Genomic DNA, 227,197 nt, shown 5'->3' with positions numbered 1-227,197 from the left:
AGGCGGTGACGCCGCTCCCAGTCGATCTCAGCGGTGACGGCGGTGCCGGGGGCGGGCGGGGCGGTCCCCTCCTCGAGAACATGAACGACGTCTTCGTGGGTCTCGCCCTTGCGGGTGTCGACGACCCTGAGCGTGGAACCGTCGGCAAGGCTGAGGCGGCCGCAGTCGCCCGGCTGGCCGCCGCCCATGGGATAGAAAACCGTGCGGTCCAGTCGCAGCCCTTCCGGCCCCGCGGAGACAACCGTCGCCTCGCAGGACTTCAGATAGGGATCGTCACGAAAAAGCAGGTCCATCGTCCTCGTCATTCCTTCCCTTGCCGGGGCCCCTTTGCCGGGCCGTTATCGGGCCGGTGCGGAGGCTGGAAGGCCGCGCAGGACCGACGTTTCAGCCCCGCCAGGACAGCCATTCCGGCACCGGCAGACCTTTTTCGCGCAGGAACGCCGGATTGAAAAGCTTGCTTTGATAGCGCATTCCGCCATCGCAGAGAATTGTAACGATTCGATGGCCGGGCCCCAATGCCTTGGCGAGCCGGACCGCGCCGGCCACGTTGATGCCACTGGAAGCGCCGAGGCAGAGCCCCTCGTGCTCCAGCAGATCGAAGACCACGGGGATCGCCTCGCTGTCCGGGATCTGGAAGGGGTGGTCGATCTCGGCTGCTTCCAGATTGGCGGTGATGCGGCCCTGACCGATGCCTTCGCTGATGGAACTGCCCTCGGCCTTCAATTCACCGTGGGCATAGTAGTGGTAAAGCGCCGCGCCCATCGGGTCTGCCAAGCCAATGGCGACGTTCTTGTTGCGCTCTTTCAGCGCGGCGGAGACGCCCGCCAGGGTCCCGCCGGTGCCGACGGCACAGACAAAGCCGTCCACCATGCCGTCGGTCTGATCCCAGATCTCCGGCCCTGTCGTCTCGTAATGGCCGCGCCGGTTGGCCGTATTGTCGAACTGCTGGGCCCAGATCGCTCCGTTCGGATCGTTCTCCGACAGTTCCTTGGCAAGCCGCTCGGAGACATGCACGTAGTTCTCCGGATCGCGGTAGGGCACGGCAGGCACTTCGCGCAGCTCGGCGCCGGAGATGCGCAGGATGTCCTTTTTCTCCTGGCTCTGGGTATCGGGGATCACGATCACCGTGCGGTAGCCGCGGGCGCGGCCCACCAACGCCAGGCCGATGCCGGTGTTGCCGGCAGTGCCCTCGACGATGGTCCCGCCGGGGCGCAGGGCTCCGCTTTCCTCGGCATCTTTGATGATGGCCCAGGCCGCGCGGTCTTTCACCGAACCGCCGGGGTTAAGGAACTCCGCCTTGCCCAGGATCTCGCAGCCGGTCTCCTCGGAGAGCTTGCGCAGCCGAATGAGGGGCGTATTGCCGATGGCACCGACAAATCCATCGCAGACATCCATGTCTCTGTCTTCCTTGTTGGCTTCCCCAGACGTGTGAATCCCAGCCCTGGGAGAGGTTGACCGCCGTGCAGATCCGCCCCGCGGCGCGGCAAAGCGCAGCAAGCCGGCCCTATTAGCACTATAGCGCCGTAGATTATTTCCAAATACGCATAAGTTCAGTGTAATTCAAGGCCAGCCATTGCAGGGCCACCACCGCGGTCATGTTGACGATCGCCCCCTCGGCCAGCTTCTGCTGGGCGGCCGCGCGGCTGATGGGCAGCACGCGGATATCCTCGCCTTCGTGGTCGAGCCCGTGGATCCCGCCGGCCTTGGAGGCATCGACCCGGCCGCAGAAGATCTCCAGGCTCTCCGAGGAGCCGCCCGGCGTGGCCAGAAACCGACCGATGGGATGGAGCGCCGTGATCGCGCAGCCGGCCTCCTCGACCGCTTCGCGGCGCACCACCGCCTCGGCGGTTTCCCCGGGGTCGATGATCCCCGCTACGACCTCGATCAGCCAGGGCTCCAGGCCGGCGGTGTGGGCGCCGAGCCGGAACTGCTCGATCAAAACCACGTGATCCAGCGTCGGATCGTAGAGCAGGACCGCGGCGGCATGGCCGCGTTCGAAAATCTCCCGGGCCATCTCGTCAGTCCAGCCGCCGTCGAACTTGCGGTGGCGCAGTCGGTAACGGTCGACCCGGAAGTAGCCCTTGAAGGGCGTCGTCTTCTCGATGATCTCGATGCGCTCGTCGGGAGGGAGTCCGGGGCTTGAAGGGTCACCGGTGGTGCTCATGCGTGGCTTCCTGAAGAGTTGCTGAACCTGGTTTTCCTGTGTCCGGCGCATCGCTGCGGCTGTGGCCGGCCTCGCCCGTGAAGCGGGACAGCCGGACCATAGTCGAGCGCCGCGGCCGATCCCATCCGGTTTTGCCGCGCCGGGACGATGGCCTTGCCAAAAACACAGGCGCCATGGTCCGATCCGCCCCGCCGCGGGCGCTGGGGTGCGCCGCCGTCCGGGGCATAGGGTACTTTCGCGATCACGCATGACGGGAGACTGGGTATGAAGAGCGAGAAACTGACCTTTCCGGGATCGGGCGGAGAGATGCTGGCCGCGCGCCTGGAACTTCCGGTGGGTCCGCCGCGCGCCTATGCCTTGTTCGCCCACTGCTTTACCTGCACCAAGGACATCTTTGCCGCCGCGCGCATCGCCGGCGCTTTGGCAGACCAGGGCATCGCGGTGCTGCGGTTCGATTTCACGGGGCTTGGCGCCAGCGAAGGCGACTTTGCCAACACCAATTTCTCCTCGAATGTGGGCGATCTGGTGCGGGCAGCGGACTACCTGCGCGAGACGCGGGCGGCCCCGAAGCTGATCATCGGCCACAGCCTGGGCGGGGCGGCGGTGCTGGCCGCTGCCGGCCAGGTGCCCGAGGCCGTCGCCGTGGCCACCATCGGCGCCCCTGCCGAACCGGCCCATGTCGCGCACCACTTCACCGAGGCGCGCGCGGAGATCGAAGCGGCCGGCGAGGCCGAAGTCTTGTTGGTGGGGCGGCCGTTCCGCATCAAGAAGCAGTTTCTGGAGGACATCGAAGCACAGCGTCTGGAAGCCGCGATCGCCGACATGAAGAAGGCGCTCATCGTGTTTCACGCACCCCGGGACCAGACAGTGGGCATCGAGAACGCCGGTAAGATCTTCATGGCGGCCAAGCATCCCAAGAGCTTTGTCTCGCTGGATGACGCCGATCATCTGCTTAGCCGCAAGGAAGATGCGATCTACGTTGCCAACGTGCTGGGCGCCTGGGCGGCGCGTTACCTGGGCGGTGATGGCAGTGCAGACGCGCCACGGGCCGCTGAAGGCACCGTGGTGGTGGAGGAAACCGGGGAAGGCCGCTTCACCCAGGCGATCGCAGCCGGGCCGCACCGCTTGCGTGCCGACGAGCCGGAGAGCTACGGCGGCCTGGAGTCCGGCCCGTCACCTTACGATCTTGTGCTGGCGGGACTGGGGGCCTGCACCTCCATGACGCTGCGGCTCTATGCCGAGCACAAGAAGCTGCCGCTCGAGAAGGTGCGGGTGACCCTCACACACGAAAAGATTCACGCCGTCGACTGCGCGGAGTGCGAAACCAAAGAGGGCAAGATCGACCGTATCGAGAGACGGATCGAAATCACCGGCGACCTGGATGACCGACAGCGCCAGCGGATGGTGGAAATTGCGGACCGCTGTCCTGTCCACCGGACGTTGGAGAGCGAAGTCCAGGTGGTTACAACCGAGAGCCGCTAAGCGCCAACCTGCAGGCGAGGCCGAGGCGGCAGGACGGTCCCGCCCGGCGGTGGGCCCAGGCCGGAGGAGGGTCGCTTATGGCCCAGTGACTGTCGCAAACCTACAACTCGCGGGTTTCGGGCGACGATAAAGTTTGCTAGGCTTTTGGTTGAAAACGAGAAAAACGAGCCAACAGGCCGCCTAGGGAAGCGTAGTGGCGGCACAACAAAGAGAAGCTTTTTTGAGGAACAGGGAAAAACCGGGCTTTGCGGATACCCGCTGACAGAGTCAGTCCAGCGGAGAGGGCAAGGGCGTTAACGGTGGGCGCCGCGGAACGGCGGCAAACGGCAACGAAAGCACCGTCATCCGACGCGACTGATATTCTCCAGCGCGGCGACAGCCATATCGTTTGTTCTGCCCGTCGGGTAGCGGCAGTCCGATTTGGGAGCACTTGAGCACGGATATGAGAGGATTCCACCAATCCGCATTGTAGATTTTGCTTGTGGAGTTCACACGGATGGAACGCGCACAGGTAGATTTAATGAGGGACGGTGGGCGATCATCTGGACCAGACTGGGCCACGGGCTGATTACGCGCGGCCGCCGGCGGGCTCTGAACAAGATCACCAGGGAGACATGCATATGAGTAAAAAGCTAGAGACCATCAACGGCAAGCCGCTGCATCCGGGCGTGAAGACGCTCTGCGAGCAGTTCGAGAGCGGCAAAATGGATCGCCGTGAATTCGTGCGCCTCAGCGCCTTCCTCGGCGTCTCGGCCGCCTCGGCTTATGCCTTTGCCGGCGATCCGACCGGCGGGCTGTTCAAGGAAGCGGCGGCGGAAACGCCGAAGCAGGGCGGCGTGTTGCGGGTTGCCATGCAGGTCCAGCAGATGGTCGACCCGGCCACCTACGACTGGACCGAGATGTCCAACCAAGCGCGCCATATCGTCGAGTACCTGACGATCACCGGCAACGACAACATCACGCGGCCCTATCTGGCCGAGAGCTGGGAAGCCTCGGACGATCTGAAGACCTGGACCTTCAACCTGCGCAGAGGCGTGAAGTGGAGCAACGGCGACGACTTCAATGCCGACGACGTCGTTTTCAACTTCACCCGCTGGCTCGATCCGGCGACGGGATCGTCTAACCTCGGCCTGTTCTCCGCCATGACCGAGGACTACGACACCGGCGAGAAGGACGACAGCGGCAATCCCAAGATGGGCAAGCGCATGACCGAGGGCGCGGTCGAAAAGGTCGACGACCACACTGTGCGCGTCCGCCTGAATTCCCCGGTCCTTTCGATGCCGGAGAACCTCTACAACTACCCGACGGCGATCGTGCACCGGAACTTCACGAAGGACGGCGGCGATCTCTCCAAGAACCCGGTGGGCACCGGCGCTTTCGAACTGGCCGATTTCGCGGTCGGCGAGAAGTGCGTGCTGCGCAAGCGCAGCGAGCCCTACTGGGGCGGTGAGGTCTATCTCGACGAGATCCATTACATCGACACCGGCCAGGATGCTTCGGCGGGCATTGCTGCGCTCGCCTCGGGTCAGGTCGATGCGCTCTACAACCTCGACATCTCCACGATCGAGATCGCAGAGCGGGTCCCGGGCGTCTTCATTTCCCAGGTCGTCACGGCCCAGACCGGCGTGATCCGCATGAAGGTGACGGAAGCCCCCTTCGACAACCCGCTGGTGCGCAAGGCGATGGTTGCCGCCGCCGACAACGATCAGATCCTGAAGCTGGCCTACCGCAGCCTCGGGGCGATGGGCGAAAACCACCATGTTTCCCAGGTGCACCCGGAGTATGCGGAACTGCCGCCGCTGAAGCGGGACGTGGCAAAGGCCAAGGCCCTGCTGGCGGAAGCCGGCTATGCGGACGGCATCAAGGTCACCTGTAACGTCGGCAACACCGAAGGCACCTGGGAACAGGACTCCCTGCAGGTGCTGAAGGAACAGGTCGCCGAAGCCGGGATCGACATCAACATCAACGTGATGCCGGCGGCGCAGTATTGGGAAGTCTGGGACAAGGCACCCTTCAGCATCACCTCCTGGACCCACCGCCCGCTCGGCACCATGGCGCTGGCGCTGGCGTACCGTTCGGGCGTGCCCTGGAACGAGTCGAGCTACAGCAACCCGGAGTTCGACGCGGCGCTCGAGGCTGCCGAGTCGATCCTGGATGTTGAGGAACGGCGCAAGGCCATGGTGAAGGTCGAGCAGATCCTTCAGGACGACGCCGTCATGGTGCAGCCTTTCTTCCGCTCGGTCTTTACCGCCGCGCGGGAGAACGTGAAGGGCTACAGCACCCATCCGACACGCTATCACCAGTTCAATACAGTCTGGCTGGCGTGAGGCTTATGGGGCCGCAACGGAGGGACGTTGCGGCCCCTTTCTTTTTGTGGCGGGGCAGCGCCGCGCCACCGCTTCGTATGACCGGGACGGCCAGAGAGCGCAGACAACAGCCGGGGGGCCGCGTCGGGGGACGGGAAGGCTAGGAAGCGATGCTGATATTCATTGCGCGACGCATCGGGACCATGGTGTTGACCATGCTCGTCGTGTCGCTCCTTTTGTTCCTGCTGCTGGAGATCAACGTCGAAGGCGTGGCCGTCAAGGTGCTGGGCGCCTACAGCTCCGAGCAGCAGCGTGAAATCTGGCTGGAGAACAACGGCTACTTCGATCCTCTGCCGGTGCGCTACGCGCGCTGGCTCGGCAATGCGGTGGTCGGGGACTTCGGGGATTCGGTGCGGTTCAAGGTTCCGGTTTCGGAGATCCTGCCGGAGCGGATCTGGAATACCGCAATACTCGGGTTCTGGGCGCTGTTGATCGCCTCCCTCATCGGGCTGTTTCTGGGCGTCCTGGCGGGTATGCGCGAAGGGTCCGGCACGGACCGGACGATCTCCGTCGGTTCCATCGTGACCACCTCGGTCCCGGAGTTTGCTTCCGCTCCGCTTTTGTCCGCTCTCTTTGTCTTCTACTTGCCGCAGGTCATCGGCTGGGGGCTTCCCGGCACCAGTTCCATGTCCTCGGGATTCGACTGGACCCAGCTGATCCTGCCGATCATGGTCCTCGTGCTCTACGACTTCGGATACATTGCGCGGATGACCCGCGCATCCATGGCCGAGGTCATGATGACCCACTACATCCGCACGGCGGTTCTGAAAGGGCTGCCCTATGGCACGGTGATCCGCAAGCACGCGCTGCGCAACGCGCTGATCGCGCCCTTTACGGTGATCATGCTGCAGATCAACTGGCTGCTTTCCGGCGTGATCGTGGTGGAGGTCTTCTTCGCCTACAAAGGCTTCGGATCGCTGCTCCTGGAGGCCTCGCTGAATCAGGACATCTTCCTGATCGAAGCCTGCGCCATGGTGGCGGTCTTCGTGGCGGTGGGCACCCAGACGCTGGCCGACATCGGCTACACCTATCTCAACCCCCGTATCCGGTTCAGCTAGGAGGGCGCGATGACGGAACAAGCCATATCGCCGATGCGCCGGGAATCCTCGCTGCTGCGGCTGATCAAGGCCGTCGCGCTGATCCGCGAAAGCTGGGTCGGCATGGTCGGGCTCGGTATCATCGTCTTCTGGGCGGTCGTCGCGATCCTCGCCGACGTCATTGCGCCGTTCCCGCCCAATGCGACCGGGGCGCCGATGACCTTGCCGGGCGGTCCCGCGCTCGACGGCAGCGGCATCCACTGGCTGGGAACCGACCAGTTGGGCCGGGACATCCTGTCGCGGATCATTCACGGGTCGCGCCAGGTGCTGCTCTATGCGCCGCTGGCGACCCTCTGCGCCTATGCCGTGGGGATTCCCATGGGCCTCGCGGCCGGCTATCGCCGCGGCCTCACCGACGACGTGCTGTCGTTCATTGCCAACGTGATCCTCTCTTTCCCGGTGCTGGTCCTCTACATCATCATCATCGCGACCATCGGCGCTTCGGGTATCAACATCATCATCGCCGTCACTTTCGCATCTGCCCCCGGCATCATGCGTATCGTGCGCGGACTGGTGCTGGACCTGCGGAACCGGGAGTACGTCTTTGCGGCGGAAACCCGCGGCGAATCGCCCTGGCGCATCATGCTGGTCGAGATCCTGCCGAACGCGCGGGGGCCGCTCATCGTCGACGGCTGCCTGCGTCTGGGTTACGTCATCATCACCATCGGAACGCTGGGCTTCCTCGGTCTCGGCCTGCCGCCGCCCGATCCGGACTGGGGTAAGATGATCACCGAAGCCAGGGCCTTCATCCAGTTCATGCCGCATATGGCGATCTTCCCCTGCATCGCCATTTCCTCGCTGGTCCTGGGGTTCAACCTGCTGGCCGACGGCCTGCGCGAAGTCTCGCTGCGGGACTAGGGAGAGGGCATATGGAAAACGGCAGCCACAGCTACGACGGTCCGGTGCTGGAGTGCAGGGATCTCTGTATTTCCTACTTCACCAGGGCCGGTGAAATCCCGGCGGTGATCGACTTCAACATGACCCTGCATCAGGGCGAGTCGATCGGTTTGGTGGGCGAGTCCGGTTGCGGCAAATCGACCGTCGCCATGGCGATCATGCAGTACCTGGGCAAGAACGGCGCCATCGTCGGCGGCCAGGTGCTCTACAAGGGGCGGGATCTCTCGACCCTGAGCCCTGAGGAACTGCGCCAACTGCGCGGCAACGAGATCTCCATGGTCTATCAGGAGCCCATGGCCTCGCTGAACCCAAGCATGACCCTTGGGCGCCAGTTGATGGAGGTGCCGCTCTGCCACGAGGACATCAGCGAGAGCGAAGCCTACGAGCGGGCCCGGCAGATGCTCGCTGACGTCAAGCTGCCGGATCCGGAACGGGTCATGGCCGCCTATCCGCACCAGATTTCCGGGGGGCAGCAGCAGCGCGTCGTCATTGCCATGGCGCTGCTGTCCAACCCGTCGCTGCTGCTGCTGGACGAGCCGACCACCGCGCTCGACGTGACCGTCGAGGCCGGTATCGTGGAACTCATCGGCGAGATCGCCGGGCGCTTCAACACCTCCATGGTCTACATCTCGCATAACCTGGGATTGATTCTGGCGACCTGCGACCGGGTCAATGTCATGTATTCGGGGGTCGTCGTCGAGCACGGCTCGGTGAACGAGGTCTTCGACCATATGCGCCATCCCTACACCAAGGGGCTGTTCGGCTGCATCCCGCTGCCCGGCGCCGACAAAACCGCGCGCCCGCTGGTACCGATCCGGGGTCAGTTGCCGCTGCCGCATCAGCGGCCGCAGGGCTGCTACTTCGGGCCGCGCTGCGACTTCTTCCAGGCCGGAACCTGCGACCAGGATGGCCTCGGCATGACGGGGGTTCCCAACGAACCGGGCCACAGCGTGCGCTGCCGGCGCTGGCAGCAGATCGACTGGGACAGCTACAACCCCGAAGGCGTCGGGGCGAGCGAGATGGAGGCGGGCGAAGTCGTGCTCTCCATCGACAACATGAAGAAGTACTACGAGGTGACGGACAACTCGATTGCCGCGATGATCAAGGGCAACCGGGTGCGCCACGTAAAGGCCAACGAGAGCATTTCCTTCGATGCCCGAGCCTGCGAGACGGTGGCGATCGTCGGCGAGTCCGGCTGTGGCAAGTCCACCTTCGCCAAGGTTCTGATGGGGCTGGAGACGGCCACCGAAGGGAAGGTGGTGTTCAACGGCAAGGATATCTCTCAGGACGAGGTTCAGAAGCGCTCGCCGGAGCAGATCGGCTCCATGCAGATGGTCTTCCAGAACCCCTTCGATACCCTGAACCCCAGCCACACGGTGGGGTCCCAGCTGGCCCGGGTGATCCGCAAGTTCGGTGTGCACACCGACAAGGACAAGGTCGAGGCGCGGGTGATGGAACTGCTCGACCTCGTCAAGTTGCCGCGCGAGTTCGCGCGGCGCCGCCCGCGCCAGCTTTCCGGCGGCCAGAAACAGCGCGTCGGCATTGCGCGGGCCTTCGCCGGCAACCCATCGACCGTGGTCGCCGACGAGCCGGTTTCGGCGCTCGACGTTTCCGTGCAGGCGGCAGTGACCGGGCTGCTGATGGACATCCAGAAGACCTATCGCACGACCTTGCTGTTCATCAGCCACGACCTCAGCCTGGTCCGCTATCTGGCCGACCGGGTGGTGGTGATGTACCTGGGCAACATCGTGGAACAGGGGACGACGGACGACGTGTTCTCGCCGCCCTATCATCCCTATACGGAAGCTTTGCTCTCGGCCGTGCCGATCGCGGACACCTCCATCGAAAAGAAGCGGATCATCCTGGAGGGGAATCTGCCCTCGGTCACCAATCCGCCGACGGGCTGTCCGTTCAACACCCGCTGTCCGCGCAAGATCGGGGACATCTGCGAGACCGAGGTTCCGCCCGTCTACGAGCCCGAGCCCGGACACCACATCGCCTGTCACCTCTCGGTTGAGGCCTTCCAGGAGATGCAGCCGGTGATCGTTCAGCCGGATGAGCCAGCCAGTCCCGCAGCGGAGTAGGGCGCCGCGTTCTGGGGCCCGGAAAGGTTAACGCCTTTGCTCCGGTCTGGGGCCGCTTCAGGCCCTTGTCGGCACCGTCGCAGGGTCGTACCTTGCCCCCATGGATAAGGGGGTTGTGAGGCGTTTTTGCGCAGGTCCGGTCTGCCGGGCAGGGCGCAGGGTGAAGATGCTCAGCCGAGGTCCGCTGACCGGCGGCCTGGCTCTGGCATTGCTGGCCGGCTGCACCATCGAGATGGGGCCGCCGCCGGACTCCGATCCGCCGCTGGTCTCCGAAGCCCAGCAGGGACCCCCGCCGCCGGCGCAACCCACCGAGCCGCAGGCCTGGTCCAGAGACCTGGATTTCGACGGCGGCGAGAGGCGTTTCGAGCGCGGCGAGCTTGCCGAGGGATTGGTCGCCGAAGATCAGCCCCGCACTTACAGCGCCGAGCGTCTCACGTTCGAGAGTGCCCAATCGACCGAGCGGCCGCCCACGGAGGCCGAACTGATCCGCGAGCGGGCGCGGCAGCGCCTTCTGGAGGCCCGGGGGCAGGTCGGAACGGCCGCGCCGATCGCCCCTCCCAGTGTCGCAGCCGCTCCGGTCGAAACGGTCAGTGCCGAAGCCCTTCCGCCGCAGGGCGCGGGCCCTGCCGGCGACGGTTCGGCCCAAGCGGCTGCCGTGGCCGAGACCGTGACACAGCAGGAGAGCGGCTCGGCAGCCGGATCGGGACGCCAGCGGCCATCCTTGCCGCCGCCGCCGGTGATGCCGGCACAGGCCCCGCCGGCCGAGCAGCCGGTGCCCCAGGAGCCTCCGACGCAGGTCGCGGCGGTGGAGCCGCGCGCGGACTCGCCGCAGGCCCGGCAGCAGCAGGACCAGCAGCAGGAGGTTGGGGCAGAGGGGACGCGTCCGGAGGGCGAAGCGGCCCCGGGCCCGCAGACCAAGCTGTCAGCCACGGAGGCTACCGAAAGCGCTCCGAGAACCCCGGCGCCGGCTGCGCAGGCCGCCATGCGGGACAACCCGGCCGCAGACCAGCCGACGGCGTACTGGGATGCGCCCAAGGGCACCATTCTTGTCCAGATCTCCGCGATCCAGGACCAGAACAAGGTGGCCGGCGAGTGGGACCGGCTGAAGCGCGGCTACCCGGAGGTTCTGGGCCCGCTGCGGCTGGTGGTGGAGGAGGCCAAGCTGGGGGACCGCGGGGTCTTCTTCCGGGTCCAGGCCGGCGGATTCGCCTCGGAAACGCAGGCCGAGAACGCCTGCACGCTGCTGACCGAACGGGGTCAGCCGTGTTTCGTCGTGGAGCGGCCGTAAGCGGCGATTGGCGGAAGGGGACCGGGCGTCCGCCTGGCGCCTCCTGTTCTGATGCCTTCTATGGTGTGACTCTGATCTCGCTGTCGGTCACCATGGCGAAGGGCACGCGCAGGGCGACGAACTTCCATTCCGGCCCGCGCGCCTCCGCCCAATGGCGGAACTGCTGTTTGGCCCGGTGCACGACTTCCTCGTCGCTTTGCTCGTGCGCGCTGACGACCTGCTGGTAGATCTCCAGGTGGATCTGGTGCTCATCGTCGTCAAGCTGAAGCTTTACGTCGTACTTCGGCATGGAAATACGCCCCGTCCTTGATATCATCGACCGTTTCGATCATCGCCCAGGACGCCTTGAGCTTTCGTTAAGCGGGAAAGTGGGCCGGTTCAATATGGTTAACCGTTCCTTTATGGTTCCTGATGCTGAATTGATTATGCGAGAGATCGGCCGCTTGAGCGGGTCCGCGCAGGGCCAGAAAGGGGCGGGCCGCGGCCCTCGCTTCCAGCGCCACTGGTAACGGGCAGGAACTGTCACAGGAAGGCTGCCGAGTTAGGCCATGCAGGTGGGTGGACAATCCCAGGTCCGAGACGAATGGGCACTGCCGGACTTCGCTGAGCGGGTACTGGAGCGGCTTCCGCTGCCCGTTGCCGTCGCAGCCTGCCGTGAGGGCGGCGACGAGCCGATGCTGGTCTACGGCAACCAGGCCTTCGTCGATCTGACAAGCGTGACGCCCAGCGCGGCCGAGCCGGTCCCATTGGCGTCGATCCTCGCGCCGCAGCCCGGTGAAGACGACGCAGTGGACCGCACCGCGGGCTTCTCTCTCGGGTCTTCCTTTGTCCAGACCGCCCGTCTGGGCGGGTCCGGTCGCGGGTCCGCGCTGTTCCGCCTGGAATGGGCGCCCTTGGGGATGCCTCTTGGCGGCGGTGCCGGATGGTCCGTCACGTTCACGCCACAGGACGGCGAAGAAGACATACAGGCTGCGCTGGCACTCAGCCAGGCGCACTTCGCATCGGTGCTCGAGCATTCGCCGATGGAGATGTGCTTCCGCGACCTGCAGGGCCGCTATGTCGCGACCAGCCGGCGTTTCGCCGAGATCTACGGAAAGAAGCGTGAAGAGCTTCCCGGCAAACGGGTGACCGATTTGGGCGTGGCGGAGGAGTGGGTCGAGCGGAACCTCCGGATCGATCGGCAGGTGCTCGAAGACCGCAAGGCCATCGTCTTCGAGGAATCGATCCCGCTGCAGGACGGTGCCATCGAAGCCATTACCATCAAGTTTCCCGTGATCGGGCGGAGCGGCGCGCTGATGGGAATCGGCACCATCTCCTCCGACGTCACGCAGCGGCGCAAGGTGGAGCAGGCCTTGCGCGACAGCGAGGAGTGTTTGCGCATGATCTTCGAGCATGCGCCGCTCTATATGAACATCAAGGACGCTGAAGGGCGCTATATGGCGGTGAGCCGGCAGCTCTGCGAGGTCCACGGCCTGACGCCGCAGGAAATCTATGGCCGGCTTCCGGCTGAAATCTCCGCCAATGCCGAGTGGGCGGAAAAGGTCAGGGCGGCCGACATGGAGGTCTTGCGAAGCGGCCGGCTGCTGATCCAGGAAGAGGTCGTGCAGACCAAAGGCGGGAAGCGGACGGTTCTGACCATCAAGTTTCCGAGGCGCGACGGCAAGGGGAGGGTCATCGGTCTGGCGTCACTCGGCAGCGACATGACCGAGCGCAAGCGCACCGAGCGGGCGCTGTTCCAGAGCGAACTGGAGGCGGCGCGAACGAAAGCTTTGCTGTCCGAGTCGATCGAAAGCATGACAGACGGCTTCGTCTGGTACGACAACGACGGCAAGCTGATCCTCTGCAACAGCAAGTACCGCGAGCTGTTTCCGCGACTCTCCGAGGAGATCCGTCCCGGCGCCGACTACAGCGATCTCATGAAGCTGGCTTTTGACCGGGATCAGTTTTCGGTCATGGCGGCGGATGAAGTACCGCTCGGGCACCAGGAGACTCCGCGCTATGTCATGAGCCATCCCACCTTTCGCACCAAGACCAGCGAGGGCCGCTGGATCGAAGCGCGCAATCACCCGGTCGAAGCGGGCGGCTTCATCGGTATCCGGCTTGACATCACCGAACGGGTGCAGGCCGAAGACGCCCTGAAGGACAGCGAGCAGCGGTTCAGGGACTTTGCCGAGTCCGGGCCGGGTGGGTTCTGGGAGATGGATCAGGATCTGAGAATCAGTTCCTTCCTCGATGTGCAAACGGCGAGCGGCCCATCGCGCCCCTCTGCCGAGGAGGCCGTCGGCCGCAGGTTTTGGGAGCTTTTCGGCGCCGACATCGTCAACGACCCCTATTGGCGAGGGTTCTACGACGATTTCAAAGCGCGTCGGCCAATCCGCGATCTGCGCGCTGCCTTCACCGGTGCCGCGGGTGCGCGCTATCACTGGCGCATCAACGGCAAGCCTCATTATGACCGCAGCGGGCGTTTCAGCGGCTACCGCGGCGTTGCGGAGGACGAAACGGCGGAGATCGAGGCGCGACAACAGGCCGAGTCGGCGGAGGCGCGGCTCATCGACGCCATCGAGAGTCTGTCCGAGGGCTTTGCGCTTTTCGACGCCGAGGACCGCCTTGTTCTCTGCAACCAGACCTACAGGCATCCCTCTGTAAATCGTGGTGCGCATATCGTCCCAGGCGCCAGCTTTGAAGACATCATTCGCACCAACGTCAGGCATGGCTACGTCCCTGGCCTGGACGACCACGAGGCTGCCGAGGCCTGGATCCAGCAGCGCCTTGCCCATCACCGGGCGGCGGAGAGCTTTTTGCAGCAGGACTGGAACGACGGACGGTCGCTCCTGATTACCGAACGCCGGACCCGCGACGGCGGTACGGCCTGCGTCATTTCGGACATTACGGAGCTGCAGAGGGCCCGCGAAGCAGCGGAGACGGCCAATGAGGCCAAAACCCGCTTTCTTGCAGCAGCAAGCCACGACCTGCGTCAGCCGCTCCATGCCATCGAGCTGTTCGTCGCGGCACTGGAGGCAACGGTCGAGGACGAAGACGTACACGACATCGTTGCCGATATCAGAGAGGCCTCCGAGGCGGCCGGCCGACTGTTGAACGCCCTGCTGGACATCTCCGAACTCGAGACCGGTCAGCTTGAGGGCCACTTCCAGGCCTTTGGAGTGCAAAGAATCCTCGACGGCCTCCACAGGGTCTACGCCCATCAGGCCGAAGATCGCGGGCTGAAGCTGCGCATGGTGCCCTGCAGTCAGGTTGTCTACAGCGATCCGGACCTCCTGGAACGGATTCTCGGAAACCTGATGTCGAATGCCTTGCGCTACACCCAGACGGGCAAGGTTCTGATCGGCTGCCGTCGCAGGGCCGGGAAGATCCGTATCGAGGTCTGGGACACAGGGCCCGGCGTTCCCGCGTCCAAGCGCGAAGCCATTTTCGAGGAATTCCATCAGCTTGATAATCCGGCCCGTGACCGGCGCAAAGGCGTTGGCCTGGGCCTTTCAATCGTGCGGCGCCTGGCCAACATTCTCGGGCACGAGATTGTCGTGGAGTCCGTGGTCGGCAAGGGCAGCATGTTTGCCGTTGAACTGGACATGGCCGGTGCCTCGGTGGCGCAGGTGCCGGTGGTGCAGAAGAAGGCCGAGGGCGCCTTCCTGGCGGAAGGGCTTCAGGTCCTGGTCGTCGAGGACGATGTGCAAAGCAAGAAGGGTATGGCCATGGTCCTGAAGTCCTGGGGCTGCGGGGTGCAGGTTGCGACCGACTACGACGAAGCCTGCGCTCAACTGCAGGCGGCCGAGGCGCCGATCGACCTGATCATGGCCGACTACAGGTTGCCCAACCATGTTACCGGGGTCGAGGTTGCGGTCCGCCTGAGGCACCTTTGCGGCCGGGATGTACCGGTTCTGATCGTCACCGCCGATCAGGGTGTGGAGCCGCGCCGGGAGATTGCCGCCCATGGCTTCAAGTCGTTGCGCAAGCCGGTTCGCTCCGAGGACCTCCAGGCCGCTCTGCTGGAACTCCGAAACGGCTACGCCGCGGGCACGGCTGCCTCTTAGGGCTTCGCCGGGCTCCCCGAGACACCGCTTTTTGCTGCAGCGTCGCCCGCGTCGCGGTAAAAGCATGCGTCGATGCAAACAGGTCCGGGGACATCCTTGTCCGTTTTTCAAAGTGAGAATGCCTGGGTGATCCTGGCCCTCGTGGCGGGCCTCATTCACTTCTCCGGCCTGTTCTCGGCCCTGCATGCCGTCGTGCGGACACGCACGGCCCAGGGCGCCGTCGCCTGGACGATTTCGCTGATCACGTTTCCTTACCTGGCGCTGCCGCTCTACTGGATCTTTGGCCGCGGCAAGTTCCATGGCTACGTCGCGGCCCGGCGCAGCGGCGACCTGCAGATCCACCATATCGCTGCAGAGTTGCGCGAGCGGCTGGCGCAGGCGGCCGGGCGTAGCGGGGAGGCCGGAGCGGCGCGGCTGGATGTGCTGGAGCAGCTTGCCGGCATGCCGGTTACCGCAGGCAATCGGATCGACCTGCTGCGCGACGGTTGCGCGGCCTTTGGGGCCATGTTCGATGCTATGGATCAGGCGCAGCACTATGTGCTCCTGCAATCCTATCTCGTGCGCGATGACGATCTGGGGCGCGATCTGAAGGCCCGTTTGGGCCGCCTGTCCAGGCGCGGTGTACGGGTCTTTTTCCTCTTTGACGAGATCGGCTGCCACGGCCTTCCGGCGCACTACACCGCCGATCTTCGAAAGGAGGGCGTAAACGTTCGCGCGTTCTCGACGACCCAGGGCCCGGTCAACCGGTTTCAGCTGAACTTCCGCAATCATCGCAAGATTCTGGTCGTGGATGGGTCCCTGGCCTTTGTGGGCGGCTTCAACTTCGGCGACGAGTATCTCGGCAGGAACAGTCAGTTCAGCCCCTGGCGCGACACCCATGTGCGGCTTTTCGGGCCCTGCGTTCAGGCGCTCCAGCTCTCCTTTGTCGAGGACTGGTATTGGGCTGCGCGTGAAGTGCCGTCGCTGTGCTGGGATCCCGCTGAGGCCGAGGGCGACAGCGCGGCCTTGGTTCTGCCCACCGGTCCGGCGGACTACTGGGAAAGCTGTGCTCTGTTCTTCCTGGAGGCCATATCCACGGCGCGGCGACGGATCTGGATCGCTAGCCCCTATTTCGTCCCGGATGAACAGACCCTGGCCGCCCTGCAGCTTGCGCGCCTGCGCGGCGTCGAGGTGCGCCTGCTGTTGCCCGAGAAAGCCGACCACGTCTGGGTCGACTGGGCCAGCTATGCCTATTACCCCATGGCCGAACGGGCCGGTATCGAGATTTACCGCTACGAGGCCGGCTTTCTGCACCAGAAGGTGCTCCTGATCGACGATGACCTCGCCAGCGTCGGGACTGCGAACCTCGACAACCGCTCCTTCCGGCTGAACTTCGAAGTCTCCCTGGTGGTCTTCGACCGCGCCTTTGCAGAGCAGGTTGAGGCGATGCTGCTGGCCGACTTCGCGGTAAGCCGCCGCGTCATTGCGGGAGAGCTGGATGACAAGTCGGTCTGGTTTCGCTTCGGGGTCAGCCTGTCACGGCTTCTGGCCCCGGTTCTCTAAAGCGCGAGCAGGCGGGACAGCACGCCTCCGCCATCCGCCGGTTACATGTTCGACAGGGCGTCGATCGTACGCAGGATCGCCGGGCCGATCAGGACGATGAAGAGCGGCGGCAGGATGAAGATGATCATCGGCACGGTCAGCAGCGCCGGCAGGCGGGCCGCCTTTTCCTCCGCCTTCATGGCCCGCTCTTCCCGGGACTCGGCCGAGAGGACGCGGAGCGAATGGGCCAGGGGCGTGCCGTATCGCTCGGCCTGAAGCAGTGTTCCGACCATCCCGCGGATCACCGTAAGATCGGTCCGCAGGGCCAGGTTTTGAAGGGCGGTGCGCCGGTCGGGAAGAAAGCCCAGTTCCAGGCCCGTAAGGCTGAATTCGTCGGCAAGCTCCGGCGCTGTCTTGTCCATTTCCTTGGCAACGCGCATCAGCGTGGCATCCAGGCTGAGGCCTGCCTCAGAGCAGATCACCATCAGATCGAGAGCGTCGGGCAGAGCCTTGCGGATCGCCGCCTGGCGCTTCTGTGCCTGATTCTTGACCATCAGGTCCGGCAGATAGGCGCCAAAGACGACCGCCCCCAAGGAGACCGCAGCCCTTCCGGTCGAACTGAGGTTGTAGGCTTCGAGCCCGTAGAGCAGGAAGGTCGCCAGACCGCCGAAGGCAAAGGGCAGCGCCAGCTTGCAGAAGAAGAACTTCACCATGGCGTCGTTGTCACGCCAGCCCGCCTGCATCAGCTTCATGCCGACCTTCTTGGCCTGGGCGCTGCGGAGCAGCTTCAGGCGGTCGACGATCTTGTGCATCAAGGTGACGCTTGGCTGCTTGTTCATGCCGCGCCGCTTGGGCGACATGATGCCGGCGCGCAGGTCGCGGCGCTGGTCTGCGATCATCTTCGCGCGCTTGGTGGAAACGTCGCGGTGCAGCAGGGTGAACCAGACAGCGGCGACGCTGACCAGAACCGAGATGCCCGACATGGTCACCAGCAGGGTCTCAACCGACATGCCCGCGGGCAGAAAATCCTCCAGGTTCATATCTCGAACTTCACCATCTTGTACATGACGCCGATGCCCATGCCGAAGCTGAGGAAGCCAAGGCAGATGAGGATGATGCCGCGATTATCCTCGACCAGATCGGAGATGTAGCCCGGGTTGATGAGATAGATGAGTACTGCCATCACGAAGGGCAGCGACCCGATGATATAGGCGCTGGCCTTGGCTTCGGAGGAGAGGGCCTTGATCTTCAGTTTGAGTTGTCGCCGCCGGCGCAGGACGTCGGAAAGGTTGGAGAGGGTTTCGGCAAGGTTGCCGCCGGTTTCGGACTGGATGGCAAGGGCGACGGTGAAGAAATTGAACTCCTGAATGTTGAGCCGCTTCGAGGTGTCCCAGAGGGCGTCTTCCAGGGACTCGCCCAGGCGCACCGTGTTGGTAATCCGCGAAAGCTCCGTGCCCACGGGATCGGGAATTTCCGAACCGGCGGCCTTGATGGACTCAGTGATGGGCAGGCCGGATTTGAGCCCTCGGACCATGAGGTCAATGGCCTCCGGGAAATTGGCGATGAAGCGGTTCCGCCGCCGGATGATCATCAGGCTGAGGCCGAGGTGGGGGAGCATGATTGCGGCGAAGAGGCCCACCAGCACGGACACCAGCAAAGGCACGATGTCGAAGAACTGGAGGCTGGAGAAGGCAATCAGGCCGATCACCAGGCAGATAGAGAGATAGCGGCCCAGGGAACTGCCGTATCCGGCGCTGGCGAGACGCAGCCGCAGGAGTTCCGGGCGCGGCGTCAGGCGCTTGATCAGGCTGTCGAGAAAGGCGATCTCGCTGTCCGTGTTCGAGCGGCGGATCGAGACGATCTCTTCGGGCGTGATCGTCTTGCTGTTGGCGGTCCGCACCCGCTCGATGCGCCGACGGGTCTGTTTTGTGAGGCCGTCGCCGCCGAAAATCAGGGCGAAGACCACCAAGGTCGCGAGGGCAGGGAGGATGATGAGCAGGAGTTCGGCCGACACGGGGCCGAGACCCAGCGGCAGCTCGATAATCATCCCATGACCTCCATCAGCGGCTTGTCCAGACCGAAGTAGGCAGCGCGGGGCGTAAAGTTCGGGCGCAAACCCGATGACTTGAAACTGCCGAGAAGCAGGCCGTCCTTGCCTTCGCCCTCGAACTCGTAGGTGAAGAGCGTCTGGGTCGTGATGATCTCGCCTTCCATGCCGACGATTTCCTCGACATGGGTCACCCGGCGCATACCGTCGCGCATGCGCGAGACCTGAACGATCATATCCAGGGCGGAGGCGATCTGGGTGCGCACCGCCCGGGCCGGAAGGTTGATACCGGCCATGCCGATCATGTTCTCCAGGCGCGTCAGCGCCTCGCGGGGCCGGTTGGCGTGGATCGTGCCCAACGAACCATCGTGGCCGGTGTTCATGGCCTGCAGCATGTCGACGGCCTCTGAGCCGCGGACCTCACCCAGGATAATGCGGTCCGGCCGCATACGCAGGGCGTTCTTGACGAGATCGCGCATGGTGATCTCGCCGCTGCCCTCCAGGTTTGGCGGCCGCGTCTCCAGCCGCACGACATGGGGCTGCTGCAGTTGCAGCTCGGCGGCGTCCTCGATGGTGACAATGCGCTCGCCGGGGTCGATCATCTGCGACATGGCGTTCAGCAGAGTCGTTTTACCGGAACCCGTACCGCCGGAAATCAGAATATTGAGCTGGCTGCGCGACGCAATCTTCAGGACCGTCGCCATGGCGGCCGAGATGTTGTTCTGACGCTGCATCACGTCCAGTGTGATGCCCTTCTTGGCGAACTTACGGATTGAGATCGAAGGGCCGTCAATGGCCAGGGGCGGAATGATGATGTTGACGCGGCTGCCATCCAGCAGGCGTGCGTCGACCAGCGGTGTCGTTTCGTCAACACGCCGGCCGATCTGCGAAACGATTCGGCGCGCGATGTTGAGAACGTGTTCGTCGTTCTGGAAGCGTATGTTCGAGAGTTCGAGCTTGCCGCGCCGCTCCACGTAGATCTGGTAGGGGCCGTTCACCATGATGTCGGTGACGCTCTCGTCGGCCAGCAGCGGCTCCAGAGGACCGAGGCCGAGCATGTCGTCGAGCATCAGGTCGACGATCGATTGCTGCTCGGGCGCGTTCAGGTTCAGCTTTTCGTCGATGACGATCTCGCGGACGATCTCGCCGATCTGACGTGTGAGGTCGTCGCGCGGCAGCTGAGAGGCGGCCGAGACGTCCAGCCGTTCCATCACCAGCGGGTGGACCTTGTTCCTGGCCGCCTCGATGGTCGGCGTGTGGGACGTTGCCTTGTCTTTAGGGTGGCCCTCGGGCGGGGTGACCGCGCCGGGCTCGGCTTCCGGCATCGCGCCGATGATTTCCTGACGTTCCTCCGGCTGCAGCGCGTCGCATTGCAGCAGCCAGTCGATCAGCCCGGTGACCAGCTTCCGCCTTTGCAGGAGCGTGAGCTTCGTGCCGCTTCGTTCGACTTCGTTGGTCAGCAGGTTACCGATGCGCAGCGCCAGCTCGGGCCGCGGGATCATGGAAATATCGTCGTCGCCGAAGAGGGCAAGGACCGAGGGCTGCAACTGGCGGCGGACGGCATCGAGATTGGAGTCCTCGATTTCCTCCGGTGCCGGTTTGCGCGGTTGTTCGCTGTCTGCCACCCCCGTCACGACCTGCTAGCTCCTGCGGAAGAGGCCGCCGAGCCCCCTCTTTTTCTTCGGGGCCTTCTGCCCCTTCGGCTGCTGCGGTTCCGGCAGCTTGATCTCGCCGGCAAGCTTGCGGATGACCTTGCTGACCTTCGCTTTGGCGTGCGACTGGGCGAGGGGCTTGCCGGTGTTGGCGGCCGCGTTGAAAACCTTGGGCTCGTCCGGCAACAACAGGTCGACCTTGTGGTCCAGGGCGCGTTGAAAGTCCTTCAACTGCATTGCCTGCTTGGGCCCTGCGGAGCGGTTGGCGATGACCCGGACCTTGGTGTCCGGAGCGACCTCCTTGATACCGGAGAGAATTCTCAGCGAGTCCCGCAGGCCGCAGAGGTTCAGCTCGGTCACCAGCATCACTTCGGTGGCTGTTTCGAAAACGCGGCGGCGCACCGCGTAAGCCGAGCGCGGTACGTCGATGACAATGGCGTCGTTGGTGCGGCTCAGGGCTTCGAAGAGCGCATCGACAGCGTTCGGGTTGTATTTGATCTCCGACGTCAGGTTCTCTTCCGTGGCCATGATCGAGAGCTTTTCGGTGAGCTTGGCCGTGGCGCTGGAGATGAACAGGCCGTCGACCCGCGCCGGGTTCTCCAGGGCCTCGCGCAGACCGCGCGTGGGCTCCAGGTCCAGCGAGAGGGCGATCGTTCCGAACTCAAGGTCGAGGTCCACCAGGGCGGTCTTGTGCTTGCGCTCCTCGCTCAGGATCCATGCCAGGTTGACTGCAAGAGTGCTGGAGCCGACCCCGCCGCGCGAACCGATGACGGCAATGCGGGCCTTCTCTTCCGGCGCGACCTCCGGCTCCGGCGTTTCCTGGGACTCTTCGGTCCGGTTGAGGGCCGAGGCCAGCGCCTTTTCCGTGACCGGTTTGACCAGATAGTCGGTGGCGCCGGAATCGACGATTTCCCGGTAAACGGAAATGTCGTTGACGGTGCCGATGCCGATGATTTTCGTCGTCTCGGGGATCGCGGCCCGCAGGGACATCATGGCGGTCTGCGGAGAGGCGGCCTCGGAGACATCGACGATGAGGACGCTGGGCGGAACCGTGGAGCTCAGAAATTCGATAGCCTGATTGGGGCCTCCGTCTTTCAGCAGCGGCTCTGCGAAGTACTCTCTCAAGACGGAGTCGACCACGGAATGGGTCTGGTTGTCCCCCACAAAGGCAATGCATTCAGCAGCGGTCGCATCGGCCGGTTTGTGGTCCAAGATACGTTCGGCCACACTCATTGCGACTTCGTTTCCTCTTCTTCCAACGGCTCGATCTCGCGGAGGCGGTAACGGCGCACCGAGCCGGCGGCGAGCTCGCCGTCCGCGGGTTCAAGCAAGCGGCCCCGCTCCAGGTCAGCCGGGTTGGCGATCATGACGCCGAGGTTGTGTGCGTTGGAACAACCGAATGCGGAATCGAAGGCGGGCCTGGCGGGCTCCAGGGGTTGGGCCTGGTCGCAGTCGGGCAGGATCGGCATGAATTTGGTCAGGCTCATGCGTACCTCGTTGCTCTGGGACCCCGGCGCGGGGACGGCCGGGGCGTCGCCCAGGACAGCCTCGTAGCCACGGTCGGCAAGAGCGACGCGAACCGCTTCCAGGCGCTGCAGTGTCAGGCGGTCGTAGCGCGGTGTATCCCCGTCACCGGCGGAGAGCGATACGACGGTTCCGGGGTCGGGCTCCGCTTCCAGCAGCAGCGCGTCGACCGCTTGCTGGCCATCTTCGCCGAGCACCGCCGAAGTACCGCTGAAGAAGACCGACTGCTGGAACAGGATGGCGTCGGCCTGGTTCTCCGGCGAGGCGGGAATCTGCTGCCACTTGCCGTGATGGAACACCACGTTGACCACATCGGCGACCGCCTGTGCGTCCGGCGACCGCTCGGGATCGGCGGCGCAGCCCGCCGCCAGCAGACTGAGTGTCAGAGCCGTGGTCAGGCGGATCTGCTTTCGTCCCGTCATCGCCATGCTCCTAATCCAGAATGAAGCCGGTATTGGCGCTGCCGCCCAGCCGCTGGGCCTGGTTTCCTTCCAGCGGCACGGTGCGCCCGCCCTGGGCGCCGGCGGTCGCCGGGCCGTTGCCGGCCGGCGGCGGCGGTGCGCGGTAGGGATCCAGAGGAGTCCGCAGATCGTCGCTGTTGACCGGTTGCACGATGTAGGGCGTCACAATGATCACCAACTCCGTCTCGTCGCGCTCGAAACGATCGCTCTGGAACAGCGCTCCGAGGATCGGCAGATCGCCGAGGCCAGGAATCTTGCGGTTTTCCTGCCTGCTGTTGTCCAGGATCAGTCCGGCGATCGCGAAACTCTGACCGGAGGCGAGCTCCACCGTGGTCTCGGCCCGCCGGGTCGTCAGCGAGGGAATGGAGAGGCCGCCGGCGAGAACCTGTACGGCATTGGAAAGCTGGCTGACCTCCGGGCGGACGCGCATGGATATGCGACTCCGTCCCAGGAGTGTCGGCGTGAAGGCGAGACTGACGCCGAACTGCTTGAACTCGACCGTTACCGTATCGTCGTCCTGGGATACGGGAATGGGAAACTCGCCGCCTGCAAGAAAGCTGGCGGTCTCGCCGGAGAGGGCAGTCAGATTGGGTTCGGCAAGGATCGCGACCAGGTTGTCTTCAGCCAGGGCATCAATCAAGGTGTCGATGGACACGTCACCGAAATCGCCGCCGGCGAAGATGGTGTTGATGCCGGCGACCGGCGGCAGCGATTGCAGACCGAACGAAAAGTCGCCCTCGACGAAAATGTCCCAATTGAATCCGAACTGGTTGATGACCTCGCGTGAAACCTCGGCGATGCGGACGCGCAGATTGACCTGGTTCGGCGCCGTGACGGCGAGGCGGTTGATGATCTCTTCGTTTTCGCCGATGAAGCGCGCGGCGACCCGGCGTGCGTCCTCTGACTCCGTGGCGGTTGCAACGCTGCCTGAGAGGATGATGGCGCCGCTGACCGAGTTGACCTCGATCCGGCCGTGCGGCACCAGCTCCTTCAGGGAAGCCCTCAACTGAGAGAGATTATGGTTCACCTTCACCATGACGCTGGCGATGATGTTCTCGTTGGCGTCCAGGGCAAAAAGCGTGGTCGTGCCGACCGCCTTGCCGAAGAGGTAGAGCAGACGGTCGGACTTCGCACTGATATCGGCGATGGCCGGGTTGGCGATGAAAATCGAGGTCATTGCGCGGTCGAGACGCAGGAGCTGTCCTTCGCTGAGCTCGACGACGATGGGATCGCCATTGGTCGGCACGGCGCGGCCCTGCAGGCCGGCGCTTGCCGGCCCGGTCCAGACGGCTGCCGCGATCGCCAGGGCGACCGCCAGCCAAAGCCTTGAAATCACGCGCATAAAGGACCTCACTTAGAAGCGCAGCTCCTGCACCTCATTACCACGTGTTACGTTAACAACCTTCTTATTGCCGTCGCCGCCGCGCAGGCCGACAAGCCGGCTGACCTCGCTGTCCCAGGTGTAGGTTTCGCCCCGCTCGGGGTCGGATTCTTCCTTGGTCTCGTTAAGGACCGCCAGGCGCTCGAGCTCCTCCTCATCCTTGGCAAGGCTGCGCAGGCTGATGGAAAGAGCACCAAGCTCCCGCACCACGGAGAGCATCTCCGTCTGCTTGGGCGTGACCTCGAGGGTGAAGTTCTTGGCGTACTTCGGCTCGGACCCGCTGTCGTCCACAAGCTGGTCGATGGCCAACACGCGGACGTTGCGGAGAACCGTCTCGCTCGCGCGTCGCTCCATAATCTTCTCTCCGGTCGCGACCTTGACCGTATGTGTCAAAATGATGTCAATCCGGTCACCGGGAAACACCAGGCCGCTGACGCCGGAGGTGGCGTTGACGCGGATGGCCATGGCCCGATATCCCGGCCGCAGGACGGCGGCGAGGAAGCCGCGCTCACCCGGGCGAATGACGCGTTTGGGCGTGATCGGTTCACCGGCGGTGAAGCCGCGGCGCACCACGGCGCCGTAGAGCTCCGAAGGGTCGATCTCTTCATCGGTGAAGTAGTTCTCCGGGATATCGTCGTCCGGCCAGATCTGCCAGCGCAACTGCTCTTCCTGAATGAAGACCCCGGTCGGCAGCTCGACTTTCGCAACCAGAACCTTGATGCCCTCCGGCTCGGGCGGAGGGGCGGCGACGGTCGCCGGCTGGACGCGCTGGCTGGCCAGCCAGCTGCGCGCCACGACGGTTGTGCCGAGGGTGATCAGTAAGGCGGCGGCGATCAGCAGTATGTTCCTGAGTGACATGGGTTCGATCTCCTAGGCGCCGGCTCTGTGCAGGGGCGGGCTGTTGGAAACGGCCGCGGGCATGGCCGTTGGGGCGCCGAAAGCGGGACGATATTGCATCGGTCTAGGTACTTATGAGCAGCTGCAGCGCGACGTAGAGGCCGCCTGCGGCGATTGCGACGCCGTAAGGCATCGGTTGCTTGATGAAATCCGGATCGCTCTTCACGAAAAAGGCTGAGGTCGGCGTCGCGGCCCGCAACAGGCGGTGCCGAAACCACAGAGCAACGGCAAGCAGGCCGCCGGCGATGGTGGTGCAGAGCACCATTGGGAACATCAGGCTTGGCCCCGCCCAAAGCGTAACCGCGGCGAAGAGTTTCACGTCCGCGCCACCGCAGAGCCGCAGGGCGAAGAGGATGAAACCGACAAAGAAAGCGGCCGACGCAAAGATCAGCCCGTTCAGCCAATCGACAGTCCCGCCGGAGGCGATCACGAAAGACGGATAGAGCGCTACCAGTGCCACGCTGAAGCGGTTCGGCACCGTCAGATTGCGGCAGTCACTGGCCGCGGCCATGATCAGCAGGCCGCTGAATGCCAGTATCGTGAATCGCGCCGTGGCGAGGGATAGATCCATTTCAAGGTTGTCCAGTGGCTCATGTTTGGGCAGAGGCGGGCATCATGCGCCGGCCCAAACGAAAGATAGGGCCACGAGGGTGTATCCCCGGGCCCTATCTTCCTGACTTGGGAGCGGCGGGCCCGGGGCCCGCCGCAGCAAGCTTTAAGGAGTAGCCTGAGCGCCGGATGCGGCATCCTCGAGCTCGTTGGAAACAATCGTAAAGATGTTTTCCAGCGAGTTACCCATCGCCTGCAGTGCGGCGATGGCGGCAACGGACACGAGGGCGGCGATCAGGCCATACTCGATAGCCGTCGCCCCAGACTCGTCCTGAAGAAAGGACTTGATAGTGTTCAACATGATTGCGACCTCCTATGCACGCATATCCGAGCGAATAATCTGCTCATCGCATTAAGAAATAGTAAAAAACAAGAGCCTCATTCGGTGAGAAAAATATAATAAAACAACCACTTAATGCTGATAATATGATAAATACCTTTTGAACAGATCATGTAATTAAGTAAAGTTTTAAGTAATTCGTCGTTGCGGACGCAGTTGCCGGTTCCTTCCCGGACAAGACTCAGGCCCCGAACCGGCCTGTGTCTTCTGCGCCGGTTGCGCTGTCTGCCGTTTCCCTACTCCATGGGAACGCCGCGGCGGGCGGTGCAGGAAATCTCAGGTAGTGGAGCCGCTTCATTTCCCGCCGGCCGAGGGACACGGAGTCCAGGATCAGGCCGCAGGCGGTGCTGAGAGAGGCCAGCAGCATCAGGGCGCAGACCAGGACCGCCGTCGGCAGGCGCGGAACCAGGCCCGTCTCGAAGAAGGTGAGGAACAGGGGCACTGCCAAGGCGATGGCGAAGGCGGCCAGAAGGACAGCGGCCGTTGAGAAGAATGCCAGGGGACGCTCGTCCTTCGCCAGCCGGACAATGGTGGTGAGAATGCGAAAACCGTCCCTGAACGTGTTGAGCTTGCTTTCCGATCCTTCGGGGCGTTCCTTGTAGGCCGTTGTCACCTCGGCTACCGGCATTCGCAGTTCCAGGGCATGAACGGTCAGTTCGGTCTCGATCTCAAAGCCCTTTGCAAGGGCGGGAAAGGACTTCACGAAGCGCCGCGAAAAGACCCGGTAACCGGACAGGATGTCACCAAAACGCTCGCCAAACAGCCTGCTGACCAGCTTGGTAAAGAGACGGTTACCGAACTGATGTCCCGGGCGATAGGCCTGGTCGCTGGTGTTGCGGCGTGCCGCGTTGACCATGTCCAGCTGCTCGCTGCAGAGCCGCTCGATCAACTTCGGCGCTGCAGCGGCATCGTAGGTATCATCCCCGTCCGCCAGGACATAGATATCCGCCTCGACGTCGGAGAACATGCGGCGGACGACGTTGCCTTTGCCGCGCAAGGCCTCGCTGATGACCGTGGCGCCGGCTTTCCGGGCCACCTCGGCGGTGTTGTCGGTGGAGGCGTTGTCGTAGACGAAGATCCTGGCTGCCGGCAAAGCCTCATGAAAGTCGCGGACAACCTGCCCGATGGCCGCTTCCTCGTTGTAGCAGGGCAGGAGGACGGCCATGGTCGGGCCCTCCGTGGGCCAGGAAGCCGCCAAGGCTGCCTGCTGCTGATGTACGGGGATGCTTTGCATCTGGCCTCTCTGCCGGTTCCGTTCGGATCTGCCTGATCCGGAGCGGCCAGTCTTATCGAAGAGGCTCAAGATTTTGCTAACGGCCGCAGGTGGCGGCGCAATCGGTGTTGCGCTGATCAGCGCTCGACTGTGAAGAGTTTAGCCTGCTGCGTCAGCGGCTCGGGCAGTGCGATTTCCGAGAGCCAGGCCGGAGGGCGGCCCTCTGCGAGTTGCCGGTAAAGACCGACGCCTCCATCTGCATCCGCCCCTGCGGCGGTGAAGAACAGGCGCTCTCCCGGGCTCTGACAGAGCAGCACGAGATCGATGCCGCGCTGTGTCATCATGGCCCGGGCCTCATCGGGGTCGTTTGTTGCCAGCATGCGATGGCTGTCGTAGATCCCATCGCCGTTGCGGTGATACGGGGTGCCGATCACGGCGTGGCGCGTGCGAAACAACAGCTCCGGCCCGATGTCGAGAAAGGTCAGGATTGTCTGTCGGGAGCCGGCCCAGCGTGGGTCGTTCTCCAGAAAGGCCGCGACCTGGCGCACGTTGCACGCGGCAAGCGATTGGCCGGCAACATCCTTGGCCCTGGCGGTCTGCGCCGTCATGGTAGAACTGACGGTGAGGGGCCCCAGCAGAAAGACCGTGATGACAGCGCCGCGCAGCATGCCGCGGTAGAGATCGCTGCCCAGGCCGTAGCTCCACTGGAGAAAGCGGTCGAAGACCACCGCAAAGGCCATGATGAAGGCAATCTGCGCATAGCCCGAGAAGCGCACGTGCATGACCGCCACCGGCCAGAGCAGCAGGCAGGCGAGCGCCACAAAGGCCATCACCCAAAAGCGCCCCTTGTGCCGCTCGCGGAAGAGGACCGCGGCGAAGAGCGGGACCACCATCAAACCGATACCGAAGTAAAAGACGAAGCGCCCGAAGCTGTCCATATCGGTCGGCACGAGGGGACGCATCTCCATGACCCTGTCAAGCCAGATCGGCAGGATTCGCGGGTCGACTTCGGCCATCGGCCCCATGAAAAAGGGGGGATAGGCGGTGTTTACGAGCAGGGCCGCAGAGGCGGCTCCGAAGAGGCCCAGCAGCAGCCGGCCGAGCGGATGACTGCCGGCCGAGGCCCTGTTCTCGTAGCTTTCCGCTATGCGCCAGAACAGCAGAATGCAGACACAGACGAGGAACTGGACCACGGAGACCCGATCATAGCTGGCCTCCAGGAAGCGGTCCAAAGGCCGCTCAACGAAGAGCGCGACCAGCAGAAGGCCGCTGACGGAGAGGGCGAACCACTTGCTCTGTGCGGCCCTTTCCCGTTCCCCGGCCAGCCAGGGCAGGCCGAGGGCCGCCACGCTGACCGTCAGCGCCAGAAGGAACTCGGTCGAGAGCCAGACACCGAAGCCGGCAAAGGCGCCGGCATAGGCAGCGGGACGGGCGTCCAGCGGGTTTTGCAGGGCGCGCAGGGTAAAGCCGGCGGTGACTACAAAGACCAGCATCAGCAGGCTGTGGTGGTCGGCGCGGCCGGCCACCGAGTAAGCGAGGGCGCCGGGCTGCAGGAAGAACGCGACAGCCGGCAGGAACCAGGCCTCCGGGCGGATCAGCGGCCGCATCGCCCAGGCCAGGGCAAAGCCGGTGGCGAGTTGCAGGAGAGGCGAGACGATGATGCCGGACAGAAAGAGCGCAGCCTCAAAATCCAGACCAAGGGAGGCCGGCACCGCCAGGAGCAGGATCAGCAGGTCGAACGGCCGTGTCCAGTGCAGGGTATCGCCGTAGGGGGCATTGGCGCGGTCGATGGTGCCGTCGAACCAATCCCAACCCTGGTAAAGCTCGGTAACGCGGAGCATGCGCATGTAGCTGTCCGGGCCGGTGAGGCCGGACTCGAAAACCGGCAGTTCGCGGAAGATGATCAGGCTGGCATGGACCAGAGCCCAGGTGATGAGAAGCGCGACGTAGGGCAGCAGCTGTCCGCCCCCAAAACGCTTCGCCGTGTATGATTGCATCGCCCTGCCGCTTGTTGTGCTGCCCGCGAGGGCGCAATCCTGGATATAAAGCGCTAAGGAACGATTAAGTCTGTGGGTTAGCGCACAGCGGCAGAAGGCCCGGCGAGCCGGCATGAAGAGGTCTGCGAAGGCCTCGCTCTTCAATTTCGCTTAATGACTTGCCGTTAGCCTTTGCAGCTGTGCCTGCCCGGTGCGGTGAAGTATCGGCCGTCCGATGGTTTGTCGTCGCAAACTCACTGAAATGAGCTCACCTGAGCTCTGCCGATCGCGAAGGTAACACTCTTGGTTCCCTCGGAAAGAAGAAACGGATCGTTCGGTGAGGGCCTGGGGCAACACGGCCCAGACAGCTATCGCAGCGACGCTGTTTTCTGCCTCTTCATTCTCGCGGTCTGCCTGATCTACAACGCACACGCGCTCTTCACCTACTTCGCTTCCATCTCCGAAGGGATCCTCGATCTCGCCGGGCGACCAATAGGACGCGATTTCATAAACTACTGGACAGGCGGGCATGCGGTCTTTGACGGCATGTACCCGGAAATCTTCGACGTCAGCCTCTACCACCCCTATCAGGAACGGCTTCTCGGGACAGATTTTGCAGACCACAACTGGTCGTATCCGCCGCACATCCTGCTGCTGCTTTGGCCCCTTGGCCTGCTGTCCTACGTACCGGCTCTGGTCTTGTGGTCGGTCGTCACTCTGAGCGCTTACCTTTGGGCATGCCTCGCCACTTCCCGGTTGCGCTGGCCGCTCGTTCCGGCCCTGCTTCTCGCGCCGGCGACCTTCATCTGCTTGACCGGCGGGCAGAACGGGTTTCTGACGGGGGCACTCCTTATCGGCGGATTCGGATTGCTGCGCCGACATCCGGTGCTCGCCGGTATTCTGTTCGGGATCCTGACCATAAAACCGCAGCTGGGCATTCTGATCCCCTTTGCCCTTCTGGCGGCGCGGCAGTGGACTGCGATCGCTTCAGCAAGTCTGACAGCCGCGGCGCTCGTTGGCGGCAGTGTCTTCCTGTTCGGCGCTGAGAGCTGGAAGGCATACTTCGATCTCGTGGCGCCCCTGCAGACGATGATCATGAACGAAGGCAGGGGTCCCTTCCTGACAATGATGCCCTCTGCCTACATCGGTTTGCGCTTGCTGGGGATCGAGCAGGATCTTCGCACGGTCGTACAGGCGCTGCTGGCCCTGGGGGCGCTGGCGGCTGTGCTCTGGGTTTTCGCGCGCTCGCAGGACTGGAGCCTGCAGTTGGCGGTACTGGCTGTCGGGACCTTCATCGCGTCGCCCTACGCCTTCAACTACGACATGACGACTGTCAGCCTCGCTGTCGCTTTGGTGGCGCTGCGCGGCCTTGACTCCGGGTTCCTTCCCGGGGAGCGCATTGTCTTGGCGGTGACCTGGCTGCTGCCCATCACAGTACAATGGATGAACGCCGTCGGGGTGCCGCTTGGCACGCCGATTCTGGCAACCTGCTTTGTCTACCTTCTCCTGCGCGTGCGGGCCGGCATCCAGAGCGCGTCAGTGACGCAGGCGGGCAGGAGCGAACTGGCGTTACAGGGGGACTGAGCCCGGCAACGCAGCGGCCGCGCGGGAGTACTGCCCCAAGCGTCGGGGCGGTCTCCGGTGAGCTGTTAATCCTTTCACAAGTTGGATGCCCTATACCTCCTTGTTCCGCAAACCGGCGGTAGAACCGCGCCATGCCCAGCCTACCACTCTCCGAAGATGCAACCGGTCCGCGGCTGGCTCATTGGTTGCCGTCCCTGGCGGTCTTCGGCTGCGGCGCACTGGTCTTTGTGTTGCCGCTGATCTTCCCCCTGGGGATCGCGCGTGACTTTCCCAACCATCTGGCTCGCGTCTTTATCCAGTATCGCCTGGATCAGGACCCGCTGCTGGCGGCAAACTACGTTTTGGAGTGGCGCCTGATCCCGCACTTGGCGATGGACCTCTTCGCTGTTCCGTTTGCCGGCTGGTTGTCGCCCTATTTGATCGGCGGCCTGTTCAATGGCCTGACCCTGCTGCTGCTGTTCTCCGCCGGTGTCGCACTGCAGCGCCGTCATGCCGGTGCGATCAGCCTCTGGGCGCTGCTGCCGCTGGTCTTTGTGTTCAACGAGGCTTTGCGCTGGGGCTTCATGAACTTCCTGTTCAGCGTCGGTCTCGCCCTCTGGGTTGTCCACTTCTGGCTAGGCGGCGGGCCGGTGTTGCGCTGGCAACGCCTGGTGTTTCTTGCGGCGGCGCAACTGGCGTTGTTCTTCGCCCACCTGCTGGGTTTCCTGCTCTGCGGTTACCTGATTCTGGTGTTGGAGCTGCATCGGGCCTGGCGTGAGCGCCGACAAGGGTTGGCACAGTGCTTGTCGGTCTTTTTCCGGCACATGACGCCGTTCATTGCTCCGCTGCTGCTCTTTGCCTACTTACTTCTCCTCCAGGGTGGCGTGGGCGACGGCGAGACCTCTTATGGCAATGTCGGGACCAAAGCGGCAGCATTCTGGTCACCGACCTCAGCCCTTGCTATCCCTGCCGGGCCCTTGATCCTGCTGGCCTCTCTGCTGCTGGTGTACAGTCTGCTGCGGCGTCGCCTTGCCGTGATCGACGGGCAGCTAAAACCGCTGCTCTGGGCGATGCTGGTGCTGGTCGTCGCCATGCCCAACAAGAATCTCGGGATCTGGGGCCTCGACTTCCGCTTTCCCGCCGTGGCGCTCATTCTGTTGGTGGCGGCGGTGAGGCCGTCCAGCAGCCTTGGCGGGACAGCGCTGTTGAACGCTGTACTGGCGGCACTGGTCGGAACCGCCCTCCTGGCCGGTGGACTGGCGATGGCCGGCAAGGACCGCGAACTGCAGGCGATCAGGCAGGCTCTACAGCAGGCTGAACCCGGCGGCGCGTTGCTTGTAGCCGGCGGCTACGACCCGGTGTGTCGCGGCTGCTATCCGGCATGGGCGGACTACCTGCACAGCGGTTCGCTGGCGGTTATCGAGCGGAGCATGTTTGTGCCGATGTTGTTCACCGTCACATCACCGGTGGCCGCGGCACCAGCGCGGGCCAATCTGGATGTGCCCTACGGCTGGCCGCCGTCGGAGGAGGTGTTGAGAGACGACCGTCATCGTTCTCTCGGTGAGCCGCTGCGCCAGCACGATCCGGATCATCGGTACTGGCACGGTTGGCCAAAGCATTTCGACTATCTTCTATGGCTGCGCCAGAACGGGACGGAACTGCACGGCCTTGAGGAACTGGAAAAGGTGACGGAAGGGCGGCTCTTCGTGCTCTACCGGATCACTGCACCGGCAGCGACCGGTGGCTCCGGTCGCTGAACCGTTCGGAAGCCGGGAATAGAAACGCCCCGGGAGGACGAAGAGTCTCCGGCTCAGCCCGCAATTCCGCCGCGAAAGACGGGCACAGCGATTGGCGCCGCTGCCGGCAGCGCGAACGCCAGGCGGCGCAGCGCCTCTTTCATGGGGTGCCGGCCAGGGATTGCAGGGTCTGGAGTTTCGGTGCGATCAGCATCGACGGATCCGGATAGGGAAGGCAGGCGGTGAGCCCGCCGGTGGTCAGCTTCGGCAGGGCGCAGCACTCCAGGGCCGCGCGGTAGCGCCTGCGCCCGGCGTTGTCGAAGAGGATGAGGCCGTCCGGCTTGACCCGCCTGAGGGCCGCCTTCAGGCAGTGGGCCCGGCAGCGGCCGTCGATGACGATCAGGTCGAACTGCCCTTCGAAGCGGTCGATCGCATGGACGTAATCCAGGAAGTCCCGCCCGCGCCAGCCCGGATGCGCCGACCAGTGACTGCAGTCCGCCTCGGCAGGGCCAGGCTCCACCAGAGTGGCGAGCACGTTCGGGTGCTGTGCCACCATCCTGGTCACAACACCGTGCCAGCGCCGATCATGTTCCACCGAGACCACGATCTCGGCTCGCTTGGCGAGGAAAACCGTGCCGGCCCCCGAACCGTATTCGAAGACCTGGGCCCGGGGCCGCTGCTGCAGGAAGGTGTTGACCAGCCGGGTTGCGCGCAAAGTCCACCTTGGAAGGTCCAGGCGGATCATGGCGTCAATGTCGTGGATGGCGAAGAGGCTGTGGAGCCAGCGCTGCCAATCACCTGATGGGGGTGCTTCCTCGCGCCTCAACACGCCGCTGCTGTAGAGGCCGCTGCCCAGGCCTTGCATGGCATGAGCGTAGGTGCGTTTGAACGTCTGCATGACGGGCCGTGACCGAGACTCTGTTCGCCTTCGACAAGAGAGGGCGATTCTCCCCGCTGCCCGTTAAACTGCGGTTAAGCTGGCGTCACGCGCGCCGATGCGAATCTGTGGAAAAGCCCAGGACGGGGCGAGCCTCCAGGTGGGCCTTAGACGTGAAACGACTCGCCGCAGCCGCAGCGGCCCTTTTCGTTCGGATTGGAGAACACGAAGCCGGTCTGGAACTTGTCCTCGACATAGTCCATTTCGCTACCCAGCAGAAACATCACTGCGGTGGGGTCGATGAAGATCTTGACCCCCTTGTCCTCGACCACGTCCTCCAGCTTGCGCTGTTCCTTGGCGTACTCGACGACATAGCTCATGCCCGAGCAGCCCTTGGTGCTGATTCCGACCCGGAGGCCGAGCACCGGCTCCTCGCTCTTGGCGATCAGCAGCTTCACCCGCTCGGCGGCGGCATCGGTCAGGGTGATGAGGTTCGCAATGGCCATGGGTTTCGGTTCCGTGTTCTCTGCCCTTAATATAGGGATTCTGAGTGTCAACCGGAAGGGGTATTAAGTATCTGTTTTACCTAAAACATTCCTAACGCCAGCTTGGCGTCTTCGGACATCTTCTCAGGCGTCCAGGGCGGATCCCAGGTGAGGGTTACCTGGACTTCGCCGACGCCCTCCGCGCCGGCAACGGCCTCAGCCACCTGCTGCGGCATCTCGCCGGCGACAGGGCAGGCGGGGGCCGTCAGGGTCATCTGGATCGCCACAGAGCCGTCCTTGTGGATGTCGAGATCGTAGATCAGCCCGAGGTCATAGATGTTCACCGGGATCTCCGGGTCGTGGACCTCGCGGATCGCATTCTCCACCGTCAGGCGCTCGGCGACAGGCATGCCCGGCTGCAGGGGGGAGCCGGCCCGCGCCGTCAGTCCCTCCGGCGCGGCGCCAAACCCGAAGCTCTCCATACCGAGCGGATGATCGTTCATCGTGCCAACCCCTATTCCGTCGTCGCGTCTTCACCGCCATTGAGGGCGGAAGCCATGGCGTGCCAGGCCAAGGTCGCGCACTTCACCCGGACCGGAAACTCGCGCACGCCGGCCAGGACCTGGAGCCGGTCCAGGGCGTCTTTGTCTGGCGTCGCCGCGGTCTCGAGGGAGAAGTCTTCCTCGGTGCACAGCCGGTGAAAGTCGTCAAAGAGCTGGCGCGCTTCAGCCTCCGTCTTGCCCAGCAGGATCTCGGTCATCATGGAGGCAGAAGCGATGGAAATGGCGCAGCCATGCCCCTCAAAGGCGGCATCGGTGATCCGGCCCTCATCGTCGGTAGACAGATAGACCGTCACCTGATCCCCGCAGAGCGGATTGTAGCCGCGCGCTTCATGGTTCGCATCCGGCGGGTGGCGATGGTTCCGCGGATGCTTGCCGTGATCCAGGATGACTTCCTGATAGAGTTCGCGCAGGTCCTGCTGCATAGGACTATCCAAACAGCTCCTTCACCTTCTCCAGGGCGCGGGCCAGGGCATCCACCTCGGCCCGGGTGTTGTAGAGACCGAAGGAGGCGCGGGCCGTCGCCGGCAGGCCGAAGCGTTCCATCAGCGGCTGGGCGCAGTGGTGGCCGACGCGGATGGCCACGCCTTCGCGGTCGATGATCGTGCCGATATCGTGAGGATGGATGCCGTCGAGGGTAAAGGAAACGATGGCCGCCTTTTCCTTGGCCGTGCCGTAGATCATCAAACCCTCGATCTGCTGCAGCCGTTCGGTCGCGTAGGCGAGCAGGCCGGCCTCGTGGGCGGCGATCGCCTCGTGGCCGATGGCCTGCACGTAGTCGATGGCTGCGGCCAGGCCGATGGCTTCGACGATGGGCGGCGTGCCCGCCTCGAAACGGTGCGGCGGGTCGGCATAGACCGTTTCCTCGAAGCTGACGGAGCGGATCATGTCGCCGCCGCCCATGAAGGGCGGCATCTCCTTCAGCAGCGCCGCCTTCCCGTAGAGCACGCCAATGGCGGTCGGCCCGTAGAGCTTGTGGCCGGTGAATCCGTAGAAGTCGGCGTCCAGGTCACGCACGTCCACCTTGCCGTGCACAGCCGATTGGGCACCATCCACCAGGACCAGCGCGCCGGCCCGGTGGGCGAGGCGGATGATCTCCTTCATCGGCAGGACCGTGCCCAGCACGTTGGAGATATGGGTCATCGCGACCAGCTTCGTGCGCGGCCCGAGCATGGCCTCATAGGCATCCATGCGGAAGCTGCCGTCTTCGGCGACCGGCACCACCTTCAAGGTGATGCCGATGCGCTCGCGCAGCAGCTGCCAGGGCACGATGTTGGCGTGATGCTCCATCTCGGTGATGATCACCTCGTCGCCAGCCGAGAGGCGGTTCCCGATGCTGTGGGCCACCAGGTTGATGGCCTCGGTGACGTTGCGGGTAAAGACGATCTCGCGCTCGGAACCGGCGTTCAGGAAGCGGGCGACGGTCTCGCGCACGCCCTCGTAGCGCTCGGTCAGATGCTGGCTGAAGTAGTAGGCGCCGCGGTGAACGTTGGCGTAGCAGGTTTCCTGGATCTCGCGCATGGTGTCGATGACCACCTGCGGCTTCTGCGCCGAAGCACCGCTGTCCAGGTAAACCAGTGGCTTGCCGTAGACCTCCTGCTTCAGGATCGGAAAGTCTTCGCGCACCCGCTCCACGTCGAAGGCGAGGGTCGAGTTGCTGCCGGCGGCGATCTCCGCCAGGGTGCTTGCGGCCGTCATTTCAGGCGTCCCCCCGCGTGTCCGCCAGCCAGTGACCGATGGAACTCATCAGGGCCGGGCACAGACCCTCGGCGGCAATCTGGTCAATGCTTTCCGCGAGGAAGGCCTCGATCAGCATGGAGCGGGCCGCAGCCTCGGGAATACCCCGGGCACGCAGGTAAAAGAGTGCGTCGTGATCCAGATCGCCTGCCGTCGCGCCGTGGCTGCAGACCACATCGTCGGCGTAGATCTCCAGCTCCGGCTTGGCGTCGATCTCGGCCTTGTCCGACAGCAGCAACGCCTTGCTCAACTGATGGCCGTTTGTCTGCTGGGCGTCGCGGTGGACCTTCAGCTTGCCTTGGAAGACGGCGCGCGCGCGCTCGTCGATCACGCCCTTGAAGACTTCCCGGCAGGTGGTATTGGGCACAAGGTGCTCGACCACGGTGGTGTTGTCGCAGTGCTGTTCGCCGCGCACCAGATAGGCACCGTTCAGATGGCAGTTGGCGCCTTCGCCGGCCAGGCGCACGCTGGCCTCGTTGCGCGACAGTCGCGCCCCGGTGGTCATAACGAAGGAGTCGTAGCTGGCATCGCGCCCGATCTCCGCCTTCACGGTGGCCAGGTGGAAGGCATTCAGCGCATCGGCCTGCAGCTTGTAGTGGCGCAGGGTGGCTCCTTGGCCGACCGCTACCTCGGTGAAGGTGTTGTTGAGGTAAGCCTGTTCGCCGATGTGGCTGAAGTGCTCGATCAGCGTGGCCTGGCTGCCCTCTTCGAGCATCACCAGGTTGCGGGGATGATAGGCGAGGGGCGCCATCCCGGCTCCGCCGAGATGAATGACCTCGACCGGATGCTGCAGCACGGCGCCGCGCGAAAGGCGCAGGACGAAGCCGTTCATCATCATCGCCGTGTTGAGGGCGAGCATCGGTTGTGCTGCAGCATCGTCCAGGTGATCCAGATGGCCTGCCAGCCAGTCGGGGTCGTTTGCCAGCTGCTCGCTGAGCGGCAGCAGGCTGGCGCCCTCCGGCAGGGTGCCGAGACTCGAGAGGTCGCTGCGGAAGTGGCCGTCCACGAAGACCAGGCGATGGCTCTCGGTCGCATCGGGCAGCAGGCTGGGTGCGCGGTCGATGGACACGCAGGCGCGCGGCACACCCTCGGCCGCAAAATCGACCTTCTCGATGGGCCGCAGGCTGGTGTACTTCCAGCTTTCCCAGCGCGGGGTCGGTAGCCCGCTTTCGGCGAAACGCTTGAGGCCGCGGGCGCGCAGGTCCGTCAGCCAGGGCAGGTCCTGACCCGGAAGGTGGTCCTGCAGGGCGCCGAAATGCTCACTGAATGCTTGCGTCATGATGTTCTCTTCGTCCTGCCTGCCGCTTAGGCCGCTGCCCCGGTGAATTCGGCGTAGCCCTTCTCCTCCAACTCATGCGCCAGTTCCTTACCGCCGCTGCGTTGGATGCGCCCCCCTGCCAGCACATGGACATGGTCGGGCACGATGTACTCCAGCAGGCGCTGGTAGTGGGTGATCACCAGCATGGCGTTCTCGGGCCCGCGCAGCAGATTGACGGAATTCGCGACCGTCTTCAGAGCGTCGATGTCGAGGCCGGAATCGGTCTCGTCGAGCACCGCCAGACAGGGCTCCAGCACCGCCATCTGCAGGGCCTCGTTGCGCTTTTTCTCGCCGCCGGAGAAGCCGACATTGACCGCGCGCTTCAGCATCTCGTCGTTGATGTTCAGCAGCTTGGTCTTCTCGCGCACAATCTTCACGAACTGCATGGCGTCCAGTTCGTCCTCGCCACGGTAGCGACGGACGGCGTTCAGCGCCTCCTTCAGGAAGGTGGTGTTGGGGACGCCGGGGATCTCCACCGGATACTGGAAGGCCAGGAAGACGCCTTCGCCGGCCCGCTCCTCGGGGTCCATATCGAGCAGGTTCTTGCCTTTGAAGAGAACCTCGCCCTCGCTCACCTCATAGCCTTCCCGGCCTGTGAGCACGTAGGAGAGAGTCGACTTGCCCGAGCCGTTGGGACCCATGATGGCATGCACCTCGCCGGGCGCGATGGTCAGGTCGATGCCCTTCAGGATTTCCTTGCCGTCGACGGTGGCGTGCAGGTTCTTGATTTCAAGCATTGGGTCTACGCATCCTCTGTCTCTTTGCCTTGCGCCGCTTCGCGGTCCGCAGGCGTGAACTCTCTGATCACTTCGATCTTGCCGACGATGTTGGCGTTGAAGTCTTCCAGCCGCTCGGCCGGGATCCAGTATTCCTCATGCTCGGCGCCACCGACGATCTTGCGCTCGAAGCCGTCGAGGAAGGATTTGCGAACATGGAAGCGGGTCACGAAGCCCTTGCCGTCGCCGGTCTTGGTATTCCAGTCCCGCGCGATCTGGCAGGCGTAAGCCTCATTCGTCACCGGGTAGAAGATCGGTTGCTCCGGCAGGCGCGGCGGGAAGCCCTTGAAGTCGGCCTCGCGGATCAGCGCCAGCTCGTTCGAGCCCGTCGGCCGGTAGAGCGTGATGGTGTCCTCGGTCATCGGAACGCCGCCTAGCCGACACTGCCTTCCAGGGAGATTCCGACCAGCTTCTGCGCTTCCACGGCGAACTCCATGGGCAGCTGCTGCAGCACCTCGCGGCAGAAACCGTTGACCACCAGGGCGACGGCGTCTTCCTCGGAGATGCCCCGCTGGCGGCAGTAGAAGAGCTGGTCCTCGCTGATGCGCGAGGTGGTGGCCTCGTGCTCCAGGATGGCGTTGCGGTTCTTGCTTTCGATGTAGGGCACGGTGTGTGCGCCGCAGCGGTCGCCGATCAAAAGCGAGTCGCACTGGGTGAAGTTGCGTGCGCCCTCGGCCTTGGCGGAAATCCGCACGAGCCCGCGGTAGGTCGAGTCCGACTTGCCGGCCGAAATGCCCTTGGCGATGATCCGCGAGCGGGTGTTCTTGCCCAGGTGGATCATCTTGGTGCCGGTGTCGGCCTGCTGATGGTTGTTGGTGATGGCAATGGAGTAGAACTCACCCACCGAATTGTCGCCCTGCAGGATGCAGCTCGGATACTTCCAGGTGATGGCCGAGCCGGTCTCGACCTGGGTCCAGGAGATCTTGGAGTTGCGGCCACGGCAGGCGCCGCGCTTGGTGACGAAGTTGTAGATCCCGCCTTTGCCGTCCTCGTCGCCGGGATACCAGTTCTGCACGGTCGAGTACTTGATCTCGGCATCGTCGAGGGCGATGAGTTCAACCACCGCGGCATGGAGCTGGTGCTCGTCGCGCATGGGCGCGGTGCAGCCTTCCAGATAGCTCACGTAGGAGCCTTCGTCGGCGATGATCAGGGTGCGCTCGAACTGGCCCGTGTTTTCCGCGTTGATGCGGAAATAGGTGCTGAGTTCCATGGGGCAGCGTACACCCTTGGGGATGTACACGAAGGAGCCGTCGGTGAAGACCGCCGAGTTCAAGCAGGAGTGCTTGTTGTCGCCGTAAGGGACCACCGAGCCCATGTACTTGCGCACCAGTTCCGGATGCTTCTGCACGGCTTCCGAGATCGAGCAGAAGATGACGCCGACCTCTTCCAGGTTCTTCTTGAAGGTGGTGGCCACCGAGACGCTGTCGAAGACCGCGTCCACGGCGACGCCGGCCAGCTTCTCCTGCTCACGCAGGGGAATGCCCAGCTTCTCGTACGTTTCGAGCAGCTTGGGGTCGACCTCGTCGAGGCTTTGGGGACGATCCTCCGGCGCCTTTGGGGCGGAGTAGTAGTAGGCGTCCTGATAGTCGATGGGCGGGAACTGCACCTTGGCCCACTCCGGCTCCGGCATGGTCAGCCAATGGCGATATGCCTTGAGGCGCCACTCAAGCAGCCACTCCGGCTCGTCCTTCTTGGCCGAAATGAAGCGGACGATGTCCTCGCTCAGACCCTTGGGCGCGGTTTCGGTCTCGATCTCGGTGAAGAAGCCGTACTTGTACTTCTCGATCCCGCGGACCTGTTCGACTGTCTCAACCGTTGCAGCCATCCAACTATTCTCCTGACATTCCCGTTCTTTACCGGGGGTTCCTGCGATCAGACTTTGGGCAATCAGACTTTGGTAAGGGATGCAGCCTCTCGTGATTCTTCCTCGGCGCGCTGCGGCAGCCTGAAAGGTTCGGGGAAGGCGGTCATGTCCGCCAGGCTGACGCTGCTGAGCGCTTCCTGGATCGCGCTGTTCACTTTGTTCCAGTTGCCGTGCATCGGGCAGAGCGATTCCACGCCGCAGGAGTCCGAAGCGCCGTCCACGCAGGCGGTCAGGGCGATCGGTCCTTCGAGCGCCTGGATAATCTGGGCGACCGTGATCTGCTCGGCACTGCGGCTCAGCGTGTAGCCGCCGGCCGCGCCCCGCTGCGCGGTTACGAGCCCGGCCCGTCCCAAGAGGTTCAGAAGCTTCGATACGGTCGGCAGGGGAACGGCGGTGTCCTCGGAGATCTGCTGCGCCGAGCGCAGCTCGCCGCGCAGGCTCATCTGCGCCATCACAACCACCGCGTAGTCTGTCAGCCGGTTCAACCGGAACATGGCCAGCCTCAAATCATACTAATCTGGTATGATTTTAAATATAAGATATTGCGGGATAATCAAGTGATAACGGCTCGCAACTCGGACTAATTTGGTAAAGTTTCCAGCCCACTCCCGGCTGCCGGGTTCGTCGGCGGCGCCAGACGGAAAAAGGGGAGCCGCGGGGCCTCCCCCTGGAAGAACTTTATGACGGGCGGTGTCTTGCCTTGGGACCGAAAACCGCCTGCGGTCGGGGTTCTATGCTGTCCGGGGCTGTCCGGGCAATTGCCGGGCGCTGGCGACAATGCCATATCGCTCTTGCATCCGACCGTGGAGGGGTCGGCTTTCTCGCAGGGTCCCTCGCAGGACCGGCCCTGCAGGGAGTCATGACAGCCGCCGCCCTGTGCGTCCGAGCGCTTCGGGATGGCGGCCTGCCGGGCTTTGCCAGGACAGGCCTGCGACACTTCGGACCTTGTCTTAATGGCTGAGCGCTCCATACTCTGCGGCGTCGGCAGCCCTTTGCGGCCGCCTCAGGAGAGTCTTTCCCGCGAGGGAAAACCAACAAGACCAAGACCGGAGTGAATTCATGGGAGTAAAGAGCTCGCTTGTCGCAGTGGTGTTTGCCGCCGCCGCGTTTCATACCATGCCCGCCCTGGCCGAGGGCGATGCCGCCAACGGCGAGAAGGTCTTCCGCAAATGCGCGGCCTGTCATGCGGTTGAAGAAGGCAAGAACAAGGTCGGCCCAAGCCTGTTCAACGTTGTCGACAGCCCGGTCGGCCACGTGGAAGGTTACAGGTATTCCAAGGCCATGGCCGCCTATGGCGAGGGCGGCGCGATCTGGGATATGGCCACTCTGGACGCTTATCTGGAAGCGCCGAGAAAGGCTGTCAAAGGCACGAAAATGGCCTTTGCAGGCCTGAGGAAGCCTGAGGAAAGGGCGGATGTGATCGCCTATCTCATGCAGTTCAAGGCCGCAGAGTAAACCCCGGATCATTCTGGTTTGAGGCGCCGGCCCCGGGCGGGACCGGCGCTTCCCTTTCGCCGCGCTTCAACCTCTTGTGATTGGGAGTTGATGCGCGAAGAGAGCCCAGGAGACGCAGAATAAGCACGGAGCGGGCGCTGCGAAGGCGCCTGCGGCTGGACTTCGATGGGAGGCTGGCTTGATCCGTGTTCTCTTGCCTGTTGCGTGCCTTGGCCTGCAACAAAACCTCCTGCTGCTGTTCCTCGCGACGGCCTTTGCGGCAGGCGCGTTCGTTCCCCCCGCTGCCGCCTCCGGACAGTCCTCCGAGTTTTCCAGGCCCGACCATCATTTCTCGGTGGATCGTCCGGCCGACCTGTCTCCGGCCGATGCGATGATCATCTACGACAATGTCCGTGACCGGATGGCTGCGGGCTACCGCCTGTCCCACGATCCTGCCGCGGAGCGCTTTGTGGAATGGCGCCGCTACAACTCGGCGCCATACCGTTCCGCCACGCACGGCCAGCGCTTCGTGAACAACTACGCCAATGCGGCTGCGCGGGCCTATGGCGACTACGAGAATGCCGCCGAACTGCCGGTCGGATCGATCCTCGCAAAGGATTCCTTTGCCGTTACACAGCGTGGCGATGTTTTCACCGGCCCGCTCTTTCTGATGGAAAAGATGCCAGAGGGCTTCCGGCCCGAAGCGCACGACTGGCGCTATACCATGATCATGCCCGACGGCAGCCTGTTCGGCACAACCAACGGGGAGGGTAACGAAAGGGTGGAGTTCTGCATCACATGCCACGAGGCCGTGGGCGAAGACCGGCAACAGCTGTTCTTCGTGCCCAGGAAATTCCGGGTTGAGTTCCTCAATCTTCGGTAGGGCAGTCCGCGCGCGATTCTTCTGCTAATGCCAAAGCGCGGGCAGCAAGTATGCATCACGGTATCGTGAGTGGCCGTGACTCAACAGAATTGCACGAGAGTCATAGGCTTAGAAGATCAAAGCTGGCCGCCTGTGGTCGGTTTTGCAATCAAACACAAAACAAAAAAACCTCGTCTGGGAGTGATCTGATGAAGTCCAGGAAACGCTTACTCATGTCGACCGCCGTGGTTCCGCTGGCGGTCTTGGCCGGCGTGGCGGCCGGCGAGCTGATAACGACAGGACAGGTGGGCGTTCCCATGGCCCGGGCTGCCTGTAATCCCTGCAACCCCTGTGCGGCGAAGAAGCCGGTCAACCCCTGCAACCCCTGCGCGGCGGCGAACCCTTGCAACCCCTGTGCGGCCAACCCGTGCAATCCTTGTGCAGCCGCCAACCCCTGCAATCCCTGTGCGGCCAATCCATGCAATCCCTGCGCTGCGGCCAATCCATGCAATCCCTGCAACCCGTGCAATCCTTGCGCGGCCGGCGGCGGGGGCACTGTTGCAGCCTGCGCGATCCCGCGTATCCAGGCTGCCGCTCTGGCGAACCCCTGCGCGGCGAAGAATCCCTGTAATCCCTGCAATCCCTGCGCGGCTGCAAACCCCTGCAACCCTTGTGCGGCCAATCCGTGCAATCCCTGTGCGGCGGCGAATCCTTGCAACCCCTGCGCCGCTGCGAACCCTTGCAATCCTTGTGCAGCAGCCAACCCCTGTAATCCCTGCGCGGCCAACCCGTGCAATCCCTGCGCCGCGGCGAACCCCTGCAATCCTTGTAACCCCTGCAGCCCCTGCAATCCTTGCGCAGCGGGTGCGGCGCCCGAGCTGACCGACGCAGAAGCGCTGGCCGCCTATGACTGCATGTTCGAGACCATGAAGGCCGCTTACGCGAAGTCGGACAAGGGCGACGCCGCCGGTTACACCAACTGGCGCCGCTACAGCACCCAGGCCTATGTGTCGGCCACCCACGGCGGGCGCTATGTCCAGAACTGGGGCAACACGGCGGCGAAGGCCTACGGCAATTACGAGCGTGCCGGCACGTTCCCGCAGGGCGCCAAGCTGGCCAAGGACAGCTTCGCGGTGAACGCCAAGGGCGATGTCTCGGTCGGGCCGCTGTTCCTGATGGAAAAGATGCAGGCCGGATTCAACCCGGATAGCGATGACTGGCGCTACACCTTGGTCATGCCCAACGGTTCGGTGTTCGGCACCACAAACGGTGCCGGCTCGGACAACGTGGCTTTCTGCATCGGTTGCCATCAGTCGGTAACCCCGGACCAGGACAATGTCCTGCTGCTGCCCGAGGAGTATCGGGTGCGGTAAGGCAGGGTCCATGCCGGTCCGGCTTTGGCGGCATGGCATCGCCGCCGGCGCTTGGACTGCGCTGGTTATCCTGTTTGTGACGGCCGCCTCGACCCTCGGGTCGGGGCGGCCTGCTTTTGCCGACTTCGCCCAGGGACTGGAGGCTTACGATGCCGGCGACCTGGGCGCGGCCTATGCGGAGTGGTTGCCTCTTGCCGAAGCCGGCAACCTCCAGGCCCAGGTCGCGCTTGCCGGCATCCTCGAAACCGGCGGGCAGGGGCTGACCCGGGACCCGGCGGCGGCGGCGCTTTGGTACCGGCGCGCTGCGGAACGGGGAGAGTCCGTCGCCCAGATGAACCTCGGCGACATCTATGCGCAGGGCCGGGGCCTTGGCCGCGACCCGGTCAAGGCCTTGGCCTGGTTCTCCCTGGCCGCCGAACAGGGGCGGCGATGGGCCGCCGAACGGCGCGATGCCCTTTCCGCCACCATGACGGCGGTCCAACGCCAGGCGGCAGAGCGCCTCGGCCGGCGCCTGCGCGCGGCGTACCGGGCCGATCAGACTCCCTAGACTCTGAAACCTCCGCGGTGCGCCGTGCATCCCAAGACATGCCGGTCGTAGAGCGGGCCGTTTGGGTTTCCCGCAAGCCGGGTATATAGTCAGGTCATTTAGACAGTCTGCTTCGCAGAGTCTGGGACTTCAAAAGGTCTGGGTCGGCCCGTGGACTTTCACTTCATACGCCTTGTCATGGCGCTTCTCATGTTCTGCCTGATGGCCCCCGGCGCGTTCGCGCAGTCGGAGCCGGCGGCGGAAGGGGATGCACCGGAGTCCGCGGTCGAGACCCTGAAAGCGGCGGACCCCGGCCTTTCGGAAGCAACCATCCGCGATCTCGTCGCCCGCCTCGACGATGCCGAGGTGCGCCGCCTGCTGCTCGAACGCCTGGATGCGGTCGCCGAGCGGGAGAACGTGCCGCAGGGCGAGAGCCTGGGCGGCATTCTGATGCAGACACAGGATCGCGCGGAAGCGCTGCGCGACGGTCTTGCCAGACTGATTGCCGCTGTGCCGGTTCTGCCGACCGCGATGCCGGCTGCCCTGGACCGTCTGCGCGACGGTCGCCCGGCGGGGATCCTGCTGTGGATCGCAGCGGGCTTTGCGTTGATGATGGCGGTGGGTTGGCTGGCCGAACGGCTGGCGCGGCGGACACTGCGGGAGCTCTTTCGCCAGATCGCCGAAGCCCATCCGGACGCCGCCGCAGCGCGCTTCGGGCGGCTCGTCCTGCGGCTGTTCCTGGAGTTCGTTCTTCTGGGCGTCTTCGTCGCCGGCGCACTGGCGGTCTTCTTCACGCTCACCCAGGGCAACGAGGTCACGCGCACCGCCGTCATGACATACGTTGCGGCGGTGGTCGTGGTGCGCAGCTACGCCATCTTCTCGCGTTTCCTGCTGGCGCCGCGCCTGCCGGGTCTGCGCCTCGCCCATATGAGCGATCACGATGCCCGCTATATCCACCGTCAGAACGTTGTGATGGCCAGCATCGCCGGTTTCGGATTCCTGACCTGCAGTCTGCTGCACAGCCTGGGAATGCCGGATGATGCCCACCAGGTGCTGACCTTCACTGTCGGCCTGGTCCTGATCGCCACGCTGATCTACAGCCTGGCCAGGGCGCGCCACGCCATTGCCGGCGACCTCAATTGGGAGCCGGAGCGGGCGGCACCCTTTCGGGCCATGCTGGCGCAGTACTGGCCGCTGGTCACGATTCTCTATTCCGCCGTACTCTACGTGATCGTCGTGGTCATCGAACTGACGGGGGGGAGCGTTTCCTACCTGGCCTCCTTCGGCAGCCTGCTGGCCGTCATTTTTCTTCCCCATATGGACGCGATCCTGGAGCGGGCGGCCCAGCGTCTGGATCGGCGCAGCGCCCAGGACGAAACCCTCTTTGCCCAGCTGCGCATTGTCGCGCTCCGGGCTTCGCGCTTCCTGCTCTGCATCGCCGTGGCGCTGTTTCTGGCGCGCATCTGGGGGGTCGACCTGTTTTCCCTGGCGGAGAAAAGCTTCGGCGGGCGCCTCGCCGGCGCCATGGTAGACATCGGCCTGACCGGCCTTGTGGCCTATGTGCTGTGGGAACTGGCGCGCATCACCATCGACCGCCGGCTGGCGGAGGATGCGGCCGAGGCGGCGGCTGAAGGCCAGGGCGAGCCCGAACCGGGCGAGCAGGGCGGGCAGGGCGCCTCGCGGGTGCGCACCCTGTTGCCGCTGCTGCGTGTTGCCATCCAGATCACCATCGTCGTCATGGCGGTGATGCTCGTTCTGAGCGCGCTGGGGGTCAACATCGGCCCGCTGCTGGCCGGCGCCGGGGTCGTCGGTCTGGCCGTCGGGTTTGGCGCGCAGACGCTGGTGCGCGATATCGTCTCCGGTGTTTTCTTCCTCGTTGACGACGCTTTTCGCCTCGGCGAATACATCGATGTCGGGGTGGTCAAGGGCACGGTCGAGAAGATCTCGCTGCGCTCCCTGCGCCTGCGCCACCACCGCGGCGCGCTGCATACGGTTCCCTTCGGCGAGATCCAGCATCTCACCAACTACAGCCGCGACTGGGCGATCATGAAGCTGGAGTTCCGCGTTCCCTTCGACACCGACCTGGAGAAAGTGCGCAAGATCTTCAAGCGCATCGGTCAGGACCTGATGAAGCACGAGGAGATCGGCCCGGACTTCCTGCAGCCCTTCAAGTCCCAGGGGGTGCTGGCCACGGACGACAGCGCCTTTGTCGTGCGTGGCAAGTTCATGGCCAGACCCGGCCGCCAGTTCCTGATCCGCAGAGCCGTGTTTCAGGCGGTTCAGGAGGCATTTGCGCGCGAGGGCATCAAGTTCGCCGACCGGCGGGTGACGGTTCATGTCCCGGGGTCCGAAGAAATGGATGCAGAGGAGCGGGCGGCGGCGGAGAAGGCGGCCGCCTCCGCCGTCACCGGTACCGAGGCCGCAGCCAACAAGGCGTGACCGCAGTGCGGAAGCTGCCGGCAATCACGTCCTTGGCTCTCGACAGAACCGCCCACGTCTTTTAACACTCTGCCCAAGCGCCGGCCCGGCAGGGAAGGGCCGGAATGCCAAGGAAAACGCCCCGGTACATCCAGGGGCCGACAAGCAGGGGAACCATGCAAAACTCGGTGACGACCGTCGACCACCCGCTGGTCCAGCACAAACTGACGCTGATGCGCGACAAGGATACGGCTCTGCCGGAGTTCCGGCGCCTGTTGCGGGAGATCAGCCTTCTGCTGGCCTATGAAGTGACCCGGCATCTGGAATTGAAAACCGTGACGGTGGAGACCCCCGTCTCCGAGGCGGAACTTCCGGTGCTGGCGCAGCCGGAACCTTGCTTCATCACCATTCTCCGGGCCGGCAACGGGCTTCTCGACGGCATGCTGGATCTCATCCCCGCGGCCTCGGTGGGCCATGTCGGGCTCTACCGCGATCCCTCGACCCTCGAGGCGGTGGAGTACTACTACAAGGTTCCACAGGACATGAACCGGCGTCTGGCCATCGTTGTCGACCCGATGCTGGCGACCGGGCACACCGCTGTTGCCGCCCTCGAACTGCTGAAGCGCGACAATGCCGGCGCTCTCAGCTTCGTCTGCCTGGTGGCGGCGCCGGAGGGCATCAAAACCCTGCAGGACGCCCATCCGGACGTGCCCATCTTCACCGCGGCGGTCGATGAACGCCTGAACGAAAAGGGCTACATCGTGCCCGGCCTGGGCGACGCCGGCGACCGGATCTTCGGCACCAAGTAAGCGCCTGCGCCCTGCGCGGTCGCCCGACGTCCTCACTCTTTCTCCGCGCCCCGGCTCCTCCGACACAACCCTTTATTGTGTTCGGCCGCACCCCATATTCTTTTAGTACAGGACCGAAGGGGAGGGGTCGGGTCGCTGTGAAGAGATCATCTGCGAGGAGGTCATCTGCGCATGCCCGGACGCACCGCTGTCCTTGTTTTCGCCGCTGTTTGCGCGCTCGGGCAGACCGCCGGAGCCGCCGATCGCGACAGGGAGCCTGCGGCGGGCAGCCCGCCCCAGCAACTGCAACTCGCCCAGGGTTTCAGCGGCAGCCCCGATCAGCCGCGCCGGCATCTCAGGGTTCCCAATCCCGCAGTTCTCAGTGATCGGGAAGCCGCGGAGATCTATCTCGGTCTCGCCGACGAATTGGCCGCCGTCTATGCCCGCAGCGGCAGCAGCATCGTCGGGGACTATCAGAGCTGGCAGCGCTACAGCAGCGCACCCTACAAATCCATGACGCACGGGCGGCGCTACGTCAGCAACTATGCCAATGCTCAGGCCCGCGACTATGGCCGCTACGAGGAGGCCGGACAGCTGCCTGTGGGGTCCGTGGTGGTTAAGGACAGCTTCGTGGTGACCGACGAGGGAGAGATCACCCTGGGCCCGCTGTTCGTGATGGAGAAGATGGCCCCAGGGTTCAGCTATGTGACCGGCGACTGGCGCTACTCGATGATTTCCGAAGCCGGCGAGTTCCTGGGGGAGACGGGAGGCGAGGGCGCACAGCGGGTGGAGTTCTGCATTGCCTGCCACCTGGCGCAGGAAGATCAGGATCACCTGTTTTTCGTACCTGCCGAGCGCCGGGTGACCGCGGACTAGCGCTCATCTGCGCCGTTGCCCGACGTCCGGGCCCTGGCGCAGAATGGCGGGATGCAGTTGACCCTGCTGAGAAACGCCGGGGATCGTGTCGGCTCTTACTACGCCGCCTTCTACCCGGGAGAACGGGACGCGCCCCTGCGTCCCGACGATACCGTCTACATGGACGGAGATGCCTTCGAAGCCCTCTGCTTCGTCGCCGGCAACTTCCGGGTCACCAGCACGACGACCATCGCCGGTTTTGCGATCGATCGCCTGGTCGAAGAGTTGGAAGAGGCGTCGCGGCGCATCTCCCACAGCGACAGCCCCAGGCAGGTCTGGCCTCTGACCTCCAGCTACGGCTACACCCAGTTCCTGTCCATCGATGACTGGGAGGTCGGGCGGCAGCAGTTCAGCGCGATGCTGCAGGATCTCGGGTCCTGGCTGCAGGCGGCGCGGGACCGCGACGAGCCCGTCACCATTCGCGGCCTGTGACCGGCGTCAGGAAAACGCCTTGAAAGCGATCAGGGTGAAGGTGTCCTTGATGCCGGGCAGGGTCTGAATCTTCTCGTTCACGAAATGGCCGATGTCGTCGCTGTCCTGCAGGTAGCACTTGACCAGCAGATCGTATTCGCCTGAGGTCGAGTGCACTTCCGAGACCTGTTCCACGTTCTCCACCAGGGCATCGGCCACCGGATAGGCCTTCCCGAGGTCGCATTTGATCATGATGAAAATCGTCTGCATGCCATCCCGTCTTTCACTGCCTTCAGCCCTGAGGTGGGCCGGGGCCGGATTCTGCTACTTGCCCTGTACAGGCTGCGGCCATCATAGCTGTTCAGCGCCGGAGGCCAAGGGCGCCAACAGGCGAGGAGCGCCGTGACGGTAAGGCTGCGTCCTGGCCGTCCGGCCGACGCACCCCGCCTCGGCGCTGTCGAACGCGCCGCGGCGGCGCGCTTTCGCGACATCGGTCTGGACGCCATCGCCGAAGGGCGCCCCACCGCGGCGGAGGAGTATCGCGCCCTGGCGGAGGCGGGGCTTCTCTGGGTGGCGGAACCGGATGATGGTGTGCCTGTGGGGCTGGCCATTGCCGGCAGCGTGGATGGGGAAGGCTATCTGGCGGAGGTCTCGGTGCATCCGGGCCACGGGCGTCAGGGCCTCGGTCGCGCACTGATCGGTCGTGTCGAGACCTGGGCGCTGGAGCGGCGGTTCCGAAGCCTCTTCCTGACCACTTTCCGGGACGTGCCCTGGAACCGGCCTTACTACGAGAAACTGGGGTTTGCCGAGATTGACGAGGATCGGGTCGGCCCTGACCTGCAGGCCCTGCGCGCCGGGGAGAGGGCGCGCGGCCTGGATGGCGTCAGCCCACGCCTGTGCATGGTCAAGGCGTTGCGCCGCTGCGGGGCCGCGCCGTAAACCGCACGGCCCCGCGATAAGCGTTCTTCGGCTGCCTCAGGGGATCAGATCGATGGCGCCGGCCAGATCGTCGAAGCTGGTCACACCACCCAAGGCGTCGCCCAGCCCGACCAGGGTGATGGTGCCGCCGGTATGGGTGATGGTCGCATCGCCGCCCGGGGTGGCGGTGAAGTCCCAGTTCGCCGAAGCATCCAGATCGGTCAGTTGCAGGCCGTTGTCCAGCAGTTCCGGTTCCAGCGAGTCGATCACGTCCTGGATCACAAGCTGAATCTGATCGCCTTCACCGGGATTGAAGTCGGCGATGATGTCGTCACCTTCGTTGCCGTTGGAGGGGTCGAAGCGGAAGAGGTCCGCACCGTCACCGCCGACCAGCAGATCGTCGCCGCTCTCCCCGATCAAGAGATCCAGTCCGCCGCCGCCGTTCGAGAGGTCGTCGCCGCGCCCGCCGGTCAAGGTCTCGTCGCCGTCGGTCCCGTTCTGCAGATTGAGCGCGGCGGCATCGAAGGCGCCCGCCAGATCGACGAAACTCTGGCCGGCAAAGGCCAGTCCTTCGAACTCGATGGTGCCGCCCGGGTGGCCGACTGTCAGGTTGTTGCTGCCCGGCGCACCGGTGATGCTCCATTCCGGACTGTTGTCCAGGGCTGTCAGAAGCTCTGCCGCCCCGGCAATGGCCGAGGTATCGCCGCTGGCGAGTGCGGAGAGGATCTCCGGCGTCGCCTTGGCGATGTCGGCGGCGGAGAGCACGAGCAGGTCTTCGCCCAGGGTGAAATCCTGCACGACGTCGGCCCCTTCCTCCGCATTCGAAGGATCGAAGACGAAGCGGTCGACGCCGGCATCGCCGCGCAGATGGTCGTCGCCGCTGCCGCCGATCAGGGTGTCGTCGCCCCGGTTGCCGATAACGCGGTCATCGTCGAGGCCGCCGCTCAGAAGGTCGTTGTCACGCCCGCCGCGCAGCGTGTCGTTGCCCTCACCGCCCAGGATGACATCGTCGCCGGCCCGTCCGGAGAGCCGGTCGTCCCCGGCCAGACCGTTCAGGAAGTCGTCGTCACGGCTGCCGCGCAGGCGGTTATTGCCGTCATCCCCGGCTTGCGCATTGGCGATTTCGATGGCGGGCAGGAGGTCGGCAAAGCGCAGAGCGTCCGAGAACGGTAATCCCTCGATGGTGATCGTGCCGCCGGGATGGCCAACCACGACGAAGCCGTCGGGGGAGGCGGTGATGGTCCAGTCGGGGTCTTCATCCAGGTCCGCACCCTCGACAGCGCCCGGGTCGCCGAAGGGCGAGGCGGAGGTGACCCCCGGGGCGGAGCGCAACACATCCGCAGCGTTGAGAACAAGACGATCGCCGGCCGCGATGTCCAGATCCTTGATCACGTCGTCGCCTTCATCCGGATTCGAGGGATCGAAGACGAAGCGGTCGGCCCCGAAGCCGCCCCTCAGATGATCGTTGCCGCTGCCACCGACCAGGGTGTCGTCGCCACGGCCGGCGCGCAGGTCGTCGTTGCCGTCCTCGCCGAACAACCGGTCATGGCCGGTGCGGGCGCGGATCAGGTCGTCGCCGTCGCCGCCGTAAACCACGTCGTTGAAGAACCCGCCGACGACCGTGTCGTTGCCGTCTCGGGCAACGGTCCGGCCACCGAAAAACCGGGTGATAAAGTCATCGTCGTTGCTGCCAAAGCGGGTAAAACCGCCGAAGAGACTAAGGATGCTGGAGAAAAAGGACATGGGGGGAGCTCCTCAAAAAGCGTTGCAGGACAGCGGTTAAGACCCCATATGATTGAATGTGGGAAAAAATCCCATTTATCTTGTCACCATACACTCCGGCTTCCGCAGCTCCAAGGTTTTTTGTGGTCTTTTTTCCCACCAAGCTCTATATCACGCCCATGACACAGTCTGGTGATCCGGACGCGTCGGAACTGGGACCAGCCCTCAGGCGGCTTCTGCGCCCCTTGGTGAAAGCCCTGATCGCCAAGGGCGTCACCGCACCGTCGCTCTACCGGGTGCTCAAGGAGCTTTATGTGGAGGTGGCCCGCGAGGACTTCCGGCTGGACGGCGAGCCGCCGACCGACAGCCGGGTCAGCGTGATCACCGGCGTCCACCGCAAGGACGTCCGAACCCTGCGCGAACATGAGGGTGCGGAAGACAAAGCGCTTGGCCAGCGGGTCAGTGTGCTGGCGACCGTTATCGGGCGCTGGCTGGCCGACCCGCGGACCACGACGCCGGAGGGCGCGCCCCTGCCGTTGCCGCGGCAGGCCAGGGACGGCGTTTCCTTTGAGACCCTGGTGGAATCCGTCAGCACCGACGTGCGCCCGCGCACCATTCTCGACGAGCTGTTGCGCCGCGGGCTTGTCGTTCTCGACGGCGAGAGCGACAGCGTCACCCTGCGCGGCGATGCCTTGCTGTCGCGAGAAGGCGAGGGCGAGCGCTTTCATTTCTTCTCCCGGAACATCGGGGACCACGTGTCCGCCGCCGTGGAGAACATCCTGACCGAAGAGGGCCCGGCGCCTTTTCTTGAACGGGCCGTGTTTTACAACAACCTGAGCGCCGCCTCCGTGGATGCGGTCGAAGCCCGCGCACGCCTGCTGGCCGGTGAGGTCCTGGCTGAGCTCAACCGTCTGGGCTTTGAGCGGCAGGACGCCGATAAGGAGAGTGCCGAAGCCGGCGAGGCCAACGAACGGTTCCGCTTCGGCGTTTATTTCTATCGCGAAGACGAAGCCGCAGAGGACGAGCGCTAGTCGGGGGAGGACCATGAGACAGAAGATCAATGCCGGGCGACGGGCCGTCCTGATCGGGCTTGGGCTGAGCGCGCTTGCGGCCTGCAGCCCGCCTGGCGCGCCGGCGCGCGGTCAACGCCTTGCGCAGGCATCGGGCGGGTCCTCCGACCGCCCCTCCGAGGGCGGGGTCGGCGGAACCGGCATCATCGGCCTGGTTCACGGTACGGCAAGCCTGCGGGTGAATGGCCTGACCATCGAAACGCCGCCGGGCCTTGCCGTGCGCCACGCCCTTGGCACGCTGCCGTTGAGCGCGGTGGGCCCGGGCCAGGCCGTAACCATTGAGGCCGCGGCCGGACCGGACGGCGGCTTGGTTGCCGCCGGCGTCACCGTGGTGCACCCGCTGGTTGGGCGGATCGAAAGCCTGACCGATGATGGTTTCCGCTGCCTCGGGGTCGACGTGCTGGTCGAGCGCGGGGCGCCGTTAACCGGCCCCCGGGGCCGATTTCAGCCGGCTCCCGGTCAGCGGGTCGCGGTCTCCGGTCTGTGGCGCGGAAACAGCGTCGTCGCGGCGCGGGTCGACCTGCTGAGTGCGATCAGCCTCGATGATGTCGTGGCGGGCGTAGCCCTGGCCGGTGGGACGCGTGACCGCCTGCGCCTCGGCGGTCTTGACCTCGTCTTGCCGCCCGGGACAGCGGTGCCGCAGGCTGGCGGGTTCGTAACGGCGGTAGGCCGCCGCCGCGGAGATCTGCTGATTGCGGATCGTATCGCGACCGGCCGCTTCCGGGGGCTCGCCGGGCCGCTGGAGCGGCTGTCCGTCGAAGGCTACCTGGAACCCCAGCCCGCGCCGCCGGGCTATGCGGTCTCGGGCCTCGGGCACAGCTTCGATGAGGCGGCGCGTCTGGACGCCCTGGCCGGAGAACGGGCCGTCTTTATCGGGCCCTATGACGGGGCGTTCCGGGTGGCCCGCGGTCTGCCGTTGCCGGAGGGCGTGGCGGAGCGCGACGTGGTCCTGGCCGCGGTCGAGGATGGCTTTGCGCCCGAGGCTGCAGTGGTTACCCGGTAAAGCGGTGGTGCTGTAAGAGGGGAAGGACGAAACCGTCAGGCGACCTTTGCCGGACGCAGCAGAAAGGCCGGAATATGGTCGCCGAAGGCGGTTTCGCCCGGCGCCAGGGCATCGCCCTCCTGCTTCTGTTTGGCGCGGCGCGGCTCGCGCTTCTCGCCTTTGGCCTTGCTGCGGTCCGTCTTGGGGGCGTCCTGCTCGGCCGGGGTCTCGAAGGGGACCACGTCCCGATCCGCCTCTGCGGCGTGACCCTTGTCCGACCGGTCCCTGCGGCGCCTTTCGCCCCGATCCTTTTCGCCCCGATCCTTTTCGCCCCGGTCTCTTTCGCCCCGGTCTCCCTCACCGCGGCCCTTGCGGCTCCGGCCCTCGGAACTCTTGCCCGCGGCGGAGCGGGAGCCCCGGCGCGACGATCCGCGGCGGCGCCGGCCGCCGGCCTGTTCCTCGGCTTCGCCGGCATCCCAGCTTTCCGCAGTCTCAAGGGTGACTGCGGGGATGTCCTTGCCGATCATCCGGACGACGGACGCCAGATACTTGCCTTCTTCCGGCAGCGCCAGGGTAAAGGCCTTGCCGCTGCGTCCGGCGCGGCCGGTCCGTCCGATCCGGTGCACATAGTCTTCCGGGTTGGACGGCACATCGAAGTTGAAGACATGGGATACGGCCGGAATGTCCAGTCCGCGCGCCGCCACATCGGAGCAGACCAGGAACTGCACCGCGCCGTCCTTGAAGGTCTGCAAGGTTTCCATGCGCACCGGCTGCGCCATGTCGCCGTGCAGGGCGGCGACCGAGAAGCCATGACGCTGCATGGAGCGGAACACGATGTCGACGTCGCGCTTGCGGTTGCAGAACACGAGGGCGGACTTGACCTCCTCGCTGCGGATCAGATCGCGCAGGGCGGCCCGCTTCTCCTTGGCCGCGCCGCGGACCTTGAGAAGGCCCTGGGTCACGGTCTCGGCCGCCGAGGCCGGCGGGTCGACGGAGATCTCCTTCGGGTTCATCAGGAAGCTGTCGGCCAGCCGCCGGATCTCCGGCGGCATGGTGGCCGAGAAGAACAGGGTCTGACGGATTTTCGGCAGCAGCCCGACGATGCGCTCCACATCGGGCATGAAGCCCATGTCCAGCATGCGGTCGGCCTCGTCGATCACAAGAATCTTGACGTCAGCCAGCAGGATCTTGCCGCGCTCGAAGAGATCGATGAGGCGCCCCGGCGTTGCGATCAGAACATCGACGCCGCGGTCCAGCTTCTGCTCCTGCTCGACAAAGGACGAGCCGCCGATGAGCAGGGCCATGGATAGCTTGCCGTACTTGCCGTAGAGCTCGAAGTTCTCGGACACCTGGGCGGCCAGCTCGCGCGTCGGCGCGATGATCAGCGAGCGGGGCATGCGCGCCCGGGCGCGGCCGCTGGAGAGGATGTCGATCATCGGTAGTGTGAAGCCCGCCGTCTTGCCGGTGCCGGTCTGCGCACAGCCCAAGACGTCGCGTCCCATCAGGACGACCGGGATCGCTTTTTCCTGGATCGGGGTCGGGGTGGAATAACCCACTTCCTCAACCGCCTTCAGGACCTCTGGACTCAGTCCAAGATCTTCAAAAATCATGTAAACCGTGTGTCACTCTGGAGTAGCTACGCCGATTGAATTCGATTCAATCACGGCTGCGCGGATCATAAGAATTGCCGTCAACATGTCAATCATTTGCGGCCCTATTCATGAAACCGCGAACAGTCGTCATTCCAAATAAAATAATGTTCCTATATCTTGGGCCTATTATGGTTAATGTTTCCGATACAACTGGGCTGCATCCTCTGGTTGACTGTAACGATGCCGGGCTGCTTTTGGTCGATCTTCAGGAGCGCCTTGCGCCGGCGATTGCCGAAAGCCCGGCGGTCGTCGCGCGCTGTCTGCGGCTGCTGGAGGCTTTCAAGGCCGCCGGGCGCCCGGTTCTCGCTACGGAGCAGTATTCCAAGGGACTGGGGCCGACGGTCGCGGCTCTGCGTGAGCGCTTGACGCCGGACGAGATCATCGAGAAGACCGCCTTCGGCGCCCCGCGGGAGGCCGCCTTCACGGCGGCGCTCGATCGCCACTCCGGGGTCACCGAATGGGCCGGGGTCACCGAATGGATCGTGGCCGGCATGGAGGCGCATGTCTGCGTCCTCCAGACCGTGCTCTGCCTGCGTGCAAGAGATGCGAAGGTCGCCCTGGTCAGCGATGCGGTAGCGTCGCGCGTGCCGTTGAACAAGGAACTGGCATTGCGGCGCATGGCAGCCGCCGGGGTCGCCCTGACGGACAGCGACAGCGTGCTGATCCGGCTGCACCGGCCCGCGCAGCCCGGAGGGCTTGGGCAGGCCGCCGGAACCGCCTAGACTGACACTCCCGAGCCGCGACCTGATGATTTTCCCCAGCTAAGAAATCTCCCATGACCGAGAAGATCCCGCTTGCGCTTCTGCCGGGGCTGCTCTGCGACGGTGCCCTCTGGGGCCACCAGATCGAAGGCCTGTCCGATATCGCCGACTGCTGGGTGGCCGATTTCACCACTCAGGACAGCAGCGCCGCCATGGTTGAGCATGTGCTGGACGCGATGCCGCCGCGCTTTGCCCTAGCCGGGCTGTCCATGGGCGGCTATGTGGCGCTGGAGCTGATGGCCCGCGCGCCGGAACGGGTCGAGCGCCTGGCCCTCATCGACACCCGGGCCCAGGGCGACTCGGAGGAAGCGACGGCGCGCCGGCGCGGCCTGATCCAACTCGCCCGGAAGGGCCAGTTCAAGGGCGTGACGCCACGGCTGCTGCCGCTCTTCATCCTGGAAAGCCGGATGGACGATGAGGCTCTGACCGCGGCGGTGATGGGCATGGCCGCGCGCGTCGGACGGGAGGCCTTTCTCTCCCAGCAGCATGCCATCATGACCCGGCGCGACCACCGGGAGACGCTTCCCGGGATCACGGTGCCGACCCTCGTTCTTTGCGGCCGCCAGGACGCTCTGACGCCGCTGGCCGACCACGAGGCCATGGCGGCGGCGATTTCGGATGCGGAGCTGGTGGTGGTTGAGGACTGCGGCCATCTGGCCCCGCTGGAACGCCCGGAGCCGGTCACGGCTGCTATGCGGCGCTGGCTTCTGGGCTGACAGTCGACCAAGAGGAGGGAGAGGGAGGCCGGCTCAGGCGAGGCGGCGCTGGAGCAGCAGCACCACGATGAAGCTCGCCCCAATCGACGCGGTCACGATCCCGATGGGGAGCTCTTGAGGGGCCAGCAGAACGCGTGAAACGAGATCGCTGGCCAGCAGGAGCAGCGCCCCAAAAAGCGCACTGAGCACAAGACTGGCGCGGTGCAGCGGCCCGACCAAAGCCCGTGCGATGTGCGGCACCATCAGCCCGACGAAGCCGATGACGCCGGTCACCGAGACAAAGATCGCCGTCGAGAAGGCTGCGGCCAGAAAGACCTGCAGGCGAAAGCGGTCTGCATTCACGCCCAGGCTGTTCGCCGTCAACTCACCGCCCAGAAGGGCGTCCAGATGACGGTGGCGCGCCACAGCGAAGACCAGAAGCGCGGAGAACCCAAAAAGGACCAGCGGCAGGTTTTCCCAGCGCGCCAGGCCAAGGCCCCCCAGGCTCCAGAACAGGACGGAGTGGGCGGCGCGCTGGTCGCCGGCGAAGACCATGTAGTTGGTCACTGCGGTAAAGAGGAAGGAGACAGCCAGCCCCGCGAGCACGAGCTTTTCCGGTCCCTGAAACCCCATGCGCCGGACCAGCGCCAGGACGATCAGCGCCGCCAGCATGCCGCCGCAGAAGGCCGCCAGCGGCAGGGTCCAGATGCCGAGCCGGTCGCCGGTGACCGTAATGACAAAGACCGCGCCAGCCGCCGCGCCGGATGAGAGGCCGAAGAGAAACGGGTCGGCCAGATCGTTGCGCGTCACGGTCTGGAGCAGGCAGCCCACCATCCCGAGACCGCCGCCGACCAGGATTGCAAGCAGGACCCGCGGTGTCCGCAGGTCTATGACGATGCGGTCAACCGGCGTCGCCGCTGTGTTTTCCGCCAGGCCAAGGGCCCGCGCAAACGCGGCCAGAAGGTCTGCGACAGGGATGGGTGTTGCCCCCCAGCCGACCGACAGCAGCGCGAGGGCGGTTAGCCCCGCCACCCCCGCCACGGCCGTGAAGGACAGACGGAACACAAGACGATCAGAAGGCTTTGGGGTTCATCGCCTCTGCAATCTTGGCAATGGCGGCGATGTTTGCCGGGCCGGGCGTCAGCTCCTCGTAGCGCAACGCAACGAAGCGTTCGGCCTTGACCGCATCGGTTTCCTTCATGGCCGGATGGGACTTCAGCCAGTCGAGAAGGCCCTGGGCGCCGGTGCCCTGCTGATAGTCGAGCAGGATCAGGAATTGGGGGTTGGCCGCGGCGACTGCTTCCCACGACGAGCGTCCCCAACTGGTTTCCATATCGCCCATGACGTTAACGCCGCCGGCTGCTTCGATCATCGCGTTGATGATGGCGTACTTGCCTGCGGTGAAGGGCTTGTCCTCGCCGGAGTCGAAGAGGAACACCCGGGTTCCCTTTGCATCGCCGATCTTGGCCGTGATGTCGGCAAGCTGCGCTTTCCAGCCCTCCACTAGCGCTTCGGCCTCCGCGGTCTTGCCGAAGACCGCACCCAGACGCAGAACGTCCTTATACAGCAGGTCCATGGAGGCCGGCGGCTGGGATTTGTTCAGGTGAATGCAGCTTTCGGAGAGGATCAGGGTCTTGATGCCATGGGGGGCAAGGGTGTCGGGGGTAACATCTCCCCCGGGCTTCATGCCGTAGTACCAGCCGGCAAGGAAGGCGTCCGGAGCGGCCGCGACCAGGGTTTCGACCGTCGGGTACTTGGGCGCCAGTTCGGGGATTGCGCCCCTTTTGATCTCGAACTCCGGACTTGTCTTGTACCAGCCGGAGATCCCGGTCACGCCCACCATCCGGTCCTGAAGGCCGAGCGCAAAGGCCATCTCGGACATGTTGATGTCGTGGACGACCAGGCGCTCCGGCGCTTTCTCGAAGGTCAGAGGCTCCCCGCAGTTGTCGACCGTCACCGGGAAGGCCTGGGCGGTGCCTGCAACTGCAAGACTGAGCAGGGTGGGCAGGAGGTATTTCATCGAATGGGCTTCCTTCAGCTTGAGGCGGAATGACTGCTGCCAACCGGGATATCGAGGACGGAAACCAGGCGGTCCTCGGTCGGATGCGCAAGATGGAGGAAATCGACACCGAAGACCTGGTGCACGGCCTGCGCAGTCAGCACGTCTGCCGTGCGCCCGGCAGCGACCACCTGGCCGCGGTTCATAAGGAGCGTGTGGCTGGCCAGCTTGGGGATCAGCGCCAGTTCGTGGAGCACGCAGAGGCTGGTGATCCCGCGGGCGAAGAGAAGGGAAAGGAGCGTCCCCTTGGCCTTGGGGTCCAGGTGATTGGTCGGTTCGTCCAGAAACAAGACATCCGGTTGCTGACAAAGCGCGCGCGCCACCGAGGCCCGTTGCAGCTCGCCACCGGAGATCTGTCCAAGCGGGCTCAGTTCCTTGCCGGTCAGCCGGAGTTCCGCGATCGCTTCTTCGACGATCCGCCGATCTTCCGCGCGCGACGCACTTGCCCTATGCGGGATGCGGCCAAGGGCCACGTAGTCATAGACAGTCAGCCGGCGGTCCGGTTCGTCCAATTGGCCGACATAGGCAATCCTGCGGGCGCGCTCCAGCGGCGCGTAGGCGTTGAAAGGCCGGCCGCAGAGCTGGAGGGAGCCCTCGGTCGGGGCCAGCAGGCCGGCCAGCATCCGCAGCAGAGTCGATTTGCCCGCGCCGTTCGGGCCCGCGATGGCCACCATGTCACCGCTCCGGACGGTGACACTTGCATTGGCGACAAGGGAGCGCCCGGCGCCGGTTCGGTAAGTGAGCCCTTCGGCCTGAAGCACAACCGGACTGCCGGGTGAATCCGTCATGGCCAGTTCAGGTCTGTGGGCGATGTCGATCGCTGGGTGAGCGACCCGGAAGAACCACCGGAGTAGGTGTTGCCAGAATAAATGTGATAGGCCATTCCAACCCTCGGAAACACCCCGTCCCGGTTTCAAACGCGGCGATGGCAGGTCTCCTGGCTCGCGGCTCATCGCTTCGCACCCGCCTTCCCGATCCTGCCGGATCAGTGGCCTTATCGGGTGCTCGCTCGCCGCTTACAGTTGCGGGGGCAGCCACGGCATTGGCACTGCAAGGACAGACCGCACCGTGTTCCCTTTTCATCCGCCGGCCCGTGAAGAACCGGCAGAACCATCGCCGCGCACTGTGCGGTAGATTGCGGCCCGTTGCAATCGAATTGAAACGCGAGCGCGCGCACACTCGCGAGCATTGCCCGGGCCGTAAATGAAATGCCCTATGGCTTCGGGGTGCCCGAGGAGTGCGATCGGCTCAGACGTCCAGGTCGGCGACGAAGCGGGCGTTTTCCTGGATGAAGGCGAAGCGCGCCTCGGGTTTGCGGCCCATCAGGCGCTCGATCATGTCGGCGGCCTTCTTGTCCTCGGCGGCGGGGCTCTTATCCTTCTTGCCGGCGATGGTAACCCGCAGCAGGGTGCGCTTGGCCGGGTCCATGGTGGTTTCCTTCAGCTGCCGTGCCGGCATTTCGCCCAGACCCTTGAAGCGGCTGACGTCAATCTTGCCGCGGCCCTTGAAGTGGGACTTCGTGAGGCGGTCCTTGTCGGCATCGTCCATGGCATAGACGCTCTCGCTGCCCTGGGTCAGGCGGTAGAGCGGCGGTTGCGCCAGGTAAAGGCGTCCGCTCTCGATCAGGCCCGGCATCTCCCGGTAAAAGAAGGTGATCAGCAGCGAGGCGATGTGGGCGCCGTCGACATCGGCGTCGGTCATGATGACAATGCGCTCGTAGCGCAGCTTGTCGACGTCGAAGTTGCCGCGCGTGCCGCAGCCCAGCGCCTGGGTGATGTCGGCGATTTCCTGGTTGGCCTTCAGCTTGTCGGCGGAGGCGCTGGCGACATTCAGAATCTTGCCGCGCAGCGGCAGCACCGCCTGGGTCTCGCGCGAGCGGGCCTGCTTGGCGGAGCCGCCGGCGGAATCGCCCTCGACGAGGAAGATCTCCGTCCCCTCGGCGCGGCTGCGGCTGCAGTCGGAAAGCTTGCCGGGCAGCCGCAGCTTGCGGGTCGCGGTCTTGCGGCTCTGTTCCTTTTCCTGGCGGCGGCGCTGCCGCTCCTCGGCACGCTCGATGAAGCGCTCCAGCAGCATTTTGGCCCGCTCGGGGTGGCCGGAGAGCCAGTGGTCGAAGTGATCCTTGATCGAGGTTTCAACGAGGCGCGTGGCCGCCGTGGTCGCCAGCTTTTCCTTGGTCTGGCCCTGGAACTGCGGGTCGCGGATGAACAGCGACAGCATGGCGCAGCCGCCGCCCAGGATATCGTCGGCGTTCACCTGGCCGGTCTTCTTGGTGCCGGTCAGATCGCCATAGGCCTTGAGGCTCTTCAGCAGGCCGGAGCGCAGCCCCGATTCATGGCTGCCGCCCTCGGGCGTCGGCACGGTGTTGCAGTAGGAGTTGAGAAAGCCGTTCTCGTCGGCGGGCCAGGAGATCGCCCATTCGACCCGGCCCTGTTCGTCCGGAAAGGTCGCTTCGCCGACGAAGGGGTCGGGGGTCAGGGTCTTGCGCTTCTGGAGCGTCGCTTCGAGAAAGTCGGAAAGGCCGTTGGGAAAATGCAGGCTGTCCTTTTCAGGGGTCGCGTCGCCTTTCTCGATCAGGCTCTTGTCGCAGCTCCAGCGGATCTCCACGCCGCGATAGAGATAGGCCTTCGAACGCGCCATACGATAGAGCTGGGCCGGGCGGAACTGCGCCTCCTTGCCGAAGATCTGCGGGTCCGGATGAAACTGAATCGTCGTCCCGCGTCGGTTCTTGACCGGCTTGCCCTTGGAGAGCTTGGTCTTGGGTTTGCCCTTGGCATAGGTCTGGGTGAAGAGCTTCTGGTCGCGGGCCACTTCGATAACAAGATCGTCGGAGAGCGCGTTGACGACGGAGACGCCGACACCGTGCAGACCGCCCGAGGTCGCGTAGGCCTTCTGCGAGAACTTGGCGCCGGAGTGCAGGGTGGTGAGGATGACCTCCAGCGCCGACTTGGGCTTGTACTTCGGATGCGGGTCCACCGGGATGCCGCGGCCGTTGTCGGAAATGACGACGACGTTGTCTTTCTGCAGCTGCAGTTCTATGCGGCTGGCGTGGCCGGCCACGGCCTCGTCCATGGCGTTGTCCAGCACTTCGGCGACCAGGTGGTGCATGGCCTTTTCGTCGCTGCCGCCGATGTACATGCCAGGACGGCGGCGCACCGGCTCCAGGCCCTCCAGGACCTCGATGTCCTTGGCCGAGTAGTTGCGCTGGGCTTTCTTGGGTGCGGATTGGAAAAGGTCTGCCATCTTGGCCTATGGTTCGAGGCGCTGCACCGTGACCCCGCGGACGGCCGCTGTGGACCCCGGGACGGCAGGCGCACTGGTCTGCTGAGGGAATCGGCTTATAAGGTATGGTACCTGAAGTTTACCCCCGATATCTAGGTGTCCAGATAGCCGAGTCGAGAGGAGGGGACAAGCCCATGTCTTCCGGTCATGGCCGCTAGCGGCGGAAAGGAATCGGAGGCGCCGCGCGGCGACCTGGCGACGCGAACCCTCGCCATGCCCGCCGATGCCAACCCTAACGGGGATATCTTCGGGGGCTGGGTGCTCTCGCAGATGGATATCGCTGGCGGCATCACCGCCGGCGCCCGGGCCGCCGGGCGTGTCGCCACCGTGGCGGTCGACGCCATGACCTTTCACCGCCCCGTTTTCGTGGGCGACGTGCTCTGCGTCTATGCCGACATCATCCGGATCGGCCGCACCTCCATCGCCATTCATATCGAAGCCTGGGCGCTGAGAGGGCGGCAGGGCGAGCGCGTGAAGGTCACCGAGGGCACCTTCACCTTCGTTGCCATCGACGACCAGGGCCAGCCGCGGCCGGTGCCGCCGGTCCGCGGCGGCGCCGAGGCGTTGGAAACACAGCCACCAGTGAGCAACAAGGAGCCGGCAGCATGATGCGCCTGTTTTTCGCCATCGCAGTCTTCGTCGGGGTTTTGCCTTCGGCTTTCGCAGGCGAGGCCGATGTCGTCGCGGTGGAGGCAGCCCAGGAGGGCGACGGCAGTTGGCGCTTCCGGGTCACAGTCGCCCATGCCGACGAGGGCTGGGACCACTATGCTGACCGCTGGGAGGTGGTGGCACCGGACGGTCGGGTGCTGGGCACGCGGGTCTTGCTGCACCCGCATGAGAACGAGCAGCCCTTCACCCGTTCCCTCGGCGGCGTGGTCATCCCCGATGACATCGATACGGTGACCGTTCGCGCGCATGATTCCGTCCACGGCAACGGCGGCGCGGAACTGACCGTAACCCTGCCGCGCTGACTGCTTCGTCCGAGACCGCGCTCCGGTCAGGCTGTGAGCTTGCGCCAGAGGCCGAAGGGAGCGCCCGGTTCCTCACGGGCAATCCACTTGTAGGGCAGGCGGTTCCATGGCTCGACACGGCGCCGCCGGTTGTCGAGTGCATAAACGCCTTGTGTCGTGTGCACGAGCAGCACGGCATGGCCCTGTCCGCTCTCGATATGGCAGGCGGCGAGGGTGAGGGCCGCGCGGGGCCAGCCGTGGTCGCTGCACAGCATGTGAAGCTTGCGGATGGCGTAGTCCTCGCAATCACCTTCCGATCGCACCAGCTGCCAGCGGTCCGGCCCGTCGGGACGGAAGCGGATGAGACGGTTCACTTTCTGATGGACCTGCCACAGCTGTGCCTCGCGGTCCGGCGTCAACGTCATCGGTGCGAAGCGGTGGGCTGCCGGGTCCAGGTCCGGGTGTTGCTCGATCAGCTTCAGCCAGGCGACGGGCGCGGCGCGGTAGCCGCTCTGGCGCATGGCCGTCGATTTCGGCAGCGGCGGCGGCAGTGTCGTAAGATTGGCCCTGCTTTCTGACGGCAGAACGCAGCTTGCGGCCAGGCCGCCGAGGACGCCGAGAAACTGCCGGCGGCGCAGGCGCGGGGGCTGACGGGAGGGCGAAGTCTGGGGTGTCACGGTGAACTCCGGATCGGAAATACGATTGCCGGAGTTTTAGAAGAATTACTGTGCTACGGGCGTGCGATATTGAAGGTGTTTTTATGATATCAAAAAAAGAAAGAAATGACTTCTGAAATAAATTAATCTCTTCTTAATTTTTTACAATTAATTGACAATTTATATTCATCTTACATTAACAAACGACTTGGCCGGGTCGGTGCAGGCGATGCTGTTGCCGCCGGTCCCCCGGCAGTCTCGACAACTCCACATCCTTCCGAAGGCGCTGCCCAGGGCTTGGTGCGCTTTCGTCGTTCTTACGGTCCGACGACTTCCTGTTCGCTGCTTTGCACGGGCGCGCGGCCTTCGCTGGCGGCAAGGCTCAGCCGCTCCGGGGCGATGGCAATACGCGGCGGAATCGGCCGCGCCTCCGCAGTGGTAATCCACGGCACCTGGGCCGAACGCGGAAAGGCAAACAGACCGATGGCCAGAAACAAGACAACGACGCAACCGCGCCAAACTGGAGTAGGGAACATCTTTGGACTTACCACACTGTATAACACTGCGGATTTCTTACAGTCTTTCTTGTGCCTGCGGCGTGTTCTCTTGGCGGCAGAAATATGGTGAAAATAAAGCTGTTCTGTGATTTCGCGATGCGGTTTACGGTTCTTTAACGTCTGGCCCTTTCCGGTCAAAGAAAGACCCCGCCGGAGGGACCGGCGGGGTCGTTCGGTTTCGCCCTGCGGCCGCCCGGGCAGGCGCCGCGCAGGGCTGTGGTCGGGCCTCGGTCAGACCGAGTAGTACATCTTGAACTCGACCGGGTGGGGGGCGTGTTCGAACTGGTACACCTCTTCCCACTTGAGCTCGGCATAGCCGGCGATCTGGTCTTTGCTGAAGACATCGCCGGCCAGCAGGAACTCATGGTCGGCTTCCAAGGCTTCCACCGCTTCACGCAGCGAACCGCAGACGGTCGGGACGTCGGCCAGCTCTTCCGGCGGCAGGTCATAGAGATCCTTATCCATGGGGTCGCCCGGATGGATCTTGTTCTTGATGCCGTCCAGGCCGGCCATCAGCATTGCCGCGAAGGCGAGATAGGGATTGGCCGTCGGATCCGGGAAGCGCACCTCCACCCGCTTCGCCTTCGGGCTGTCGCCGTAGGGAATGCGGCAGGATGCCGAGCGGTTGCGCGCCGAATAGGCGAGCAGGACCGGCGCCTCGAAGCCCGGGATCAGCCGCTTGTAGCTGTTGGTCGAGGGGTTGGTGAAGGCGTTGATCGTCTTGGCATGCTTGATGATGCCGCCGATGTAATGCAGGCAGGTCTCGGAAAGCCCCGCGTAGCCGTCACCGGCGAACAGCGGGTTGCCGTCCTTCCAGATCGACTGGTGGGTGTGCATGCCGGAGCCGTTGTCCTCCGCAACCGGCTTGGGCATGAAGGTGGCCGACTTGCCGTACTGGTGGGCGACCTGGTGCACGACGTACTTGTAGATCTGCAGGGCGTCGGCGGCCTGGACGATCGGCGCGAACTTGATGCCGAGCTCATGCTGTGACGGAGCGACCTCGTGGTGGTGCTTTTCGACGGTCAGTCCCATCTCGCCCATGATCTTCAGCATTTCGGCGCGCAGGTCCATGCCCGAGTCCACCGGCGGCACCGGGAAATAGCCGCCCTTGATGCCGGGACGGTGGCCCAGGTTGCCGTTCTCGAAGATCGAACCGGTGTTGTAGGGGCCTTCCTCCGAATCGAGGAAGTAGTAGGTCTGGTTCTGCGTGACGTCGAAGCGCACGTCGTCGAACACGAAGAACTCGGCTTCCGGTCCCCAGAAGCACTGATCGCCGATGCCCGAGGACTTCAGATAGTTCTCCGCCCGCACCGCGGTGGAACGCGGATCGCGGTTGTAGAGCTGGCCGGTCGAGGGTTCGACGATGTTACAGAACAGAATCAGCTGCGGCAGGTTGGAGAAGGGGTCCATGACCGCGGTGCTGAGGTCCGGCCGCAGGATCATGTCCGACTCGTTGATCGCTTTCCAGCCGGCGATCGAAGAGCCGTCGAACATCACGCCTTCGGCGAGCGCGTCCTCGTCGACGGCATCGACATGCATGGCCAGATGCTGCCACTTCCCGCGCGGATCCGTGAAGCGGTAGTCGACATAGGCGACATTGTTTTCCTTGATCATCTCGAGGATGGATTTGACGTCTGACATGGATATTCTTCCGTTCCTGAAGTCTTGTGATGGACTGGAATTCGGTCGCCCGGGCCCCTCTGGTATCCCCGGCCGACCGCAATGCTGCGGTTAGACGGCGGCCGCCCCGCGCTCGCCGGTGCGAATGCGGATCGACTCCTCTATGCCACTGACAAAGATTTTCCCGTCACCGATGCGGCCGGTGTGTGCGGCCTGCTGGATGGCCTCGACAGCGCGTTCGACCAGGTCGTCCTCCAGGACGACCTCGACCTTCACCTTGGGCAGGAAGTCGACGACATACTCTGCCCCTCTGTAGAGTTCCGTGTGGCCTTTCTGGCGACCAAACCCCTTCGCCTCCGTGACCGTAATGCCCTTGATGCCGACCTCGTGAAGAGCCTCCTTCACCTCGTCCAGCTTGAAGGGCTTGATGATCGCTTCGATCTTTTTCATTGCGTGATTGGGCCTCACTCTCTGTGCTGACAAGTACCGGCAAACCTCTGCCCTGCCGCGGCTTAAGCAGGAGGCGTGCCAACTGCGGCGGGCCGCGCGGCACCCGGGGAATTGTTGGCCTACCCGCCAATTCGTGACCGAAATCGGGCCCTTTTCTGCCCATTTTCTAGGCAGCCTGAGGTTTTTCTAGTCAGCCGTGGCGGGTCGCGGGCCCGGCCCATGGAGACCGGTCAGGCAGCTCCGGTCAGGCAGCTCCGGACTGGCGGGATTCGAGGTGATGGCGAATGCGCTCGAGCGCGAGGCGGATGTTCTCCAGCGAGTTGGCGTAGGACAGGCGGAGGTAGCCTTCGCCGAAGCGCCCGAAGGAGGTTCCGGCGATGGTGGCAACGCCGGCTTCCTCCAGGAGTTCCACTTCCAGGGTCTTCGCCGGCACCCCGGTTCCCGAGATGTTGGGAAAGGCATAGAACGCGCCGGCCGGCTCGACACAGGACATGCCGGGAATGCCGTTGAGGGCGCCGTGGATCGCGCGACGGCGCACGTCGAAGGCGGCCATCATCTCGGCGACGGCGTCCTGCGGGCCGCGCAGGGCCGCCAGCCCTGCGTACTGGGCCGCGGCATTGACGCAGGAGTGGCAGTTGATGGCGAGGCGCGTGGCGAGGTCGGCGAGCCCGGCAGGCCAGACCGCGAAGCCGAGCCGCCAGCCGGTCATCGCGTAGGTCTTGCTCCAGCCGTCCAGCATGATGACGCGGTCGCGGATCTCCGGGTACTGCAGCAGGCTGACATGCTCGCGGCCGTCGTAGAGCATCTGGCTGTAGATCTCGTCGGAAAGGATCGCGACCTGGGGATGGGCGCTCAGTCCCTCGACCAGACGCTCCACCTCGTCGCGCGGAGTGACTCCGCCGGTCGGGTTTGCCGGGCTGTTGATGATGATCAGGCGCGTTCTCGGCGTGATCGAGTCCAGCACCGCCTCGGCGGAAAAGGCGAAGCCCTTGTCCTCCGAAAGGGAAATCGGCACGGCCGTGGCGCCGGAGAAGTTGATCACCGACTCGTAGATCGGAAACCCGGGATTGGGGTAGAGAATCTCCGCCCCCGCTTCGCCGAACATCAGCACGGCGAAGAACATCGTCACCTTGCCGCCGGGCACCACCACGACCTGACCCGGGTCGACGCTGACCCGGTGCCGCAGTTCCAGGTCTTCCGCGACCGCCTCACGCAGTTCCAGGATGCCGTTGGCCGGCGTGTAGCCGTGGTGGCCGTCGCGCAGCGCCTTGACGGCCGCCTCGACGACATGCTCCGGCGTCTGGAAATCGGGCTGGCCGATGCCCAGGTTGATGATTGGCTTTCCCTGCTGTTCCAGTTGCTTGGCCCGTGCGAGGACCTCGAATGCACTTTCGGTTCCCAGCCTCGCAACGGCTGCGGCCAAGTTGGGCATCTCAGCTTCTCCTGTCTGGCGTGTGGGCTGCAGACTAGAGCGGATCATGTTCTGCCGGAACCATCTGGTGGTTTCGCCGAAGCAGGCGATGCCGCTCTGATTGTCAGAGTTAGAGCAGATTCACCGGCGTGATGAAACGTCTTCGGCGATTCCATCCGGTCCGGGTCTGCGTCGGGGCAGGGTGGTGGCCGGCCGCGAACGGTGGTGGGGTGCCGCTGCGCTCCCCTTGACGCCCACCAGTCAAAGGCTTAAACACGCCCATCCGAAGCGAGGGATCGCCGCGGTGTGCGCAGGTAAATCACTGTCTGCGTGCCTGCCGCGACTGCGATCCTTCCTCTCAGGTATGGTGGCTGTAGCTCAGTTGGTTAGAGCGCCTGGTTGTGGTCCAGGAGGTCGTGGGTTCAAGTCCCATCAGCCACCCCAAGCCGCCCCGCCTGACCCCCCGCCAGAAGAAGTCCGCTAAAGAGCCCGCGCCCGAAGGCCGCTCAGTTTTCGGTTCCGCCGAGGGAGAGCAGGCCGAAGCTGTCAGAAACGACCTCACGGCGCGTGTGCGCGCGCAGGCCCGCCAGCAGGGTCGATAGCCGCCATTCCGGTGCGGCTTGCAGCGGCGCGAGGTTGACGGAGAAACTGAACCCAACGGCGTAGGCCCCGTCGCTCTTGGTGCTGAGCTCGGTAGACAAGACGAAGGGTCCCTGGCGGTGATCCAGGGCGATGCGGGCTTCCGAAAGCTGGTCCAGCGGATCGTGGATCAGGTCGACCGCGGCTTCGAGTCCCGCCGCCATGGGCAGGCTGGAGGACAGCGCCAGTTCCGTGATCTCGCCGCTGGGCACGAGCCCGTAGTCCACCCGGCCGGAATGGCGCGCGCCCAGCCAGTCGAAGCCAAACGAGAGCGACCCTTCCAGATCCTGCGTCGGCGCGGTCCCGGCGCCGAAGCTGTTGCCAAGGGCGATCTCGCTCCCGAACCGCAGGTGCGGAAGCTCCACGCCGCCCGAAAGCTCAAAGTCCAGGGATTGCTCGCCGGACTCGTGCTGGTCGTAGGCGCCGGTAAAGCTCAGAGGCAGGATGATCTCATCCTGGACCTGAATGCGTCCCTTGGCGTTCAACCGGCTGCGCCGCTCGATGGGATCGTCCGCCGCGCCCTCGTCGTCGCCGAGGGCGGCCAGATACTCCTTATGATTCGCTGAGACGGTAAGCGGCCCGAAGCTGGTGCTCGCGGAGAACTCGCCGATGGCAGAGCCTCCATCGTCCATGACGAAGTCAAGGCCGTCCGCCTGAGGCGAAGCGAGCGGGAGGGCAAGGACGAAGAGCACGAAGGCGCTTGCGGGGAAGCACGTCTTCAACAGGATCGAAGGCAGGTGCCGCACCATAATCCGTCTTGCTCACATCTGGTCGTCGGGTGCAAAGGTCCGGTAACCTTTCGTTAAGAAACAATAAAGTAATTCTCTTAATATTTCGTAAACCATGTTTTTAGAATACGTTTCACGTGAAACAAAAAGTTCTCAGAGTCTTATCTTCTGAGAGAAAATAAATAAAAACATGTGCGGCTGAAGTATAGTCACGGGATAGCAAGTTGAGATGGCCGGATCCCGCAAGCTCTGTGGCAATTGTAAGGTCTGTGGTATCGCTGTGACCAGTTAAAGAATTCAGCCTTTTGGGTTTAACTCTTTCGGGTGGGGGCTGGCGATTTGGGGCGTACGGGCCAACAATCGATCACCGGCGATGCGACAGGCGGTTCTGAGTATCCGGCGCCGAGAAATACTTTCCAGCCGCGCTCGCAGCCGCCGGCGGGCCCCAGCGGGCGCTGTCGGGCCCCGGCTGGGAAGCCGGTCCTTGGATGCGCCTGCCGGGCCACTATGATGGGGATTGCCGATGGACTCCGAGCGGGTCCCGTCAGGTTGGGTTCCGGCAAGATGAGGGCTGGCCGGTGTGAGGGCGCAGAGGAGGGAATCGAAAAGGCTGTGAGGGCAGGAGAGGGAACGATGACGGCGGATACGGCGCTGAAGGCGCGCATGCGCTTAGGACAGGCGGCCTGCGGCTTCTGGGCGGAGTTGTTCAGCCCTGCCGCAGCCGAAATCATGGCGGGAGCCGGTTACGATTGCGCGATGATCGACTGCGAGCACGGCCCGGGCGACGCCGCCTCGGCGATTGCCGTCATGCGCGCCATGCAGGCCAGTCCCTGTACGCCTCTGGTCCGGGTGCCGGCCAACGACGCGGCCTGGATCAAGCGCCTGCTGGATGGCGGCGCCCAGGGCGTGATGGTGCCGGCGATCAATTCGGCGCAGGAGGCGGCGGCCGCCGTCGCCGCCTGCCATTACCCGCCCAAGGGCGTACGTGGGATGGCGGCGCCAATCGTACGTGCCTCCGGCTACGGCCTGGACTGGCGGGCCTATGTCCAGGAGACGGCCGATTCCATGCTGGTCATCTGCCAGATCGAAACCCGCGAGGCGCTGGGCGCCTTGGACGCCATCGCGGCGACCGAGGGGCTGGACATGCTGTTTATCGGCCCCTTCGATCTTTCCGCGAGCCTGGGCTTCATGGGCGAACCCGATCATCCCCAGGTCCGGCAGGCCATTGCAGACGCCGAACGTGCGGCCAAGGCGCAAGGGCGCTTGCTGGGCGGCATCCCGACGCCGGAGCGGTCGCCGGCGGAGCTTTACCGGGCCGGTTACGATCTGGTTCTGGCCGACATAGACGTCCTCCTGCTGCGCGACGGCGCGGCGGCGGGGGTTGCGGCGCTCAAGGATGCGGTGGCTGCGGCCGCTGGGCGCGCCCAGGCTTGAGGTGACCATGGCCGGCCAGGACGAAGCGGCGGAGGTCTTGACGGTCCAGGAGATGTACGAGGCCGACCGCCTGGCCATCGCCGGGATCGGCAGCGGCTATCCCTTGATGGAGCGGGCCGGTGCAGCGGTTGCGGCGCGGGTTCTGGCGCGGCGCCGGGAGGCGGGGCAAAGGCCGGGGCAAGGGGCAGGGCAAGGAACCCTGGATGGCCCCGTCGTCATCCTCTGCGGCCCGGGCAACAACGGTGGCGATGGCTTTGTCGCGGCCCGCCACCTCCGGGCCGCCGGCCTCCCCGTACGTGTAGCGCTCCTGGGCTCCAGGGATCGCCTCTCCGGCGACGCGGCAAGGGCCGCGGCAGACTGGGACGCGGCGATCGAGACCCTGGACGAAAACAGTATGGACGGTGCGGCCCAGGTGATCGACGCAGTGTTTGGCGCCGGGCTCGACCGGCCCTTGTCGGGCGCCGTGGCGGGCCTCGCCGCAGCGGCGCGCGATCAGGGTCTGCCGGTCTTTGCCGTCGACGTGCCGAGCGGCATTGCCGGAGACCGCGCCGAACCCTTGGGCGGGATCGCCTTTCAGGCTCTGGAGACCATTACGTTCTTTCGCAAGAAACCTGCACATCTCCTTGCGCCGTCGCGATTCTTCTGCGGCGAGATCCACGTGATCGATATCGGCATCCCCGCAACGGTGCTGGACGGCATCCAGCCGCGCTGCCGGGCGAACGGACCGGCGCTCTGGGGGCAGGACTTTCCCTGGCGCCAGGCGCAGGCCCACAAGTATCAGGCCGGCCACGCCGTTATCTGCGGCGGCGAGCGCATGACCGGGGCGGCGCAACTGGCCTCGCGCGCCGCCCTCAGGGTCGGCGCCGGCCTGGTAACGGTGGTATGCACACCCAGCAGCCTGCCGATCTATGCGCTGGCCAACCCTTCGGTGATCACCCAGCCGCTGGCCGACCCGGCGGACTTCGGCGAGGCCCTTGCGGATCCGCGGCGCAACGCGGTGTTGCTCGGGCCCGGCAACGGCGTGTCGCAGCAAACCCGGGAGAGAGCGGTGCTGGCGCTGGAGAGCGCTCCGGCCGGCCGCGCCGTGGTGCTGGATGCCGATGCCCTCTCATCCTTCCAGGACGAGGCTGAGCGGCTGTTCGCGGCCGCTCAGGGGTCGGCCGGTGCCGCTGTCCTGACTCCGCACGACGGGGAGTTCCAGCGGCTTTTTCCCGATCTCTCCGGCAACCGCCTGGAACGGGCCACCGCGGCGGCGGATCGCAGCGGCGCGGTCATCGTTCTCAAAGGGCCGGACAGCGTCGTGGCGGCGCCCCAGGGACCGGCTGCGATCAACGGGGCGGCGCCCCCCTGGCTGGCGACGGCCGGCACCGGCGATGTGCTGGCCGGACTGATCGCCGGCCTGCTGGCCCAGGGTATGGCGCCCTTCATGGCAGCCAATGCGGCGGTATGGCTGCATGCGGCCACGGCTTTCGGGTTCGGCCCCGGCATGATCGCCGAGGACCTGCCCGATGCCCTGCCTGAGGTTCTGGGAGAGCTCTACAGCGCTTCCCGGCCTGTGGATCACCGGAATTTATTCAATAATTTGAGATAGTTCGGACTCATTCGTTAACGAAAACTTCACGGCTGCGGGCGCACTATAGGGTTTAATACGGTCAAGGATTGGCCTTATCGGGGGGTGGCCTTGATTGAAAAGGTATTGAGATCATGCTTGCAGCGCATTGGTTCAAACAACCGGCACGCACCGACGAAATCAAGGTCGGCAGCGTCTACAAGCGCGCCCATGAAGGCAACATCGTCGAAACCGCGAGGGTGATCGACGTGGGGCGCGATGCCCTGGGCATTCCCCACGTGACCTATGAGGTCTCGGTCGAGCGCGCGCGCCTCGCCAAGTATGAAGAGCGCCGCACCCTGGGGCTGGAAAGCTTCGCGGAGCGCTTTCAGGAGTCGATCGGCGGCGATGCCGCCGGCGCTGAAAACGCCTCTCTAAAAGCCTCTGCCAAAGCCGCCGCCAAGGTGAAGCACGACGCCTAGCGGTCCGAAGGCGGACCGCTTCGCGCCGTCGCGCAACGGCAAGGCGAGCGACATTAATCCTACGTCAAAGAATTAGCGTTAATCTGTCTCTCATGCTTACGACGCGGCAGGACAAGACATCGACAACGGCTCGGCCGACGACCCTCTGGCAGCAGCTCTCCGGAGCACTGGGCGGGGATCGCCGGGGGCTGTTCTCGCGCCGCGGCACCAATCCCGACGCCGTCAAGGCCGGCCGCATCTTCCGCCACAGCGACGGCAGCGGGCGCAGCGAGACCGCCACGGTCATCGGGCTCTGCGAGATTCTCGGAATGCCGCACGTGCGCTTCGACCTGCGCATTGACCAGCCGGGGCACCGGCCGTTCGAGGACGGCCCGCGGGTGCTCGGCATGAAGACCTTCGTCGAGCACTTCTGCGAGCCCATCAAGTCCTAGTGGACGCTTAACCGGGTTTCGGTTTCTCGCCACCGTTCCCGCCATCCCGCTTTCTCTCTCGTGAACGTCTCTTGGCCCGGAACGCCCTGACCGGCAAACCGGCGGATATCTCACTCCCTTGTGTCGCAGGCAGGGCGCGCTTGCTATTGCGTGAGCGGCTACGATGATATACATCGGCCCTCCGCGGAAAGCGCGGGCGTGGCGGAACTGGTAGACGCGCTGGTTTTAGGTACCAGTGGAGCGATCCGTGGGGGTTCGAGTCCCTCCGCCCGCACCAGCAGCTGGAGGCGGCGAGAAAGTCTGCTCCGCCTGGCACGTCGGGCACATTTCGTTTCATCCCCTCAAGACAAGGCTCGGAAAGGCCTAGCCGATCATGCAGGTCACGGAAGTAAGCAGCGAAGGCTTGAAGCGCGACTTCAAAGTCGTCATTGGCGCCAAGGAGATAGGCGATAAAGTTGAAGCGCGGCTGCGGGAGCTGAGCGCGCGCGTGAAGATCCCTGGGTTCCGCCCGGGCAAGGCGCCGATCAAGCTCTTGAAGCAGCGCTACGGACCGTCGGTGATGGGCGAGGTGCTGGAGCGTGCCGTGACCGATTCCTCGGCCCAGGCGCTCAACGAGCGCGGACTGCGCCCCGCCGTTCAGCCCAAGATCGAGATCGTGTCCTTCGACGACGGCAAGGATCTCGAGTACAGCATGGCCATCGAACTCCTGCCGGAGATCGAGCCGATGGACTTTTCGAAGATCGCGCTGGAGAAACTGCGCGTCGCCGTCCCCGAGACCGACCTCGAGGCGGCCATGGAGCGTCTGGCCTCCGCGCGCAAGGATTCAAAGCCCCTTGAGACGGCGCGCAAGGCGGAGAAGGGCGACATCCTGGTGCTGGATTTCAAGGGAACGGTGCATGGCGAGGCGCTGCCCGGCATGGCTGCCGACGACCATCATCTGGAACTGGGCTCGAGCAGCTTCATCGAGGGCTTCGAGGATCAGCTGATTGGCACCGAAGCCGGCGAGACCCGCCAGGTCAACGTGACCTTTCCGGAGGCCTATGGGAACGAGAAGCTGGCCGGCCAGCCGGCGGTCTTCGAGTGCACCATCAAGGAGATCCGCGAGACCGTGCCGGTCGAGATGAACGACGACCTGGCCAAGTCGATGGGTGCGGAGAGCGTCGAGGACCTGCGGGACAAGGTCAAGGAGCGCCTGGGCGCCGACTACGAAGGCCTCTCACGCATGCGCCTGAAGCGCCAGATTCTGGACCAGCTCGCCGAGGCGCACGATTTCGGCGTGCCGGAAAGCATGGTCGACCTGGAGTTCGACGCGATCTGGCGCCAGGTCGAGGCCGACCGCCAGCAGGGCAATGTCGACCCCGACGACGAGGGCAAGGACGAGGACGCCATCAAGGCGGAGTACCGCACCATCGCCGAGCGGCGCGTCCGCCTGGGTTTGCTGCTTTCCGAGGTCGGCAGGCTCAATCAGATCGATGTCGCCCAGGACGAGGTGAACCGCGCCCTGTTCCAGGAAGCCCAGCGTCATCCCGGACAGGAGCAGCAGGTTCTGGAGTTCTACAAGGCCAATCCGGAAGCGCTGGCCCAGCTCCGCGCGCCCCTGTTCGAGGACAAGGTGATCGACTACATCATCGATCTGGCGCAGGTCACCGAGCGCGAGGTCTCGCCCGAGCAACTGCGCGAGGAAGAGGAGAAGGACGCCGCAGCCGCCGAGAAGCGGTCGGAGGCGGCCAAGAAACCGGCGAAGAAGGCGGCCGGCAAGACCAAGAGCAAGGCCAAGAAAGCCGACGCGGACGATGCGGTCGACGAGGCGGCGAAAGACGAGGAACCCTCTTAGAGAAGGGGCCTGCGGGCGGCGGGGCTTGCAACGGCAGGGCTTTGCCTGGAACTTGCTCCGAACTTGCTGTCACCGCCCGCCGACCCCAAATGAGTCCATGCTGCGCCGCGGCGCACGCGCATCAGAGGAAGGTCCATGAGTTATCTGTCCGATCCGGTCATGAAGCATCAAGAAACGGTGATGAATACCCTGGTCCCCATGGTGGTCGAGCAGACCAGCCGCGGGGAGCGCGCCTACGACATCTATTCGCGCCTTTTGAAGGAACGCATCATCTTCCTGACCGGGCCGGTGCACGATGCCGTGGCCAGCCTGATCTGCGCCCAGCTGCTCTATCTGGAGTCGGAGAACCCGAACCAGGACATTTTCTTCTACATCAACTCTCCGGGCGGTGTCGTGACCTCCGGCCTGGCGATGTATGACACCATGCAGTATGTGCGGCCGGACGTGCACACCGTCTGCATCGGCCAGGCGGCCTCCGCCGGCTCGCTGCTGCTGATGGCCGGCGCCGCCGGCAAGCGCTTCGCGCTGCCCAACTCGAAGATCATGATCCACCAGCCCTCCGGCGGGTATCAGGGGCAGGTGACGGACATTCAGATTCATGCCGAGGATATCCTGCGCACCCGCAGCCGGCTGAACGAGATCTACGTCAGGCACTGCGGCCAGGACCTGGCCACGGTGGAAGCCTCCATGGAGCGCGACAACTTCATGTCGCCGGAAGAAGCCAAGGAATTCGGGCTGATCGACGAGGTGGTGTCCCAGCGGCCGAGCGACGAGCTGGAAGCGACCTCGCACCACGATAAGCTCGACTAAGGGCACGGCCCTGCGCGCCGGGATTGCGGGGGCGGCCAGGCCCCCGGTCCGGCCGGTACCGGCCGGATTGTTGGTGCGCGAAGGGACGTTAACCTTTTCGTTAAGGGATTATTGAGCCCTGGCAATTAGGCTCAAATTGTCGTGTTGGCGGAAAGCCGGGCGGCGCGAAGGCGGAAGCCGGCCAAGCTGGTTTTTGTCGTTGTGCGGGCACGGGGCGTTTGACTAACATGGCTTTGTGCGGAACTGGCCTCTAGAAAAGCGGTATGACCAAGTCTAGCAGCAGCGATTCCAAGAATACTCTGTATTGCTCCTTCTGCGGCAAAAGCCAGCACGAGGTGCGCAAGCTCATCGCCGGACCGACCGTGTTCATCTGTGATGAATGCGTCGAGCTTTGCATGGACATTATCCGCGAAGAGCACAAGACAACGCTTGTGAAGTCGCGCGACGGGGTGCCGACGCCTCAGGACATCTGCACCGTCCTCGACGACTATGTGATCGGTCAGGCGCATGCCAAGCGGGTGCTCTCGGTTGCGGTCCACAACCATTACAAGCGGCTCGCCCATGGCGCGAAATCCGCCGACGTCGAATTGGCGAAGTCGAACATCCTGCTGATCGGGCCGACCGGCTGCGGCAAGACGCTGCTGGCCCAGACCCTGGCCCGAATCCTGGACGTGCCCTTCACCATGGCCGATGCGACCACCCTGACCGAGGCGGGGTATGTCGGCGAAGACGTGGAAAACATCATCCTTAAGCTGTTGCAGTCCGCCGATTATAACGTTGAGCGCGCACAGCGCGGCATCGTCTATATCGATGAGGTCGACAAGATCAGCCGCAAGTCGGACAACCCGTCGATCACGCGCGACGTGTCCGGCGAGGGCGTGCAGCAGGCGCTCCTGAAGATCATGGAAGGCACGGTGGCCTCCGTGCCCCCGCAGGGTGGGCGCAAGCATCCGCAGCAGGAATTCCTGCAGGTCGATACGACCAATATCCTGTTCATTTGCGGCGGCGCCTTCGCCGGCCTCGACAAGCTGATCGCCGGCCGCGGCAAGGGCACCTCCATCGGCTTCGGCGCCGACGTGCGGGGGCCGGACGACCGCGCAACGGGCGAGGTCCTGAAGGACGTCGAGCCGGAAGATCTGCTGAAGTTCGGCCTGATTCCGGAATTCGTCGGGCGCCTGCCCGTCGTTGCGACGCTCGAGGATCTGGACGAAGACGCCCTGATCGAGATCCTGACCCAGCCGAAGAATGCGCTCGTCAAGCAGTACGAGCGGCTCTTCGAGATGGAGGATGTGCGGGTCGACTTCACCGAGGATGCGCTGCGCGCGATCTCGGCCAAGGCCATCGCCCGCAAGACCGGCGCCCGCGGCCTGCGCTCGATCATGGAAAGCATCCTTCTCGATCCGATGTACGATCTCCCCAGCCTGGAAGGGGTGGAGGAAATCGTCATCAACCGCGAGGTTGTGGATGGCCGGGCAAAGCCGCTCTACATCTACACCGACCGTCGGGAAGACCTGGGTACAAGCGCCTAAGCGGCTGTTATTCCTTGGTTAATGCCGGGCCTTGAAGTCCGGGCCAGAATCTACAATTTTTAAATCGAAATGCGGTAGACTCCGTCCATTCTGGGTGTTTGCCGGAACCCTCCCTGTCCGGCTCATAATCTCATAAGAGGTATTATGTTGGAACTCGCCCGCGGCAATCTCTTCCCGGTCCTGCCCCTGCGGGACATCGTGGTCTTTCCACACATGATCGTGCCGCTCTTCGTCGGCCGCGACAAATCCGTGCGCGCCCTCGAAGACGTGATGAAGGACGACAAGCAGATCCTCCTGGTGACGCAGAAGAACGCTGCGCAGGACGACCCGACACCGCCGGACATCTACTCCGTCGGTACCATCGGGACGGTCTTGCAGTTGCTGAAGCTGCCCGACGGCACGGTGAAGGTGCTGGTCGAAGGGGGGCAGCGCGCGCGCATCACCAAGTATGCGGATACGGAGGATTTCTTTCAGGCCCACGCGGAGATCGTCCAGGACGATGACGGCGACGACCGCGAACTGGACGCACTCGCGCGCACGGTGGTCTCGCAGTTCGAGCAGTACATCAAGCTGAACAAGAAGATTCCGCCCGAGGTGCTGGTGTCGATCAACCAGATCGACGACTTCAGCAAGCTGGCGGACACGGTTGCCTCCCACCTGGCGCTGAAGATCCCCGAGAAGCAGGAACTGCTGGAAAGCGAGACCGTCAGTGATCGCCTGGAAAAGGTCTATGCCTTCATGGAAGGCGAGATCGGCGTCCTGCAGGTGGAAAAGCGCATCCGCAACCGCGTCAAGCGGCAGATGGAGAAGACCCAGCGCGAGTACTATCTGAATGAGCAGTTGAAAGCCATTCAGAAGGAACTGGGCGAGGGCGAGGACGGCCGCGACGAGCTGGCCGAGATCGAAGAGCGGATCAAGGCGACCAAGCTCTCCAAGGAAGCCAGCGAAAAGGCCATGGCGGAGCTGAAGAAGCTGCGGTCCATGAGTCCGATGTCGGCGGAAGCAACGGTGGTGCGCAACTACCTGGACTGGATTCTTTCCATTCCCTGGAAGAAGCGCACCAAGATCAAGCGCGACATCAACAACGCCCAGGACATCCTGGACGCCGATCACTATGGCCTGGAGAAGGTCAAGGAACGCATCCTGGAATACCTGGCCGTCCAGCAGCGCATGAAGAAGGTGAAGGGGCCGATCCTCTGCCTCGTCGGACCGCCGGGCGTGGGCAAGACCTCGCTGGGCAAGTCCATCGCCAAGGCGACCGGCCGCAATTTCGTGCGCATGAGCCTGGGCGGTGTGCGCGATGAGGCCGAGGTGCGCGGCCATCGCCGCACCTACATCGGCTCGATGCCCGGCAAGGTCATCCAGAGCATGAAGAAGGCAAAGTCTTCCAATCCGCTCTTCCTGCTCGACGAGGTCGACAAACTGGGTGCGGACTGGCGCGGCGATCCGTCGTCGGCCCTGCTCGAGGTGCTCGATCCCGAGCAGAACAGCACCTTCAACGATCACTACCTGGAGGTCGACTACGACCTTTCCGACGTGATGTTCGTGACGACGGCGAACACCCTGCGCATGCCGGGCCCTTTGCTCGACCGCATGGAAGTGATTCGCATTCCCGGCTACACCGAGGATGAGAAGACGCAGATCGCGACGCGCTATCTGATCCCCAAGCAGATGAAGGACCACGGCATCAAGCCGGAGGAGTGGTCGATCTCCGAACAGGCGCTGCGCGATCTCATTCGCCTCTACACCCGCGAAGCCGGCGTCAGAAACCTGGAGCGCGAGATTGCCGGTTTGGTGCGCAAGGCGGTCAAGGAGATCGCCATGGGCAAGACCAAGGTCGTGGCGGTCAACCGCCGCAACCTGGCCAAGTTTGCCGGTGTTCCTCGGTACCGCCACGGCGAGGCCGAGCAGGAAGATATGGTCGGCGTGTCCACCGGACTCGCCTGGACGGAGGTCGGCGGCGAGCTTCTGTCGATCGAGGCCGTGACGCTGCCCGGCAAGGGCAAGGTCACCGCGACCGGCAAGCTCGGCGACGTCATGAAGGAGTCGATCCAGGCCGCCGAGTCCTATGTGAAGAGCCGTGCTGTCGATTACGGCATCAAGCCGACCCTCTTCGAGCGCAAGGACATTCACGTGCACGTGCCGGAGGGGGCGACGCCCAAGGACGGACCCTCCGCCGGCGTGGCGATGGTGACCGCAATCGTGTCCGTGCTCACCGGCAATGCGGTTCGGCGCGACGTTGCGATGACCGGCGAGGTCACCTTGCGTGGGCGTGTGCTTCCGATCGGCGGCTTGAAGGAAAAGCTGCTCGCGGCCCTGCGCGCCAACATCAAGACCGTTCTCATTCCCAAGGAGAACGAGAAGGATCTCGCCGACATTCCGGACAACGTGAAGCGCGGTATGGAGATCGTTCCGACCTCGACCGTCGACGAAGTGCTGGAGCGCGCGCTGGTCGAAAAACTCACGCCGATCGAGTGGAACGAATCGGATGAGGACGTCGGCGCGACTCGAGCGCCGGAAGGAGAGGGCGGTCGCTCCGGCGTACTGACCCACTAGACGCGACTCGGAAATCGCCGATTCGTTTGCTGAATTGTGGGGGTTCTTTAGCCCAAAACCGGCTAAAACCCCTGCATTTCTGCGCTTCTCACGTTGACTGTGTCGGATTTAGCGATCTACAATTTGGGCCTCCTCGGAGCGGTTTTCTTTATCTCTCTGCACTTTCTATCCCTACTGTTAGAAGGGGGTCCACGTGAACAAGAATGATTTGGTAGCAGTTGTCGCGGACAAGACGGGTTTGTCGAAGGCTGATGCGACGAAGTCGGTCGACGGTGTCTTCGATGCAATCACCGAGTCTTTGAAGTCCGGCAACGAGGTGCGCCTCGTCGGCTTTGGCACCTTTACCGTGACGAAGCGCGCTGCTTCTCAGGGGCGCAACCCGCGCACCGGTGAACCCATTCAGATCGCTGCGTCCATGCAGCCGAAGTTCAAGGCCGGTAAGGGCCTGAAGGACGCGGTGAACTAAACCGCCTGCACAAGCTTGAGAGAGCTGCCGGCCGCCCCGCTTGCATCGGAGGCGGCCGGTGCTATTTTGGGCCCTGCCTGCGCCGTACGACCGCGCAGAGCAGCGTGCCGCAGCCGTCGAGGCGTGCGGCAGTGGCGACCGGGTAGCAGCGCTGCCACCGGGTCCTGGGGCGGTTAGCTCAGCTGGCAGAGCATCGCGTTTACACCGCGAGTGTCGGCGGTTCGATCCCGTCACCGCCCACCACCCTCCCACTCCCCGCGTTTGTGCCGGCCGCTTGCCTCAGGGCGTCCGAGCGGATCCCGGGACGTCAGCGCAGATCTTTCGACATCGTTAAGGCCTTGTGCGGCATGATCGCCCGCTGCGGGATTGCGGGTGCGGGATTGCCGCTGCATGAGCGGGGGTTTCGCGGTCCGGCCTCCGGGTCACGCCGGGGGTTCGGCTTTCCCGCAAAGAAACTAGGGGGAAATACGCTTCAGGATGGCTTCGCGCTGCTTGACACCCGGGGGGCGGTGGAGTACATCACCGCGTCCCAGCTACGGGGGTGTAGCTCAGTTGGTTAGAGCGCCGGCCTGTCACGCCGGAGGCCGCGGGTTCAAGTCCCGTCACTCCCGCCATTCACCCGACGATAGAAGCGCGGCCCGCAGAGCCAGCGTCCGCTCCAGTAAGTCTCTGGAAATGGACGGTTCTTTCCATCAGGCCTGCCCGCGCGACAGAAGGACGCGCAGCCCCGAAATCAGGGGGATTGGCGCTTTCCCGGGAATCCCTTCCGCCCTATATTTCCAGTATATGACGGCGATGGGAGATGCGCCGGACGAATGACCTTGCAATGCAGCATTGCTTGCGGCAGTAAACCTTCGCCGGTTTGCCGCAAAACAGCCTTCGCAAAGCCGGCCGGAAAGACACGCCAGGAATGGCGGGCAGGAGAGTGAAGCATGGATGCCTTACTGGCTGAGTACCTGCCGATCCTGATGTTTCTCGGGATTGCGGTGGCGCTTGCGGTGCTGATCGTTGCCGCCTCCTACATCTTGGCCCGGCAGCGTCCGGACTCAGAGAAGGTCTCCGCCTACGAATGCGGCTTCGAGGCTTTTGACGACGCCCGCAGCCGCTTCGACGTCCGCTTCTATCTCGTCGCCATCCTGTTCATCATTTTCGATCTTGAGGTCGCCTTTCTCTTTCCCTGGGCCGTGGCCCTGGGCGACATCGGGGTCTTCGGGTTCTGGTCCATGGTGATCTTCCTGGGGATCCTGACAATCGGCTTCATCTATGAATGGAAGAAGGGAGCCTTGGAATGGGAGTAGAGCGATTGGACCCGACGGCTGCCGCCGCTGCCCGCAGCGATTCCCCTCTGGCGCCCGGGGCCGCACAGGACGCGGTGATCAGCCGCGTCGCCGAGGAGATTTCCGACAAGGGCTTCGTGGTGGCCCAGATGGACAAGCTGGCCGCCTGGGCCCAGTCCGGGTCGCTTTGGCCGATGACCTTCGGCCTGGCCTGCTGCGCGGTGGAGATGATGCACACCGCCTGCAGCCGCTACGACCTCGACCGCTTTGGGATGTTTTTCCGTCCGAGCCCGCGGCAATCGGACGTGATGATCGTCGCCGGCACGCTGACCAACAAAATGGCGCCGGCCCTGCGCAAGGTCTACGACCAGATGCCGGAGCCGCGCTGGGTGCTTTCCATGGGCTCCTGCGCCAACGGCGGCGGCTACTACCACTACTCCTATTCGGTGGTGCGCGGCTGTGACCGGATCGTGCCGGTTGACATCTATGTTCCGGGCTGCCCTCCGACAGCCGAGGCGCTGCTCTACGGCATTATTCAGCTGCAGAAGAAGATCAAGCGCTCTGCGGCCATCGTCCGGTGAGCCCCGGTGAGCCCCGGTCCCCACTGTCTCTAAAAGGAAGAGCCGAAATCCGATGATCGAAGCGCTGCGGGATCTTGGCGAATACCTTTCCACGGCCCTGGCCGACGACCTGCAGGGTCAGGAGATCGGCCATGGACAGCTCAACCTGCTGACCGCCCGGGGATCGATCGTCAAGGTGCTGACCTTCCTGCGCGATGACCAGAACTGCCAGTTCAAGCAGCTGATGGACATCACCGCGGTCGACCGTCCGGAACAGCCGGAGCGTTTGGAACTGGTTTACAATCTGCTGTCGCTGAAACTGAACCAGCGTATCCGGGTCAAGCTGACGACCGACGAGCGCAGCCCTGTCGAGTCGGTGGCGGGCGTGTTCTCTTCGGCCATCTGGCCGGAACGGGAGGCATGGGACATGTTCGGCGTGTTCTTCTCCGGCCATCCGGACCTGCGGCGCATCCTCACCGACTACGGTTTCGAAGGGCATCCGCTGCGCAAGGACTTCCCGCTGACGGGGTTCAAGGAAGTGCGCTACGACGAACAGCAGAAGCGGGTGGTCTACGAACCCGTCAAGCTGCAGCAGGAGTTTCGCCACTTCGACTTCCTCAGTCCCTGGGAGGGCATGCTGCGCCTGCCGGGTGACGAAAAGGCAGAGGCCGAAAAGACCCAGGAGGAGGGTGCCTGATGGGCGAAGTCCAGATCAAGCCGCTGACGCTCAACTTCGGCCCCCAGCACCCGGCCGCCCATGGCGTGCTGCGCCTTGTCCTTGAGATGGACGGCGAGGTGATCGAGCGCGCGGACCCGCACATCGGTCTGCTGCATCGGGGCACCGAGAAGCTCATCGAGTACAAGACCTATCTGCAGGCGGTGCCTTACTTCGACCGCCTCGACTACGTTGCGCCGATGAACCAGGAGCACGCCTTTGCTCTCGGTGTGGAGCGCCTGCTGGGGATCGAGGTGCCGCTGCGCGGCCAGTACATCCGCGTGCTCTATTGCGAGATCGGCCGCATCCTCAATCACCTTCTGAACATCACCACCTTCGCCATCGACGTCGGCGCCATGACGCCCATCCTCTGGGGCTTCGAGGAGCGCGAGAAGCTGATGGAGTTCTACGAGCGGGCCTGTGGTGCGCGCCTGCACGCGGCCTACTTCCGGCCGGGCGGCGTGCACCAGGATCTGCCGGCCGGGCTGCTGGAGGACATCGCGACCTTCTGCGAGACTTTCCCCGGCGTTATCGACGACATCGAAGGGCTGCTGACGGAGAACCGCATTTTCCGTCAGCGCACCGTCGACATCGGCATAATCTCGCGCGAAGAGGCTGAGGACTGGGGTTTCTCCGGCCCGATGATGCGTGGCTCCGGGGTGCCCTGGGATCTGCGCAAGTCGCAGCCCTACGACTGCTATGCCGATATCGACTTCGACATTCCCGTCGGCAAGAACGGCGACTGCTTCGACCGCTACCTCGTGCGCATCGAGGAGATGCGCCAGAGCCTGAGGATCATGCGCCAGTGCATCGAGAAGATGCCGGCGGGGGCTGTGCAGGTGGCCGATCACAAGATCACGCCGCCCAAGCGCGGCGAGATGAAGCGCTCCATGGAAGCGCTGATCCATCACTTCAAGCTCTATACGGAAGGCTATCACGTGCCGCCGGGCGATACCTATGCCGCGGTCGAGGCGCCGAAGGGCGAGTTTGCCGTCTATCTGGTGTCCGACGGGACGAACCGGCCCTACCGCTGCAAGATCCGCGCGCCGGGCTTTTCCCACCTGGCGGCCATGGACTACATGTGCAAGGGGCACATGCTCGCCGACAGTGTCGCGATCCTGGGCTCCATGGACATCGTCTTCGGTGAGGTGGACCGATGAAGACCACGAGCTTCCCCGCAGGCGAGAGCGATGACTTCGCCTTCACGGCGGAAAACGATGCGCGTGCCAAGACGATCATGGCGCGCTATCCCGAAGGCCGTGAGTCCAGCGCCATGATCGCTCTGCTCGATCTCGCGCAGCGGCAGAACGGCGGATGGCTCTCGGTCCCGGCCATCGAGTACGTGGCCAACTACCTGAACGTGGCGCCGATCCGCGCGCACGAGGTGGCGAGCTTTTACTCGATGTTCAACGAGAAGCCCGTCGGCAAGTACTTCATCCAGGTCTGCCGCACCACGCCCTGCTGGCTGCGCGGCTCCGACGGGATCACGGAGGCCTGCAAGAAGAAGCTGGGCGTCGGACTGCGCGAGGTTTCCGAAGACGGGCTCTTCAGCGTCATCGAGGTGGAGTGCCTCGGCGCCTGCGCCAATGCGCCGATGGTCCAGATCAACGATCACTACTACGAAGACCTGACGCCGGAGCGTATGGCCGAGATCATCGACGCGCTGCGCGCCGGCGAAGAGGTGGCTGTCGGCTCGCAGACCGGCCGCCTGAGTTCGGCGCCCGAAGGCGGCCCGCAGACCCTTGTGGACGTTCCCGCTCCGGCGGCCGATCCAGGGTCCGGTCCGGCCCCCAATCCGGGGGAGGCCGACTGATGCTGAGCGACAAGGACCGCATCTTCACCAACCTCTACGGCCAGGAGGACTGGAGCCTGGCGGGTGCGCGCAAGCGTGGCGTCTGGGACGACACCAAGAAGCTCCTTCAGCTTGGCCGCGAGAGCATCGTCGAGATGGTCAAGGACTCCGGTCTGCGCGGGCGGGGCGGCGCCGGCTTCCCGACCGGCCTCAAGTGGTCTTTCATGCCCAAGGAGAGCGGCGACCGCCCGGCCTATCTGGTGGTCAACGCCGACGAGTCCGAGCCGGGTTCCTGCAAGGACCGCGAGATCCTACGCAACGATCCGCACCGCCTGTTGGAAGGCTGCCTGGTGGCCGGCTTCGCCATGGGGGCCAAGGCCTGCTACATCTACATCCGCGGCGAATACTTCCACGAAGGCTCCCAGGTTCAGAAGGCCATCGATGAAGCCTACGACGCCGGGCTGATCGGCAAGAACGCGGCCGGCAGCGGCTACGACTACGACATCTATCTGCACCGCGGCGCCGGCGCCTACATCTGCGGCGAGGAAACGGCGCTGCTCGAAAGCCTGGAAGGCAAGAAGGGCCAGCCGCGTCTGAAGCCGCCGTTCCCGGCCGCGGTCGGTCTCTACGGCTGCCCGACCACGATCAACAACGTCGAGACCATTGCCGTGGTGCCGGAAATCCTGCGCCGCGGTGTGGAGTGGTGGACGGCGCTGGGCCGCCCGAACAACACCGGCACCAAGATCTTCAGCATCTCCGGCCATGTGAACAAGCCGTTGAACGTGGAGGAGGAGATGGGCATCCCGATGAAGGAGCTCATCGAGAAGCACGCCGGCGGCGTGACCGGCGGCTGGGACAATCTGCTGGCGGTGATCCCCGGCGGATCCTCGGTCCCCTGCCTGCCGGCGAGCATCTGCAGCACGATTCTGATGGACTTCGACTCGCTGCGCGAGGCGCAGTCCGGCCTCGGCACCGCGGCCGTCATCGTGATGGACAAGTCGACGGACATCGTTGCCGCCATCGCCCGGCTCTCGCACTTCTACATGCACGAGAGCTGCGGCCAGTGCACGCCCTGCCGCGAGGGCACGGGCTGGATGTATCGGGTGATGACACGCATGATCCGCGGCGATGCGGAGGTCGAAGAGATCGACACGCTGCTGGACGTGACCTATCAGGTCGAAGGGCATACGATCTGCGCGCTGGGCGATGCGGCGGCCTGGCCGATCCAGGGCCTGCTGCGCCACTTCCGCCCGGAGGTCGAGCGGCGCATCCTGGATTTCAAGAAAACCCAGCAGGCGGCGGAGTAGGGGAGAAGCGATGCCGAAGCTGACGATCGACGGCAGGGAAATCGAGGTCGCGGACGGCCTGACCGTTCTGCAGGCCTGCGAACTGGCGGGCGTCGAGATCCCAAGGTTCTGTTACCACGACCGCCTCTCGGTCGCCGGCAACTGCCGCATGTGCCTGGTGGAGATGGAACGTGCGCCAAAGCCGATCGCCTCCTGCGCCATGCCGGTGGGCGAGGGCATGGTCATCAAGACCAATACGGACACCGTCCGCAAGGCCCGCCAGGGGGTCATGGAATTCCTGTTGATCAACCACCCTCTGGACTGCCCGATCTGCGACCAGGGCGGAGAGTGCGACCTGCAGGACCAGGCCATGGCCTACGGCTTCGACCGCAGCCGCTATCAGGAGAACAAGCGCGCGGTCACCGAGAAGTATATGGGCCCGCTCATCAAGACCATCATGACGCGCTGCATCCAGTGCACGCGCTGTGTGCGCTTCGCCACGGAGGTGGCCGGCGTGGAAGAAATCGGTCTGGTGAACCGCGGCGAGCATGCCGAGATCACGACCTTGGAGAAGGCGGTAAACTCAGAGCTTTCGGGCAACATGGTTGACGTCTGTCCGGTCGGCGCCCTGACCTCCCGGCCCTATGCCTTCGCGGCGCGGCCCTGGGAACTGCGCAAGACCGACTCCATCGACGTCATGGACGCCGTGGGTTCGAACGTGCGCATCGACAGCCGCGGGCGCGAGGTGATGCGGGTTCTGCCGCGCCTGCATGAGGAGATCAACGAGGAGTGGATCTCCGACAAGACCCGCCACGCCTGCGACGGGCTCGCACGGCAGCGTCTCGACCGGCCTTATCTGCGCAACGGCGAAGGACGCCTGGAAGCGGTGTCATGGGCCGAGGCCTTCAAGGCGATCGGGGAACGCCTGAAAGGGATCAGCGGGGACAAGATCGCCGCCATCGCCGGTGATCTCTGCGATGCGGAGTCCATGCTGGCGCTGAAGCAGCTGATGAACGGCCTGGGCTCGCAGAACCTGGACTGCCGCCAGGACGGCGCCAAGCTCGACCCGTCGTTCCGCGCCGGCTATCTCTTCAACACCTCCATCGCCGGGATCGAACAGGCCGATTCGGTGTTGATGATCGGCACCAATCCGCGCTGGGAAGCGGCCATGGTGAACGCGCGGCTGCGCAAGCGCTTCCTGATGGGCGGTTTGAAGGCGGGCCTGATCGGCCAGCGTATCGACCTGACCTTCCCCTACGACTATCTCGGCGCCGGACCCGACAGTCTCGCGGAACTGGCGGAGGGGCGCGGGGGCTTCGCCGAGATCCTGGAGAAGGCCGAGCGGCCGATGCTGATCCTCGGCATGGGCGCGCTGGCGCGCGCAGACGGCGCAGCCGTGCTGGCCACGGCGCGCAAGCTGGCCGAGCGCTTCGGCATGGTCCGCGACGGCTGGAACGGCTTCAACGTGCTGCACACCGCTGCCGGGCGTGTGGCCGGCCTCGACCTGGGCTTCCTGCCGGGGCCCGGCGGCCGCGATCTGGAGGGCATCCTTCAGGGAGCGTCGGACGGCTCCATCGAAGCCGTCTATCTGCTGGGGGCGGACGAGATCGACATGAGCGGCCTCGGCCGGTCGGGCGAGGGGCCTTTCGTCATCTATCAGGGTCACCACGGCGATGCCGGTGCGCACCGTGCCGACGTGATCCTGCCGGGAGCGGCCTATCCGGAGAAGAACGCCACCTACGTGAACACCGAGGGGCGCGTGCAGCTTGCGCGCCTCGCCAGCTTCCCGCCCGGCGAGGCGCGGGAGGACTGGACCATCCTCAGGGCGCTTTCGGAGGTGATCGGCCAGCGCCTGCCCTATGACAATCTGGGCGAACTGCGCCAGACCCTGATCGAGGTCAACCCGCTGTTCTCCGCCATCGATCAGATCGAACCGGCGGCCTGGGGCGATTTCGGCCAGGACGGCGCGATGGGCAGCGATCCCTTCGTCTCGCCGATCGGCAACTTCTACATGACCGACCCGATCAGCCGGGCGTCGGTGACCATGGCCGAATGCACCGAGGCGATCGGCCTGGGCGCCAAGGGGGAGGCGACCGGCACCGATGGCTGATTTCTACGCCGATGTCTGGTTCTTTCTGAACAACAACCCGCTGGGCCAGGGCGCCTTTATTGTTCTTCAGATTCTGGCGGTCCTGGTGCCGCTGCTGCTGGGCGTGGCCTACCTGACTTATGCCGAGCGCAAGGTCATCGGCGCCATGCAGCTGCGCAAGGGCCCCAACGTCGTCGGGCCCTTCGGGCTGTTGCAACCCATCGCCGATGCCGTAAAGCTGCTGTTCAAGGAAACCATCCTGCCCGCGGGCGCCAACCGGGTGGTCTTCCTGATGGCGCCCATGCTGACCTTTGTCCTGGCGCTGATCGGCTGGGCGGTGATCCCCTTCGACTACGGCCTGGTGCTGGCCGACATCAACGTCGGGATTCTCTACCTCTTCGCGATTTCGTCGCTCGGCGTCTACGGCGTGATCATGGCCGGCTGGGCCTCCAACTCGAAGTATCCCTTCCTGGGGGCCTTGCGGTCGGCGGCGCAGATGGTGTCCTACGAGGTCTCCATGGGCTTCGTGATCATCACCGTCCTGCTGCTGGTCGGCTCGCTGAACCTGACGGAGATCGTGCGGGCCCAGGACGGGGCCTACGGGATCTTCAGCTGGTTCTGGCTGCCGATGTTCCCGATGTTCATCATTTTCTTCGTCTCGGTCCTGGCCGAGACCAACCGCTCCCCCTTCGACCTGCCGGAAGGCGAGTCGGAGCTGGTGGCGGGCTTCATGGTGGAATACTCCTCCATGAGCTTCGCGCTCTTCTTCCTCGGCGAGTACGCCAACATGATCCTGATGAGCGCGATGACCGCGATCCTGTTCCTCGGCGGCTGGCTGCCGCCGTTCGATATAGCGCCCTTCAACTGGATACCCGGGCCGATCTGGCTGGCCCTGAAGGTCGCCCTCGTACTCTTCTGCATGCTGTGGGTGAGGGCCACCTTCCCACGCTATCGCTATGACCAGCTGATGCGCCTGGGCTGGAAGGTGTTTCTGCCCTTCTCGCTGTTCTGGGTGGTGCTGACCGCTGGTGTTCTGGTCGCCTTCGACCTCGTGCCGCAGACCTGAGGGCAAGGCGATGCTGCAGACCCCGCCAGTAAGGCAGGAGCAATGACATGGGCATGATGGAACGTGGCCTGAAGAGCTTGTTGCTCAGCGAACTGCTGTCCGGCATGTCGCTGACGCTGCGGTACTTCTTCAAGCCGAAAGTGACCCTGAATTATCCCCACGAAAAGGGCCCCTTGAGCCCGCGGTTCCGCGGCGAGCATGCGCTCAGGCGCTATGCCAACGGCGAGGAGCGCTGCATCGCCTGCAAGCTCTGCGAGGCGATCTGCCCGGCCCAGGCCATCACCATCGAAGCCGAACCGCGCGCCGACGGGAGCCGGCGCACGACGCGCTACGATATCGATATGACCAAGTGCATCTACTGCGGCTTCTGTCAGGAAGCCTGTCCGGTGGATGCCATCGTCGAAGGGCCGAACTTCGAATTCGCGGCGGAGACCCGCGAGGAGCTCTTCTACAACAAGGAAAAGCTGTTGGATAACGGCGATCGCTGGGAAACCGAGATCGCCCAGAACCTTGAATTGGACGCGCCCTACCGCTAAGACGCGGCGGAAGACGCACCAAGTGGGCATGTGATTGGGGGAAGTACCGTGCGCGCAGTAGCAAGTGCCCAGGGCGGCAGCCCGCGGGCGATGGCGGGAGGAGGTCAGCCATGATCCTACAGGGCTTGGCCTTCTACCTCTTTGCGGCCGTGACCGTGGCTGCCGGCGTGATGGTGATCACCTCGCGCAACCCGGTGCATTCCGTTCTCTTCCTGATCCTGGCGTTCTTCAACTCGGCCGGCCTCTTCGTCCTGATGGGCGCCGAGTTCCTCGCTATGATCCTGGTCGTCGTCTATGTGGGCGCGGTCGCCGTTCTCTTCCTCTTCGTGGTGATGATGCTGGACATCAACTTCGTGCAGATGCGCGAAGGCTTCATGCAGTATCTGCCCCTGGGGGCGATGATCGGGCTGATCCTGCTGGTGGAACTCGTTCTGGTCGGCGTCGCCTGGGTGGTGGCGCCGGCGGCCGAAACCCTTGCCGCCGTCCCGGCGGCGCCGGCAGGCGACCTGCACAACACCCGCGCCCTGGGCAATGTGATCTACACCGACTACGTCTACCTCTTCCAGGCGGCGGGCCTCATCCTGCTGGTGGCCATGGTCGGGGCCATCGTGCTGACCCTGCGCCAGCGCGAGGGCGTGCGGCGGCAGTCCATCGCGGAGCAGACCAGTCGTACCCGCGAGGAAGCGGTCGAGGTGAAGCAGATCCCAACCGGAAGCGGGGTCTAGGCAGATGCTGGAAATCGGGCTTGGCCACTATCTGACCGTCGCCGCCATCCTCTTTACGCTGGGGATCTTCGGAATCTTCCTCAATCGTAAGAACGTCATCATCATCCTGATGTCCATCGAACTGATGCTGCTTGCGGTCAACATCAACCTCGTCGCCTTCTCGACCCATCTGCAGGATCTGGTCGGGCAGGTCTTCGCCATGTTCGTCCTGACCGTGGCGGCGGCGGAGGCCGCCATCGGCTTGGCCATCCTGGTTGTGTACTTCCGCAACCGTGGCTCCATCGAGGTCGAAGACATCAACATGATGAAGGGCTAGGGGAAGGCCGCTCTCATGGATCAACTCATCGTCCTGCTGCCCCTTCTGGGCGCGATCGTCGCCGGGTTCTTCGGGCCCTGGATCGGCGACCGCGTTTCCATGCTGGTCACCTGCAGCCTGCTGGTCGTTTCGGCGATCCTCTCCGGCATCGTTTTCTACGACGTCGCCATCGCCGGCAATGCGCGCACCACGGAGCTTTTCACCTGGATCGATTCCGGCAGCTTCGAGGTCAGCTGGGCGCTGCGCGTCGACACCCTGACGGCGGTCATGCTGGTGGTTGTCACCTGGGTTTCCTCCATGGTGCACATCTACTCCGTCGGCTACATGTCGCACGACAAGGCCAAGCCGCGCTTCTTCGCCTACCTGAGCCTCTTCACCTTCTTCATGCTGATGTTGGTGACTGCCGACAACTTCGTGCAGATGTTCTTCGGTTGGGAAGGCGTCGGCCTGGCGTCCTACCTGCTGATCGGCTTCTGGTACGAGCGGCCCAGCGCCTGCGCAGCGGCCATCAAGGCTTTCCTCGTCAACCGCGTCGGCGATGTCGGCTTCGCGCTGGGCATCTGCGGGGCCTTCGTGCTCTTCGGGGCCGCCGGCTTCGACGAGGTCTTCGCCGCGGTTCCCGGCATGGCCGATGCCGAGTTCGTCGCCTTCGGCATCGAGGGCCATGCGCTGACCATCATCTGCATCCTTCTGTTCATCGGCGCCATGGGCAAGTCGGCGCAGCTTGGGCTCCATACCTGGCTGCCGGACGCCATGGAGGGCCCGACCCCGGTTTCCGCCCTGATCCATGCCGCGACCATGGTGACAGCCGGCGTCTTCATGGTCGCGCGCCTCTCGCCGATGTTCGAGTACGCGCCCACCGCCCTGGAGCTGGTCACCTACATCGGCGCCCTGACGGCCTTCTTCGCCGCCAGCGTCGGCCTGACCCAGAACGACATCAAGCGGGTCATCGCCTATTCGACCTGCTCCCAGCTCGGCTATATGTTCTTTGCCATCGGCGTATCGGCCTATTCGGCAGCGATCTTCCACCTGATGACCCACGCCTTCTTCAAGGCGCTGCTGTTCCTCGGCGCCGGTTCGGTCATCCATGCCATGTCGGACGAGCAGGACATGCGCCGGATGGGGGGCATCTACAAGATGATTCCCATGACCTACATCCTGATGTGGATCGGCACCCTGTCGCTCCTGGGCATCGGCATTCCGGGCACGCCGATCGGCTTTGCCGGCTTCTTCTCCAAGGACATCGTGGTGGAGGCGGCCTATGCCGACCACTCGGGCCACGGAACCTTCGCCTTTATCGTCGGCGTCTCCGCCGCCGCAATGACGGCCTTCTATTCCTGCCGCCTGATGTTCATGACCTTCCATGGCAAACCGCGGGCGTCCAAGGAAGTGATGGACCACATTCACGAGTCGCCGCAGGTGATGCTGATCCCGCTTTACTTCCTGGCGCTGGGCGCGGTGATCGCCGGCGGCGGGATGTATTACTTCTTCGTCGGCGACGGCATGAACGCGTTCTGGGGCGAGTCGCTGCTGGTCCTGCCGGGCAACAACACGGTGGAGGAGGCGCACCACGTGCCCTTCTGGGTAAAGGCCTCGCCGCTGGTTGCCGGGCTCATCGGCATCGCCATCGCCTGGCTGATGTACATCCGCTCGCCGGACCTGCCGGGCCAACTGGCGCGGTCGCTGCGCCCGCTCTACCTCTTCTCTTTCAACAAGTGGTATTTCGACGAGCTCTACGACCGGGTTTTCGTGCGTCCGGCGCGGTTGATCGGCTTCGGTCTCTGGAAGGGCGGCGACGGTGCCGTCATCGACGGCCTCGGGCCCGACGGCATTGCGGCCACGACCCGCAATATCTCGCGCCGTGCCTCGCTGCTGCAGAGCGGCTACGTCTACCACTATGCCTTTGCCATGCTGATCGGGGTCGTGATCCTGGTTACCTGGTACATCTTGAGCCAGCTGGGGTGATCACGCGATGACGGGTTGGCCGCTTCTTTCGACGATCACCTTCCTGCCGCTGGTCGGGGCGCTGATCATCCTGCTGATCGGGCGTCATGAAGACGAGGCCGTGGTGGCGAAGAACGCGCGCTACATGGCGCTCTGGACGTCTTTCGTCACCTTCATCGTCTCGCTGTTCCTCTGGACCGGGTTCGACCGCAACTCGGCGGACTTCCAGTTCGTCGAGCGGGTCGACTGGATCCCGGCCTTCAACATCAGCTACCACATGGGCGTCGACGGCATCTCGATGATGTTCGTCCTGCTCTCGACGCTGTTGACACCGCTCTGCGTGCTGGCCAGTTGGAACGCCATCCAGACGCGGGTGAAGGAATACATGGTCGCCTTCCTCGTGCTCGAGACGCTGATGGTGGGCATGTTCTGCGCGCTCGATCTGGTGGTCTTCTACATCTTCTTCGAAGGCGTGCTGATCCCGATGTTCCTGATCATCGGCATCTGGGGCGGCGGCCGGCGCGTCTATGCGGCCTTCAAGTTCTTCCTCTACACCCTGCTGGGTTCGGTGCTGATGCTGCTGGCGATCCTCGCCATGTACTTCGACGCCGGCACCACCGATATCCCGACCCTGCTGGCGCACGGCTTCCCGGCCTCTATGCAGGCCTGGCTGTGGCTGGCCTTCTTCGCGTCCTTTGCCGTGAAGATCCCGATGTGGCCGGTCCACACCTGGTTGCCGGACGCCCACGTGGAAGCGCCGACCGCCGGCTCGGTCATCCTGGCCGGCGTGCTCCTGAAGATGGGCGGCTACGGCTTCCTGCGCTTCTCGCTGCCGATGATGCCGCTGGCCTCCGACTTCTTCGCCCCCATGGTCTTCGGCCTTTCGGTCATCGCGGTGATCTACACCTCCCTCGTGGCTCTGGCCCAGGAGGACATGAAGAAGCTGATCGCCTATTCCTCCGTGGCCCATATGGGCTTCGTGACCATCGGCATCTTCGTCGCCAATCAGCAGGGGATCGAGGGCGCGATCTTCCAGATGCTGTCGCACGGCATCGTCTCGGCCGCACTCTTCCTGATCGTCGGTGTTGTGTACGACCGTATGCACACGCGCCTGATCGAGCGTTACGACGGCCTCGTCGAGCGCATGCCGGCCTATGCCCTGGTCTTCATGCTCTTCATGCTGGCCTCTGTCGGGCTGCCGGGCACCAGCGGCTTTATCGGAGAGTTCCTGGTGCTGGTGGGCGCCTTCCAGGTCAATACCTGGGTCGCGCTGCTGGCGGCCACCGGCATGGTGCTGGGCGCGGCCTATATGCTTTACCTCTACCGGCGCATCATTTTCGGGAAGATCACCAAGGACGACCTGAAGTCCATTCTCGACATGGATTGGCGCGAGAAGGCGGTCTTCGCCCCGCTGGTCGTCCTGGTGCTCTGGATGGGCATCTACCCCGCGTCCTTCATCGATGTGATGGCGCCCTCGGTCGAACGCCTGGTGGAGAACTATCAACTTGCGCTTGCCGGCGCCGAGGGCCCGCTGCTTGCCGGCCTCTGGCCGACGCGTTAGGAGGGGGCGATGACCGAACTGAACCTGACGGCGGTCCTGCCGGAACTGCTGCTCGCGATCGGCGGCATGGCCCTGCTGATGCTGGGGGTCTTCCGCGGCAACGGCGGCACGCGCCTGGTTCTCTGGCTGACGGTGGCGCTCTTTGCCGTGGCCTTCGTCATGATCCTGGTCACCATGGGCCGCGACGAGGTCGCCCTCAACCGCCTCTTCGTCGCCGATGCCTTCGGCGACTTCATGAAGCTGCTGGCGCTGGTGGGCTCGGCGGTCACTCTGGTGATGTCCATCCGCTTCATCGAGCGGGAGGGGATGGCGCGCTTCGAGTATCCGGTGCTGATCCTCTTTGCGACCCTCGGCATGTTGCTGATGATCTCGGCCAACGACATGCTGTCGCTTTACCTGGGCCTCGAACTGCAAAGCCTTTCGCTCTACGTCGTGGCGGCTTTCCGCCGCGATCACCTGCGCTCGAGCGAGGCGGGGCTCAAGTATTTCGTCCTGGGCGCGCTGTCGTCCGGCATGCTGCTCTACGGCATGTCCATGGTCTACGGCTTCGCCGGCACCACCTCCTTCGAAGGGCTGGCCGGGCTGATGGCGCAGATGAACGCCGCGGACGAAGCACCACCCATCGGTCTGATCGTCGGTATCGTGTTCCTGGCCGCGGGCCTTGCCTTCAAGATCTCAGCCGTGCCCTTCCACATGTGGACGCCGGATGTCTACGAGGGCGCGCCGACGCCGGTGACGGCCTTCTTCGCCACCGCCCCCAAGATGGCGGCTATGGCCCTGATCGTGCGAGTGATGATCGAGCCCTTCGGCGACCTGGTGGCGCAGTGGCAGCAGATCATCTGGTTCATCGCCCTGGCGTCCATGGTTCTGGGGGCCATCGCGGCGATCAGCCAGACCAATATCAAGCGCCTGATGGCCTACAGCTCCATCGGTCATATCGGCTATGCGCTGATCGGTCTTGCCGCCGGCACGGAGCAGGGGGTTCAGGGTATCCTGATCTATCTGACGATCTACCTCGTCATGAACCTCGGCACCTTCGCCTGTATCCTCTGCATGCGTCAGAAGGACATCATGGTAGAGGGGATCGAGGACCTGAAGGGCCTGAGCAAGACCAACCCCGGCATGGCCTTCGCGCTGGCCACCTTCATGTTCTCCATGGCCGGCATCCCGCCGCTGGTCGGCTTCTTCGGCAAGTTCTACATCTTCCTCGCCGCCATCGAGGCCGGGCTCTATGTCCTTGCCGTCGCCGGCGTCCTGAGTTCGGTGGTTGGCGCCTTCTACTATCTGCGGATCGTCAAGCTGATGTATTTCGATGAGCCGGTGGAGGCCTTCGACCGGCCCATCGGTCGCGAGATGACGGCGATCGTCGCCTGCGCCAGCCTTCTGATCCTGCTGACCACGGTCTGGTTCGCGCCCCTGGGCGACGGCACGGCTTTTGCGGCCGCCTCGCTGTTCGAGGGATGACACCCGCGGCATCGAAGGACCGGGTGCCGAAGCTGCCCCCGGCCTACCGCCTGGTTCAGCTGGAGGAGATCGACAGCACCAGCAGCGAGGCCAAGCGCCGCGCCGAGGACGGCGCCGAGGACGGCACCCTGATCTGGGCTAAGCGGCAGACCGCGGGCTATGGGCGTCAGGACCGCGGCTGGGACAGCGACCAGGGCAATCTCTTCTTTTCCCTGATCGTGCGGCCGGACTGCCGGCTGGAGGAGGCCGCGCAGTTGAGCTTCCTGGCCGCGCTTGCGCTGGGCGATGCGGTCGGCAGCGTGGCGCCGCCAATGATCGAGGTCACCTACAAATGGCCCAACGACGTTCTCTTCAATGGCCGCAAGGGTGCGGGTATCCTCCTGGAGTCCAAGAGCAAAGCTGACGGCGGCCTCGATTGGCTGGTGATCGGAATTGGTGCCAACGTAACCTCTTTTCCGACCCAGACGCGTTTCCCCGCCACCAGCCTGCACTTCGAAGGCTGCCCCGGCAGCGTGACGGCCATCGACCTGCTGGAGTCCTTCAGCCGCCATTGCCTTTCCTGGATCAACCGCTGGCTTGACGACGGCTTCGCGCCGATCCGTCAGGCCTGGCTGAACCATGCCGAGGGCCTGTCGAAGGAGATCGAGGTGCGGCTGCCGCAGGAAACCCTGACCGGTCGCTTTGAGGATCTCGATCCGCGGGGCGCCCTCAAGCTGACTTTGCCGGACGGCAGCCAGCGCAGCATCTCGGCGGGGGAGGTCTACTTCCCCATGGCCCGATAACAGGGCGGGGAAGGAGAACCGATGCTGCTTGCCGTCGATGCCGGAAACACCAATGTCGTTTTCTCGATTTTCGATGGGGAGACGCTCAGAGCCAAATGGCGTGCGTCCAGCGACTCCAAGCGCACCGCCGACGAATATGCCGTCTGGCTCACGCAGTTGATGACCCTGGAGGACCTGCGGCCGGCCGATGTCACGGAAGCGATCATCGCCAACGTGGTCCCCGCCGCCGCCTACCACCTGACGGCGCTCTGCGAGTCGTTTTTTCAGGCCAAGCCCATGGTGATCGGCGATCCCCAGGTCGATCTGGGTATCCAGGTGCGCATGGACAGGCCAGAGAATGTCGGCGCCGACCGCCTGGTCAACGCCGTCGCCGCCCATCACAGCTACGGCGGACCGCTGATCGCCATCGACTTCGGGACCGCGACCACCTTTGACATCATCGGTCCGGACGGCGCCTACGAGGGGGGCGTGATTGCGCCCTCGGCCCAGCACTCCAGCGAGGCGCTCTACCGCGCGGCCGCACAGTTGCCGCGGGTGAAGATCGAGCGGCCCGAGCATGTGATCGGCAAGGACACGGTCCCGGGCATGAAGTCCGGCATCTACTGGGGCTACGTCGGGCTGATCGAAGGGCTGGTTGCACGCATTCGCGAAGAGTACGGTCAGCCCATGAAGGTGATTGCCACCGGCGGCCTGGCCCCGATCTATGCCGAAGCGACCTCGGTCATCGAGGCCGTCGATCAAGACCTGACGCTGCGCGGTCTCTGCCTGATCCACGCGGCGAATGCGGGAGCCTGAGGGCATGGAGGGCGATTACGCCGCCGCCGATCTCGGCGCCGAAAGCCTGTATTTCCTGCCGCTCGGCGGGACCGGCGAAATCGGCATGAACCTCAATCTCTACGGCCACAAGGGCGCCTGGCTGATGGTGGATCTCGGCATCACCTTTGCCGACGGTCGCCTGCCGGGCATCGATGTGCTGATGCCGGATTCCCTCTTCATCGAGGAGCGGCGCGAGGATCTGGCCGGACTGGTGCTGACCCATGCCCATGAAGATCACATCGGTGCCGTTCCCTATCTCTGGCCGATGCTGCGTTGTCCGGTCTATGCGACCCGTTTCACCGCCGCCCTGCTGCGGCGCAAGCTGGCGGAGTTCGGCTTGCTGGAGGAGGTGCCGCTCACGGAAGTACCGCTCTCCGGCCAGTTTTCCGTCGGCCCTTTCGACATTGAGCTGATCACGCTGACCCACTCGATCCCGGAGCCCAATGCCGTGGTGATCCGCACCGGGGCGGGGACGGTGCTTCACACCGGCGACTGGAAGCTGGATCCCGACCCGCTCGTGGGCGACAACTACGACGAGTCGCGGTTGAAGGCCCTCGCCGAGGAAGACGTGCTGGCCATGGTGGGAGATTCGACCAACGCCATGGTGCCCGGCGAGGCCGGGTCCGAGGCCGAAGTGCGGGAACACCTCCGCGCCGTGATCTCCGGGCTCAAACAGCGGGTTGCCGTTGCCTGTTTCGCGAGCAACGTCGCGCGGCTGGAAACGGTCATCCGCGTGGCTGAGGAAACCGGCCGGCGCGTCTGCCTGCTCGGCCGCTCCATGCACCGCATCGTCGACTGCGCGGAGGAGAGCGGCTACCTGAAGGGGCATACCCCCTTTCTGTCGGAAGACGAAATCGACTATCTGCCGCGCGACGAAGTGATGCTCCTCTGCACGGGAAGCCAGGGCGAGCCGCGCGCCGCCCTCTGGCGTCTGGCGCGCGGCGATCATCCTGCGGTGGCGCTTGACCGCGGCGATGCCGTGGTGTTCTCGTCACGGGTCATTCCGGGCAATGAGACCAAGATCTTCGAGTTGCAGAACGCCCTGGTCGAGGCCGGGATCGACATCATCGACGACCGCGATCACGACATTCACGTTTCCGGCCATCCCGGGCGCGAAGAACTAATCCAGATGTACCAATGGGTGCGCCCGCGGGTCGCGGTGCCGGTACACGGCGAGCTACGCCATCTGGCCGCCCACGCCCAGATCGCCAAGGAGTGCCAGATCCCGCAGCAGATCGTCGCCCGCAACGGCGCGATGATCCAGTTGGCGCCGGGCGACGCGCGGATCGTCGACCAGGTTCCAGCCGGCCGCCTGGCTTACGAGGGGCGGCGGCTCCTGCCGCTCAACAGCCCGGTGGTGAAGAGCCGGCAGAAGATGGTGTTCAACGGGGCCGCGGCGGTGACCGTGGTCCTGGACGAGCGCGGACAGTTGGATGGCGATCCCGAGATCAGCACGGCCGGCCTCTTCGAACCCCAGGAGGAGCAGGAGGAACTGGCAGAGATTGACCGCGCGGTCCGCGATGCCGTCCAGCGCCTTGGCAAGCGTGAGCGCCGTGACGATATGGCAGTAGAGGAAGTCGTCGGGCAGGCCGTGCGCCGTACGGTCAACCGCCTGCTCGGCAAGAAGCCGGTAACCATGGTCCACGTGATCCGCTTCGAATAGTCTGGGGTGTCGATGACGAGAGGAGATGCAGAATGATCGGACGCTTGAACCACATCGCCATTGCCGTGCCGGACCTGGAGGCCGGCGCCGCGGTCTACCGCAGCATGCTGGGCGCCGAGGTCTCGGATCCCGTGCCGCAGCCCGACCACGGCGTGACGGTGATTTTCGTCACCCTGCCCAACACCAAGATCGAACTGCTTCATCCCTTGGGCGACAACTCGCCCATCGCCGCGTTCCTGGAGCGCAATCCGGCCGGCGGGATGCATCATGTTTGCTACGAGGTCGACGATATCCTCGCTGCCCGCGATCATCTGAAAGCCGAAGGCGCCCGGGTTCTGGGCGACGGCGAGCCGAAAATCGGCGCCCACGACAAGCCGGTGCTGTTTCTACATCCCAAGGACTTCTGCGGAACTCTGGTTGAGTTGGAGCAGGCCTGAGGTCGCCCAATGAACTGGTTCACCGGCATCCTGGTCTACTGCATGGTCTGGTGCGTGGTCTTCCTGACCACGCTGCCGTTCGGTGTGAAACGGCTCGAGAACCCGCCTCCCGGCCATGAGGTGGGGGCGCCGGAGCGCCCCATGCTGTGGCGCAAGGTCCTGGCCACGACCTTGATTTCCGCCGTCATCTTCACGGTCATCTTCTTCATTATCGAGCAGGACTGGATCAGCTTTCGCCCGAATGCCTAGCGTTCCGGCCGGCAGCATCCCCTCGGTTCTTCTCCGGGACCTCTTTGTATGAGCAGCTATTGCGACTTTGCGCCCGGCAACCCTATTCATGCCTACTATCACGATCATGAATACGGGTTTCCGGTCGACGACGAGGCCGTGCTCTTCGAGCGGCTGATCCTGGAGATCAACCAGGCCGGGCTCTCCTGGGAACTGATGCTGAAGAAGCGCGATAACTTTCGGGCCGCCTATGACGGGTTCGATATCGACCGGGTGGCGGCCTATGGCGAGAAGGAAAGGGCGCGCCTGCTGGCCGATGCCGGCATCATCCGCAACAGGCTGAAGGTCAACGCGGCCATCGAGAATGCGCAGCGCATCGTAGCCCTGCGCGCCGAGCACGGATCGTTTGGCGGCTGGATCGCTGCCCAGCATCCGCTTCCCAAGGAGGACTGGGTCAAGCTGTTCCGCAGGACCTTCAAGTTCACCGGCGGCGAGATTGTCGGCGAGTTTCTGATGAGCATCGGGTATCTGCCCGGTGCCCATCGGGAAAGCTGCCCGGTCTACAAGAGGATCGCCCGCCTGAACCCGCCGTGGATGGACGCCGCAAATGCGAAAAAGACAGGCCCCGAAAAGGCCAAAAGGGCAAAAAAATAGGCAAGCTCAAGGCTTGCCGTTGCCAGTTCCCTGTCAGGTTGCGGAGTTCCTTCTAGAACCCTCATTTTATTGGACGACCCAAAGTGCCGTCTATCAGGCGTTTCCACCCTAAACCTGGGCCGCGCTGCCTTTCATTAGGCAGTTCTTACGGGGCACTACTATTAGCGTAAACGGGATCGTTCGTCATCTTTTTTCTATCGGGTTCTGCGCAGAAGTGCATATTGCATCGCAACAACAGCTTACATGACACGGTTTTGCCTCTGGTATTTGCCCCGCCAGGGTCCGACTCCCGCGAAAATCCTTATGGCTTTGTTAAGCGGCGGCGCCCTAGGCTCGCCGATGGCTTCGTTTTCAACCCTCCGGGCCGCTTTCCTCGGGTTGTGGCTTGCGGCGGGGACAGCCGCGCCGGCCCTGGCCGAGCAGCCCTACCTCACCATCTCCCGGTCCGACTGCCAGAGGCTCGTTCGGCATCTGCCGGCGGCCGACGTCGACTATCAGCCCGGCGTGGACGTGCGGGGCAGGCCGGTGGCCCCGGCCGACCTGGGGGCGTCGGAGCCGGGTGCGGCACCGCCTCTGGCGCTGCCGCGGGCCGTGGTCATCCCCATTGAGGTGGATCTTTTCGACCGCTTCGGGATTCCCGCCGGGGGCGTCAACTTCGATGCTGATGCTTTTGTCGGCGAGGTGACCGTCGATCTCGCCACGGGCGAGGCCTTTTTCAACGGCCAGCCCCTGCAGTCCGAGGCCGAAGCCGAGCTCGCCGCCCGCTGCCAGCGCATCCTGCGGGGCGAAGAAGGAAACAAGTAAGGGCCGTTGGCAGAGGCGGAGAGGCGCCGCCGCGGCATGGACAAGCCCCGGGGCTTCCCATATACAACCTTCACCTCCCGCTTTGGCCCCGGCCGGTCTGGCCCCGGTCGCCGTGGGCCCTGTATTCACTGCCAGAGCTTACCGCCAGAGTATCGCATGCGCCTTTCGCAGTACTTTATGCCCACCCTGAAGGAGACCCCGAAGGAAGCGGAGATCGTCTCCCACCGTCTGATGCTGCGCGCGGGGATGGTCCGCCAGGCCTCGGCGGGGATCTACTCCTGGCTGCCGTTGGGCTATCGGGTCCTGCGCAAGATCGAGCAGATCGTCCGCGAGGAACAGGACGCCTCCGGTTGCCAGGAACTCCTGATGCCGACCATCCAGTCGGCGGACCTCTGGAAGCAGTCGGGCCGCTACGACGACTACGGCAAGGAGATGCTGCGCATCCAGGACCGGCATGAGCGCGAAATGCTCTACGGGCCGACCAACGAAGAGCTCATCACCGAGATCTTCCGCAACGGCGCCAAGAGCTACCGCGATCTGCCCAAGGGGCTCTATCATATCCAGTGGAAGTTCCGCGACGAGGTGCGGCCACGTTTCGGCGTCATGCGCGGACGCGAGTTCCTGATGAAGGATGCCTATTCCTTCGACCTCGACTACGACGGCGCCCGGCGGGCCTATCAGCGCCAGTTCGTCGCCTACCTTCGGACCTTCGCCCGCCTTGGCCTGAAGGCAATCCCCATGGAGGCCGACACCGGCCCTATCGGCGGCGATCTCAGCCACGAGTTCATCGTGCTGGCGGAGACCGGGGAGTCGGAGGTCTACTGCGACCGCGACTTCCTCGACCACGATGTCCTGGGCGAGGACTTCGACTACCAGGATGACGGCGGCGTCCAGAAGGTGGTGGACTACTTCACCAACCTCTATGCCCGCACCGACGAGAAGCACGATCAGGCGCTTTTCGAGGCCGAGGTGCCTGAGACCAGGCGCTACGTCGGCCGCGGCATCGAGGTCGGCCACATCTTCTACTTCGGCACCAAGTATTCGGAACCCCTGGGCGCCCTGGTGACGACGCCGGACGACCAGACCGTGCCGATCCACATGGGGTCCTACGGCATCGGCGTGTCGCGCCTCGTCGGCGGCATCATCGAGGCCAGCCATGACGACAACGGCATCGTCTGGCCGGAATCCGTGGCGCCGTTCAAGCTCGGGCTGATCAACCTGCGGGCCACCGATACCGACTGCACGACGGCCTGCGACACGCTCTACGGCCAGTTGGTCGAAGCGGGGGTCGAGGTGCTCTATGACGACCGCGACATGCCCGCCGGTGCCAAGTTTGCATCCATGGATCTCATCGGCCTGCCCTGGCAGCTCGTGGTCGGCCCCCGTGGCCTGAAGAACGGCGTCGTCGAGATGAAGCGCCGCGGCGGCAACGAGGAGCGCGAAGAGCTCTCGCCCGATGCCGCCGTCGCCCGCCTGGCCAATTCGGCGGCCTGATGGTCTTCGACGCTTTCGAGCGCATGGTGGCGCTGCGTTACCTGCGGGCCCGCAAGCAGGAGGGCACGGTCTCCCTCATCGCCGCCTTCTCCATTCTGGGGATCGCGATCGGCGTCGCGGCCCTGATCATTGTCATGGCCGTCATGAACGGCTTTCGCCAGGAGCTGCTGTCGCGCATTCTCGGCGTCAACGGCCATCTCACGGTCTACGCCGACGGCGGCGGCATGCAGGGCTTCGACGACCTCACCACGCGCCTGCTGGCGGTGGACGGCATCGCCTCGGCGACCCCGCAGATTCAGGGACAGGTCATGGTGACGGCCCAGGGGGCTGCGACCGGCGCCCTGGTCCGCGGCATGCGTCGCGCGGACGTGCAGGCGCGGCCCATCCTCGCCGAGAACATCGTCGCCGGCAGCCTTTCCGACTATGGCGCTGAGGACGGCGTCCTGATGGGTCACCGGCTGGCGCGGCAGCTTGGTCTCAGGGTGGGCGACAGCGTGCGTCTGGTGGCGCCGCAGGGCACCACCACCGTGGTGGGCACCGTCCCGCGCATGAAGACCTACCAAGTCGCGGCGCTTTTCGATGTGGAGATGTACGAGTACGACAACAGCTTCATCTACATGCCCCTGGAGGCGGCGCAGCTTTTCTTCCGCCTGCCGGAGGCGGTGAACGCCCTGGAGGTCTTCGTCGGCGATCCGGACGAGGCGCTTGAGGCGCGGTACGACCTGCAGCGTGAACTGGGCCCGGGGTTCCGCACGGTGGACTGGCAGCAGACCAATGCCAGCTTCTTCAACGCCATTCAGGTCGAGCGCAACGTGATGGCGCTGATCCTGTCGCTGATCACCGTGGTCGCGGCCCTCAACGTCATCTCCGGTCAGACAATGGTGGTGAAGGACAAGGGGCGCGACATTGCCATTCTGCGCACCATGGGGGCGACGCGGGGGATGATCCTGCGCATCTTCCTCCTGAGCGGCGCCAGCACCGGGGTCATCGGCACCGTGGCGGGATTCTGCCTGGGGCTGGCGTTTGCCGCCAACATCGAAACCCTGCGCGAAGGCCTGCAGAACCTGACCGGGCGGACCATCTTCGATCCGGAAATCTACTTCCTCTCGCGCCTGCCGGCGGTGGTGGACCCGGCGGAGGTCATCGTCGTCGTGATCTTCGCTTTGGCGCTCTCTTTCCTGGCGCCGCTCTATCCGGCCTGGCGGGCGGCGCGCCTCGATCCGGTTGAGGCCCTGCGCTATGAATGAGGCTGCCAAGGAGGCGGTCGAGGGGACGCGCGGCGGCAATGCGGCTCCGAACCTGGAACTGCGGCAGGTCAAGCGCGTCTTCCGGCAGGGCCGCAACGAACTGGAGGTGCTGAACGATGCCTCCTTCGCCTTACGGTCGGGGGAGATGGTGGCTCTGGTCGGCCCCTCGGGCGCCGGCAAATCGACCTTGCTGCATATCGCCGGTCTTCTCGAAAAGCCGGACGACGGCGAGGTGCTGATCGACGGTGAGCCCTGCCTGAAACTCTCCGACAACGCGCGCACGGCGCTGCGCCGGCGCGCCATCGGCTTTGTCTATCAGTACCATCACCTGCTGCCCGAGTTCTCGGCGCTGGAGAACGTGATCCTGCCGCAGATGATCGCCGGAGTGGGGCGGTCGGACGCGAAGGCCCGGGCGGCGGCGCTCCTGGACTCCGTCGGCCTCACGCCACGGGCGGACCACCGTCCGGCCCGCCTCTCGGGCGGCGAGCAGCAGCGTGCGGCCATCGCCCGCGGTCTTGCCAACGATCCCTCGGTCCTGCTGGCCGACGAGCCCACCGGCAACCTGGATCCCGACACCGCCGACGGGGTCTTCGCCCAGTTGGTCGGCCTCGTGCGCAATGGTGGCCTGGCGGCGCTGATCGCCACCCATAACATGGACCTGGCCCGGCGTATGGACCGCATCCTGCGCCTGGAACATGGGCATATCGTCGAAGCCTGAGCCGGGCTACCATCCGATCCCACAAATCGTCGCCACTGCCTGACGTTGATCCTGAGGTCGGATTCCGTGAATTGCGGTTCAATTGACATCAAGTGCCCGGACTGCGGCGAACTTGCCAGCTTCGAGGAGCCGTTCGAGTTTCTGGGTCGCGATAGACGGCCATCTTCCGATCAGCCGGTTCATCAATGGGGCGGATGGTCGGTCGTTGAGCGCTTCCCCAGCCAATTTGCGTGGAAGGCGCCTTCTGGGTCCTGCCAGTTCCTGCGTTGGGGAGGAACCGGCAACGATGGCTATCCGTTGCTGACCTACGGCCTGGTTCTTTGCCCGGCCTGCCATGCGAACCGGAAACACAGGCTTTCTTGGCCAAACGATGCGTATTGGCAGTGGATCGTTCGCGGGCAGGTCCTCTGGGCCTGGGACAGGCACCACGCTCAGCAGATCCTGAACTACATAGGTCAGGAGATTCGGCCTTCTCGATATGCGCCTGGGCTTCGGTATATCCCTTCGCATTTCCTCTCGGCAAAGGTCCGCTCGGAGGTGGTCCGGAAGATCGAAGCCAGCCTTCGCACCTAGGCAGGATCTGTTCGGGCCCGCCGCCGCGCATTTCAGAAAGTTTCCCGCATCGCGTGGGTCGGAGCCTGCGCTTCCACAGTCAGATGCGACTTACCCCCAGGAAACGGCACCTCTTCACAGCTCCTGGGTCGTGACTCGAATCGCCCTCTGAAGGCAAACTCGACCGATGTCACGCGCCGACTTCGTTCATCTGCGGGTTCACTCCGCCTATTCGCTCTCCGAGGGAGCCATCCGCCCCAAGGCCCTGGTGAAGCTCTGCGAGGAGCAGCGCATGCCCGCCGTCGCTGTCACCGACAGCGGCAACCTCTTCGGCGCCCTGGAGTTCGCCCAGGAAGCGCAGAAGACCGGCATCCAGCCGATCATCGGCTGCCAGCTCGGGATCAGCCGCCCGGACACCGAACAGCGCAACGGCACTCCGCCGCCGCCGGACCAGCTCGTGCTGCTGGTTCAGAACGAGACCGGCTACCGGAACCTCATGCATCTCGTTTCTGTCGCCTTCCTGGAGAGCGAGCCCAGCGAGGCGGCCCAGGTCAGCCTCGATGTCCTAGGGGCGCATGCGGAGGGGCTTCTGGCGCTTAGCGCGGGCGTCTCCGGCGCTCTGGGCCGCCTGCTTGCCGCAGGACAGCGGCCCGCGGCCGAGGCCCTCCTTGAGCGCCTTGCGGCGATCTTCCCGGGGCGCCTCTACATCGAACTGCAGCGCCACGGCCTGCCGGAAGAGGACGCTATCGAGGGGCCGCTGCTGGACCTGGCCTACGCCCGCGACGTGCCGCTGGTTGCCACCAACGAGGCCTATTTCCCGGGTGCCGGCGATTACGAGGCTCACGACGCTCTGCTCTGTATCGCGGAAGGCGCGTACATCGCCCAGGGCGACCGCCGCCGCCTGACGCCGGACCACGGCTTCAAGTCCGCGGCGGAGATGCGGGCGCTCTTCGCCGACCTGCCGGAGGCGGTCGACAACACGCTGGTGATCGCCGAGCGCTGCGCCTACTTCCCCGAGTTCGTGAAGCCTATTCTGCCGGCCTTCCCGACGACGGCGGGGCGCAGCGAGGAAGAGGAGATGAAGGCCCAGTCCGAAGCGGGTCTGGAGAAGCGGCTGGAGGATCAGGTCTTCCCGGGCGTCGAAGCGGCGGAGCGCGAAGCGGTTGCCGCGCCCTACCGCGAACGCCTGGCCTTCGAGCTGAAGGTCATTCAGGAAATGGGCTTTGCCGGCTACTTCCTGATCGTTGCGGACTTCATCAAGTGGGCGAAGGCGCACAACATTCCGGTGGGGCCGGGCCGCGGCTCCGGCGCCGGCTCCGTCGTCGCCTGGGCCCTGACCATCACCGATCTCGACCCGCTGCGGTTCGGCCTGCTGTTCGAGCGGTTCCTCAATCCCGAGCGCGTGTCGATGCCGGACTTCGACATCGACTTCTGCCAGGACCGCCGCGACGAGGTGATCCGCTACGTTCAGGACAAGTATGGCCGCGACCATGTGGCCCAGATCATCACCTTCGGAAAGCTGCAGGCCAGGGCCGCCCTGCGGGACGTCGGCCGGGTGCTGCAGATGCCCTATCCGCAGGTCGACCGCATCTGCAAGCTGGTGCCCAACAACCCGGCCAATCCGGTCACCCTGCAGCAGGCCATCGACGGCGAGCCGCAGCTTCAGGAGATGCGCCGCGACGACGAAGCGGTGGACCGCCTCATTACCATCGCCCTGCGCCTGGAAGGGCTGTACCGCCACGCCTCGACCCATGCCGCCGGCGTGGTGATCGGCGACCGCCCGCTGGACAAACTGGTCCCGCTCTACCGCGACCCGCGCTCCGACATGCCGGTGACCCAGTTCAACATGAAGTACGTGGAGCAGGCGGGCCTGGTGAAGTTCGACTTCCTCGGCCTCAAGACGCTCACGGTCCTGGTGCGCGCCTGCGGGCTCCTGGAGCGGCGGGGGACGGCGGTCGACCTCGCCCACATCCCGTTGGACGATCCCAAGACCTTCGAGATGATGAGCCGTGGCGACACCGTCGGCGTATTCCAGTTTGAAAGTTCCGGCATGCGCAGCCTGCTGCGCGAGGCGCGGGTCGACACCTTCGAGGACATCATCGCGCTGGTGGCGCTCTACCGCCCGGGGCCGATGGAGAACATCCCGAAATACGTGGCCTGCAAGTACGGCCGCGAACAGCCGGAGGTCCTGCACGAAACCATCGAGCCGGTGGTGAAGGACACCTACGGCGTCATCATCTATCAGGAACAGGTGATGCAGATCGCCCAGGTCTTCGCCGGCTACACCCTGGGCCAGGCCGATCTGCTCCGCCGTGCCATGGGCAAGAAGATCAAGGCGGAGATGGACGCCCAGCGTGACGTCTTCGTCAAGGGCGCCATGGAGAAGGGCGTCAAGAAGGACCGCGCCTCCTACGTCTTCGATCTGGTCGACAAGTTCGCGGGCTACGGCTTCAACAAGGCCCACTCCGCCGGCTACGCCCTGGTCGCCTATCAGACCGCCTATCTGAAGGCCAATCACCCGGTCGAGTTCATCGCCGCCTCGATGACTTACGACATGGGCAACACCGACAAGCTGAACGTTTTCCGGCAGGAGCTTCAGCGCCTCGGTATCCCGTTGCTGCCGCCCGACATCAACCGCTCGGAACGCGATTTCTCGGTGGAGGTCCAGGAGGATGGCACGGCGGCGATCCGCTATGCCCTGGCGGCGGTGAAGAACGTCGGCGGAGCGGCCATGCAGGCGGTGGTCGAGGAGCGGCGGAGCGCGGGGCCCTTCAAGAGCCTGGGCGACGTCGCCCAGCGCGTCGACGTGAAGCTGATCAACAAGCGCCAGGTCGAGAACCTTGCCCGTGCCGGCGCCTTCGACCAGCTCTGTCCGAACCGGGCCCAGGTCTACCACGCCGCCGAAACCATCGTCCGCCACGCCAGTGCCGCGGCCAATGAACGCGAGAGTGCGCAGGTCAATCTCTTCGGCGCCGTCGCCGACGCGGGCCCGGCGCCCCTGCCGCTGCCGCCGGTAGAGGACTGGCCGGGTATGGAAAGGCTGAACCACGAATTCGATGCCATCGGCTTCTACCTTTCCGCCCATCCGCTCGACACCTACGGCGCCACGCTGGAAAAGATGGCGGTGGCGACCAGCAGCGACGTGCTGCAGGGGAGCGCCGGGGGCCTGGTGACCATGGCCGGGATCGTCATCGGCAAGCGCGAGCTCAACAGCCGCAAGGGCAGCCGCATGGCCTTCGTTCAGTTCACCGATGCCGCCGGCGTCTTTGAGGTGACCCTGTTCTCCGAGACCCTCAGCCAGGCCCGGGAACTGCTGGACGGCGGTCAGCCGCTCCTGCTCAAGGTCTCCGTCGAGCAGCGCGGCGAGGATGAGCCGCGGCTGACGGCACAGTCGCTGGAGCCCCTCGACAACGCGGCGGCCAAGGCCTCCAAGGGGCTGGACCTTTACCTGCACGATCCCGCACCGCTCGGCAGTCTGAAGTCGCTTTTGGAGCGCGAGGGCAGGGGTCGCAGCAAGGTAAAGCTGGTGCTGGCTCTCGAGGACGGACAGGAGGTCGAACTGGCGCTTGGCGGCGGCTACCGCCTCTCGCCGGCGACGCGGCAGGCCATCAAGGCCATTCCCGGGCTGGTCATGCAGGACCGCTGAAGCCCGCGCGCCTTCACGTCCGCCCTGTTGCAGGACGCCGGGATCGTGCAACTGTCGCCGGTCAGGAGTACACTGGGGCACGCGACAACGAGAAGGAGAAGCCGATGCCGTCCCTTAAGCGTCTTGCCTGCGTGCTCATTGTCGCCCTGGCGGCGACCGCAAGTGCAGGGGCGGCCGCGGCCCAGTCGACGAAGGCCGAAAAGGCCAGGGAGGTCTTCCAGGTCTTTCAGGGCGACGGTTTGATGGAGCAGATGTTCGAGGCGACGTTTGCCCAGATCAACGCCATGGCGCGGCAGGCCAACCCGGAGCTGCCCAACGAAGTCGGCGAGATCATCCAGGACGAGATTCTGGCCGCACTGAAGGAGTCCATGCCCCTGCTGATGGACGAGATGGCGATCATCTACGAGCGGGTCTTCACCGAGGAAGAACTGGACGCCATGCTGGCGTTCTACAAGAGCCCGGCCGGCCAGAGCATGATCAAGAAGATGCCGGCGATGATGGCGGAGACCGTGCCGCTGAGCCAGCGCTGGGGCATGGCCCTGATGCAGAACCTGCCGGGCAGGGTCGAGCAGCGGCTGCAGGACGAGGGCTACGAACTCTGATTGCGCCGCTGCGCTGTGACCTGGTTTTCCGGCGCCTGGATGGCCTTCGCCCTTGTCTGCTGTGCCGCCTTGGCTGAGGCGGCGTCGCTGGAGGCGGACCTGGAGGCGCTGCGCCGTCAGCACGACCTCGTCGCCCTGGCCGGCCTGGTTCTGAAGGACGGAGAGGTTCGGGAGATGGCGGCCGTGGGCCTGAGGCGCAAGGGCCATCCGGTCGCAGTGACCGTCGACGATCTCTGGCATCTGGGGTCCGTGACGAAGGCCATGACGGCGACCATGATCGCCCGCCTGGTCGAACGCGGGGTCCTGGACTGGACAACGACCCTATCCGACCTGCTGCCAGCTCACACCGAGAGCGTCCACAGCGGCTATCGTTCGGTTACGCTGGAGGACCTCCTGACCCACCAGGCTGGCCTGCCGGCGAACTTCTCCTTCTTCTCCAACTTCGAGCGTCCGCCGGTTGACGGCGAACTCCCGGACAAGCGGTTGCAGGCGGTGCTGAAGATCCTCGCGCAGACACCCGTCCACCCACCGCGCAGCGGCCATCTCTACTCCAATGTGGGCTACACCTTGGCTGGCGTGGTCGCCGAACAGGCAACCGGGGTTTCTTGGGAAGAGTTGATGCAGCGCGAGGTCTTCACGCCGCTCGGCATCACCTCTGCCGGCTTCGGCGCGCCGGGCCGGGCCGGCAGCATCGACCAGCCCTGGGGACACCAGACGATCCTGGGGCTGACGAAACGGGCTGTCGCCCCTGGTCCCAACGCGGACAACAGTGCGATCCTGGGGCCGGCGGGGACGCTGCACATGTCGCTGCGGGACTGGGCCCGCTTTGCCCAGGCGCATCTGGCGCTTCCCGGAGAGGAAGAGCCCCTGCTGCGGTCGGCGACCTTTCAGCGGCTGCATCGGCCGCAGGCCGAGGACTATGCCTATGGCTGGGTGGCGGGCGATGCGGGTGAACTGGGCGCACGCGGGCCGCTGCTGTGGCACAACGGCTCAAACACGATGTGGTACGCCCTGATGCTGATTCTGCCGCAACATAGGATGTCTATCCTATTTGCCAGCAACGACGGCGATGCGAAAGCCGCTGAGGCGGCGATGCAGGCGGCCGCTCAGGCTGTGGCGGCGCGCTACATAGTCCCTGCAGCAGCCGATGGACCTGGGCCATAGCGTCAAAGGGGGAGAGGGCGCGCGGACACGGTCCGAATCCGCCCGTTTGTGCTTGATTTTTGCACTGTCGGGGGCTAAACCGCCCACGTTTTCAATCTCACACGCGGGCATTGCGGCTGGCGGGGAGACATCCCGACCGTCGCTCCGGTGTCAGGACGCTGCCTTGGCGCAACCTCGGCAAGGTCCCGATGACAGGCCCGCGGTGGACCAACCGGAGAAGATCTTATGGCGCTTCCGAGCCCCTCGATGCGTCAGCTGTTGGAAGCTGGCGTTCACTTTGGACATACCACCCGTCGCTGGAATCCGCGCATGGCCCCCTACATCTTCGGGGCGCGCAACGGCGTTCACATCATCGATCTCGAGCAGACCCTGCCGCTGCTGAACCAGGCCCTGGTGACGGTGCGCGACATCGTGGCCGGCGGCGGCCGTGTGCTCTTCGTCGGCACCAAGCGCCAGGCCAGCGAGAAGGTGGCCGAGGCCGCGAAGCGCTGTGGCCAGTACTACGTCAATCACCGCTGGCTGGGCGGCATGCTGACGAACTGGAAGACCATCTCCAATTCCATCAAGCGGCTCCGGACGGTCGAGGACCAGCTTGGCGAGGAGCAGATCGGCCTGACCAAGAAGGAACTGCTGAACCTGACCCGCGAGCGCGACAAGCTGGAGCGCGCGCTGGGCGGCATCAAGGAGATGGGCGGCCTGCCGGACGTCATCTTCGTGATCGACACCAACAAGGAACACATCGCGGTCGACGAAGCCACCAACCTCAATATCCCGGTCATCGGTGTGCTGGACTCCAATTCCGATCCGAAGGGTGTCACCTTCCCGGTGCCCGGAAACGACGATGCCCTGCGTGCCATCAGCCTCTACTGCGATCTCATCGCCGATGCCGTGCTGGACGGTATCCAGGTCGAGCTGACGGCGAGCGGCGGTGATGTCGGTGCGTCGGAGGAAGCCCCGGTCGAGACGCTGCCCGAAGCCCCGGCGGCGGGCGAGGCCTCAGGCGAGGGCGCTGCTGAAGCTCCGGCGGAAGCAGCCGGCGAAGGCGCGGCCCCCGCGGCAACTCCCGAAGCCCCCGCGGCAGAGGGTGCGGCTGCATCCGAATCCGAGGCCGCCAAAGAGGCCTCCACCGGCGGCTGAGGCTGCCGGACAGACGCGATCGGTTCCCGGCGGCACCGGCCGCCGGGCTCTCAGGCGACACTGGACTCCAGAAAAAGGGAACGAGTCATGGCTCAGATTACCGCGGCACTCGTGAAGGAGCTGCGCGAATCCTCCGGCGCGGGGATGATGGACTGCAAGAAGGCGCTGACCGAAACGGACGGCGATCTGGAGGCTGCGGTCGATTGGCTGCGCAAGAAGGGGCTGGCCGCAGCCGCCAAGAAGGCGGGCCGCGTGGCGGCGGAAGGTCTGGTCGGCGTCGCCTCAGAGGGCACCTCGGGCGCGGTCGTGGAGGTGAATTCCGAGACCGACTTCGTCGCCCGCAACGAGACCTTTCAGGACTTCGTGCGCAACTGCGCGCAGATCGCCCTGGGCGTCGGCGGCGACCTGGAGCAGGTGAAGGCGGCAAGCTATCCCGCCACGGGCAATGCCGTGTCGGACGAACTGACCAACATGATCGCCAAGATCGGCGAGAATATGAGCCTGCGCCGCAGTGCCGGCATTTCCGTCGGCAAGGGCGTTGTCTGCTCCTACATCCACAACCAGACGGTGCCGGGCCTCGGAAAGATCGGCGTTCTTGTCGGCCTGGAGTCCGAAGGCGACACGAGCAAGCTGGAAGCCCTCGGGCGTCAGCTCGCCATGCATGTCGCCGCCGCCCAGCCTCTGGCCGTGGACCGCGACGGGGTCGATGCCTCCGCCCTGGAGCGCGAGCGCAGCGTGCTGAGCGAGCAGGCGCGTGCGAGCGGCAAACCCGAAGAGATCATCGAGAAGATGGTCGAGGGCCGTCTGCGGAAGTTCTACGAAGAAGTCTGCCTGCTGGAGCAGGTCTTCGTCATCGACGGTGAGAACAAGGTCTCCAAGGTGCTCGAATCGGCGGCAAAGGACGCGGGCGCCCCGGTGAAGATCGCTGGATTCCATCGCTTCCAGCTGGGCGAGGGCGTCGAGCGCGAAGAGGCCGATTTTGCTGCCGAGGTTGCGGCCACCCTCGGCGGCTGAGGGCCAGCCAGGGGATTCTCACGGTTTTCCACGGGGGACGCCGGCAAGGTGGCCCCAGGGGGGGCGCCCGGGGCGGTCCAGGGGTGGTCCTGGGGTGGTCCGGGGCCGGCGTGCGTCCGGGTTCTACGGGCGCCCCGCAATTGTCCGCGGCGGCTTTCTCGGCTATAGATTTGTCCCGCCTCCGGGGGCCTCGGGCCACTGGCGTGAAGGCCCTGGGCGCATTACCATACGGCCCGCTCCATTCCCGCCGACGAGTACCCGTCGCTAGGCTTCACAGAGGCTCATGTCCGAGACGCAAACCCAGCTGCACCCCGCGCCGCGCTATAAGCGCGTGCTTCTGAAAATCTCCGGCGAGGCCCTGATGGGCGATCGCGAGTACGGTCTCGACCGGGACATGGTGGCGCAGATCGCCCGCGACGTCGGCGAGGTCAGGGCGCGGGGCGTGGATGTCTGCCTGGTTGTCGGCGGCGGCAATATCTTCCGCGGCGTCTCTGTCGCGGCCGCCGGGATGGAGCGAGCCTCAGCCGACTATATGGGGATGCTGGCGACGGTCATTAACGCCCTGGCGCTGCAGAACGCGCTGGAGCAGATCGGTGTCGATACCCGGGTGCAGTCGGCGATTCCCATGGACACCATCGCAGAGCCTTACATCCGCCGCCGCGCCGAGCGCCATATGGAAAAGGGCCGGGTGGTCATCTTTGCCGCCGGCACCGGCAATCCCTATTTCACGACCGACACCGCCGCGGCGCTGAGGGCCTCGGAGATGGGCTGTGACGTCCTGCTGAAAGGGACGAAGGTCGACGGCGTCTACGACGCCGACCCGGAAAAGTCGCCGGAGGCCACGCGCTACGAGCGCCTGGACTACATGACGGTGCTGACCGACGACCTGGGGGTGATGGACCATGCGGCCATCTCCCTGGCGCGCGAAAACAAGATCCCGATCCTGGTCTTTTCAATCTATCGGCCGGGGGCCTTCGCCGAGGTGCTGGAGGGCAACGGGCGCTACACACTGGTGAAAAACGAGGACTGAGACGTGGCAGACCCTGACCTAAGTGGCATCAAGCGCCGGATGGACGGCGCCATCGATGCCTTGCACAAGGAATTCGCCGGGCTCCGGACCGGCCGGGCATCCGCCGGCCTGCTGGAGCCGATCACCGTGGAGGCCTACGGCTCGGCGACGCCGATGAACCAGGTCGGCAGCATCTCGGTGCCGGAGCCGCGCATGGTCACTGTGCAGGTCTGGGACCGCAGTCTTGTCGGCGCAGTGGAAAAGGCGATCCGCGATTCGGGCCTCGGCCTCAACCCGGCGACGGACGGCCAGCTTGTGCGGGTTCCCATTCCGCCCCTTTCGGAGGAGCGGCGCGTCGAGATGACCAAGATCGCGGGAAAGTATGCCGAGCAGGCCCGGGTGGCGGTCCGCAACGTCCGCCGCGACGGCATGGAAATGCTCAAGAAGATGGAAAAGGACTCCGAAATCTCCAAGGACGAGCACCATCACTGGTCGGACGAGATACAGAGCCTGACGGACAGCCACATAAAAAAGGTCGATGACACCCTCGCGCAGAAGGAAGAGGAGATACTCCAGGTCTGACTGCGATGGATGAGTCTCGCCTTTCAACCGAGCCGGCGTTGCCACAACACGTGGCTGTCATCATGGATGGAAACGGCCGCTGGGCAAACGCGCGCGGCCTGCCGCGAACCCTGGGCCACCGCCAGGGCGCCGAGGCCGTGCGCCGCTGTATCGCCGGCGCGGTGGAGATGGGCATCCCCTATCTGACACTCTACGGATTCTCGTCGGAGAACTGGCGCCGGCCGATGACAGAGGTCGAAGACCTCATGGGCCTGCTGCGCCGCTACCTGCAGAGCGAGTTGGCGGAGCTTCATGAACAGGGCATCCGCCTGCGCGTCATCGGGGAGCGGGACCGTCTGCCGGGCGACATCGCCCGCCTGATCGACGATGCCGAAGTACGCACCTGCGACAACGCGCGCCTGAACCTGATCATCGCCCTCAGCTACGGCAGCCGCCAGGAAATCGCCGCCACCGCGCGCCGCCTGGCTGAGGAGGCGGCCGCAGGACGTCTTGATCCGTCGCTGATCGATGAGGAGCTCTTTACCGAGGGTCTGCTGACGGCAGGGATTCCGGATCCGGACCTGCTTATCCGAACCTCGGGCGAGCAACGGCTCAGCAACTTTCTGCTTTGGCAGGCGGCCTACAGCGAACTGGTCTTTGTCGACAAGCTCTGGCCGGATTTCGAAGAGGCCGATCTGATGGCCGCCGTCGAGGAATATCTCCGCCGCGACCGCCGCTACGGCGCCGCCGCGGAGTCCCAGTAGGCCGCGGGCTTGCTCAAAGTCCGCATTCTCTCCGCGATCGTGCTCGCCCCGCTGGTGCTGGCGGGCATCTATGTCGGCGGCATCTGGCTGGACGCGCTGATGCTGCTGGCGGCGGGCCTGATGGGCTGGGAGTGGGCGCGGCTCTGCAGCGGCGCCAGGCTTGTGCCTGGGGGTTATCTCGTGATTGTCGTTCTGGTCGCACTGCCGCTGTTCTTCGCGGTCGGCCTGTCGCAGCACGCCTTGCTGGAGCTTCTGGCCGGAACGCTGGCCGTGCTCGTGGTGAGCCTGGTTCTGCATCGCCATCAGGCTCTCTGGCATCAGGCTCTCTGGCTGGCCGGCGGAACCTTCTACATCGGGCTTGCCGTGCTTTCCTTTCTCTGGCTGCGGCACCTCCCGGAACAGGGGCGTGATCTGGTTTTCTGGGTCCTGGCCGTCGTTTGGGCGGTCGACATCGGCGCTTACTTCGCCGGGCGTGGAATCGGCGGGCCGAAGCTTGCGCCCCGGATCAGCCCGAACAAGACCTGGGCAGGGCTGATCGGCGGCAGCCTCGCGGCCGGCCTGGTCAGCGCGCTGGCGGCCCTGTGGCTGGACAAACAGGCCGGCACGCTGTTTTTCGTCGGCTGCGCCCTGGCCGTCGTGGCCCAGGGCGGTGACCTTTTGGAGTCTTTCTGCAAGCGCCACTTCGGCGTGAAGGATTCCAGTCACCTGATTCCCGGTCATGGTGGTATCCTTGACCGCGTCGACGGCCTGCTGGCGGTCCTGCCCGTCGTCTTCGTGTTCGTTTGGGCCCTGGAGGTTTGAGATCGCAGATGTCCCTGGCAACCCCCTCCTTGAAGACCGCGGTCCAATCAAAGCGCCTCACGATTCTGGGCTCGACGGGGTCTATCGGCTGCAGCACGCTTGACCTTGTGGAGCGCAATCCCGAGGCCTTCGAGGTCGAGGCTCTGACGGCAAACCGCTCGGTCTCCCGTCTGGCGCTTCAGGCCAAGCGTGTCGGCGCCCGCCTCGCCGTGGTCGCCGACGAAAGTTGCTATTCCGATCTGAAAGAGGCGCTGAGCGGCAGCGGCGTTGAGGCAGCAGCCGGCGCCGCGGCGGTGGCCGAGGCGGCGGCGAGACCCTGCGACTGGGTCATGGCGGCCATTGTCGGCGCGGCCGGGCTGGCGCCGACCCTGGCGGCGGTTCGCGAGGGCCGGGTGATCGGGCTGGCCAACAAGGAAACGCTGGTCTGCGCAGGGGGGCTGATGACGGGCGAGGTGGCGCGCTGCGATGCGCAGCTCCTGCCGGTGGATTCCGAGCACAACGCGATCTTTCAGGTTCTGGATCTGGAGAACCGCGAGACCGTCGACCGTCTCATCCTGACCGCTTCCGGCGGGCCGTTTCGTTCCTGGTCGCGGGAGGATATGGCCGCTGTTACGCCACAGCAGGCGGTGGCGCATCCGAACTGGGACATGGGCGCCAAGATCTCGGTCGATTCAGCGACCATGATGAACAAGGGCCTGGAACTCATCGAGGCCCATTACCTCTTCGACATGCCGGCGGACCGCATCGACATCCTGGTTCATCCGCAGTCGGTGATCCATTCCATGGTCTCCTATGTAGACGGCTCGGTCCTGGCCCAGCTCGGTCAGCCCGATATGCGCACCCCGATCGCCTATGCTCTGGCTTGGCCGGAACGGATGGCGACACCGGTGGACCGTCTGGACCTGGCGGCCATCGCGCGCCTGGATTTCGAGGCGCCCGACGCCGAACGGTTTCCCGCCCTGGCGCTCGCCCGTTCGGTCCTCAAGGCCGGCGGCACGGCCCCGACCACGCTCAACGCCGCCAACGAGGTGGCGGTCGCGGCCTTTCTGGCGGGGCAGATCGGCTTCGTCGAGATCGCCGCAGTGGTCGAGGAGACCCTGGCACGGCACCCCAGCGGCCCTCTGACGTCTTTGGAGGAGGTCGAGGCTGCCGACGCCCTGGCGCGGTCCACCGCCGGAAGGCGGCTTGAAGAACGAGGCGGGCGGGCCTAAGTCCTTTTCTTGACAGCGGTTTTGGAGTATCACCAGGGCAGCTGGCACAGCGGAGCGGAGGTCTTTTCCGGCTGCGCCCGACCAGCGCCAGGAAGCCGCGCATCTTTCAGACAAAGATTTAGGAACGATCTATAAGTTATGGATTTTTCTGGCGGCCTTTACGGCTTCGGCATTCCTTTCCTGGTCATCCTCACTGCGCTGGTCTTCGTCCACGAGCTGGGGCACTACCTTGTCGCCCGCTGGAACGGTGTGCGGGTCGAGATCTTTTCCATCGGGTTTGGGCCGGAACTCTTCGGCTGGACGGACAAGGCCGGAACGCGATGGAAGTTCAGCATCATCCCGCTTGGCGGCTATGTGAAGATGTTCGGCGACGCCAATGCGGCCAGCATGCCCGACGGCAGCGTTTCGGAGCTGAGCGCGGCCGAGAGGGCCGTTGCCTTTCCGCATAAACGCCTGGGACAGCGGGCCTGGATTGTCGCGGCCGGGCCGATTGCGAACTTCCTCTTTGCCATTGTGCTGCTCGCTGGCCTTTTCAGCGTCATCGGCCAGCCCTTCACGCCGGCCGTGGTCGGCGAGGTGATGCCGGACTCTGCCGCCGAGGCCGCCGGTTTCGAGCCCGGAGACGAAGTGATTTCGGTCAATGGCCAGTCGGTTGCCCGATTCGAAGAGCTGCAGCGCATCGTCGGCCTGAGGCCGGAAGAACGGCTCGAGGTGGTCGTGCTCCGCGACGGCCAGGAAGTCGACCTTGTCGCCATCCCGGCGCGCGTGGTCCGGGAAAACGGCCTGGGCGAAGAACAGGAGGTCGGCCAGCTGGGCATTCAGCGCAGCAGCAGCGACTTCATTCGCCACGACCCGGCAACTGCGGTCTGGCAGGCCACGCGAGAAACCGTCTCGATCATCAACCAGACCTTTACGGCCCTCGGTCAGATCATCCGGGGCGACCGGGGCGCCGATGAACTGGGCGGACCGATCCGCATCGCGCAGATGTCCGGTCAGGTTGCCGAGCACGGGATTCCGCAGGCGATTTTCTTCGCTGCCGTCCTTTCGATTAACTTGGGATTGATTAACCTGTTCCCGGTACCCATGCTCGATGGCGGCCATCTTCTGTTCTACGCCATCGAGGCTCTGCGGGGCCGCCCCCTGGGCGAAAGGGCCCAAGAATACGGTTTCAGGATCGGACTGGCTCTGGTATTGACGTTGATGGTTTTCGTGACGTGGAACGACCTGCTCCGCTTCGAAGGCTTGGTGAGTTTCGTTAAGGGCCTGGTCACTTAGAGCATAAGCGCCAGAGCCACGGGGGAAGGATCGAGGGAACGTGTTTCGCGGACGGTTGTTCGTCGTCGCCTTGGCGTGCCTGCTGTCCGGTACAGTGTGCGTCAGCCTGCCAGAGCCACTTCAGGCACAGTCATTGCTCTCCGGGGGCCGAATCGATGCGATCCGCGTCGAGGGCACACAGCGCATCGAGGCCGCGACCGTGCGCTCCTACATGCGGGTCAATCCCGGCGATCCTTTCGATCCGGTTCGCCTTGACCGCTCCCTCAAGAACCTGTTCTCCACCGGCCTTTTCGCCGACGTCAGCCTGCGTCGGGAAGGCAACGTACTGGTCGTGGTCGTTGCGGAGAACCCCATCGTCAATCGTATTGCCTTCGAGGGCAACCGCCGCATCGACGATGAGACTCTGCAGCAGGAAATCGAGTTGCGTCCACGCGTCGTCTTCACGCGCACCAAGGTTCAGAGCGATGCCGACCGCATCCTGGAAATCTACCGCCGCTCCGGACGGTTTGCCACCACGGTCGAACCCAAGGTCATCCAGCTCGAGCAGAACCGGGTCGACCTGGCGTTTGAGATTTCCGAAGGGCCGCTCACGAGCATTCGCTCCATCAATTTCATCGGCAATCGCGAGTTTTCGGATTCCACTCTGCGCGACGAGGTGACCACCTCTGAGGCGTCGTTCTGGAACTTCTTTACCAACACCGATACCTACGACCCTGACCGCCTGACCTTCGATCGGGAGCTCCTGCGGCGCTTCTATCTGAACGAAGGCTATGCCGATTTTCGGGTGGTCTCGGTGGTTGCCGAACTGACCCCTGACAATCAGGACTTCATCGTCACCTTCACGATCGAGGAGGGGCCGCGCTACCGCTTCGGCGCGATCGGGATCGAAACGACCCTGCGCAACCTGGACCCGGAATCGCTGCGGGGTGAACTCACCACCTACGAGGGCGACTGGTACGACGCCAGCGAGGTCGACAAGACCATCGAAGCCCTCACCGAGGCGGTGGGGGATCTCGGCTTTGCTTTCGTCGATATTCGCCCCCGTGTGCAGCGCGACCGCGAGAACCTCACTATCGACCTGGTGTTCGACATTCAGGAGGGACCCAAGGTCTTCGTCGAACGCATCGACATCGAGGGCAACGTCCGTACGCTTGATCGCGTCATCCGCAGGGAGTTCAGGCTGGTGGAAGGCGATGCCTTCAACAGTTCCAAGCTGCGCCGTTCGCGCCAGCGCGTCCAGAACCTCGGCTTCTTCAAGACGGTCACCGTCGAGAACGAACCGGGCAGCGCGCCGGACCGCACCGTCGTCAGGGTGGAGGTCGAGGAACAGTCCACCGGCGACCTGACCTTCGGTGCCGGTTTCTCCTCGGCCGACGGGCCTATCGGCAACATCGGCATCCGCGAGCGCAACCTTCTTGGCCGCGGGCAGGATCTGCGGCTGAGCTTTACCCTTGCGGGCGAAGCTTCGGAGGTCGACTTGAGTTTCACCGAGCCCTACTTCCTCGACCGCAATCTGGCCGCCGGTTTCGACCTCTTCCGAACCACCGACGACAGGGACGACGAGAGCTCCTTCGAGGAGGAACGCCTCGGCGGGTCGGTCCGCGCGGGCTTCAATCTCACCGAAGAAATCCGCAACGTGGTGCGTTACACCATCGAGAACCGCGACATCACCGACGTCGGCAGCGACGCCTCCTTGCTGGTTCGCTCCGAAGAAGGTGAGACCTTGCGCTCCGGCGTCAGCAACGAACTCATCTACGACACCAGGGACTCTCGCTTTGATCCCCGTGACGGCGTGATCGGACGCCTGAGGACGGAGGTCACCGGCCTCGGCGGCGACGTGAGCTTCCTCAAAGCCTCGGTCAACAGCGGCTACTACTACACGATCTTCGAGGACTACACGGCCAGTCTGCGCGGATCTGCGGGGACCATCTTCGGCATCGGCGAAGACACGCGCATCTCCGATCGCTTTTTCCGCGGCGGCGGCAATCCGCGCGGCTTCGAATTCGGCGGCATCGGGCCGCGTGATGAACGTACCGGCGACTCGCTGGGCGCCAAGCACTTCTACACAGGGACGGTAGAGGTCGCTTTCCCGATCTCCCTACCTTTCGATTTGGATGTTCGCGGACGACTCTTTACCGATGTCGGGGCTGCCTGGGATCTGGACGAGGACGGCAACCTGGATGTCGATGTGGAAGATTCTTCGTCGCCCAGGGTCACGGTCGGCACGGGTGTCTCGTGGAACTCGCCCTTCGGGCCGGTTGTCGTGGACCTGGGCTTCGCAGTGGTCAAGGAGGATTTCGACGAAACCGAAATCCTGAGCTTCAGTTTCGGAACGCAGTTTTAGGCAACATGACGCGTCAATGCAGCTGGCCGTTGCGCTTCGCCGCTGCTCTTGTCTTCTTGAGTATTATTCCGGTTGCGGCCAACGCGCAGGTTGAGCGGGCACCGCTCATCGGGGTCATCGATGTTCAGGCCGTGCTTCGCGAGTCGGTCGCGGTGAAGACCCTGGCTCAGCGCGTCGAGACCGCACGGGTCGCAGCTCAACAAGCCATGCAGGACAGGGAAGTGGCGCTGCGCGAGGCAGACCTTGATCTGGCACAGCGCAGATCCAGCTTGTCTGCCGAGGATTATCGCCAGGAGCGCAGCAGCCTTGAAGCGGAGGGCGTGGCGCTTCAGCGGGAGATGCAGGCCGAACGGCGGCGCCTCGACCAACTCTTCAGCCAAGGCATGGCGCAGGTTCAACAGGTGCTTCAGTCGATCTCCCAGGAGATAGCGATCGAACGTGATCTGGACCTGGTTCTTGCGAAGACCACCGTCATCATCGTGAAGTCCGAGTTCGATCTGACGGAGGAGGCGCTGCGGCGGTTGAACAGCCGCCTGACCGATGTTTCCTCGGGCACGGCAGGCAACTAGGCAACGACGGGCAAGGCCGTTGCGGGCAGAGACGGCGAACCCAAAGGGGTGGTGGTATGGCGGACAGCCGATTCTTTAAACGGGCAGGGCCTCTCAGCCTTTCGAAGCTGGCTGCTTTGGCGGAAGCAGAGCTGCAGACCGGCAGTGATCCGGAATCCACGTTCCAGGACGTGGCCCCCCTTGATCGGGCCGGCCCACAGGATGTCAGCTTTCTCGACAACCGGCGCTACGTCGAGCAGTTCGAGCAGAGCGAGGCCGGGGCCTGCATTCTGGACCCGGAGTTTGCCGGACGGGCGCCCAAAGGAATGGCGCTGATCCTGACCAAGCGGCCTTATCGAGGCTATGCCAAGGTCGCCCAGGCGTTCTACCCGGCCCGGATGCCGGTGGCGGGTGTTCATCCAAGCGCTGTCGTCGACGAAAGCGCCAGCCTGGGCGAGGACAGCGAGATCGGTCCGGGAGTGGTGGTGGGCCCCGGGGCCAAGATCGGCCGCGCCTGCCGTCTGGGGGCCAACACCGTTGTCGGCCAAGGCGTCGAAATCGGCGACGGGACCGTTGTCGGACCCAACGTCTCATTGGAATTCTGCGTCGTCGGACGGGCCTGCCAGATTCATGCCGGTGCCAGGCTCGGGACCCGGGGCTTCGGCTTTTCCATGGACCCAGAGGGCTTCGTCGACGTGCCCCAGCTCGGGCGGGTCATCGTGGAAGACGGCGTCGAGATCGGCGCCAATTCGACCATCGATCGCGGGGCCGGGCCGGACACCGTAATCGGCGCCGGGGCAAAGATTGATAATCTTGTACAGATCGGGCACAACGTGCGCATCGGCAAAGGCTGCGTGCTTGTGGCGCAGTCCGGCGTGGCCGGCAGCTCCGTTCTGCAGGACTTTGTGGCGGTTGCGGCACAAGCGGGAGTATCCGGCCATCTGAAGGTCGGCGCGGGCGCCAGAATCGGTGCGAAGTCGGGCGTCATGCGTGACATTCCTGGAGGTATGACCGTGTTGGGCAGCCCGGCCCGGCCGGCCCGGGAGTTCTTTCGGCTGTGCGCGCTATGGGATCGCCAGCTGAAGGCAAGAGGTAGGAAGAAGGATGAGTGAAGAGAGCAGTGAACGGAACGGTGTCGCCAGCCTTGATGTCCAGGACATCATGGGGCTGCTTCCGCACCGCTATCCGTTCTTGATGATTGACCGGGTGGAAGACATCGTACCCAACGAGTCAGCGACCGGCGTGAAGAACGTCACGATCAACGAACCGTTTTTCCTCGGCCATTTCCCGGAACGGGCCGTGATGCCCGGTGTCCTCATCGTCGAGGCCATGGCCCAGACCGCCGCCGCTCTGGTGATGTTCACCCTCGGCGAGGACGCTCACGGCAAGCCTGTCTACTTCATGACCGTGGACGATGCGCGCTTCCGCAAGCCTGTGGTTCCCGGCGACGTCCTCCACATTCATGTCACGAGAGTCCGGAACCGCCGCAACGTCTGGAAGTTCTCCGGCGAAGCGAAGGTCAATGGAACCCTGGTCGCGAGTGCAAGCTACTCCGCGATGATCATGGATTACTGATGCCGGACATCCACCCCACAGCGATTGTCGAACCCGGCGCCAAGATCGGTGACGGATGTCTGATCGGGCCTTACTGCATCATCGGGCCGCACGTGGTTCTTGGCGAGGAGATCAAGCTCCACAGCCATGTCGTGATCGACGGGCATACGACAATCGGCGCCCGCACGCAGATCCTGCCGTTCAGTTCGATCGGTCAAACCCCGCAGGACCTCAAGTACCGCGGCGAGCCTTCGGAACTGCGGATCGGCACCGACAACATCATCCGTGAGCATGTCACGATGAACATCGGCACAGAGGGCGGCGGCATGGTGACCCGTGTCGGCAGTCACGGCCTCTTCATGCCGGGATCTCACGTCGCCCACGACTGCAAGATCGGCGACAACGTGATCATGGCGAACAACTGCACCCTGGCCGGTCATGTCACGATCGAGGACAACGTGATCCTTGGCGGGCTCACCGGCGTGCAGCAGTTCGTCCGCGTCGGCCGCAATGCCATCCTCGGCGCGATGGTCGGCACGAAGCATGACGTCATTCCCTATGGCATCGTCATGGCCCGCCCGACCCGTTTGGATGGGCTGAACCTGATCGGGCTCAAGCGCGCGGGCATCGCCAGCGATGAGATCCAGAAGCTCCTGAAAGTCTACGACCGGCTTTTCGGAGAGGAGGGCGGCACGCTGACAGAGCGCATGGATGGCATCGAGGACGATTTCGGGGAGCTGGACACCGTGCGCAACCTGCTGACCTTCCTGCGGGTCGAAACGGGCCGGCCCGTCCTGCGCCCGCAAGAGTACTGATGGTGGTTTCAGGCTGATGACGGGGCCGCTGGGCATTGTTGCTGGCGGCGGACACCTTCCCCGCCGGCTTATCGAGCATTGCCGGTCGCAGGGCCGCGGCACTTTCGTGGTTGCCATCGAAGGCAACACCGAGCCGTCCACGGTGGAAGGCGTCGAGCACCTCTGGGTCAAGCTCGGCCAGACCAAGCGCGCCATGGACGCGCTGCGAACCGCCGGCGTGGCCGAACTCGTTCTGATCGGCCCCGTCAAGCGCCCTTCGTTGTCCGAGCTGCGCCCCGACGGCTACACCTTGAAGGCTCTGACCAAGCTGAAGTTCAACAGCCTGGGCGATGACGGCCTCCTGGGAGCGCTCGTCAAGGCGCTGGAGCAGGAAGGCTTCGTCGTCCGTGGCGTCGACGAACTGATGGGCGATCTGCTGGCCTTCAAAGGGCCTTATGGGCGGCTTCTGCCCGATGCCCAGGCCGAGGCCGACATCGCGCGCGGAGTTGCCGTCTTGCAGGCGATGGGGGCCGCTGATGTTGGGCAGGCGACGGTGATCCAGGATGGCATGGTTCTGGGTGTCGAGGCTATCGAGGGGACCGATGCTCTGCTGGAGCGCTGCGGACCGCTGCAGAGGAACGGTTTGGGCGGCGTTCTGGTCAAACTCAGCAAACCCGGACAGGAGCGACGGGCGGATCTTCCGACGGTCGGGGTAAGAACGGTCGAGGGCGCCGCCGCGGCCGGTCTTCGCGGGATCGCAATCGAGGCCGGACACACCCTTGTGGTCGACACCGACGCCGTCGCGCGCGCCGCCGACAGGGCAGGGCTGTTCCTGATCGGAATCGAACGGCCGGCATGACTGCGACGGACGTGGAGGGAGAAGTCGCTCAGGAATCAGGGCCGCTGATCTTCGTGATTGCCGGCGAACCCTCGGGAGATGTTCTGGGCGCACGCCTGATGGCAGCCCTGAAAGCCGAACGGCGCGGGGCGGTGCGCTTTGCCGGTATCGGCGGGGAGGAGATGACACGCGAAGGCCTGCGGAGCCTTTTTCCTATCCAGGAATTCGCAGTCATGGGTTTCCTCGAGGTGCTGCCCCATGTCTTTCACATCATCAGGCGTATCCGCCAGACCGCTGCCGCGGTTCGGGCGCAGCACCCTGACATCGTCGTGACCATCGACTCGCCGTCCTTCACCCTGGAGGTCCAGCAGCGCTTGAAGGACGCAGGGATGCCGTTGGTCCACTACGTCGCCCCCCAGGTCTGGGCTTGGAAGGCCAAGCGCGCCAAGCGCATGGCACGCTACCTCGATGCCGTGCTGGCGCTTCTCCCGTTTGAACCGCCGCTTTTCGAAGCCCATGGCCTGCGCGCACGCTTTGTCGGCCATTCCGCCGTCGAGGACGCGGCCGGGGAGGAGGCTCGCTTGGCCGACCGGCCCTCGCCGTCAGGCGAGGGGCCGCTGCTGGCCGTGCTGCCGGGCAGCCGCAAGGGGGAGGTGCGCAAGCTGCTGCCGGTGTTTGAAGCGACGGTCGCGGCCCTCGCCCGCAAGCACCCGGGTTTGCGGGTCGTGATCCCCACGGTGGAGACGGTAGATGCAGCCGTGCGTGAGGCGACCGCATCCTGGCCGGTTCCCGTGGAGGTGACGCGGGGCGTGACCGCAAAGCGCCGGGCTTTTGCCCGGGCCCAGGCGGCTATCGCGGCCTCCGGCACCGTGGCTCTTGAACTGGCTGTAGCCGCGGTGCCCACCGTCATTGCCTACCGCCTGGGCGGATTCACGGGCTTGCTGCCGTTCAGCTGGCTGAACGTTCCCTATGCCAGCCTGGTCAACATTCTTGCCGGGCGCATGGTGCAGCCCGAGCTTCTGCAGCGCGACTGCAGGCCCGAGAAGATTCTCGGGCCGATCGACCGCCTCCTGAGCGACCCCGCCGCGCGCTTGGCCCAGCGCGAAGCCTATCTGGAAGTGATCCGGGCGCTTCAACCTGCCTCCGGCGAAAGCCCCAGCCGCTGCGCCGCCCGCGCGGTGCTGAGCCTGTTGGCGGACAAGGAGAAGGGCGCCTAGAGAACCCCAGGCGCCCTCGTTTCTGCAGTTCCGCTTGCCCGCGAACGACCAGGCTATCGCTGGTCGAGGGGGACGTACTTGCGTTCGGTGTGGCCGTTGTAGAGCTGGCGCGGGCGGCTGATCCGCTGGCTCGGGTCCTCGATCATCTCGCGCCACTGGGCGACCCAGCCGACCGTGCGCGCCAGTGCGAAGAGCACCGTGAACATGGTGGTCGGGAAGCCCATGGCTTTCAGGATGATGCCGGAATAGAAGTCGACATTGGGGAAGAGCTTCTTCTCGGCAAAGTACTCGTCCTCCAGCGCGATGCGCTCCAGTTCCATGGCAATGTCCAGCAGCGGGTCCTGGACTCCCAACTCACTGAGAACCTCATGGCAGGACTTCTGCATCACCTTGGCGCGGGGGTCGTAGTTCTTGTAGACCCGGTGCCCGAAACCCATAAGACGGAAGGGATCGTCGCGGTCCTTGGCGCGCTCGATGAACTCGGGGATGCGGTCCTTGCTGCCGATCTCCTGCAGCATCTGCAGCACCGCCTCGTTGGCCCCGCCATGGGCCGGCCCCCAAAGCGAGGCGATCCCCGCGGCTATGCAGGCGAAGGGGTTCGCGTTGCTGGAGCCGGAGATGCGCACCGTGGAGGTCGACGCGTTCTGCTCGTGGTCGGCGTGGAGGATGAAAATCCGATCCATGGCGCGCGCCAGCACCGGGCTGATCTTGTATTCCTCGCAAGGTACCGAGAACACCATGTTCAGAAAGTTCTCGGCGTAGTTCAGATCGTTGCGCGGATAGACGAAGGGCTGGCCGATGGAGAACTTATAGGCCATGGCCGCGATGGTCGGCATCTTGGCGATGAGCCGGTGAGAGGCGACCATGCGCTGGTGTGGATCGCTGATGTCGGTGGAGTCGTGATAGAACGCCGACATCGCACCGACCACGCCCACCATGATCGCCATGGGATGAGAATCCCGGCGGAAACCACGGTAGAAGTAGTTCATCTGCTCGTGCAGCATGGTGTGGTAGGTGATCGAACGCTCGAAGCCCGCCTTTTCCTCGGCCTTCGGAAGCTCGCCGTGCAGCAGCAGGTAACAGACGTCCATAAAGTCGCTGTGCTCGGCCAGGTCCTCGATCATGTAACCGCGATGCATCAAAATACCGGCTTCGCCATCGATATAAGTGATTGCGGAATCGCAACTCGCGGTTGAAGTAAAGCCGGGATCATACGTGAAGCAACCGGTCTCCGCATAGAGCCGGCGCACATCGATTGCACGTGGCCCGACGGTTCCGCCAAGGATCGGGAGTTCCACGCTTTTGCCGGTGGAATTGTCGGTCACGGTGACGGTTTGGTTGGTACTGCTGTCGCGCGCTACATCGTTCATCTTCCCATCCCCATGACAGTCCAGAGGTGTGCTCGTTTGGCCGGGAGCATAGAGAATCTGCCCCCTTCAATCAATTGCCGCGGTGCAGCAAAAACCCTAGGCCGCGCGTGCCTGATCGGCAATCCGCGCGAGGCACTCGTCGCGCCCCAGGATATCCATGACCTCAAAGATGCCGGGTGAGGTGTTGGAGCCGGATAGCGCAGCGCGAAGCGGCTGTGCCGCATCGCCCAGTTTGCACCCCTCCGACTCAACGAAAGCGCGTACCGCGGATTCCAGTGCGGGTTCGCTCCATTCTTCGATAGCGCTCAGGGCCGCCTGTAGACGGTCCAACCGCTGTCGCGCTTCATCTTTGAGGATCTTTTCGGCCTTGGCATTCAGCGAAAGCGGCCGATCGATCACGTAGAACATAGCATTTTCGGCCAGTTCCACCAAATTCTTTGCCCGGGCGCGCAAACCCTCCATGCCGCGCTCCAAACGCTCGGTCGCCGCCGCCGAGAGCCCGCCCCCGATCTTGTGTTCTATGATCGGCCGCACGGCGTCCAGCAGCACCGCGGTGTCCGCTTCGCGCATGTAAACGCCGTTGAGGTTGTCCAGCTTTACGAAGTCGAAGCGGGCCGGCGACTTTCCTACGCCGTCCAGATCGAACCAGCCGACGGCCTGCTCGGTGGAGATGATCTCGTCGTCGCCGTGGCCCCAGCCGAGGCGCAGCAGATAGTTGCGCAGGGCTGCGGGCAGATAGCCCATGTCGCGGTAGGCCTCGACGCCCAGCGCACCGTGGCGCTTGGAAAGCTTTGCACCGTCGGCCCCGTGAATGAGTGGGATGTGGGCGAAGGCCGGGGTCTCCCAGCCCAGGGCGCGATAGAGTTGGGTCTGCCGAAAGGCATTGGTCAGATGATCGTCGCCGCGGATCACATGCGTGACCCCCATGTCATGATCGTCGACCACGACGGAGAGCATGTAGGTCGGCGTACCGTTGGCGCGCAGCAGCACCATGTCGTCGAGCTGATCGTTGGCCACGGTAACGTTGCCCTGAACCAGATCGTCGATCTGTGTCTCACCGGTCTGCGGCATCTTGAGTCGGATCACCGGGTCAACGCCGGCGGGCGCCTCAGCCGGGTCGCGATCGCGCCAGCGCCCGTCGTAGCGCATCGGGCGACCTTCGGCGCGCGCCTGGGCGCGCATCTCTTCCAGATCCTCCGGCGAGGCATAGCAATGGTAGGCTTTGTCGTCGGCCAGGAGCTGCCGGGCAAGCTCCGCATGGCGGCCGGCGCGGGAGAACTGAAAGACCACCTCGTCGTCCCAGTCCAGTTCCAGCCAGCGCATGCCGTCGAGGATCGCATCGATCGCTTCCTGGGTGGACCGCTTGCGATCGGTATCTTCGATGCGCAGCCTGAACGTTCCCCCGTGATGGCGGGCAAAGAGCCAGTTGAAGAGCGCCGTCCGGGCACCGCCGATATGCAGGAAGCCGGTGGGTGAAGGCGCGAAGCGCGTCACGACGGACGAGGGTGCTGAACTCATGTCTGCTGGATGGATCCGGAAAGATGGAAAGATGACCGGCGCGGTGTAGCACAGCGGCCCGGCCCTTCCAAACGGCCAATCCAAACGGACAGTTCAGGCCGGAGCGAAGCCTTCGCAAGCTCTCTTTTTGCGTGTTCCGAGCCTGAGTCTATAATCGCGATGCGATTACGCGGCGGCAGGGCAGGGGAACAGGCAGGGGAAGCCAGTGGAGCCTATCGGCCAAGCAGGCAAAGCGCCGCAGGAAGCGTCCTGGAGGGCTGTTGCGCCCTGGGGTCGCTCTTGGGGCCGCTCTTGGGGTCGCTGGGAACGCCTTGTCAGCAATCCCTACATGGCCCTGCTGGCGGAGCGGGAGCGCTGGATCCTCTGGCTTCCCGTCTTCTTTGCCCTCGGCATCTCGCTCTACTTCGCTCTGGCGCAGGAACCTGCGCTTTGGATCGGCGCCGGGATCAGCGCCGTGGCTCTGGCACTCCTGTGGTGCTGGCGCAGCGCGGCCGGCCCGCGTCTCCTGGCCCTGGCGCTGACGATGGCCTGCGTCGGCTTTGCTTCAGCCCAACTGCGCAGCGCCTGGGTCGAGGCGCCGCAGCTGGAAAGGTCCTGGGGTCCTGGCCAGCTTACCGGTGAAGTGCTGGAACTCGAGACCAGGCCGAGGGGTCGCCGCCTCCTGCTGAGGCCCCTGGCCATGGCAGGCCTCGCGGCGGAGGACCTGCCGGCGCGGGTCCGCATCACCGCCGCCGCAACCGATGCAGAGCTGCGTCCAGGCGACGTGGTGACTTTGCGTGCCAGGTTACGGCCGCCTTCGGCCCCTACGATGCCCGGGGGCTTCGATTTCGCCCGCCAGGCCTATTTCCAGCAGTTGGGCGGAATCGGTTTCGCGCTCGGGCCGCTGCGCGCCGCCGACCACGCTGCGCCAGGCGCAGGCGCGCAAACGGAAAGCATGGCCCGGCGATGGGGTGTTTTCTGGGCCGCCGCCCGTCATCGCATCGCCGAGCGGATTACGAGTCACCTGCCGGGCCAGTCCGGCGCCGTGGCCGCGGCCCTGGTCACGGGGCAGCGCGGCGCCCTCTCCGAGGAGACCCGTGAAGACATGCGGGCGGCGGGGCTTGCCCACCTGCTGGCGATCTCGGGCCTGCACATGGGTCTGGTGACCGGGCTGCTCTTCTTCGCGCTGCGCGCCGGGCTTGCCCTGTCGCCTGCGCTGGCGCTGCACTGGCCGATCAAGAAGGCGGCGGCCGTGACGGCCGGCCTTGGTGGTCTGCTCTACCTCTGCCTTGTCGGTTTCACGATCCCGGCCCAGCGCGCCTTCATCATGGTCTCTATCGTTTTGCTGGCCGTTCTGCTGGACCGGCGGGCGATCTCGCTGCGCCTCGTCGCCTGGGCGGCTCTGGCCGTCCTCCTGGTCGCTCCCGAAAGCCTAGTCTCGGCGAGTTTTCAGATGTCTTTTGCCGCCGTCGTCGCCCTGGTCAGCGTCTATGAGGGCTGGGAGCGGTCGCCGGCGTCGCTGGAGATGCGGCGCCACGTCCTAGGACGGCTCGGCCTCTATATCCTGGGCGTTGCCCTCACGTCCCTGGTCGCGATCCTGGCGACCAGCGCCTTTGCGGCCTTCCATTTCCAGCGGCTGGCCGTCTTCGGGCTGCTGGCCAATCTTGTTGCGGTGCCGCTGACGGCTTTCGTCATCATGCCGGCCGCTGTCATCGGCATGCTCTTGATGCCCCTCGGCCTCGAAAGCCTGGGGTTTGTCCCCATGGGCTGGGGAATAGACGCGCTGCTGTCGATCGCGGGCCGGGTTGCCGATCTTCCCGGCGCCCTGGTCACGGTCCCGCCGATGCCGCTCTGGGGCCTTGTCTGCGTCACTCTGGGCGGGCTCTGGCTGTGTCTCTGGCGGGGGCGGTGGCGGTATTGGGGCCTGCCTCTGGCCATTGCCGGTGCGCTGTCGCCGGCGCTCTTCCAACCGCCGGACCTGCTGGTCAGCGGCGACGGCCGCCTCGCCGCGCTGCGCGATGAGGAAGGAGGCCTCTGGCTGGCCGACCGGCGTGGCAGCCGCTTTGTCATCGACTCCTGGCGCCGCGGCAGCGACGCGCAGGAGGTTCTCCGCTGGCCGCGGGCGGGGACGGTGGCGGGCGGCGCGCTGAGTTGCGATCCGCTCGGCTGCCTCTATCGCAAGCAGGGAATACTCCTGGCGCTGTCCTGGGACCCGCGGGGGCTCGCCGAGGACTGTGCCGTTGCCGATGTCGTGGTCAGCCTGGAGCCGCTCCGGCGGCAGGCCTGCGGCGGCCCTCAGCGCGTCATAGACCGCTTCGATCTTTGGCGCGAAGGCGCCCAGGCGATCTGGGTGACCGATGGCCGCCTCAGCCGGCGGACCGTGCTGGACACGCAGGGGCTGCGCCCCTGGTCGGCGCTGACCGACCGGCAGCCGCCGGGGGATTGAGCCAATATGGGCCCCGGCCTGGGGGATCGAGTCTAGTAGCGGCGCAGCAGGCCGACGAGGCGGCCCTGGATGGTGACCCGCTCCGGGGGGAAGATGCGGGTTTCGTAGGCCTGATTGGCGGGTTCCAGCGCGATGGCGCCCCCCTTGCGGCGGAGACGCTTCAGCGTCGCTTCCTCCTTGTCGATCAGGGCGACGACGATGGCGCCGTTGTCGGCCGAATCACAGCGTTCGATCAGCACGGTGTCACCGTCCAGAATGCCGGCGTCCACCATCGAGTCCCCGTCGACCTCCAGCGCGTAGTGTTCACCCGTTCCGATCATGGCTGAAGGAACGTCGACATGGGTGGAGTAATCGCGCAGCGCCTCGATCGGCGTGCCTGCGGCAATGCGCCCGTAGAGCGGCAACTGCAGGGCCTCGCTGTCGTTGGCGGGCTGGGCGCCGGGCATCGAGGCCGAGAAATCCCCTTGAATCACCCGTGGCGCGAAGCCCGGCTTCGGGTCGCCGATCACCGGCCCGGCCTGACCGACTCCCTCCTGGCCGTTCCCCGGCCGTCCGGCGCCCGCCCGCGGTGCAATGCCCAGGTCCTCCGGCAGGCGCGTCACCTCGACGGCCCTTGCGCGGTGCGGCAGGCGCTTGATGAACCCGCGCTCCTCAAGGCCGGTAATCAGCCGGTGGATGCCGGATTTGGACTTCAACGCCAGCGCATCCTTCATCTCGTCGAAGGACGGTGAGACGCCATGGCGCTGAAGATGGCCGTGGATGAACAGAAGTAGCTCGTGCTGCTTTTTGGTTAGCATCTGCTGGTAGACCCTCAGGGTGTCGTCTGCGGCCCCGGTCACGACACAAGATATGGAACAAAACAAAAACCTCAGCACATGTTCTAGTTTGGTTCCTGTTTGGGGTCAAGAATTTTGTCGGAGAAACTACCTATGAGGTAGTTGGGAACATCTATGGTTGCAGACAGCGGCACGCACAACGCTCTGTTTGCCGCTCCGCGGTCGCGGGGATCTGAGGCTACAGCCCTTCTGCCAGGCTGCGGAGCTCAAGCACCGGGACGAGGCTGCCGCGCGCGGCGGCGGCCGCTTCGGGCGGCCGCAGAATCAGTCCGTCGGCCGCCGCCAGCATGGCCAGCATCGAAGAATCCTGGGCACCGTAAGGGGTGGCGACCTTGCGGCCTTCGTCGTCACTGGAGATTGCCGCCCGCAGATAGTCCTGGCGCCGGTCGTTGGCCCGGAGGTCTGCCCCCAGGATCATGGTTTCCAGGGGATGCGGAGGTTCGCTGCGTCCCTGCAGGCGGTGCAGCGCCGGGCGGGCAAACAGCGTGGCGCAGACCAGCGCGGAGACCGGGTTGCCGGGCAGCCCCAGCATCGGGGTGTTGCCGAGGCGGCCGAACATCAGCGGCTTACCGGGGCGCATGGCGATGCGCCAGAAATCCAGTTCCAGCCCCTCCTGCTGCAGGGCGGTCTGTACGAGATCATGCTCGCCGACGGAGGCCCCGCCGGCGGTCAGCAGCAGGTCGGCTCCCTCGGCGCCGGCGGCGAGGGCGGCCAACTGGTCGCTGCGGTCCGGCGCGATTCCCAGCTGGACCGGCTCGCCGCCGCAGGCGCGGACAAAGGCGGCGAGCGCTATGCCGTTGGAACTGACGATCTGCCCTGGCCGCAAAGGCTCTCCGGGCATCACCACCTCGTCGCCGGTTGAGAGAATGGCGACCCGCGGCCGCCGGCGCACCGACACCCAGGGATGGTTCATGGCGGCGATCAGCCCGACGTCACGGGCGGTGAGGGCCCGTCCCGCCCGCGGACCGGGGTCGCCGGCCTTGAAGTCCAGGCCGGCGGGCCGGACATAGTGCCCCGCCGCGCAGCTTTCCTTCACCGTCACGGTCGTGCCGGAGGCCTCCGTGTCCTCCTGAATGACGATGGCATCGGCGCCGTCGGGCAGCAGCGCCCCGGTGAAGATGCGCACGGCCTCCCCGGGTCCGACGCGGCCGTCAAAGGGCCTGCCCGCCGGCGCAGCCCCGATCACCGTGAGGTCGGTCGGCACCGCGGCCACGTCGGCGGCCCGCACGGCGTAGCCGTCCATCGCGGAAACGGCCTTGGGCGGCTGGGTCAGACGCGCATGGATGTCCGCGGCCAGTACCCGGCCGTAAGCTTCGTTGACACTGACGGTCTCCGCGGGAAGCGGTTGGAAGTGGTCGAGAATGCGGTTCAAAGCTTCTTCGACTGAGATCATCAGGAAGCCTCGTAAAGCCCGGATTTTCCGCCTTCTTTGCGAAGCAGTCTGATATCCGTGATCTGCATGCCGCGGTCGACGGCCTTGCACATGTCGTAGACCGTGAGCGCCGCGACGCTGACGGCGGTCAGGGCCTCCATCTCGACGCCCGTGCGCCCCTTCAGTTTGCAGCGCGCGGTGATGTCGACGGCCGAGCGCGCCTCATCCAGGGTGAGGTCGAGCGAGACCGAAGTGAGGGCCAGCGGGTGGCAGAGCGGGATCAGATCCGGCGTGCGCTTGGCCCCCATGATGCCGGCGAGGCGGGCAACGGAAAGCACGTCGCCTTTTTCCACGGCCCCGTCGCGAATGCGCGCCAGAGTCTCCGGCTGCATGACGATGGAGCCCCTGGCGACGGCGATCCGCTCGGTCACATCCTTGTCGGAGACATCGACCATCACGGCTTTGCCCTCCGCGTCGAAGTGGGTGAAGTCGCCCATCACCGGCCACCTATTGCTTCGGTTCGATGGGAGCCGCTGCAAGGGCGGCGGTGGCGGCGGTGACGTCGTCCTGGCGCATGAGGGATTCGCCGATCAGGAAGGCCCGCGCGCCCGCCCTTGCCATGCGCTGGAGGTCCGCCGGCTCGTAGAGTCCGCTTTCGGCGACCAGCAGGCGGTCCGCGGGCAGAGTGGGGGCCAGCTCTTCCGTTGTCGCCAGATCGACCGTCAGGGTCTTGAGGTTGCGGTTGTTGATGCCAAGAAGCGGTGAGCGCAGCTGGAGGGCGCGCTCGAGCTCGGCGCCATCGTGGACTTCGATCAGCACGTCCATGCCCAGGTCCAGCGCGGCGGCTTCCAGTTCGGCGGCCTGAGCGTCCCCGAGGGCGGCCATGATCAGCAGAATGCAGTCGGCGCCGAGGGCGCGGGACTCCACGATCTGATAGGGGTCGAGCATGAAGTCCTTGCGCAGGCAGGGCAGGGCCACGGCGCTGCGGGCCGCCTCCAGGAAGGCATCGGAGCCCTGGAAGTAAGGCGCATCAGTGAGGACGGAGAGGCAGGCGGCCCCGCCGGCCAGATAGGCTTCGGCGAGGCGGGGCGGATCGAAGTCCGCGCGGATCAGGCCCTTGCTCGGCGATGCCTTCTTGATCTCGCAAATCAGCGCGAAGCGCCCTTCCGCCGCCTTGCGCTCCAGAGCCTGGCGGAAGCCCCGCGGCGCTTCCGCGGCCTGGGCGCGGCTCTCCAGTTCGGAGAGGCCGACGGCCCGTTTTGCGGCCGCGACGTGTTCACGCTTGTCGGCGCAGATGCGCTGCAGAACGTCACCGCCCGTTGCTGTCGCAGCCGCGGTCATGGCGATACCTCCTCGTTGGTCACCCTCACCAGCCCCTCGAGCACTTTCATGGCCGCGCCCGTGTCGATCGCCTCGACCGCCATGGCCGCGCCTTCCTTCAAGTCGCCGGCGCATCCGGCCACGATCAGGGCCGCGGCGCTGCCCAGCACCACAATATCGCGATAGGCCCCGGCTTCTCCCGACAGGAGGCCGCGCAGCTTGGCGGCGTTGTGGTCGCGGTCACCGCCGACGATCTGGTCCAGGGATGCCGTCGGCAGGCCGGCATCTTCGGGGTTGATCTCGAAGGTCGAGACGCTGCCGTCCTTGAGCTCCGCCACCTGTGTCGGACCCAGGGTGGAAACCTCGTCCAGCCCGCCGGCGCCGTGGACCACCCAGGCCTTCTCGTGGCCCAGGTCGCGCAGCACCTCGGCCAGGGGCACGATCCATTCGGGGGCGAAAACGCCGATCAGCTGGCGGCGGACCTTCGCCGGGTTGGACAGGGGGCCCAGCAGATTGAACAGGGTGCGCGTGCCGAGTTCGGCGCGGCTCGGCCCGACATGACGCATGGCGCTGTGATGGCGCTGGGCCATGAGAAAGCAGGTTCCTACCTCCGCCAGAGCCCGCTCCACCAAGCGGAAGTCGGCTTCGATGTTGACGCCGAGGGCTTCCAGAACATCGCTGGCGCCACTCTTGGAGGAGGCGGCCCGGTTGCCGTGCTTGGCGACCGGCACGCCGCAGGCCGCGACGACGAACTGGCTGGCAGTGGAGATATTGTAGGTGCCGCTGCCGTCGCCGCCGGTGCCGCAGATGTCGATGGCGCCTTGCGGGCGCTTTACGGTTGTCATCTTCGCCCGCATCGCCGTCGCGGCCCCGGTGATCTCCTCCACCGTCTCGCCCCGCACGCGCAGCGCCATCAGGAAACCGCCCATCTGAGCCGGCGTGGCATCGCCGGACATCATGATGTCGAACGCCGCCTCCGCTTCGCTGCGGCTCAGGCTCTGGCCCGCTGCCGCCTTGGCGATGAGATCCTTGAAGACCTGGGGACTGCCGCTCATGCCGGGATCCTGCAACGCATAGAAGGGGGCCGCAGAACGCCGCTAGGCGGCAACGGCCCGGTCGGCAAGGCTCAGGAAGTTGCGCAGCAGCGCATGGCCCTGCTCCGAAGCGATGCTCTCGGGATGGAACTGCACGCCGTAGAGCGGCAGTTCGCGATGCTGCAGCCCCATGATCACGCCGTCCTCCGTCTCCGCCGTGACCTCCAGCGTATCGTGCGGGAAGGTCGCCGGGTCGAGGGTCAGCGAATGATAACGTGTTCCGGTGAGCGGTGAGGGCAGGCCGGCAAAGACGCCCTGGCCCTTGTGCGTGAGGGCGCTCAGCTTGCCGTGCATGGGTGTCGGGGCGCGCACCACCTGGGCGCCGAAGACCTGTCCGATCGCCTGGTGGCCCAGGCAGACGCCGAAGACCGGCAACTCGCCCGCTGCCGCCCTGATCAGCTCCAGGCAGATGCCTGCGCGGTCGGGGTCGCAGGGGCCCGGCGAGAGAATGATTCCCTGGGGTCGAAGAGCCAGCGCTTCGGCCACGCTGACCTTGTCATTGCGGCGCACCTCGATCGTCGCACCCAGCTCCCCCAGAAAATGGTAGAGATTGTAGGTGAAGCTGTCGTAGTTATCGATTAGCAAAAACATTTCAGATGCTTGCGCCGTTTTCCTGAGTGATCGCCTCGTTGCTTGGTTCTTCTTATAGCAGGTCGTCCAAGCCATCGGAAAGCGGTCAGATGCTCGATCTCGAGCTTCCAGTTACTGGAAGGATTAAGTAGGATCGTCCCGGTGGGTTCGCGCGCGAAACACAGAGCAGGAGGTCGTCATGAACATCGGTGCCGTCGCTCGCCGATCCGGCGTGCCGGCAAAGACCATTCGCTATTATGAATCCGTTGGGCTGATCGCCGCTGCGGAGCGGTCGGCGGCCGGCTACCGCGTCTACAGCCAGCGCGACGTCGAAACCCTACGCTTCGTCCAGCGGGCCCGCAGCCTGGGATTCTCGGTCGAGGATGTGGGCAGCCTGCTCGCCCTCTGGCATGACCGCGGACGGAGCAGCGCCGAGGTCAAGGCCCTGGCCCGGCGCCGGGTCGCCGACATTGACCGCAAGATCGCCGAGTTGACCGAAATGCGGGCCACTCTCAAGGACCTCATGCGCCGCTGCCATGGCGATCAGCGGCCGGACTGCCCCATTCTCAACGGCCTTGCCGGCGGTCGGGGGGCCGGGGGCTAGCGCCGGCCGAGCGGGCCGCCTTTGGCCGCAGCTTCGTTAACCATGCCGTGCTAGGCTCCGCCGGCCATGGCCCGAAACGATTCGAAACCGTCCCCAGCCCGCCGAAGCGACGCCGCCTGGAATGTCGCCGCGGTGGTGGGCCTGCTGTGCATTGGCATCGTCGTCGGCGGGGTCGCGGGCGTAGTACTCGATCGCAGCGGCCTCCTCGGCAGCCACGGGCCGGACAGCGCTTCGCCAGTGCCCGGCGAAAAAGCGGCCGATTCTAAGCCTGCGCCGCAGCGACGCGTTGCGGGGTCAGCGCCCGTACAAGCCGACGGCCGCCCGCCCGCTGCCTGGGAGGACTCTGTCGATCGGGAGGCGCTGGAAGCGGCGTTCCAGCGCGCCGCCGAGGAAGACCCGGCAGAACAGGCGGAGGGACAGGCTGATGTAAGGGAGAGCGCAGCGCTGCCGCCGGCTTTCAGTACCGATCAGAGCCGACCCGAACCGGCGGCATGGCAGCTTCACGCCGTCGCGACCGTTCCCGAGGCCGGCCGGCCCATGGTGGCCATCGTCCTCGACGATATCGGCGTGAACCGGCGCAATGCGCGCCGGGCCATTGCGCTCCCGGGGCCGCTGACGCTTGCTTTCATGACCTACGCGGACGACTTGCCGGACATGACTGCCGCGGCAAGGGCGGCAGGGCACGAACTGATGCTCCATGTGCCCATGCAGCCGCGCGACCCCGCCATTGATCCCGGCCCCAACGTGTTGGCCGAGGCCCTGCCGGCGGCGGAGCTGGCGCAGCGCCTGGCCTGGGGCCTCGATCGCTTCGAGGGCTACGTCGGGATCAACAATCACATGGGGAGCCGCTTCACGGCTTCGCCCGAAGGCATGGCCATGGTGATGGCTGAGTTGAAGGCGCGGGAGCTTCTGTTTCTCGACTCTCTGACAGCCAAAGAGTCCGTAGCCGGCAGCCTGGCGCGGCGTGCGGGCGTGCCCTTCGCGGAGCGGGACGTCTTTCTCGACAACGAGCCGAAAAACCGCCTTGCGATCGAACGCCAGCTCGCGCTTCTTGAACAGATCGCCCGAGAGCGTGGCTATGCCGTGGGGATCGGTCATCCCCACGCGGCGACCGTTGAGGCGCTCAACGACTGGATTCCGGAGATGCGCAGCAGAGGCTTTGCCCTGGTTCCGATCTCTGCCGTCGTGCGGCACCGGCTTGCCATCGAAAGCGCCCACAGTGGCGACGGCTGACGCCGCCCGCGCTCAGGCGTAACCGCGCCAAGCTGTAACGGGCGCTCAGTTGTAACGGGCGTGGATCTCCGCCTGGGTGCCGTCTTCGATCATGGCGGAGAGGGCGGCCTGCATGCGCACCACGATGTCATCGGGGGTCTGCGGCGAGCAGGCGATGGAGAAGACCTGTTCATAGAGCACGGCCACCTCTTCCACGGGGACCCCTTGGCGCTCCAGCTGATGGAAGTAGGATTCCGAGACCGCCATGAGGTCTACCCGGCCGTTCAGCAGCTTGCGCAGCGTGAGATCGAGATCCCGCGCCAGATCGATGTCCGCGAAGCCGGCGTTGCGCAACAGTTCGACCGTGTAGTCGCCGGTCTGAGTGCCGGTACGATAGTGTGTCGCGCTCTCGACGTCCTGGGGATCGATGCCCGATCCGGCGGCACGGATCAGCAGGGTGCGCTCCAGCAGCAGGGGCTCCACCCACTTGAACCGCTGATCGCGATCCACGGTATGGGCGGTCGTGAAGACGCAGGTCATCGGCTGGCTGCCGGCCAGCCCGATTGCGCGCGACCAGGGCAGCAGCGTCATTTCATAGGCGATCCCGGTCCGGCGCATGATCTCCCTGACCTGGTCGGCGCCAAGCCCGGCGATTTCGCCATCCTGCTCGAAGTTAAAGGGGGCGTACTGCTCGGTCGTGAGCTGCAATACTTCGCTGGCTTTGGCCGGGCCGCCGCCAAGAAAACTCGGGCTGAGAATACAGGCTGAGAGCAAAGCAACTGCGGTAAGGGTCTTGGTCATCCGCGTCATGACTTCTCTCCAGGTAACTGTCTCTTGCCCCGGGACCCGTGCGTTTCCGATCCATCTGCAGGGTTGAGTAAAGGCAAGTACACACCGCTGGCGTGATTAAAATCTACGCGATACGCGTAAATGGTTACTTAAGAGAAGCTGGATACGGTTGCTTCCTGGATGCGGTGGTTAAGAAAAGATGAACACAAGACCACGGTTCCAAGCGGGGATAGTCTGAGGCCGTCGTCGAGAGCATGCAGCTCATCCGTCTGAAACTTCCAGGCAACTCGATCCGAAACCGGATCGTAATCACGGTGCTGGCGACGGTCGTGCTGGTGTCGATGCTGGGCACGGCACTCTCCGGCCGCGAGCAGGCAAACCGCCTGCTGAACGATCTGAAGGCGGAATCGCAGGTTCTGACCAGCGTCTTCGGCGACACCCTGTCGGATCCGTTGTGGGACTATGACTACCAGATGGTGCAGCAGCGCCTGGACCGTCTGGCGGCCACCGGTGCGATCACCGGTGCGCGTGTCTTCGACAACAAAGGCGAAAAGCTGGCGGAAGTTCTGGTCGCCGGTTTCGATCCGGAGATCGCTGGCGACTACCTGGTCTTCGACCGCACCATCACGGCTGAGAGTGGCGAGCGGGTCGGAACTCTCTTCCTCTGGGTCTCGACCGCCGGCGTTTCCTCCGATGTCTGGCGTGTGGTCCGCAACGATGCGACCACCGGGGCCACGCTGGCGGTGCTCACGGCTGTCGTCGTCTTCCTCGGGGTCAATCTGATTTCCGGCCCGCTGTCGCGGGTGACGGCGGCCATGATCCGCATCGGCGAGGGCGCCCTCAACACGCCGGTCCCCGAACGCGGACGCGACGACGAGGTGAGCCGGATGGCCGAGGCCCTGGAGCGGCTGCGGCAGAAGGGCCTGCGCGTCGAACAGGTCGAGCGGGAACTGCGCCGCGCCAACGCCAATCTGGAGCAGCGGGTCACCGAACGGACGGCGGAACTGGAGCGCGCGCGCCAGCAGGCCGTCGAGGCGAACCGCGCCAAGACCGAGTTCCTGGCCAACATGAGCCACGACCTGCGCACCCCGCTGAACGCCATTCTGGGGTTCAGCGAGATGATGCGCGCCCACGCCTTCGGCCCCCTGGGCGATCCCCGCTATGACGAATACATCGAGGATATCCACCACAGCGGATCCCTGCTGATCAGCCTGATCAACGATCTCCTCGACATCTCGAAAGTCGAGGCGGGCAAGTACGAGCTGACGGAAGAGCCGGTGGATATGCGCGCCCTTGTGGAAAGCTGCATTCGTCAGGTCGCCGCCGGCGCCGAGGCCGCCGGCCACCGCCTGAAAGCCGAGGTCGACCGGAACCTGCCTGTCCTCAGAGGCGACGAGCGGGTGCTGACCCAGATCCTGAACAACCTGCTGTCAAACGCGGTCAAGTTTACGCCGGAAGGCGGGCTCATTCAGGTGAAGTCATGGTGCGACGCGCGCGACCGGATCTTCCTCAGCGTTTCGGACAACGGCATCGGCATGACGAGCGAGGGCGTCAAGAAGGCCCTCAAGCCCTTCGAGCAGGCGCACAACCCGCGGGCGCGGGAGCACAAGGGGACGGGCCTGGGACTCCATCTTTGCGACAACTTCATGGAGCTGTTCGGCGGCGCCATGACGATCGAGAGCGCGCTTGGCGAGGGTACGACGGTGACGGTGAGCTTCCCGCCGGAGCGTGCGATCCGCCGCAAGCGCCTGGCCTAGGTTCACTGACCGCTTCTGCGCCCCCTTGAATGAACGGGGCCGCATCGCTGCGGCCCGGGACAAAGCGAAAGGGGCCGCATCGCTGCGGCCCCCCATGAGCTGGTGAGTCTTAAGGCCCCGAAACGGGGTCCCGCTCCGAAGGTGTCATGCGTCGGACGAAGGCTGCTCCGTCAAACCCATTGAACATCCAAAGCCCTCAGACTTCACCGAAATCTCATGAGACATTGGATCACCTCCTTTCAGCTGTTGAAACAGGACTGCGACTATCGCCCTGATTCGCGGCAGGCGGCAAGAGAAATCCACAGGATGTTGCATTTTTATGAATGCAATCAATAGGCTAAGCGGCCAACCAGGTCGTCGAAGGGAATGCAGACCGCCGCGACATAGCCCGGGCGGGCCCGAAGCTTTTCGTACCAGGCGGCCAGATTCGGCAAGGCGGGCCGCTCGATCGGCATCTGGTACCAGCGGTAGAGGGTCATGCCCGCGCCCACGTCGGCCAGGCTGAAGTCCGCCCCGGCGAGCCAGGGGCGCCCGGCTAGCTCCCGGTCCAACAGGGTAAGCCTTTCCGCCGTTCTGGTCCTCCGGGCCTCGATACCCACCGCGTCCTGATCCTCGTCCGGCGTTCGCACGCACATCCAGAAGAGGTCGATCCAATCGCGGTAGAGCGTGGCGTTGGCCCAGGCCAGCCATTGGTCGGCGGCGGCCCGCTGTGCCGGGTCCGCCGGCCACAGGCCGCCCGCGCCGTAGCGGGCGGCAAGGTAGCGGATGATGGCATCGCTCTCCCAGACCACCGTTTCGCCGTCGCGCAGGGTCGGCACCCTGCCGTGCGGATTGATGGCGCGGTAGGCCGGGTCGTCGAGGCCGCCGAACCGGCCGCCGGCGTCGATCCGCCGGTAGGGCAAGCCCAGTTCTTCCAGAACCCAGACCGCCTTCTGCACGTTGCAGGAGGACAGGCGGCCCCAGAGGGTCAGATCCGGCATGCAGAAGCCCCTCGCATGCAGCCCGTCGCCGTGGCGCTAGTTGCCCCGCCGGGCCGCAAAGCGCACGGCTTCCTCGGCGGAGCGCAGCAGGGCACGGGCCTTGTTCCAGCTTTCCTGATACTCCGCCTCCGGGTCGCTGTCGGCGACGACTCCGCCGCCGGCCTGGATGTGCATGACCTCGTCCTTCACCACGGCGGTGCGCAGGGCGATGCAGGTATCCATGGAGCCGCCGGCGCCGAAATAGCCGACGCAGCCGCCGTAGACGCCGCGGCGCTCCGGCTCCAGTTCGTCGATGATCTCCATCGCCCGGACCTTGGGAGCGCCTGAAACCGTACCGGCGGGAAAGCCTGCGACAAGGGCGTCCATGGCGTCCTTGCCTGCGGCGATATGGCCTTCGACGTTGGAAACGATGTGCATGACGTGGCTGTAGAGCTCGATCACCATTTTCTCGGTGACCTTCACGCTGCCGATCTCGGCCACCCGGCCGACGTCGTTGCGTCCGAGGTCCAACAGCATCAGGTGCTCTGCCAGTTCCTTGGGGTCGGCCAGCAGTTCTTCGGCCAGGGCGCGGTCTTCCTCGGCATTGGCGCCGCGCGGCCGGGTGCCGGCGATGGGCCGGATGGTCACGGTGTCGTCGCGCAGGCGCACCAGGATCTCCGGGCTCGAGGCGACGATGGCAAAGCCGCCGAAATCGATGAAGACCAGAAAGGGCGATGGATTGACCCTGCGGAGCGCGCGGTACAACGCAAAGGGCGGCAGCTTGAAGGGCAGGGACAGCCGCTGCGACAGCACCGCCTGGAAGATGTCGCCGGCCAGGATGTAGTCCTTGGCCTTGGCGACCATGGCGTGAAAGCCATCCCGTGTCATGTTGGACGACGGCTCCGGCAGTGTCTCCAGGTCGGCGATCACGTCGCGGCGCTGGGGCAGGGCACGCTCAAAGTCCTGCGCTACATCGGCGAGGCGTTCGCAGGCCTGAGCATAGGCGGCCCGCGCCGAGACATCGCCGCGCGGCCAGACAGGCGTAAAGAGCGTCACCTGGTCTTCCACCCGGTCGAAGACGGCGATGATCGTGGGGCGGATGAACATGCCGTCCGGCAGGTCCAGCGGCTGGGGATTGTCGTCCGGCAGATCTTCCATCAGCCGCACGGTGTCGTAACCCATGTAGCCGAACAGGCCGGAGGCCATGGGCGGCAGACCTTCCGGGAGATCGATGCGGCTTTCAGCGGTCAGGCTGCGCAGGCTTTCCAGCACCGGCTCCTCAAGCGGAACGAAAGCCTCCGGATCGAAGCGCGCCTGCCGGTTGATCTCGGCCCGCTCGCCGCGGCAGCGCCAGACCAGGTCCGGGCGCATGCCGAGAAAGGAGTATCGCCCGATGATGGATCCGCCCTCGACGGACTCGAAGAGGAAGGAGTTGGGCTTGCCCTCGGCAAGCTTCAGGAAGGCAGAGACCGGCGTTTCCAGGTCGGCGATGAGGACGGTCCGCACCACCTGCGCCCGGCCAGCCACATAGCCCGCCTCGAAGGCGGTAAAGTCAGGTGTCGTCTGCATGGCCCGGGCTAGTAGGCCGCGCCGGCGAGCGCTTCGTCGATCAGGCGCTGATTGACGGTCACGTCCAGGTCTTGCTCAAGCGATGCCAGAAACTGCTGGAAGATATCGTCGCGGATCGATCCCGCCAGCTGATCGGAGAGCTGCTGTAGGCGGGCCTCCTGGCCTTCCGCTGCGGCCCCCTGGATGTCGGCGAGGCGCGCCACGATCTGGCTTCCGGGCGTCGGAACCAGGGCGATCTCGCCAGTCTCGATCTCGAAGAGCTGCTGGGAGAGGGCAGGCGCGGGCGTGCGCGCCGGGTCGGTCTCGAAGCGGGTGACGGGCTCGGTCGTCAGCAGCTGCAGCCCCTCGGCCTCGGCGACGGCGCCGAAGTCCTCGCCGCTGCGCAACCGTTCGGCCACCGATTCCGCCTTCTCCTGCCCCATGCGGGCACGCTCGCGCGCCTGCCACAAACGAATGACGTCGTCGCGGACCTCCGGAAGGGGTCGCAGCGTGGCGGCGATCTCGTCGTCGACCCGCACTATGAAGTAGTCGCCGTCCAGGGTCTCGGTCAGCAGGCTGGTATCGCCGAGCGCCGTGGTGCGGAGCAGCTCAAGGAACTCGTTCAAGGCCGGCAGGGCCTCGATTACGTTGCCGTCCCGGTCGCGGCCCTGGTTGTCGATCGCCTCGATCCGGCGGGACTCGACGCCCAGGTTCGCAGCCGCATCCTCGATGGCAATGCCGCCGGCGATGGCTTCGTCGTAGCGGTTGGCCTGTTCGATGACGAGATCGATGGCCTGCGCCCGCGCAATCTCGTCGCTGAGCTGATCACGCAGATCTTCGAACTGCGCCTCCTGGCCGGCTTCGATCGCGTTGACGACCACGACGTGCCAGCCCAGCGGGCTCTGGATCGGGGCGCTCGCCCGGCCGGGTTCCAGGTCAAAGACCGGTCCGCCGAGTTCGGCCGGCAGTGCCGATTCCGGAATGAAGCCCAGCGCGACCGGGGCGCGGCCCGTGGCGGCTTCGGCGGCTGCTGCAAAGTCGGCGCCTTCGGCAAGGCGCTCGGCCAAAGCCTGGGCGGCAGCTTCGTCCGGCAGCACGGCCTGAACGACGTCGCGCCGTTCGGGCTGTGAAAGCTCGTCGCGCCGGGAGTCGAATTCTTCCTGCAGAACCTCATCAGACACGGCGATTCCGGCCATGGCATCGGCGACGCGCAGGTGCACCAGCGTGATCCGCTTGTAATCCGGCGTCATGAAGCTGTCGGATGCGTTTTCGTAGGTTTCCTGAATGGCGGCCTCGTCCGGTTCGCCCGGTTCGCCGAGGCTGTCGTTGGGTATGACGATGTAGTCGGCAACGCGCCGCTCCTCACGGTAGGCAAAGAGACGCTCGGTGACGCTTTCCGGCGCGACAGCGGCTTCGGTCACAGCCTGGATCAGCTGCTCGCGCTTGGTATCGCCCGAGAGGATGGCCAGGAACTGCGCTTCGCTCATGCCGCTGAACTGGAGAGCCTGGGCAAAGCGGTTGCGGTCGAAGTTGCCGGTCGCCCCCTGGAAGGAGGGATTGTCCAGGATCTGTGTGCGCATCTGCTCTTCGGTGATCATCAGGCCCAGTTCGTTGGCCGCTTCGTCGAGCAGCGCGCGGCTGATCATGCGGTTGAGCACCTGCTGCGGAATGCCGAAGGCGCGCGCCTGCTCGGGCGTGAGCTGGGTCCCGAAGCGCTGGCTCATCGTGGCGACCTCCCGCGACAGCTCCTGGCTGAAACTGCGCTGGTCGATCAGGGTGTTCCCGACAGACGCGACACTCTGACCGTGGCCGCCGGTCCGGAAGATGTCGCCGATGCCCCAGACCGCAAAGCTGAGGATCAAGAGCCCGAACAGGGGGAACATCAAGATCTTGACTATAAGCTTCTGGTTTTTCATCGCTTGCGCCTGAGTCTTCCGTTTGGGGGGCCTTGGGCTTTGTTTTCGGCGGCTGTCAAAGCGGCGGCAGTTTAGAAACCCGCCTCCGGGCGGGCAACAAGCAAATCCGCCCCTTCCCAGCCATTTGAACCGGCTGATTGGATGGCTGCCGAAAGGCGGAAGGATGCGGCTTCCTGCCACGGGTGGTCAGCAGCCGGGAATTGGCGCCGGGGATTGGCGCCGGGGATTGGCGCCGGGGATTGGCGCCGGGGATTGGCGCCGGGGATTGGCGCCGGGGATTGGCGCCGGGGATTGGCACCGGGGATTGGCACCGGGGATTGGCACCGGGGATTGGCACCGGGGATTGGCCGGGTGTGAGCGGCTGTGTTAGGACAACCTCCCGAAACAAAGGCACATAACCGTGAAATGGGGGAGGTCGGAGGATGACGCCGCTGATCGCTGGAAACTGGAAGATGAACGGCACCTTGGCCGATGCCCGATCATTGGCGCAGGAGGTGCTCGGCGGGGCGCAAGCGGGGGGATTCTCGTGTGAACTCCTGGTCTGCCCCCCCTTCGTGCATCTCTCAGCCGTCGGCGGCGCCCTGGGAGAAGGTGCAGTACGCTTGGGCGGCCAGGACTGCCACACGGCCGCAGGCGGCGCCCATACCGGCGATGTTTCGGCGACCATGCTGCGCGATCTCGGCTGCGGCTATGTCATCGTCGGCCACTCCGAGCGGCGCGCCGACCACGGCGAGGACAATGCCCTGGTTCGGGCCAAGGCGGAGGCCGCTTTGGCCGCCGGCCTGGTCCCGATCGTCTGTGTCGGAGAAACCCTCGACGAACGCATAGCCGGTCAGGCCCTCGCCGTCATCGGGCGGCAGCTGAAGGGCTCCGTCCCCGTGGGGATGGCGGCCGAACGGCTGGTGGTCGCCTACGAACCGGTCTGGGCCATCGGCACCGGCCGCACCGCCACCCCTGGCGATGTCGCGGAGGTGCATGCCGAGGTCCGACGGGTCCTGGGCGGCCTGGTGGGCGAGAGCGCTGCGCAGGTACGCATTCTTTATGGCGGCTCGGTGAAGCCGGACAACGCCGCCGAACTTCTGGCCCAGGAGAACGTCAATGGGGCCCTGGTCGGCGGCGCCAGTCTGAAAGCCGCGGATTTCCTTGCGATTGCCGGGGCCTGTTCCTAGGCAGCCGGCGCCAGGCCTTCCGCCGCGCTTGGCTAAGTCCCCTCTGTTTTTGCTGGTTTTTCGGACTGGAAGCCATTACATAGCCGGCATTCAGGGCGGCCGCCCTCCGGGCGTAACGTCGCGCTTGCGGGACAGCCGACCCAGCGGCCATCGCCAGGACAGCAACGCTGCCAGCGATCCCTGCCGGAACACATCATTTCGAAGGCGCTGGTTTCAGCGAACGAGCGATATGGAAAGCGTACTCCTGGTCATCCACATCCTGATTGCCCTGGCCCTGATCGGCGTGGTGCTTCTGCAGCGCAGCGAGGGCGGCGGCCTGGGGATCGGCGGCGGCGGCTCCGGCGGCGGCGGTGGTGGCATGGGGGGCTTTCTGACCGGCCGCGGAACCGCCAACCTGCTCACCAGGACAACCGCCATCCTGGCGGCCTGCTTCATGGCCAGCAGCATCGTCCTGACCATCCTGGCCGGCGACAGCGGCGGACAGCGCTCCATTTTCGACGATCCTGCGGCTGGCCACGGCGGCATGCCCGCCCCGGTCGCCCCGGCGGCCCCGGCCGAGCCGTCCGTCCCGACCGCGCCTACGGTTCCAACGCAGTAACAGCGCTCGACAGTCCTTCGCCGAGGCCCGCCAGGAGGCCCGCCAGGAGGGCGGACAACGTCGCGGTCTGCCTTCACGGCGGCACTCAGGCAAGGCGTCGATCAAGGGCCATCCGGGAACAGGACGGCGGTAAGCCAGCGCTGACCGGGCGCGACTCGGTCGCCCTTTCAGATGCACCCGGCCTGCCTAACGCCCGGCAGTCGCCTTCGCGGCTGTCGTGACGGTGCCACCGCGGCGTGGTTGACCCGGGGTTTTGCGGGCTTTGCGGGCGATCATGACAAAGTGAAAACTTCTCTCCGCCGAGGCTTGCTTCCCGCTCTCTGATCGTTCAATAGTGTTGGCCCATGGCGCGGTTCATCTTCATCACCGGCGGCGTGGTTTCCTCCCTCGGCAAAGGCCTCTGTTCCGCAGCGCTTGGGGCGCTTCTCCAGGCTCGCGGATTCAAGGTTCGGCTGCGAAAGCTCGATCCCTACCTGAACGTGGATCCGGGAACCATGTCGCCCTATCAGCACGGCGAGGTCTACGTCACCGATGACGGGGCCGAAACCGATCTCGACCTCGGTCACTACGAGCGCTTCACCGGCGTGCCCGCACGCAAGAGCGACAATGTGACGACGGGGCAAATCTATTCGGACGTTCTGGCGAGAGAGCGCCGTGGCGACTATCTGGGCGCAACGGTTCAGGTGATCCCCCACGTGACCGACGCGATCAAGGCCTTCGTTCTCGGCGACCTTGCCGACGAAGACTTCGTGATCTGCGAGATCGGCGGCACCGTCGGCGACATCGAGGGCCTGCCGTTCCTTGAGGCGATCCGCCAGCTGGGCAACCAGCTGGGCCGGGAGCGCAGCTTGTTTCTCCACTGCACGCTGATTCCCTACATCGCCGCCGCCGGGGAGTTGAAGACCAAGCCGACCCAACACTCCGTCAAGGAACTGCAGTCGGTCGGCATCAAGCCCGACATCCTGGTCTGCCGCAGCGAGCGGGAAATCCCCAAGGACGAGCGGCGCAAGATCGCGCTGTTCTGCAACGTGCGCGAGGAAGCGGTCATTCCCGCGCTGGACGTGCGTTCCATCTATGCGGTACCGCGGGCCTATCACGAGGAAGGCCTGGACGACGAAGTCTGCCGCCACTTCGGCCTCGAGGTCGGCCAGCCGACGCTCGAGAGCTGGGACCGGGTCATGACCCGTATCGACGAGCCCGACGGCGAGGTCACCATCGGCGTTGTCGGCAAGTATGTGAGCCTGCTGGACGCCTACAAGTCGCTGGCGGAGTCTCTCACCCACGGCGGAATCGCCAACAACGTCCGGGTCAAGGTTTCCTGGCTGGATTCAGAGATCTTCGAGCGGGAAGGGACGACCCAGCAACTGGAAGGCGTGCACGGCATTCTCGTGCCCGGCGGGTTCGGAGAACGCGGCGCCGAAGGCAAGATCGCCGCCGCGCGCTTTGCCCGTGAGCATCAGGTTCCCTACTTCGGCATCTGCTTTGGCATGCAGATGGCGGTGATCGAAGCCGCCCGCAATCTGGCAGACCTGCCGCAGGCAGGATCCACGGAATTCGGCCAGCCGACCGATCCGGTGGTCGGCCTGATGACGGAGTGGTCGCGCGGCAACGCGATCGAACGGCGCAACAGCCAGAGCGACCTGGGCGGGACCATGCGCTTGGGGGCCTATCCCTGCCTCCTGCAGGATGGCAGCCGCGTCCGGGCCATCTACGGGGCTGAGTCGATCAACGAGCGCCACCGGCACCGTTACGAGGTGAACATCAATTACCGCGAGAAGCTGGAGCAGGCCGGTCTGCTGTTTTCCGGGCTGTCGCCGGACGGCGAGCTGCCGGAGATCGTGGAACTGCCGGACCACCCCTGGTTCGTCGGCGTCCAGTTCCATCCGGAACTGAAGTCAAAGCCCTTCGCCCCGCATCCGCTGTTCACCTCCTTCGTCGAGGCTGCGGTGGAGCAGTCGCGCCTGGTCTAAGCGCCCGGAAGGCAACGTGGCGTGAGGCAGTCCCGGGCGGCAGTCTGGGGCGGCGGTCCGGGGCGGCAGCCTCCAGTCAGGCTGCGTTGCGGGCACTCAGTGTGCTGTGCAGGGCTTTCAGCCGGCCGAGGACTTCGCGGGCGCCGGCGAGCGGCAGGCAGCTCGGGCCGTCGCATAGGGCCTTTTCCGGATCCGGGTGAAACTCCAGGAACACGCCATCCGCCCCGGCGGCAACCGCCGCCGCCGCGATCACCGCGACGCCGTCGCGCCGCCCGCCGGTGGACACTCCGTCGGAATCCGCTTTCGCTCCGGGGAGCTGGACCGCGTGGGTGGCGTCGATGGTGACCGGGACGCCCAGCTGCCGCATCGCCGGAATGCTCAGCATGTCCACCACCAGATTGTTGTAGCCGAAGGCGGTTCCGCGCTCGCAAAGGATGGTCAGGCCGGGGCCCGCAGCCTCTTCGATCTTCCTGAGGATGCTGTGGCAGTCCCAGGGCGCAAGGAACTGCGCCTTCTTGACGTGCAGCAGCCCGCCCTTGGCCGCGGTCGCCTTGGCGGCGGCCACCACCAGATCGGTCTGCCGGCAGAGGAAAGCCGGGATCTGAACCAGATCGGCGACGCTCGCCACGGCGTCGGCCTGCCCGGGCTCGTGAATGTCCGTCGCGATCGGCAGGTTTTCGCGCTCCTTCACGGCGGCAAGGGTCTCCAGGCCTGCTTTCAGGCCGGGCCCGCGAAAGCTCTTGAACGAGGAGCGGTTGGCCTTGTCGAAGCTGGCCTTGAACACGAAGGGCAGGTCGAGCTCTGCCGCGACATGCTTCAGCTCCTGGGCCGTCTCCAGGGCCAGGCCGAGGTCTTCGAGTACGTTGAGGCCGAGGATGCAGAACAGCGGCTGACCGTCGCCGAGTGAAAGATCCCATTGCTTCAGGGTGAGTTGCATCGCCGTCGCCTCGTCGCCGCCAATCAGGATTTGTCAGTGCATTTCGAACTGACCCGTGGAGGCAGCTTCATAGCGGCGGGGCTGCGTCACCGCAAGGTGATGCGCGATCCCGCTTCACCCGCTGTCGCCGCTTGCCGGTTCTCTCGGTTGCCGCCTTTGCATCAGAGCCGCTTGGCTGCAGGCCTCCAAGGTCGACAAGGTCTCCAGGCACTGCAGATTTCTTTGGCCGTGCACCCCGGAACGGCGCCCGGCTTGCCGCACAAGCTGCACTGCACGCGCCGATAAAGAGTGGCCGATCAAAGAGTTAGGAATACCTAATATAAAAGAGTCTAATAAAACAACTTCTACGCGATATGACTATAATCTTTCTAGATTAATCAAAGATCCATCAATGACGTTTAGATTAGCCTCAAAAAAGAGGTCGGCGATCGAGTGGGTGGAGCAATCTTGATCGGAGCTGGCCATGACTAAGTTTAACGTCCTTTCATACCTCGGGAATCTGAAGCTGCGCGCTAAGATTCTCGGGCTCGTCGGCGTGCTATTGGCGATTGTCGGAGTCAACGCCGCCATCACGCTGTGGAAGCTGGATTTGATCGGCACGGAGATCGCCGACCTCGCAGAGGTCGACGTTCCGCTGACCAGCCATGTCTCGCTGCTGACCGTGGCGCAGCTTGAAAAGGCGATCCTCTTCGAGCGGGCCCTGCGCCTAGCGCCGATGATTCGGTCGGACAGCCACGCAGAGGACCTCTATCTCAGCGCGCGCGAGAACTTCGACGCCCTCAACGAGGTGGCCGAGACTGAGCTGAAAAAGGCCAAGGACTTGGCGCAGTCGGGCATTGAGCGGGTGCATACGGCTGAACAGCGCGCCGAGATGGAAAGCGCCCTTAAACAGCTCACGGTCATTGATAAGCACCACCACGACTACGTCGTCCATGCGCGCGAGATCTTTACCCTGATCGACTCTGGCGCGCTGGCGGAGGTCGAGGAGAAGGCCGAGGCGGTTGAGGCGGAGCAGGATGTCCTGAGCAAGGAGCTGGAGCATCTAGTTGCAGAGCTCGAGGCCTTCACCGAGGCGGCGGCCCTGAAGGCCGAGGATGACGAGAAGCGCGCCTTTGTGCTGCTTGCGACCGTTTCGGGGATCGGGATCGTTGTGGGGCTCGGGCTTGGCTGGTTCATGGCCAACGGGCTCTCCCGGCCGCTGGGCCGCGCCGTGGACACCGTGAAGGCCCTGGCTGACGGCGACACCTCGGTCGAGTTGAAGGTGGACACCAAGGACGAAGTCGGCGACCTCGCCCAGACCATCGAGGTCTTCCGCCAGACGACGATCAAAGCGAATGAACTGGCCGAACAGCAGAAGGCCGAGGAGGAGCGTCAGAAACAACGCCTGCTGCGCCAGTCCGAGCTGACCCGCGATTTCGACCAGAAGATTCAGATTGTGCTCGAGACGGTCTCCTCGGCGGCCACCGAGATGCAGTCGACCGCAGGCTCGCTGACCTCGACCGCGGAGCGCACCTCTGCACAGTCCAGCTCCGTGGCTGCGGCTTCGCAGGAAGCCTCCGCCAACGTTCAGACGGTGGCGGCGGCTGCCGAGGAGCTCTCCAACGCCATCGCCGAGATCAGCAACCAGGTGGCGCAGTCCACCTCGGTCGCCCAGGGCGCCGTGGCCCAGGCGCAAAGCGCCAATACGGAGATGCAGAGCCTGGACGATGCCGCCCAGCGCATCGGCGAAATCATGGCGCTGATTTCCGACATTGCCGAGCAGACCAACCTTCTGGCTCTCAACGCCACCATCGAGGCAGCCCGGGCGGGCGAGGCCGGAAAGGGCTTTGCCGTGGTGGCCAACGAGGTCAAGTCGCTGGCCAACCAGACCGCCAAGGCCACCGAGGATATCTCCCGCCAGATCGGCGAGATGCAGGAGGCCACCGGCGGGGCGGTCGGCAAGATCAAGGAGATCGCCACGACGATCACCAGCATCAACGAGATCTCCACCAGCATCGCCTCGGCTGTGGAGGAGCAGACCGCAGCGACCCAGGAGATCGCCCGCAACGTCGAACAGGCCGCCGCCGGCACGGCGGAGGTCGACAAGAACGTGACCGGCGTCTCCCAGGCGGCCGAAGAAACCGGCAGTTCCGCCAAGGATGTCCAGGACGCCGCCAGCGAGCTGTCGCGCCAGGCGGACACCATGAAGACCAATGTCCAAAGCTTCCTCGACGGCATCCGCAAGTTGGATGAGAACAAGGCGGCATAGAAACTGGGTCTGGCGTTGATTGGGAGAGCCCGACCGAGAGAGGCGGCGGATGCAGGGTGCATCCGCCGCTTTGCTTTTCAGCGATCCATTTTCTGCGGGAAATCTGTTTGAAAACCCTGTATCCATCGGCCTCGGAGCAGGCAGCCGTTGAGCTGCCGCACCACGGGAGAACGATGCAGGACACGAAAGACGGAGAGGACCGCAGGAACCATGACGGCAATCATCGACATCAGAGGCAGGGAGATCCTGGATTCCCGCGGCAACCCGACCGTCGAGGTCGACGTGACGCTGGAGAGCGGCGCCTTCGGGCGCGCGGCGGTCCCCTCCGGCGCTTCGACCGGCGCGCATGAGGCCGTCGAACTGCGCGACGGCGACAAGGGGCGCTATGGCGGCAAGGGTGTCCTTGCGGCCGTCGAGGCCGTCAATCACGAGATCTTCGACGTGCTCTCCGGTCTCGATGCCGAGGACCAGGTTCACGTCGACCAGACCATGATCGATCTCGACGAGACCGACAACAAGGGTCGCCTGGGCGCCAACGCGATCCTCGGCGTCTCCCTCGCTGTCGCCAAGGCGGCGGCGGAAGAGGCGGGCCTCCCGCTCTATCGCTATGTCGGCGGCAGCTATGCCCGGACCCTGCCGGTGCCGATGATGAACATCGTCAACGGCGGCGCCCATGCCGACAATCCGATCGACATCCAGGAATTCATGATCATGCCGGTGGGCGCCGACACCCTGGCGGAGGGCGTGCGCATGGGCGCCGAAATCTTTCATGCCCTGCGCAAGGGCCTGAAGGACGCGGGGCACAACACCAACGTCGGTGACGAGGGCGGCTTCGCGCCGAACCTGGCCTCCACCGACGAGGCCCTTGGGTTCGTCGCGCGGGCCACCGAGGCGGCGGGCTACAGCCTTGGGGACGACGTGGTGCTGGCGCTCGACTGTGCCTCCACGGAATACTTCAAATCCGGAAAGTACGAGCTGGAAGGCGAGGGCAAGAGCCTCGATTCCGGCGCCATGGTGGACTACCTGGTCGAGCTCTGCGGCCGCTATCCCATCGCCTCCATCGAGGACGGCATGAGCGAGGACGACTGGGACGGCTGGAAGCTGCTGACCGATGCCCTGGGTGAGCGGGTCCAGCTGGTCGGTGACGATCTCTTCGTCACCAATCCGGTGCGGCTGCGCGACGGCATCGAGAAGGGCGTGGCCAACTCCATCCTCGTCAAGGTGAACCAGATCGGCACCCTGTCCGAGACCCTGGAAGCCGTGAACACCGCACACAAAGCGGCCTATACGGCCGTGATGTCGCACCGTTCCGGCGAGACGGAGGACGCGACCATCGCCGATCTGGCGGTGGCCACCAACTGCGGTCAGATCAAGACCGGTTCGCTCTCCCGCTCGGACCGCCTGGCCAAGTACAACCAGCTCATCCGCATCGAGGAAGAGCTCGGCACCAGCGCAATCTACGCCGGGCGCGTGGTCGGGACCGGGTGATCCGCGGCGGTGTCGCAGTTGCCGGGGGCGGCAAAGAAGAGTCCAAAACGAGTCCAAAGGCGGAACACCTGGGCCGCCGGACTCTTTCCTGAATCTATTTGGAATCCTTGACTCTTTTTTCCTTGACCGGGCGAATCGGGGTGTGATTCGCTGCCGGTCATGCGTTTGCTCCGAGAGATCAAGACCCGCGCCCGACAGGCCGTCCCCCAGGTTCTTGCCGCCTGCATGGTTGCCTACTTCGCATACCATGCGATGAACGGCGACCGGGGCTTCTATGCCTGGATCCTGCTGAAGCAGGAACAGCAGCAGGTGATGGCCAAGGCGGACAGCCTGGAGGAGGAACGCGGCCGGCTGGAACGGCGCGTCGCCCTGTTGCGCGGCGCGACCCTGGACCCCGACCTGCTGGAAGAGCAGGCGCATGCAATCTTGAACTACGGGGCCGAGCGGGACCATGTTATCTTTCTGGAACCCGCTCTGCAGCGCTCTCCGGCGCTTCCATGATCAGCCAGAAGGATTGCTTCTTTCAGGTTTAACGTATATTGTGTTAATTCACAATTATGCAATATAAATCAAAAGATTAACCAAGATTGCATCCCTGCATCGGTTGCGTTAAGCTGCGCCGGCAATCCGGCGGAGACAAACCGCCTTTGACCCTTTGCGCAACGCAGGGAGCCCCCCTATGGCAAGCACCAAAGCGACGGCGTCGCGCGGCGGCAAACGCAAGGCCGCCGCAGCACCGATCAAGGTTTCCGTCGAAGACCTTCAGAGTTACTACCGTGACATGTTGCTGATCCGCCGCTTCGAGGAGAAGGCGGGGCAGATGTATGGCATGGGTCTGATCGGGGGCTTCTGCCACCTCTACATCGGACAGGAAGCGGTCGTGGTCGGGGTGCAGGCGGCCATGGGCCCGCTGGACACCGTTCTCACCTCCTACCGTGACCATGCCCATATGCTTGCCTGCGGCATGGATCCGAAGGGCGTGATGGCCGAGCTCACCGGGCGCAGCGGCGGCTATTCCAAGGGCAAGGGCGGCTCGATGCACATGTTCAGCCGCGAAGAGCGCTTCTTCGGCGGCCATGGCATCGTCGGCGCCCAGGTGCCGCTCGGCACCGGCTTCGCCTTTGCCCACCGCTATCTCGAGGAAGACGCCGTCTCGATCACCTATCTCGGTGACGGCGCCCTCAACCAGGGCCAGGTCTACGAGTCCTTCAACATGGCGGCGCTCTGGTCGCTGCCGGCGGTCTACGTTATCGAAAACAACAAGTACGGCATGGGGACCTCGATCGAGCGTTCCTCTGCAAAGAGCACGGAACTCTATAACCGCGGCCAGGCCTACGGCATTCCGGGCATTCAGGTCGACGGCATGGACGTGCTGGCGGTGCGCGAGGCGGCGGAAAAGGCCCTGGGCCACGCACGCTCGGGCAAGGGCCCCTTCATCATGGAGATGCTGACCTACCGCTACCGCGGGCATTCCATGTCCGACCCGGCCAAGTACCGCTCGAAGGAAGAAGTTCAGAAAGTGCGCCAGGAGCGCGACCCCATCGAGCGGCTGCGCGGCATCATGATCGAGCGCAAGGTGATGGACGAGGATCGCCTGAAGGCCCTGGACAAGGAAGTGAAGGCCATCGTCTCCGAGGCGGCGGACTTCGCTCAGACCAGTCCGGAGCCCGATCCCAGCGAGCTCTACACCGACGTTTACGTCTAAAGCACCGAGACAACACCGGCACGGCCAGCGGCGTCTGCCGCGTCAGCCGACGGATGCAATCTCCCGGGAGGGACCATGCCAATCGAAGTACTGATGCCGGCGCTCTCGCCGACCATGACCGAGGGGAAGCTGGCCAAATGGCTGAAGCAGGAGGGGGACGAAGTCTCCTCCGGCGATATCCTGGCGGAAATCGAAACCGACAAGGCGACCATGGAGGTCGAGGCGGTGGACGAAGGCGTTCTCGGCAAGATTATGGTCGCCGAGGGGACCGAGGAAGTGCCGGTGAACCAGGTGATCGCCGTTCTTCTGGAAGACGGCGAGGACGCTTCGGCGATCTCCGTCTCGGCTGCGCCCGCAGCGGTCCCTGCTGCCGCACCGGAAGCGCCGACAGCCGAAGCCCCGCCGGTCGCAGCAGCACCCCCGACCGCGACGCCGGCGCCCGCCGAGCCCGAGTGGACCGGCGCCACGGTCACCCAGACCGTGCGGGAAGCGTTGCGCGACGCCATGGCGGAAGAGATGCGCAGCGACAGCCGTGTCTTCCTGATGGGCGAGGAAGTCGCCGAGTACCAGGGCGCCTATAAGGTCAGCCAGGGCCTGCTGGACGAGTTCGGCCCCCGGCGCGTGGTCGACACGCCGATCACCGAGCACGGCTTTGCAGGTCTCGGCGTCGGCGCGGCCATGTACGGCCTGAAGCCCATCGTCGAGTTCATGACCTTCAACTTCGCCATGCAGGCGATCGACCAGATCATAAACTCGGCCGCCAAGACCCACTACATGTCCGGCGGCCAGATTTCCTCGCCGATGGTGTTCCGCGGCCCCAACGGTGCGGCGGCCCGCGTCGCGGCCCAGCATTCCCAGTGCTACGCCTCGTGGTATGCCCACATCCCGGGTCTGAAGGTGGTCTCGCCCTACTCGGCCGCCGATGCCAAGGGGCTCCTCAAGTCGGCGATCCGCGACGACAATCCGGTGATCTTCCTGGAGAACGAGATTCTCTACGGACAGAGCTTCGACGTGCCGGACAGCCCCGACTGGACCGTACCCATCGGCAAGGCGCGCATCGCCCGGCCCGGCAAGGACGTTACCATCACCGCCTTTTCCATCATGGTGGGCAAGGCCCTGGAGGCGGCCGAGACCCTGGCGGCCGAAGGCATCGACGCCGAGGTCATCGATCTGCGCAGCCTCAGGCCCCTCGATACCGAGACCATCGTCGCCTCGGTGCAGAAGACCAACCGCTTGGTCAACTGCGAGGAGGGCTGGGGCTATGCCGGCATCGGTTCGGAGGTTGCTTCCGTTGTCATGGAACAGGCCTTCGACTGGCTCGATGCGCCGGTGAAGCGGGTCTGCGGCGTCGACGTGCCGATGCCCTATGCCGCCAACCTGGAAGCCCTGGCGCTGCCGCAGGCGCACGACATCGTCGCCGGCGCCAAAGAAGTCTGCTACCGCAGCTAGGCCGGCGGAAGAGGGAACGAAGACATGCCGATCAATATTCTCATGCCGGCGCTCTCGCCGACCATGACCGAGGGCACGCTGGCCCGCTGGCTGGTGAAAGAAGGCGACGAGATCGCCTCCGGCGACGTCATCGCGGAGATCGAAACCGACAAGGCGACCATGGAGGTCGAGGCCGTCGACGAAGGCACCATCGGAAAGATTTTCGTGGCCGAGGGCACTGAAGCTGTGCCGGTGAACCAGGTCATCGCCGTGGTGCTGGAAGACGGAGAGGATGCCTCCGCCATCGGCGACGCCCCGGCCGCGCCGACACCGGCTGCGGCGCCCGGCGAGGCGCCAACCCCTGCGCCGGCTCCTGCGCCAGCAGCCGGCACCAACGGCGCGGCCCCGCCGCCCGCCGCTGCAATGGCCCCGACCCCTGCCGCCGCCCCGGCGGCGCCGGGCGCGCGGATCTTCGCCAGCCCCCTGGCCAAGCGCATCGCCAAGGAGCGCGGCGTCGATCTGGCCACGGTGCGCGGCAGCGGCCCGCACGGCCGCATCGTCAAGGCCGATGTCGAGGTTGCGCCCGTGGGTGCTGCCGCGCCTGCCATGGCCCCGGCGGCTGCGCCTGCCGCAAAAGGGCCGGCAGCGCCGGCCCCGAGCGGTCCGGGAGCAAAGGAGATGGCCGACCTCCTGGGCATGGCCTACACGCAAGAGCCGCTCAGCAGCATGCGCAAGGTCATCGCCAAGCGGCTGACCGAGTCCAAGCAGCAGGTGCCGCACTTCTACCTGACGGTGGACTGCGAGGTGGACGAGCTGCTGAAGGTGCGCAAGGAACTGAACGGCCGTTCCGACGACTACAAGATCTCGGTGAACGACTTCGTCATCCGTGCGGTCGCCCTGGCGCTGAAGAAGGTGCCGGCGGCCAACGCCTCCTACGACGACTCGGGCCTGCTGTTCTATGAGCACGCCGACGTGTCGGTGGCCGTGGCGACGCCGGCCGGACTGATCACGCCGATCATCAAGGCGGCGGAAGGCAAGGGGCTTGCCACCATCGCCAACGAGATGAAGGATCTCGCCGTACGCGCCCGCGAGGGCAAGCTGACGCCCGAGGAGTACCAGGGCGGCACCTTCTCGGTCTCCAACCTCGGCATGTTCGGCATCAAGGACTTCTCCGCCGTTATCAACCCGCCGCAGGGCTGCATCCTGGCGGTGGGCGCCGGCGAGCAGCGCCCGGTGGTGAAGGAGGGCGCCCTCTCGGTGGCTACGGTCATGAGCTGCACCCTCTCGGTCGACCACCGGGTGGTGGACGGCGCCGTGGGCGCCGAGTTCCTGGCCGCCTTCAAGAAGCTCATCGAAGATCCGCTGTCGATGCTGCTGTAGGCGGCGTCTCTATCCAGGAGGACGCAGCTTGAGAAGGCTGGCATTGCGATTGATGGCCTGTCTGATGGCTTTCGCAGCCATGCAGAGCGCGGCGCTGGCCGATCCGGCTGCCGTCGATCAGAGCTTCGACGCCTACAAGCAGGCGCTGGTGGAGGGAGACGGGGCTGCCGCCTCCCGCCTCACGGCCTCCGACACCCATGCCTTTCTGGCGCAGACGCTCGACCGGGCGCTGACCATGGAGGAATCGGAGCTGCGGGCCCTGCCGCTGCTGGACCAGATCTCCGTCCTGATGCTCCGGCACAACATGACGGCCGAGCAGCTGCGCGGCATGACCGAGAGCGATCCGGTGGCCTACGCTGTCGATCAGCAGGCTTTCGACATGGAGGAGGTGCAGAAGCTGACGGCGGAGCCCTTCAGCGTGAACGGGACCCAAGCGCAGGCGCCGCTGTCCAACCTCAAGGGCTCGCCGATCCCGGTGAACGTGCATTTCAAGGAAGAGCAGGGCACCTGGCGCTTCGATCTCTTGTCTTCCATCGCGCCTTTCCGCGCCGTCTTCGAATCCCAGGCCGGGCTGCTCTCGAAGCTGCAGACCAAGGATGGCAAGGGCGGGGCGGTGCCGCTGATCATTCATCTCATCACCGGGCGCGCGCCCGATGCGAACATCTGGAACCCGCCGGGCTGATCCGGCGTTTGGAGGTTGCTGTGGCTGATACGAACTTCGATCTGATTGTCGTCGGTGGTGGGCCGGGCGGCTATGTAGCGGCGATCCGGGCCGCGCAACTGAAGATGAAGGTCTGCGTCGTGGAGCGGGAGCACCTGGGCGGCATCTGCCTGAACTGGGGCTGCATCCCGACCAAGGCGCTGCTGCGCTCGGCCGAGATCTATCACTACATGCAGCACGCCGATGCTTATGGTCTGTCGGCCAATGGCGTCGGCTTCGACCTCGGCAAGGTGGTGCAGCGCTCGCGCGCCGTCTCCAAGCAGCTCAACGGCGGTGTCGGACACCTCTTGAAGAAGAACAAGGTGACGGTGATCGACGGCGAGGCCAAGCTGAACGGGCCGGGCAGGCTGACCGTCTCCAAGGACGGCAAGAAGGTCAGCGACCTGACCGCGCCGCATATCATCCTCGCCACCGGTGCGCGGCCGCGCGCGCTGCCTGGCATCGAGCCGGACAAGAAGCTGATCTGGACTTACTTCGAGGCCATGGTGCCGGAGACCATGCCCAAGAGCCTGCTGGTGATCGGCTCAGGCGCCATCGGCATCGAGTTCGCCTCCTTCTTCCGTTCAATGGGGTCCGATGTGACTGTCGTCGAGGTGATGCCCCAGGTCATGCCGGTGGAGGACGAAGAGATTTCCAAGCATGCCCGCAAGCAGTTCGAGAAGCAGGGCATCAAGATCATGACCGAAACAAAGGTGACGGCGGTGAAGAAGAACGGCGACAGCGTCACCGCGACCATCGAGGACAAGGCCGGCAAGACCTCTCAACTCACCGTCGACCGGGTGATCTCCGCCGTCGGCGTCCAGGGCAACATCGAGAACATCGGCCTGGAGACCACCAAGGTCAAAACCGACCGGGGCTGCATCGTCATCGACGAATACGGCCGCACGGCCGAGCCCGGCATCTATGCCATCGGCGACGTGGCGGGCCCGCCCATGCTGGCCCACAAGGCCGAGCACGAGGGGGTGATCTGCGTCGAGAAGATCGCCGGCCTCAACGACGTCCATCCGATGAAGAAAGAGCAGATCCCCGGCTGCACCTACTGCAACCCGCAGGTCGCCAGCGTCGGCCTGACCGAAAAACGCGCCAAGGAGGCGGGCCACGACATCAAGGTCGGGCGCTTCCCCTTCATCGGCAACGGCAAGGCGATCGCGCTGGGCGAGCCGGAAGGTATGGTGAAGACCATCTTCGACGCCAAGACCGGCCAGCTTCTGGGCGCCCATATGGTCGGCGCCGAGGTGACCGAGCTGATCCAGGGCTACGTGGTGGCCATGGGGCTGGAGACGACGGAGGCGGAGCTCATGCACACCGTCTTCCCGCATCCCACCCTCTCGGAGATGATGCACGAGTCGGTGCTTGATGCCTACGACCGTGTCATCCATATGTAATGGGGAAGCGGGTGGGAACCTTGAAGGCGTCTGTAGACAGCCTATTTCCCTGCCCGGCCTGTGGTTTTCTGGTCTTCGAGGAGAGGCCCGGAAGCTACAGCTTGTGCCCGCTATGCGATTGGGAGGACTGCGCGGTCCAGTTGCGTTACCCTTTTGCGGCAGCGGGGCCAAATCGTCCGCTGGTCATCGAGCAGGAAGCGGCGCTGCGCCGGTTTCCCTTCGAGATGAAGGAGGCGAGAGGATTTCACCGTGATCCGGACTGGCGCCCCTTGCGGAGAGACGAAGCGGTGAGGTTTGCTTCCGGCCCAGAAGGCGGCCGGTCGTATTTTGAGGCCATACCCGACTATGACGTTGGCCAGGATCTGTACTACTGGCGCGGAAAGCAGGTAGACGATGAGTAGCGAGAGCACCACCGAGACCCCGCGGGTCCGCCACCCGGAGAAGGCCCATAAGCCGGACCAGGAGGTGAAGCGCAAGCCGGCCTGGATCCGGGTGAAGGCGCCGGTCTCCAAGGAATACCACGCGACCCGCCAGATCGTGCGCGACCACAAGCTCAACACGGTCTGCGAGGAGGCTGCCTGCCCCAACATCGGGGAGTGCTGGGCCCAGCGCCACGCCACCATGATGATCATGGGGGAGATCTGCACCCGCGCCTGCACGTTCTGCAACGTGTCCACCGGCAAGCCCGGCGCGCTCGATCCCTTCGAGCCGACCAACGTCGCCCAGGCGGTGGCGAAGCTGGGCCTGAAGCACGTGGTCATCACCTCCGTCGACCGCGACGATCTGGACGACGGCGGCGCCGAGCACTTTGCCCAGGTGATCCGCGCCACCCGCGATGCCTCTCCGGAGACCACCATCGAGATCCTGACGCCGGACTTCCTGCGCAAGGAAGGCGCCGTCGAGGTGGTGGTCAATGCCAGGCCCGACGTCTTCAACCACAACCTGGAGACCGTGCCGCGGCTCTATACCGAGGTGCGGCCCGGCGCGCGCTACTTCCACTCCCTGCGCCTGCTCGACGAAGTGAAGCGCCAGGACCCGGCCATGTTCACCAAGTCCGGCATCATGGTCGGTCTGGGCGAGACCAAGGAAGAGGTCCTGCAGGTGATGGACGACCTGCGCTCGGCCGACGTCGACTTCCTCACCATCGGCCAGTACCTGCAGCCGACGCCCAAGCACCACGTGGTCGATCGCTTCGTCACGCCGGAGGAGTTCAAGCAGTATGAGACCATGGCCTACGGCAAGGGTTTCCTCATGGTCTCGGCGACGCCTTTGACCCGCTCCTCCTATCACGCCGGGGAGGACTTCGCCCGGCTGCGCGCGGCGCGGGAAGCCAAGCTGGCCGCGGCGGGTTAGTCGTTTTTCAAGATTGCCCAGGTTAGTCTGCCGCCCATGCCCACCCACTCGGAAAAACGCGTCCTGCCCTATACGCCGAGGCAGCTCTTCGACCTCGTGGTCGATATTGAGCGCTATCCCGAATTCCTGCCCTGGTGCCTGGGAGCGCGGATAAAGTCGCGGCGGGAGGACGTGATCGTCGCCGACCTGATCATCGGCTTCAAGATGTTCCGCGAGCGCTTCACCAGCCAGGTCCATCCCAACGCGGACGAGTACCGCATCGATGTCTCCTATGCCGAAGGGCCCTTCAAATACCTTCAGAATCACTGGGTCTTCGAGGATCACCCGGAAGGCTGCCAAATCGACTTCTATGTCGATTTCGAGTTCCGCAACAGGATTCTGCAAAAGGTCATCGAGACCCTGTTCCACGAGGCGGTGCGCCGCATGGTGGCCGCCTTCGAAACCCGTGCCCGGGCGCTCCATGGGGAAAACGGGCTGCGCGAAGAGCAACCTTCCCTGGCCAAGACCGGCAGCGAGCCCTGAGGCCTCGAGGATTGCCAGCGCTGCGGCGGCAATACGGTCTATCTTCTTTCTATCGACGCGTGCATGGCGTCCGGCTATCGTGACCGGCGCCAGGGCCGGGTGTCGCCGGCTGAATTGCCCCCCAACGTCAGCGGAGCAGGACAATCTGCAGCAGGGACCCGGATCTCGTCAGCGTCGGCTGGGCCTACAGCACTACTGACGCCGGCCTCGCCATGGCGATGCTGAGGACCGCCGGCATTCCGGTCTTCGCCCAGTCTCTCCACTTCCTCTCCGTAGCGTGGCACCGCTCGCAGGCGCTCGGCGGGATCGCCATCATGGTGCCGGCCTCGGAGGCCGGGACCGCCGCCGATATCCTGGCCGGCTTTCAGGGGACGTCAAGCCGATGGCGCGGCCTCTACTACATCCTGCTGGCAGTGGTGGTCGCCCTCTGGGTCGCGGTGCCGCCGCCGTCCAACGGGTTCTCCGCCGCTGCGCGGCCCGCCCTGGCCGCCCAAACTCCAAAGGTTTCTGAACCGTAACGGCTCTTGGCATTTCTCGCCGGATCGACTATGTCTCTGCTTATGAACTATTTGGCCGTCATCACTGTGACCACCACCACCACGACCCGCACCGGCGGGCCGCGGGGGGTTTTGTTGCGCTGATTTCGACAGCTTAGGCCAACACCCACACGGGGCTCCGCCGGAAACGACGGGGCCTTTTTTGATTCCGGTTCCGTCGTCTCCAGCCCGCTCCGCCAACGCGAGAGAGGATGAGAACAATGGAAGACCAGGATCACCGCGTCATCGCCCGGCGCATGGATCTCTTCCACCAGCAGGAAGAAGGGCCGGGGATGATCTTCTGGCATCCCCGCGGCTTCGCGATCTACCAGCTGATCGAGGAGGAGATCCGCGAGCGCATGCGCGCCGCCGGTTTCCAGGAGGTGCGCACGCCGCAACTCCTCGACCGTGCGCTCTGGGAGGCCAGCGGTCACTGGCAGAAGTTCTCGGAGGAGATGTTCGTCTTCGAGGACGGCACCCAGCAGCGCGCCCTGAAGCCGATGAACTGTCCGGGCCACGTGCAGATCTTCAAGAGCCGGCTGCGCTCCTTCCGCGACCTGCCGCTCAGGCTCTCGGAGTTCGGCGCCTGCATGCGCAACGAACCCTCCGGCGCCCTGCTGGGGCTGATGCGCACCCGCGCCTTCGTGCAGGACGACGCCCACATCTTCTGCCTGGAGGAGCATGTGGAAGAGGAGGTGGCGCAGTTCTGCCGCCTGCTGAAGGCAGTCTACGCCCGCTTCGGCTTCGAGGACGTGAAGGTCGGGCTCTCCACGCGGCCCGAGCAGCGCGCGGGAGAGGACGCGGTCTGGGACCGGGCCGAGGACATGCTGGCCGTGGCCGCGACGGCGGCGGGCCTGGACTATCGGCTGCAGCCGGGCGAGGGCGCCTTCTACGGCCCGAAGCTGGAGTTCGTGCTGCGCGACAACAAGGGACGGTCCTGGCAGTGCGGCACCATCCAGGTGGACCTGGTTCTGCCGGAGCGCCTGGACGCGGCCTTCGCGGACAGCGACGGAAAGCAGCGGCGCCCCATCATGCTGCACCAGGCGGTGCTGGGCAGCATCGAGCGCTTCCTGGGCGTACTGCTGGAACACCACGGCGGGAACCTGCCGTTCTGGCTGGCCCCGGATCAGGTGGTCGTGGCCTCCGTCGGTCCGGAGCAGGCGGCCTATGCCGAAGCTGTGGCGGCAGACCTCTCGGTCGCCGGCCTCCGGGCCGTCGCCGATATCCGCCACGAACGCCTGGGCAAGAAAGTGATGGATGCCCGCAACCTGGGTATCCCCGGCTTCGCCGTGGTCGGGCCGGAGGAGGCCGCCCGCGGCAGCGTTGCCCTGCGCCTGGGCAAGGCAGCGTCCGCTGACATCCTCAGATCGGACCTGGCCACACACCTTTTGCAGGTGACTGCAACCTAGGGCCAGGCCTGCACTGTCAGCCCGCCTGGCCCATGGCGAGGGCCGTGTAGAGGGTGATCAGGTTCACGCAGTTGAAGAGGCTGTGAATGATGAAGGGCGGCCAAAGGGAGCCGCTGTACTCCCGCGCCATGGCCAGGATGATGCCCATCAGGGTGAACGCCGGCACCAACGGCGGGATCCAGTGCAGCAGAGCGAAGCAGACGGCGCTTAAGAGCGCTGCGACAACGACGGAAAGGCGTCGGCGCAGCATCGGGTAGAGCAGGCCGCGAAACAGCAGTTCCTCGGTGAAGGGCACCAGCAGACCGACGAGGACCAGCAACGTGATCAGGTTGGCCCAGTCGAAGCCCCCTGCGCCCAGCACTTCCAACTGCGGGTTTTCGAAGTTATTGCCGATGAGGGGTTCAAGGAGCAGGCGGGAGAGCGCAACCAGGGGCACACAAAGCAGCCCGCCGGCAAGGGCAATGCGGTACCACGCCCGGTCGACGGAGCGGAAGCCGAGATCGGTCCAGCTTATACGCCGCCGGACGACGATAAGCAGGTAGACCAGCAGGATGAGGCTGCCCGACTGCAGCAGCAGGATGGGCACCAGACCGTTCTGTGACAGCGCCTCTCCAAAGGTCTCGGCCAGCGGTTTTTGCAGGGCGCCCAGAGCCAGGCCGACGACCAGAAAGAGGACGATCAGCAGGACGACGTCCCAGACCGTCACCGCCGGCAGCGGCCGCCGCGTTGCAGGTGGCCAGAACACCTAGGACAAGGCCCGCTGCAACAGCCGCAGCGCCTCTGTCACGGTGGCGAGACGCACGGCGCTCCGGTCGCCGGGGAAGACGAAACGTTCGGCCTCTGCCGTGGCGCCGCGCCGCGCCCAGCCCAGGTACACCAGGCCGACGGGCTTGGTCTCGGTCGCCCCGCCGGGGCCGGCAATGCCGGTCGCCGAAACGGCAACGTCGGCCTGGGAGTTGCTGAGCGCACCCTCGGCCATGGCAGCGGCGACCTCGGCGCTGACCGCGCCCGGCCCGGGATGGTCCAGCAGGTCCTGCGAGACGCCGAGCATCTGTGTCTTGGCCGCGTTGGAGTAGGTCACGAAGCCGCGCTCCACCACGTCGGAGGAGCCGGCGATCTCCGTCAGGCAGCCGGCGATCAGGCCGCCGGTGCAGGATTCCGCCGTTGCCAGCCGCTTGCCCGCCTTTCGGTAATGCTGCAGCAGGTCTTCGGCTTCGTTCAGCAGCAGATCGTCGAACACTAGGATCTCTCCAGGAGCCATAGGATTCCCACGGCGATCAGGGCGGCATAGAGCGCCGCGACGATATCGTCCGCCATGATGCCGAAGGCGCCCTTCAGATGGCGGTCCGCCCAACTGACGGGCCAGGGCTTCAGGGTGTCGAACACCCGGAACAGCACGAAGGCCAGCAGCACCTCCCGCCAGGAGAGCTGTTCCGGCCGCAGCGCCACGGCGAAGAGCACCAGCCACTGCCCGGCAACCTCGTCGATGACGATGGCGCCGGGGTCTTTCACCGCCATCATCCGTTCGTAGTTGCCGGCCGCCCAGAGGCCCAGCCCGAAAACGGCCGCCGTTGCGGCCAGCAGCCCCCAGGGCCCAGCCAGCCAGAGCACCAGCAGTCCGCAGGGCAGGGCGGCCAGCGAGCCCCAGGTTCCCGGCGCCCAGGGCAGCAGGCCGCTGCCGAACCAGGTGGCGAGCAGCGAGGCCGGGTGCCAGGGGGAGAGAGAAGCCATGGGCGCCAGCAAGCTGTGACGTCAGATAACGGGCAGGGCCAGGGTCGCGGTTGCCTGTGCGGCAACGCCTTCGCCGCGCCCGAGGAAGCCGAGTTTTTCCGTCGTGGTCGCCTTCACACTGACCCGGTCTTCAGACACGCCAAGCAGCGCCGCGAGCTGACTCCGCATCGCCTCGCGGTGCGGCCCGATCTTCGGGCGCTCGCAGATCAGCGTCAGGTCCACATGGGTGATCCGCCCGCCGCGCTCCGCGATCATGTCGCAGACGTGGGAGACGAAGATGCGCGAGTTCGCGCCCTTCCACTGCGGATCGCTTGGCGGAAAATGGCTGCCGATGTCACCGGCCCCCAAGGCGCCCAACAAGGCGTCGGTCACGGCATGAAGGCCGACGTCGGCGTCCGAATGCCCGACCAGGGCAGCGTCATGGCCGATCCGCAGGCCGCAGAGCATGACGTGATCGCCGGGACCGAAGGCGTGGACGTCGAAACCCTGGCCGACGCGCATCTCCGTGGCCTGGGCGCTGCGGATCCAGCGCTCCGCACTTTCCAGGTCATCCTGCGTCGTCACCTTGATGTTGGCCGGGCTGCCTTCGACCAGGGCAACCGCCAGGCCGGCGCGCTCGGCAACCGCTGCGTCGTCCGTCAGGGTCTGCCCGCTGGCGGCGCGATGGGCGGCCAGGATCGCATCGAAGTGGAAACCCTGGGGAGTCTGCGCCCGCCAGAGGCCCCTGCGGTCTTCCGTGCGCGAGACCCGCCCGTCCTCCTCGCGCTTGAGGGTATCCACCACAGGCAGGGCGGCAATGGCGCCGGGCCGATCGGTCAGGGCACCCAGCACACGGTCGATGGTCGCCCGGTCGATAAAGGGCCGGGCCGCGTCGTGGATCAGGGTGAGGTCGGGCGCGGTCTGCTCGAGGCTCTCCAGGCCCAGCCGGACCGACTCCTGGCGACTGCCGCCGCCGGGAACGGGCGCGGCGAGATCAAGCCCCTGGACCGCGTCGTCGTAAAGGTTGCGGTCGTCGGGATGGATGACGACCCGGACCCCGTCCACGCGGGGGTGCGCCAGAAACGTCAAAACACAGTGCCGCAGCACCGGCATCCCACCCAAGGGCGCGTATTGCTTGGGACGTTCGGTCCCGAAGCGCTGGCCACGGCCGGCTGCGACAATCAGCGCTGTTGCAGTACTCACGTCGGCGGGTCTCCGATTGGCCGGGGGCAGGTCTCCGATTGGCCGGGGCCGGGGGGCGGGACTCGATGTTCGTTCTGGGGCGAGCCTAGTGGGCGCTGGTGGCGCAGCCAAGAGGTGATATATAGAAGCAACCATGAGTACCCTAGCTTTATCTCTCTCGGCCCTGGTCTCATTGCTGCCGGCCACGGTGCTGCCCTTCGCGCGCCGTGTTTCCAACGGTGACGGCCTGTTCTGGCTGCTTCTGGTCGCGGCCATCGTCGGACCCGCCGGCTACAGCGTGGTCGCGCTGGCCGGAAGCTGGGAAACCAGTCTGCCCGCGGCGCTGTGGCTGGCGGTTGCCGTATCGCTGGCGCTCTTCGCGCTGCTGGTGGCCCTGGTCCGGGAGGCCTCGCGCCTGGCGCCGCTGCTGCTGCCCTATGCCCTCGTTCTCGGAGTTCTGGGGACCGGGCTGGAACCTCTGAGCGGCGAGCCGGGGCTCAGCACCGCCTTCGATGCCTGGCTTGCCGTCCATATCGCCTTTTCGGTCGCGACCTACGGGCTCTGCACCCTGGCTGCAGTGGCGGCCACGGCAGCCTTCATACAGGAAGGGGCCCTGAAGCGCCGCTCGCCCAGCAGTTTCACCCGCATGCTGCCCTCCGTCAGCGATGCGGAACGGCTGGTCCTGCGTATTCTGCTGGCCGCCGAAATCGTCCTTGGGGTGGGCATTGTCACCGGCATTTCAAAGCTTTACGTCTCCTCCGGCACCCTTCTGATCGTGGACCACAAGACCCTGCTGTCGTTGCTGGCCTTCGGCTTCATCGGGCTGCTCCTGGTGCTTCATTACCGCAGCGGTCTGCGCGGGCGCCGCGCAGCGCGGCTGGTGCTCGTTGCTTATCTCTTACTCACTCTGGCCTATCCCGGCGTCAAATTCGTAACGGGGTTTCTCGTCTCCTGAGCGTAAGGTCCTGTTTTTACTGTAATTTATCGAATTGCCCGTTTAACGGGCGGAAGCGCCCGCAACTCGCCTTCAAGCCCTCAATCGGCGTGACATCGCCCAATATTTGTGCATCATTCCGGTCGGGAGTGCGCAGCAAGGCACCGGAGTGCGGCTGCGCGGCAAGGGTTCAGGCATCGGTTGAACAAGACGGGCAGGAGAGCAGGACGCGCAGGCAGGCGAGACGGGCCACCCCGGCCCTCCGAAGCCGGCAACGCGCGCAACAGCCTCGGATCGCGCCCGCCTTGCGGGGAGTGACACACTTTGGGAATAGCGATCGGAAAGCATCACCTGGCTGACCCGGTGATCCTGGCGCCCATGTCAGGGGTCACCGACCAGGTCTTCCGAAAGATCGTCAAGCGCTTCGGTGCCGGGCTGGTCGTTTCGGAGATGATCGCCAGTCAGGCGATGATCCGGCAGATGCAGCAGTCGGTGAAGGAATCGCGCAAGATGTCAGGCTCTTGCGCGGACGAATATCCGCTTTCCGTCCAGTTGGCCGGCAGCGACCCGGCGGTGATGGCCGAGGCAGCCAAACTCAACGCCGACCGCGGTGCGGCCGTGATCGATATCAACTTCGGCTGTCCGGCCAAGAAGGTCACGAACAAGGCTTGCGGCTCCGCCATCATGCAGGACGAACGCCTGGCCGGACAGATCATGGACGCGGTGGTGCGGGCGGTCGATCTGCCTGTTACCGTGAAGATGCGCACCGGCTGGAGCCGCGAGCACCGCAACGCCCCCAGCATCGCGCGGATCGCCGAGGACTGCGGCGTGCGCATGGTTACCGTCCATGGGCGCACCCGCTGCCAGAAGTACAACGGCGAGGCCGACTGGGACTTCGTGCAGGCCGTCAAAGACGCCGTCGGCCTGCCGGTGATCGTGAATGGCGACATAACCACGGTGGAAGAGGCCGCCGCGGCCCTGCGCCGTTCCGGGGCCGACGGTGTCATGATCGGGCGCGGCGCCTATGGCAGGCCCTGGCTGCTGCGGCAGGTGATGGACTTCCTGCGCTCCGGCATCCGCACGCCGGAGCCCGCGCTGGACCAACGCGTCGCGGTGATGCTCGAACACTACGAGGGGCTGCTCACGCTCTACGGCACGCGCAACGGCGTGCGGATTGCCCGCAAGCATCTGGGCTGGTACGCCAAGGGCCTGTCCGGCGCCGCCGAGTTCCGCGCGGCGGTCTATCGCGAAGAAGAGCCGGTCAGGGTGAAGGCGATGATCGCGGCTCTGTTCGAACCCGCGCGCGCGGCGCAGGCAGCCTGATGTCGCGGGCCGCAGGTGCATTCGCCAGGGGATCGAAGGCGGGAGGGGCCCCGGAAGCCGGCGCCGTGCTCTCCGCGCTTTCGGTGCCGCTTTTCGTGGTCGACGAAGACGGCTGCATCAGTTTCGTGAACCAGGCGGCGGAGCAGTTCTTCGCATCATCGCGCACGACGCTCATCGGGCGCCCGCTGCTGGACCTGCTGCCCGAGGACAGTCCCGTGGTTGCGCTGATCCATCAGGCCCGCGCCGGAGGGCACAGCATCTCCGAGAGCGGCGTTACGCTGACCAGCCCGAAGATCGGTTCGCATTTCGTATCCATCGACGCCGCGCTGATGGCCGACCTGCCGGGCAGCGTGGTCGTCTCGATCCATGAGCGCTCCATCGCACGCAAGATCGATCACCAACTGGTTCACCGCAACGCCGCGCGCTCCGTCACGGCGATGGCGGCCATGCTGGCGCATGAAGTCAAAAACCCGCTTTCCGGCATTCGCGGTGCGGCCCAGCTGCTGGAACTGAATGCCGCACCGGACGATCATCAACTGACCCGGCTGATCTGCGAGGAAGCCGACCGAATCGTTGCCCTTGTCGACCGCATGGAGATGTTCTCCGACCAACGCCCGCTGGCCCGCGAAGCGGTCAACATCCATGTTGTACTGGAGCACGTGCGCCGCCTCGCGGAAAGCGGCTTCGCCCGCAAGCTGCGCTTTGTCGAAAGCTACGACCCTTCGCTGCCGCCGGTCTACGGCAACCGCGACCTGCTGATCCAGGCGATCCTCAACCTGGTGAAGAACGCGGCAGAGGCCGCGCCGGCCGAGGGCGGCGAGATCCTTCTTTCGACGCGCTACCAGCAGGGCGTGCGCCTGGCCGTGCCGGGCAGCGGAAGCCGGGTCGACCTGCCGCTGACCCTGATGATCCAGGACAACGGGCCGGGCATCCCGGAAGATCTGCAATCCCATCTCTTTGATCCCTTCGTGACGACCAAGGCCGGCGGCAGCGGGCTGGGACTCGCGCTCGTGGCCAAGATCGTCGGCGACCATGGCGGCGTGATCGAGTTCGACAGCGAGCCGCGGCGAACAGTCTTTCGCGTCATGCTGCCCATGGCGCCGATGGATCATCGCGCGCAGAACGGACAGGCAGGAGTGCGCCAGGCATGAGCGCCGCAACGATTCTGATCGCCGACGATGACAAGGCTATCCGCACGGTCCTGACCCAGGCCCTGGGCCGGCAGGGCCATGTCGTGCGCACCACCGGCAATGCCTCGACGCTCTGGCAGTGGGTGAGTGCCGGCGAGGGCGACCTCGTCATCACCGATGTGGTGATGCCTGACGAAAACGGCCTCGACCTGATCCCGCGGATCAAGAAGCTGCGGCCGAATCTCCGCATCCTGGTGATGTCGGCACAGAACACCCTGCTGACCGCCGTCAAGGCGACGGAGCGTGGCGCCTTCGAGTATCTGCCGAAGCCTTTCGATCTGCGCGAGCTGGTGTCGGTGGTCAACCGCGCCCTGTCGGAGCCGGCCGGCGGGGAGGGTGTGGCCGCCGACGGTGAGGACGACGATGAGGACGAGCAGTTGCCGCTCATCGGCCGCTCTCAGGCGATGCAGGAAATCTATCGGGTTCTTGCGCGCCTCATGCCGACGGATCTGACCGTGATGATCTACGGCGAGTCGGGCACGGGCAAGGAACTGGCGGCCCGCGCGCTGCACGACTACGGCAAGCGCCGGCGCGGCACCTTTGTCGCTGTCAACATGGCGGCCATCCCGCGCGAGCTGATCGAAAGCGAACTCTTCGGCCATGAAAAAGGGGCTTTCACCGGCGCCACGACCCGGTCTTCCGGGCGCTTCGAGCAGGCCGCGGGGGGCACGCTGTTTCTCGATGAAATCGGCGACATGCCGCTGGAGGCCCAGACCCGCCTGCTGCGCGTGTTGCAGGAGGGCGAGTACACGACGGTCGGCGGGCGCACGCCGATCCGCGCCGACGTCCGTATCATCGCCGCGACCCACAGGGACCTGCGTCAGATGGTCCGCCAGGGACTGTTCCGCGAGGATCTGTTCTACCGCTTGAGCGTGGTTCCGATCCGCCTGCCGCCGCTGCGCGAACGCAGCGAAGACATTCCGGAACTGATCCGCCATTTCTTCAGCCAGGCGCAAAGCGAAGGACTTGCCGGCAAGACACTGGACGGGGACGCCATGGATGCTCTCCGCGCCTATCATTGGCCGGGCAACGTCCGCGAACTGGAGAACCTCGTCCGGCGTCTCACCGTTCTCTACAGTCAGGAAACCATCGGCGTCGACGTTATCGCCGGAGAGTTGAGTGAGGGCGGCAGCAGTGAACGCGAGGTCTCCGCACCGACGGAGTCGCTCGGCAGTGCGGTGGAACACCATCTGCGGTCTTACTTTGCGGCGCACGACGGGAACCTTCCGGCCCCCGGTCTTTACGACCGCGTTCTGCGCGAAATGGAGCGCCCCTTGATCGAGCTTTCGCTTTCCGCCACAAGGGGCAACCAGATCCGCGCAGCCAAGCTGCTGGGTCTGAACAGGAATACTTTGCGTAAGAAGATTCGGGACCTGGACATCCAGGTGGTTCGCGGCCTTAAATAGCCTGTGGCAAATATACAACAGACGGACAGAGCCCCTGGCCCGGTCGGCGAGGCGGCGAAGACGACCGGCGCCGGCGGCGGCGAGACCTGGAGCGCACGCCTGGTGCGCTGGGCGCGCCAGGTCAAGCTGGAGCGCAGTCTGGCGATCGTGCTTCTGGTCGCGGGCCTGACCAGCGGGATCGCGACCTTCGTGGCGATGACCGGCAACCTTTCCGTAGCCGCCAATGCCGACCACGTTCTGTTGCTGCTGCTGATCGACCTGGTGATCATTCTCGGCCTTGCGGCCCTGATCACCCGGCGTCTGGCAATCCTCTGGATCGAGCGGAAGAAGGGACGCGCGGGATCGCGCCTGCATGGGCGGCTGGTCGCTCTGTTTTCCGTTGTCGCAGTCGCACCGACGATCCTGGTGGCGGCCTTCTCGGTCATCATGTTCGACCTGGGTCTCGAGTTCTGGTTCAGCGAGCGCGTTTCGACCGCCATCAAAAACTCGCGCGCCGTTTCGGCGGCCTATCTGGACGAGCATCAGCAGACCATTGCCGCCGATGCGCTGGCGATCGCCCAGGTACTCAACAAGGGCGGCGTTGCCCTGGCCTATAATCCTAATCTCTTCAACAGCGTCATGACGCGCCAGGCGAGCCTGCGCTACCTCACCGAGGCGGCGGTCTATGACAGCTCCGGGCGCATGCTGGCCCGCTCGTCGAGCTTTCTTCTGGCCTTCAATCCCGAGATTCCCGAGTGGGCCTTCGAAAGGGCGCGCAGCGAGGGCATGGCGATCATGACCTCCGAGGACGAGGATCGGGTGCGCGCGCTGGTCCGCCTCGATCTGACGGCGGATGCCTTTCTTTACATCGGGCGCCTGGTGGATTCCCGTGTGCTGGGGCATGTGGAAAGTACGCGATGGGCCGTACAGCGCTATGAGGACCTCGAAGGCAACCGCTTCAGTCTTCAGATCACCTTTGCGCTTATATTCCTTGTGGTGGCCCTGCTGTTGCTGCTGGTCGCCGTGTGGATCGGCCTCGCTTTCGCCAACCAGATGACGGGGCCTATCGGCAACCTGATCGCGACGGCGGAGCGGGTTGGAAGAGGCGACCTTAAGGCGCGGGTCGCGGGCCCGGCGCGCCGCGACGAGATCGGCAATCTCAGCCGCGCCTTCAACAAGATGACCGGGCAGTTGGAACGCCAGCAGGATGCACTTCTGGAAGCCAATGCCCAGCTCGACTACCGCAGTCGTTTCATCGAGGCGGTGCTTGGCGGCGTTTCCGCCGGGGTGATCGGCCTCGACGATACCGGACGCATAAACCTGGCCAACCGCATGGCCTGCGACTTTCTGTCCTCTTCGCCCGAAGACCTGCGCGGACAATCCCTGACGGCCGTACTGCCGGCAATGGGGACGCTGCTTGAAAATGCAAGGGCGCGGCCGCAGAGACTGGCGCAGGAGCAGCTGACGATGCCTGACAGCAGCGGTTCCGAGCGCGTGCTGCTGGTGCGCATCTCCGCCGAGGTCGAAGGCGGAACGACCATGGGCTTTGTCGTGACCTTCGACGAGATCACCCAGCTCCTCGCGGCGCAGCGCAAGGCGGCGTGGTCGGATATCGCGCGGCGCATCGCCCATGAGATCAAGAATCCGCTGACGCCGATCCAGCTGGCTGCCGAGCGGCTCAAACGCAAGTACGTCGGTCAGATCGTCAACGACCCCGAAACCTTCAAGGTCTGCACGGACACCATCGTCCGCCATGTCGGCGACATCGGCCGCATGGTCGACGAGTTCTCGGCCTTCGCCCGAATGCCCGCACCGTCGATGCAGACCGAAGACATCACCAAACTGGTCGAGCAGGCCGTCTTCCTGCAGCGTACGGCGCATCACGAGATCGACTTCAGTCTCAGCCTGCCGGAAGACGCCGTGCGGCTTGCATGCGACAGCCGCCAAGTGGTTCAGGCCTTGACTAATCTGATCCTGAACGGCATCGAGTCCATCGAGGGTCGACAGGCCCGCGATGGTTCACAGGCGCCGCGCGGCGCGATCGAGCTGCGGGTGCGGGTAGAAGATGGGAACTGTGTTATCGAAGTGCTGGACAACGGCAAAGGCTTGCCGCATGAGCATCGAAGCCGCCTTACGGAACCCTATGTGACCACGCGGGAGAGGGGAACCGGTCTCGGTTTGGCTATCGTCAAGAAGATCATGGAAGACCATCATGGCAGTCTGGTGCTGAAAGACAGAAACGGTGGCGGCGCCGTCGTGAGCCTTACCTTCCCGTTGCTGGAGGAGGCTGCGGAAAAGGGCGCGACGTCACCAACCGACGAGGCCGCGGCGCTCGCCAAGAGAGTTGCCGGCCATGGCTGACGAGATTCTCATCGTCGATGATGAGATCGACATACGCTTGCTGATCCGCGGGATCCTCGAAGACGAAGGCTATGAGATCCGTGACGCGGGGGACAGCGACACAGCCTTCGACATGCTGCGCGACCGCCGTCCGAACCTTGTTATCCTCGACATCTGGTTGCAGAACTCCAAGCTCGACGGCATGGAGATGCTGCGTGTCATCAAGCGTGAACATCCCCTGGTGCCAGTGGTCATGATCTCCGGCCATGGCAACATCGAGACTGCGGTCAATGCGATCAAGCTGGGGGCCTACGACTTCATCGAAAAGCCGTTCAAGTCCGACCGCCTGATGCTCATCGTTCAGCGGGCGATAGAGGCGGCCAAGCTGCGCAGTGAAAACGAGGAGCTGCGCCTGCGCGCGGGCCAGCCTTCCGACCTGATCGGCTCTTCGCCCTGGTACCACAACGTGACGCAGGCCGTCCGCAAGGTCGCACCAACCGGCAGCCGCGTTCTCATCACCGGGCCCGCCGGAGCCGGGAAGGAGGTTGTCGCGCGACAACTCCACGCTCTGTCCCACCGCGCCAGCGCGCCCTTCGTCGCGCTGAACTGCGCCACCATGCACCCGGACCGCCTGGAGCCGGAACTTTTCGGTACCGCGCCCGGACTGGACGGCGGCGATTCACCCGGCAAGGTGGGAACCTTCGAAAGAGCCCATGGCGGTACGCTTCTGCTCGATGAGGTGGCCGACATGCCCATCGAGACCCAGGGCAAAATCGTGCGCGCACTGCAGGAACAGACCTTCCAGCGCGTCGGCGACGACCGGCGGGTGGCAGTCGACGTGCGGGTGATCGCCTCGACCAACCGCGATCTGCCGGGCCTCATCGAGGAGGGGCTTTTCCGCGAAGACCTCTTCTACCGCTTGAACGTCGTACCCATCGAGGTACCGGCCCTGCGCGACCGCCGCGAGGATATCCCCGACCTTGTCGCATACTTCATGGACCGCGCGGCCGAACACGCGGGCTTGCCGCCGCGCCGTCTGAGCGACGACGCCCTTGCCGCGCTGCGGGCCTATGACTGGCCCGGCAACGTGCGGCAGCTGCGCAACGTGATCGAGTGGGTCCTGATCATGGCGCCCGGCGGCGGCGACGACGCGGTGCGGCCCGATATGCTGCCGCCAGAGATCGGCGCGGTGGCGCCGGCCTCTCTGCCCGGGGAGACGGGGGAAGAGATCATGTCGCTGCCCCTGCGCGAGGCGCGGGAAGTCTTCGAGCGGAAATATCTCGAGGCCCAGGTCATGCGCTTTGGCGGCAACATCTCCCGCACGGCGACCTTTGTCGGCATGGAGCGTTCCGCCCTGCACCGCAAGCTGCGCTCGCTCGGCGTCGGCTCGGCCGACAGGGCCTGAACGGGGGAGCGGGGGCGGTTCATCCATGAAGGTTATCATCTGCGGCGCCGGTCAGGTCGGCTTCAACATCGCCCGCTACCTGGCCACCGAGAACGCGGACATTACGGTGATCGACCAGTCGCGCGAGCTGATCGAAAAAATCACCGACTCGCTCGACGTGAAGGGCCTGGTGGGCTTTGCCTCGCACCCCAATGTGCTCGAAAGCGCCGGTGCCTCGGATGCGGAGATGGTGATCGCCGTCACCTATGCCGACGAGGTGAACATGGTGGCCTGCCAGATCTGCCATTCGATCTTCGAGGTGCCGACGAAAATCGCCCGGGTGCGCGAGCAAAGCTATCTGGACCCTATGTGGTCTGATCTTTTCAGCCGCGACCACATGCCGATCGATGTCATCATCTCGCCGGAGATCGAGGTGGCCAAGGCGATCGAACGGCGCCTGCAGTTGCCCGGCGCCTTTGATGTCCAGCCCCTGGCGGACGGCAAGGTCTCCCTGGTCGGGCTGCACTGCACCGAGGATACGCCGGTCATCAACACGCCGCTGCGCCAGTTGACGGCCCTGTTTCCGGACCTCCACATCGTCGTGATCGGCATTTCGCGCGATGGCCACGGCTTTGTGCCGACCCCGGACGACGACATGCAGGTCGGCGACGACGTCTATCTGGTGGCCGATACCGGCCATCTAGACCGCACCATGGCCGCCTTCGGTCATGAGGAGCAGGAGGCGCGGCGCGTCATCATCGTCGGTGGGGGCAACATCGGCCTCAACCTCGCCACGGCGGTGGAAAAGAATCATCCGCAGGTGAACCTGAAGGTGATCGAGGTGGAGAAGCGGCGCGCCGAAATGGTGGCCCAGTCTCTGGAGCGAACGGTGGTGATCCACGGGGATGCGCTCGATACCGAGATCCTGGAAGAGGCCAACGCCGCCATTGCCGAGACGGTGATCGCCGTGTCCAACGACGACGAGGTGAACATCCTGACCTCGCTGCTGGCCAAGCGCTATGGCTGCGGCCGGGCGGTGACCCTGATCAACAAGACCTCCTACGGCCCCTTGATCGGCACCCTGGGGATCGACACGGTCGTCAGTCCGCGGGCCATCACCGTGTCCACCATTCTGCAGCACGTGCGGCGTGGCCGCATCCGCTCCGTCCACTCGCTCAGCGAAGGCTTCGGCGAGGTCATCGAGGCGGAAGCCCTGGAGACCTCCAGCCTTGTCGGCGTCCCGATCCGCGAGGCACGCCTGCCGGAGGGAGTGATCGTCGGCGCCATCGTGCGCGGCAAGGAGGTCATCATTCCGCGCGGCGACACCATCACCCGCGCCAACGACCTGGTGGTGATCTTCGCGCGTTCGGAAGCGGTGAAGAAGGTCGAGAAGCTCTTTGCGGTGAAACTCGAGTTCTTCTAGTCTCGCCGCCGTGCCGCCCGCGGCCCGGCCCGTCATGAACCAGAGCAGGAAAGATCCGGTCGATGCCCCGACAAGCCTATGTGAACGGTTCCTACAAACCGCATCGCGAAGCCGCTGTGCATATCGAGGATCGCGGCTACCTCTTCGCCGACGGGGTCTACGAGGTCGTGCCGGTTCACAACGGTATTCTCGTCGATGAAGACCTGCATCTTGACCGGCTGGACCGCTCCCTTTCGGAACTGCAGATCGAGGCGCCCATGTCCCGCCCGGCCCTGAAGCTGGTGTCCCGGGAGCTGATGCGCCGCAACGGCCTGAACAACGGCTTTCTCTACATGCAGGTGACGAGAGGCGTTGCGCCGCGGGATCACAAGTTCCCACACGACACGAAGCCGGCTCTCGTGATGATGACCCGCCAGATGAAACCGCACAGCGAGAAGGTCCTGTCGGAAGGGCTGAAGGTGATCACGCTGCCGGATCAGCGCTGGGCGCGGTGCGACATCAAGTCCGTCTCGCTGCTGCCCAACGTGCTGGGCAAACAGGCCGCGGCCGAGGCGGGCGCTTACGAGGCCTGGCAGGTCGATGGCGACGGCCAGGTGACGGAAGGGACCTCCACCAACGCCTGGATCGTCACCGAAGGAAACCGGGTGATCACGCGCAACGCCAGCAACGCCATCCTCAACGGCATCACGCGCATTACCCTCTTGAATCTCATCAGGACGGAGGGGTACGAGTTGGAGGAGCGGTCGTTCTCCGTCGAAGAGGCGAGGGCCGCGCGCGAGGCCTTCCTGACGTCCAGCACCTCCTTTGTGCTGCCGGTCACCCAGATCGACGGTCAGCCGGTGGGCAACGGCCATCCCGGCATCCTCACGACAAAGCTGCGCCAGCATTACATGGACTATATGCAGTCCCTGCGGCAGAGCGCCTAGCGCGCAGTTCCAGTGGCTGCCCAAGCATCACCCTATCGACTGCTTTCCGTCATGAAACCGGGGGTCGGTCACCTGGCTCAGCGCCTCGTTTACAGCGATGAGGAGCTCTTGATCTCGCTGTCCAACTCGCTGCGTCTGCGGGAGCGAGAGATCGCGGAGCGGGCCACCCTGAAGGGCCGCCTTATGAAACTCTTTGTCGGGGCAGACGACGGCAAGACAATCCGGATCGACGGCATGCGCCTGAAACAGTTGCTTGAGCTCGCTGGAGGGACAGCCCCCGATGATCTGGCGCTTGCGGGCCTCTACGAGGTCAATCTCGAGTACTTTCGGGTCCTGCTGGGCAGAGTCCTGCCGTCGGACGGTCCCACCCGCCCCGTAAGCGTGGTGCGGCGATGACCCTGCCGGCGCCTGCGGCGATCCTCTTCGACTGGGACAACACCCTGGTGGACAGCTGGGGGGTGATTCACCACGCTCTCTCGGTCACCTTACAGGCGATGGGGCAGCGGCCCTGGACCCTGGAGGAGGCGCGCAGGAACGTCCGCAAGTCGGCGCGCGACAGCTTTCCGGAGCTCTTCGGCGCGCGGGCGGAGGAGGCGATGGAGATCTTCTACCGGACTTTCGAGCAGACCCATCTGGAGAAGCTCAACCCCTTTCCCGGCGCCGAGGCCATGCTCGAGGGACTGGCCGCCCGAGGCAGGCTCCCAATGGCGGTCATCAGCAACAAAAAAGGGGTACTGTTGCGCCGGGAGACCGAGGCGCTGGGCTGGGACCGCCACTTCATCGCCGTGGTGGGCGCCACCGACGCGCCGCGGGACAAGCCGGCGCCGGAGGTGGTGGAACTGGCGCTGTCCGGCAGCGGCGTCGCCGCCGGCCCAACGGTGTGGTTTGTCGGCGATACGGACATCGACCTGCTCTGCGCCCGGAACAGCGGCTGCAGCGCAGTCCTGCTGCGGGACCAGCCGCCCGCGCCGGGGGAATTCGCAGACGTGGAGCCCCATGCCCATGTGCGGGACTGCCCCGGTCTCGCCGCGCTGGTCGCCCGGGCCGCCGCGCCAGGCGGTTGATTTCCCCGAGAAGGCGCACACCTATGCTGTGAGCATGAATTTCCATTTGGTCGGCGGCGTGGTATTGAAGGTTTCAAGATCACACCGAGCGCAGCCGCGCCGGATACAAAAATCCGATGATCGACAGCGTTTTATTTGGGTGCCTGAAGGCCGATCAAGAAAAGTAAGTCGCGACTAAGAAAAACAATAAAGGTTCGAAAAAATGGCCGCTGAAAAAAACCAAAGTGTGCAAGACGTATTCCTCAATCATATTCGTAAGAACAAGGTGCCGGTGACTGTGTTCCTTGTGAACGGGGTCAAGCTCCAGGGGATTGTTACCTGGTTCGACAACTTCTCTGTTCTCCTCCGCCGTGACGCGCATTCGCAGTTGGTGTACAAGCACGCGATCTCAACTGTCATGCCGGCGACTCCGGTTCAGCTCTTCGAGCCGGCGAAGGAAGAAGAAACGGCTCAGGGCTAGGGACGATCCTTCTCTTATCGATCAGGGTTCCCATCCGGGACACGCGGCCGCGGTTGTGTCATCGGCGCGCGCCGGTAAGCCCTGACGTAACCACCGGCCTACAAAGAAAGGGCGGCGCAGCGCGCCACCGCATGCCATGACAGACAGAGCACTGGTCCTGCATCCGGATCTGCTCCAGCCGGGCCTGCAGCCAAGTCTGCGGGCCCCCGAGGCGCGCCTGCAGGAGGCGGCCGGCCTGGCCGAAGCGATCGGCCTGGTGGTCGAGCACGCCGAGGTGGCGCCGGTCAAGCAGGTCCGTCCGGCCACACTGATCGGCGGCGGTCTCGTGGAGCGGCTGGCAGAGGCCATTGCCGACAGCCACATCGATGTGGTGATCGTCGACAGTGCCTTGACCCCGGTGCAGCAGCGCAATCTCGAGCGGGCCTGGCAGTGCAAGGTGATCGACCGGACCGGTCTCATTCTGGAGATCTTCGGCGCCCGCGCGCGCACCAAGGAAGGCAAGCTGCAGGTCGAGCTGGCTGCGCTCAGCTACCAGCGCTCCCGCCTCGTGCGCTCCTGGACGCACCTGGAACGTCAGCGCGGCGGTGTCGGCTTCATGGGCGGCCCCGGCGAAAGCCAGCTGGAAATCGACCGACGGCTGATCACCGAGCGGATCACCCGCCTGAAAAAGGAGCTGAAGCAGGTCCAGCGCACCCGGGGCCTGCACCGCGGCGCCCGTCAGCGCGTGCCGTACCCCGTCGTCGCCTTCGTCGGTTACACGAACGCGGGCAAGTCCACCCTGTTCAACCGCCTGACCGAAGCCAAGGTCCTGGCCCGCGACCAGCTCTTCGCCACGCTGGACCCGACCATGCGGCGGGTCGTGCTGCCGTCCGGTCAGACGGTCATCCTGTCGGACACGGTGGGATTCATCTCGGACCTCCCGACCGATCTGATCGCCGCCTTCCGGGCGACCCTGGAGGAGGTGCTGGAGGCGGATCTGATCCTGCATGTGCGCGACATCGCCCATCCCGACAGCCGCGCCCAGGAAGCCGATGTCAGAGCGGTGCTGGGGGACCTGGGCGTCACGGAGAACGCCACCCACCTGCTGGAGGTTCTGAACAAAGCGGACCTTCTCGGACCGCAGGACCGCGCCCGGCTCGCCCTGAGGGACGCTGGACTGCCTCAGGCGGTCCTCTGTTCCGCCCTGACCGGCGAGGGCTGCGATCAGGTTCTGGCAATGATCGATCAGGCGCTTTCGGCCCGGCGGGTGGAGCGCAGCCTCCGCCTGCCGCTGAGCCAGGGCGCCGCGCTTTCCTGGCTGTACGAGCACGCCGAGGTGCTGGAACGCCGGGATGATGGGCTGATGACCCGTCTGACTGTGAAGATCGGCCAGCCTGATTTAGACCGTTACCTGAAGCTCTTCCCGGAACTGGCTGAAAAAGAAGCGGAAGCAGCGGAGGGGTCGAGCGGCCACAGCGCCATCACCGGAAATCAACTGCACAGCGGTTGACTCTTTCCGGGCAGCCTTCTATATGCTGCCTAGCACTCACGGATTGTGAGTGCTAACAACGGTATCTCGGGGTGCCGCCTGGCGGGGCCAACCGAGGGCGTTTGCGATCCAATCCAACTCATACAGGGTGGAATTCAATGAAATTTAGGCCTCTGCATGACCGTGTCGTGGTCGAGCCGCTGGAGGAAGAGGAAAAGACCGCCGGTGGCATCATCATTCCGGACACGGCCAAGGAAAAGCCGATGCAGGGCAAGATCCTTGCGGTCGGCTCCGGCGCGCGGAGCGACGACGGCAAGGTTACGGCTCTCGACGTCAAGAAGGGCGACAAGGTCCTTTATGGCAAGTGGTCGGGCACGGAAGTGAAGCTGGACGGCAAGACCATGCTGATCATGCGTGAATCCGACATCATGGGCGTTATGCAATAAGGAAGAAATCCAGACATGGCTGCGAAAGACGTTAAGTTTGGCGCTGATGCCCGCACGCGTATGCTGCGGGGCGTCGACATTCTGGCCGACTCCGTGAAAGTCACCCTCGGTCCCAAGGGCCGTAACGTGGTGATCGACAAGTCCTTCGGTGCCCCGCGCACCACCAAGGACGGTGTCACGGTGGCCAAGGAGATCGAGCTCTCCGACAAGTTCGAGAACATGGGCGCCCAGATGGTGCGCGAAGTTGCCTCCAAGACCAACGACATTGCCGGCGATGGCACCACCACGGCGACCGTGTTGGCCCAGGCCATCGTGCGCGAAGGTTCCAAGGCGGTTGCCGCCGGCATGAACCCGATGGACCTGAAGCGCGGCGTCGATCAGGCCGTTGAGGCCGTCGTTGCCGAACTGCAGAAGAAGTCCAAGAAGATCTCCACCACCGCCGAGGTTGCCCAGGTCGGCACCATTTCGGCCAACGGTGAGGGCGAGATCGGCTCCATGATCGCCGAGGCGATGGAGCGGGTCGGCAAGGAAGGCGTGATCACCGTCGAAGAGGCGAAGTCCCTGGAGACCGAGCTCGACGTGGTCGAGGGCATGCAGTTCGACCGCGGCTACCTCTCGCCGTACTTCATCACCAACGCCGACAAGATGGTCTGCGAGATGGAGAGCCCCTTCATCCTGCTGCACGAGAAGAAGCTCTCGGGTCTGCAGCCGATGCTGCCGCTGCTCGAGTCCGTCGTGCAGGCCGGACGGCCGCTGCTGATCATCGCCGAGGACGTGGAGGGCGAAGCCCTGGCGACCCTGGTGGTGAACAAGTTGCGTGGCGGCCTCAAGGTCGCCGCCGTGAAGGCGCCCGGCTTCGGCGATCGCCGCAAGGCCATGCTGGAGGACATCGCCATCCTGACGGGCGGCCAGGTGATCTCCGAGGATCTCGGCATCAAGCTGGAGAACACCACCCTCGACATGCTCGGCACCGCCAAGCGCGTGGTCATCACCAAGGAAGAGACCACCATCGTCGACGGCGCCGGCAAGAAGAAGGAAATCACGGGCCGCTGCGCGCAGATCCGCGCCCAGGCCGAGGAAACCACCTCGGACTACGACCGTGAGAAGCTTCAGGAGCGTCTGGCCAAGCTCGCGGGCGGCGTTGCCGTTCTGCGTGTCGGCGGCGCCACCGAGGTCGAGGTGAAGGAGCGTAAGGATCGTGTCGAAGATGCGATGAACGCCACCCGCGCCGCGGTCGAGGAAGGCATCGTCATCGGTGGCGGTACGGCCCTGCTGAACGCCGCCAAGGTGCTGAACAAGCTGGAAGGCGACAACGACGACCAGCGTGTCGGCATCGAGATCGTGGCCCGCGCCCTGCAGGCGCCGATCCGCCAGATCGCCGAGAACGCCGGTCACGAAGGCTCCATCGTCGTCGGCAAGGTGACCGAGGCGAAGGACGCCGCGCTCGGCTTCGATGCCCAGAACGGCAAGTACGTCAACATGTTCAAGTCCGGTATCATCGACCCGACCAAGGTCGTGCGGACCGCACTGCAGGACGCCGCTTCGATCGCCGGTCTCCTGATCACGACCGAAGCCATGGTCGCTGATGCGCCCGAAAAGAAGGATGCGGCGGTTCCCGCTGCGCCTGACATGGGTGGCATGGGCGGCATGGGTGGCATGGGCTTCTAGTCAGCCCGGGCCGACCAAGCCTTCAGAGGGGGCCGCGGTCATCGCCGCGGCCCCTTTCTTCTGTGTTGGATTACGGTGAGCGACAGTCAAGGGCCCGTCCGTTGGGGCCCGGTTCAGAGGGGTCCCTTGCTCGATATTGAGAAGGTCGCGGACGTCATCAGCGAGATTGCCGAGCAGGAAGCCCTGCCGCGCTTCCGCAATCTCAAGGACGAGGACGTTCAGGAGAAGGTGGCCGGCGAACTGGTGACGGCTGCCGACATCGCCGTTGAAAAGGCCCTGAGCGCGCGCCTTCTGGACCTGCTGCCGGGTTCCCTGGTTGTCGGCGAAGAGGGTGTGCACGCCGATCCTTCTCTGATGCGACACCTCGACGGCGAACAGACACTGTGGATCATCGATCCGATCGACGGTACCCGGAACTTCGCCCACGGCCGGGAGGCCTTTGCCATCATGGTCGCCCTCGTCTCGGGCAGGGAGAGCCGGGCTGCCTGGATCCTCGAACCCGCGAGCGGGCGCTTCGGTGTGGCGGAAGCCGGGTCGGGGGCCTGGATGGCCGGACGGCGCCTTCAGGCTGCGCTGCCGGATCGCCCGGAAGCGATGAGCGGCAGCCTCCATGCCTCCAGCTATGCCCCCAGGCGACTGGGGCGGCGCGTCGAGAAGGGTCGGGCCAAGGTCGCAGCCATCAGGTCGCTCGGTTGTGCCGGCGCGGAATACCTGCGGCTGGCGGAAGGGCGGACGCACTTCTCCCTCTTCACGCGGCTGATGCCCTGGGACCACGTGCCCGGGACGCTGCTGCATCGCGAAGCCGGCGGATTTTCCCGTTGCTTCGACCGTCAGCCCTACCGCGCCGACCGCTACCGTGAGCTGGGGCTGATGATGGCGCCGGACGAAGCAAGCTGGGAGGCACTCTACGGAGTCCTGCTTGCCGAGGATTAGCGGACCGGCAAGGCCGACACGCGATCTGCCCGGCATCTCACCGGCAGATGGACACAGCCCGCGAACCGCCGGTTCGTCGGCAGCATGCGGTGACACAGATCAAGGCATCCGGTGGCTGAAATCGGCTGAATTCAGACGCCGATGCGACCACTTCCTGGCATCAGGGACAGGCTGAATCTGGCTCTGGCGCCCGGCGACGGTACGGGCGTAGGTTTCGGCGAAAGAGGGGCCCCGCATCCACGCCGTCTCGCGCTGACCCAGGCGCAGGAGCACGTCAGCTCTGCCCAGCGCTGGCAGAAGGGCTGGGACCCAAACGACAAAGCTTTGGCAGAGGGAAAGCAGGCAATGCTGGTGGGTGTGCCCAAGGAAGTGAAGAACCACGAGTACCGGGTCGGGCTGGTCCCGGCGTCTGTGCGTGAGCTTATCCATCATGGCCACAAGGTCGTGGTCGAAACCACCGCCGGCGAGGGCATCGGCTTCGGCGACGACGACTACCGGCAGGCCGGCGCCGAGATCCTGGGCGACGCCGAGGCGGTCTTCGCCCAGGCCGAGATGATCGTCAAGGTGAAGGAGCCGCAGCCGGCCGAGTATGCTCGGTTGCGCGAGGGGCAGGTCCTGTTCACGTACCTGCACCTGGCCCCCGATCTGCCGCAAACCAAGGGCCTGATGGACTCCGGCTGCATCGCCGTCGCCTACGAGACCGTGACCAACGCGCGCGGCGGCCTGCCGCTGCTGGCGCCGATGAGCGAGGTCGCCGGCCGCATGTCGGTCCAGGTCGGCGCCCACTGCCTGGAGAAAGAGCAGGGCGGCTCCGGCATGCTCCTCGGTGGTGTGCCGGGGGTAGCCGCCGCCAAGGTGGTCATCATCGGCGGCGGCGTCTCGGGCACCAATGCGGCGCGGATGGCCATGGGCATGGAGGCCCATGTCACCGTTATCGACCTTTCCCTGGAGCGTCTCTACCAACTGGACCTGCAGTTCGGCCCCATGCTGAACACGATCTACTCAACGGTCGATGCCATTGAGCGACACGTCGTCGGCGCCGACCTGGTGATCGGGGCGGTCCTGGTGCCCGGCGCCGCGGCGCCCAAACTGGTCACGCGGGACATGATCCGCCAGATGCGTCCGGGCTCGGTGTTGGTGGACATCGCCATCGACCAGGGCGGCTGCTTCGAGACTTCGCGCGGAACGACTCACGCCGATCCGACTTATGTGGAGGAGGGCGCCGTTCACTACTGCGTCACCAATATGCCCGGCGCCGTGGCCCGCACCTCCACCTTCGCCCTCAACAACGCCACCCTGCCGTTCACGCTGGCCCTGGCGAACAAGGGGCACCGGCGCGCCCTTGCCGAAGACCCGCATCTGAAAGAGGGGCTGAACGTGGCCGGCGGTAAGGTGACCTACAAAGCCGTCGCCGAGGCCCACAACCTCGACTACACGCCGGCCGAAGAGGCGCTCGGTCTCTAGAACGAAAGCCGAAGCATTTTGACTTTCAGATATTCGGGCTAAGTCAGGATGACCGGCTGACCCCTGGTTACGACGAGGCTGTGCTCGAACTGGGCGGCGGGGGCGCCGTCTACGGTCTTCAGCGTCCAGCCGTCCTCCGCCTGATAGATGCGGCCGCTGCCTTTGGTCAGAAACGGCTCGATGGTGATGACAAGGCCCTCGTGGAGCGTCTGCCGGTTGCTGGGGTCGTAGACGTTGGAGACGGTGGGGGCTTCGTGGATGGAGCGGCCGACACCGTGACCGGCGAGTTCCGGGATCACCCGGTAGCCCGCCCGCCGCGCCTCCTTGCCGACCGCCCGTGCAATGACATTGAGCGGCCGCCCGGCGCGCACGCTTTCGATGGCGCGCTGCAGGGCCCGGCGGGTGGTACGGCAGAGCTTGCGGATCTCAGGGCTCGCCGGCCCTATGGCGAAACTGGCGCCGGAATCGGCCCAATAGCCATCGATCTCTGCCGATACATCGATGTTGACCAGATCGCCGGTTTTGAGCGGGCGATCATCGGGAACGCCGTGGGCAATGGCTTCGTTGACGCTGATGCAGGTTGCACCGGGGAACCCGTACGCGAGCTCCGGCGCAGGCCGCGCGCCGAAATCCCGCAGCTTCGAGCGGCCGATCTCGTCCAGGTCTCGCGGGGTGATGCCGGGCCGGGCCAGAGCGCGCATGAGCGCCAGGGTTTCCCGCACCGCCTGTCCTACGCGCTTCAGAGCTGCGAGTTGGTCGTCGGAATCAACAGTCATGGAAAGCTCCTCTCCCGGGGCCGGTGCGGCGCCTCTGCCGACACTGCCCCAGTTCCTCCAGCTTGTCACGATCCCGGCCCTGTGCCAGCCTCCTCGAAACCGAGCAGATCCCCGGGAGACCTCGTTCAATGGCCTGTTGTCATCACTATTTCGAGCCGGCCGAGGGCGGCGACCGGGCCTTCTCGGTGGATGTCTCGGCCATCACCTTCGGACGCGGCTGTCTGGCCGAGGCGGGAGAGGTGGCACGCGCCCTGGGCATCGGGCGGATCGCGCTGATGACCGACAGGGCGCTGAGGGCGCTGCCTTTCGTGGCGCAGGTGGAGCAGGCGCTTGCGGCGGCGGGCGTCGACACCGTCGTTTACGACGAGGTACGCGTCGAGCCGACGGACGTGTCCTTTCAGGACGCGGCCCGATTTGCCCGCGAAAGCGGCGTCGACGGATTCATCTCGGTGGGCGGCGGCTCGGTCATCGACACGGCCAAGGCGGCCAACCTCTATGCCACCTATCCGGCCGAGTTCCTCACCTATGTGAACGCGCCGATCGGTGCCGGGCAGGCCGTTCCCGGCGCCTTGAAGCCGCACATTGCCTGCCCCACCACCTCCGGCACCGGCAGCGAATGTACCGGCATCGCGGTCTTCGACCTGCTGGCCATGAAGGCGAAGACCGGCATCGTGTCGCGCCGGCTCAGGCCCGACCGGGCCCTGATCGATCCGGCTGTGACGGCAAGCCTGCCGGCGAACGTGGTGGCGGCCAGCGGCTTCGACGTGTTGAGCCATGCCTTGGAGTCCTATACCGCCCAGCCCTACAGCCATCGCGCAGCGCCGGGCGACGCGAGCCAGCGCCCCATGAGCCAGGGCGCCAACCCCTGGAGCGATCTCGGCTGCCGGGAGGCGCTGCGGCTGTTGGGCACCTACTTCGCCCGTGCCGTCGCCGATGCTTCCGATACCGAAGCGCGGGAGCAGGTCCTGTGGGCCGCGACCCTGGCCGGCATCGCCTTCGGCAATGCGGGCTGTCACGCGCCGCACGGCATGGCCTATTCGGTTGCCGGGCTGGTCCGGGACTTCCAGCCCGAGGGCTATCCCGATGATGCGCCGCTGATTCCCCACGGCATGTCGGTGATCGTCAACGCGCCCTCGGTGTTCCGCTTTACGGCCCCGGCCTGCCCGGACCGCCATCTCGATGCCTCCGGCTGGCTTGGGGCCGACAAACGGGGCGCCGGGGAGGACGACGCCGGCGAGGTGCTGGCCGGCCAGATCGTCGCGCTGATGAAGCAGACCGGGATGCCCAACGGCTTGAGCGGCGTGGGCTACGGCGAGGACGATCTGGGCGCCCTCACGGAGGGGGCCTTCCCGCAGCGCCGCCTGCTGCAGAACGCCCCTCTCGAGATCAGCCGCGACCGCCTGACCGGACTCTACCGGGACGCCCTGGCGTACTGGTGAGCCCCTAGCCGAAGTCAAAAACCCCGGTTTTCCGGGCTTTTTTCTCCTCTGCGTTGGCCAACTGGCCTCATAAATCGCGGCCAATTGGGTCTGGCTCAGGGCCACGACGCACGACTAGACTGGCGCCAAGATCAGCAACACTTGGGAAAGTTGGGCCGATGAACGTCATTCCGCCGATTCCGAATTCTCTGGAACAGCACTGGATGCCCTTCACCTCGAACCGGCATTTCAAGGCCAATCCGCGCATCCTGACCGCCGCCAAGGGGATGTACTACACGACAGACCACGGCGACCAGGTGATCGACGGTTCCGCCGGGCTGTTCTGTGTGGCGGCCGGCCACGGCCGGCGGGAGATCGCCGAAGCGGTGAACGAGACGCTCACCAAGATGGACTATGCGCCGCCCTTCCAGTTCGGCCACCCGGCGTCCTTCGAAGTGGCGCGGCGGATCGCCTCCGTCACCCCGGGTGACCTGAACCATGTGTTCTTTTCCAACTCCGGTTCGGAGGCCGTGGAGACGGCGCTGAAGATCGCACTGGCCTATCACAAGGCCATGGGCGAGGGGCAGCGCCTCCGTCTGGTCGGGCGCGAGCGGGCCTATCACGGCGTGAACTTCGGCGGCCTCACCGTCGCCGGCATGCTGAACAACAAAAAGGCCTTCGGCCTGGGGCTGCCCGGCGCCTGCCACATGCGCCACACCCACCTGCCGGAGCATGAATATGTCCAGGGCCAGCCGGAGACCGGCGCGGAGCTGGCCGAGGACCTGCAGCGCTTTGTCGAACTGCACGGTGCCGACCAGATCGCCTGCTGCATCGTCGAGCCCATTGCCGGCTCCACCGGCGCCCTGATCCCGCCGAAGGGCTATCTGCAGCGCCTGCGGGAGATCTGTGACACCCACGGCATCCTGCTGATCTTCGACGAAGTGATCTGCGGCTTCGGGCGCACCGGGAAGCAGTTCGGCGCCGATGCCTTCGGCGTCGTGCCGGACATGGTCACCATGGCCAAGGCCCTCACCAACGGTGTTGTACCCATGGGTGCCGTCGCCTGCGCCGATCACGTCTACGAGGCCATCACCGAGGCGACGCCGGGCAACGGCATCGAGCTGTTCCACGGCTACACCTATTCCGGCTGCCCCGTGGCCTCCGCCGCGGCCATTGCCACGCGCAACATCTTCGAGGAAGAGGACCTCGTCGGGAATTCCGAGAAGATGACGCCGAAGTTCCAGGAGGCTTTGTTCTCCCTGAGGGACCTGCCGGTGGTCGCCAACATCCGCGGCTACGGTCTGATGGGCGGCATCGACCTGGCGCCGATGGAAACCCCCGGTGCCCGCGGCATGCGGGTGATGCAGGAACTCTACGATGCCGGCGCCATGGTGAAGATGACCGGCGACTGCGCCCTGGTCTCGCCGCCCCTGATCTGCGAAGACGCCCACATCGACGAGATCTTCACCAAGCTGCGCGGCGTGCTCGCCACGCACTAAGGCCTGTTGAGATTGATCTTGAGTTGAAGCCCTGTGGAGCGGAGCGCTCCACAGGGCTTTTGCTGAACCGAACGATGCTGGGGAATCAGCCCGCCGTGCCGGTATAGATGCACTTGTACTCGATCCGGAAACGGCCATCCTCGGGGCTGACCGGAACCTTGTTGACCACGATACCCACATTGATGCCGGGCATGGTCGGCTTCGGGCACTGGATGACCGGAGTCAGACAGGTCATGCGCTCGATATGGCCGTGGTGCATGTAATTGAGCTCGGTGCGGCTGAAGCCGGTCAGGCACTGCGGCTGCACGGTCTGGTAACCGCCGGGCGCGCCCGGAGAGCCGCCGCCACCGCCCGTCTTGGACTTCGGTGCAACCCTCTGCGTGTTCTCGCGGTTCAACTGAGCCACAATGTAGGGAGCCTGCGAATTCTCGGTGGTGTTGCCAAAGCCGTGAGCTGCGCGGAACTCCTGCGCCTGGCTATCGGCCACCTCGACCGTGTTGGCCAGGCCGGCCAGGGCGGTAACGGCCAAGGCCGCCATCATAAAACGCTTCATTTCTTCCTCCTGGTCGCTAGGTCGACGAGGCCGAGGCTCTTGTCCTCGATCACTGCATAGGTCGCGGACCCGGAGGAAACAGTTCAAAGGAAAATTACATTCATTTTCATATGCTTAGAAGAAGTAACTACGAAGTTACCTACTGGGCGTCACCGGTGCCGCCCCTTCTGATAAGGGGTCAGCCGAACAGCGCGTTGGGCAGCCAGAGCGCGATCTCCGGCCAGACCGTGATCATGGTCACGCCCAGGCCCATCAGCAGGAAAAAGGGCAGGGCGGCGACGGCGACCCTGTTGATTGGCTCGCCGGTCAGCCCCTGCAGCACGAAGAGGTTGAAGCCGACCGGCGGCGTCATCTGCCCCAGTTCCACCATCAGCACCAGGAAGACGCCGAACCAGATGGGATCGAAGCCCATGGCGACGACCGGCGCCAGGGTGATGGGCAGGCTCATGACGGTGATGGAGATGCCATCCAGGAACAGCCCGAGGATGATGTAGAAGACCGCCAGGATGGCGATCAGTTCGTAGGGGCCCAGTTCCATGGCCGCAATAGCCGCGGCGACGTCCTGCGGTACGTGCATGTAGCCCATAGCGGTGGAGAGAAAGGCGGCGGCCACGAGGATGGAGCAGACCATCGCCGAGGTCCGGACCGCCCCCATCAGGCTGTCGACGAAAAGACGCCAGGTGAGCTGGCGGAGCAAGAAGCTCAGCAGCAGCGTCCCGGCGACCCCCACCGCGGCGGCTTCAGAAGGCGTCGCCAGCCCGGAGTAGATAGCCCCCAAGACGACAACGATGAGAGAAACGATCGGCAGCAGGTCGAGCGCCGCCGCCAGCAGACCGCGGCCGTCCCCGTCCTCGCGCGGGGCGAGGTCCGGGCGGCCGGCGCAGCGCAGGCCGATGTAGCTGGAGTAGAGCAGGGCGACCAGCAGGCCCGGCAGAACGCCGGCGGCGAAGAGACGGGAGATCGAGACCTCCGCCAGCACGCCGTAGATGATCATGACGATGGACGGCGGGATCAGCAGGCCCAGGCTGCCGGCGCCGGCAAGGGAGCCGATGGACAGCGACTGGTCGTAACCGCGGCGCTTCAGTTCCACCGTGGTGATCTTGCCGATGGTCGCCGTGGTCGCCGCGGAGGAGCCCGAGACCGCCGCGAAGAGCGTGGAGCCGGCCACGTTGGTGTGGATCAGCCCGCCGGGCACCCGGGCGACAAAGGGCGTGATGCCGCGAAACAGCCGCTCCGAGATGTTCGTTCGAAAGATCATCTCCCCCATCCAGATGAACAGGGGGATCGCCGCCAGTTCCCAGGAACTGGCGCTGCGGAAGAGGATCTTGCCGAGGATGACGCCGATGCGCTGGGGCGGGAAGTCCAGCACCAGGATCAGCCCGCAGGTGGAGACCAGCAGCAGGCTGACGAAGACCCAGGTCCCCGACCCCAGAAACAGCAGGATCAGCACCAGGACGATGAGACCGGAGAGCAGCGCGTCCATCGAGCAGCCGGCCTAGTCCACGCCGTCCGGCTTTGTCACGCCCGGGTCCGCCACGTCCTGGCCGACCAGGGGGCCGCCTTTGGCAACCCGCAGGAAGTAGGCGAGCAACTGCAGCATGAAGAGCAGGAGACCCAGCCAGACTGCACCGACGGGGATCCAGAGCGGGACCTCCGCGATGCTTTCGGAGACCGATCCCCGGGTCCAGTGCCTCAGCGCATCGCGGCCGACCCACCAGGCACAGAAGCCGGCCATGGCAAAGGACGCGACAATGCAGAGCAGTTCTACCCAGCGACGCGGGCGGCCGCGCAGCCGCCCCACCGCCAGGTCGACCCTGATCAGGGCGCCTTTGTCCAAAGCATAGCCAAGGGACAAGAAGGTCATGGCAGCGACTGCGTAGCCGACGAACTCGTCGAGGACAAAAGTGGAGGAGTCGAACGCGCTGCGCAGCACGATCTCATAGAGGATGTGGATGAAGAGGTAGACGAGCAGCAGGGCCGCCAGTGCGCCCGCGCAGCGGCTGATCCAGCCGACGATGCGTTCGAACACCGGCTAACCCTGCGGCCGTTCGTGCCGTGCCTCGCGCGGCCTCAGTTGTTGAATGCCTGAAGAATCGCTTCGCCCTTGGCGCCGGTTTTGGCCAGCCATTCCTCGCGCGCCTGGCTGCCGGCAGCGTTCAGTTCGGCCAGATAGTCATCGCTCACCCCGGTGACGACGGTCATGCCGGCGGCCTTCATATCCGCATAGTTCTGGGCGACGCGGGCCTCCACCTTCTCCCAGACATAATCTTCCGCCGCCTTGGCCGCATCCAGCACGGCGGCCTGGTGCGCGGCGGAAAGATCGTTCCAGGTATCGAGGTTGATGTGGATCATGTTAAGCGGCATGGCGTAGTTCACCTCGGTGAAGTGGGAGAGGTGTTCCCAGAACTTGGCGTTGGTGCCCCCCTCGGCGGAGGTCAGAACCGCATCGATGCCGCCGGTCGAAAGCTGCGGCACCACGTCCGCCCAGGACAGCTGGATCGGGGCCGCGCCGGCCTGCTGCAGCGTGATGGTGCCGTTGGCGTCATAGGTGCGGATCTTCAGGTTGGTGATCGCCGCATCGCTGTCGACCGGCTTCTTGGCCCAGATGCCGGAAGGCGGCCAGGGCGAGGCCCAAAGCAGCTTCTGATTGTTGGCGGCGAAGATCGCCTCGTAGTCCGCGCGCGCCACATCCAGCAGCCGGCGCGCCTCCTCGGCGGTCTTGGCGAGGAAGGGCAGGGAGGGCAGGAGGAACATCGGATCGATGCCGCCCAGCGGCCCGACATAGGTGTTGGCGATGGGAAGGGCCCCGTCGCCCACGGCGTCCAACTGGTCTTTCGACTTGAAACCGATGGAGCCGCCGAAGTGGTGGGTGATCTCGATGGCGCCACCGGTCATCTCGGCGAGCTTCGAGGAAAACAGGCGATCACCCTCCGCGTGTATCGAGGTGTCGTTGTACTCGTTCGCCATATCCCATTTGATTTCGGCAGCCGACGCGCCGAATGGCAGAATCGCCAAAGCCAGGCCCGCCAGGGCCTTATGAAGCATGCTCATGTTTGCCTTCCCCTGTTCTTGATGCCACCGGCGTTGCCGCGGTGGTCGCTTCTGCGCCAATCATAGCGGAGAATTTTGCCGCCGCAATTGGCGCTGAAGAGGAAGGTCCCGCCGTCGAAACGCTAGCAGCGCAGCGCTTTGCCACCGGGCCGGAAGCTGTAGTCGACCACGCCGCCGCGCCGGTCTGTATGTACCCTGCAGCAGCCCAGGAGGGCGGCTTTGAGCTTGTGCCGCCCGCGCTGGACCCGGGACTTCATGCCGGAGAGAGACAGGCCGAGCCGCTCCGCCGCCGCTGACTGTGTCAGACCCTCGATCTCCGTCAGCAGCAACGCCTCCGCGTAGGGTGCCGGCAGACCTTTGATAAGCGGGATCAGGCAGCGGGCCAGATCCTCACTTGCCGAAGACTCGTCATTGGCAGCATGGGGCTCGGCCGTGCCCTCTTCCCAGACCTGTATCAGCGCCTGTTGGGTCAGCGCCTGGCGCTCGCTCGCACTGCGGCGATGGTGGTCGGTGACGGCATTGGCAGCGACCCGATAGGCCCAGGCCACCGGATTGCGGGCCGCCATCAGATCGTCCTGATGCTGGACGAGGCGCAGCAGGATGCCCCCGACGACATCGTCCACCGCAGCGGGGGCGACGCGCCGGCGCACGTAACTCCTGAGCCGGCCTTCGAAGTCCGCCCAGGACTCCGCCGTCAGCGCGCGCGCCTCCGTCATTGCGGTTCCGCCATCGGGTTGAACTCACCTGCAACCGATGGTGCCATCGCCCGCAGCCTCCGTGCAGCAGGTCTTGCCCAGGCTGTCCAGCGCCTCGACCGGCGCGTCGTCGGTGATCCGATACCACTCCCAGCGCAGGCCATCAGGTTCGCGCGACCAGACCTTGTCCTGGGTGGCATGGCAGCAGGTTTCCTCCCGCTGAACCTCGTCGACCACGCCGGCCTCGGTGAGGCGGCGCAGCGTCGTTCTGATGCTGCTGTCGTCCATGACCTCGACACCGACATGATGCAGCCGTTCCTTGGCCTCAGGGTTCCTGAAGAGCACCAGCTTGAGCGGCGGTTCCTGGATCGCGAAGTTCGCATAGCTGTCGTAGTGCTTGTGCGGCTTCACGCCGAACAGTTTGGAATAGTAGTCGACCGCCGCATCGATGTCGCGGACGTTAAGGGCCAGTTGCAGGCGCATGGGATCGCTCCTTCCGGGTTGCTTTTCCGGTTAGACGCACGGGCCCGCAAAAGGACGCAACTTTCTTGGCAAGCGGGCCCGGTTTTGATCCGAAGCAGCCGGGCCAAACCTACTGGGCGGGCTGGCCCGCCATCGCCATGTCAGTGGCGTTGTCCAGCCGCTTGGCCTCGGCCCGGGCGGCTTCTGCCTTTCGCCGCTCCCGCCGCTGCGCCACCTCGATGGCGATGGCGCCGACCAGCGTCACGGCGATGATCAGCACTGCCAGAGCCGCCAGGTCGGGTTGGGTCCCCATCCGCACCTTGCCTGCCAGCACGGTCGTCAGCGTGCTCTCCGCCTGGATGGTGAATACAGTCGTATTGTAGTTTTCGAAGGAGGTCAGGAAGGCGAGGCCCATCGCCGAGAAGATGGCCGGCCGCAGGAAGGGAATGAGAATCTTCCAGAACACCTGCACGTGGGTCGCGCCCAGGTCCAGGGCCGCTTCTTCCTGGGTGCGGTCGAAGCGCTGCAGGCGCGCCAGGAAGATCAGCATCGTATAGGCCGAGATGAAGGTCGACTGGCCGATGATGGTGAGGAACATGCCGCTGTAGTAGAAGCTCTCGTACTCGGCGTCCATGAAGGTGCCGAGCTTGTCCCAGAACACCAACGTCGAAATGCCGAGGATCACGCCGGGCATGAGCACCGGCGAGACCACCACGGTGTAGTAGATCGGTTGCAGCCGCCGGTGCACCTGGGTCATGACGATGGCCGCGGCGAGCCCGATGGGCACGGACAGGCAGACCACGCCGAGCCCGATCCAGATCGAATTGACGAAGCCTTCGATCATCAGTTCGTCGTCGAAGAGAGCCGGGAACCACTTGAACGTGAAACCCTGCCAGGGCACGACCTGCGGAAAGTTCACGTCGTTGAAGGCCGCAGCCCCCATCATGAAGAGGGGCGCGAAGAGAAAAAGAAAGAACAGCAGGATGTAGAAGGCGATCATCAGCCTTTGAATGCCGGTCGACGTCATCGTGCGATCTCCCCGAGGCTGACCTTGAAGAGCCGCATCACCGTCAGGACGAAAACCAGGCAGGCGAGCAGCAGGACGATGGCGTAAGCCGAGCCCTGGGCCCAGTTGCCGCCGGTGTTGAACCACTGGTAAATGATCTGGGTGAACCACAGGCTGGACGGGCCACCGAGGATCTGCGGCGCGGCCAGGGCGCCGGCAGCGAGCATGAAGACCAGCGTACAGCCGGAGGCGATGCCGGCCTTGGCATGGGGCATCACCACCCGCCAGTGAATGCGCCACCACGGGGAGCCCAGGTCACGCGCCGCCTCGACCTGATTGTGGTCCAGGCTCTCGATCGCGTTGTAGAGCGGGAAGACCATCAGGAGGATGTAGGCATAGGTCAGGCCTGCGTAGAGCGCCACGTCGGCGCGCATGAAATCGATCGGCTGATCGATGATGCCCATGGTCTGGAGAAAGGCGTTGATGACGCCGGAGGTGCCGAAGAGGATGCGGAAGGCAAAAGCGCGCAGAATCTCGTTCACCCAGAAGGGCAGGATCAGCAGAAGGATCATGGAGCGCGCATAGCCGCCCTTGGCGACCTGGGCGATGTAGTAGGCGATGGGGTAGCAGAGTGCAAAGTTCAGCAGCGTCACGAAGATCGACGCGATGATGGTGCGCAGGAAAACCTCCAGATGGAGGTAGTTGAACAGCTCCTCGTCGCCCGGCCGACCGAACAGCAGATACTCGTAGTTGCTGAGGGTGTAGACGTCCTTGGGGCCGCCGATCTCGTTCGGCAACAGGTCATGGCGGAACGAGAAGTTCAGCATGTAGGCCTGCGGCAGGACGATCATCATGACCACCCAGAACAGGACCGCCAGAAGCAGGTAGGCGGAGATGACCGCGCCGTTGCGCTGGAAGAAGGCGGACATCAGCGGAGCCTCCCACCGTCAACCGGGTAGGGCTCAACCGGGCTGGTACCAGACGGGCTGGTACCAGACGGGCGGGGGGCTATGGACCTACTCATGGGCCACTTCCCCGGCCGGCAGCACCAGGGCCCGTTCCGCCCGAAACGCGAGCCTGGCGGCCTGGCCGTCCGTGAACTCGGGCAGATCGCCGGAGTTGGCCATGGACATGACGATGTCCTTGGTGCCTTCGCCGCGCAGGAAGACCGAGAAGAACGACCCCTCGAACTCGCTGTGCAGCACCTGGCTTTCGATGACGTTCTCCCCGCCTGCCGACCCATTGGCCAGGCTTATGGATTCCGGGCGCACGAAAAGCATGGCCTCCTGGCCGACCTGCATGTCCCGCAGATTGCGCCCGCGCAGGCGCCCGAAGGCTGTATCGACCAGGGCATGGGAACCTTCCAGGCCGACGACTTTTCCAGAAAAGGGATTGTTCTCCCCGACGAAGGAGGCGACGAAGGCCGTCTGGGAGTCTTCGTAGACCTCCGTGCCGCTGCCGACCTGTTGGATCACCCCGTCGCTCATGACCGCAATGCGGTCGGACATCGTAAGGGCCTCACCCTGATCGTGGGTGATGTAGATGAATGTGATGCCGACCCGCTGTTGGATCGCGCGCAGCTCGGTACGCATGTGCTGGCGCAGTTTGAGGTCCAGCGCCGAGAGCGGCTCGTCGAGCAGCAGCACATCGGGTTCCACGGCAAGCGCCCGGGCGATGGCGACGCGCTGCTTCTGACCGCCGGAAAGCTCACTGACCTTCTTGTCGCCTTGACCGTCAAGCGCGGTCAACTCCAGCAGCTCATCGGCCCGCTTGCGCCGCGCCGCCTTGTCGACGCCGCGCACTTCCAGACCGAATGCGATGTTGTCGGCGACCGACATCAGCGGAAACAGTGCAAGGTTCTGAAAGATCAGCGCCGTGGGCCGCTTGTTGGGCCCGATCCCCTGCATGTCGCGCCCACCGATACGAACGGCGCCGCTGGTCGGCTCCAGAAAGCCGGAGATGGCGCGCAGAATGGTTGTCTTGCCGCAACCGGACGGCCCGAGGAAGCTAAAGAACTCGCCGTCTTCGATCTTCAGATCGGCGTCGTGTACCGCCGTGAATTCGCCAAAGCGAATCGTTACGTGGTCGAGCTCGACATCGGCGCTCATGCCAGCCTGTCCCCCTTACATCCCTGTTCCGCGAAGACCGCGGGATTGCCGCAAGACCGCTGCACCTCTTTGCCGGGTGCTGAAACGACAGCTCTTGGTCTCACGGCAAGAGGGTCCCGGCCGGAAGGCCGGGACCCGCTATGCAGAACTTACCGCAACCGGCCTTAGGCGGCGACGAACTTGTCGCGGTATTCGGCGCGGATCTCGGTGTACCAGGGCTCCGACGGCGGCCACCACCACAGGCGGTCGAGCGCATCGCCGGGATAGGCTTCCGAGAAGTTCTTCTTGCTGGCCTCGGAGAGATGGTTCTCGGCACCGACCGCGACCGGGTTGTAGCCGGTCTCGTTGGCGATGAGGCCATTCACTTCGGGATCGTAGACGTAGTTGATGTATTCGTAGATCTCGTCGATGTTCTTGGCGCCGATGGGCATCGTCAGTCCATCGAGCCAGGTGAGGGCGCCTTCCTGCGGCGCCATGTAGGTCACCGGGTTGCCTTCCGACTTCAGGCGCAGCGGCGGACCATCCCAGGTCTGGCCCAGCACCACGTCGTTCTGCATGAAGCCGTTGATCTGGGCGTCGGCGTCGTTCCAGAACTGCTTCACCCAGGGTTTGTGCTCGACGGCGAACTTGGTGATCTCGTCCCAGATGCGGCGCATGCTCTCTTCGTCCTTGTAGGCATCGAGCATGCGGTTGGATGGCACCTGCCCGGAGGCATCGAGGTAGAGGCCGATGCCCAGCATCATGGAGTGCGGACGGCCCATGACCTTGCCTTTGAGATCGTCGGACCAGAGATCGCCGTAGGACAGGTCGGCGTAGTCCCGCTGCCACTTGTCGGTGCGCCAGGCCAGGGCCTCCGTGCCCCAGTGGTAGGGCAGGTGATGATTGCCGCCGTCCCATGTCCAGCCATCCGTCGAGCCCTTGAGCAGACCCGGGACGACATTGGAGGTGTCGATGCGGTTCATGTCGAAGGGCTGAAGGAGGCCCAGGGGCTTCCATTCGCCGGCGCGGTCGACGGTCGGGCCGACGAGGTCGAAGCCGCGGCCCTTGGTGGCCCGCATCTTGTTCAGCAGCTCCTCGTTGGAGCCGTAGGGCGTGTGTTTGATCTTGATGCCGGTCTTGCTCTCAAAGCCATCGAGGAAGGTCTTCGGCAGATAGTCCGACCAGTTCATCACCACCAGCTCGCCCGAGGAGGCCAGCGCCGCGGGGCTGACGATCGCCGGAGCCACGGCGGCGATCGCACCACCGGCAGCGGCCTGCTTCAGCAGGCGCCGGCGCGTAAAGCTCCGCGCCGCCTGGTGGGTCTTCATACTGGATGTCAGTTTCCGTCTCGTACTCACGCTCGTTCTCCCCTCAGACAATGCCGTGTGGATAGCCGCCCGGACCCGGACAGGCGATTTATTGATTGATTTGCGCTATAGCGATAGAGCCTTGGCCAACTCTGGCAGTGGGCTTTGAAAGGTGTCAAGGCCAACTCCTCAGCACCCATGGTGCCAGTCTGTCTTTGACCTTGGGGACCCGCAATATGTGGTTCGCCTCCAGCCTCAGGTTGCCTGGATTTGCGGCGCTTTCGGCTGCTTCCGCAGCTGTTCTCGCAGGCTCCCTTGCGCTTGCCGCCGAACGGGGACTGACGCGCGTGGTTTATGACTACGCGGTTACAAGCTATTGCGGGACTCTGGACCCAGAGGTAGAGCGCGGTTTCCGCCGCGAGCTGGCGGCGATTACCGAACGCGCGGGCCTGGATGCCGAAGCGGCCCGGCGTCAGCGCATCAAGGGCTGGGTGGAAGCCGACGAGGAGTGGCGCAACCGCGGCCTGGGCGGCTTCAGGGCGTGGTGCCGGGACGAGGGGCAGAGCGCCAGCCGCCACTTCCGCGCCATAGCGCGGGGCGAGCTGGAACCTTAGGTAGAGGAAGCGGCCGAGTTGCCGTGCAGGGGCGGACTTGAGCCGCCCTCTCAGGGCCCCTAATCTGGCCCCTGACCCGGCCAGTACTTGACACTCTCGGCAGGCAAAGGACCATGCGCGACTTCATCTTTCCCGTGCGTCATGACAGCGATCTGGGGCTGCAGGCCCAGCTGCGCCGCCAGTTGATCGATGCCATCATCGACGGGCGCCTGTCGGGCAGCGATCCCCTGCCGTCCTGCCGCCGCCTTGCCCAGTCGCTGGGGGTCTCGCGCAACACCGTGGTGCTGGCCTATCAGGCGCTGGCCGACGAGGGCCTGCTGGTCTCGCGGGAGCGCGTTGGCTACTTCGTCAACACGGACATGGTGTTCCAGCAGACCGAGACCAAGGCCGGCTTCCCGGAACCGGAGGCGGGCCAGTCGGTCGACTGGTGGCACCGCCTGCGCCTGCGCCCTTCCGAGCTTGTCCACGTTGAAAAGCCGCGCAACTGGCGGCGCTATCCCTATCCCTTCATCTACGGCCAGCCGGACCCGAACCTCTTTCCGGTTTCGACCTGGCGCATGTGCTCGCGCCAGGCGCTGGGCGTCGAAGCAATCCAGAAGTGGACCGAAGACAACTTCAATGAGGACGACTCCCGCCTGATCGAGGAGATCAGAACCCGCGTGCTGCCGCGCCGCGGCATCAAGGCCGCTCCCTCTGAGATCCTCATCACCCTGGGCGCGCAGAATGCGCTGTTCCTGATTGCCGAGCTCCTGGCGGGGCCGGGGCGCACGCTGGCGGTGGAAAACCCCGGCTACGTCGATACCCGCAACATCTTCGCGCTCAACGGAACCCAGGTCCGCCCCATTCCGGTCGACCAGGAAGGGATCGTGGTGGATCACCGCCTGGACGGCTGCGCCTGCGCCTACGTGACGCCGAGCCACCAGTCGCCGACCACCGTCACGCTGCCGCTGGAGCGGCGCATGGCGCTTCTGGAGCGTGCCCAGAAATCCGACTTCCTGGTGATCGAGGACGACTACGAGGCGGAGGCGAACTTTCTGCACGCGCCGACCACGGCGCTGAAGGCCATGGACCGCTCCGGCCGCGTCATCTACATCGGCAGCTTTTCCAAGTACCTGGGCCCGGGCCTGCGCATGGGCTACATGGTCGGCGCCGAGGAGTTCATCCACGAGGCCCGGATGCTGCGCCGGCTGATGCTGCGCCACCCGGCCACCAACAATCAACGGACCATGGCGCTGTTCATCGCCGGCGGACATTATGACGCCTTGGTCCATCGCCTCCAGCGTGACTTCCGCACGCGCTGGGAAATCATGGGGGAGGGGCTGGCCAGGTATCTGCCGCAGTTTGCGCCGCGCCCGTCCTGCGGCGGAACCAGCTTCTGGCTCGAAGGACCGCGCAGTCTGGATACGGACGTCCTGGCCCGCGAAGCCCTGGGCGAGGGAATCGTGATCGAGCCCGGTTCACTGCATTTCCTTTCGAAGAAGCCGCCGCGCAACTTCATGCGTCTGGGTTTCTCTTCCGTGAAGCCGGACAGTATTCTGCCGGGCCTGCAGGCCTTGCGGAAATTGATCGACAGGCGCCCCGGCAGCGATCTGCTGCATCGGGCCTGAGGCGGCAACCTGGGAGAGGCCAGCCCGGAATGGGCCAACCAGGAACGGATCAGCCGTTCATGACACTGTCGATCTGCGTCTGGTCCAGGGTGTCCATGTTGCCGTTGATGATCGAGGAAGCGACGTCGACGAAGCTTTGCAGCCTGCGCGTGACCCCTTCGACGGTCAATTGCAAGGGGCCTTCTTCGCCGGCGTCGACGGCCGCCTTGATCTTCGGCATGGAATCGGCAATCAGGCGATTCATCTGATCAACCGTGGCGTCAAAGGCCTGCCGGTAGTTCCGGGGCGCGTTCTCGTAGGCCAGGATGGCCAGTTCCGCATCGGAGAAACAGCTGTCCCGGAAGTGATCGGCGTAGTCCTTGGGCTGCCATTCCTGGCAGTCCTCAAAGCACTCCGGCATCGAAGGAACCATCTCGAGAAGCATGATTATCTCGTTGAAGTGATTGAGATAATCAGTCGCCAACAGGGTGTCCTCATTAATGTTTTTACCCTTCACCAGCAGGCGATACGTGCCGGTGTAGGCCTGGCGGGTGTCGGCATTGGCGGCTTTGGGCGCGGCTTCATCGGCGGAGCCGGCGGCGTTGTCGGCAGCCGTTGCCAAGGCCTGCGGTCCTGATGAAGTCATCGAGAAGGTCCCAATCGCCCCTGTTTCCGCTCGGCGGAGAGACGGGCCAGTGTGCCCGCCGACACTGGGATTCAATCACGGACTAGGTTTAATTTTCCTTTCCAGAACAGAAAAGTCCCCGCAGGACATATACTTACAGGTGATGCGGGGGCCGGGTAATCGCGCCGTTAGATAATCAGGTCCGCGGCGCGATACTCGGCTATGTTGGTGTAGCGGAGTGTGACCTCTTCCGCCGCGGCAATGTCCCTCAAGGCATGGAGTTCGGCCCAGAGGCCGATGCCGTCTTCTTTCCAGGACACGGCCGCATTGGGGTCGTCGGCGTGGTTGCAACAGGTCAGACATCCGAAAGCCAGCAGACAATCGTATGTTTCCTGCACAGCAAAGGTGGAAGGGTCGGCGAAATAGTACGGGAACAGGGCGGTCCGATCGATCAGATGCCGCTGGTCGCCCGGCAGCCGGAGGCCTGGCGCCCGCTCCATCAGCGTACCTCCGACGATCGGCCGGATTGCTTCCACACCCCGGCCCTTGCCGGAAAACGCTGCAACTCTGAGCATGGCCCCCACCGCTCCTGTCGGTTCGGCTCCGCCTGCGCCGCATCCTGGTACAGATCATCCTGGCACAGATGAAGAATTCACGACAACCGGGGCCCTCCGGCCCTTCCTGCGAAGTTCACCCGTCCTGCTAGCCTTACAAGGCTGGTCTGCGTCGTGGTGTCTTGCGGGCCGGAGAGGCTCTCATTAGGCTCGCGGCCAGTCGCCTCACGTCCCACGCAGAGAAACCACAGCAAAGCAAAAGCGAGACTTCGACGATGACCAAGGTTGCCTTCATCGGGCTTGGGGTCATGGGGTTCCCCATGGCCGGACATCTGGCCGCGGCAGGCCACGACGTAACGGTCTACAACCGCACGCCCGCGAAGGCGGAAGCCTGGACCGGCCAGCACAAAGGCAGCGCCGCGGCCAGCCCGCGCGAGGCAGCAGCCGGGGCGGAGATCGTGTTTTCCTGCGTCGGCAACGATGACGACCTGCGCAGCGTCATCCTGGGCGGGGAGGGCGCCTTTGCCGAGATGGGCGAAGGCAGCATCCTGGTCGACAACACGACCGCATCCGCCGAGGTGGCACGGGAACTGGCGGCCACGGGGGCGGAAAGCGGCATCGCTTTCATCGATGCACCAGTCTCCGGCGGGCAGGCGGGCGCGGAAAACGGCCAGCTGACCGTGATGTGCGGCGGCGAGCGGGCCGCCTTCGACCGGGCCCGCCCCGTGATCGACGCCTTCGCTCGCGCCGTCACCCTGATGGGCCCGGTGGGAGCGGGCCAGCTCACCAAGATGGTCAACCAGATCTGCATCGCCGGGCTGCTTCAAGGGCTCTCGGAAGGCATGAACTTCGGCCAAAAGGCGGGCCTCGACATGGAAAAGGTGATCGACGTCATCTCCAAAGGTGCGGCCCAGTCCTGGCAGATGGACAACCGCGCTGTCACCATGTGTGAGGGCAAGTTCGACTTCGGCTTTGCCGTCGACTGGATGCGCAAGGACCTCGGCATCTGCCTGACCGAGGCCCAGAACAACGGAGCGCGCCTGCCGGTCACGGCGCTGGTCGATCAGTTCTATGCCCAGGTCCAGGCCTGCGGCGGCAATCGCTGGGACACTTCCAGCCTGATGCACCTCGTGGCCAACGACTGACGCCGGCGGCTTCGCCAGCCCTGGTCGCCGCGACGAAAGGGGCTCCCTTCATGCCACTTGAAAACTTCCTCTTGCAGGCCGTCCTTGCCGGGATCTTCGCAACCGTCGTGCTCGACCTCTGGCAGCGCCTCCTGCAGGCTGTTGCAGGCATTCCAGCAGCGGACTGGGGTCTCATCGGGCGCTGGTTCGCCTACATCCCGCGGGGACGGTTGGTGCACCGTCCGATCGGCCAGACCGCCGCCGTTCCGGGGGAGGCGGCCATCGGCTGGGTCATGCACTACCTGGTCGGCGTCGTTTACGGCTTTGCCTACCTCGGGCTGATGGTCTTCGTGCTGGATCGGCCGGTGACCTTGATGAACGGCCTTGTCTTCGGCGCCGCTTCGGTCGTCATTCCCTGGTTCATCATGCAGCCGGGCCTGGGTATCGGCGTCATGGGGCGGCTGGCGCCCAAGCCATGGATGCCGCCGCTGGTGGCCCTGGTCAACCACGTGGTCTACGGCGCTGCGTTGTTCGGTGGCGTCTGGGTGGCGGCCTCACTGTAAAAGGCGCAGAGGAAACGCGGGGGACGGAAGGGGCGGAGCGCCGGGCAGGCGCTGCGGCCCCTCTTTCCGTCGACTAGACCAGGTTCCCGAGGTTCAGATCGTTCTGATCCAAATCGCCGGTCACATTGGTGACGGTGGCGACAACGGTGTCGAAGACCGCGTCGCCGGTTGTGTCTACTGCGATGACGGCATCCTGACCCGTGCCGGCCTGCTGGACGTCGACGCGGGCGGCGCGGTCGGCATCGGCAACGCCCAGGCTGTCGAGCAGTCCGTCCAGATCGATGCTGTCCGCCCCCGTTGCATCGAAGCCTTCGATCAGGTCCCCGGCATCCACGATGTCGGTATAGACGAAGACGTCGCTGCCATCGCCGCCGTTCAGGGTGTCGTTTCCGGCGCCGCCGACGAGGGAGTCGTCGCCTGAGTTCCCGTAGATCACGTCGGCCCCGCCACCGCCGAGAATGGTGTCGTTGCCGCCGCCGGTCACGCTGCCGTTGGAATCGCCATAGACCGTGTCGTTACCCTCCCCGGCATCGATAAAGTCGTCGCCACCGCCGGAAACCGAGGCCGTCGCCATGCCGAGAGCCAGCGCATCGCCGGCAATGATGTCGGCCCCATCGCCGCCGTAGAGGCTGTCGTCGCCGCCGGAAAGAGCCGCGGCATGCCCACCCTGGGAGAGGGCGTCGCCGGCCACCCTGTCGTCGCCGCTGCCCGCCAGAATCAAGTCGTTTCCAGCCTCGCGGTTGATATCATTGTCGGCGGTTGCGGTCCCGCCGTCCTGGGCCAGGGCGTCACCGGACACCAGATCGGCGCCGTTGCCGCTTTCAATCGTGTCGTTTCCGACCGAGGCCATGATGCCGAGCGCAACGGTGTTGGTGACCGTGGCACTGCCGCCGCCCTTGATGAGGGCATCGCCGGCAATGGTGTCATTGTTGTCGCCGGAGATGAGACTGTCGTTGCCGGAACCACCGTCCGCGAGGTCAGCGATATTGGTAACTTCGACGGTCGAGGTCGCATCGCCGATACCAAGGGCGTCACCCGCCATCAGATTCTTGCCGCCCATTCCGGCAACGAGGTCGTTGCCCGAGGTGCCGCCGTCGACCCGGTTCGTCAGCGTGATAACGGCCTGGCCCGACGTGCTGATGGCCAAGGCGTCACCGGCCATCGTGTCCTTGGCGCCATTGCCTTCCAGACTGTCGTTGCCTGCGGCGCCGCCCGACCGGGCACCGTTGAAAACCGACACTTCCGCGAGGCCATCGCTCAGCGCGAAAGCATCACCGGACAGCGTGTCGTTGTTGTCCAGGCCGCGGATGCTGTCGTTGCCCGCGAACGCCGCTGCCCCTTCGGCGTCGTTCAGGACTGTGGCCTCCGCCCCAAGGTCTCCGATCGCAAAGGAGTCTCCGGCAATCAGATCGTCGCCGGACCCGCCGGTCAGCGTGTCGGCGCCCGCTGTGCCGCCTGACGAGACATTCAAGCTGGTGGCTCTTGCCGTCCCGTTCTGCACGGCAACGAGAACATCGCCGGCCAGGCTGTCATTGCCGTCACCGCCCAGGATCGAGTCGCTGCCTTCCAGAAGGCCAGGCGCAGTCGTCTCGTTGGGGAAGGAGGCAATGAAGTTCCCGTCGGCGCCGACGAGCAGCCGTTCGCCGCCGATCTGATCGTTGCCGCCGGCGCCGGAGAGCCGGTCGTTGCCGGCGAGCCCCTCGATCAGATCATCGGCAGCGCCGCCGTTGATGGTGTTGTCGCCGGCATCGCCCGAGACCAAGGCGGCGAGCGCAGCCTGAGCCGGCGTGGGAACGCCCTCCAGGGTTTCCGCGTAAGCGGGGCCTTGTTCTTTGGGGCCGGGCGCTGCTGTCGAGGAGACGGGAGAGGCTGTGGAAGAGGTCGGCGATGCCATGGCGATAAACTCCCTCGATTTTATCGGTTGAACACCAGCTGACTCTTGCACGCTACTTTAAGGCGAATCAACCAAAAGAAGTTTACGAGTCCATGAAACAACGCAGAGTTACCAGCGCCAGCGGCTTGTGTCGTATGAGCTTGATTTGGAGAGAAATTCTGCGGGGCCTGGAGCTACAGAAATCGCCCTGCGAAGAATGATCAATGCAGTGAGCGGCTTGCTTAGGTGGCCTCTAAGCGAAAGACTAAATCAAAAGTTGCTGCCTTGCACAGTGAGGCGAAGCGGAAGGGCAATCACTTCCGGCGGCTGCGCTCCTCGCGCTTCACCCGCTGCCAGAGCGTTTCCAGGGCTTCGAGGCTCTCGTCTTCGGGGCGGCGGCCGGTCTCCCGAAGCAGTGTTTCCATCGCGCGGAAGCGGCGCTCGAACTTGGTGTTGCTGCGGCGCAGGGCGGTCTCGGCATCGACCTGCAGGTGCCGGGCCAGGTTCACCACCACGAAGAGGAGATCGCCGACCTCATCTTCCAGGCGGTCTGAGTCGCCGCCCTCGGCCATGGCTTCCCGGATTTCCCCGATCTCCTCATCGATCTTTTCGAAGACCGGCTGGGTGTCGGGCCAATCGAAGCGAACCCTTGCGGCGCGCTTCTGCAGCTTCTCGGCGCGCAGCAGGGCGGGGAGGGCGGCCGTAACCCCGTCCAGCGCCGAGACGGAGCCCCCGCCGTTGTCGGCGGCCTTGGCGGCGCGTTCCCGTTCCTTCTGTTCTTCCCAGGTGACCTTGACGTCGTCGGCCGTCTGCGCCTCGTGATCTCCGAAAACATGGGGATGGCGGCTGATCATCTTGTCCGCAATGGCTGCGGCGACGTCGTCGAAGGCGAAATGGTCGGCCTCCTCGGCCATGCGTGCATGAAAGACGACCTGCAACAGCAGATCGCCCAGTTCATCCTTAAGCGCCGCCATATCGTCCTGTTCGATGGCGTCGGCCACTTCATAGGCTTCTTCAATGGTGTAGGGCGCGATGGTGGCGAAGCTTTGCTTCACATCCCAGGGGCATCCCGTTTCCGGGTCGCGCAGCCGGGCCATCACGTCCAACAGGCGGTTGATCGGAGCAGGCGTGGCAGCGGGGGTTGCAGCAGGTGCGGGGGCGGGTTCTGGAGTAGGTTCTGGGGGCCGGTCATCTGACATGGCCGCAATCTAACCAATACGCCGGATTACAGCCAGCCCGCAGCGACCGGCCCCCCAAACACCCAGATACCCGAACACCCAGATACCCGAACGCCCAGACACCAGAACGCTCAGCCCGCGGGGCTCACGCAATGGCTCTCGAAGGTGTTGGCCTCGCTCCACTCCTCCACCTCGTCGTGGTCGTCGAGGGAAATGGAGAACTGGCAAACGCCGGAAAAGCCGGGCGTGTAGCAGCCGTTCGGCAGACCTTGTGTGATCAGCAGCTGACCGTTGGCCGGCACGTTGGGGACCACCTGGGCCGGCGCGGCGCCGGCGGTCGGGAAACTCGGCGTCCACTGGAAGCTGCCGCTGTCGCTGCCGCCGGCGTTGCGGATCCAGAACTTGATCTGAACCGGCGTGCCGCCGGTGGGCTTCTTCACGCAGTAGCTATGCTCCGGGAAGCCCTCCGGCAGACCATGTGGATTGTTGTAGAAGGGAATCACCACTAGGTTCGCCATCTGACTCGGGGTGTCCGGGCCGCTTTGCCTGCCCGGGCGCGGCCTCTCAGGCCGTGACGGCGTCTTGAGGGTGGCGGTCCGCGGTGGCTTGGACGGCTTGACGATCTTCATCTGAGCCGCAGGGCGCGCCTGATTGGCGGAGCTTTCGGCCAGGCTCTCGGAAGGCTGCACAGCGGCGAGCGTCATGGCGGCGAGGGCCGCCAGGCTTAAGGAGGTAATCGCTTTGTTGGACATGGCTCGTTCCTTTCGTTTCACGCCCGGCCGAAGGTGTTGGCGTTAACCATCGGTCGGAGCCTCCGCGCCGCGGGTTCAATCAGGCGCAACCGGCCGACACTGCGCAGGAGGGGTAGGGGTGCGTGAATTCAGGGCCGTCGAGGCGGTCATCTTCGATCTTGACGGCACGCTGGTGGACTCCGCGCCGGATATCCATACGGCCGCCGCAAAGCTGTTGACCGAACGCGGCCATGCCAGTCCGGACCTGTCGACGGTGAAGGGCTTTGTCGGCAACGGTGTCGCTGCCCTGGTGGAACGGCTGCTCGACTGGGCCGGGGAAACGCAGGACGCCACGGCGCGTCAGGCTGCCACCCTGCGGTTTCACCAGATCTATCAGGCCTCGCCCGCCGCCCTCTCGCGCCCCTTCGACTCCGTGCCGCAGACCCTGCAGTCGCTGGCCGGGGCCGGCTACCGTCTGGGCCTCTGCACAAACAAGCCGTTGGCACCGGCCCGTGCGGTGCTGGCGCAGCTTGGCCTCGCGGACCCGATCGAGGCTGTCGTCGGCGGCGACAGCCTGCCGGTGCGCAAGCCCGACGCCGAACCGCTGCTCCATGTTGCAAGGGCCCTAGGGGCGAGTCCGGAGGCCATCGTTTACGTCGGCGACAGCGAGGTCGATTCTGCGACAGCGCAGGCCGCCGGCATCGCCTTCGCGCTGTTCACGGAGGGTTATCGCAAAAGCCCGCCCGAACAGATTCCGCACCACGCGCGCTTCGCCCACTTCGCCGAACTGCAGGCGCTTCTGGAGCGCTTTCCTGCATCGCCTGGCATCTGAGAGCAGATCTTCCGTGCGCAGGGACAGCCCCTGGCACAAAGAGTTGCCGGCGTCCTGGGGACAGGACGCCGGCACCGGGCGAAGCCAGAGGAGGGACCGCGGGGTCTAGCTGCGGGGCATTACGCGCAGCTTGCGAGACCTGACCGGATCCCCGCCAGGGCCGGGCCTTTCCGGCTTCGCCTGGAACCCGCCAACGCCGTTGATACTGCCGTCGCCGTCGCAATCGATCTTGACGTTAACCCGGATCGAGTAGGCGTTCTGTTCGTCGGACTCCGCCACCTGTTTGTTGGCATCGAAATCGACCTTGATTGTGTTCATGCCTTCCTTCAGATCGATCCTGAACTTGTTCCAGTCGATCCCGGACTTGGCCGGCAGCCCGCCAGGCACGTTTTGGACGTGGATCAGAACGCCATCTCGATAGACCTTGTTGACGAAAGCGCCGGCAGCAGCGTCGCCCTTGTTATGCGTGCGATAGGCCGCGAAACTGAAACGGCACATGTTGTTCTGCGGGCCCATCTGGACCGCGTCGACCACGGCCGGATTGTCTATCGTCGTGCTGCCGCCCCAGCCGGTCGGGCCGCCGCCATTCACCCAGAAACCCAAAGTGGTCGGGATGATGTCCGGCAGACCACTGGCCATGCCGGTCGGGGCGCCGGGTTGCGGGAATTCAGCATTGGCGCCGCCCGGCAGGGCAAGGCAAAGAGCGGTAACCACTGCCACAGCGGCACCGGCAATCCTCGGATTCATACGCATAATCAAGACCTCACTGACTTGGTCTCGCGCCTCTGGCGCTGGAGTTCAGCAAGGTAGTCGCGGCCGGAGCCGCGATGGTTCAACGGCCGGGGCGTTTGAGGGCCGACAGTTGAGAGGAGCAAGACGGCAGGTCGCCGCCGCCTTCTGCATGTAACCGAGATACCGCCTCAGTAGGCGCTCACCCCGGCGATCTCACAGTCACCGCGGGTATAGCTCTGCTTCACGCGGCACTGTTCGGACATGTCGAGAAACAGCGTGCCTTCGCAGTTTTTGAGCTTCACCTGTGCCTGGTGCGCCGGCGTGTTGCCATAGAGATGCCCGGTCTCCGACTTAACGGTGATGCGCGCGACGTCGCTGCGCGAAACGTTCAGCCGCTCAAGCGCCTTGTCGACCTGCGACGAGCAACTGTGATTGGAGGCGAGGGGATCTACTCCGGGTTCCAGGCATTCCCCGTCCGGAGAGCAGTCATACTTTTCCGTGAGATAGCGGATGTAGGTTTCTCTCTTTTGCAGTAGCTCTTTCACACGGCCACGAATGCGCCCGCAGGCGGCACCGTTAAACCCATCCACGCCGACCGCACTGAGGCCAATCCGGCCATAAGGAGAAAGGTTGGCAACCTCCGCCAACTGGGTGGCCGCTGCGTAATCCCGGCAGATCGAAGCGGCGTCTGACATGTATCCCAGGTACCACTCGAACTTCTGGGACTCCGTCCAAGCCGGGTTCGGGCCGGACGAGGGCATTGTTGCCGCATCGGCCTCGACTGCGAATCCCATGGCGAAACACAGCGCCGCGCAGTGAATGAGTGTTCGCATTTGGAGCCCCCCGTTCGCACAACCCACAGCTTTTCACATGCCTCGCAGACTAGCGCGCGGAGAGAGTGTTTTGCAACGCGGAGAAGAGAAGCATCATTGCAGTTCATGGTATGCGGGTCGCGGCGCCGCTTTGTATCCAAGGCCCGAAATCCCTTTCGGCATGAGAGGCCGGACACCTGGAAATACAGTCGGATGCCTGTTCCGCGCTCAAAGCCGATGTCGCTCTCCCATGACGAAATCCCGGCAAACCCCACTGCGCGGTGAGCACCGCGCGCGACAGGCGGACCCAGGATGCCTGGGGACTGAAGAAAAGTGGCCGTCTGAAAAAGGGCCACCGCTTCGCGCGGCGTGGCGGGGGTGGTGCAGGCCAGGGCTGAACGCACCACCCGCAAGCGTTCGGCGCGGCGTATGATCCACTTCGCGATACGCGCATAATGTATATTATGGAAAATATTGATTAGGCCCTGGGATGCCCGGTATTCCAGGCTTGGGCGACCTGCCGGGCGCGCGGTTGGACTTGCGCAGCCCCCAAAAGACTAAGGGCCGCTGAAGCGGCCCTGTCGTCTAGGCTTCGGTGCTATGACCGAAGCGCTTCCGGGTCGTTGGCGTTACGCCGCCTCGACCGTGCGGTTGTCGTTGGCGCCCTCGGCGTCGAGCGCCTTCACGGTCACACCGCGCTGGGCCAAGGCTGCCGTCATGTAAGCCTCGCGGCGCGGCCGCGGATCATGGCCTCGGGCCACCATATCGATGTCGCCGCGCGACAGCCCGATATCGTCGAGCTCGCGGTCACTCATGTCGCTCAGGGTCTGATAGACACGCCGATACGCCATGTACTTGCTGACCTTCGCCGTCGCGGCCTTCGCCAGTCGGCCAACGGCAATGAAGAAATCCTGCAGCGCTTCGGCCACGGCCATGGAGCGCATGACTTCGGCGCGGACCACGGGGTCTTTGATCTGATCGATCGGAACAGTATTCATCGTCTTCTTCCTTCACAGAGGCCACCGGAAGCACCGGCGGCAAACCAATCACTCCGGAGAACCTGGGCCTGCTGCGATCCATCAGTCTGTTCGTGAGGCCGGTCACTCCCGACAGGCTAGATATGGGCCAGGAAGGCGCCATTGTGCAGCGCAATTGTTGCACCGCAGCAATGCGCTGGCAGCATGGCATGCTTAAGGGAGATTAATGTTGATTTACAAGACCGTAACGAAAGGTTCTCAATGCCCGTGCGAGCCTACTTGCCGGTCGTGCCCACTGCTGGGCCGCCAGCCCGGGCGGGAGCCTCCGCACCCTTGCCGGCCTTGTAGATGTCCTTGATCTGCAGGGCCATCAGGCGTTCCGGCTCCACCGGAATCTCAAACCCGAAGCCGCGGTAGAGTTCGTGGGCGTCGGCCGTCGCCAGCATCCAGCGGCGCAGCCCCTGCAGAGCCGGATGCCCCATCACACAGGCCATCAGCCAGCGCCCGAGCCCCTGTCCGCGGGCGGCCTCCAGAACAAAGACGTCACAGATCCAGGCGAAGGTGGCCTTGTCGGTCACCACACGGGCATAGCCAAGCTGCCCTTCGGGCCCATAGAGGCCGAAATTGAGAGAACCCGCAGCCGCCCGCTCGACGGTCTCGCGCGGGATCTCCTCGGACCAGTAGGCCGTCTCGAGAAACCCGTGAATCAGAGCCAGGTCCAGCCGGCCGGGATCGGTGCTGACCTCGTAGCGCCCTTTGGTCCATGCCTCGTTCATGGTGGTCTCCCGTATGCCCTTCCCCTCTCGCCCCCTGCCCCTCCCTGACGCTGCGAGAGGCGAGGAGACACTTGTTGACTCAACCTAAACCTTAGACACCGCAACTTAATTGGCGCTTGCAGGCCTGTCGCTCTATAATCCGCGCCAAGCGGGGATACTACCCCAATAACAATGCGTTCAGGGACCAGCTTCATGTCACTGGGAGTTCGCTTCGGGGCTGCTGTGGTGGCCTCTTTCCTGTTTTTGATCCCGTTCGCGGCCGTGGCGGTGGGCGCAGAGACCATGATCTACCGCGCCCCGGAGGCGCCCAAGGTCGCCGCGCTGAAGGAAACGCCCTCGCTGGCGCCGATCGTGAATGCAGGCCAGTTGCCGGCGATAGACGAGCGCCTGCCCAAGGTGCCGCGGGTCTCCGTCAGCGGGCCCAATCTCTCCGTCGGCAAACACGGCGGCGAACTGCGTATGCTGGTCACTCGCGACAAGGATGTGCGGCTGCTCAACGTCTACGGCTATGCGCGCCTCATCGGCTACAACGAGACGCTGGAGGTCGAGCCCGACATTCTCGAATCCCTTGAGGTCGAGGACAGCCGCATCTTCACATTCAAGCTGCGAGAAGGACATCGCTGGTCCGACGGTCAGCCCTTTACCTCTGAGGACTTTCGATACTACTGGGAGGACGTGGCCAACAACGAAGCGCTGAAGCCCACCGGCCCGCCGCAGGTTCTGCGGGTGGATGGCGAACTGCCGCAGGTCGAGTTTCTGGACGAAACGACGATCCGCTACAGCTGGTCCAAGCCCAACCCCTTTCTCATCCCCGCCCTGGCCGGGGCCCGCCCGCTCGATCTCTTCGTGCCGGCCCACTATCTGAAGAAGTACCATCCGGCGTACGGCGATCAGGCGGAAATCGACGCCGCGGTGGCGGCCGCCGGCGCGCGCAACTGGGCACAGCTGCACAACCGGCTGGGCAACATGTACAAAGCCACGAACCCGGATCTGCCGACGCTGCAGCCCTGGTTCAACTCCGTGAGGCCGCCGTCGCAGCGCTTCGTTGCCGAACGCAACCCCTACTATCACCGGATCGATGCCTCAGGCCAGCAGCTGCCCTATGCGGACCGCTTCGTCCTCTCCGTCGTCGGCGGCGCGCTGGTGCCGGCGAAGACCAGCGCCGGGGAGTCGGACCTGCAGTCCCGCGGCCTGCATTTCTCGGATTACACCTTTCTGAAGGCCGCTGAGGAACGCAGCGGCTTCGACGTACGCCTTTGGAAGACCGTGCGCGGATCGCAGCTTGCGCTCTATCCGAACCTCAACGTCAACGATCCGGAATGGCGCCAGCTGAACCGCGATGCGCGCTTCCGCCGCGCCCTCTCCCTCGGCATCAACCGCAGCGAGATCAATCAGGTCATCTACTACGGCCTGACGCTGGAGGGTAACAACTCGGTGCTGCCCGACAGCCCTCTGTTCAAGGAAGAGTACCGCGCCGCCTGGGCCGACTTTGATCCGGAAAAGGCCAATGCCCTGCTCGACGAGATCGGACTGACCGAGCGCGACAGCGCGGGCATCCGCCTGATGCCGGACGGACGGCCGATAGAGATCATCGTCGAGACCGCCGGCGAGAACACCGAAGAGGTGGATGTCCTCGAACTCATCGCTGATTCCTGGAAGGCGATCGGCATCAAACTCTTCACCAAGCCATCGCAGCGCGAGGTGCTGCGCAACCGGATCTTCGCCGGCGAGACCATCATGGCGATGTGGTACGGCTACGAGAACGGCATCCCGACGCCTTACACCAGCCCTGAGGAGTTCGTACCGATCCACCAGCAGAGCTTCCACTGGCCGAAGTGGGGCCAGCATGCGGAGACCAACGGCAAGGCCGGAGAAGCGGTGGATATGGAGCGGCCGGAACGTCTGATGGCGCTCTACAAGGACTGGCTCTATGCCAAATCGCGCGATGAAAAGGCGGCGATCTGGCAGGAGATCCTGGAGATCCATGCAGAGGACGTCTACACCATCGGCCTGGTGGCTCACGTGCCGCAACCGGTCACGGTTGCCGACAGCCTGCGCAACGTGCCGCAGGAAGGCATCTACAACTGGGACCCCGGCGCCCAGTTCGGCATCTACCGCCCGGAGCGGTTCTGGTTCGACCGCTAGCGACTCTGCCGGCGGTATCGGCCGTGCTCAGTCTTCAACGTCGATAACGAGCCCATCATAGCCGGGCTCGACGCCCGGCGGGCAGCGGCTCAGAAGGTCGTCGTAGTCGAGGCGCTCGTTCATGTGGGTGAGGACCGCGCGCTCGGGCTTCACCCGTTCGATCCACTCCAGCGTCTGGGCGACGTGGGAATGGGTCGGATGGGGATCGTCGCGCAGACAGTCCACCACCCAGAGCTTGACGCCAGCCAGCGCCGCGAAAGCCGCCTCGTCGAGGGCGCTGGCGTCGGTCGAATAGGCGATGTCGCCGCAGCGAATGCCCAGGGTCGTCTCCTCGCCATGCTGCTGGCGGAAGGGTGTTACGGGAATGGTGCCGATGCGGAAGGGGCCGTCGATCAGCCGGTCGTTGAGCAGCGGAGGATAGAGGCTGTCGGGATCGCGGCTGGAAGCGAAGGCGTAGCCGAAGCGGGTCGTGAGGGCCGTGCGCGTCTCGGCGTCCATGAAGGCGTCGAGCGGTGCGCGGCGCGCATAGACCAGTCCCCGCAGTTCGTCCAGGCCATGGCAATGGTCGGCATGCGCATGAGTGAAGAGCACCGCGTCCAGCGCGGTGATCGCGTTGTCCAGCATCTGCTGGCGCAGGTCCGGCGAAGTATCGATAAGGATGCGGCTGCGGTTCCCCTCGGCATCCGCGGCCCCCTCGATCAGCACCGAGACACGCAAGCGCCGGTTCTTCGGGTTGCCGGGATCCGCCAGCCCCCAGCCCTTGGCACCCTCGCGGCCTGCGACCGGCACGCCGCCGGACCCGCCGCAGCCGAGAACCGTGAGCTTCATCGCCGAACCGACCCGGTCCTCAGGGGCGTGCAGCGCGGGAGAACAGGCGGAAGAAGTTCTCCGTTGTGATGTCGGCGAAGTCCGCCGGGTCGACACCGCGCAGTTCCGCCAGGGCTGCCGCGGTATAGACCACGTTGGCCGGCTCGTTGGTCTTGCCGCGCCTGGGGACAGGCGCCAGGTAAGGCGAGTCCGTCTCCACAAGCAAACGGTCGAGCGGCACGTCGCGCACCGTGTCGCGCAGCGCCTGCGCCGACTTGAAGGTGACGATGCCGGCCAGGGAGATGGAGAACCCGATGTCCAGGGCAGCGCGCGCCAGAGCCGGACCGGCGGTGAAGCAATGGATCACGCCGGGGAACGGCCCCCGGGCGTACTCCTCCTGCAAGATTGCCACCGTGTCGTCGTCGGCGTCGCGGGCATGGACGATCAGCGGCAATCCGGTCTCCCGGGCCGCAGCGACGTGGGCGCGGAAGCTGACCTGCTGCGCCTCGCGCGGCGAGTGTTCGTAGTAGTAGTCGAGGCCGGTTTCGCCGATCCCCACCACCTTGTCCAGGGCCGCCAGCTCGATCAGGCGCTGCGGCGTCTTCTGGCCTTCCTTGCCGGCCTCGTGCGGATGCACGCCGACGGAGCAGAAGACGCGGGGAAAGCGCCCTGCGATCGCCTGGATGCGGTCGAATTCGCTGAGCTTGGTGCAGATCGTCACCAGCGTCCCGACGCCGGCCGCCATGGCCCGTTCGACGACCGGGGCGATATCGCCGTCGCGCTCTAGGTAGTCGAGGTGGCAGTGGGAGTCGACCAGCGGCCGTGCCGCCACCGCCGGGTCCACGGCAGCCGCAGTCACGCGCCGCTCCCCTGCGCTGCCGCCTCCTCTTCCACGAACCGCGGAAAGATCGGCTGCGGCTGCGGCAGAACCGTCCCCGCCTCGAGCGCAGCCTCCAAGGCCTCGAAGCCACGCGCGTTGGGATCGACGGCCAGCTGGTCCAGCATCCTGGCCATGGCATCCGGCATCACCGGCTGGGAGAGCAGCGCCAGGCGGCGGATGGCTTCCGCCAGCACGTAGAGCACCGTCGCCATCCGCGCCGGATCGCTTTTCTTCAGGGTCCAGGGCGCCGCGTGATCGATGTAGCGGTTGGCGGCGCCAACCACCTCCCAGACCTTGATCAGAGCGCTGTGAAACTGCTGCCCGTCCATTTCCGTGCGCAGCTCCGGCAACAGTGCCGAGGCGGCGTCCAACAGGGCCTGGTCCTCGGGTTGCAGAGTCCCTGGCTGCGGCACCCTGCCCTCGCAGTTCTTGGCGATCATCGACAGCACGCGCTGCGCGAGATTGCCGAACTGATTGGCAAGATCATAGTTCATGCGCCCGATCATGGCCTTGCGCGAGAAGTCGCCATCGTTGCCGAAGGGGACTTCTCGCAGGAGGAAGTAACGCACCTGATCGAGGCCGTAAGTCGCCACCAGTTCCGAAGGCACGATGACGTTGCCGAGCGACTTGGAGATCTTCTGCCCCTCGTTGGTCCACCAGCCGTGGGCATAGACCCGCTTTGGCGGCGCGACCCCGGCGGCCATCAGGAAGGCCGGCCAGTAGACGGCATGGAAGCGCAGGATATCCTTGCCGACCATATGCACGTCGGCGGGCCAGAAGGTTTTGAAATCCTCCGCTTCCTGGTCCGGAAAGCCGACGGCGGTGATGTAGTTGGTCAGGGCGTCGAGCCAGACGTACATGATATGGCCCGGCGCATCCGGCACCGGGATACCCCAGGAAAAGGTGGTGCGGCTGATCGAGAGATCCTTCAGGCCGCCCTTGACGAAGCTGACCACCTCGTTGCGCCGGCTTGGCGGCAGAATGAAATCCGGGTTTTCGTCATAGAACTTGAGCAGGCGCTCGCCCCAGGCTGAGAGGCGGAAGAAGTAGGACTCTTCCTCTACCCAATCGCACTCGGCGCCGGAGGGCGCGATCTTTTTGCCGTCAGGACCGTCTTCAAGCTCGCTCTCGGCATAGAAGGCCTCGTCGCGTACTGCATACCAGCCCGCATAGGTGCCAAGGTAGATGTCGCCCGCCTCAACCAGTTTCTTCCACAAGGCCTGGCAGGACGCCCTGTGGCGCGGCTCGGTGGTGCGGATGAAATCGTCGTTGGTGAAGTTCAGCAGCTTTGAGAGCTCGCGGAAGTTCTGCGACACCTTATCGGTGAAGCTCTGGGGGTCGACGCCTGCCTTCTCCGCCGATTGCTCGACCTTCTGGCCGTGCTCGTCGGTGCCCGTGAGAAAGCGCACGTCGTAGCCGTCCAACCGCTTGAAGCGGGCCAGCACGTCGCAGGCAAGCGTGGTGTAGGCATGCCCGATGTGCGGCGCATCGTTCACGTAGTAAATCGGTGTCGTCACGTAGTATGCCGGCTTTCCTGCCGTCATCGCTGCTCTCCATCGGGCTCGGCAATCCGGCCCCGCGGACGGCATGGCATCCGGCGCCCAGGACCAGGCTCCCTGCCGGGGCTAGGCGTTCTCCAGGTCCAGAAAGGCGGTCAGAACCACCTGCTTCCGGTCCAGATTGGCCGCCTCGGTACGGGCGAAAAGGCGGCTGATCTTCTCCCACAGGCCAAGCCATTGCGCAAGGGGGCGCCCGGCCAGCAGGCGCCGGGCCAGGGCCGCCTCGCCCGGCACCACCTCAGCCAGTTCGCCGCCGGTCGAGCCCGCCCGGATCATACGGCCCAGCCACCAGATCAGCAGTTCCATACCGGTGTGAAAGGCGGCCGGGTTGCGGCTTTGCGACCACTTGTCGGCCAGGCCGTGAAGGGCCCTAACATCCAACCGCGGCAATCCCTCCAGAATCGCGATCAGATCCCTGTAGAGGCCGAGGCCCCCCTGTCGGGCCAGCGCCAGGGCGCGGCCGGCGCTGCCGTCGGCAAGGCGGGCCAGGGCCGCCGCTTCCTGGGCATCGAGATCGGGCCGGTGCCGCCTGAGCAGGCTGGCGACCACGTCTTCGGCCAGGGGCCCGAGGGCCAGTTGGCAGCAGCGCGAGCGGATCGTCGGCAAGAGGGCGCCGGGCATATGGCTGACCAGCAGAATGACGGACCGCGGCGGCGGCTCCTCCAGAACCTTCAGCAGGGCATTGGCGCCGTTACGGTTCATTTCGTCTATGGCGTCCACAATGGCGACGCGCCAGCCGCCCTCACCCGCCGTCATGCGCGCAAAAGCCAGAAGCTTACGGACCTCCTCCACAGGGATGACGCTGCGCAGCTTGCCCTTTTCGTCGGGCCGGCGTTCCAGGGTCAGGAGATCGCTGTGGCCGTTTGCGGCAACCCGGCGAAACACCGGATGATCCGGGTCCACCGCGAGTCCGGCCGTTTCCGCCGTTCCGAAGAGGCCCGGTTCGTCACCGGGGCCGGCCAGCAGGTAACGGGCGAAACGATAGGCCAGGGTCGCCTTGCCGACGCCGCGCGGCCCGGAGATCAGCCAGGCATGGGGCAGGCGTCCGGATTGGGCCGCCTGAAGCAGCACATCCTCGGCGGCAGCCTGGCCGAGGAGATCGGCTGTCAGCCGCGGGTGCGGCCAGTCTTCCGCCTTGTCGCTCACGCCATGACCCTCCCGAGCTTCGCTTCGACCGCCCGTCGGATGGCGTCGGCGACTTCATCGACGCTTCCAGAGGCGTCGATCAGTGTACAGCGATCCGGCTCGCGCGCGGCAATCGCGTGAAAGCCCTGCCGCAGGCGATCATGGAAGTCTGGGTCCATGGATTCATAGCGATGCTCTTCGCTGCCGTCCTGCGCGAAGCGGGCGCCGGCCCGGGCCAGGCCCTCGGGAACCGGCAGATCGAGGATCAACGTCAGGTCCGGTCTCAGACCGTCCAGAACGAGGTTGCTCAGGATTTCGACCGGGTTCTGCCCCAGGCCGTGGCCGAAACCCTGGTAGGCCATGGTGGAGTCCGCGAAGCGGTCGCTCACCACCCAATCGCCGCGCGCCAGGGCCGGCTGGATCGTCCTGACCAGATGATCGCGCCGCGCGGCGAAGTGCAGCAGGGTTTCGGTCAGGGCATCCCAGCGTCCGGCATCGCCGGTCACCAGCAGTTCGCGAATGCTCTCGGCCCCGGGGCTGCCGCCGGGCTCCCGCGTCGTGACCACGGGCAGCCCACGCTCCTCCAGCCATGCCGCCAGCCGCTGGACCTGGGTGGACTTGCCCGCGCCCTCTCCGCCTTCAAGGGTGATGAAACAGCCGCGTCGGCCGCCGGCCTCTGTGGCCTGCGCGTTCAAGGGGTGCCGAGCAGAAGAAACTTGATGCTGGCGGCGATGCGCCCGAAAGGCCCGAGCTGCTCGACATCCTCCCCGGCCATGAGCGGCACCTCCACGGGCACACCGTCAGGCCAGGAGACGCGCAGGCGCGCAATCTCCTGGCCCGCCGGGATCGGCGCCGGAATCGGGCTGTCATAGACCACCGCAACCTGCATCCCGTTGCGGGCGCTGCGCGGCAGCGTGACCGTGAGGTCTTCGCCGACCACCAGGGGCACCGTGTCTTCGGCTCCCAACCAGACCGGCGCAGAATCGACGGTATCGCCGGTCTTGAAGAGTTCGTAGTTTCCGAATTCCCGGAAGCCCCAGGACATCAGGCGTTCGGCCTCGGCCGAGCGGGCCTTGATGCTCGGCAGGCCGTTGACCACGAGGATGAGGCGACGCCCGTTCTGAATTGCCGAAGCGGTCAGCCCGTAGCCCGCTTCCTCAGTATGTCCGGTCTTCAGCCCGTCGGCCCCGATGTTCTTGTAGAGCAGCGGATTGCGGTTTCCCTGCCGGATATCGGACCAGGTGAATTCCTTTTCGGAGTAGTAGTGATAGTGCTCCGAATGATCGGTGATGATGCGGTTGGCCAGGACCGCAAGGTCGCGCGCCGTCATCCTTTGGTTCGGATGCGGCCAGCCCGTTGCGTTGGCGAAGGTGCTGCCCGTCATCCCGATCTCGCGGGCCTTGGCGGTCATCTGTTCGGCAAAGGCTTCCTCGCTTCCGGCCAGGGCTTCGGCCAGAACGATGCAGGCATCGTTGCCTGACTGGACGATCACGCCGCGCAGCAGGTCCTCGACCCGGATCTGGTCGCCGACCTCAACGAACATCTTCGAGCCGCCCATGCGCCAGGCCTTCTCGCTCACGGGAAGCTTGTCTTCCAGGGAAAGGCTGCCGTCCTTAAGGCGCTCGAAGACCATGTAGGCTGTCATGATCTTGCTCATGGAGGCCGGCGGCATGGAAACGTCGGAGTTCTTCTCGAGCAGGATGGCCCCCGTCGTCGCATCGACCAGCAGCGCCTCGCGGGCCTGGGTCTCCAGGGCGAGCGCCGGCCGCACAAGAAAGACGAGCAGCCCAAGGACGGTGACGAGAAAAGCGAGTTGAAGGGATGATCTGATTGATTTCATCGTGCGGCTACCTCCAGCGCGCCAAATGCCGGTCCGTGATGAGCATGGTGATGGACGGTCAGCAGAAGCCTGCCTTGCTGCGTCATTCGACCACCACCTTGGAATTGGTAAACCCGTTTCTCAGAAGCAGGTCCAGGGTCTGGTCGGCGGTGTTAACGTCCCGCAGCGGCCCCAGGCGCACGCGGAAGAACCGGGTATCCCCCACCACCGCGCGGGAGATCTGGACGTTGCCCACAGAAGCCAGCCGCGCCCGCAGCCGCTCGGCATTGGCGATCTGCGTGAAGGCGCCGGCCTGGACGTAGAGCCGGGTTCGGCGCGGGGTCTGCTGGGTCACCAGGGGTTCGGGCGTGGTCAGCGCAAGAGCCTCCCGGTCACCGGCGCCCAAGGGCTGCACCGAGGCGGTTCGGACCCGCTCGGGACGCGGCGCGGCCGGTGCCGCCGCTCCGGCCGGCGGCAAATCCTGGACGGCAACCGTCTCCACCGGCGCGGCCGAGGGCGCATCGCTGGCCACTTCGACGCCCTGCGCCCTGGCGACAAGCTGCCGGCTTTCGGGCTCCAGAATCTGGACCCGGACGCGCGCGGTTCCCTGGCGCACGAAGCCCAGAAGCTCGGCTCCCTTCTTTGAAAGATCGATGATGCGGCCATGGGCGAAGGGCCCGCGGTCGTTGATCCGCACCTGGATCGACCGCCCGTTTTCAAGGTTCGTGACCTGGACCAGGGAGGGCATCGGCAGGGTGCGGTGGGCTGCCGTCATCGCATTCTGATCGTAGATCTCGCCATTGGCCGTGCGCTTGCCGTGAAAGCCCGGACCATACCAGGAAGCGATGCCGGTCTCGTCGTAGCTGTAGTCGACCCGCGGGTAGTACCAGACGTTCTTGATCTGGTAGGGCTTGCCGACCTTGTAGTCGCCAAGGGTTTCCGTCGCTGCGCCCGGCGGGCTCTGGAACCGCTTTGCGTTGTGCACGGCCAGTTCGGTTTCGGCACAGCCGGCCAGGACAGCCAGCGCCAGGATGGAGGCAGCCAGCGAGCGACTGCGCCCAAAGCCCTGCTCTCTGTTCAGGAATGCACCGCGATCCATGGATGTGTCGTGACCTCTCCCTGCCTGACGCCCGGGGACAACTGGACGCCGCTGATCTTGCAGCCAATCCTGCGCCGCTAGTCCCGCCTCAAGCGCTCGATGATCTCCGCCGTCGGATAGCCGTCCGCCGGAACGCCGATAGCGCGCTGGTAGGCACTCAGCGCTGCGCGCGTCTGGCGACCGACAAGGCCGTCCGGCTCGCCGGCATCGAATCCTTTCGCGTTCAACAGCGCCTGCATCTCCTCAATCGCCTTCAGGCTGATCGGCTGTTCGTCCGGCAGCGCCGCCAGCGGGGCCGCCCCGACAATCCGGTCCGCAAGATGTCCGACCGCCAGAGCGTAGAGGATCGATCGGTTCCAGATCAGGATGGTGCGGTAGTTCCGGTAGACGAGAAAGGCGGGCCCGCGATGGCCCGAGGGCAAAACGATGGATGCGTCCAGGTCTGCCTTGGGCAGCGGGTTGCCGTCGGCCTTGCGAATGCCGTGAACCTGGGACCAGTCTGCAAGCGGCTTGGAAAGCTTGAGGCTGGCAAGGCCGAAGTCGAAACCGGGCGGCAGGGCGACCTCCCTGCCCCAGGTCTCGTCGCCACGCCAGCCCTCCTGGGAGAGATAGTTCGCAGCCGAGGCGAAGATATCCGGCAGGCTGTTCCAGATGTCACGCCGGCCGTCCCCGTCGAAGTCGACGGCGAAATTCACGAAAGTCGAGGGGATGAACTGGACCTGCCCCATCGCCCCGGCCCAGGACCCCGTCATGCGGTCGAGCGTAATGTGCCCTTCGTCCAGGATTCTGAGGGCGTAGAGCAGCTCCGCGCGGAAGAACGCGCTGCGCCGCGAATCGTGCGCCAAGGTCGCGAGCGCCCGGATCACCGAAAAGCCCCCGGTGTAGTCGCCGAAATTGCTTTCAAGCCCCCAAAAGGAGACCAGAAACCGCGGCTGAACCCCGTAGCGCGCCTCCACGCGCTGCAGCAGTTCGCGATGCTCCGCCATCAGCCGCTGTGCCCGCTCGACCCGGGTCTCGGTCACGCTGGAGCGGAGATAGCGGGTAAAGGTCAGGGTGAATTCCCGCTGACTGCGGTCTTGCTCGATCACCCGGGCCACCGGCGTCACGTCCTTCAAAGCCGCATCGACCGTGGCGGCGCTGAGCCCCATGGCGAGCGCCTCCTGCCGCAGTTCCTGCAGCCACTGGGTGAATCCCTGATCGGCATTGCCAGCGGAGGGGTTGGCTGTGGCGCGCTGGACGTTGATCCCAACAGCAGCCAACAGGCAGATCACCAAAACAAGGAAGCGGGCGCAACGGGTCGGGCCTGTCATGAACGGATGGTCCTCGCGGGGTTATGCAGTGCCACAGGCAAAGCAGTCATGATGGCGGAAACCGGCATGATGGCAGACTTTGGTTAACGGCCCTTGTGCCACAGGCCCAGGAGTCTTGGCAATCGGCGCGGAAGGGCGAGAGGGAGAGGCGCGGCGCCGTGCCTACGGCCCTTCCGTCACCTCCAGGGTGATGGTGTCGCCTGCAAGGACGAAGACAACCGCGCCGTCGGAGGCCTTGTAGGTCCACTTCTCGATCGGACCGAGTTTCGAGACGTCGCTGGGTTCGCCCAGTGCCGATTCCAGTTCGGCCTTCGTCGATGCGCCTTCGGCTTTCTTGATCAGGTCGGCCTTGCTCGGCGCAAAACAGCCCGCGAGCGCGAGCGTCATCAAGACCGCCGAGAGGGAGAAGAAGAACCGCATGTGCCCACTGCCCCTTAACCATGAAGCCGCCCTATGTACCATGCCAAGCCCTCCAGGCAAGCATGCCCGCCGTTCTTCGCCGCTGGCGCGAAAGGCATCGCACAGCGTTCTCGCGAGCGGCTTGCGAATCGGCCGGCCCCGCTGCTGTCCCCGCCTCATTTCCTAAGGAAAAGCCCCGCCGGGGAGGCGGGGCTTTTGAGAGGTCGATGCAATCAATTTCAGGAGACGGTCGATGAACCGTGAGCGCAGTGTGCAGCCAACTTGGTAAACAAATGGTTAACGACTTAAAGATTCGTGAATTTTCGCTCTATTTCGTCCGGTGATAGACGCGACAGTCCGTCGTGCCCTGCCCGCGGAACAGATAAATCACTTGGTTTTCCGCCATTTTCGCACGATCGACCAGGCTTCCGTGGCCGCCGACGGCAGCCCCGTAGACGACCCCCCCGACCTGGCCGATATAGAAGTTATCGCGTTTCTGGCGGAAAAGCCGCTGGCGGCAGGCCTGGGACAGGTCCGCGCTCAGCACCCACTTCTCCTGGAGTCGGCCCTCGTCGCGGACCAGCAGCCGCGACCCGGCGCGTGCCTGGTTGGTTTTACGGCCAAGCGCCCCGCCGCTGGCCGAGCCGCCGCCGAGGTGTTGCTTGTAGTGGGTCGGATGGGTGGAAAGCAGGTCCGCCGCATCGACGGCAGCGCCAGCGCCGCCAAACACCAGCACAGCCGCCAGAAAGGCGGACGTTTTCAAGAGCTTACGCATGGCTACCTACCATTCCACTCGTGCGGGGGCTCTTCCTGAGCCGGGATCGAGCATAGCACGACAAGTCTCTGCGCTCGTTAAGGTCTGTCCTTAACGAGGGCTTAACGCGGCTTCCCGTGCCTGCGCTCCCACTGCGATTTCCATTGAAACCGGGGCCGCCGAGGACACGTAGATAAAGCAGAAGGGCAAATCCGCAGCGCCGCCAGCCGCAAGCAGCCTGTCGCAGCGCCGCCAAGTCGACAGGAGATAACCATCACCGCCGTCGATCTTCACAGCGCCAGACGGGCGGAGCCCGCGCCGCTGGAAACTGCCATCCCCGCCGTGACCCTTCAGGCCCTCGCCACAGCCGTGCCCAGCTACACCCTGCGGCAAGAAGATGTCGTCCGCCGGGTCAAGCATCTCTTTGCCGGCCGCCGTCTCGACATCGACCGTCTGCTGCCGGCTTTCGACAACGCCGGGATTCTGACCCGCCGGTCCTGCATGCCCATCGACTGGTACCTCACGCCCAGCGACTGGAAGACGCGCAACCAGCTGTTCATCGACAACGCCGTGGAACTCCTCGAGCAAGCGGCCCTGGACTGCCTGGCGCAGGCGGGATTGGGGCCGGAAGCCGTGGACGGCCTGGTCACCGTCTCCACCACCGGCGTGGCGACGCCCAGCCTGGATGCCCATCTGATGAACCGCCTGGCCTTTCGCAGCGACCTGAAACGGCTGCCGATTTTCGGGCTGGGTTGCGCGGGTGGCGTTGTCGGCCTGTCCCGTGCGGCGGCCATGGCGCGAGCCGCGCCCGGCACGCGGATCCTCTGCCTGGTGGTGGAGCTCTGCGCCCTCACCTTCCGTGCCAACGACCGCTCCAAGAGCAACGTCATCGCCACGGCCTTGTTCGGCGACGGCGCAGCCGCGGTGCTGCTGGAAGCGCCGGAACCCGACGCCGCAACTCCCGGAGGCGCGCGCCCGGGCGGCACGGTTCCGGAAAGGGTGACCCAAGGGCCGCGGCTGACCGCCGGCGGCGAGTTCACCTGGCCCGCCTCCCTGGACGTTATGGGCTGGACTGTGGAGAACGACGGACTGGGAGTCCTGTTCTCCCGGGACATCCCCGCCCTCGTCCGCGAGCGCCTGGGAACGGCGCTCGACGGGTTTCTGGCACAAGAGGGCCTCAGCCGCGACGACATCGACGGCTATATCTGCCATCCCGGCGGCGCCAAGGTGATCGCGGCCTTGGAGGAGGTCTTCGGACTGGAGAACGGCGCGCTGAAAGATGCGCGCTCTGTGCTGCGCGACTTCGGCAACATGTCGGCGGTGACCGTGCTCTTCGTGCTGGAGCGTATGCGCGCGGCGGGCCTCCGCGGCCGCTATGTGATGACGGCCCTGGGGCCCGGCTTCACCGCCGGCTTCCAGATCCTGGAAGCCTGAAGCCATGAGCGTGCTCTGGATCGTTCTGGCCCTGGTGGCGCTGCAGCGCCTGGGGGAACTGGTCTACGCGCAGCGCAACACCCGGCGCCTGCTGGCCGAGGGCGGTCAGGAAGTGGGTGCCGGCCATTACCCTTTTCTGGTCGGTCTCCACGCCGCCTGGCTGGCCGCCCTCGCGATTTTCGTTCCGGCCGAGACGCCGCCGAACTGGGCGCTTCTGGCGGTCTTCGTCATTCTGCAGGGCCTGCGGCTCTGGGTGCTGGCCAGCCTCGGACGGTATTGGACCACGCGCATCATCACGCTGCCGTCGGCGCCCCTGGTCCGCAAGGGCCCCTACCGCCTGTTGCGCCACCCCAACTATGTCGTTGTGGCCGGGGAAATCCTGGTCCTGCCGCTGGCCTTCGGCGCCTGGGAACTGGCGCTGATCTTCTCGGCCGCCAATGCGCTGATCCTGACGATCCGCATCCGCTGCGAAGACCAGGCCCTCGCCGCAAGGCGTGTAGACCTGGACCCGCTCAGATCTCCATGACGATACGGCCGTTGATCTTCCCCGCCTCCATGCGGGAGAAGATGGCGTTGATGTCGTCCAGACTTTCCGTCGAGTAACGCGAGGCGACCTTGCCTTCGGCGGCAAACTGCAGGGCCTCGGACAGGTCATTGCGGGTGCCGACGATGGACCCGCGGATGGTCTTGCGCATCAGCACCACTTCGAAGATCGGCAGTTCGAAGCCGCCCGGCGGCAGCCCGACCAGGCTCATAGTCCCGCCGCGGCCCAGCATGCCGACCGCCTGACCAAAGGACTCGCGGGAAACCGCTGTCACCACCGCGCCTTCCACGCCGCCGCCCTTTTGAACCTCCGCCGCCGCGTCGGTGGTGGCGGCATTGATGACCTGATCGGCCCCGGACTCTTTTGCGAGGGCGAGCTTGTCTTCGGCGATGTCGACGGCGATGACATGAAAACCCATGGCCTTCGCGTATTGAACCGCCAGTTGTCCGAGCCCGCCGATGCCCACGATCGCCACCGTCTGGCCCGGCTTCGCCTCGGTTTCCTTCAGGCCCTTGTAGACCGTGACCCCGGCACAGAGGATCGGCGCCCCCGGCGCGAAATCGAGGCCATCGGGCAGATGGCCGACGTAGCCGGGATCGGCCAGCACGTACTCCGCAAAGCCGCCGTTGACGCTGTAGCCGGTGTTTGCCTGGTCGCCGCACAGCGTTTCCCAGCCGCCCACACAGTGGTGGCAGTGGCCGCAGGCCGTATGAAGCCAGGGCACGCCGACCCGGTCGCCCTCCTTCACCGCGGTGACGCCCTTGCCCACCTCGGCGACGATGCCGACGCCTTCGTGGCCCGGAATGAACGGCGGCTTGGGCTTCACCGGCCAGTCGCCCTGGGCTGCGTGAAGGTCGGTGTGACAAACGCCGCTGGCGGCGATCTTGACGACGATCTTGCCGTCCTGCGCGCTTGGCTTCTCCACTTCCCGTATATCGAGCGGCTTACCGAAGTCGGTTACGACCGCGGCTTTCATCGTGCTGGGCATTGCAGCGTCCTTTCCAGCCAATCCGTTCCCTGATGTCGGCTCAAGAACGCCGGTTTGCGGATCCCCGGCCGGCGGACTCCTGTCCCAAACAGAGAGCTATGACGTGGCCGGAGGCAGCGCCATCGGCTTCGGAAAAGCCGATCAAAGAGTGGCGGGAAAGCAATCGCCGCCGGGCTTGGCGTCAGGACGGAAGGGTCACCCGGTCGACGATCTCTGCACCGCGCGAGGCCATGAAATAAAGCCCCATGTGGTGCGTCGGATCCTGCGGATGCGCCGCCGTGCGTGGCAGGCCAAGGCTCTCCACGGCGGCCATGGGCAGGTCGTAAGTGGCACAGCCCTTGGTGTAGACCGAGATGTCTTTCAGGCTGGGCATGAGGTCGTGGTTACGCGCCGAAAGGAGCGTCAGGACAAAGTCCATCACGCAGATGTCCGTACAGATGCCCACCACCAGCACCCTTTGCAGCCCGGCGGCGTTCACCCAGTCGACCACCGCATTGCTGCCGTCCGGCCGGATGGCGCCGACAAAACCGTTGATGCAGTCCTTGCGGACCAGGGTGGTGTGGGGATCGTTCTCCAGCCAGGCCAGTTCCGGTACCAGATTCTCCTCCCCCGTCCCGGCCTCGCAGTGCGGCGGATAGGGCGGCTCCGGCTTGCCGGGCTCGTGGGTATCGAGAAAGGCCAGGATCTTCCATCTCCGCTCGCTGAAGGCCCGGGCCAGGCGATCGGTCTCCGCCACCATGGTGCTCACCTGGGCATTGGGCGCCGGCGGCGCCAGGTTGCCGGCGCCCACGGTTGCAAAGCCGTTGACCTCGTCGACGATGACCAGCCCGGTCGCCTCGGCACCCAGGTCCAGCTGCGCCGGCGCCACCGGCATGGCGGCGGCCAGGTGTTCGGTGAGACCCGGAAGATCGGCACTGTCCGGCATGGCAGCCTCCTGCATAAGCATCCGTTGCCGCCAGTTTAGTCGCCGCCGCCCCCGGGTGCGAGGGGTGAAAGCCGCAGGGCTGATCTGCGCGGGAGCGGGGTCTGCCGGAATGCCCCAAAGCTGGGCCCTGACACAGGATGGGGCTTTTCGGGGTTTCCAGGCTCCGCGGGCTTTGCTACCTCTCGCCCGCCGGCCTCATGAAGCGGGCCCGGGCGGCCGTTGTTCGGGCGCAGAGGATGGGTGGCCGAGTGGTTGAAGGCACCGGTCTTGAAAACCGGCAGGCGTGAGAGCGTCTCGTGGGTTCGAATCCCACCCCATCCGCCACCCTGGAACATAAGTGCGAACGTCGTTCGCCGCCGTTTCTGCGCCATTTGAAGACGTCAGCAGCCTCAGAAACTCATTGTTCGAGCCCATGATGCAGACTTCGTGTTCGGCGATCTCGACCCGCTGCGCGAAAGCTCGCAGATGGTCGCGCGTCGTCTACGATTCCTTGGTCCGCTCTTTCAGCGACGGATCGTCGTGTTCGGCGCCGCTCATCCGGTCCCGGCGGCGGTCGAGATGCGCGGCGAGCATATCCTGCACCGGGTGCGGATCGAGCTGGCGATGCTTCAGATAATCCGCCATCAGATGATCGAGCCGATCTATCAATCTGGATTGTGCGGCCCTTGCAGCCGGTCTTGCCCTGCCTGGCGGCCCTCTTCGGCATGCCGTCATAGTCGGCCCTCCCCACTCGCGCTCGCCGACATAGGTTTCGAGAAACCCACGGCTCTATTGACTGGTGTTCCAGAAAGTCAGTTTTCGGTTCGCCTTAAAAGCCATTAGAGTGACAACGCCTTACGATACACAAAGGTTTCACCTGATCCACCTGAGAAAGCCGCCGCGATAGGCGAGTTGAAACTATCAATATGCTTGAAACCGAGATGCTTATAGAATCGGAAGTTAGATGACGTGTCCGTTTCCAAATAGAGATCACTCTGATCATTTGTAACGCAATGGTCGATGA

212 protein-coding genes, 5 tRNA genes and 1 riboswitch (2 of these 218 only partly in view) are annotated in these 227,197 nt (G+C 64.9%); of the genes, 127 read left to right on the top strand and 90 right to left on the bottom strand.

Annotated elements, in window-relative coordinates; translation table 11 throughout:
* The 3 genes from ACO06P_RS02385 to ACO06P_RS02375 form a co-directional block, all read right to left on the bottom strand.
* A protein-coding gene (locus ACO06P_RS02385; protein WP_420348415.1) for an alanyl-tRNA editing protein crosses the window boundary here: on the bottom strand, positions 1–293 show its beginning. The gene continues 415 nt to the left of window position 1, outside the view; the window shows 293 of its 708 coding nt (coding positions 1–293); its start codon is at positions 291–293; its stop codon lies off the left edge, out of view.
* Between the two features lie 91 nt (positions 294–384).
* Positions 385–1,395, bottom strand: a complete 1,011-nt coding sequence (locus ACO06P_RS02380) for a cysteine synthase A (protein ID WP_420348414.1) — start codon at positions 1,393–1,395, stop codon at positions 385–387.
* Between the two features lie 133 nt (positions 1,396–1,528).
* Entirely contained in the window at positions 1,529–2,164 is a 636-nt protein-coding gene (locus tag ACO06P_RS02375) for an NUDIX domain-containing protein (RefSeq protein ID WP_420348413.1), read from the bottom strand.
* A gap of 264 nt (positions 2,165–2,428) precedes the next feature.
* On the opposite strand from ACO06P_RS02375, the gene ACO06P_RS02370 reads away from it, so the two are divergent.
* From ACO06P_RS02370 to ACO06P_RS02345, 6 genes are all read left to right on the top strand, one after another.
* Entirely contained in the window at positions 2,429–3,646 is a 1,218-nt protein-coding gene (locus ACO06P_RS02370) for an alpha/beta fold hydrolase (RefSeq protein WP_420348412.1), read from the top strand.
* A gap of 620 nt (positions 3,647–4,266) precedes the next feature.
* Positions 4,267–5,973 (top strand): ABC transporter substrate-binding protein, encoded by a 1,707-nt coding sequence (locus ACO06P_RS02365; RefSeq protein ID WP_420348411.1) that lies wholly within the window; start codon positions 4,267–4,269, stop codon positions 5,971–5,973.
* Positions 5,974–6,122: 149 nt separating this feature from the next.
* Complete coding sequence (locus ACO06P_RS02360) at positions 6,123–7,070, top strand: ABC transporter permease (protein ID WP_420348410.1); 948 nt, start codon at positions 6,123–6,125, stop codon at positions 7,068–7,070.
* Positions 7,071–7,079: 9 nt separating this feature from the next.
* Entirely contained in the window at positions 7,080–7,967 is an 888-nt protein-coding gene (locus tag ACO06P_RS02355) for an ABC transporter permease (protein WP_420348409.1), read from the top strand.
* Between the two features lie 11 nt (positions 7,968–7,978).
* Positions 7,979–10,090 (top strand): dipeptide ABC transporter ATP-binding protein, encoded by a 2,112-nt coding sequence (locus ACO06P_RS02350; RefSeq protein WP_420348408.1) that lies wholly within the window; start codon positions 7,979–7,981, stop codon positions 10,088–10,090.
* A 166-nt stretch (positions 10,091–10,256) separates the two neighbouring features.
* Positions 10,257–11,378 (top strand): SPOR domain-containing protein, encoded by a 1,122-nt coding sequence (locus ACO06P_RS02345; protein ID WP_420348407.1) that lies wholly within the window; start codon positions 10,257–10,259, stop codon positions 11,376–11,378.
* A 58-nt stretch (positions 11,379–11,436) separates the two neighbouring features.
* Here ACO06P_RS02345 and ACO06P_RS02340 read toward each other — a convergent pair whose 3' ends face one another.
* A complete protein-coding gene (locus ACO06P_RS02340) occupies positions 11,437–11,694 on the bottom strand; it encodes a hypothetical protein (RefSeq protein ID WP_420348406.1) in 258 nt (85 codons plus the stop codon).
* A gap of 232 nt (positions 11,695–11,926) precedes the next feature.
* On the opposite strand from ACO06P_RS02340, the gene ACO06P_RS02335 reads away from it, so the two are divergent.
* A complete protein-coding gene (locus ACO06P_RS02335; RefSeq protein WP_420348405.1) occupies positions 11,927–15,427 on the top strand; it encodes a PAS domain-containing hybrid sensor histidine kinase/response regulator in 3,501 nt (1,166 codons plus the stop codon).
* A gap of 96 nt (positions 15,428–15,523) precedes the next feature.
* Entirely contained in the window at positions 15,524–16,969 is a 1,446-nt protein-coding gene (cls, locus tag ACO06P_RS02330; RefSeq protein WP_420348404.1) for a cardiolipin synthase, read from the top strand.
* A 41-nt stretch (positions 16,970–17,010) separates the two neighbouring features.
* On the opposite strand, the gene ACO06P_RS02325 is transcribed toward cls, so the two are convergent.
* From ACO06P_RS02325 to ACO06P_RS02275, 11 genes are all read right to left on the bottom strand, one after another.
* Positions 17,011–17,988: a type II secretion system F family protein gene (locus ACO06P_RS02325; RefSeq protein ID WP_420348403.1), complete on the bottom strand. Its 978-nt coding sequence runs from the start codon at positions 17,986–17,988 to the stop codon at positions 17,011–17,013.
* Positions 17,985–18,995 carry a type II secretion system F family protein gene (locus tag ACO06P_RS02320; protein ID WP_420348402.1) on the bottom strand — a complete coding sequence of 337 codons (1,011 nt, stop codon included), beginning with the start codon at positions 18,993–18,995 and terminating at the stop codon, positions 17,985–17,987. Before ACO06P_RS02320 ends, ACO06P_RS02325 begins: the two co-directional genes overlap by 4 nt.
* Positions 18,992–20,629: a CpaF family protein gene (locus ACO06P_RS02315; protein WP_420348401.1), complete on the bottom strand. Its 1,638-nt coding sequence runs from the start codon at positions 20,627–20,629 to the stop codon at positions 18,992–18,994. The genes ACO06P_RS02320 and ACO06P_RS02315 overlap by 4 nt, the downstream gene beginning before the upstream one ends.
* Positions 20,630–20,635: 6 nt before the next feature.
* Complete coding sequence (locus ACO06P_RS02310; protein ID WP_420348400.1) at positions 20,636–21,880, bottom strand: AAA family ATPase; 1,245 nt, start codon at positions 21,878–21,880, stop codon at positions 20,636–20,638.
* Complete coding sequence (locus ACO06P_RS02305) at positions 21,877–22,593, bottom strand: CpaD family pilus assembly lipoprotein (protein ID WP_420348399.1); 717 nt, start codon at positions 22,591–22,593, stop codon at positions 21,877–21,879. Before ACO06P_RS02305 ends, ACO06P_RS02310 begins: the two co-directional genes overlap by 4 nt.
* Before the next feature lie 10 nt (positions 22,594–22,603).
* Positions 22,604–23,974 (bottom strand): type II and III secretion system protein family protein, encoded by a 1,371-nt coding sequence (locus ACO06P_RS02300; RefSeq protein ID WP_420348398.1) that lies wholly within the window; start codon positions 23,972–23,974, stop codon positions 22,604–22,606.
* 12 nt (positions 23,975–23,986) lie between these two features.
* A complete protein-coding gene (gene cpaB, locus ACO06P_RS02295) occupies positions 23,987–24,871 on the bottom strand; it encodes a Flp pilus assembly protein CpaB (RefSeq protein ID WP_420348397.1) in 885 nt (294 codons plus the stop codon).
* Between the two features lie 103 nt (positions 24,872–24,974).
* Entirely contained in the window at positions 24,975–25,481 is a 507-nt protein-coding gene (locus ACO06P_RS02290) for an A24 family peptidase (RefSeq protein WP_420348396.1), read from the bottom strand.
* A 144-nt stretch (positions 25,482–25,625) separates the two neighbouring features.
* A complete protein-coding gene (locus ACO06P_RS02285; RefSeq protein ID WP_420348395.1) occupies positions 25,626–25,820 on the bottom strand; it encodes a Flp family type IVb pilin in 195 nt (64 codons plus the stop codon).
* A 220-nt stretch (positions 25,821–26,040) separates the two neighbouring features.
* On the bottom strand, positions 26,041–27,093 hold the full coding sequence (locus ACO06P_RS02280; protein WP_420348394.1) for a glycosyltransferase family 2 protein: 1,053 nt from the start codon (positions 27,091–27,093) through the stop codon (positions 26,041–26,043).
* Positions 27,094–27,209: 116 nt separating this feature from the next.
* Positions 27,210–29,069 (bottom strand): hypothetical protein, encoded by a 1,860-nt coding sequence (locus ACO06P_RS02275; RefSeq protein WP_420348393.1) that lies wholly within the window; start codon positions 29,067–29,069, stop codon positions 27,210–27,212.
* 282 nt (positions 29,070–29,351) lie between these two features.
* Here ACO06P_RS02275 and ACO06P_RS02270 point away from each other — a divergent pair, with 282 nt between their 5' ends.
* Both ACO06P_RS02270 and ACO06P_RS02265 read left to right on the top strand, forming a co-directional pair.
* Entirely contained in the window at positions 29,352–30,632 is a 1,281-nt protein-coding gene (locus tag ACO06P_RS02270) for a glycosyltransferase family 87 protein (protein WP_420348392.1), read from the top strand.
* Positions 30,633–30,817: 185 nt separating this feature from the next.
* Positions 30,818–32,368, top strand: a complete 1,551-nt coding sequence (locus ACO06P_RS02265) for a hypothetical protein (protein WP_420348391.1) — start codon at positions 30,818–30,820, stop codon at positions 32,366–32,368.
* A 139-nt stretch (positions 32,369–32,507) separates the two neighbouring features.
* Here the strand turns inward: ACO06P_RS02265 and ACO06P_RS02260 are convergent, their stop codons facing one another.
* The 10 genes from ACO06P_RS02260 to ACO06P_RS02215 all read right to left on the bottom strand — a co-directional run bounded on the left by ACO06P_RS02260 (position 32,508) and on the right by ACO06P_RS02215 (position 40,458).
* Positions 32,508–33,245: a hypothetical protein gene (locus tag ACO06P_RS02260; protein ID WP_420348390.1), complete on the bottom strand. Its 738-nt coding sequence runs from the start codon at positions 33,243–33,245 to the stop codon at positions 32,508–32,510.
* Between the two features lie 146 nt (positions 33,246–33,391).
* On the bottom strand, positions 33,392–33,730 hold the full coding sequence (locus ACO06P_RS02255) for a HesB/IscA family protein (RefSeq protein ID WP_420348389.1): 339 nt from the start codon (positions 33,728–33,730) through the stop codon (positions 33,392–33,394).
* An 80-nt stretch (positions 33,731–33,810) separates the two neighbouring features.
* Positions 33,811–34,212: an SUF system Fe-S cluster assembly protein gene (locus ACO06P_RS02250; protein WP_322096942.1), complete on the bottom strand. Its 402-nt coding sequence runs from the start codon at positions 34,210–34,212 to the stop codon at positions 33,811–33,813.
* Between the two features lie 11 nt (positions 34,213–34,223).
* Entirely contained in the window at positions 34,224–34,694 is a 471-nt protein-coding gene (sufU, locus tag ACO06P_RS02245) for a Fe-S cluster assembly sulfur transfer protein SufU (protein ID WP_420348388.1), read from the bottom strand.
* A gap of 4 nt (positions 34,695–34,698) precedes the next feature.
* Positions 34,699–35,967: an aminotransferase class V-fold PLP-dependent enzyme gene (locus ACO06P_RS02240; RefSeq protein WP_420348387.1), complete on the bottom strand. Its 1,269-nt coding sequence runs from the start codon at positions 35,965–35,967 to the stop codon at positions 34,699–34,701.
* A 1-nt stretch (position 35,968) separates the two neighbouring features.
* A complete protein-coding gene (gene sufD, locus ACO06P_RS02235) occupies positions 35,969–37,285 on the bottom strand; it encodes a Fe-S cluster assembly protein SufD (RefSeq protein WP_420348386.1) in 1,317 nt (438 codons plus the stop codon).
* Positions 37,286–37,311: 26 nt separating this feature from the next.
* Positions 37,312–38,061: a Fe-S cluster assembly ATPase SufC gene (gene sufC / locus ACO06P_RS02230; RefSeq protein WP_420348385.1), complete on the bottom strand. Its 750-nt coding sequence runs from the start codon at positions 38,059–38,061 to the stop codon at positions 37,312–37,314.
* A gap of 5 nt (positions 38,062–38,066) precedes the next feature.
* A complete protein-coding gene (locus ACO06P_RS02225) occupies positions 38,067–38,462 on the bottom strand; it encodes a hypothetical protein (RefSeq protein ID WP_420348384.1) in 396 nt (131 codons plus the stop codon).
* Between the two features lie 11 nt (positions 38,463–38,473).
* Positions 38,474–39,925: a Fe-S cluster assembly protein SufB gene (gene sufB, locus ACO06P_RS02220; protein WP_420348383.1), complete on the bottom strand. Its 1,452-nt coding sequence runs from the start codon at positions 39,923–39,925 to the stop codon at positions 38,474–38,476.
* 62 nt (positions 39,926–39,987) lie between these two features.
* Positions 39,988–40,458 carry an SUF system Fe-S cluster assembly regulator gene (locus tag ACO06P_RS02215; protein ID WP_420348382.1) on the bottom strand — a complete coding sequence of 157 codons (471 nt, stop codon included), beginning with the start codon at positions 40,456–40,458 and terminating at the stop codon, positions 39,988–39,990.
* 565 nt (positions 40,459–41,023) lie between these two features.
* Here ACO06P_RS02215 and ACO06P_RS02210 point away from each other — a divergent pair.
* Entirely contained in the window at positions 41,024–41,419 is a 396-nt protein-coding gene (locus tag ACO06P_RS02210) for a c-type cytochrome (protein ID WP_420348381.1), read from the top strand.
* Positions 41,420–41,597: 178 nt separating this feature from the next.
* Complete coding sequence (locus ACO06P_RS02205; RefSeq protein WP_420348380.1) at positions 41,598–42,281, top strand: hypothetical protein; 684 nt, start codon at positions 41,598–41,600, stop codon at positions 42,279–42,281.
* Between the two features lie 148 nt (positions 42,282–42,429).
* On the opposite strand, the gene ACO06P_RS02200 is transcribed toward ACO06P_RS02205, so the two are convergent.
* Positions 42,430–43,083, bottom strand: a complete 654-nt coding sequence (locus tag ACO06P_RS02200; RefSeq protein ID WP_420348379.1) for a hypothetical protein — start codon at positions 43,081–43,083, stop codon at positions 42,430–42,432.
* A 91-nt stretch (positions 43,084–43,174) separates the two neighbouring features.
* Here ACO06P_RS02200 and ACO06P_RS02195 point away from each other — a divergent pair, with 91 nt between their 5' ends.
* From ACO06P_RS02195 to ACO06P_RS02170, 6 genes are all read left to right on the top strand, one after another.
* A complete protein-coding gene (locus ACO06P_RS02195) occupies positions 43,175–43,633 on the top strand; it encodes a cytochrome P460 family protein (protein WP_420348378.1) in 459 nt (152 codons plus the stop codon).
* Between the two features lie 10 nt (positions 43,634–43,643).
* On the top strand, positions 43,644–44,180 hold the full coding sequence (locus ACO06P_RS02190) for a tetratricopeptide repeat protein (RefSeq protein WP_420348377.1): 537 nt from the start codon (positions 43,644–43,646) through the stop codon (positions 44,178–44,180).
* A gap of 177 nt (positions 44,181–44,357) precedes the next feature.
* Positions 44,358–46,598: a mechanosensitive ion channel domain-containing protein gene (locus ACO06P_RS02185; RefSeq protein ID WP_420348376.1), complete on the top strand. Its 2,241-nt coding sequence runs from the start codon at positions 44,358–44,360 to the stop codon at positions 46,596–46,598.
* A gap of 155 nt (positions 46,599–46,753) precedes the next feature.
* On the top strand, positions 46,754–47,386 hold the full coding sequence (upp, locus tag ACO06P_RS02180; RefSeq protein WP_420348375.1) for a uracil phosphoribosyltransferase: 633 nt from the start codon (positions 46,754–46,756) through the stop codon (positions 47,384–47,386).
* A gap of 171 nt (positions 47,387–47,557) precedes the next feature.
* Positions 47,558–48,241, top strand: coding sequence for a cytochrome P460 family protein (locus tag ACO06P_RS02175; RefSeq protein ID WP_420348374.1), 684 nt, complete (start codon positions 47,558–47,560; stop codon positions 48,239–48,241).
* A 51-nt stretch (positions 48,242–48,292) separates the two neighbouring features.
* Positions 48,293–48,712: a hypothetical protein gene (locus ACO06P_RS02170; RefSeq protein ID WP_420348373.1), complete on the top strand. Its 420-nt coding sequence runs from the start codon at positions 48,293–48,295 to the stop codon at positions 48,710–48,712.
* Positions 48,713–48,718: 6 nt separating this feature from the next.
* Here the strand turns inward: ACO06P_RS02170 and ACO06P_RS02165 are convergent, their stop codons facing one another.
* A complete protein-coding gene (locus ACO06P_RS02165; RefSeq protein WP_420348372.1) occupies positions 48,719–48,961 on the bottom strand; it encodes an Lrp/AsnC ligand binding domain-containing protein in 243 nt (80 codons plus the stop codon).
* Positions 48,962–49,093: 132 nt separating this feature from the next.
* Here ACO06P_RS02165 and ACO06P_RS02160 point away from each other — a divergent pair, with 132 nt between their 5' ends.
* On the top strand, positions 49,094–49,630 hold the full coding sequence (locus ACO06P_RS02160) for a GNAT family N-acetyltransferase (RefSeq protein WP_420348371.1): 537 nt from the start codon (positions 49,094–49,096) through the stop codon (positions 49,628–49,630).
* Between the two features lie 36 nt (positions 49,631–49,666).
* Here ACO06P_RS02160 and ACO06P_RS02155 read toward each other — a convergent pair whose 3' ends face one another.
* On the bottom strand, positions 49,667–51,352 hold the full coding sequence (locus ACO06P_RS02155) for a calcium-binding protein (RefSeq protein ID WP_420348370.1): 1,686 nt from the start codon (positions 51,350–51,352) through the stop codon (positions 49,667–49,669).
* A 158-nt stretch (positions 51,353–51,510) separates the two neighbouring features.
* Between ACO06P_RS02155 and ACO06P_RS02150 the strand changes: the two genes are divergently transcribed.
* Both ACO06P_RS02150 and ACO06P_RS02145 read left to right on the top strand, forming a co-directional pair.
* Entirely contained in the window at positions 51,511–52,362 is an 852-nt protein-coding gene (locus ACO06P_RS02150) for a DUF6502 family protein (RefSeq protein WP_420348369.1), read from the top strand.
* A gap of 13 nt (positions 52,363–52,375) precedes the next feature.
* Entirely contained in the window at positions 52,376–53,404 is a 1,029-nt protein-coding gene (locus ACO06P_RS02145; RefSeq protein ID WP_420348368.1) for a DUF5666 domain-containing protein, read from the top strand.
* 35 nt (positions 53,405–53,439) lie between these two features.
* Here the strand turns inward: ACO06P_RS02145 and ACO06P_RS02140 are convergent, their stop codons facing one another.
* Entirely contained in the window at positions 53,440–54,939 is a 1,500-nt protein-coding gene (locus ACO06P_RS02140; protein WP_420348367.1) for a DEAD/DEAH box helicase, read from the bottom strand.
* Between the two features lie 224 nt (positions 54,940–55,163).
* On the opposite strand from ACO06P_RS02140, the gene ACO06P_RS02135 reads away from it, so the two are divergent.
* The gene (locus ACO06P_RS02135) at positions 55,164–55,757 is read left to right on the top strand and encodes an isochorismatase family protein (RefSeq protein WP_420348366.1); all 594 of its coding nucleotides are present in this window, start codon (positions 55,164–55,166) and stop codon (positions 55,755–55,757) included.
* 53 nt (positions 55,758–55,810) lie between these two features.
* Complete coding sequence (locus tag ACO06P_RS02130; protein WP_420348365.1) at positions 55,811–56,512, top strand: alpha/beta fold hydrolase; 702 nt, start codon at positions 55,811–55,813, stop codon at positions 56,510–56,512.
* A 33-nt stretch (positions 56,513–56,545) separates the two neighbouring features.
* Here the strand turns inward: ACO06P_RS02130 and ACO06P_RS02125 are convergent, their stop codons facing one another.
* From ACO06P_RS02125 to parE, 4 genes are all read right to left on the bottom strand, one after another.
* Positions 56,546–57,556, bottom strand: coding sequence for a FecCD family ABC transporter permease (locus tag ACO06P_RS02125; RefSeq protein WP_420348364.1), 1,011 nt, complete (start codon positions 57,554–57,556; stop codon positions 56,546–56,548).
* A gap of 7 nt (positions 57,557–57,563) precedes the next feature.
* Positions 57,564–58,511 carry an ABC transporter substrate-binding protein gene (locus ACO06P_RS02120; RefSeq protein ID WP_420348363.1) on the bottom strand — a complete coding sequence of 316 codons (948 nt, stop codon included), beginning with the start codon at positions 58,509–58,511 and terminating at the stop codon, positions 57,564–57,566.
* A gap of 14 nt (positions 58,512–58,525) precedes the next feature.
* Positions 58,526–59,338 (bottom strand): ABC transporter ATP-binding protein, encoded by an 813-nt coding sequence (locus ACO06P_RS02115; protein ID WP_420348362.1) that lies wholly within the window; start codon positions 59,336–59,338, stop codon positions 58,526–58,528.
* A 122-nt stretch (positions 59,339–59,460) separates the two neighbouring features.
* Positions 59,461–59,680, bottom strand: a riboswitch (cobalamin riboswitch).
* 118 nt (positions 59,681–59,798) lie between these two features.
* Positions 59,799–61,790 carry a DNA topoisomerase IV subunit B gene (gene parE / locus ACO06P_RS02110; RefSeq protein ID WP_420348361.1) on the bottom strand — a complete coding sequence of 664 codons (1,992 nt, stop codon included), beginning with the start codon at positions 61,788–61,790 and terminating at the stop codon, positions 59,799–59,801.
* Positions 61,791–61,976: 186 nt separating this feature from the next.
* Here parE and ACO06P_RS02105 point away from each other — a divergent pair, with 186 nt between their 5' ends.
* Together ACO06P_RS02105 and ACO06P_RS02100 are read left to right on the top strand one after the other, a co-directional pair.
* Complete coding sequence (locus ACO06P_RS02105) at positions 61,977–62,438, top strand: acyl-CoA thioesterase (RefSeq protein WP_420348360.1); 462 nt, start codon at positions 61,977–61,979, stop codon at positions 62,436–62,438.
* Positions 62,435–62,800, top strand: a complete 366-nt coding sequence (locus tag ACO06P_RS02100; RefSeq protein WP_420348359.1) for a hypothetical protein — start codon at positions 62,435–62,437, stop codon at positions 62,798–62,800. Before ACO06P_RS02105 ends, ACO06P_RS02100 begins: the two co-directional genes overlap by 4 nt.
* Before the next feature lie 26 nt (positions 62,801–62,826).
* On the opposite strand, the gene ACO06P_RS02095 is transcribed toward ACO06P_RS02100, so the two are convergent.
* The 5 genes from ACO06P_RS02095 to ACO06P_RS02075 form a co-directional block, all read right to left on the bottom strand.
* The gene (locus tag ACO06P_RS02095) at positions 62,827–63,456 is read right to left on the bottom strand and encodes a transglutaminase-like cysteine peptidase (protein ID WP_420348358.1); all 630 of its coding nucleotides are present in this window, start codon (positions 63,454–63,456) and stop codon (positions 62,827–62,829) included.
* Between the two features lie 296 nt (positions 63,457–63,752).
* Positions 63,753–64,130 carry a hypothetical protein gene (locus tag ACO06P_RS02090; RefSeq protein WP_420348357.1) on the bottom strand — a complete coding sequence of 126 codons (378 nt, stop codon included), beginning with the start codon at positions 64,128–64,130 and terminating at the stop codon, positions 63,753–63,755.
* Positions 64,131–64,223: 93 nt separating this feature from the next.
* On the bottom strand, positions 64,224–65,633 hold the full coding sequence (glnA, locus tag ACO06P_RS02085; RefSeq protein ID WP_420348356.1) for a type I glutamate--ammonia ligase: 1,410 nt from the start codon (positions 65,631–65,633) through the stop codon (positions 64,224–64,226).
* 90 nt (positions 65,634–65,723) lie between these two features.
* Positions 65,724–66,062 carry a P-II family nitrogen regulator gene (locus ACO06P_RS02080; protein WP_167220603.1) on the bottom strand — a complete coding sequence of 113 codons (339 nt, stop codon included), beginning with the start codon at positions 66,060–66,062 and terminating at the stop codon, positions 65,724–65,726.
* A gap of 244 nt (positions 66,063–66,306) precedes the next feature.
* Positions 66,307–67,494 carry a pyridoxal phosphate-dependent aminotransferase gene (locus ACO06P_RS02075; RefSeq protein WP_420348355.1) on the bottom strand — a complete coding sequence of 396 codons (1,188 nt, stop codon included), beginning with the start codon at positions 67,492–67,494 and terminating at the stop codon, positions 66,307–66,309.
* 346 nt (positions 67,495–67,840) lie between these two features.
* Between ACO06P_RS02075 and ACO06P_RS02070 the strand changes: the two genes are divergently transcribed.
* Positions 67,841–67,917, top strand: a tRNA-His gene (locus tag ACO06P_RS02070).
* 62 nt (positions 67,918–67,979) lie between these two features.
* Here the strand turns inward: ACO06P_RS02070 and ACO06P_RS02065 are convergent.
* Positions 67,980–68,861: a hypothetical protein gene (locus ACO06P_RS02065; RefSeq protein ID WP_420348354.1), complete on the bottom strand. Its 882-nt coding sequence runs from the start codon at positions 68,859–68,861 to the stop codon at positions 67,980–67,982.
* Positions 68,862–69,473: 612 nt separating this feature from the next.
* Between ACO06P_RS02065 and ACO06P_RS02060 the strand changes: the two genes are divergently transcribed.
* The 54 genes from ACO06P_RS02060 (at position 69,474) to lpxB (ending at position 125,136) form a co-directional block, all read left to right on the top strand.
* On the top strand, positions 69,474–70,274 hold the full coding sequence (locus ACO06P_RS02060) for an HpcH/HpaI aldolase family protein (protein ID WP_420348353.1): 801 nt from the start codon (positions 69,474–69,476) through the stop codon (positions 70,272–70,274).
* The gene (locus tag ACO06P_RS02055; protein WP_420348352.1) at positions 70,237–71,865 is read left to right on the top strand and encodes an NAD(P)H-hydrate dehydratase; all 1,629 of its coding nucleotides are present in this window, start codon (positions 70,237–70,239) and stop codon (positions 71,863–71,865) included. Before ACO06P_RS02060 ends, ACO06P_RS02055 begins: the two co-directional genes overlap by 38 nt.
* A 113-nt stretch (positions 71,866–71,978) precedes the next feature.
* Positions 71,979–72,305, top strand: coding sequence for a hypothetical protein (locus ACO06P_RS02050; RefSeq protein WP_420348351.1), 327 nt, complete (start codon positions 71,979–71,981; stop codon positions 72,303–72,305).
* Between the two features lie 92 nt (positions 72,306–72,397).
* Positions 72,398–72,736, top strand: coding sequence for a hypothetical protein (locus ACO06P_RS02045; protein ID WP_420348350.1), 339 nt, complete (start codon positions 72,398–72,400; stop codon positions 72,734–72,736).
* A gap of 192 nt (positions 72,737–72,928) precedes the next feature.
* Positions 72,929–73,013 (top strand) — tRNA-Leu (locus ACO06P_RS02040).
* Between the two features lie 96 nt (positions 73,014–73,109).
* Positions 73,110–74,570 carry a trigger factor gene (tig, locus tag ACO06P_RS02035; protein ID WP_420348349.1) on the top strand — a complete coding sequence of 487 codons (1,461 nt, stop codon included), beginning with the start codon at positions 73,110–73,112 and terminating at the stop codon, positions 74,568–74,570.
* A gap of 135 nt (positions 74,571–74,705) precedes the next feature.
* Positions 74,706–75,380: an ATP-dependent Clp protease proteolytic subunit gene (locus ACO06P_RS02030; protein WP_420348348.1), complete on the top strand. Its 675-nt coding sequence runs from the start codon at positions 74,706–74,708 to the stop codon at positions 75,378–75,380.
* A gap of 263 nt (positions 75,381–75,643) precedes the next feature.
* Positions 75,644–76,909: an ATP-dependent Clp protease ATP-binding subunit ClpX gene (gene clpX, locus ACO06P_RS02025; RefSeq protein WP_420348347.1), complete on the top strand. Its 1,266-nt coding sequence runs from the start codon at positions 75,644–75,646 to the stop codon at positions 76,907–76,909.
* Between the two features lie 144 nt (positions 76,910–77,053).
* Entirely contained in the window at positions 77,054–79,465 is a 2,412-nt protein-coding gene (gene lon / locus ACO06P_RS02020) for an endopeptidase La (RefSeq protein WP_420348346.1), read from the top strand.
* A gap of 193 nt (positions 79,466–79,658) precedes the next feature.
* The gene (locus ACO06P_RS02015; protein ID WP_299392523.1) at positions 79,659–79,931 is read left to right on the top strand and encodes an HU family DNA-binding protein; all 273 of its coding nucleotides are present in this window, start codon (positions 79,659–79,661) and stop codon (positions 79,929–79,931) included.
* 167 nt (positions 79,932–80,098) lie between these two features.
* Positions 80,099–80,174, top strand: a tRNA-Val gene (locus ACO06P_RS02010).
* A gap of 294 nt (positions 80,175–80,468) precedes the next feature.
* Positions 80,469–80,545, top strand: a tRNA-Asp gene (locus tag ACO06P_RS02005).
* A gap of 318 nt (positions 80,546–80,863) precedes the next feature.
* Positions 80,864–81,229: an NADH-quinone oxidoreductase subunit A gene (locus ACO06P_RS02000; protein ID WP_420348345.1), complete on the top strand. Its 366-nt coding sequence runs from the start codon at positions 80,864–80,866 to the stop codon at positions 81,227–81,229.
* Entirely contained in the window at positions 81,220–81,789 is a 570-nt protein-coding gene (locus ACO06P_RS01995; RefSeq protein WP_420348344.1) for a NuoB/complex I 20 kDa subunit family protein, read from the top strand. Before ACO06P_RS02000 ends, ACO06P_RS01995 begins: the two co-directional genes overlap by 10 nt.
* A 52-nt stretch (positions 81,790–81,841) precedes the next feature.
* Positions 81,842–82,465, top strand: coding sequence for an NADH-quinone oxidoreductase subunit C (locus ACO06P_RS01990; RefSeq protein ID WP_420348343.1), 624 nt, complete (start codon positions 81,842–81,844; stop codon positions 82,463–82,465).
* The gene (locus ACO06P_RS01985; protein ID WP_420348342.1) at positions 82,465–83,643 is read left to right on the top strand and encodes an NADH-quinone oxidoreductase subunit D; all 1,179 of its coding nucleotides are present in this window, start codon (positions 82,465–82,467) and stop codon (positions 83,641–83,643) included. The genes ACO06P_RS01990 and ACO06P_RS01985 overlap by 1 nt, the downstream gene beginning before the upstream one ends.
* Positions 83,640–84,296 carry an NADH-quinone oxidoreductase subunit NuoE gene (gene nuoE / locus ACO06P_RS01980; RefSeq protein WP_420348341.1) on the top strand — a complete coding sequence of 219 codons (657 nt, stop codon included), beginning with the start codon at positions 83,640–83,642 and terminating at the stop codon, positions 84,294–84,296. Before ACO06P_RS01985 ends, nuoE begins: the two co-directional genes overlap by 4 nt.
* Positions 84,296–85,582, top strand: coding sequence for an NADH-quinone oxidoreductase subunit NuoF (nuoF, locus tag ACO06P_RS01975; protein ID WP_420348340.1), 1,287 nt, complete (start codon positions 84,296–84,298; stop codon positions 85,580–85,582). The genes nuoE and nuoF overlap by 1 nt, the downstream gene beginning before the upstream one ends.
* A 10-nt stretch (positions 85,583–85,592) precedes the next feature.
* Positions 85,593–87,671, top strand: coding sequence for an NADH-quinone oxidoreductase subunit NuoG (gene nuoG / locus ACO06P_RS01970; RefSeq protein ID WP_420348339.1), 2,079 nt, complete (start codon positions 85,593–85,595; stop codon positions 87,669–87,671).
* Positions 87,664–88,716, top strand: coding sequence for an NADH-quinone oxidoreductase subunit NuoH (nuoH, locus tag ACO06P_RS01965; RefSeq protein WP_420348338.1), 1,053 nt, complete (start codon positions 87,664–87,666; stop codon positions 88,714–88,716). Before nuoG ends, nuoH begins: the two co-directional genes overlap by 8 nt.
* Before the next feature lie 47 nt (positions 88,717–88,763).
* Positions 88,764–89,252: an NADH-quinone oxidoreductase subunit NuoI gene (gene nuoI, locus ACO06P_RS01960; protein WP_420348337.1), complete on the top strand. Its 489-nt coding sequence runs from the start codon at positions 88,764–88,766 to the stop codon at positions 89,250–89,252.
* 110 nt (positions 89,253–89,362) lie between these two features.
* Positions 89,363–89,977: an NADH-quinone oxidoreductase subunit J gene (locus tag ACO06P_RS01955; protein WP_420348336.1), complete on the top strand. Its 615-nt coding sequence runs from the start codon at positions 89,363–89,365 to the stop codon at positions 89,975–89,977.
* Between the two features lie 4 nt (positions 89,978–89,981).
* The gene (gene nuoK, locus ACO06P_RS01950) at positions 89,982–90,293 is read left to right on the top strand and encodes an NADH-quinone oxidoreductase subunit NuoK (protein WP_367575451.1); all 312 of its coding nucleotides are present in this window, start codon (positions 89,982–89,984) and stop codon (positions 90,291–90,293) included.
* 15 nt (positions 90,294–90,308) lie between these two features.
* Entirely contained in the window at positions 90,309–92,258 is a 1,950-nt protein-coding gene (gene nuoL, locus ACO06P_RS01945; protein WP_420348335.1) for an NADH-quinone oxidoreductase subunit L, read from the top strand.
* Positions 92,259–92,265: 7 nt separating this feature from the next.
* The gene (locus ACO06P_RS01940; RefSeq protein ID WP_420348334.1) at positions 92,266–93,798 is read left to right on the top strand and encodes an NADH-quinone oxidoreductase subunit M; all 1,533 of its coding nucleotides are present in this window, start codon (positions 92,266–92,268) and stop codon (positions 93,796–93,798) included.
* A gap of 9 nt (positions 93,799–93,807) precedes the next feature.
* Positions 93,808–95,262, top strand: coding sequence for an NADH-quinone oxidoreductase subunit NuoN (gene nuoN, locus ACO06P_RS01935; RefSeq protein ID WP_420348333.1), 1,455 nt, complete (start codon positions 93,808–93,810; stop codon positions 95,260–95,262).
* Positions 95,263–95,285: 23 nt separating this feature from the next.
* Positions 95,286–96,044 carry a biotin--[acetyl-CoA-carboxylase] ligase gene (locus tag ACO06P_RS01930; RefSeq protein WP_420348332.1) on the top strand — a complete coding sequence of 253 codons (759 nt, stop codon included), beginning with the start codon at positions 95,286–95,288 and terminating at the stop codon, positions 96,042–96,044.
* Between the two features lie 21 nt (positions 96,045–96,065).
* Positions 96,066–96,839 (top strand): type III pantothenate kinase, encoded by a 774-nt coding sequence (locus ACO06P_RS01925; protein ID WP_420348331.1) that lies wholly within the window; start codon positions 96,066–96,068, stop codon positions 96,837–96,839.
* A 4-nt stretch (positions 96,840–96,843) separates the two neighbouring features.
* Positions 96,844–98,523: a ribonuclease J gene (locus ACO06P_RS01920; protein ID WP_420348330.1), complete on the top strand. Its 1,680-nt coding sequence runs from the start codon at positions 96,844–96,846 to the stop codon at positions 98,521–98,523.
* Between the two features lie 32 nt (positions 98,524–98,555).
* Positions 98,556–98,960, top strand: coding sequence for a methylmalonyl-CoA epimerase (gene mce / locus ACO06P_RS01915; RefSeq protein ID WP_420348329.1), 405 nt, complete (start codon positions 98,556–98,558; stop codon positions 98,958–98,960).
* A 9-nt stretch (positions 98,961–98,969) separates the two neighbouring features.
* Positions 98,970–99,209 (top strand): DUF1467 family protein, encoded by a 240-nt coding sequence (locus ACO06P_RS01910; RefSeq protein ID WP_420348328.1) that lies wholly within the window; start codon positions 98,970–98,972, stop codon positions 99,207–99,209.
* Between the two features lie 48 nt (positions 99,210–99,257).
* Positions 99,258–99,842 carry a DNA-3-methyladenine glycosylase I gene (locus ACO06P_RS01905; RefSeq protein WP_420348327.1) on the top strand — a complete coding sequence of 195 codons (585 nt, stop codon included), beginning with the start codon at positions 99,258–99,260 and terminating at the stop codon, positions 99,840–99,842.
* Between the two features lie 339 nt (positions 99,843–100,181).
* A complete protein-coding gene (locus ACO06P_RS01900; RefSeq protein ID WP_420348326.1) occupies positions 100,182–100,646 on the top strand; it encodes a hypothetical protein in 465 nt (154 codons plus the stop codon).
* Between the two features lie 156 nt (positions 100,647–100,802).
* Complete coding sequence (gene proS, locus ACO06P_RS01895) at positions 100,803–102,140, top strand: proline--tRNA ligase (RefSeq protein ID WP_420348325.1); 1,338 nt, start codon at positions 100,803–100,805, stop codon at positions 102,138–102,140.
* Entirely contained in the window at positions 102,140–103,387 is a 1,248-nt protein-coding gene (locus ACO06P_RS01890; RefSeq protein ID WP_420348324.1) for a lipoprotein-releasing ABC transporter permease subunit, read from the top strand. Before proS ends, ACO06P_RS01890 begins: the two co-directional genes overlap by 1 nt.
* Positions 103,380–104,105 (top strand): ABC transporter ATP-binding protein, encoded by a 726-nt coding sequence (locus ACO06P_RS01885; protein ID WP_420348323.1) that lies wholly within the window; start codon positions 103,380–103,382, stop codon positions 104,103–104,105. Before ACO06P_RS01890 ends, ACO06P_RS01885 begins: the two co-directional genes overlap by 8 nt.
* Before the next feature lie 739 nt (positions 104,106–104,844).
* A complete protein-coding gene (gene dnaE, locus ACO06P_RS01880) occupies positions 104,845–108,303 on the top strand; it encodes a DNA polymerase III subunit alpha (protein ID WP_420348322.1) in 3,459 nt (1,152 codons plus the stop codon).
* 104 nt (positions 108,304–108,407) lie between these two features.
* Positions 108,408–108,905 carry a DUF2059 domain-containing protein gene (locus ACO06P_RS01875; RefSeq protein ID WP_420348321.1) on the top strand — a complete coding sequence of 166 codons (498 nt, stop codon included), beginning with the start codon at positions 108,408–108,410 and terminating at the stop codon, positions 108,903–108,905.
* Positions 108,906–110,069 (top strand): serine hydrolase domain-containing protein, encoded by a 1,164-nt coding sequence (locus ACO06P_RS01870; protein ID WP_420348320.1) that lies wholly within the window; start codon positions 108,906–108,908, stop codon positions 110,067–110,069. It abuts the gene before it with no gap.
* Between the two features lie 225 nt (positions 110,070–110,294).
* Entirely contained in the window at positions 110,295–111,206 is a 912-nt protein-coding gene (gene rpsB / locus ACO06P_RS01865) for a 30S ribosomal protein S2 (RefSeq protein ID WP_420348319.1), read from the top strand.
* A gap of 87 nt (positions 111,207–111,293) precedes the next feature.
* Entirely contained in the window at positions 111,294–112,220 is a 927-nt protein-coding gene (tsf, locus tag ACO06P_RS01860; RefSeq protein WP_420348318.1) for a translation elongation factor Ts, read from the top strand.
* A gap of 283 nt (positions 112,221–112,503) precedes the next feature.
* On the top strand, positions 112,504–113,250 hold the full coding sequence (gene pyrH, locus ACO06P_RS01855) for a UMP kinase (RefSeq protein ID WP_420348317.1): 747 nt from the start codon (positions 112,504–112,506) through the stop codon (positions 113,248–113,250).
* Between the two features lie 39 nt (positions 113,251–113,289).
* Positions 113,290–113,811 carry a ribosome recycling factor gene (frr, locus tag ACO06P_RS01850; protein ID WP_420349686.1) on the top strand — a complete coding sequence of 174 codons (522 nt, stop codon included), beginning with the start codon at positions 113,290–113,292 and terminating at the stop codon, positions 113,809–113,811.
* Between the two features lie 5 nt (positions 113,812–113,816).
* A complete protein-coding gene (locus ACO06P_RS01845; RefSeq protein WP_420348316.1) occupies positions 113,817–114,554 on the top strand; it encodes an isoprenyl transferase in 738 nt (245 codons plus the stop codon).
* A 9-nt stretch (positions 114,555–114,563) separates the two neighbouring features.
* Positions 114,564–115,355, top strand: a complete 792-nt coding sequence (locus ACO06P_RS01840; protein ID WP_420348315.1) for a phosphatidate cytidylyltransferase — start codon at positions 114,564–114,566, stop codon at positions 115,353–115,355.
* Between the two features lie 8 nt (positions 115,356–115,363).
* Positions 115,364–116,566 (top strand): 1-deoxy-D-xylulose-5-phosphate reductoisomerase, encoded by a 1,203-nt coding sequence (locus ACO06P_RS01835; protein ID WP_420348314.1) that lies wholly within the window; start codon positions 115,364–115,366, stop codon positions 116,564–116,566.
* Between the two features lie 138 nt (positions 116,567–116,704).
* Positions 116,705–117,841, top strand: coding sequence for an RIP metalloprotease RseP (rseP, locus tag ACO06P_RS01830; RefSeq protein WP_420348313.1), 1,137 nt, complete (start codon positions 116,705–116,707; stop codon positions 117,839–117,841).
* A gap of 40 nt (positions 117,842–117,881) precedes the next feature.
* Positions 117,882–120,185 (top strand): outer membrane protein assembly factor BamA, encoded by a 2,304-nt coding sequence (gene bamA, locus ACO06P_RS01825; RefSeq protein WP_420348312.1) that lies wholly within the window; start codon positions 117,882–117,884, stop codon positions 120,183–120,185.
* A gap of 29 nt (positions 120,186–120,214) precedes the next feature.
* Positions 120,215–120,754, top strand: a complete 540-nt coding sequence (locus ACO06P_RS01820) for an OmpH family outer membrane protein (protein ID WP_420348311.1) — start codon at positions 120,215–120,217, stop codon at positions 120,752–120,754.
* A 56-nt stretch (positions 120,755–120,810) separates the two neighbouring features.
* Positions 120,811–121,845 carry a UDP-3-O-(3-hydroxymyristoyl)glucosamine N-acyltransferase gene (gene lpxD / locus ACO06P_RS01815; RefSeq protein ID WP_420348310.1) on the top strand — a complete coding sequence of 345 codons (1,035 nt, stop codon included), beginning with the start codon at positions 120,811–120,813 and terminating at the stop codon, positions 121,843–121,845.
* A complete protein-coding gene (gene fabZ / locus ACO06P_RS01810) occupies positions 121,838–122,308 on the top strand; it encodes a 3-hydroxyacyl-ACP dehydratase FabZ (protein WP_420348309.1) in 471 nt (156 codons plus the stop codon). Before lpxD ends, fabZ begins: the two co-directional genes overlap by 8 nt.
* Complete coding sequence (gene lpxA, locus ACO06P_RS01805; RefSeq protein ID WP_420348308.1) at positions 122,308–123,102, top strand: acyl-ACP--UDP-N-acetylglucosamine O-acyltransferase; 795 nt, start codon at positions 122,308–122,310, stop codon at positions 123,100–123,102. The genes fabZ and lpxA overlap by 1 nt, the downstream gene beginning before the upstream one ends.
* A gap of 16 nt (positions 123,103–123,118) precedes the next feature.
* A complete protein-coding gene (locus ACO06P_RS01800) occupies positions 123,119–123,940 on the top strand; it encodes an LpxI family protein (protein WP_420348307.1) in 822 nt (273 codons plus the stop codon).
* Complete coding sequence (gene lpxB / locus ACO06P_RS01795) at positions 123,937–125,136, top strand: lipid-A-disaccharide synthase (RefSeq protein WP_420348306.1); 1,200 nt, start codon at positions 123,937–123,939, stop codon at positions 125,134–125,136. The genes ACO06P_RS01800 and lpxB overlap by 4 nt, the downstream gene beginning before the upstream one ends.
* A 53-nt stretch (positions 125,137–125,189) precedes the next feature.
* On the opposite strand, the gene ACO06P_RS01790 is transcribed toward lpxB, so the two are convergent.
* Complete coding sequence (locus ACO06P_RS01790) at positions 125,190–126,506, bottom strand: citrate synthase (RefSeq protein WP_420348305.1); 1,317 nt, start codon at positions 126,504–126,506, stop codon at positions 125,190–125,192.
* 96 nt (positions 126,507–126,602) lie between these two features.
* Complete coding sequence (gltX, locus tag ACO06P_RS01785) at positions 126,603–128,024, bottom strand: glutamate--tRNA ligase (protein ID WP_420348304.1); 1,422 nt, start codon at positions 128,022–128,024, stop codon at positions 126,603–126,605.
* A 328-nt stretch (positions 128,025–128,352) separates the two neighbouring features.
* Here gltX and ACO06P_RS01780 point away from each other — a divergent pair, with 328 nt between their 5' ends.
* Entirely contained in the window at positions 128,353–130,449 is a 2,097-nt protein-coding gene (locus tag ACO06P_RS01780; protein ID WP_420348303.1) for a ComEC/Rec2 family competence protein, read from the top strand.
* Between the two features lie 32 nt (positions 130,450–130,481).
* Here ACO06P_RS01780 and lexA read toward each other — a convergent pair whose 3' ends face one another.
* The 6 genes from lexA to ACO06P_RS01750 form a co-directional block, all read right to left on the bottom strand.
* On the bottom strand, positions 130,482–131,246 hold the full coding sequence (lexA, locus tag ACO06P_RS01775) for a transcriptional repressor LexA (RefSeq protein ID WP_420348302.1): 765 nt from the start codon (positions 131,244–131,246) through the stop codon (positions 130,482–130,484).
* 217 nt (positions 131,247–131,463) lie between these two features.
* Positions 131,464–132,678 (bottom strand): gephyrin-like molybdotransferase Glp, encoded by a 1,215-nt coding sequence (gene glp / locus ACO06P_RS01770; RefSeq protein ID WP_420348301.1) that lies wholly within the window; start codon positions 132,676–132,678, stop codon positions 131,464–131,466.
* Positions 132,678–133,154: a cyclic pyranopterin monophosphate synthase MoaC gene (moaC, locus tag ACO06P_RS01765; RefSeq protein WP_420348300.1), complete on the bottom strand. Its 477-nt coding sequence runs from the start codon at positions 133,152–133,154 to the stop codon at positions 132,678–132,680. The genes glp and moaC overlap by 1 nt, the downstream gene beginning before the upstream one ends.
* A gap of 10 nt (positions 133,155–133,164) precedes the next feature.
* Positions 133,165–133,998 carry an indole-3-glycerol phosphate synthase TrpC gene (trpC, locus tag ACO06P_RS01760; protein ID WP_420348299.1) on the bottom strand — a complete coding sequence of 278 codons (834 nt, stop codon included), beginning with the start codon at positions 133,996–133,998 and terminating at the stop codon, positions 133,165–133,167.
* Complete coding sequence (gene trpD / locus ACO06P_RS01755) at positions 133,995–135,032, bottom strand: anthranilate phosphoribosyltransferase (RefSeq protein WP_420348298.1); 1,038 nt, start codon at positions 135,030–135,032, stop codon at positions 133,995–133,997. The genes trpC and trpD overlap by 4 nt, the downstream gene beginning before the upstream one ends.
* Positions 135,033–135,074: 42 nt before the next feature.
* Positions 135,075–135,662, bottom strand: coding sequence for an anthranilate synthase component II (locus ACO06P_RS01750; RefSeq protein WP_420348297.1), 588 nt, complete (start codon positions 135,660–135,662; stop codon positions 135,075–135,077).
* A gap of 178 nt (positions 135,663–135,840) precedes the next feature.
* Between ACO06P_RS01750 and cueR the strand changes: the two genes are divergently transcribed.
* Together cueR and ACO06P_RS01740 are read left to right on the top strand one after the other, a co-directional pair.
* Positions 135,841–136,245, top strand: coding sequence for a Cu(I)-responsive transcriptional regulator (gene cueR / locus ACO06P_RS01745; protein WP_420348296.1), 405 nt, complete (start codon positions 135,841–135,843; stop codon positions 136,243–136,245).
* 66 nt (positions 136,246–136,311) lie between these two features.
* Positions 136,312–137,478, top strand: coding sequence for a divergent polysaccharide deacetylase family protein (locus ACO06P_RS01740; RefSeq protein WP_420348295.1), 1,167 nt, complete (start codon positions 136,312–136,314; stop codon positions 137,476–137,478).
* Positions 137,479–137,523: 45 nt separating this feature from the next.
* Here the strand turns inward: ACO06P_RS01740 and ACO06P_RS01735 are convergent, their stop codons facing one another.
* Positions 137,524–138,267, bottom strand: a complete 744-nt coding sequence (locus tag ACO06P_RS01735) for a substrate-binding periplasmic protein (RefSeq protein WP_420348294.1) — start codon at positions 138,265–138,267, stop codon at positions 137,524–137,526.
* Between the two features lie 233 nt (positions 138,268–138,500).
* Between ACO06P_RS01735 and ACO06P_RS01730 the strand changes: the two genes are divergently transcribed.
* Complete coding sequence (locus ACO06P_RS01730) at positions 138,501–140,003, top strand: ATP-binding protein (RefSeq protein ID WP_420348293.1); 1,503 nt, start codon at positions 138,501–138,503, stop codon at positions 140,001–140,003.
* 329 nt (positions 140,004–140,332) lie between these two features.
* Here the strand turns inward: ACO06P_RS01730 and ACO06P_RS01725 are convergent, their stop codons facing one another.
* From ACO06P_RS01725 to ACO06P_RS01715, 3 genes are read right to left on the bottom strand one after another with little or no spacing between them, the layout of a single operon-like run.
* Positions 140,333–140,983: a glutathione S-transferase family protein gene (locus ACO06P_RS01725; protein ID WP_420348292.1), complete on the bottom strand. Its 651-nt coding sequence runs from the start codon at positions 140,981–140,983 to the stop codon at positions 140,333–140,335.
* A gap of 36 nt (positions 140,984–141,019) precedes the next feature.
* Entirely contained in the window at positions 141,020–142,531 is a 1,512-nt protein-coding gene (gene trpE, locus ACO06P_RS01720; RefSeq protein WP_420348291.1) for an anthranilate synthase component I, read from the bottom strand.
* A gap of 8 nt (positions 142,532–142,539) precedes the next feature.
* A complete protein-coding gene (locus ACO06P_RS01715) occupies positions 142,540–144,393 on the bottom strand; it encodes a SurA N-terminal domain-containing protein (protein WP_420348290.1) in 1,854 nt (617 codons plus the stop codon).
* 455 nt (positions 144,394–144,848) lie between these two features.
* On the opposite strand from ACO06P_RS01715, the gene tpiA reads away from it, so the two are divergent.
* From tpiA to ACO06P_RS01700, 3 genes are all read left to right on the top strand, one after another.
* Positions 144,849–145,595 (top strand): triose-phosphate isomerase, encoded by a 747-nt coding sequence (gene tpiA, locus ACO06P_RS01710; RefSeq protein ID WP_420348289.1) that lies wholly within the window; start codon positions 144,849–144,851, stop codon positions 145,593–145,595.
* Positions 145,596–145,824: 229 nt separating this feature from the next.
* Complete coding sequence (gene secG, locus ACO06P_RS01705) at positions 145,825–146,193, top strand: preprotein translocase subunit SecG (RefSeq protein ID WP_420348288.1); 369 nt, start codon at positions 145,825–145,827, stop codon at positions 146,191–146,193.
* A gap of 344 nt (positions 146,194–146,537) precedes the next feature.
* The gene (locus tag ACO06P_RS01700; RefSeq protein ID WP_420348287.1) at positions 146,538–148,163 is read left to right on the top strand and encodes a CTP synthase; all 1,626 of its coding nucleotides are present in this window, start codon (positions 146,538–146,540) and stop codon (positions 148,161–148,163) included.
* Positions 148,164–148,239: 76 nt separating this feature from the next.
* Here the strand turns inward: ACO06P_RS01700 and kdsA are convergent, their stop codons facing one another.
* The gene (gene kdsA, locus ACO06P_RS01695; protein ID WP_420348286.1) at positions 148,240–149,100 is read right to left on the bottom strand and encodes a 3-deoxy-8-phosphooctulonate synthase; all 861 of its coding nucleotides are present in this window, start codon (positions 149,098–149,100) and stop codon (positions 148,240–148,242) included.
* Positions 149,101–149,563: 463 nt separating this feature from the next.
* On the opposite strand from kdsA, the gene ACO06P_RS01690 reads away from it, so the two are divergent.
* The 13 genes from ACO06P_RS01690 (at position 149,564) to thrS (ending at position 163,275) form a co-directional block, all read left to right on the top strand.
* Positions 149,564–151,348, top strand: a complete 1,785-nt coding sequence (locus ACO06P_RS01690) for a methyl-accepting chemotaxis protein (protein WP_420348285.1) — start codon at positions 149,564–149,566, stop codon at positions 151,346–151,348.
* A 210-nt stretch (positions 151,349–151,558) separates the two neighbouring features.
* Positions 151,559–152,836 (top strand): phosphopyruvate hydratase, encoded by a 1,278-nt coding sequence (eno, locus tag ACO06P_RS01685; protein WP_420348284.1) that lies wholly within the window; start codon positions 151,559–151,561, stop codon positions 152,834–152,836.
* Between the two features lie 159 nt (positions 152,837–152,995).
* Complete coding sequence (locus ACO06P_RS01680; protein ID WP_420348283.1) at positions 152,996–153,337, top strand: FtsB family cell division protein; 342 nt, start codon at positions 152,996–152,998, stop codon at positions 153,335–153,337.
* Between the two features lie 178 nt (positions 153,338–153,515).
* Positions 153,516–154,541: a pyruvate dehydrogenase (acetyl-transferring) E1 component subunit alpha gene (pdhA, locus tag ACO06P_RS01675; RefSeq protein ID WP_420348282.1), complete on the top strand. Its 1,026-nt coding sequence runs from the start codon at positions 153,516–153,518 to the stop codon at positions 154,539–154,541.
* A gap of 75 nt (positions 154,542–154,616) precedes the next feature.
* Positions 154,617–155,990, top strand: a complete 1,374-nt coding sequence (locus ACO06P_RS01670) for a pyruvate dehydrogenase complex E1 component subunit beta (protein WP_420348281.1) — start codon at positions 154,617–154,619, stop codon at positions 155,988–155,990.
* A gap of 24 nt (positions 155,991–156,014) precedes the next feature.
* On the top strand, positions 156,015–157,349 hold the full coding sequence (locus ACO06P_RS01665) for a pyruvate dehydrogenase complex dihydrolipoamide acetyltransferase (protein WP_420348280.1): 1,335 nt from the start codon (positions 156,015–156,017) through the stop codon (positions 157,347–157,349).
* A 64-nt stretch (positions 157,350–157,413) separates the two neighbouring features.
* Positions 157,414–158,031, top strand: a complete 618-nt coding sequence (locus ACO06P_RS01660; protein ID WP_420348279.1) for a hypothetical protein — start codon at positions 157,414–157,416, stop codon at positions 158,029–158,031.
* 20 nt (positions 158,032–158,051) lie between these two features.
* Positions 158,052–159,455, top strand: a complete 1,404-nt coding sequence (gene lpdA / locus ACO06P_RS01655) for a dihydrolipoyl dehydrogenase (protein WP_420348278.1) — start codon at positions 158,052–158,054, stop codon at positions 159,453–159,455.
* Positions 159,456–159,466: 11 nt separating this feature from the next.
* Entirely contained in the window at positions 159,467–159,856 is a 390-nt protein-coding gene (locus ACO06P_RS01650; protein ID WP_420348277.1) for a CPCC family cysteine-rich protein, read from the top strand.
* Positions 159,849–160,808: a lipoyl synthase gene (gene lipA, locus ACO06P_RS01645; protein WP_420348276.1), complete on the top strand. Its 960-nt coding sequence runs from the start codon at positions 159,849–159,851 to the stop codon at positions 160,806–160,808. Before ACO06P_RS01650 ends, lipA begins: the two co-directional genes overlap by 8 nt.
* Positions 160,809–160,844: 36 nt before the next feature.
* Positions 160,845–161,330, top strand: coding sequence for a type II toxin-antitoxin system RatA family toxin (locus ACO06P_RS01640; RefSeq protein ID WP_420348275.1), 486 nt, complete (start codon positions 160,845–160,847; stop codon positions 161,328–161,330).
* 212 nt (positions 161,331–161,542) lie between these two features.
* Positions 161,543–161,848, top strand: coding sequence for a hypothetical protein (locus tag ACO06P_RS01635; protein ID WP_420348274.1), 306 nt, complete (start codon positions 161,543–161,545; stop codon positions 161,846–161,848).
* A gap of 239 nt (positions 161,849–162,087) precedes the next feature.
* Positions 162,088–163,275, top strand: coding sequence for a threonine--tRNA ligase (gene thrS, locus ACO06P_RS01630; protein ID WP_420348273.1), 1,188 nt, complete (start codon positions 162,088–162,090; stop codon positions 163,273–163,275).
* A 16-nt stretch (positions 163,276–163,291) separates the two neighbouring features.
* Here the strand turns inward: thrS and ACO06P_RS01625 are convergent, their stop codons facing one another.
* Genes ACO06P_RS01625 through ACO06P_RS01610 form a run of 4 tightly spaced genes read right to left on the bottom strand, consistent with a single transcriptional unit; the run spans position 163,292 to position 166,188 of the window.
* Entirely contained in the window at positions 163,292–164,020 is a 729-nt protein-coding gene (locus ACO06P_RS01625) for a CPBP family intramembrane glutamic endopeptidase (RefSeq protein ID WP_420348272.1), read from the bottom strand.
* Positions 164,021–164,515 carry a CinA family protein gene (locus ACO06P_RS01620; RefSeq protein ID WP_420348271.1) on the bottom strand — a complete coding sequence of 165 codons (495 nt, stop codon included), beginning with the start codon at positions 164,513–164,515 and terminating at the stop codon, positions 164,021–164,023.
* A complete protein-coding gene (locus tag ACO06P_RS01615; protein ID WP_420348270.1) occupies positions 164,515–165,006 on the bottom strand; it encodes a phosphatidylglycerophosphatase A in 492 nt (163 codons plus the stop codon). Before ACO06P_RS01615 ends, ACO06P_RS01620 begins: the two co-directional genes overlap by 1 nt.
* A 21-nt stretch (positions 165,007–165,027) precedes the next feature.
* A complete protein-coding gene (locus ACO06P_RS01610) occupies positions 165,028–166,188 on the bottom strand; it encodes a bifunctional 2-C-methyl-D-erythritol 4-phosphate cytidylyltransferase/2-C-methyl-D-erythritol 2,4-cyclodiphosphate synthase (protein WP_420348269.1) in 1,161 nt (386 codons plus the stop codon).
* A 133-nt stretch (positions 166,189–166,321) separates the two neighbouring features.
* Between ACO06P_RS01610 and ccsA the strand changes: the two genes are divergently transcribed.
* The 16 genes from ccsA to ald all read left to right on the top strand — a co-directional run bounded on the left by ccsA (position 166,322) and on the right by ald (position 184,575).
* Positions 166,322–167,122, top strand: coding sequence for a cytochrome c biogenesis protein CcsA (gene ccsA / locus ACO06P_RS01605; protein ID WP_420348268.1), 801 nt, complete (start codon positions 166,322–166,324; stop codon positions 167,120–167,122).
* Between the two features lie 303 nt (positions 167,123–167,425).
* The gene (dusB, locus tag ACO06P_RS01600; protein WP_420348267.1) at positions 167,426–168,424 is read left to right on the top strand and encodes a tRNA dihydrouridine synthase DusB; all 999 of its coding nucleotides are present in this window, start codon (positions 167,426–167,428) and stop codon (positions 168,422–168,424) included.
* Positions 168,424–169,575, top strand: coding sequence for a two-component system sensor histidine kinase NtrB (locus ACO06P_RS01595; RefSeq protein ID WP_420348266.1), 1,152 nt, complete (start codon positions 168,424–168,426; stop codon positions 169,573–169,575). The genes dusB and ACO06P_RS01595 overlap by 1 nt, the downstream gene beginning before the upstream one ends.
* Positions 169,572–171,020 (top strand): nitrogen regulation protein NR(I), encoded by a 1,449-nt coding sequence (gene ntrC, locus ACO06P_RS01590; protein WP_420348265.1) that lies wholly within the window; start codon positions 169,572–169,574, stop codon positions 171,018–171,020. Before ACO06P_RS01595 ends, ntrC begins: the two co-directional genes overlap by 4 nt.
* Positions 171,021–171,023: 3 nt before the next feature.
* Positions 171,024–173,360 carry an ATP-binding protein gene (locus ACO06P_RS01585; protein ID WP_420348264.1) on the top strand — a complete coding sequence of 779 codons (2,337 nt, stop codon included), beginning with the start codon at positions 171,024–171,026 and terminating at the stop codon, positions 173,358–173,360.
* Positions 173,353–174,744: a sigma-54-dependent transcriptional regulator gene (locus ACO06P_RS01580; protein WP_420348263.1), complete on the top strand. Its 1,392-nt coding sequence runs from the start codon at positions 173,353–173,355 to the stop codon at positions 174,742–174,744. Before ACO06P_RS01585 ends, ACO06P_RS01580 begins: the two co-directional genes overlap by 8 nt.
* 25 nt (positions 174,745–174,769) lie before the next feature.
* Positions 174,770–176,146, top strand: coding sequence for a Trk system potassium transporter TrkA (gene trkA, locus ACO06P_RS01575; protein ID WP_420348262.1), 1,377 nt, complete (start codon positions 174,770–174,772; stop codon positions 176,144–176,146).
* 62 nt (positions 176,147–176,208) lie between these two features.
* Complete coding sequence (locus tag ACO06P_RS01570; RefSeq protein WP_420348261.1) at positions 176,209–177,072, top strand: D-amino-acid transaminase; 864 nt, start codon at positions 176,209–176,211, stop codon at positions 177,070–177,072.
* A gap of 12 nt (positions 177,073–177,084) precedes the next feature.
* Complete coding sequence (locus ACO06P_RS01565) at positions 177,085–177,468, top strand: hypothetical protein (RefSeq protein WP_420348260.1); 384 nt, start codon at positions 177,085–177,087, stop codon at positions 177,466–177,468.
* Positions 177,465–178,136 (top strand): HAD family hydrolase, encoded by a 672-nt coding sequence (locus ACO06P_RS01560; protein WP_420348259.1) that lies wholly within the window; start codon positions 177,465–177,467, stop codon positions 178,134–178,136. The genes ACO06P_RS01565 and ACO06P_RS01560 overlap by 4 nt, the downstream gene beginning before the upstream one ends.
* A gap of 202 nt (positions 178,137–178,338) precedes the next feature.
* Complete coding sequence (hfq, locus tag ACO06P_RS01555) at positions 178,339–178,596, top strand: RNA chaperone Hfq (protein WP_420348258.1); 258 nt, start codon at positions 178,339–178,341, stop codon at positions 178,594–178,596.
* Positions 178,597–178,732: 136 nt separating this feature from the next.
* Positions 178,733–180,085 carry a GTPase HflX gene (hflX, locus tag ACO06P_RS01550; RefSeq protein ID WP_420348257.1) on the top strand — a complete coding sequence of 451 codons (1,353 nt, stop codon included), beginning with the start codon at positions 178,733–178,735 and terminating at the stop codon, positions 180,083–180,085.
* A 137-nt stretch (positions 180,086–180,222) separates the two neighbouring features.
* On the top strand, positions 180,223–180,510 hold the full coding sequence (gene groES / locus ACO06P_RS01545; RefSeq protein ID WP_299394708.1) for a co-chaperone GroES: 288 nt from the start codon (positions 180,223–180,225) through the stop codon (positions 180,508–180,510).
* 15 nt (positions 180,511–180,525) lie between these two features.
* Positions 180,526–182,178, top strand: coding sequence for a chaperonin GroEL (gene groL / locus ACO06P_RS01540; protein ID WP_420348256.1), 1,653 nt, complete (start codon positions 180,526–180,528; stop codon positions 182,176–182,178).
* Between the two features lie 126 nt (positions 182,179–182,304).
* On the top strand, positions 182,305–183,111 hold the full coding sequence (locus tag ACO06P_RS01535) for an inositol monophosphatase family protein (protein WP_420348255.1): 807 nt from the start codon (positions 182,305–182,307) through the stop codon (positions 183,109–183,111).
* 345 nt (positions 183,112–183,456) lie between these two features.
* A complete protein-coding gene (gene ald / locus ACO06P_RS01530) occupies positions 183,457–184,575 on the top strand; it encodes an alanine dehydrogenase (protein ID WP_420349685.1) in 1,119 nt (372 codons plus the stop codon).
* Positions 184,576–184,613: 38 nt separating this feature from the next.
* Here ald and map read toward each other — a convergent pair whose 3' ends face one another.
* On the bottom strand, positions 184,614–185,351 hold the full coding sequence (map, locus tag ACO06P_RS01525) for a type I methionyl aminopeptidase (RefSeq protein WP_420348254.1): 738 nt from the start codon (positions 185,349–185,351) through the stop codon (positions 184,614–184,616).
* 128 nt (positions 185,352–185,479) lie between these two features.
* On the opposite strand from map, the gene ACO06P_RS01520 reads away from it, so the two are divergent.
* A complete protein-coding gene (locus ACO06P_RS01520) occupies positions 185,480–186,790 on the top strand; it encodes a hydroxyacid-oxoacid transhydrogenase (RefSeq protein ID WP_420348253.1) in 1,311 nt (436 codons plus the stop codon).
* Positions 186,791–186,948: 158 nt separating this feature from the next.
* On the top strand, positions 186,949–188,268 hold the full coding sequence (locus tag ACO06P_RS01515; RefSeq protein WP_420348252.1) for an aminotransferase class III-fold pyridoxal phosphate-dependent enzyme: 1,320 nt from the start codon (positions 186,949–186,951) through the stop codon (positions 188,266–188,268).
* Between the two features lie 85 nt (positions 188,269–188,353).
* Here the strand turns inward: ACO06P_RS01515 and ACO06P_RS01510 are convergent, their stop codons facing one another.
* The 10 genes from ACO06P_RS01510 to ACO06P_RS01465 form a co-directional block, all read right to left on the bottom strand.
* Positions 188,354–188,821, bottom strand: coding sequence for a hypothetical protein (locus tag ACO06P_RS01510; RefSeq protein WP_420348251.1), 468 nt, complete (start codon positions 188,819–188,821; stop codon positions 188,354–188,356).
* A 178-nt stretch (positions 188,822–188,999) separates the two neighbouring features.
* Complete coding sequence (locus tag ACO06P_RS01505) at positions 189,000–190,304, bottom strand: TRAP transporter large permease (RefSeq protein ID WP_420348250.1); 1,305 nt, start codon at positions 190,302–190,304, stop codon at positions 189,000–189,002.
* A 12-nt stretch (positions 190,305–190,316) separates the two neighbouring features.
* Entirely contained in the window at positions 190,317–190,850 is a 534-nt protein-coding gene (locus ACO06P_RS01500) for a TRAP transporter small permease subunit (RefSeq protein ID WP_420348249.1), read from the bottom strand.
* A 41-nt stretch (positions 190,851–190,891) separates the two neighbouring features.
* Positions 190,892–191,872, bottom strand: a complete 981-nt coding sequence (locus ACO06P_RS01495) for a TRAP transporter substrate-binding protein (protein ID WP_420348248.1) — start codon at positions 191,870–191,872, stop codon at positions 190,892–190,894.
* A gap of 122 nt (positions 191,873–191,994) precedes the next feature.
* Positions 191,995–192,588, bottom strand: a complete 594-nt coding sequence (locus tag ACO06P_RS01490; RefSeq protein WP_420348247.1) for a sigma-70 family RNA polymerase sigma factor — start codon at positions 192,586–192,588, stop codon at positions 191,995–191,997.
* A 24-nt stretch (positions 192,589–192,612) separates the two neighbouring features.
* On the bottom strand, positions 192,613–193,050 hold the full coding sequence (locus ACO06P_RS01485) for an ArsI/CadI family heavy metal resistance metalloenzyme (protein ID WP_420348246.1): 438 nt from the start codon (positions 193,048–193,050) through the stop codon (positions 192,613–192,615).
* 109 nt (positions 193,051–193,159) lie between these two features.
* Positions 193,160–194,056 (bottom strand): ABC transporter permease, encoded by an 897-nt coding sequence (locus ACO06P_RS01480; protein WP_420348245.1) that lies wholly within the window; start codon positions 194,054–194,056, stop codon positions 193,160–193,162.
* A complete protein-coding gene (locus tag ACO06P_RS01475; protein WP_420348244.1) occupies positions 194,053–194,964 on the bottom strand; it encodes an ABC transporter permease in 912 nt (303 codons plus the stop codon). The genes ACO06P_RS01480 and ACO06P_RS01475 overlap by 4 nt, the downstream gene beginning before the upstream one ends.
* An 87-nt stretch (positions 194,965–195,051) precedes the next feature.
* On the bottom strand, positions 195,052–196,143 hold the full coding sequence (locus ACO06P_RS01470; protein ID WP_420348243.1) for an ABC transporter ATP-binding protein: 1,092 nt from the start codon (positions 196,141–196,143) through the stop codon (positions 195,052–195,054).
* 164 nt (positions 196,144–196,307) lie between these two features.
* Positions 196,308–197,480, bottom strand: a complete 1,173-nt coding sequence (locus ACO06P_RS01465) for an extracellular solute-binding protein (protein WP_420348242.1) — start codon at positions 197,478–197,480, stop codon at positions 196,308–196,310.
* Between the two features lie 296 nt (positions 197,481–197,776).
* On the opposite strand from ACO06P_RS01465, the gene ACO06P_RS01460 reads away from it, so the two are divergent.
* A complete protein-coding gene (locus ACO06P_RS01460) occupies positions 197,777–198,043 on the top strand; it encodes a hypothetical protein (RefSeq protein ID WP_420348241.1) in 267 nt (88 codons plus the stop codon).
* A gap of 113 nt (positions 198,044–198,156) precedes the next feature.
* Complete coding sequence (locus ACO06P_RS01455) at positions 198,157–199,650, top strand: PLP-dependent aminotransferase family protein (RefSeq protein ID WP_420348240.1); 1,494 nt, start codon at positions 198,157–198,159, stop codon at positions 199,648–199,650.
* 49 nt (positions 199,651–199,699) lie between these two features.
* Here ACO06P_RS01455 and ACO06P_RS01450 read toward each other — a convergent pair whose 3' ends face one another.
* Positions 199,700–200,251 (bottom strand): hypothetical protein, encoded by a 552-nt coding sequence (locus ACO06P_RS01450; RefSeq protein ID WP_420348239.1) that lies wholly within the window; start codon positions 200,249–200,251, stop codon positions 199,700–199,702.
* Positions 200,252–200,442: 191 nt separating this feature from the next.
* On the bottom strand, positions 200,443–200,829 hold the full coding sequence (locus ACO06P_RS01445; RefSeq protein ID WP_420348238.1) for an SET domain-containing protein-lysine N-methyltransferase: 387 nt from the start codon (positions 200,827–200,829) through the stop codon (positions 200,443–200,445).
* A gap of 254 nt (positions 200,830–201,083) precedes the next feature.
* Here ACO06P_RS01445 and ACO06P_RS01440 point away from each other — a divergent pair, with 254 nt between their 5' ends.
* The gene (locus ACO06P_RS01440) at positions 201,084–201,953 is read left to right on the top strand and encodes an NAD(P)-dependent oxidoreductase (RefSeq protein WP_421938166.1); all 870 of its coding nucleotides are present in this window, start codon (positions 201,084–201,086) and stop codon (positions 201,951–201,953) included.
* A gap of 50 nt (positions 201,954–202,003) precedes the next feature.
* Positions 202,004–202,495, top strand: coding sequence for a DUF2938 family protein (locus ACO06P_RS01435; RefSeq protein ID WP_420348236.1), 492 nt, complete (start codon positions 202,004–202,006; stop codon positions 202,493–202,495).
* A gap of 73 nt (positions 202,496–202,568) precedes the next feature.
* Here ACO06P_RS01435 and ACO06P_RS01430 read toward each other — a convergent pair whose 3' ends face one another.
* The 3 genes from ACO06P_RS01430 to ACO06P_RS01420 form a co-directional block, all read right to left on the bottom strand.
* Positions 202,569–204,389 (bottom strand): beta strand repeat-containing protein, encoded by a 1,821-nt coding sequence (locus ACO06P_RS01430; RefSeq protein ID WP_420348235.1) that lies wholly within the window; start codon positions 204,387–204,389, stop codon positions 202,569–202,571.
* Between the two features lie 293 nt (positions 204,390–204,682).
* The gene (mazG, locus tag ACO06P_RS01425) at positions 204,683–205,465 is read right to left on the bottom strand and encodes a nucleoside triphosphate pyrophosphohydrolase (RefSeq protein ID WP_421938211.1); all 783 of its coding nucleotides are present in this window, start codon (positions 205,463–205,465) and stop codon (positions 204,683–204,685) included.
* A gap of 212 nt (positions 205,466–205,677) precedes the next feature.
* A complete protein-coding gene (locus ACO06P_RS01420; protein WP_420348233.1) occupies positions 205,678–206,298 on the bottom strand; it encodes a hypothetical protein in 621 nt (206 codons plus the stop codon).
* A gap of 118 nt (positions 206,299–206,416) precedes the next feature.
* Here ACO06P_RS01420 and gph point away from each other — a divergent pair, with 118 nt between their 5' ends.
* Positions 206,417–207,109 (top strand): phosphoglycolate phosphatase, encoded by a 693-nt coding sequence (gph, locus tag ACO06P_RS01415; protein WP_420348232.1) that lies wholly within the window; start codon positions 206,417–206,419, stop codon positions 207,107–207,109.
* Positions 207,110–207,214: 105 nt separating this feature from the next.
* On the opposite strand, the gene ACO06P_RS01410 is transcribed toward gph, so the two are convergent.
* The 4 genes from ACO06P_RS01410 to ACO06P_RS01395 all read right to left on the bottom strand — a co-directional run bounded on the left by ACO06P_RS01410 (position 207,215) and on the right by ACO06P_RS01395 (position 210,406).
* Positions 207,215–207,862, bottom strand: a complete 648-nt coding sequence (locus tag ACO06P_RS01410) for a CARDB domain-containing protein (RefSeq protein ID WP_420348231.1) — start codon at positions 207,860–207,862, stop codon at positions 207,215–207,217.
* 167 nt (positions 207,863–208,029) lie between these two features.
* Positions 208,030–208,674, bottom strand: coding sequence for a hypothetical protein (locus ACO06P_RS01405; RefSeq protein WP_420348230.1), 645 nt, complete (start codon positions 208,672–208,674; stop codon positions 208,030–208,032).
* A 608-nt stretch (positions 208,675–209,282) separates the two neighbouring features.
* Positions 209,283–209,651 carry a DUF1127 domain-containing protein gene (locus ACO06P_RS01400; protein WP_420348229.1) on the bottom strand — a complete coding sequence of 123 codons (369 nt, stop codon included), beginning with the start codon at positions 209,649–209,651 and terminating at the stop codon, positions 209,283–209,285.
* Positions 209,652–209,905: 254 nt separating this feature from the next.
* Positions 209,906–210,406, bottom strand: coding sequence for a GNAT family N-acetyltransferase (locus ACO06P_RS01395; RefSeq protein WP_420348228.1), 501 nt, complete (start codon positions 210,404–210,406; stop codon positions 209,906–209,908).
* Positions 210,407–210,598: 192 nt separating this feature from the next.
* On the opposite strand from ACO06P_RS01395, the gene ACO06P_RS01390 reads away from it, so the two are divergent.
* Complete coding sequence (locus ACO06P_RS01390; protein ID WP_420348227.1) at positions 210,599–212,551, top strand: ABC transporter substrate-binding protein; 1,953 nt, start codon at positions 210,599–210,601, stop codon at positions 212,549–212,551.
* Positions 212,552–212,578: 27 nt separating this feature from the next.
* On the opposite strand, the gene ACO06P_RS01385 is transcribed toward ACO06P_RS01390, so the two are convergent.
* The 10 genes from ACO06P_RS01385 to ACO06P_RS01340 all read right to left on the bottom strand — a co-directional run bounded on the left by ACO06P_RS01385 (position 212,579) and on the right by ACO06P_RS01340 (position 222,324).
* A complete protein-coding gene (locus ACO06P_RS01385; protein WP_420348226.1) occupies positions 212,579–213,379 on the bottom strand; it encodes an MBL fold metallo-hydrolase in 801 nt (266 codons plus the stop codon).
* Between the two features lie 19 nt (positions 213,380–213,398).
* Entirely contained in the window at positions 213,399–214,217 is an 819-nt protein-coding gene (locus tag ACO06P_RS01380; protein ID WP_420348225.1) for a TatD family hydrolase, read from the bottom strand.
* Positions 214,214–215,782 carry a methionine--tRNA ligase gene (metG, locus tag ACO06P_RS01375; protein ID WP_420348224.1) on the bottom strand — a complete coding sequence of 523 codons (1,569 nt, stop codon included), beginning with the start codon at positions 215,780–215,782 and terminating at the stop codon, positions 214,214–214,216. Before metG ends, ACO06P_RS01380 begins: the two co-directional genes overlap by 4 nt.
* Before the next feature lie 81 nt (positions 215,783–215,863).
* On the bottom strand, positions 215,864–216,943 hold the full coding sequence (locus tag ACO06P_RS01370; RefSeq protein WP_420348223.1) for a DNA polymerase III subunit delta': 1,080 nt from the start codon (positions 216,941–216,943) through the stop codon (positions 215,864–215,866).
* On the bottom strand, positions 216,940–217,617 hold the full coding sequence (tmk, locus tag ACO06P_RS01365; RefSeq protein ID WP_420348222.1) for a dTMP kinase: 678 nt from the start codon (positions 217,615–217,617) through the stop codon (positions 216,940–216,942). Before tmk ends, ACO06P_RS01370 begins: the two co-directional genes overlap by 4 nt.
* Positions 217,614–218,762, bottom strand: a complete 1,149-nt coding sequence (locus ACO06P_RS01360; RefSeq protein WP_420348221.1) for a D-alanyl-D-alanine carboxypeptidase family protein — start codon at positions 218,760–218,762, stop codon at positions 217,614–217,616. The genes tmk and ACO06P_RS01360 overlap by 4 nt, the downstream gene beginning before the upstream one ends.
* Before the next feature lie 82 nt (positions 218,763–218,844).
* Positions 218,845–219,840 carry a septal ring lytic transglycosylase RlpA family protein gene (locus ACO06P_RS01355; RefSeq protein ID WP_420348220.1) on the bottom strand — a complete coding sequence of 332 codons (996 nt, stop codon included), beginning with the start codon at positions 219,838–219,840 and terminating at the stop codon, positions 218,845–218,847.
* A gap of 77 nt (positions 219,841–219,917) precedes the next feature.
* Complete coding sequence (locus tag ACO06P_RS01350) at positions 219,918–221,150, bottom strand: lytic murein transglycosylase (protein ID WP_420348219.1); 1,233 nt, start codon at positions 221,148–221,150, stop codon at positions 219,918–219,920.
* A 162-nt stretch (positions 221,151–221,312) separates the two neighbouring features.
* Positions 221,313–221,570, bottom strand: a complete 258-nt coding sequence (locus ACO06P_RS01345) for a hypothetical protein (RefSeq protein ID WP_420348218.1) — start codon at positions 221,568–221,570, stop codon at positions 221,313–221,315.
* 307 nt (positions 221,571–221,877) lie between these two features.
* Positions 221,878–222,324: a hypothetical protein gene (locus tag ACO06P_RS01340; RefSeq protein ID WP_420348217.1), complete on the bottom strand. Its 447-nt coding sequence runs from the start codon at positions 222,322–222,324 to the stop codon at positions 221,878–221,880.
* Between the two features lie 321 nt (positions 222,325–222,645).
* On the opposite strand from ACO06P_RS01340, the gene ACO06P_RS01335 reads away from it, so the two are divergent.
* Positions 222,646–223,737 carry a type III polyketide synthase gene (locus ACO06P_RS01335; protein WP_420348216.1) on the top strand — a complete coding sequence of 364 codons (1,092 nt, stop codon included), beginning with the start codon at positions 222,646–222,648 and terminating at the stop codon, positions 223,735–223,737.
* 4 nt (positions 223,738–223,741) lie between these two features.
* Positions 223,742–224,263, top strand: a complete 522-nt coding sequence (locus ACO06P_RS01330) for an isoprenylcysteine carboxyl methyltransferase family protein (RefSeq protein WP_420348215.1) — start codon at positions 223,742–223,744, stop codon at positions 224,261–224,263.
* Here the strand turns inward: ACO06P_RS01330 and adhP are convergent.
* Positions 224,250–225,269: an alcohol dehydrogenase AdhP gene (adhP, locus tag ACO06P_RS01325; RefSeq protein WP_420348214.1), complete on the bottom strand. Its 1,020-nt coding sequence runs from the start codon at positions 225,267–225,269 to the stop codon at positions 224,250–224,252. The genes ACO06P_RS01330 and adhP overlap by 14 nt on opposite strands.
* A 181-nt stretch (positions 225,270–225,450) precedes the next feature.
* Positions 225,451–226,194: an isochorismatase family protein gene (locus ACO06P_RS01320; protein ID WP_420348213.1), complete on the bottom strand. Its 744-nt coding sequence runs from the start codon at positions 226,192–226,194 to the stop codon at positions 225,451–225,453.
* A gap of 234 nt (positions 226,195–226,428) precedes the next feature.
* Between ACO06P_RS01320 and ACO06P_RS01315 the strand changes: the two genes are divergently transcribed.
* Positions 226,429–226,518, top strand: a tRNA-Ser gene (locus ACO06P_RS01315).
* A gap of 156 nt (positions 226,519–226,674) precedes the next feature.
* Here ACO06P_RS01315 and ACO06P_RS01310 read toward each other — a convergent pair.
* Entirely contained in the window at positions 226,675–226,818 is a 144-nt protein-coding gene (locus ACO06P_RS01310) for a hypothetical protein (protein ID WP_420348212.1), read from the bottom strand.
* A 194-nt stretch (positions 226,819–227,012) separates the two neighbouring features.
* A protein-coding gene (locus ACO06P_RS01305; protein WP_420348211.1) for a GNAT family N-acetyltransferase crosses the window boundary here: on the bottom strand, positions 227,013–227,197 show its 3' portion. It continues 472 nt past the right edge of the window; 185 of the gene's 657 nt are visible here — the last part of the coding sequence; its start codon lies beyond the right edge, outside the window; the stop codon is at positions 227,013–227,015.

It is taken from the genome of Pelagibius sp. (genome assembly GCF_965227505.1).
Classification (GTDB): Bacteria; Pseudomonadota; Alphaproteobacteria; order Kiloniellales; family Kiloniellaceae; genus Pelagibius.
This window is presented reverse-complemented; position numbering and strand designations above follow the sequence as displayed.

Coding starts and splice junctions, on each gene's coding strand:
- ACO06P_RS02380 (WP_420348414.1), bottom strand. CDS start 1,395: ATGGATGTCTGCGATGGATTTGTCGGTGCCATCGGCAATACGCCCCTC.
- ACO06P_RS02375 (WP_420348413.1), bottom strand. CDS start 2,164: ATGAGCACCACCGGTGACCCTTCAAGCCCCGGACTCCCTCCCGACGAG.
- ACO06P_RS02370 (WP_420348412.1), top strand. CDS start 2,429: ATGAAGAGCGAGAAACTGACCTTTCCGGGATCGGGCGGAGAGATGCTG.
- ACO06P_RS02365 (WP_420348411.1), top strand. CDS start 4,267: ATGAGTAAAAAGCTAGAGACCATCAACGGCAAGCCGCTGCATCCGGGC.
- ACO06P_RS02360 (WP_420348410.1), top strand. CDS start 6,123: ATGCTGATATTCATTGCGCGACGCATCGGGACCATGGTGTTGACCATG.
- ACO06P_RS02355 (WP_420348409.1), top strand. CDS start 7,080: ATGACGGAACAAGCCATATCGCCGATGCGCCGGGAATCCTCGCTGCTG.
- ACO06P_RS02350 (WP_420348408.1), top strand. CDS start 7,979: ATGGAAAACGGCAGCCACAGCTACGACGGTCCGGTGCTGGAGTGCAGG.
- ACO06P_RS02345 (WP_420348407.1), top strand. CDS start 10,257: ATGCTCAGCCGAGGTCCGCTGACCGGCGGCCTGGCTCTGGCATTGCTG.
- ACO06P_RS02340 (WP_420348406.1), bottom strand. CDS start 11,694: ATGATATCAAGGACGGGGCGTATTTCCATGCCGAAGTACGACGTAAAG.
- ACO06P_RS02335 (WP_420348405.1), top strand. CDS start 11,927: ATGCAGGTGGGTGGACAATCCCAGGTCCGAGACGAATGGGCACTGCCG.
- ACO06P_RS02325 (WP_420348403.1), bottom strand. CDS start 17,988: ATGAACCTGGAGGATTTTCTGCCCGCGGGCATGTCGGTTGAGACCCTG.
- ACO06P_RS02320 (WP_420348402.1), bottom strand. CDS start 18,995: ATGATTATCGAGCTGCCGCTGGGTCTCGGCCCCGTGTCGGCCGAACTC.
- ACO06P_RS02310 (WP_420348400.1), bottom strand. CDS start 21,880: ATGAGTGTGGCCGAACGTATCTTGGACCACAAACCGGCCGATGCGACC.
- ACO06P_RS02305 (WP_420348399.1), bottom strand. CDS start 22,593: ATGACGGGACGAAAGCAGATCCGCCTGACCACGGCTCTGACACTCAGT.
- ACO06P_RS02300 (WP_420348398.1), bottom strand. CDS start 23,974: ATGCGCGTGATTTCAAGGCTTTGGCTGGCGGTCGCCCTGGCGATCGCG.
- cpaB (WP_420348397.1), bottom strand. CDS start 24,871: ATGTCACTCAGGAACATACTGCTGATCGCCGCCGCCTTACTGATCACC.
- ACO06P_RS02290 (WP_420348396.1), bottom strand. CDS start 25,481: ATGGATCTATCCCTCGCCACGGCGCGATTCACGATACTGGCATTCAGC.
- ACO06P_RS02285 (WP_420348395.1), bottom strand. CDS start 25,820: ATGTTGAACACTATCAAGTCCTTTCTTCAGGACGAGTCTGGGGCGACG.
- ACO06P_RS02280 (WP_420348394.1), bottom strand. CDS start 27,093: ATGCAAAGCATCCCCGTACATCAGCAGCAGGCAGCCTTGGCGGCTTCC.
- ACO06P_RS02275 (WP_420348393.1), bottom strand. CDS start 29,069: ATGCAATCATACACGGCGAAGCGTTTTGGGGGCGGACAGCTGCTGCCC.
- ACO06P_RS02260 (WP_420348390.1), bottom strand. CDS start 33,245: ATGCAGACGTTCAAACGCACCTACGCTCATGCCATGCAAGGCCTGGGC.
- ACO06P_RS02255 (WP_420348389.1), bottom strand. CDS start 33,730: ATGGCCATTGCGAACCTCATCACCCTGACCGATGCCGCCGCCGAGCGG.
- ACO06P_RS02250 (WP_322096942.1), bottom strand. CDS start 34,212: ATGAACGATCATCCGCTCGGTATGGAGAGCTTCGGGTTTGGCGCCGCG.
- sufU (WP_420348388.1), bottom strand. CDS start 34,694: ATGCAGCAGGACCTGCGCGAACTCTATCAGGAAGTCATCCTGGATCAC.
- ACO06P_RS02240 (WP_420348387.1), bottom strand. CDS start 35,967: ATGACGGCCGCAAGCACCCTGGCGGAGATCGCCGCCGGCAGCAACTCG.
- sufD (WP_420348386.1), bottom strand. CDS start 37,285: ATGACGCAAGCATTCAGTGAGCATTTCGGCGCCCTGCAGGACCACCTT.
- sufC (WP_420348385.1), bottom strand. CDS start 38,061: ATGCTTGAAATCAAGAACCTGCACGCCACCGTCGACGGCAAGGAAATC.
- ACO06P_RS02225 (WP_420348384.1), bottom strand. CDS start 38,462: ATGACCGAGGACACCATCACGCTCTACCGGCCGACGGGCTCGAACGAG.
- sufB (WP_420348383.1), bottom strand. CDS start 39,925: ATGGCTGCAACGGTTGAGACAGTCGAACAGGTCCGCGGGATCGAGAAG.
- ACO06P_RS02215 (WP_420348382.1), bottom strand. CDS start 40,458: ATGTTCCGGTTGAACCGGCTGACAGACTACGCGGTGGTTGTGATGGCG.
- ACO06P_RS02210 (WP_420348381.1), top strand. CDS start 41,024: ATGGGAGTAAAGAGCTCGCTTGTCGCAGTGGTGTTTGCCGCCGCCGCG.
- ACO06P_RS02195 (WP_420348378.1), top strand. CDS start 43,175: ATGTTCGAGACCATGAAGGCCGCTTACGCGAAGTCGGACAAGGGCGAC.
- ACO06P_RS02190 (WP_420348377.1), top strand. CDS start 43,644: ATGCCGGTCCGGCTTTGGCGGCATGGCATCGCCGCCGGCGCTTGGACT.
- ACO06P_RS02185 (WP_420348376.1), top strand. CDS start 44,358: ATGGCGCTTCTCATGTTCTGCCTGATGGCCCCCGGCGCGTTCGCGCAG.
- upp (WP_420348375.1), top strand. CDS start 46,754: ATGCAAAACTCGGTGACGACCGTCGACCACCCGCTGGTCCAGCACAAA.
- ACO06P_RS02175 (WP_420348374.1), top strand. CDS start 47,558: ATGCCCGGACGCACCGCTGTCCTTGTTTTCGCCGCTGTTTGCGCGCTC.
- ACO06P_RS02170 (WP_420348373.1), top strand. CDS start 48,293: ATGCAGTTGACCCTGCTGAGAAACGCCGGGGATCGTGTCGGCTCTTAC.
- ACO06P_RS02165 (WP_420348372.1), bottom strand. CDS start 48,961: ATGCAGACGATTTTCATCATGATCAAATGCGACCTCGGGAAGGCCTAT.
- ACO06P_RS02155 (WP_420348370.1), bottom strand. CDS start 51,352: ATGTCCTTTTTCTCCAGCATCCTTAGTCTCTTCGGCGGTTTTACCCGC.
- ACO06P_RS02150 (WP_420348369.1), top strand. CDS start 51,511: ATGACACAGTCTGGTGATCCGGACGCGTCGGAACTGGGACCAGCCCTC.
- ACO06P_RS02145 (WP_420348368.1), top strand. CDS start 52,376: ATGAGACAGAAGATCAATGCCGGGCGACGGGCCGTCCTGATCGGGCTT.
- ACO06P_RS02135 (WP_420348366.1), top strand. CDS start 55,164: ATGGTTAATGTTTCCGATACAACTGGGCTGCATCCTCTGGTTGACTGT.
- ACO06P_RS02130 (WP_420348365.1), top strand. CDS start 55,811: ATGACCGAGAAGATCCCGCTTGCGCTTCTGCCGGGGCTGCTCTGCGAC.
- ACO06P_RS02120 (WP_420348363.1), bottom strand. CDS start 58,511: ATGAAATACCTCCTGCCCACCCTGCTCAGTCTTGCAGTTGCAGGCACC.
- ACO06P_RS02115 (WP_420348362.1), bottom strand. CDS start 59,338: ATGACGGATTCACCCGGCAGTCCGGTTGTGCTTCAGGCCGAAGGGCTC.
- parE (WP_420348361.1), bottom strand. CDS start 61,790: ATGGCAGACCTTTTCCAATCCGCACCCAAGAAAGCCCAGCGCAACTAC.
- ACO06P_RS02105 (WP_420348360.1), top strand. CDS start 61,977: ATGGCCGCTAGCGGCGGAAAGGAATCGGAGGCGCCGCGCGGCGACCTG.
- ACO06P_RS02100 (WP_420348359.1), top strand. CDS start 62,435: ATGATGCGCCTGTTTTTCGCCATCGCAGTCTTCGTCGGGGTTTTGCCT.
- glnA (WP_420348356.1), bottom strand. CDS start 65,633: ATGTCAGACGTCAAATCCATCCTCGAGATGATCAAGGAAAACAATGTC.
- ACO06P_RS02080 (WP_167220603.1), bottom strand. CDS start 66,062: ATGAAAAAGATCGAAGCGATCATCAAGCCCTTCAAGCTGGACGAGGTG.
- ACO06P_RS02075 (WP_420348355.1), bottom strand. CDS start 67,494: ATGCCCAACTTGGCCGCAGCCGTTGCGAGGCTGGGAACCGAAAGTGCA.
- ACO06P_RS02065 (WP_420348354.1), bottom strand. CDS start 68,861: ATGGTGCGGCACCTGCCTTCGATCCTGTTGAAGACGTGCTTCCCCGCA.
- ACO06P_RS02060 (WP_420348353.1), top strand. CDS start 69,474: ATGACGGCGGATACGGCGCTGAAGGCGCGCATGCGCTTAGGACAGGCG.
- ACO06P_RS02055 (WP_420348352.1), top strand. CDS start 70,237: ATGCGGTGGCTGCGGCCGCTGGGCGCGCCCAGGCTTGAGGTGACCATG.
- ACO06P_RS02050 (WP_420348351.1), top strand. CDS start 71,979: ATGCTTGCAGCGCATTGGTTCAAACAACCGGCACGCACCGACGAAATC.
- ACO06P_RS02045 (WP_420348350.1), top strand. CDS start 72,398: ATGCTTACGACGCGGCAGGACAAGACATCGACAACGGCTCGGCCGACG.
- tig (WP_420348349.1), top strand. CDS start 73,110: ATGCAGGTCACGGAAGTAAGCAGCGAAGGCTTGAAGCGCGACTTCAAA.
- ACO06P_RS02030 (WP_420348348.1), top strand. CDS start 74,706: ATGAGTTATCTGTCCGATCCGGTCATGAAGCATCAAGAAACGGTGATG.
- clpX (WP_420348347.1), top strand. CDS start 75,644: ATGACCAAGTCTAGCAGCAGCGATTCCAAGAATACTCTGTATTGCTCC.
- lon (WP_420348346.1), top strand. CDS start 77,054: ATGTTGGAACTCGCCCGCGGCAATCTCTTCCCGGTCCTGCCCCTGCGG.
- ACO06P_RS02000 (WP_420348345.1), top strand. CDS start 80,864: ATGGATGCCTTACTGGCTGAGTACCTGCCGATCCTGATGTTTCTCGGG.
- ACO06P_RS01995 (WP_420348344.1), top strand. CDS start 81,220: ATGGGAGTAGAGCGATTGGACCCGACGGCTGCCGCCGCTGCCCGCAGC.
- ACO06P_RS01990 (WP_420348343.1), top strand. CDS start 81,842: ATGATCGAAGCGCTGCGGGATCTTGGCGAATACCTTTCCACGGCCCTG.
- ACO06P_RS01985 (WP_420348342.1), top strand. CDS start 82,465: ATGGGCGAAGTCCAGATCAAGCCGCTGACGCTCAACTTCGGCCCCCAG.
- nuoE (WP_420348341.1), top strand. CDS start 83,640: ATGAAGACCACGAGCTTCCCCGCAGGCGAGAGCGATGACTTCGCCTTC.
- nuoF (WP_420348340.1), top strand. CDS start 84,296: ATGCTGAGCGACAAGGACCGCATCTTCACCAACCTCTACGGCCAGGAG.
- nuoG (WP_420348339.1), top strand. CDS start 85,593: ATGCCGAAGCTGACGATCGACGGCAGGGAAATCGAGGTCGCGGACGGC.
- nuoH (WP_420348338.1), top strand. CDS start 87,664: ATGGCTGATTTCTACGCCGATGTCTGGTTCTTTCTGAACAACAACCCG.
- nuoI (WP_420348337.1), top strand. CDS start 88,764: ATGGGCATGATGGAACGTGGCCTGAAGAGCTTGTTGCTCAGCGAACTG.
- ACO06P_RS01955 (WP_420348336.1), top strand. CDS start 89,363: ATGATCCTACAGGGCTTGGCCTTCTACCTCTTTGCGGCCGTGACCGTG.
- nuoK (WP_367575451.1), top strand. CDS start 89,982: ATGCTGGAAATCGGGCTTGGCCACTATCTGACCGTCGCCGCCATCCTC.
- nuoL (WP_420348335.1), top strand. CDS start 90,309: ATGGATCAACTCATCGTCCTGCTGCCCCTTCTGGGCGCGATCGTCGCC.
- ACO06P_RS01940 (WP_420348334.1), top strand. CDS start 92,266: ATGACGGGTTGGCCGCTTCTTTCGACGATCACCTTCCTGCCGCTGGTC.
- nuoN (WP_420348333.1), top strand. CDS start 93,808: ATGACCGAACTGAACCTGACGGCGGTCCTGCCGGAACTGCTGCTCGCG.
- ACO06P_RS01925 (WP_420348331.1), top strand. CDS start 96,066: ATGCTGCTTGCCGTCGATGCCGGAAACACCAATGTCGTTTTCTCGATT.
- ACO06P_RS01920 (WP_420348330.1), top strand. CDS start 96,844: ATGGAGGGCGATTACGCCGCCGCCGATCTCGGCGCCGAAAGCCTGTAT.
- mce (WP_420348329.1), top strand. CDS start 98,556: ATGATCGGACGCTTGAACCACATCGCCATTGCCGTGCCGGACCTGGAG.
- ACO06P_RS01910 (WP_420348328.1), top strand. CDS start 98,970: ATGAACTGGTTCACCGGCATCCTGGTCTACTGCATGGTCTGGTGCGTG.
- ACO06P_RS01905 (WP_420348327.1), top strand. CDS start 99,258: ATGAGCAGCTATTGCGACTTTGCGCCCGGCAACCCTATTCATGCCTAC.
- ACO06P_RS01900 (WP_420348326.1), top strand. CDS start 100,182: ATGGCTTCGTTTTCAACCCTCCGGGCCGCTTTCCTCGGGTTGTGGCTT.
- proS (WP_420348325.1), top strand. CDS start 100,803: ATGCGCCTTTCGCAGTACTTTATGCCCACCCTGAAGGAGACCCCGAAG.
- ACO06P_RS01890 (WP_420348324.1), top strand. CDS start 102,140: ATGGTCTTCGACGCTTTCGAGCGCATGGTGGCGCTGCGTTACCTGCGG.
- ACO06P_RS01885 (WP_420348323.1), top strand. CDS start 103,380: ATGAATGAGGCTGCCAAGGAGGCGGTCGAGGGGACGCGCGGCGGCAAT.
- dnaE (WP_420348322.1), top strand. CDS start 104,845: ATGTCACGCGCCGACTTCGTTCATCTGCGGGTTCACTCCGCCTATTCG.
- ACO06P_RS01875 (WP_420348321.1), top strand. CDS start 108,408: ATGCCGTCCCTTAAGCGTCTTGCCTGCGTGCTCATTGTCGCCCTGGCG.
- rpsB (WP_420348319.1), top strand. CDS start 110,295: ATGGCGCTTCCGAGCCCCTCGATGCGTCAGCTGTTGGAAGCTGGCGTT.
- tsf (WP_420348318.1), top strand. CDS start 111,294: ATGGCTCAGATTACCGCGGCACTCGTGAAGGAGCTGCGCGAATCCTCC.
- pyrH (WP_420348317.1), top strand. CDS start 112,504: ATGTCCGAGACGCAAACCCAGCTGCACCCCGCGCCGCGCTATAAGCGC.
- frr (WP_420349686.1), top strand. CDS start 113,290: ATGGACGGCGCCATCGATGCCTTGCACAAGGAATTCGCCGGGCTCCGG.
- ACO06P_RS01845 (WP_420348316.1), top strand. CDS start 113,817: ATGGATGAGTCTCGCCTTTCAACCGAGCCGGCGTTGCCACAACACGTG.
- ACO06P_RS01835 (WP_420348314.1), top strand. CDS start 115,364: ATGTCCCTGGCAACCCCCTCCTTGAAGACCGCGGTCCAATCAAAGCGC.
- rseP (WP_420348313.1), top strand. CDS start 116,705: ATGGATTTTTCTGGCGGCCTTTACGGCTTCGGCATTCCTTTCCTGGTC.
- lpxD (WP_420348310.1), top strand. CDS start 120,811: ATGGCGGACAGCCGATTCTTTAAACGGGCAGGGCCTCTCAGCCTTTCG.
- fabZ (WP_420348309.1), top strand. CDS start 121,838: ATGAGTGAAGAGAGCAGTGAACGGAACGGTGTCGCCAGCCTTGATGTC.
- lpxA (WP_420348308.1), top strand. CDS start 122,308: ATGCCGGACATCCACCCCACAGCGATTGTCGAACCCGGCGCCAAGATC.
- ACO06P_RS01800 (WP_420348307.1), top strand. CDS start 123,119: ATGACGGGGCCGCTGGGCATTGTTGCTGGCGGCGGACACCTTCCCCGC.
- lpxB (WP_420348306.1), top strand. CDS start 123,937: ATGACTGCGACGGACGTGGAGGGAGAAGTCGCTCAGGAATCAGGGCCG.
- ACO06P_RS01790 (WP_420348305.1), bottom strand. CDS start 126,506: ATGAACGATGTAGCGCGCGACAGCAGTACCAACCAAACCGTCACCGTG.
- gltX (WP_420348304.1), bottom strand. CDS start 128,024: ATGAGTTCAGCACCCTCGTCCGTCGTGACGCGCTTCGCGCCTTCACCC.
- ACO06P_RS01780 (WP_420348303.1), top strand. CDS start 128,353: ATGGCCCTGCTGGCGGAGCGGGAGCGCTGGATCCTCTGGCTTCCCGTC.
- lexA (WP_420348302.1), bottom strand. CDS start 131,246: ATGCTAACCAAAAAGCAGCACGAGCTACTTCTGTTCATCCACGGCCAT.
- glp (WP_420348301.1), bottom strand. CDS start 132,678: ATGATCTCAGTCGAAGAAGCTTTGAACCGCATTCTCGACCACTTCCAA.
- moaC (WP_420348300.1), bottom strand. CDS start 133,154: ATGGGCGACTTCACCCACTTCGACGCGGAGGGCAAAGCCGTGATGGTC.
- trpC (WP_420348299.1), bottom strand. CDS start 133,998: ATGACCGCGGCTGCGACAGCAACGGGCGGTGACGTTCTGCAGCGCATC.
- trpD (WP_420348298.1), bottom strand. CDS start 135,032: ATGAGCGGCAGTCCCCAGGTCTTCAAGGATCTCATCGCCAAGGCGGCA.
- ACO06P_RS01750 (WP_420348297.1), bottom strand. CDS start 135,662: ATGTTTTTGCTAATCGATAACTACGACAGCTTCACCTACAATCTCTAC.
- cueR (WP_420348296.1), top strand. CDS start 135,841: ATGAACATCGGTGCCGTCGCTCGCCGATCCGGCGTGCCGGCAAAGACC.
- ACO06P_RS01740 (WP_420348295.1), top strand. CDS start 136,312: ATGGCCCGAAACGATTCGAAACCGTCCCCAGCCCGCCGAAGCGACGCC.
- ACO06P_RS01735 (WP_420348294.1), bottom strand. CDS start 138,267: ATGACGCGGATGACCAAGACCCTTACCGCAGTTGCTTTGCTCTCAGCC.
- ACO06P_RS01730 (WP_420348293.1), top strand. CDS start 138,501: ATGCAGCTCATCCGTCTGAAACTTCCAGGCAACTCGATCCGAAACCGG.
- ACO06P_RS01725 (WP_420348292.1), bottom strand. CDS start 140,983: ATGCCGGATCTGACCCTCTGGGGCCGCCTGTCCTCCTGCAACGTGCAG.
- trpE (WP_420348291.1), bottom strand. CDS start 142,531: ATGCAGACGACACCTGACTTTACCGCCTTCGAGGCGGGCTATGTGGCT.
- ACO06P_RS01715 (WP_420348290.1), bottom strand. CDS start 144,393: ATGTTCCCCCTGTTCGGGCTCTTGATCCTCAGCTTTGCGGTCTGGGGC.
- tpiA (WP_420348289.1), top strand. CDS start 144,849: ATGACGCCGCTGATCGCTGGAAACTGGAAGATGAACGGCACCTTGGCC.
- secG (WP_420348288.1), top strand. CDS start 145,825: ATGGAAAGCGTACTCCTGGTCATCCACATCCTGATTGCCCTGGCCCTG.
- ACO06P_RS01700 (WP_420348287.1), top strand. CDS start 146,538: ATGGCGCGGTTCATCTTCATCACCGGCGGCGTGGTTTCCTCCCTCGGC.
- kdsA (WP_420348286.1), bottom strand. CDS start 149,100: ATGCAACTCACCCTGAAGCAATGGGATCTTTCACTCGGCGACGGTCAG.
- ACO06P_RS01690 (WP_420348285.1), top strand. CDS start 149,564: ATGACTAAGTTTAACGTCCTTTCATACCTCGGGAATCTGAAGCTGCGC.
- eno (WP_420348284.1), top strand. CDS start 151,559: ATGACGGCAATCATCGACATCAGAGGCAGGGAGATCCTGGATTCCCGC.
- ACO06P_RS01680 (WP_420348283.1), top strand. CDS start 152,996: ATGCGTTTGCTCCGAGAGATCAAGACCCGCGCCCGACAGGCCGTCCCC.
- pdhA (WP_420348282.1), top strand. CDS start 153,516: ATGGCAAGCACCAAAGCGACGGCGTCGCGCGGCGGCAAACGCAAGGCC.
- ACO06P_RS01670 (WP_420348281.1), top strand. CDS start 154,617: ATGCCAATCGAAGTACTGATGCCGGCGCTCTCGCCGACCATGACCGAG.
- ACO06P_RS01665 (WP_420348280.1), top strand. CDS start 156,015: ATGCCGATCAATATTCTCATGCCGGCGCTCTCGCCGACCATGACCGAG.
- ACO06P_RS01660 (WP_420348279.1), top strand. CDS start 157,414: ATGGCTTTCGCAGCCATGCAGAGCGCGGCGCTGGCCGATCCGGCTGCC.
- lipA (WP_420348276.1), top strand. CDS start 159,849: ATGAGTAGCGAGAGCACCACCGAGACCCCGCGGGTCCGCCACCCGGAG.
- ACO06P_RS01640 (WP_420348275.1), top strand. CDS start 160,845: ATGCCCACCCACTCGGAAAAACGCGTCCTGCCCTATACGCCGAGGCAG.
- ACO06P_RS01635 (WP_420348274.1), top strand. CDS start 161,543: ATGGCGATGCTGAGGACCGCCGGCATTCCGGTCTTCGCCCAGTCTCTC.
- thrS (WP_420348273.1), top strand. CDS start 162,088: ATGGAAGACCAGGATCACCGCGTCATCGCCCGGCGCATGGATCTCTTC.
- ACO06P_RS01615 (WP_420348270.1), bottom strand. CDS start 165,006: ATGGCTTCTCTCTCCCCCTGGCACCCGGCCTCGCTGCTCGCCACCTGG.
- ccsA (WP_420348268.1), top strand. CDS start 166,322: ATGAGTACCCTAGCTTTATCTCTCTCGGCCCTGGTCTCATTGCTGCCG.
- ACO06P_RS01595 (WP_420348266.1), top strand. CDS start 168,424: ATGTCGCGGGCCGCAGGTGCATTCGCCAGGGGATCGAAGGCGGGAGGG.
- ntrC (WP_420348265.1), top strand. CDS start 169,572: ATGAGCGCCGCAACGATTCTGATCGCCGACGATGACAAGGCTATCCGC.
- ACO06P_RS01580 (WP_420348263.1), top strand. CDS start 173,353: ATGGCTGACGAGATTCTCATCGTCGATGATGAGATCGACATACGCTTG.
- trkA (WP_420348262.1), top strand. CDS start 174,770: ATGAAGGTTATCATCTGCGGCGCCGGTCAGGTCGGCTTCAACATCGCC.
- ACO06P_RS01570 (WP_420348261.1), top strand. CDS start 176,209: ATGCCCCGACAAGCCTATGTGAACGGTTCCTACAAACCGCATCGCGAA.
- ACO06P_RS01560 (WP_420348259.1), top strand. CDS start 177,465: ATGACCCTGCCGGCGCCTGCGGCGATCCTCTTCGACTGGGACAACACC.
- hfq (WP_420348258.1), top strand. CDS start 178,339: ATGGCCGCTGAAAAAAACCAAAGTGTGCAAGACGTATTCCTCAATCAT.
- hflX (WP_420348257.1), top strand. CDS start 178,733: ATGACAGACAGAGCACTGGTCCTGCATCCGGATCTGCTCCAGCCGGGC.
- groES (WP_299394708.1), top strand. CDS start 180,223: ATGAAATTTAGGCCTCTGCATGACCGTGTCGTGGTCGAGCCGCTGGAG.
- groL (WP_420348256.1), top strand. CDS start 180,526: ATGGCTGCGAAAGACGTTAAGTTTGGCGCTGATGCCCGCACGCGTATG.
- ald (WP_420349685.1), top strand. CDS start 183,457: ATGCTGGTGGGTGTGCCCAAGGAAGTGAAGAACCACGAGTACCGGGTC.
- map (WP_420348254.1), bottom strand. CDS start 185,351: ATGACTGTTGATTCCGACGACCAACTCGCAGCTCTGAAGCGCGTAGGA.
- ACO06P_RS01520 (WP_420348253.1), top strand. CDS start 185,480: ATGGCCTGTTGTCATCACTATTTCGAGCCGGCCGAGGGCGGCGACCGG.
- ACO06P_RS01515 (WP_420348252.1), top strand. CDS start 186,949: ATGAACGTCATTCCGCCGATTCCGAATTCTCTGGAACAGCACTGGATG.
- ACO06P_RS01510 (WP_420348251.1), bottom strand. CDS start 188,821: ATGAAGCGTTTTATGATGGCGGCCTTGGCCGTTACCGCCCTGGCCGGC.
- ACO06P_RS01505 (WP_420348250.1), bottom strand. CDS start 190,304: ATGGACGCGCTGCTCTCCGGTCTCATCGTCCTGGTGCTGATCCTGCTG.
- ACO06P_RS01495 (WP_420348248.1), bottom strand. CDS start 191,872: ATGAGCATGCTTCATAAGGCCCTGGCGGGCCTGGCTTTGGCGATTCTG.
- ACO06P_RS01490 (WP_420348247.1), bottom strand. CDS start 192,588: ATGACGGAGGCGCGCGCGCTGACGGCGGAGTCCTGGGCGGACTTCGAA.
- ACO06P_RS01485 (WP_420348246.1), bottom strand. CDS start 193,050: ATGCGCCTGCAACTGGCCCTTAACGTCCGCGACATCGATGCGGCGGTC.
- ACO06P_RS01480 (WP_420348245.1), bottom strand. CDS start 194,056: ATGACGTCGACCGGCATTCAAAGGCTGATGATCGCCTTCTACATCCTG.
- ACO06P_RS01475 (WP_420348244.1), bottom strand. CDS start 194,964: ATGTCCGCCTTCTTCCAGCGCAACGGCGCGGTCATCTCCGCCTACCTG.
- ACO06P_RS01470 (WP_420348243.1), bottom strand. CDS start 196,143: ATGAGCGCCGATGTCGAGCTCGACCACGTAACGATTCGCTTTGGCGAA.
- ACO06P_RS01455 (WP_420348240.1), top strand. CDS start 198,157: ATGCGCGACTTCATCTTTCCCGTGCGTCATGACAGCGATCTGGGGCTG.
- ACO06P_RS01445 (WP_420348238.1), bottom strand. CDS start 200,829: ATGCTCAGAGTTGCAGCGTTTTCCGGCAAGGGCCGGGGTGTGGAAGCA.
- ACO06P_RS01440 (WP_421938166.1), top strand. CDS start 201,084: ATGACCAAGGTTGCCTTCATCGGGCTTGGGGTCATGGGGTTCCCCATG.
- ACO06P_RS01435 (WP_420348236.1), top strand. CDS start 202,004: ATGCCACTTGAAAACTTCCTCTTGCAGGCCGTCCTTGCCGGGATCTTC.
- ACO06P_RS01430 (WP_420348235.1), bottom strand. CDS start 204,389: ATGGCATCGCCGACCTCTTCCACAGCCTCTCCCGTCTCCTCGACAGCA.
- mazG (WP_421938211.1), bottom strand. CDS start 205,465: ATGGCCCGGCTGCGCGACCCGGAAACGGGATGCCCCTGGGATGTGAAG.
- ACO06P_RS01420 (WP_420348233.1), bottom strand. CDS start 206,298: ATGTCCAACAAAGCGATTACCTCCTTAAGCCTGGCGGCCCTCGCCGCC.
- ACO06P_RS01410 (WP_420348231.1), bottom strand. CDS start 207,862: ATGCGTATGAATCCGAGGATTGCCGGTGCCGCTGTGGCAGTGGTTACC.
- ACO06P_RS01405 (WP_420348230.1), bottom strand. CDS start 208,674: ATGCGAACACTCATTCACTGCGCGGCGCTGTGTTTCGCCATGGGATTC.
- ACO06P_RS01400 (WP_420348229.1), bottom strand. CDS start 209,651: ATGAATACTGTTCCGATCGATCAGATCAAAGACCCCGTGGTCCGCGCC.
- ACO06P_RS01395 (WP_420348228.1), bottom strand. CDS start 210,406: ATGAACGAGGCATGGACCAAAGGGCGCTACGAGGTCAGCACCGATCCC.
- ACO06P_RS01390 (WP_420348227.1), top strand. CDS start 210,599: ATGTCACTGGGAGTTCGCTTCGGGGCTGCTGTGGTGGCCTCTTTCCTG.
- ACO06P_RS01385 (WP_420348226.1), bottom strand. CDS start 213,379: ATGAAGCTCACGGTTCTCGGCTGCGGCGGGTCCGGCGGCGTGCCGGTC.
- metG (WP_420348224.1), bottom strand. CDS start 215,782: ATGACGGCAGGAAAGCCGGCATACTACGTGACGACACCGATTTACTAC.
- ACO06P_RS01360 (WP_420348221.1), bottom strand. CDS start 218,762: ATGAAATCAATCAGATCATCCCTTCAACTCGCTTTTCTCGTCACCGTC.
- ACO06P_RS01355 (WP_420348220.1), bottom strand. CDS start 219,840: ATGGATCGCGGTGCATTCCTGAACAGAGAGCAGGGCTTTGGGCGCAGT.
- ACO06P_RS01350 (WP_420348219.1), bottom strand. CDS start 221,150: ATGACAGGCCCGACCCGTTGCGCCCGCTTCCTTGTTTTGGTGATCTGC.
- ACO06P_RS01345 (WP_420348218.1), bottom strand. CDS start 221,570: ATGCGGTTCTTCTTCTCCCTCTCGGCGGTCTTGATGACGCTCGCGCTC.
- ACO06P_RS01340 (WP_420348217.1), bottom strand. CDS start 222,324: ATGCGTAAGCTCTTGAAAACGTCCGCCTTTCTGGCGGCTGTGCTGGTG.
- ACO06P_RS01330 (WP_420348215.1), top strand. CDS start 223,742: ATGAGCGTGCTCTGGATCGTTCTGGCCCTGGTGGCGCTGCAGCGCCTG.
- adhP (WP_420348214.1), bottom strand. CDS start 225,269: ATGCCCAGCACGATGAAAGCCGCGGTCGTAACCGACTTCGGTAAGCCG.
- ACO06P_RS01320 (WP_420348213.1), bottom strand. CDS start 226,194: ATGCCGGACAGTGCCGATCTTCCGGGTCTCACCGAACACCTGGCCGCC.
- ACO06P_RS01310 (WP_420348212.1), bottom strand. CDS start 226,818: ATGGCGGATTATCTGAAGCATCGCCAGCTCGATCCGCACCCGGTGCAG.